Origin of the sequence: Salinisphaera hydrothermalis C41B8 (assembly GCF_000732535.1) — a bacterium.
GTDB classification, from domain to species: Bacteria; Pseudomonadota; Gammaproteobacteria; order Nevskiales; family Salinisphaeraceae; genus Salinisphaera; species Salinisphaera hydrothermalis.
The window spans coordinates 1-168,443 of sequence record NZ_APNK01000005.1; the positions used below are offsets into that span (position 1 = coordinate 1).

The 168,443-nt window shown below is 62.6% G+C and carries 166 protein-coding genes, 7 tRNA genes and 1 pseudogene; 68 read left to right on the forward strand and 106 right to left on the reverse strand.

Annotated elements, in window-relative coordinates:
• Positions 1 to 506: 506 nt before the first annotated feature.
• Positions 507 to 1,673 (reverse strand): alpha/beta fold hydrolase, encoded by a 1,167-nt coding sequence (locus C41B8_RS05065; RefSeq protein ID WP_037335034.1) that lies wholly within the window; start codon positions 1,671 to 1,673, stop codon positions 507 to 509.
• Positions 1,674 to 1,793: 120 nt separating this feature from the next.
• Between C41B8_RS05065 and C41B8_RS05070 the strand changes: the two genes are divergently transcribed.
• Complete coding sequence (locus C41B8_RS05070; RefSeq protein WP_037335036.1) at positions 1,794 to 2,699, forward strand: LysR family transcriptional regulator; 906 nt, start codon at positions 1,794 to 1,796, stop codon at positions 2,697 to 2,699.
• Positions 2,700 to 2,781: 82 nt separating this feature from the next.
• On the opposite strand, the gene C41B8_RS05075 is transcribed toward C41B8_RS05070, so the two are convergent.
• Positions 2,782 to 3,381 carry a LysE family translocator gene (locus C41B8_RS05075; RefSeq protein WP_037335037.1) on the reverse strand — a complete coding sequence of 200 codons (600 nt, stop codon included), beginning with the start codon at positions 3,379 to 3,381 and terminating at the stop codon, positions 2,782 to 2,784.
• Positions 3,382 to 3,482: 101 nt separating this feature from the next.
• Between C41B8_RS05075 and C41B8_RS21010 the strand changes: the two genes are divergently transcribed.
• From C41B8_RS21010 to C41B8_RS05095, 4 genes are all read left to right on the forward strand, one after another.
• On the forward strand, positions 3,483 to 3,935 hold the full coding sequence (locus C41B8_RS21010; RefSeq protein ID WP_037335038.1) for an Lrp/AsnC family transcriptional regulator: 453 nt from the start codon (positions 3,483 to 3,485) through the stop codon (positions 3,933 to 3,935).
• A gap of 429 nt (positions 3,936 to 4,364) precedes the next feature.
• Entirely contained in the window at positions 4,365 to 5,606 is a 1,242-nt protein-coding gene (locus C41B8_RS05085; RefSeq protein WP_051883113.1) for a CaiB/BaiF CoA transferase family protein, read from the forward strand.
• Positions 5,603 to 6,535, forward strand: coding sequence for a hydroxymethylglutaryl-CoA lyase (locus tag C41B8_RS05090; protein ID WP_037335040.1), 933 nt, complete (start codon positions 5,603 to 5,605; stop codon positions 6,533 to 6,535). Before C41B8_RS05085 ends, C41B8_RS05090 begins: the two co-directional genes overlap by 4 nt.
• Positions 6,536 to 6,621: 86 nt before the next feature.
• Positions 6,622 to 9,642, forward strand: coding sequence for an FAD-binding and (Fe-S)-binding domain-containing protein (locus C41B8_RS05095; RefSeq protein ID WP_051883114.1), 3,021 nt, complete (start codon positions 6,622 to 6,624; stop codon positions 9,640 to 9,642).
• Between the two features lie 141 nt (positions 9,643 to 9,783).
• On the opposite strand, the gene C41B8_RS19375 is transcribed toward C41B8_RS05095, so the two are convergent.
• Complete coding sequence (locus C41B8_RS19375; protein WP_198025060.1) at positions 9,784 to 10,974, reverse strand: GGDEF domain-containing protein; 1,191 nt, start codon at positions 10,972 to 10,974, stop codon at positions 9,784 to 9,786.
• Between the two features lie 157 nt (positions 10,975 to 11,131).
• On the opposite strand from C41B8_RS19375, the gene murI reads away from it, so the two are divergent.
• The gene (murI, locus tag C41B8_RS05105; protein ID WP_415752824.1) at positions 11,132 to 11,947 is read left to right on the forward strand and encodes a glutamate racemase; all 816 of its coding nucleotides are present in this window, start codon (positions 11,132 to 11,134) and stop codon (positions 11,945 to 11,947) included.
• 243 nt (positions 11,948 to 12,190) lie between these two features.
• On the opposite strand, the gene pdxY is transcribed toward murI, so the two are convergent.
• Both pdxY and C41B8_RS05115 read right to left on the reverse strand, forming a co-directional pair.
• Positions 12,191 to 13,066, reverse strand: coding sequence for a pyridoxal kinase PdxY (pdxY, locus tag C41B8_RS05110; protein WP_037335043.1), 876 nt, complete (start codon positions 13,064 to 13,066; stop codon positions 12,191 to 12,193).
• Positions 13,067 to 13,172: 106 nt separating this feature from the next.
• Positions 13,173 to 14,372 (reverse strand): MFS transporter, encoded by a 1,200-nt coding sequence (locus C41B8_RS05115; RefSeq protein ID WP_037335046.1) that lies wholly within the window; start codon positions 14,370 to 14,372, stop codon positions 13,173 to 13,175.
• A gap of 252 nt (positions 14,373 to 14,624) precedes the next feature.
• Between C41B8_RS05115 and C41B8_RS05120 the strand changes: the two genes are divergently transcribed.
• The 4 genes from C41B8_RS05120 to C41B8_RS05135 all read left to right on the forward strand — a co-directional run bounded on the left by C41B8_RS05120 (position 14,625) and on the right by C41B8_RS05135 (position 19,941).
• On the forward strand, positions 14,625 to 15,944 hold the full coding sequence (locus tag C41B8_RS05120) for a DUF2252 family protein (RefSeq protein ID WP_037335049.1): 1,320 nt from the start codon (positions 14,625 to 14,627) through the stop codon (positions 15,942 to 15,944).
• A 376-nt stretch (positions 15,945 to 16,320) separates the two neighbouring features.
• Positions 16,321 to 18,561, forward strand: a complete 2,241-nt coding sequence (locus C41B8_RS05125) for an NADP-dependent isocitrate dehydrogenase (RefSeq protein ID WP_037335051.1) — start codon at positions 16,321 to 16,323, stop codon at positions 18,559 to 18,561.
• A 171-nt stretch (positions 18,562 to 18,732) separates the two neighbouring features.
• Entirely contained in the window at positions 18,733 to 19,389 is a 657-nt protein-coding gene (locus tag C41B8_RS05130; RefSeq protein WP_037335054.1) for a DUF6655 family protein, read from the forward strand.
• 120 nt (positions 19,390 to 19,509) lie between these two features.
• Positions 19,510 to 19,941, forward strand: coding sequence for a CBS domain-containing protein (locus tag C41B8_RS05135; protein ID WP_037335057.1), 432 nt, complete (start codon positions 19,510 to 19,512; stop codon positions 19,939 to 19,941).
• An 84-nt stretch (positions 19,942 to 20,025) separates the two neighbouring features.
• Here C41B8_RS05135 and htpX read toward each other — a convergent pair whose 3' ends face one another.
• Positions 20,026 to 20,895, reverse strand: coding sequence for a zinc metalloprotease HtpX (gene htpX, locus C41B8_RS05140; protein WP_037335060.1), 870 nt, complete (start codon positions 20,893 to 20,895; stop codon positions 20,026 to 20,028).
• Positions 20,896 to 21,225: 330 nt separating this feature from the next.
• Between htpX and C41B8_RS05145 the strand changes: the two genes are divergently transcribed.
• Together C41B8_RS05145 and C41B8_RS05150 are read left to right on the forward strand one after the other, a co-directional pair.
• Entirely contained in the window at positions 21,226 to 22,422 is a 1,197-nt protein-coding gene (locus C41B8_RS05145) for a sensor domain-containing phosphodiesterase (RefSeq protein WP_051883116.1), read from the forward strand.
• Positions 22,423 to 22,542: 120 nt separating this feature from the next.
• Positions 22,543 to 23,106: a DUF2058 domain-containing protein gene (locus tag C41B8_RS05150; protein WP_037335062.1), complete on the forward strand. Its 564-nt coding sequence runs from the start codon at positions 22,543 to 22,545 to the stop codon at positions 23,104 to 23,106.
• A gap of 66 nt (positions 23,107 to 23,172) precedes the next feature.
• Here the strand turns inward: C41B8_RS05150 and ggt are convergent, their stop codons facing one another.
• From ggt to C41B8_RS05175, 5 genes are all read right to left on the reverse strand, one after another.
• Entirely contained in the window at positions 23,173 to 24,975 is a 1,803-nt protein-coding gene (ggt, locus tag C41B8_RS05155) for a gamma-glutamyltransferase (protein WP_232226000.1), read from the reverse strand.
• Between the two features lie 142 nt (positions 24,976 to 25,117).
• Entirely contained in the window at positions 25,118 to 26,104 is a 987-nt protein-coding gene (locus C41B8_RS05160) for an aldo/keto reductase (RefSeq protein ID WP_051883117.1), read from the reverse strand.
• Positions 26,105 to 26,177: 73 nt separating this feature from the next.
• Positions 26,178 to 27,146 (reverse strand): aldo/keto reductase, encoded by a 969-nt coding sequence (locus C41B8_RS05165; protein ID WP_037335067.1) that lies wholly within the window; start codon positions 27,144 to 27,146, stop codon positions 26,178 to 26,180.
• Positions 27,147 to 27,193: 47 nt separating this feature from the next.
• A complete protein-coding gene (locus C41B8_RS05170; RefSeq protein ID WP_037335070.1) occupies positions 27,194 to 27,529 on the reverse strand; it encodes a protealysin inhibitor emfourin in 336 nt (111 codons plus the stop codon).
• 7 nt (positions 27,530 to 27,536) lie between these two features.
• Entirely contained in the window at positions 27,537 to 28,577 is a 1,041-nt protein-coding gene (locus tag C41B8_RS05175; RefSeq protein ID WP_037335073.1) for a M4 family metallopeptidase, read from the reverse strand.
• A 129-nt stretch (positions 28,578 to 28,706) separates the two neighbouring features.
• On the opposite strand from C41B8_RS05175, the gene C41B8_RS05180 reads away from it, so the two are divergent.
• The 3 genes from C41B8_RS05180 to C41B8_RS05190 are packed head-to-tail and all read left to right on the forward strand — an operon-like array spanning position 28,707 to position 31,154.
• On the forward strand, positions 28,707 to 29,138 hold the full coding sequence (locus tag C41B8_RS05180) for an EF-hand domain-containing protein (protein ID WP_037335075.1): 432 nt from the start codon (positions 28,707 to 28,709) through the stop codon (positions 29,136 to 29,138).
• A gap of 6 nt (positions 29,139 to 29,144) precedes the next feature.
• Positions 29,145 to 29,927, forward strand: coding sequence for a CDP-diacylglycerol diphosphatase (locus tag C41B8_RS05185; protein ID WP_051883118.1), 783 nt, complete (start codon positions 29,145 to 29,147; stop codon positions 29,925 to 29,927).
• A gap of 12 nt (positions 29,928 to 29,939) precedes the next feature.
• Positions 29,940 to 31,154 carry a VanZ family protein gene (locus C41B8_RS05190; RefSeq protein ID WP_037335078.1) on the forward strand — a complete coding sequence of 405 codons (1,215 nt, stop codon included), beginning with the start codon at positions 29,940 to 29,942 and terminating at the stop codon, positions 31,152 to 31,154.
• Between the two features lie 12 nt (positions 31,155 to 31,166).
• Here C41B8_RS05190 and C41B8_RS05195 read toward each other — a convergent pair whose 3' ends face one another.
• The 3 genes from C41B8_RS05195 to C41B8_RS05205 all read right to left on the reverse strand — a co-directional run bounded on the left by C41B8_RS05195 (position 31,167) and on the right by C41B8_RS05205 (position 34,135).
• The gene (locus C41B8_RS05195; RefSeq protein WP_198025061.1) at positions 31,167 to 32,051 is read right to left on the reverse strand and encodes a DMT family transporter; all 885 of its coding nucleotides are present in this window, start codon (positions 32,049 to 32,051) and stop codon (positions 31,167 to 31,169) included.
• A gap of 34 nt (positions 32,052 to 32,085) precedes the next feature.
• Positions 32,086 to 33,102: a dTDP-glucose 4,6-dehydratase gene (rfbB, locus tag C41B8_RS05200; RefSeq protein ID WP_037335082.1), complete on the reverse strand. Its 1,017-nt coding sequence runs from the start codon at positions 33,100 to 33,102 to the stop codon at positions 32,086 to 32,088.
• A 118-nt stretch (positions 33,103 to 33,220) separates the two neighbouring features.
• Entirely contained in the window at positions 33,221 to 34,135 is a 915-nt protein-coding gene (locus tag C41B8_RS05205; RefSeq protein WP_037335084.1) for an NAD-dependent epimerase/dehydratase family protein, read from the reverse strand.
• 182 nt (positions 34,136 to 34,317) lie between these two features.
• Between C41B8_RS05205 and C41B8_RS05210 the strand changes: the two genes are divergently transcribed.
• Complete coding sequence (locus C41B8_RS05210; protein ID WP_232226001.1) at positions 34,318 to 35,457, forward strand: VanZ family protein; 1,140 nt, start codon at positions 34,318 to 34,320, stop codon at positions 35,455 to 35,457.
• A gap of 266 nt (positions 35,458 to 35,723) precedes the next feature.
• Here the strand turns inward: C41B8_RS05210 and C41B8_RS05215 are convergent, their stop codons facing one another.
• The 8 genes from C41B8_RS05215 to mdcA form a co-directional block, all read right to left on the reverse strand.
• Complete coding sequence (locus C41B8_RS05215) at positions 35,724 to 36,938, reverse strand: Bcr/CflA family multidrug efflux MFS transporter (protein ID WP_037335090.1); 1,215 nt, start codon at positions 36,936 to 36,938, stop codon at positions 35,724 to 35,726.
• A gap of 486 nt (positions 36,939 to 37,424) precedes the next feature.
• Positions 37,425 to 38,363, reverse strand: coding sequence for an ACP S-malonyltransferase (locus C41B8_RS05220; protein ID WP_037335094.1), 939 nt, complete (start codon positions 38,361 to 38,363; stop codon positions 37,425 to 37,427).
• A gap of 3 nt (positions 38,364 to 38,366) precedes the next feature.
• Positions 38,367 to 39,041 carry a malonate decarboxylase holo-ACP synthase gene (locus C41B8_RS05225; protein WP_051883119.1) on the reverse strand — a complete coding sequence of 225 codons (675 nt, stop codon included), beginning with the start codon at positions 39,039 to 39,041 and terminating at the stop codon, positions 38,367 to 38,369.
• The gene (gene mdcE, locus C41B8_RS05230; RefSeq protein ID WP_037335096.1) at positions 39,029 to 39,826 is read right to left on the reverse strand and encodes a biotin-independent malonate decarboxylase subunit gamma; all 798 of its coding nucleotides are present in this window, start codon (positions 39,824 to 39,826) and stop codon (positions 39,029 to 39,031) included. Before mdcE ends, C41B8_RS05225 begins: the two co-directional genes overlap by 13 nt.
• Positions 39,819 to 40,679 carry a biotin-independent malonate decarboxylase subunit beta gene (locus C41B8_RS05235; protein ID WP_037335098.1) on the reverse strand — a complete coding sequence of 287 codons (861 nt, stop codon included), beginning with the start codon at positions 40,677 to 40,679 and terminating at the stop codon, positions 39,819 to 39,821. The genes mdcE and C41B8_RS05235 overlap by 8 nt, the downstream gene beginning before the upstream one ends.
• Complete coding sequence (locus C41B8_RS05240) at positions 40,676 to 40,993, reverse strand: malonate decarboxylase subunit delta (RefSeq protein ID WP_037335102.1); 318 nt, start codon at positions 40,991 to 40,993, stop codon at positions 40,676 to 40,678. Before C41B8_RS05240 ends, C41B8_RS05235 begins: the two co-directional genes overlap by 4 nt.
• Positions 40,974 to 41,903: a triphosphoribosyl-dephospho-CoA synthase gene (locus tag C41B8_RS05245; protein WP_084188531.1), complete on the reverse strand. Its 930-nt coding sequence runs from the start codon at positions 41,901 to 41,903 to the stop codon at positions 40,974 to 40,976. Before C41B8_RS05245 ends, C41B8_RS05240 begins: the two co-directional genes overlap by 20 nt.
• On the reverse strand, positions 41,903 to 43,561 hold the full coding sequence (gene mdcA / locus C41B8_RS05250) for a malonate decarboxylase subunit alpha (protein WP_037335104.1): 1,659 nt from the start codon (positions 43,559 to 43,561) through the stop codon (positions 41,903 to 41,905). Before mdcA ends, C41B8_RS05245 begins: the two co-directional genes overlap by 1 nt.
• Positions 43,562 to 43,678: 117 nt before the next feature.
• Here mdcA and C41B8_RS05255 point away from each other — a divergent pair, with 117 nt between their 5' ends.
• Positions 43,679 to 44,587, forward strand: coding sequence for a LysR family transcriptional regulator (locus C41B8_RS05255; RefSeq protein WP_051883120.1), 909 nt, complete (start codon positions 43,679 to 43,681; stop codon positions 44,585 to 44,587).
• Between the two features lie 6 nt (positions 44,588 to 44,593).
• Here the strand turns inward: C41B8_RS05255 and madM are convergent, their stop codons facing one another.
• Together madM and madL are read right to left on the reverse strand one after the other, a co-directional pair.
• Entirely contained in the window at positions 44,594 to 45,358 is a 765-nt protein-coding gene (gene madM / locus C41B8_RS05260; RefSeq protein ID WP_037335106.1) for a malonate transporter subunit MadM, read from the reverse strand.
• Positions 45,351 to 45,770, reverse strand: coding sequence for a malonate transporter subunit MadL (gene madL / locus C41B8_RS05265; protein ID WP_037335108.1), 420 nt, complete (start codon positions 45,768 to 45,770; stop codon positions 45,351 to 45,353). Before madL ends, madM begins: the two co-directional genes overlap by 8 nt.
• A 322-nt stretch (positions 45,771 to 46,092) precedes the next feature.
• Between madL and glk the strand changes: the two genes are divergently transcribed.
• From glk to C41B8_RS05290, 5 genes are all read left to right on the forward strand, one after another.
• Entirely contained in the window at positions 46,093 to 47,085 is a 993-nt protein-coding gene (gene glk / locus C41B8_RS05270) for a glucokinase (protein WP_051883121.1), read from the forward strand.
• 217 nt (positions 47,086 to 47,302) lie between these two features.
• The gene (locus C41B8_RS05275) at positions 47,303 to 48,595 is read left to right on the forward strand and encodes an ABC transporter substrate-binding protein (protein WP_037335113.1); all 1,293 of its coding nucleotides are present in this window, start codon (positions 47,303 to 47,305) and stop codon (positions 48,593 to 48,595) included.
• 85 nt (positions 48,596 to 48,680) lie between these two features.
• Positions 48,681 to 49,610 (forward strand): carbohydrate ABC transporter permease, encoded by a 930-nt coding sequence (locus C41B8_RS05280; protein WP_037335116.1) that lies wholly within the window; start codon positions 48,681 to 48,683, stop codon positions 49,608 to 49,610.
• Entirely contained in the window at positions 49,594 to 50,478 is an 885-nt protein-coding gene (locus C41B8_RS05285; RefSeq protein ID WP_051883124.1) for a carbohydrate ABC transporter permease, read from the forward strand. The genes C41B8_RS05280 and C41B8_RS05285 overlap by 17 nt, the downstream gene beginning before the upstream one ends.
• Before the next feature lie 102 nt (positions 50,479 to 50,580).
• Positions 50,581 to 51,669 (forward strand): ABC transporter ATP-binding protein, encoded by a 1,089-nt coding sequence (locus C41B8_RS05290; protein ID WP_037335118.1) that lies wholly within the window; start codon positions 50,581 to 50,583, stop codon positions 51,667 to 51,669.
• A gap of 118 nt (positions 51,670 to 51,787) precedes the next feature.
• Here C41B8_RS05290 and C41B8_RS05295 read toward each other — a convergent pair whose 3' ends face one another.
• The 6 genes from C41B8_RS05295 to C41B8_RS05325 form a co-directional block, all read right to left on the reverse strand.
• Positions 51,788 to 52,417, reverse strand: a complete 630-nt coding sequence (locus C41B8_RS05295) for a bifunctional 4-hydroxy-2-oxoglutarate aldolase/2-dehydro-3-deoxy-phosphogluconate aldolase (RefSeq protein WP_037335120.1) — start codon at positions 52,415 to 52,417, stop codon at positions 51,788 to 51,790.
• Positions 52,418 to 52,607: 190 nt separating this feature from the next.
• Positions 52,608 to 54,437, reverse strand: coding sequence for a phosphogluconate dehydratase (gene edd / locus C41B8_RS05300; protein ID WP_037335123.1), 1,830 nt, complete (start codon positions 54,435 to 54,437; stop codon positions 52,608 to 52,610).
• Between the two features lie 50 nt (positions 54,438 to 54,487).
• Complete coding sequence (gene pgl, locus C41B8_RS05305) at positions 54,488 to 55,171, reverse strand: 6-phosphogluconolactonase (RefSeq protein ID WP_037335125.1); 684 nt, start codon at positions 55,169 to 55,171, stop codon at positions 54,488 to 54,490.
• A gap of 76 nt (positions 55,172 to 55,247) precedes the next feature.
• Positions 55,248 to 56,726, reverse strand: a complete 1,479-nt coding sequence (zwf, locus tag C41B8_RS05310; RefSeq protein WP_037335127.1) for a glucose-6-phosphate dehydrogenase — start codon at positions 56,724 to 56,726, stop codon at positions 55,248 to 55,250.
• 149 nt (positions 56,727 to 56,875) lie between these two features.
• Positions 56,876 to 58,618 (reverse strand): hypothetical protein, encoded by a 1,743-nt coding sequence (locus C41B8_RS05315; protein WP_156962413.1) that lies wholly within the window; start codon positions 58,616 to 58,618, stop codon positions 56,876 to 56,878.
• Positions 58,619 to 59,013: 395 nt separating this feature from the next.
• The gene (locus C41B8_RS05325) at positions 59,014 to 59,988 is read right to left on the reverse strand and encodes a sugar-binding transcriptional regulator (RefSeq protein WP_037335135.1); all 975 of its coding nucleotides are present in this window, start codon (positions 59,986 to 59,988) and stop codon (positions 59,014 to 59,016) included.
• Positions 59,989 to 60,507: 519 nt separating this feature from the next.
• Between C41B8_RS05325 and C41B8_RS20365 the strand changes: the two genes are divergently transcribed.
• The gene (locus tag C41B8_RS20365; RefSeq protein ID WP_156962414.1) at positions 60,508 to 60,678 is read left to right on the forward strand and encodes a hypothetical protein; all 171 of its coding nucleotides are present in this window, start codon (positions 60,508 to 60,510) and stop codon (positions 60,676 to 60,678) included.
• Positions 60,679 to 60,738: 60 nt separating this feature from the next.
• Entirely contained in the window at positions 60,739 to 61,272 is a 534-nt protein-coding gene (locus C41B8_RS20370; RefSeq protein ID WP_156962415.1) for a hypothetical protein, read from the forward strand.
• Here C41B8_RS20370 and C41B8_RS05330 read toward each other — a convergent pair.
• The 29 genes and pseudogenes from C41B8_RS05330 to C41B8_RS05470 form a co-directional block, all read right to left on the reverse strand.
• Positions 61,196 to 70,849, reverse strand: a complete 9,654-nt coding sequence (locus C41B8_RS05330; protein ID WP_037335138.1) for an LPD38 domain-containing protein — start codon at positions 70,847 to 70,849, stop codon at positions 61,196 to 61,198. The genes C41B8_RS20370 and C41B8_RS05330 overlap by 77 nt on opposite strands.
• Before the next feature lie 9 nt (positions 70,850 to 70,858).
• On the reverse strand, positions 70,859 to 71,731 hold the full coding sequence (locus C41B8_RS05335) for a hypothetical protein (protein WP_037335141.1): 873 nt from the start codon (positions 71,729 to 71,731) through the stop codon (positions 70,859 to 70,861).
• Positions 71,724 to 72,839: a tail fiber domain-containing protein gene (locus tag C41B8_RS05340; RefSeq protein ID WP_198025063.1), complete on the reverse strand. Its 1,116-nt coding sequence runs from the start codon at positions 72,837 to 72,839 to the stop codon at positions 71,724 to 71,726. Before C41B8_RS05340 ends, C41B8_RS05335 begins: the two co-directional genes overlap by 8 nt.
• Positions 72,832 to 73,263 (reverse strand): GNAT family N-acetyltransferase, encoded by a 432-nt coding sequence (locus tag C41B8_RS05345; protein ID WP_198025064.1) that lies wholly within the window; start codon positions 73,261 to 73,263, stop codon positions 72,832 to 72,834. The genes C41B8_RS05340 and C41B8_RS05345 overlap by 8 nt, the downstream gene beginning before the upstream one ends.
• 158 nt (positions 73,264 to 73,421) lie before the next feature.
• The gene (locus C41B8_RS05350; protein ID WP_037335151.1) at positions 73,422 to 73,961 is read right to left on the reverse strand and encodes a hypothetical protein; all 540 of its coding nucleotides are present in this window, start codon (positions 73,959 to 73,961) and stop codon (positions 73,422 to 73,424) included.
• A 1,024-nt stretch (positions 73,962 to 74,985) separates the two neighbouring features.
• Positions 74,986 to 75,564, reverse strand: a complete 579-nt coding sequence (locus C41B8_RS19385; protein ID WP_051883125.1) for an XkdW family protein — start codon at positions 75,562 to 75,564, stop codon at positions 74,986 to 74,988.
• A 467-nt stretch (positions 75,565 to 76,031) separates the two neighbouring features.
• Positions 76,032 to 76,589: pseudogene (locus C41B8_RS21105) on the reverse strand (DUF2793 domain-containing protein); the annotation flags it as partial.
• Positions 76,586 to 76,762 (reverse strand): hypothetical protein, encoded by a 177-nt coding sequence (locus C41B8_RS20375; RefSeq protein ID WP_156962416.1) that lies wholly within the window; start codon positions 76,760 to 76,762, stop codon positions 76,586 to 76,588. The pseudogene C41B8_RS21105 and the gene C41B8_RS20375, both read right to left, overlap by 4 nt.
• A gap of 3 nt (positions 76,763 to 76,765) precedes the next feature.
• A complete protein-coding gene (locus C41B8_RS05375; protein ID WP_037335163.1) occupies positions 76,766 to 77,275 on the reverse strand; it encodes a hypothetical protein in 510 nt (169 codons plus the stop codon).
• A 3-nt stretch (positions 77,276 to 77,278) separates the two neighbouring features.
• On the reverse strand, positions 77,279 to 79,123 hold the full coding sequence (locus tag C41B8_RS19390) for a hypothetical protein (RefSeq protein WP_051883126.1): 1,845 nt from the start codon (positions 79,121 to 79,123) through the stop codon (positions 77,279 to 77,281).
• Complete coding sequence (locus C41B8_RS05390) at positions 79,110 to 80,894, reverse strand: hypothetical protein (RefSeq protein ID WP_037335166.1); 1,785 nt, start codon at positions 80,892 to 80,894, stop codon at positions 79,110 to 79,112. Before C41B8_RS05390 ends, C41B8_RS19390 begins: the two co-directional genes overlap by 14 nt.
• A 2-nt stretch (positions 80,895 to 80,896) precedes the next feature.
• Complete coding sequence (locus C41B8_RS19395) at positions 80,897 to 82,000, reverse strand: hypothetical protein (RefSeq protein WP_051883127.1); 1,104 nt, start codon at positions 81,998 to 82,000, stop codon at positions 80,897 to 80,899.
• Positions 82,001 to 82,645: a phage adaptor protein gene (locus C41B8_RS05400; RefSeq protein WP_037335169.1), complete on the reverse strand. Its 645-nt coding sequence runs from the start codon at positions 82,643 to 82,645 to the stop codon at positions 82,001 to 82,003.
• Between the two features lie 74 nt (positions 82,646 to 82,719).
• Positions 82,720 to 83,361 carry a hypothetical protein gene (locus C41B8_RS05405; RefSeq protein WP_037335171.1) on the reverse strand — a complete coding sequence of 214 codons (642 nt, stop codon included), beginning with the start codon at positions 83,359 to 83,361 and terminating at the stop codon, positions 82,720 to 82,722.
• Positions 83,358 to 84,020 (reverse strand): phage adaptor protein, encoded by a 663-nt coding sequence (locus C41B8_RS05410; RefSeq protein ID WP_037335174.1) that lies wholly within the window; start codon positions 84,018 to 84,020, stop codon positions 83,358 to 83,360. Before C41B8_RS05410 ends, C41B8_RS05405 begins: the two co-directional genes overlap by 4 nt.
• Before the next feature lies 1 nt (position 84,021).
• Positions 84,022 to 84,864, reverse strand: coding sequence for a hypothetical protein (locus C41B8_RS05415; protein WP_156962417.1), 843 nt, complete (start codon positions 84,862 to 84,864; stop codon positions 84,022 to 84,024).
• A 3-nt stretch (positions 84,865 to 84,867) separates the two neighbouring features.
• Positions 84,868 to 85,176: a hypothetical protein gene (locus tag C41B8_RS05420; protein WP_037335179.1), complete on the reverse strand. Its 309-nt coding sequence runs from the start codon at positions 85,174 to 85,176 to the stop codon at positions 84,868 to 84,870.
• A 2-nt stretch (positions 85,177 to 85,178) separates the two neighbouring features.
• Complete coding sequence (locus C41B8_RS05425; RefSeq protein WP_037335182.1) at positions 85,179 to 85,850, reverse strand: hypothetical protein; 672 nt, start codon at positions 85,848 to 85,850, stop codon at positions 85,179 to 85,181.
• Positions 85,851 to 85,905: 55 nt separating this feature from the next.
• The gene (locus C41B8_RS20380) at positions 85,906 to 86,067 is read right to left on the reverse strand and encodes a hypothetical protein (protein ID WP_156962418.1); all 162 of its coding nucleotides are present in this window, start codon (positions 86,065 to 86,067) and stop codon (positions 85,906 to 85,908) included.
• Between the two features lie 103 nt (positions 86,068 to 86,170).
• Positions 86,171 to 87,085 carry a phage major capsid protein gene (locus C41B8_RS05430; protein ID WP_037335184.1) on the reverse strand — a complete coding sequence of 305 codons (915 nt, stop codon included), beginning with the start codon at positions 87,083 to 87,085 and terminating at the stop codon, positions 86,171 to 86,173.
• A gap of 12 nt (positions 87,086 to 87,097) precedes the next feature.
• Positions 87,098 to 87,670 carry a hypothetical protein gene (locus C41B8_RS05435; RefSeq protein WP_037335187.1) on the reverse strand — a complete coding sequence of 191 codons (573 nt, stop codon included), beginning with the start codon at positions 87,668 to 87,670 and terminating at the stop codon, positions 87,098 to 87,100.
• Between the two features lie 17 nt (positions 87,671 to 87,687).
• Positions 87,688 to 88,263, reverse strand: a complete 576-nt coding sequence (locus tag C41B8_RS05440) for a hypothetical protein (protein WP_037335190.1) — start codon at positions 88,261 to 88,263, stop codon at positions 87,688 to 87,690.
• Positions 88,264 to 88,266: 3 nt separating this feature from the next.
• Entirely contained in the window at positions 88,267 to 89,307 is a 1,041-nt protein-coding gene (locus C41B8_RS05445; RefSeq protein WP_156962419.1) for a hypothetical protein, read from the reverse strand.
• A 78-nt stretch (positions 89,308 to 89,385) separates the two neighbouring features.
• Complete coding sequence (locus tag C41B8_RS20385; protein ID WP_156962420.1) at positions 89,386 to 89,607, reverse strand: hypothetical protein; 222 nt, start codon at positions 89,605 to 89,607, stop codon at positions 89,386 to 89,388.
• Entirely contained in the window at positions 89,585 to 89,974 is a 390-nt protein-coding gene (locus C41B8_RS05450) for a co-chaperone GroES family protein (protein ID WP_037335196.1), read from the reverse strand. The genes C41B8_RS20385 and C41B8_RS05450 overlap by 23 nt, the downstream gene beginning before the upstream one ends.
• Positions 89,961 to 90,158, reverse strand: a complete 198-nt coding sequence (locus C41B8_RS05455; RefSeq protein ID WP_037335199.1) for a hypothetical protein — start codon at positions 90,156 to 90,158, stop codon at positions 89,961 to 89,963. Before C41B8_RS05455 ends, C41B8_RS05450 begins: the two co-directional genes overlap by 14 nt.
• Positions 90,155 to 90,406, reverse strand: coding sequence for a hypothetical protein (locus tag C41B8_RS05460; protein ID WP_037335202.1), 252 nt, complete (start codon positions 90,404 to 90,406; stop codon positions 90,155 to 90,157). Before C41B8_RS05460 ends, C41B8_RS05455 begins: the two co-directional genes overlap by 4 nt.
• A 2-nt stretch (positions 90,407 to 90,408) precedes the next feature.
• Positions 90,409 to 90,732, reverse strand: coding sequence for a Gp49 family protein (locus C41B8_RS05465; protein ID WP_037335205.1), 324 nt, complete (start codon positions 90,730 to 90,732; stop codon positions 90,409 to 90,411).
• A 3-nt stretch (positions 90,733 to 90,735) separates the two neighbouring features.
• Entirely contained in the window at positions 90,736 to 93,246 is a 2,511-nt protein-coding gene (locus tag C41B8_RS05470; protein ID WP_051883128.1) for a hypothetical protein, read from the reverse strand.
• A gap of 74 nt (positions 93,247 to 93,320) precedes the next feature.
• Here C41B8_RS05470 and C41B8_RS05475 point away from each other — a divergent pair, with 74 nt between their 5' ends.
• Positions 93,321 to 94,076: a hypothetical protein gene (locus C41B8_RS05475; protein WP_156962421.1), complete on the forward strand. Its 756-nt coding sequence runs from the start codon at positions 93,321 to 93,323 to the stop codon at positions 94,074 to 94,076.
• An 11-nt stretch (positions 94,077 to 94,087) separates the two neighbouring features.
• Here the strand turns inward: C41B8_RS05475 and C41B8_RS19400 are convergent, their stop codons facing one another.
• The 9 genes from C41B8_RS19400 to C41B8_RS05520 form a co-directional block, all read right to left on the reverse strand.
• Positions 94,088 to 95,974: a PBSX family phage terminase large subunit gene (locus C41B8_RS19400; protein WP_051883129.1), complete on the reverse strand. Its 1,887-nt coding sequence runs from the start codon at positions 95,972 to 95,974 to the stop codon at positions 94,088 to 94,090.
• Complete coding sequence (locus tag C41B8_RS05485) at positions 95,971 to 96,429, reverse strand: DUF2280 domain-containing protein (RefSeq protein ID WP_037335211.1); 459 nt, start codon at positions 96,427 to 96,429, stop codon at positions 95,971 to 95,973. Before C41B8_RS05485 ends, C41B8_RS19400 begins: the two co-directional genes overlap by 4 nt.
• Positions 96,430 to 96,740: 311 nt before the next feature.
• Positions 96,741 to 97,382: a putative metallopeptidase gene (locus C41B8_RS05490; RefSeq protein WP_198025065.1), complete on the reverse strand. Its 642-nt coding sequence runs from the start codon at positions 97,380 to 97,382 to the stop codon at positions 96,741 to 96,743.
• On the reverse strand, positions 97,375 to 97,725 hold the full coding sequence (locus tag C41B8_RS05495) for a hypothetical protein (RefSeq protein ID WP_037335214.1): 351 nt from the start codon (positions 97,723 to 97,725) through the stop codon (positions 97,375 to 97,377). The genes C41B8_RS05490 and C41B8_RS05495 overlap by 8 nt, the downstream gene beginning before the upstream one ends.
• A 1-nt stretch (position 97,726) precedes the next feature.
• Positions 97,727 to 98,044, reverse strand: coding sequence for a hypothetical protein (locus tag C41B8_RS05500; RefSeq protein ID WP_037335216.1), 318 nt, complete (start codon positions 98,042 to 98,044; stop codon positions 97,727 to 97,729).
• Positions 98,037 to 98,372, reverse strand: a complete 336-nt coding sequence (locus C41B8_RS05505; RefSeq protein WP_037335218.1) for a hypothetical protein — start codon at positions 98,370 to 98,372, stop codon at positions 98,037 to 98,039. The genes C41B8_RS05500 and C41B8_RS05505 overlap by 8 nt, the downstream gene beginning before the upstream one ends.
• Positions 98,369 to 98,770 carry a hypothetical protein gene (locus tag C41B8_RS05510; protein WP_037335220.1) on the reverse strand — a complete coding sequence of 134 codons (402 nt, stop codon included), beginning with the start codon at positions 98,768 to 98,770 and terminating at the stop codon, positions 98,369 to 98,371. The genes C41B8_RS05505 and C41B8_RS05510 overlap by 4 nt, the downstream gene beginning before the upstream one ends.
• A 2-nt stretch (positions 98,771 to 98,772) precedes the next feature.
• Positions 98,773 to 99,240: a transglycosylase SLT domain-containing protein gene (locus C41B8_RS19405; protein WP_084188535.1), complete on the reverse strand. Its 468-nt coding sequence runs from the start codon at positions 99,238 to 99,240 to the stop codon at positions 98,773 to 98,775.
• A 40-nt stretch (positions 99,241 to 99,280) separates the two neighbouring features.
• Positions 99,281 to 99,604 carry a hypothetical protein gene (locus C41B8_RS05520; protein ID WP_037335224.1) on the reverse strand — a complete coding sequence of 108 codons (324 nt, stop codon included), beginning with the start codon at positions 99,602 to 99,604 and terminating at the stop codon, positions 99,281 to 99,283.
• 222 nt (positions 99,605 to 99,826) lie between these two features.
• On the opposite strand from C41B8_RS05520, the gene C41B8_RS05525 reads away from it, so the two are divergent.
• Positions 99,827 to 100,288 carry a hypothetical protein gene (locus tag C41B8_RS05525; RefSeq protein ID WP_037335226.1) on the forward strand — a complete coding sequence of 154 codons (462 nt, stop codon included), beginning with the start codon at positions 99,827 to 99,829 and terminating at the stop codon, positions 100,286 to 100,288.
• 210 nt (positions 100,289 to 100,498) lie between these two features.
• On the opposite strand, the gene C41B8_RS05530 is transcribed toward C41B8_RS05525, so the two are convergent.
• The 14 genes from C41B8_RS05530 to C41B8_RS05595 form a co-directional block, all read right to left on the reverse strand.
• Positions 100,499 to 100,843: a hypothetical protein gene (locus tag C41B8_RS05530; RefSeq protein WP_051883130.1), complete on the reverse strand. Its 345-nt coding sequence runs from the start codon at positions 100,841 to 100,843 to the stop codon at positions 100,499 to 100,501.
• A complete protein-coding gene (locus C41B8_RS05535) occupies positions 100,840 to 101,046 on the reverse strand; it encodes a hypothetical protein (protein ID WP_037335228.1) in 207 nt (68 codons plus the stop codon). Before C41B8_RS05535 ends, C41B8_RS05530 begins: the two co-directional genes overlap by 4 nt.
• A 193-nt stretch (positions 101,047 to 101,239) precedes the next feature.
• On the reverse strand, positions 101,240 to 101,464 hold the full coding sequence (locus tag C41B8_RS05540; RefSeq protein ID WP_037335230.1) for a hypothetical protein: 225 nt from the start codon (positions 101,462 to 101,464) through the stop codon (positions 101,240 to 101,242).
• A complete protein-coding gene (locus C41B8_RS05545; RefSeq protein ID WP_037335232.1) occupies positions 101,461 to 101,724 on the reverse strand; it encodes a hypothetical protein in 264 nt (87 codons plus the stop codon). Before C41B8_RS05545 ends, C41B8_RS05540 begins: the two co-directional genes overlap by 4 nt.
• Positions 101,725 to 101,827: 103 nt before the next feature.
• Entirely contained in the window at positions 101,828 to 102,487 is a 660-nt protein-coding gene (locus C41B8_RS19990) for an HNH endonuclease (RefSeq protein WP_232226002.1), read from the reverse strand.
• 370 nt (positions 102,488 to 102,857) lie between these two features.
• Positions 102,858 to 105,509, reverse strand: a complete 2,652-nt coding sequence (locus C41B8_RS05555) for a DNA methyltransferase (protein ID WP_037335236.1) — start codon at positions 105,507 to 105,509, stop codon at positions 102,858 to 102,860.
• Positions 105,506 to 106,018 (reverse strand): hypothetical protein, encoded by a 513-nt coding sequence (locus C41B8_RS05560; protein WP_037335238.1) that lies wholly within the window; start codon positions 106,016 to 106,018, stop codon positions 105,506 to 105,508. The genes C41B8_RS05555 and C41B8_RS05560 overlap by 4 nt, the downstream gene beginning before the upstream one ends.
• Positions 106,015 to 106,452 carry a recombination protein NinB gene (locus tag C41B8_RS05565; protein WP_198025066.1) on the reverse strand — a complete coding sequence of 146 codons (438 nt, stop codon included), beginning with the start codon at positions 106,450 to 106,452 and terminating at the stop codon, positions 106,015 to 106,017. The genes C41B8_RS05560 and C41B8_RS05565 overlap by 4 nt, the downstream gene beginning before the upstream one ends.
• Before the next feature lie 112 nt (positions 106,453 to 106,564).
• Complete coding sequence (locus C41B8_RS05570; RefSeq protein ID WP_037335239.1) at positions 106,565 to 106,846, reverse strand: hypothetical protein; 282 nt, start codon at positions 106,844 to 106,846, stop codon at positions 106,565 to 106,567.
• Positions 106,833 to 107,504 carry a hypothetical protein gene (locus C41B8_RS05575; protein WP_156962422.1) on the reverse strand — a complete coding sequence of 224 codons (672 nt, stop codon included), beginning with the start codon at positions 107,502 to 107,504 and terminating at the stop codon, positions 106,833 to 106,835. The genes C41B8_RS05570 and C41B8_RS05575 overlap by 14 nt, the downstream gene beginning before the upstream one ends.
• On the reverse strand, positions 107,434 to 108,318 hold the full coding sequence (locus C41B8_RS20390) for a helix-turn-helix domain-containing protein (protein WP_156962423.1): 885 nt from the start codon (positions 108,316 to 108,318) through the stop codon (positions 107,434 to 107,436). Before C41B8_RS20390 ends, C41B8_RS05575 begins: the two co-directional genes overlap by 71 nt.
• Positions 108,319 to 108,327: 9 nt before the next feature.
• Entirely contained in the window at positions 108,328 to 108,555 is a 228-nt protein-coding gene (locus tag C41B8_RS20395; RefSeq protein ID WP_156962424.1) for a hypothetical protein, read from the reverse strand.
• On the reverse strand, positions 108,552 to 108,887 hold the full coding sequence (locus C41B8_RS05590; protein ID WP_037335246.1) for a hypothetical protein: 336 nt from the start codon (positions 108,885 to 108,887) through the stop codon (positions 108,552 to 108,554). The genes C41B8_RS20395 and C41B8_RS05590 overlap by 4 nt, the downstream gene beginning before the upstream one ends.
• A gap of 134 nt (positions 108,888 to 109,021) precedes the next feature.
• Entirely contained in the window at positions 109,022 to 109,285 is a 264-nt protein-coding gene (locus C41B8_RS05595) for a helix-turn-helix domain-containing protein (RefSeq protein WP_037335248.1), read from the reverse strand.
• A 120-nt stretch (positions 109,286 to 109,405) separates the two neighbouring features.
• Between C41B8_RS05595 and C41B8_RS19410 the strand changes: the two genes are divergently transcribed.
• The 17 genes from C41B8_RS19410 to C41B8_RS05670 all read left to right on the forward strand — a co-directional run bounded on the left by C41B8_RS19410 (position 109,406) and on the right by C41B8_RS05670 (position 120,591).
• Positions 109,406 to 110,098: a LexA family protein gene (locus tag C41B8_RS19410; protein ID WP_051883131.1), complete on the forward strand. Its 693-nt coding sequence runs from the start codon at positions 109,406 to 109,408 to the stop codon at positions 110,096 to 110,098.
• 751 nt (positions 110,099 to 110,849) lie between these two features.
• A complete protein-coding gene (locus C41B8_RS05605; protein ID WP_037335249.1) occupies positions 110,850 to 111,092 on the forward strand; it encodes a hypothetical protein in 243 nt (80 codons plus the stop codon).
• Positions 111,089 to 111,604, forward strand: a complete 516-nt coding sequence (locus tag C41B8_RS05610; RefSeq protein WP_156962427.1) for a hypothetical protein — start codon at positions 111,089 to 111,091, stop codon at positions 111,602 to 111,604. Before C41B8_RS05605 ends, C41B8_RS05610 begins: the two co-directional genes overlap by 4 nt.
• A complete protein-coding gene (locus C41B8_RS05615; RefSeq protein WP_037335253.1) occupies positions 111,601 to 111,807 on the forward strand; it encodes a hypothetical protein in 207 nt (68 codons plus the stop codon). Before C41B8_RS05610 ends, C41B8_RS05615 begins: the two co-directional genes overlap by 4 nt.
• A 96-nt stretch (positions 111,808 to 111,903) precedes the next feature.
• The gene (gene bet, locus C41B8_RS05620) at positions 111,904 to 112,755 is read left to right on the forward strand and encodes a phage recombination protein Bet (protein ID WP_051883132.1); all 852 of its coding nucleotides are present in this window, start codon (positions 111,904 to 111,906) and stop codon (positions 112,753 to 112,755) included.
• A 1-nt stretch (position 112,756) separates the two neighbouring features.
• A complete protein-coding gene (locus C41B8_RS05625) occupies positions 112,757 to 113,773 on the forward strand; it encodes a DUF1351 domain-containing protein (RefSeq protein ID WP_037335255.1) in 1,017 nt (338 codons plus the stop codon).
• On the forward strand, positions 113,760 to 114,449 hold the full coding sequence (locus C41B8_RS05630) for a lambda exonuclease family protein (RefSeq protein ID WP_051883133.1): 690 nt from the start codon (positions 113,760 to 113,762) through the stop codon (positions 114,447 to 114,449). The genes C41B8_RS05625 and C41B8_RS05630 overlap by 14 nt, the downstream gene beginning before the upstream one ends.
• Positions 114,450 to 114,592: 143 nt before the next feature.
• Entirely contained in the window at positions 114,593 to 115,003 is a 411-nt protein-coding gene (locus tag C41B8_RS21110) for an HNH endonuclease (protein WP_037335257.1), read from the forward strand.
• Positions 114,996 to 115,595, forward strand: coding sequence for a 3'-5' exonuclease (locus tag C41B8_RS05640; protein WP_037335260.1), 600 nt, complete (start codon positions 114,996 to 114,998; stop codon positions 115,593 to 115,595). Before C41B8_RS21110 ends, C41B8_RS05640 begins: the two co-directional genes overlap by 8 nt.
• Positions 115,596 to 115,728: 133 nt before the next feature.
• Complete coding sequence (locus C41B8_RS05645) at positions 115,729 to 116,529, forward strand: hypothetical protein (protein WP_037335262.1); 801 nt, start codon at positions 115,729 to 115,731, stop codon at positions 116,527 to 116,529.
• Positions 116,526 to 117,056, forward strand: coding sequence for an HNH endonuclease signature motif containing protein (locus tag C41B8_RS20005; protein ID WP_084188545.1), 531 nt, complete (start codon positions 116,526 to 116,528; stop codon positions 117,054 to 117,056). Before C41B8_RS05645 ends, C41B8_RS20005 begins: the two co-directional genes overlap by 4 nt.
• Positions 117,046 to 117,567, forward strand: a complete 522-nt coding sequence (gene ssb, locus C41B8_RS05650) for a single-stranded DNA-binding protein (protein ID WP_037335264.1) — start codon at positions 117,046 to 117,048, stop codon at positions 117,565 to 117,567. Before C41B8_RS20005 ends, ssb begins: the two co-directional genes overlap by 11 nt.
• A 121-nt stretch (positions 117,568 to 117,688) precedes the next feature.
• Positions 117,689 to 118,279 carry a DnaJ domain-containing protein gene (locus tag C41B8_RS20635; protein WP_037335266.1) on the forward strand — a complete coding sequence of 197 codons (591 nt, stop codon included), beginning with the start codon at positions 117,689 to 117,691 and terminating at the stop codon, positions 118,277 to 118,279.
• Positions 118,276 to 118,650 carry a hypothetical protein gene (locus C41B8_RS05660; protein WP_156962428.1) on the forward strand — a complete coding sequence of 125 codons (375 nt, stop codon included), beginning with the start codon at positions 118,276 to 118,278 and terminating at the stop codon, positions 118,648 to 118,650. The genes C41B8_RS20635 and C41B8_RS05660 overlap by 4 nt, the downstream gene beginning before the upstream one ends.
• On the forward strand, positions 118,647 to 118,868 hold the full coding sequence (locus C41B8_RS20405; RefSeq protein ID WP_156962429.1) for a hypothetical protein: 222 nt from the start codon (positions 118,647 to 118,649) through the stop codon (positions 118,866 to 118,868). The genes C41B8_RS05660 and C41B8_RS20405 overlap by 4 nt, the downstream gene beginning before the upstream one ends.
• Positions 118,869 to 118,870: 2 nt before the next feature.
• Positions 118,871 to 119,218, forward strand: coding sequence for a hypothetical protein (locus C41B8_RS05665; protein ID WP_156962430.1), 348 nt, complete (start codon positions 118,871 to 118,873; stop codon positions 119,216 to 119,218).
• A 197-nt stretch (positions 119,219 to 119,415) separates the two neighbouring features.
• Positions 119,416 to 120,591, forward strand: a complete 1,176-nt coding sequence (locus C41B8_RS05670; protein ID WP_037335274.1) for a tyrosine-type recombinase/integrase — start codon at positions 119,416 to 119,418, stop codon at positions 120,589 to 120,591.
• Positions 120,592 to 120,666: 75 nt separating this feature from the next.
• On the opposite strand, the gene C41B8_RS05675 is transcribed toward C41B8_RS05670, so the two are convergent.
• Together C41B8_RS05675 and C41B8_RS05680 are read right to left on the reverse strand one after the other, a co-directional pair.
• Positions 120,667 to 120,742 (reverse strand) — tRNA-Ala (locus tag C41B8_RS05675).
• 360 nt (positions 120,743 to 121,102) lie between these two features.
• Positions 121,103 to 121,843, reverse strand: coding sequence for an LOG family protein (locus tag C41B8_RS05680; RefSeq protein WP_037335277.1), 741 nt, complete (start codon positions 121,841 to 121,843; stop codon positions 121,103 to 121,105).
• Positions 121,844 to 122,046: 203 nt separating this feature from the next.
• Between C41B8_RS05680 and clpB the strand changes: the two genes are divergently transcribed.
• Together clpB and C41B8_RS05690 are read left to right on the forward strand one after the other, a co-directional pair.
• Positions 122,047 to 124,632, forward strand: coding sequence for an ATP-dependent chaperone ClpB (gene clpB, locus C41B8_RS05685; RefSeq protein ID WP_037335279.1), 2,586 nt, complete (start codon positions 122,047 to 122,049; stop codon positions 124,630 to 124,632).
• Positions 124,633 to 124,781: 149 nt separating this feature from the next.
• Complete coding sequence (locus C41B8_RS05690; RefSeq protein WP_037335282.1) at positions 124,782 to 125,612, forward strand: aldo/keto reductase; 831 nt, start codon at positions 124,782 to 124,784, stop codon at positions 125,610 to 125,612.
• A gap of 105 nt (positions 125,613 to 125,717) precedes the next feature.
• Here C41B8_RS05690 and C41B8_RS05695 read toward each other — a convergent pair whose 3' ends face one another.
• A complete protein-coding gene (locus C41B8_RS05695; RefSeq protein WP_037335410.1) occupies positions 125,718 to 126,755 on the reverse strand; it encodes a Glu/Leu/Phe/Val family dehydrogenase in 1,038 nt (345 codons plus the stop codon).
• A 161-nt stretch (positions 126,756 to 126,916) separates the two neighbouring features.
• Here C41B8_RS05695 and C41B8_RS19420 point away from each other — a divergent pair, with 161 nt between their 5' ends.
• The 5 genes from C41B8_RS19420 to C41B8_RS19425 are packed head-to-tail and all read left to right on the forward strand — an operon-like array spanning position 126,917 to position 129,969.
• The gene (locus C41B8_RS19420) at positions 126,917 to 127,504 is read left to right on the forward strand and encodes a hypothetical protein (RefSeq protein ID WP_051883137.1); all 588 of its coding nucleotides are present in this window, start codon (positions 126,917 to 126,919) and stop codon (positions 127,502 to 127,504) included.
• 36 nt (positions 127,505 to 127,540) lie between these two features.
• Entirely contained in the window at positions 127,541 to 128,248 is a 708-nt protein-coding gene (locus tag C41B8_RS05705) for a MotA/TolQ/ExbB proton channel family protein (RefSeq protein WP_051883138.1), read from the forward strand.
• Positions 128,214 to 128,660, forward strand: a complete 447-nt coding sequence (locus C41B8_RS05710; RefSeq protein ID WP_232226003.1) for an ExbD/TolR family protein — start codon at positions 128,214 to 128,216, stop codon at positions 128,658 to 128,660. Before C41B8_RS05705 ends, C41B8_RS05710 begins: the two co-directional genes overlap by 35 nt.
• A gap of 32 nt (positions 128,661 to 128,692) precedes the next feature.
• On the forward strand, positions 128,693 to 129,079 hold the full coding sequence (locus C41B8_RS05715) for an ExbD/TolR family protein (RefSeq protein WP_051883140.1): 387 nt from the start codon (positions 128,693 to 128,695) through the stop codon (positions 129,077 to 129,079).
• Positions 129,079 to 129,969, forward strand: a complete 891-nt coding sequence (locus tag C41B8_RS19425; protein WP_051883141.1) for an energy transducer TonB — start codon at positions 129,079 to 129,081, stop codon at positions 129,967 to 129,969. The genes C41B8_RS05715 and C41B8_RS19425 overlap by 1 nt, the downstream gene beginning before the upstream one ends.
• Before the next feature lie 139 nt (positions 129,970 to 130,108).
• Here the strand turns inward: C41B8_RS19425 and C41B8_RS19430 are convergent, their stop codons facing one another.
• From C41B8_RS19430 to fadB, 3 genes are all read right to left on the reverse strand, one after another.
• Positions 130,109 to 130,798 carry an OmpA family protein gene (locus tag C41B8_RS19430; RefSeq protein WP_198025068.1) on the reverse strand — a complete coding sequence of 230 codons (690 nt, stop codon included), beginning with the start codon at positions 130,796 to 130,798 and terminating at the stop codon, positions 130,109 to 130,111.
• A 474-nt stretch (positions 130,799 to 131,272) separates the two neighbouring features.
• On the reverse strand, positions 131,273 to 132,448 hold the full coding sequence (gene fadA / locus C41B8_RS05730) for an acetyl-CoA C-acyltransferase FadA (protein WP_037335286.1): 1,176 nt from the start codon (positions 132,446 to 132,448) through the stop codon (positions 131,273 to 131,275).
• Between the two features lie 46 nt (positions 132,449 to 132,494).
• A complete protein-coding gene (fadB, locus tag C41B8_RS05735) occupies positions 132,495 to 134,645 on the reverse strand; it encodes a fatty acid oxidation complex subunit alpha FadB (RefSeq protein WP_037335288.1) in 2,151 nt (716 codons plus the stop codon).
• Between the two features lie 248 nt (positions 134,646 to 134,893).
• Here fadB and C41B8_RS19435 point away from each other — a divergent pair, with 248 nt between their 5' ends.
• The 13 genes from C41B8_RS19435 to C41B8_RS05800 all read left to right on the forward strand — a co-directional run bounded on the left by C41B8_RS19435 (position 134,894) and on the right by C41B8_RS05800 (position 145,404).
• Positions 134,894 to 136,012: a phasin family protein gene (locus C41B8_RS19435; protein ID WP_051883143.1), complete on the forward strand. Its 1,119-nt coding sequence runs from the start codon at positions 134,894 to 134,896 to the stop codon at positions 136,010 to 136,012.
• Between the two features lie 93 nt (positions 136,013 to 136,105).
• Positions 136,106 to 137,038: an ArsR family transcriptional regulator gene (locus C41B8_RS05745; RefSeq protein ID WP_037335291.1), complete on the forward strand. Its 933-nt coding sequence runs from the start codon at positions 136,106 to 136,108 to the stop codon at positions 137,036 to 137,038.
• Positions 137,035 to 137,784: a TVP38/TMEM64 family protein gene (locus C41B8_RS05750; protein ID WP_037335293.1), complete on the forward strand. Its 750-nt coding sequence runs from the start codon at positions 137,035 to 137,037 to the stop codon at positions 137,782 to 137,784. Before C41B8_RS05745 ends, C41B8_RS05750 begins: the two co-directional genes overlap by 4 nt.
• A 55-nt stretch (positions 137,785 to 137,839) precedes the next feature.
• Positions 137,840 to 138,319 carry a Na+/H+ antiporter subunit E gene (locus C41B8_RS05755; RefSeq protein ID WP_037335429.1) on the forward strand — a complete coding sequence of 160 codons (480 nt, stop codon included), beginning with the start codon at positions 137,840 to 137,842 and terminating at the stop codon, positions 138,317 to 138,319.
• 1 nt (position 138,320) lies between these two features.
• The gene (locus C41B8_RS05760; protein ID WP_037335295.1) at positions 138,321 to 138,608 is read left to right on the forward strand and encodes a monovalent cation/H+ antiporter complex subunit F; all 288 of its coding nucleotides are present in this window, start codon (positions 138,321 to 138,323) and stop codon (positions 138,606 to 138,608) included.
• Between the two features lie 30 nt (positions 138,609 to 138,638).
• Positions 138,639 to 138,959 (forward strand): monovalent cation/H(+) antiporter subunit G, encoded by a 321-nt coding sequence (gene mnhG / locus C41B8_RS05765; RefSeq protein ID WP_037335298.1) that lies wholly within the window; start codon positions 138,639 to 138,641, stop codon positions 138,957 to 138,959.
• Entirely contained in the window at positions 138,956 to 139,513 is a 558-nt protein-coding gene (locus C41B8_RS05770) for a DUF4040 domain-containing protein (protein ID WP_037335300.1), read from the forward strand. Before mnhG ends, C41B8_RS05770 begins: the two co-directional genes overlap by 4 nt.
• Before the next feature lie 2 nt (positions 139,514 to 139,515).
• Positions 139,516 to 139,950 carry a Na(+)/H(+) antiporter subunit B gene (locus C41B8_RS05775; RefSeq protein WP_037335303.1) on the forward strand — a complete coding sequence of 145 codons (435 nt, stop codon included), beginning with the start codon at positions 139,516 to 139,518 and terminating at the stop codon, positions 139,948 to 139,950.
• Entirely contained in the window at positions 139,947 to 140,444 is a 498-nt protein-coding gene (locus tag C41B8_RS05780) for a cation:proton antiporter subunit C (protein WP_037335306.1), read from the forward strand. Before C41B8_RS05775 ends, C41B8_RS05780 begins: the two co-directional genes overlap by 4 nt.
• Positions 140,441 to 141,937 (forward strand): monovalent cation/H+ antiporter subunit D family protein, encoded by a 1,497-nt coding sequence (locus tag C41B8_RS05785; RefSeq protein ID WP_037335309.1) that lies wholly within the window; start codon positions 140,441 to 140,443, stop codon positions 141,935 to 141,937. The genes C41B8_RS05780 and C41B8_RS05785 overlap by 4 nt, the downstream gene beginning before the upstream one ends.
• Positions 141,934 to 143,400 carry a monovalent cation/H+ antiporter subunit D family protein gene (locus C41B8_RS05790; RefSeq protein WP_037335311.1) on the forward strand — a complete coding sequence of 489 codons (1,467 nt, stop codon included), beginning with the start codon at positions 141,934 to 141,936 and terminating at the stop codon, positions 143,398 to 143,400. The genes C41B8_RS05785 and C41B8_RS05790 overlap by 4 nt, the downstream gene beginning before the upstream one ends.
• Complete coding sequence (locus C41B8_RS05795) at positions 143,397 to 143,708, forward strand: hypothetical protein (RefSeq protein WP_051883145.1); 312 nt, start codon at positions 143,397 to 143,399, stop codon at positions 143,706 to 143,708. Before C41B8_RS05790 ends, C41B8_RS05795 begins: the two co-directional genes overlap by 4 nt.
• Positions 143,701 to 145,404 carry a Na(+)/H(+) antiporter subunit D gene (locus C41B8_RS05800; protein WP_037335313.1) on the forward strand — a complete coding sequence of 568 codons (1,704 nt, stop codon included), beginning with the start codon at positions 143,701 to 143,703 and terminating at the stop codon, positions 145,402 to 145,404. Before C41B8_RS05795 ends, C41B8_RS05800 begins: the two co-directional genes overlap by 8 nt.
• 64 nt (positions 145,405 to 145,468) lie before the next feature.
• Here the strand turns inward: C41B8_RS05800 and dnaQ are convergent, their stop codons facing one another.
• The 3 genes from dnaQ to C41B8_RS19440 form a co-directional block, all read right to left on the reverse strand.
• On the reverse strand, positions 145,469 to 146,188 hold the full coding sequence (gene dnaQ / locus C41B8_RS05805) for a DNA polymerase III subunit epsilon (protein ID WP_037335315.1): 720 nt from the start codon (positions 146,186 to 146,188) through the stop codon (positions 145,469 to 145,471).
• 89 nt (positions 146,189 to 146,277) lie between these two features.
• The gene (gene rnhA / locus C41B8_RS05810) at positions 146,278 to 146,718 is read right to left on the reverse strand and encodes a ribonuclease HI (RefSeq protein WP_037335318.1); all 441 of its coding nucleotides are present in this window, start codon (positions 146,716 to 146,718) and stop codon (positions 146,278 to 146,280) included.
• A complete protein-coding gene (locus C41B8_RS19440) occupies positions 146,715 to 147,248 on the reverse strand; it encodes a methyltransferase domain-containing protein (RefSeq protein WP_198025069.1) in 534 nt (177 codons plus the stop codon). The genes rnhA and C41B8_RS19440 overlap by 4 nt, the downstream gene beginning before the upstream one ends.
• Before the next feature lie 23 nt (positions 147,249 to 147,271).
• Here C41B8_RS19440 and gloB point away from each other — a divergent pair, with 23 nt between their 5' ends.
• The 3 genes from gloB to C41B8_RS05830 all read left to right on the forward strand — a co-directional run bounded on the left by gloB (position 147,272) and on the right by C41B8_RS05830 (position 150,865).
• Positions 147,272 to 148,270 carry a hydroxyacylglutathione hydrolase gene (gene gloB / locus C41B8_RS05820; RefSeq protein WP_198025070.1) on the forward strand — a complete coding sequence of 333 codons (999 nt, stop codon included), beginning with the start codon at positions 147,272 to 147,274 and terminating at the stop codon, positions 148,268 to 148,270.
• Positions 148,271 to 148,340: 70 nt separating this feature from the next.
• The gene (locus C41B8_RS05825; RefSeq protein ID WP_051883147.1) at positions 148,341 to 150,029 is read left to right on the forward strand and encodes a LysM peptidoglycan-binding domain-containing protein; all 1,689 of its coding nucleotides are present in this window, start codon (positions 148,341 to 148,343) and stop codon (positions 150,027 to 150,029) included.
• Between the two features lie 47 nt (positions 150,030 to 150,076).
• Positions 150,077 to 150,865 carry an enoyl-ACP reductase FabI gene (locus tag C41B8_RS05830; RefSeq protein ID WP_037335322.1) on the forward strand — a complete coding sequence of 263 codons (789 nt, stop codon included), beginning with the start codon at positions 150,077 to 150,079 and terminating at the stop codon, positions 150,863 to 150,865.
• A 122-nt stretch (positions 150,866 to 150,987) separates the two neighbouring features.
• Here the strand turns inward: C41B8_RS05830 and C41B8_RS05835 are convergent, their stop codons facing one another.
• The 12 genes from C41B8_RS05835 to mobQ form a co-directional block, all read right to left on the reverse strand.
• Positions 150,988 to 152,883 (reverse strand): SurA N-terminal domain-containing protein, encoded by a 1,896-nt coding sequence (locus C41B8_RS05835; RefSeq protein ID WP_037335325.1) that lies wholly within the window; start codon positions 152,881 to 152,883, stop codon positions 150,988 to 150,990.
• A 151-nt stretch (positions 152,884 to 153,034) separates the two neighbouring features.
• Positions 153,035 to 153,111 (reverse strand) — tRNA-Asp (locus C41B8_RS05840).
• Between the two features lie 125 nt (positions 153,112 to 153,236).
• Positions 153,237 to 153,313: transfer RNA gene (locus tag C41B8_RS05845), tRNA-Asp, on the reverse strand.
• A gap of 14 nt (positions 153,314 to 153,327) precedes the next feature.
• Positions 153,328 to 153,403, reverse strand: a tRNA-Val gene (locus tag C41B8_RS05850).
• 40 nt (positions 153,404 to 153,443) lie between these two features.
• Positions 153,444 to 153,716, reverse strand: a complete 273-nt coding sequence (locus C41B8_RS05855) for an HU family DNA-binding protein (protein WP_037335328.1) — start codon at positions 153,714 to 153,716, stop codon at positions 153,444 to 153,446.
• 215 nt (positions 153,717 to 153,931) lie between these two features.
• Positions 153,932 to 156,319, reverse strand: a complete 2,388-nt coding sequence (lon, locus tag C41B8_RS05860) for an endopeptidase La (protein WP_037335330.1) — start codon at positions 156,317 to 156,319, stop codon at positions 153,932 to 153,934.
• A 112-nt stretch (positions 156,320 to 156,431) separates the two neighbouring features.
• On the reverse strand, positions 156,432 to 157,709 hold the full coding sequence (clpX, locus tag C41B8_RS05865) for an ATP-dependent Clp protease ATP-binding subunit ClpX (RefSeq protein WP_037335332.1): 1,278 nt from the start codon (positions 157,707 to 157,709) through the stop codon (positions 156,432 to 156,434).
• A 121-nt stretch (positions 157,710 to 157,830) separates the two neighbouring features.
• Entirely contained in the window at positions 157,831 to 158,451 is a 621-nt protein-coding gene (clpP, locus tag C41B8_RS05870) for an ATP-dependent Clp endopeptidase proteolytic subunit ClpP (RefSeq protein ID WP_156962434.1), read from the reverse strand.
• Positions 158,452 to 158,510: 59 nt separating this feature from the next.
• Positions 158,511 to 159,836 carry a trigger factor gene (gene tig, locus C41B8_RS05875; protein WP_037335338.1) on the reverse strand — a complete coding sequence of 442 codons (1,326 nt, stop codon included), beginning with the start codon at positions 159,834 to 159,836 and terminating at the stop codon, positions 158,511 to 158,513.
• 118 nt (positions 159,837 to 159,954) lie between these two features.
• Positions 159,955 to 160,947, reverse strand: a complete 993-nt coding sequence (locus tag C41B8_RS05880) for an aldo/keto reductase (RefSeq protein ID WP_037335340.1) — start codon at positions 160,945 to 160,947, stop codon at positions 159,955 to 159,957.
• A 134-nt stretch (positions 160,948 to 161,081) separates the two neighbouring features.
• A tRNA-Lys gene (locus C41B8_RS05885) sits at positions 161,082 to 161,156 on the reverse strand.
• A 151-nt stretch (positions 161,157 to 161,307) separates the two neighbouring features.
• Entirely contained in the window at positions 161,308 to 162,447 is a 1,140-nt protein-coding gene (mobQ, locus tag C41B8_RS20010) for a MobQ family relaxase (RefSeq protein WP_084188555.1), read from the reverse strand.
• Between the two features lie 227 nt (positions 162,448 to 162,674).
• Between mobQ and C41B8_RS20410 the strand changes: the two genes are divergently transcribed.
• The gene (locus C41B8_RS20410; RefSeq protein ID WP_156962431.1) at positions 162,675 to 163,022 is read left to right on the forward strand and encodes a hypothetical protein; all 348 of its coding nucleotides are present in this window, start codon (positions 162,675 to 162,677) and stop codon (positions 163,020 to 163,022) included.
• Positions 163,023 to 163,826: 804 nt separating this feature from the next.
• On the opposite strand, the gene C41B8_RS20015 is transcribed toward C41B8_RS20410, so the two are convergent.
• From C41B8_RS20015 to C41B8_RS05895, 3 genes are all read right to left on the reverse strand, one after another.
• Entirely contained in the window at positions 163,827 to 165,302 is a 1,476-nt protein-coding gene (locus tag C41B8_RS20015; RefSeq protein ID WP_084188557.1) for a DUF6538 domain-containing protein, read from the reverse strand.
• 82 nt (positions 165,303 to 165,384) lie between these two features.
• Positions 165,385 to 165,460: transfer RNA gene (locus C41B8_RS05890), tRNA-His, on the reverse strand.
• Positions 165,461 to 166,374: 914 nt separating this feature from the next.
• Positions 166,375 to 166,450, reverse strand: a tRNA-Arg gene (locus tag C41B8_RS05895).
• 438 nt (positions 166,451 to 166,888) lie between these two features.
• Between C41B8_RS05895 and aldA the strand changes: the two genes are divergently transcribed.
• A complete protein-coding gene (aldA, locus tag C41B8_RS05900; RefSeq protein WP_156962435.1) occupies positions 166,889 to 168,349 on the forward strand; it encodes an aldehyde dehydrogenase in 1,461 nt (486 codons plus the stop codon).
• Positions 168,350 to 168,443: the final 94 nt, after the last annotated feature.

A 168,443-nucleotide genomic window follows, 5' to 3' on the forward strand; every position in this document is an offset into this window, starting at 1 on the left:
GCGTGAGGTCGTATCTTGACCACCCGCACAGCCTCAAAACAGAGGGGGCGCCCGGACGCTTACGCCGGGTGCGCGCTCAGACCAGCCCTTCGGGGCACCCGCTCGGGCCCAGGGCGGTGTCAGAGGCGCCTTGTGTGGCGCCACCACACCGCGTCGCCCCTTCCTACCCCTACCGCCCGAGCAGGCGCCGCAGTCCGCGCCGTCCTAGGGCGTGTTGAGGTTTCGTGCGAGCGCCGCGTTGGAGACCGCAAATCGTGACCGGCAAGGCGGGAGTCGCCGCGTCGTGGCGTGCCACGACCCAGACTCGCAACGCCGCCGGGCGGGATTTGCGGCCCAACCCTTCGGGACAAGCGCTGTTTTGCGGCAATCCAGCGTTATAGCTCTCTCGCGTAGAAAACAACTACGCCACGTTCGCTACGCCTCGTCTTGCCGCCCCTAGTTAATTTTCAGGGAGCGCTTGGCGCGGACTCGCACGAAACCTCAACACGCCCTAATGGAATAGGCTCTTAATCGATCCCCAAAGGGTTCGAGATCCGCAGCTGCCAGATACCATCGGCGTTGCGTTCGGCCACCTGGGTCGCAACGCCGCGCTCTACGATCTCGTCGTGATCGGGCGACGTCATACGGATTGTCCAGTCGAGTAGCAGTAGCGCGACGTCCCCGCTCGCGATGACCCGGCGAACGCCGTTACGTATTTGGGGCCGTGCGGCCATTAACCGAGCAATTGCCTCGCGCAGTGCGCCGTGACCTTCGGCGATCGTGCGGCCATCCTGCATCCGCATCTTTGCCTCCGGGTGAAAGAGCGACATCACCGCGTCGAGATCGCCGCGATTGATTGCGGCATCGAATACGGCGGGCACCTGCTCCGGCCGTGTCGCCGTACGACATACACCCGAACATTCGGTGTCGACGAATTCGACGATGGCCGACGCCAGCGCTTGCGGCGCCTCCAGCGGTATGAGATGCCCAACGTCCGGCAGGACCTGCATCGTCGCGCCGGGCAGCGATGGCAGCACGAGTCGTCGCAGCATATCCACGCCATCGACCTTGTCGTGTTGGCCGCCGATCACCCGAACCGGCACGTCGATCCGCGCCAGATCGGCACTCACATCCTCCGAAATCGCGCCATGCGGCCAGAACTGTTTGGCAGCTTCTGCCCCGCCCAGGCTGTCGGCGATCACCTGATCGCGCATCGCGGGCGATAAGGCCCGTTCGGTCAGAACATTATCGATCGTCCAGCCGACCGATTCCGGCGCGGCATAGGCAGCCGCCATCCCGTCGCGTTCCGGCTGCGGCAACGATTTACCCTCGGCCGGCGACGGCGCCACCAGTACGAGCCCCGCCAAACCGCCGGGCCGACGCGAAGCCAGCAGCTGGGCCACCTTGCCGCCCATCGAATGCCCGACCAGCACATAGCGATCCATGTCGAGAGCGGCAACCGCTGCTTCAACGTCATCGGCCATGGTGGCGATATCGTAGCCGTCGTCCGGACGATCCGACTGGCCCCATCCCCGAGCATCCAGCGCGACCTTGCGAAGATTCGCCGGCAGCGCTGCCATCACCGGGTGCCAGGTCCGTGCCGTGCCGCCCCAGTAGTGTAGAAAAACAAGGGCCAGAGAGCCGCTGCCGCTGTCGTCGGCATGCAGCGTCAGCCCGTTCGCGGTGATCTTCATGGTTTAACTCCTATGAGTGAGAGACAGCTCAAACGCCGAAACAGATCATAGAAGACCTCGATTCAGGCGATAATCCGTCGCCTGCGATATGCACTCGATAATATAGGTATCGAATAAACCATGGACCGATTCACTGGACTTGCGGTTTTCACAGCGGCCGTCGAACACGGCAGCCTGGCGGCGGCGGCACGAACCCTGGGCATAACGCCGGCCATGGCCGGCAAGCATCTCGCCGCGATCGAGGCGTCGCTGGGCGTGCGACTCATGCACCGAACCACCCGTCGCCTCCATCTAACCGACGTCGGCCAAGACTATTACCAACGCAGCCGGCACATCCTCGAATCGCTCGAAGACGCCGACCGCGCCGCTCGCGAATTGCAGGACCAGCCCCGTGGCACATTGCGCGTCACCGCCCCAACGACGTTCGGCGCACTGCACATGGGCGGCGCGGTCGCCGAGTATATTCAGCGCTACCCCGATGTCGACGTCGAGATGACGCTCGACGACCGCTTTGTCGATCTTGTGGCCGGCGGTTTCGATGTCGCCATTCGCATCGGCGACCTGCCGGACTCCAGCCTAGTGGCGCGCCCCCTGGCACGCACCGAGATGATCGCCTGCGCCGCCCCGTCCTATCTCGCCGAACACGGCCGCCCGACGTCCCCCGCGGATCTGAGCCACCACGATCGGCTCGCGTTTAGCGAAGCCATCTCGGCGGACGACTGGGGTTTCACCGACGCCACCGGCCAGATGCACAACGTGGCAGGTCGATCACGGTTCTCGGCCAACAACATGGAAATGCTGCTGGCCGCCGCCCTACGCGGCGCCGGCATCGCCTACGGCCCCAGCTTTGTCTTCCACCGGCATCTTGCCAGCCAGGACTTGGAACAAATCTTGACGAATTACACCACCCGGAGCCTCGGCATTCATGCGGTCTATCCCTCGGCCCGTTTGGTCGGCGCCAAAGTTCGCCGCTTCATCGAGTTGCTCGAGGAATGGTTTGGCCGGCCGGATGAGTGGTTCAGCTAGAGAACAAATGAGTACTCAAGGGAACGCGTCATGCGAGCTCAAGCGTGCACGGTGTCCGCACTCGACCCAAAGCGGACCCACCTTATCCCCCCAGCCCGATCACCGGATAAAGCGACGCAACAAGCAGGCCTGCCATCGCGATGTTAAAGACCCGCCGGCGTCGGGCGTTCGACAACCACTCACGGACAATCGTGCCTAACCAGGCCCATACCGAAATCGCCGGGAAGCAGACCAGCGCAAAGGCCGCCGCAACAAGCGCGACCGATAGAAGCGAACGGTCGGGCGCGTAAATCGTGATCGCCGACAAGCCGATCGCCCATGCCTTCGGATTTACCCACTGGAAGGCCGCGGCCTGCACGAAAGTCATGGGGCGACGGTCCGTTGATGCCTCTTTCAACGGTTCGGCAGTAGCCACTTTCCACGCAAGCCAGAGCAGGTAGGCAATCGATATGGCCTGAAGCACGGTACGAACAACGGGATAAGTGTCGAACAGAGCAATCAACCCGACGCCGGCGAGCCAGGTCAGCGCCGTAAGGCCGGCGACGATCCCCATCATATGCGGCAAGGTTCTGCGAAATCCGAAATTCGCGCCCGACGCCATCAGCATCAGGTTATTCGGGCCCGGGGTTGCCGTGGTTACGAAGGCAAAGCCGAAAAGAGCCGCCAATACGGAAAAACTCATGGCACATTCACTTATTGCGATCAAACCTGCAGCAATTTTAATCGGTCCTTTTCGCAGTATATGGTCTAATTTGATCGTTTATATCTAATAATTTGCAATATATGAAAAAAATTGACGCGAAAGATCGGCGAATATTGCACGAGTTGAAGCATGACGGGCGAATGAGCAACGTGGAGCTCGCAGAACGTGTCAATCTCTCGCCGTCGACCTGCCTGCGCCGCGTCCAAGAACTCGAGCGTGCGGGTGTCATCCGAGGCTACCGTGTTGTCACCGACCCCGAACGTTTGGGCCACGGTTTTGTGGCTTACGTTAGCGTTGGCCTATCACTGCATTCCAAGGCCGCGCTGGAAGACTTCGAAAACTCGATGCGACAAGCCGAGGAGGTAATCGAGTGCCACAACGTTGCTGGAACCTTCGAATATCTGCTCCGTATAGAGAGCGAAGACCTCGCCAGCTATAAGCGTTTCCATTCCGAAAGGCTCGGCACACACCCTTATGTGAGCGCGATCACAACCTATCTAGTGATGCACTCGCCCAAGGACGAACGCGCTTGAGCGATCATCGGGACGTGGCGTGTCAAGATTCGAATCGCCGGCTTCGTCGGTCGCAGGATTCGACCTCTCTGTAGAGACCGCGTTGATCGCGCGAAACTTGGCTGATGCACGTGTTTTCGAGCTTTCCGACAGTCTGCTATGGGCCGATAGCCGACGCTACACAGGTAGCCTAACTGTACTCCGCTAGCCTCGACGAAGACCCGTTGATCGGCAATAGAGACGGAGCAAGGCCGGACAACTGCGTCGTGGCCCCATCATCTCGTCGCGCGACGTGCCTATGCCTGCCTTATCTGCGTTGATCTGCGGACAGTCACTGGCGAACGACGGCAACGAGACTTAACGAACCACGAAACCTCGCTTGTCCACCCAGCAATTGTCGCCGTGGCCCGGCCGGATTAGCGTAGTGGCGGATTCCAAACGGTGACCGCCATGACCGAACCCTCCGCCGCTTCGCCCCACTCTTCCAATCAGGCTCTGTCCGGCATCAAGGTGCTGGAACTTGGCCAGCTGATTGCCGGGCCGTTCGCGGCCAAGCTGTTCGGCGAGTTCGGGGCCGATGTGATCAAGATCGAACCGCCCGGCACCGGCGATCCGCTGCGCCGCTGGCGGGTGATGCGCGATGGCACGTCGCTTTGGTGGCATGTGCAGACGCGCAACAAGCGCTCGGTGTCGCTGGATCTGAAATCCGAGGACGGCCAGGCGATCGTGAAGAAGCTGGTCGCCGAGGCGGATATCGTGATCGAGAATTTCTCGCCCGGACGGCTGGAAAAATGGGGACTCGGCTGGGAGGATCTGGCCGCGATCAACCCCGGCTTGATCATGGTGCGGATTTCCGGCTACGGCCAGACCGGGCCGTATCGGGACCTGCCCGGCTTCGGCGTCATCGGCGAAGCCATGGGCGGCCTGCGTTATCTATCCGGGCATCCCGGCGAGTCGTCGGTGCGCGTGGGGGTATCGATCGGCGATTCGCTGGCCGCGCTGTACGGCGTGATCGGCGCGCTGCTGGCGCTGCATGAACGCGCCCGTTCCAGCCAGGGCCAGTACATCGACGTGGCGCTGTATGAATCGGTGTTCGCGATGATGGAATCGCTCATTCCGGAATACGATGCGGCGGGCGTGGTGCGCGAGCCAAGCGGCAGCGCCCTGCCCGGCATCACGCCGTCCAATGCCTATCCCTGCGCCGATGGTTCGGAAGTCCTGATTGCCGGCAACGGCGACTCGATCTTCAAGCGCCTGATGACCGCCATCGGCCGCGCGGATCTGGCCGAGGACCCGGATCTGGCTCACAACGACGGCCGCGCCAAGCAGGCCGAGCGGATCGACGGCGCCATCGCCGAATGGAGCCACGCCCACTCGCGCGAGGACGTGCTGGCGACGCTCGAAGCCGCCCGCGTGCCGGCTGGCCGGCCCTACACCGCGGCCGACATCGTCGCCGACGAACACTACGCGGCCCGTCGCATGATCGAGACCATCACCACCGCCGAAGGGCGCAAGCTGAAAGTGCCGGCCGTGATGCCGCGCTTGTCGCGCACGCCCGGGCGCATCCAGGGCGGCGGCCCGGCGCTGGGCGCGCATACCCGCGCGGTGATGGACGAACTGGGCATCGATCGAGAAACCCAGGACGCGCTGTACGAGCGCGGCGTTCTGTACGACTCGGAGCATGGACAATGAGCGATCGCGTATTCATCAACGACGTCGCTGCCCGTGACGGCTTCCAGATCGAGGCCCGCTGGATCGAGACGGCCGACAAGATCGCCTTCATCGACCGGCTGTCGGCCACCGGGCTGGCCAAGATCGAGGCGACCTCGTTCACCTCGCCTAAGGCGATCCCGAATCTGGCGGATGCCGCCGACGTGATGCGCGGCATCCGGCGCGCTGCTGACGTCGTTTACGTGGCCCTGATTCCGAACGCGAAAGGTGTCGAGCGTGCACTCGACGCCTGCACCGACGAACTCAATTTCGTGATGTCGGCCTCCGATAGCCACGGCCGCGCCAATCTGCGCATGACCGCCGACCAGTCGCTGGCGCGCTTCGCCGACATGGTCCGCGCGGCCGAAGGTACGTCCGCACGCCTGAATGCGTCCATCTCCACGGCTTTCGGTTGCCCATTCGAAGGCACGGTGCCCGCCGCGCGCGTGCTGGAGATCGTCGATCGCATCGAAGATCTTGGCATTGCCGGCGTCACGCTCTGCGATACCACCGGGGTGGCCAACCCGTTGCAGGTGGCGGCCCTTTGCGAGGCCGTGCACGAACGCCATCCACGCATCAGGCTCACTCTGCATCCGCACAATACCCGCGGCATGGGCCTGGCCAACGCGCTGGCCGCCTGGCAGGTCGGCGTCCGACACTTTGACGCTGCCCTGGGCGGCCTCGGCGGCTGTCCCTACGCGCCGGGCGCCTCGGGCAATATCTGCACCGAAGATCTGGTGCATATGTTCGAGTGTATGGGCGTGTCCACCGGTGTCGACCTGGACGCTCTGATCGCGACCAGCGAGACCCTGCCCGAACTCATCGGCCACGACGTCCCAGGCCAGGTCGTCAAGGCCGGCAAGGCGGATCGGCGCTATCCGCTGCCGGCGGCCGTAGCTGAACGCCAATGATCATGCCCGCGAAACAAGCCTAACCGCTTGTTTCGACGGCCTGGCTGCCGGACAACCGCGATCGGGTTTATCCTGCGGGCAACGCTTTGCTCCGCTGGATTCTGATGCTGCCGACCCTGCCGCCCGAGCACGCCCTCGACTCATTACACTGCGCCTTCGTCGAGCGCGTCGCCGCGCTCGGCTTTACCGGCGATATCGATACGAGCTACGCGACGCGCATCACGCTGGCCACCGACAACAGCGCTTTTCAGACGCTGCCGGCCGGCGTGTTCTTTCCGCGGGATGAAGCCGATATCGAGCGCGTCGCGAGCGCGCTTGCCGAGCCCGAGTTCCAGGCGGTCTATCTCGCCCCGCGCGGCGGCGGCACCAGTACCATCGGCTGCTCGCTAACCGCCGGTTTCGTGCTCGACTGCTCGCGGCATATGAACCGGATCGTCTCGATCGATCCCAACGCGCGCGAGGTCATCGTTCAGCCCGGCGTAGTGCTGGATCAATTGAACGCGGCGCTGGCCGAGCACGATCTGTTCTTCGCGCCGAACGTCGCCCCCTCCTCGCGCGCCACGCTCGGCGGCATGGCCAATACCGACGGCTGTGGCAAGGGCTCGCGCATTTACGGCAAAACCAGCGATCACGTGCTGGCCACTCGCGTGGTGCTTACCGACGGCGCGGCGCATGTGATCGACTCGCGTGATGACGCCCCCGCGCCCGACGCGCGCATCGCGGCCATCAACGATCGCGTCAAATCCATCATCGACGACAATCGCGGCGAGATCGCACGCGTCTTCCCGGATCTGTCTCGTTATCTGTCCGGCTACAACTTGGCCCAGGCGGTCGACGCACAGGGGCGTTGTCATCTCAACAAGCTGATCGGCGGCTCCGAGGGCACGCTCGCGCTGGTCTCGGAGCTCACCCTCAAGCTCACGCCCATCCCGAACACCACGGTGCTCTATGCGCTGCGCTACGACAGCTTCGACGCGGCCCTGCGCGACGCCGAGCGGCTGGTCGAATACGACCCGAGCGCGATCGAATCGGTCGATGAAAAAGTCATGGGGCTGGCCCGCGACAACCCGATCTACGAGCGGGTGCGGGACATGATCGAGAACGCCGACGGCAGCACGCCCGGCGCGGTCAATCTGGTCGAATTTGCCGGCCGCGATGCCTTGCCCGAGGGCGCGAGTCGACTCGACGCGGCGCTGAACAACGACGAAGCCGGTGCGACCGGGCATTATCGCGCCGAATCGGCCGAGCAGCGTGCGGCGCTCTGGGATCTGCGCAAGGGCGGCGTCGGCCTCCTCGGCTCGACGCCGGGGGCGAAAAAGCCGTTGCCGTTCGTCGAGGATACGGTGGTCGATCCACGCGTTCTGGCGGACTACGTCGCCGATTTTCGGGCGATTCTTGATGAATACGGCGTCGCCTACGGCATGTTCGGGCATATCGACGTCGGCTGTCTGCATGTGCGACCAGCGCTGGATCTGACCGATCCGGACGATGAGCGCATCATGCGCGAAATCACCACGCGGGTACGCCATCTGGCCGAGTCCTACGGTGGCCTGCTCTGGAACGAGCACGGCAAGGGCTATCGCTCGGAATACAACCGGCCGTTCTTCGGCGAGCCGCTGTATGGCGCGCTCGGCGATATCAAGCGGGCGTTTGATCCGCGCAACCAGCTCAACCCGGGTAAGATCGTGGCGCTCGAGCCCGAGCGTGTGCCGATCGCGGCCATGGATGCACCGACCCGCGGCACGTTCGACCGGCAAATCCCGGCCGATGAGCGCACGGCTTTTCCCGGCGCCATGCAGTGCAACGGCAACGGGGCTTGCTTCGACTACGATCCGGCGCATGTGATGTGTCCCTCGTATCGCGCCACCCGTGATCGGCTGCATTCGCCGAAAGGCCGCGCGAGTGCGATGCGCGAATGGCTGCGCCAGCTCGCCGCGACCGGTCAGACCACCGCCGATCTGGTGCCGGCGGAATCGCCACTGTGGCTGCGTGCGGCACGGGACCTGGGTGCTGCGCCCACCGATCCCGAAGCGGATTTCTCGCATCAGGTCTGGCAAGCGATGGACGGCTGTCTGTCCTGTCGAGCCTGCGCGACCCAGTGCCCGATTCGCGTCGACGTGCCGACGTTCAAGAGCGAGTTCCTGGCGCTGTATCACGGCCGCTATGCTCGGCCACCGGCCGACTACGCGCTGGCCGGGCTCGAGACCGGCGCGGCGTGGGCGGCAAAGCTGCCGGGTCTGGCCAATACCGCCCTGCGTGTGCCGGCGCTTCGCCGCATCCTCGCCGACAAGCTCGGCTTGGTCGATCCGCCGGCGCTCAGCCGGCCGAGCCTCCCCGCCTGGCTGAAGCAGTATCCCGCATACCGCTATACGCCGGATAGCTGGGCGCTGATGGACGACCGCGAGCGCAAGCGCACCGTGTTCGTCTTCCAGGATGCCTTCACCAGCTTCTTCGACGCCCCGGTGGCCATCGCGGTGGTGGAACTGATCGCGGCGCTGGGTTACCGGCCCCAGGTGGTCCCGTTTTCAGCCAGCGGCAAGCCGCTGCACGTCAAAGGCTTTCTGCCCGAGTTCGAACGCACCGCGAACCGCCATGCCCGCGTTGTCGAGGCCGTGGCGGAACACGGACGGCCGCTTGTCGGCATCGAGCCTAGCGTGACGCTGGCGCTGGATACGGACTATCGCCAGGCCATCGGCCGGGCATTGCCGGTGCAGCCGTTCGAGCAATGGCTCGCCGCGGCGCTCGGCGAGCAGGCGCCCTCGGTCGTGGCCGACGCGTCCCCCACCTATCGACTGTTCAATCATTGCACGGCGCGCACCGAATCCTCGGCCAGCAGCCGGGCCTGGCGCGATGCGTTCGAACATCTCGGGCTGGTGCTCGAAACCGGCGATGTCGGCTGCTGTGGCATGAGCGGCGCGTATGGACACGAAGCCCGACATCGCGACACCTCGCAGGCGATCTTCGAGCTGTCGTGGGCGGAAACCCTGGCAGCATCGACACCGCAACCGCTGGTCCCGGGTTATAGCTGCCGGAGCCAGATCGCGCGTTTCCAGCAGAAAACGGCCCAGCATCCGGCGCAAGTGCTGTTGGCTGCGTTACGGGCCTGACCACGCTAATGACTTGTGGAGTTAACCACGGGTATAGATGATCGCGCGCTCGCCGCGGTCAGCCACCGGCCGCGATGCGATGGCAGAGGCTGATAAATGCCGCTGTTTGGAGACCAACACCATAAGGCGGCGGTCTACGGATCATGGCCGCCCGCGACCGCGCTTGCGCCCCGCGGCCGGATGGTCCACACGCCCCGATGCCTCGCGTGGCGCACCCACCGCCCGATCGCGGCCGCCCGCTTTGGCGTCGTAGAGCGCGCGATCGGCCAGGCGCAATAGCGTGTGGTTAGGCAGACGCCGATTACTGTCGTTCTGGGCGATCCCCATCGAAAGCGTGATCGAAAAGTCGGTACCGTCCTCGCCATGAAAGACGAGCTCGGCGACCTGGCGCCGCAGACGCTCGGCGGCTTCCATCGCATGCTCGAGATCGGTATCGGGCACGATCCATAAAAATTCCTCGCCGCCGAAACGTCCGAAACTGTCGATCTCGCGCACGCCATCGGCCATGAGGCGCGCCAGCCGCTTGAGCACCTCGTCGCCGACGGCATGCCCGTAAGTGTCGTTAATCTGTTTGAAGTGGTCGACATCGATCAACGCCACGCAAAACACATAGGGAGCGCGTTGGCAGCGGGTGCGTTCGCGATCGAGCATGTCCATCAGCCAACGGCGGTTGTACAAGCCGGTGAGATGATCACGCACCGCCATGGCCTCTATCCGACTCATGGCCTCGCGCACCTCATGGTTGCGCTCGCGTAGCGTTCGGCGCAGCCGGTTGATGAGCGCACTCAACAACACGATCTGCGGCATGACGATTGCCAGGGAGGCCGCCAGAATCCAGTTGTGGAAGAACGGACCCTCATGAGCGTGCAACAGACCGTGACTGAACACCACGACCAGATAGCCGACCGTATAGACCGTCACGGCCACGATGAAACTACCCATGCTCAGGTCGAGCGTGCCGTAGAGCAACGGCACTACGGTGGTGAGCACCAGCGCGGCCTGCGACTCGGCCGAATCCAGCGCATAGAGCAGTAACAATCCCGGGAGCGCGGGCGCAAGCACCTGGGCCAGCGTGAGATTCGGCTCGGACGAACGCAGATTGACACCCGTGCGAAACGCTAGATAAAAGCTCGCCACGATGACGCACTGCGCCATCGCATAGCCCATTGCGACCATGGGTTTGACAGCCCCGAGCAGCGCGATCACTACGGCCAGTGCAATCTGCAACGCGTATGAAATACAGGACAGACCCAGCCGTCGCAACCGAACCCGCTGATGCCGCGCGACACGCTCGGCTGCGGATTCCCCGGCGCGGCCGTCGTCCGCTGACATCGTCATGAATACAGCAACGGGTAGATCACCGAATGAGGGCCACACCGTGCCATCAGACGCGCCATCGCGGCTGAACCGCGCGCATGCAGTAACCGGTGGCGAAACCAGGCCGTGGCCGCGACAATAGGCCTTGGGTTCCGTTCATGCTGTGCTTTCCATTGTGTCTGATTCGGTTGTCACCGACGCGCCGATCCTGATTTTCGACTCCGGCGTAGGCGGCCTCTCCGTGCTGCAAGCGATACGACGCCACCTGCCTACGGCGCCGGTGGTGTATGCCATGGACGGCGCGGGCTACCCCTACGGCCAGCGCGACGACGCCGAGTTGACCGCGCGGGTTCCGGCTCTGTTGGGGCGTCTTGTCGAACGCTATCGGCCGCGACTGGCCGTGATTGCGTGCAACACGGCCTCGACCATTGCCCTGGCGACGGTTCGTGACGCGCTTGCTGTGCCGGTCGTAGGGACCGTGCCGGCGATCAAACCCGCCGCTGCCTGTTCGGCCACCCGCGTGATCGGCGTGCTCGGCACCCGCGCCACCGTCCGACAGGCCTATGTCGACGATCTGACCCGTCGTTTTGCGGCCGACTGCCGCGTACTGCGTCATGGCGCCCCTACTCTGGTCGACTATGTGGAATCGACGCTGCGTGACCAAACGCCCGCCGATCCCGATGCCCCCCGGCACGCGCTCGCGGGGCTGTTCGAACAGCCGGACGGAAACGCCATCGATACCATCGTGCTGGCTTGCACGCATTTTCCTCTGGCGGCCGACGCTTTACAGGGCGTCGCCCCCGCGCACGTCCGGTTCGTCGATGGAGCCGAAGGTATTGCCAGGCGCTGTGCCACCCTGCTCCACGGCCAACCGTGGCCGCAGCATACCGTACCCGGCGTTACTGTGACGACCGGGCCCGCGAACGCTTGCGCCGCGCTCGCACCCGGGCTGGCACGCCTGGGCCTGGCGCCGCCGACGACGTTCTAGGGACTGTTGCCGTTTCGTGCGGGTCCGCGCCAAGTGCTCCCTGAAAATTAACCAGGGGCCGCAAGATGAGGCGTAGCGAACGTGGCGTAGTCGTTCTGCGCGAGCGAGCGACAACGCTGGATTGCCATCGTGTCGTTAATTTAAGGGCGCGTGTCCCTTCGGGTTGGGCCGCAAATCCCGCCAGCCAGGCGGAAGTCAGGCCGGGGGACCAGCCCGGGGCGCAGAATGCTCACGATATGTCTCCTAACGCAGACGCTCGATTGCGACGCCGGCGTCCACGGCGGCGGCTATATCGTCTTGGACCGCGATCAACGCAAGCTCGCGGCCACCGGCAGCACGAGTCGCCTCGAACAGGATCTTGACCGCAGCAGCCGTGCGCGCCAGCGCTCGCGCCGGCCCGTCGTCGCCCAGACCATAATCGAGACAGCCGGCGAGAAACATGGCGGCCGTGAAGTCGCCGGCGCCGTTCGGTGGGGTTTCGAACGCGATCATCGGCGTGGAGACCCGCCAACTACCCGCCGCGGTATCCACCAGCATGGCAATGCGATCGGCATCGCTGTCATCGACCACCAGCGACGTGACCAGCACGACCCGTGGGCCGCGTTCGCGCAGCGCCGCCGCTGCGGCCACTGCATCGTCGCGTGTAACGATCTCGCGCCCGGCCAGCCAGGCCAGTTCGAACTGGTTGGGTGTGACGATGTCGGCGCTCGGCACGGCCTGGTCGCGCATCCATTCGGGCAGCCCTTCGCGGACGAAGAACCCGCGGCCGGTGTCGCCCATCACCGGATCGCAGCAGTACAGCGTCTCGGGCCGCACGGCCCGTAGGCGCGCCAGGGCATCGAGCACGGCGGCGCCGGTGGTCTGATCGCCCATATAACCAGTCAATAGCGCGCGTACGCGGGCGAAACCGGTCAGCGCTTCGATCCCGTCGACCACGTCGCGAATATGATCGGCGGAAAACACGTCGCCGGTGAATCGCCCATAACCGGTGTGGTTGGAGAACTGCACCGTATTGATGGCGGTGACGTCCCAGCCGAGCCGCTGCAACGGAAAGACCGCGGCCCGGTTGCCGACATAACCGTAAGCGACATGGCTCTGGATGGAGATGATGTCGCTCATGACGTATCGCTCCTGTGGTTTCGGGGACGGGGTCGATCCGGCAACGCCGGCCCGCGCAGCGTAGCGCAGGAACGCGTCGCCGTTTAGAGCCTATCCCAATAGGCTCTTAGTGCACGGCCTCCGAGGGCGTGGCGTTGGGCACATGGCCGACCCGGCGATCGTAGTTCCAGGTCAGCGCCCAGATGACCAGCCCGGCCACGGCCAGCCCCGCCCCGACGTAGCCGGCGATTTCAGCGCCGAAGCCGAACGCGATCACGATGCCGGCCAGGAGCGGGCCCAGCGCGTTGGCGAAGTTGAAGGCCACATGGTTGAGCGCCGCGGCCAGGTTCTGAGCATCGCCGGCCACGTCCATCAGGCGTGTTTGCAGGATCGCCGCCAGCGAGACGCCGAACCCGATGCAGAAAACATCGATGGTGACGGCGATGCCGTTGTGGCTGGCCAGCGGGAACGCCAGCAAGGCCAGCAGACTCCAGACCAGCATGGCACCGGCGGTCGGCATCTGGGCCCGATCGGCAAAGCGCGGCACGATCATGTTACCCATCGTCATGCCCACGCCGAAAATACCCAGCACGACCGGCGCCAGGGCGCTCGACATATGCGTGACGTGGGTCAGCGTGGTCGTGAGATACGTATACACCGCGAACACGCCACCGAAACCGATGCCCCCGATGGCGAGCGTCAGCCAGACGTTGGGCCGGGACAGCGCGGTCAGCTCACGCATCGGATGCGCATCGCTGTGCGCGCCCTGGTACGGCGCGAAGATCATGATCAGAACGCCGGCGGCCAGCGCAATGGCGGTCACGGTCCAGTAGCCGGCCCGCCAGCCGGCAAGCGACGCAAGCCAGGTGGCCGCCGGCACACCCAGGATGGTGGCCAGCGTCAGCCCGAGCATCACATAGCCCACCGCCTGCGTCCGACGATGCGGTTTGACCACCGACGCCGCCATCAGCGACGCCAGCCCGAAATAAGCGCCATGCGGAAGACCGCTGATAAAGCGGAACAGAATAAGCCAGTGATAGCTCGGCGCCAGCGCGCTCATGCCGTTGCCCACGGCAAACACCGCCATCAGGCCGATAAGCAGCGGTTTGCGCGAGACGCGCGCGGCCAGCACGGTGATGATGGGCGCACCGACCACCACGCCCAGCGCGTAGGCGCTGATGATATGGCTAGCGGTCGATTCACCGATGTTGAAGGCGTGCTGGATGAGCGGCAGCAGGCTCATGGTTCCGAATTCGGTCGTGCCGATCGCGAAACCACCGGTCGCCAGCGCCACGAACACCAGCACTTGGAGCACTCTGTTCGGCATAAGCAGATCGCAGGGAAACGGCCCGACACGGGCCCTGAGGAAAATCGCCCCTCAGGATACACGCATTGCTCCTAAGACTAAAGTATTAGATAAAGATTCAGGCGGTTTTTCGGGCAATGTCACGCGGAACCGGTCCCAGTATAAAAATCGACGGCTGTCGCGGCGTCCGTCGTCGCCGCTTGATTCAATGTTTTTGCCGTCGACAAGGGGCTGACGTAGAGTCGCGAAGAGAACGCATCAACACGAGCGGCCATGGCCGGTCACGGCGAACGCCCGAGTCGGGAAGAGCGCGTCATCGACGCGATCGACGTACAGAACCGCGATCTTCGCGACATCGATCGACACCGCAAGTACGCCAAGATGGCGCGCTCGCCCTATCGCTTCTTTCGCGGCACCAATCATCTATTTTGGGCCGATGTCGCTCATGACTGGCGCATCGATCTGTACGGCGGCGCGCCCGATACGCGCACATGGCTGCAGGGCGATGCCCATGTGCACAACCACGGCGCCTACGGCGACGATCGGCAGGGCGTGCATTTCGGCATGGATGATTTCGACGATGCCTTCGTCGGCGATTATCAGTACGACCTGTGGCGCCACGCGGCCTCGATGATGCTGGACGCCGAGGAAAACGCCGGACTACCGCGCGACAAGGCCCGCCGTGCGATACGTCATTTCGTCACCAGCTATCTCGACACCCTCGCCGAGGGCCGTCTGGCCGAAGAAATCCACGTTGCCTACGAAGACCCGCCGCTGGACCACTTCATGGCCAAGGTGCTCAAGAAGCGCGGCGTAAATCGCCAGCTCGACAAATGGACCGTACCCGGCGACGACGGCGAGCGCGTCTTCGATACCGAGTACCGCAAACTGGGCGGCGTGTCGGCCGCCGAACGCGCTCAGCTGCACAAGGCGATGACCGAACAGTATCCGACCACCCTCGTCGCGGACGCTGACGGGCTACGGCGCGAGCCACGCGTCGTGGATATCGCCCGTCGCATCGATGCCGGCACGGGCTCGCTGGGGGCAGATCGCTTCTATGCGCTGGCGCGGGAACAGGCGCACGACGCCGACGACTATCTCATCCTCGACATCAAGCAGCAGACCGAACCGCCCGCGCTGGCGGTGTTCGACGAGGCGCGCGTGCACAACCGCAATGAAGAGTTCGAGCACGAAGGCGACCGCCATGCCGCCGCCGCGCGGGCATTGTCGCAACACCCGGATGCCTACATCGGCTGGCTGTCGCTGGGCGATGCCTGGTTTTCGGTCAAGCGCCGCTCGCCGTACAAGAAGGATTTTCCCACCCACAAGATCGGCGGGTTCAAGGCCTATCGCAATCTGACCCGCCAAAGGGGCCGCATCCTGGCGCGCGAACATCTGCGCGGGGCGGCTTATCTGGAACCCGACAATCCGGCCCGTTTTGCCCGAACCATCGGCGAGCGCATCGGCACCGAGCGTGAAACCTTCAAACGGCTAATCGTCGAGTTCGCCGAAACCTACGCCGAACGTACCCGCCACGACTACGCCGCGTTCATGGCCCAACGCGCGCCGAGCGATCAAACGGCGAGCGCATGATCATGGGGCCTGGCCTTGCCGCACAACAGGGCGCGGTGCCCGTCCGGAAACGCGACCCGGCCACGCTGATTGTCCGGCGATGCCGCGCAGACTCGTGCGAAACGGCAACAGGCACTAGAATAGCGCCCCTGTAACGCGCGGTATGCGACCGCCCGGGCAACGCCTCGAGCGCCTGTCGTACAATAGCTGCATAAACCAGCCATTCGGATCATCGATAATATCGACGATGCGGATGGGTCCAACGACGACGATACATACCGGTCTAGCCGAAAAACCGTTCGCCCTCGGCGCAGCGCGCCGACACGGCTTGCGAAATACGGTCACCATCCCCACCCCAGTGGGATCACCACAAGCTCTGCGAGGTTGAAACGCGACGATGTCCGACACGCCGAAGATCATCTATACGCTCACCGACGAAGCGCCGGCCCTGGCCACGCATTCGCTGCTGCCGATCATCGATGCCTATACCGACTCGGCCGGCATCCGTGTCGAGACCCGCGATATTTCGCTGGCCGGGCGCATCATCGCCCACTTCCCCGACTATCTCACCGACGAACAGAAAGCGGCCGACGATCTGGCCGAGCTCGGCGAGATGACGGCGGACCCGTCGGCCAACATCATCAAGCTGCCCAACATCAGCGCCTCGGTACCGCAGCTCAAGGAAGCGATCGCCGAACTGCAGAACGCCGGCTACAAGATCCCCGACTATCCGGAAGAGCCGGAAACGGACGAGGAAAAAGAGATCGCCGAGCGCTACGAGAAGGTCAAGGGCAGCGCGGTGAATCCGGTGCTGCGCCAGGGGAACTCGGACCGTCGCGCCCCGGCCTCGGTCAAGGACTACGCGCGCAAGTATCCGCACCGCATGGGTGCCTGGGAATCGGACAACAAGGCTGAAGTCGCCCATATGGACGACGGCGACTTCTATGCCACGGAAAAATCGACCACGTTCGACGCGGCCGACAAACTCACCGTCACGCTGCATCCGAAATCCGGCGACGCGAAAGTTCTGAAGAAGGACATTGAAGTCACGGCGGGCGAGGTCGTCGATACGGCCGCGATGCATGCCAAGCCGTTCCGCGAATTCATCGATCGCGAGATCGCCGACGCCAAGGCCAAGAACCTGCTGTTCTCGGTGCATCTGAAAGCCACGATGATGAAGGTCTCCGACCCGATCATGTTCGGCTGGGTGGTGACCCAGTTCTACAAGGACGTGATGGACAAGTTCGGTGACACGCTGCACGAGGTCGGCTTCGACCCGCGTTCGGGTCTGGGTGATCTGTACAAGAACATCCAGCAGCTGCCCGACGACAAGCTGTCGGCGATCGAATCCGAGATCGCCCGCGTCAATGAAGAATCCGCGCCGCTGGCGATGGTGGATTCGCATCGCGGTATTTCGGTCCTGCATTGGCCCAACGACATCATCATCGATGCCTCGATGCCGGCCATGATCCGCGACTCGGGCATGATGTGGGGCGCCGACGACGACCAGCACGAAGCCAAAGCGCTGATCCCGGATCGCTGCTATGCCGGCATCTACGCCGCCACGGTCGAGGACTGCAAGAAGAACGGCGCCTTCGATCCGACCACGATGGGCACGGTGCCCAATGTCGGTCTGATGGCGCAGAAGGCCGAGGAATACGGCTCGCACGACAAGACCTTCCAGATTCCGGCCGATGGCACGGTCCGCGTGACCAACAGCGCCGGCGAGACGGTGTTCGAGCACGAGGTCGATAAGGGCGACATCTGGCGCATGTGCCTGGCCAAGGACGCGGCGATTGCCGACTGGGTCAAGCTGGCCGTCACCCGGGCCCGGGATTCGGGCATGCCGGCCGTGTTCTGGCTGGACGAGAACCGCGCCCACGACGCCCAGATCATCGCCAAGGTCAACAAGTACCTGCCCGAGCACGATACCGATGGGCTCGATATCCGGATCATGGAGCCGGTCGCGGCGATGAACCACACGCTGGAACGCGTGCGGGCCGGCAAGGACACGATCTCGGTCACCGGCAACGTGCTGCGCGACTATCTCACCGATCTGTTCCCGATCATGGAGCTGGGCACCAGCGCCAAGATGCTGTCGATCGTGCCGTTGATGGCCGGCGGCGGCCTCTTCGAGACCGGGGCCGGCGGTTCCGCGCCCAAGCATGTGCGCCAGCTGCAGCGCGAGAACCATCTGCGCTGGGATTCGCTGGGCGAATTCCTGGCCCTGGCCGCCTCGCTGGAGCATCTCGGCAAGACCTTCGACAACCAGCGCGCCAAGGTAATGGCCGAGGCCCTGGACCAGGCCAACAGCCGCTTCCTGTCCGAGAACAAGTCGCCCTCGCGCAAGGTCGGCGAACTCGACAACCGCGGCAGCCACTTTTACCTGGCCATGTTCTGGGCCCGCGCGATTGCCGACCAGAAGCAAGACAGCGAGCTGGCCGAGACCTTCGCCGAGCTGGCCTCCGCGCTGGAAGCCAACGAGGCCAAGATCGTCGAGGAACTGAACTCGGTTCAGGGTGAGCCGGTCGATCTCAACGGCTACTACTTCCTCGACCCGAAGCGGGCGACCGAGGTCATGCGGCCGAGCGTCACGCTGAACGAGACGATCGCAATGGTGGCCGCGAAGCGGAAATAACCGGCGACCGATCGTTCGGAATGTTCGGACCAGACCGGTGCAAGCTTCGGCTGCACCGGTCTTTTTTTATTAGACAACGACGTTGGCCGTCGCCGTTTCGATAGAACTAACGCTCGCGTGGCGCCGCTCTGGTAGGCTCGATTACCTGTCGCATCGAAACCACCGGAGCTCATGGCCAAGTCGAGTCGAATCCTCATTACGGGAACCATCATCTGCGCCAGCATCACCATGGCGGGATGCACCACGGTCCGCGAAACCCAGCCGACTCAGACGGCGCGGGAGCAGCTCATGCTCTCGACAGCCGCCGATCTTGCGAGTGCGCAAATCAAGCCGAACGTGCCGAAGGGTAACTCGATCTACGTCGATACCAGCGAATTCACCGACGATTCGGAATATCGGACCAAATACGCCGTTGCCCGGATTCAGTCGCAACTGTTGGCAGACGGCTACAAACTCGTCGGCTCGGCCGACAAGGCCGACACCATCGCCGAGGTGAGCAACGGGGCCCTGTCGATCGACCAATCCGACACCCTGTTCGGCATACCCAGCATCCCGATCCCGATCCCATTGACCGGCACCGTGAAAACGCCGGAGCTCGCGTTCTACAAGAAAGCGCGTCGCACGGGTGTCGCCAAGTTCGGGGTCGCGTTCTACAACGCCAAGACCGGCGACATGCAGGATATCGTTGGACCGGTGTACGGCTTCTCGCACTACGATCGATCTTCAATCCTCGGCATCAGCTGGAAACACCAGAATCTGTTGCCGCAAGAGGCCCAGCAGCGGATGAACGGCAAGACGCCGTCGCACGCGCCGACTGGCGCCGACTGACCGGTCGCGCCACGGCGGCGGGCGCGAGAACGTGCATCCGGGTCGGCTCCTCTATCGTGATTCCCCCACAGATCACGGTACGATCTGAATTCCACGATTTTCAGGGAGGAGCCAAGACCCATGACGACCATCAACGACTTACTTCGCGATAAATCGTCCGACATCTGGACTGTGGGACCGGACGAATCGGTTTACGACGCCCTGCAGCTGATGGCCGACAAGAATATCGGCGCGGTGCTGGTCATGGATTCCGGGCGGCTGGTCGGCCTGCTTTCGGAACGCGACTATGCCCGCAAACTCGTGCTTGAAAACCGCTCGTCCCGGGAAACCCCGGTGCGCGACGTGATGACCCAGCGCGTGGCCTATGTGTCGCCTTCACAGGAAATCGAAGGCTGCCTGGCCCTGATGACCGACAAGCGATTCCGGCATCTGCCGGTCATGGATAACGACAAGCTCGTGGGGCTCGTATCGATCGGCGATCTGGTCAAGGGCGTGATCGCCGACAAGGAATTCATGATCGAGCAGCTGGAGCAATACATTACCGGCCAATAGCGCAACATGCGCCATACCGGCCCGAAAAAAGAAGGCCGCCGAAATTTCGGCGGCCTTTTTTTGATCGTTGTCCGGCTGGCTGGCTTACATTCGCGCGCGGCCGCTCATGGCTTCCAGCCGCTGGATTCGTTCGGCGGTGGGGGGATGGGTCGAGAACAGCTTGCCGATGTTCACGCCCGCCAACGGATTCACGATAAACAGATGCGCCGTGCCGGGATTGTGCTCGGCAGACGCCATCGGATGCGCCTGATTGGCCTGCTCGAGCTTGCGTAACGCGCTGGCCAGGCCCATCGGGTTGCCGGAAATTTCGGCGCCCCCCTTGTCGGCCGCGAACTCGCGCGAACGCGAAACCGCCATCTGAATCAGCGCGGCCGCGAGCGGCGCGAGAATGATGGTGGCCAGGGCCCCGAGCATGCCGCCTGCCCCGTCGCGATTGTCGTTGCCGCGAAAACCGCCGAACAACATCGCCCACTGCGCCATGTTGGCGATCATGGTGATCGCCCCGGCGAAAGTCGCCGCCACCGCGCTGATCAGCGTGTCGCGATGCCGTACGTGCGCCAACTCGTGCGCGAGCACGCCGCGGAGCTCTTCCCGGTTCATCATCCGCAGCAGCCCCGTAGTCGCCGCCACGGCCGCATGCGACGGATTACGACCGGTCGCGAAGGCGTTGGGCGTATCCGACTCCATCACGAACACACGGGGCATGGGCAGCTGTGCACGCTGTGCCAATTCACGCACAACGTTGTACAGCTCGGGCGCATCGGCTGGCGAGGCTTCACGCGCGCCGTGCATCTTCAACACCAGGCGATCGGAGAACCAGTAGCTGCCGAAATTCATCGCGGCAGCGAAAATCAGCGCAATCACCATGCCGCCACGGCCACCCAGCGCCCCGCCCACGAGGACCAGCAACACGGTCAGGCCAGCCAGCAATACGGTCGTCCGCAACGCATTCATACCACACACCCTCCTCAACAAAGAGGTTTTGCCCTCTCGCTCAAGATAACGGCGTTTGCAACGTAATCAAGATGACGCAGTAAATGCTCGATTCCCCTCAAGGTAGCGCGTATCCTTGATCAATAGTCCGTGATGATACGTAGACACAATCGATACCCGGGCCAGTCGGCATAGCCACCCTGTCGACCATACCCGACCGCTCTGTTGACCGAGACGATCCATGACCGATCCGCTTCCGGCTTCGCTTTCGCTTCACTGGGTCCCCCCGGCAGGTCGGGCGCCGGTTGCGTACGCGCCGGCTCGGCACACCCACGGCCTGTCGTCGACCCCATGAACGCGGTTACGGCGCGCTACAACGGCTATCAGCTACACAGCGTGTTTCAACCCATCCTGAGCCTGTGTCATCGACGCAGTGTGGGTTTCGAATCACTGATGCGTCCTGTGGACGCGGACAATCACTCGCATTCCCCGGTCGATGTGATCCGGGAAGCCGCCGAGCACGGCGATATTCGTCAGCTGGACACGCTCTGTCAGAGTCTGCATATCCGCAACTTCTCCGCGCAGGCGCCGGACGAACGCTGGCTCTTCCTCAATCTCGACCCCAGCACCATTGCCGATCGCTGGTACCACGACGGAACATTGACGAGCGCCTTGCGCGAGGCTGGGGTCCCGCCGCAACGACTGGTCATTGAGATCGTCGAGGGGGCCATCGACGATGAGCCACAGCTGTTCGCGGCGGTCGATTACTTTCGTTCGATCGGCGCCCTCGTCGCGCTCGATGATTTCGGCACCGGGCATTCCAACTTCGACCGGATCTGGCGGCTGGCGCCCGACATCATCAAGCTCGACCGCAGCCTCATCGTCGAGGCGGAACAGCATCGCACGGGCCGCCTGCGTCAGATGTTGCCCAATCTGGTCTCGCTCATTCACGAAGCCGGCTCTCTCGTACTGGCCGAGGGCATCGAAACACGTGAACAAGCCCTGCTGGCCATGGACGCCGACATCGATTTCGTTCAGGGCTTCTATTTCGCGAAGCCAACGCGCGAGATCGACCATACCCGCATCGACGGTCTGCCCATTTTCGGCGAAATCAGCCAGCACTTCGAAACCACGAGCACGATTCAGGAACGCCTCGAAGCGGACCGTATCGCGCCTTATTCGGACGCGTTCCGCGACGCGATCGAGCGCATTGCCAGAGGCGAAAGCCCTCAAGAAGCCACACGCGCGCTCATGAATATGCCGCGTGCAGCGCGCTTCTACATGCTCAACGCGCGCGGCGAACAGCTCATGCATGTGGACGGTCGCTCGTTGCGCACGCGGCGCATCTTTCATGCCGGCCCCATCACCGATACCTCGGGTGGCACCTGGTCGCGACGCCAGTATTTCCGGGCCGCGATGGCCGAGCCCCAGCGACTGCAGACATCACGCCCCTACTTATCGAGCACTGGCGCTTACATGTGCGTGACATTGTCGATCGCCCAGGGCAATCCGCCGGAACGGGTGGTCTGTTTCGATATCGACTGGTAGCGCAAGCGACATAACGGTCGCGAATCGAGCTGTCCCCGCCCGCTATACTCTGGGCGCCCTGGATTCGCGGCCTTGCCCAGCTCTAAAATAAAGACCGATCAAACCAAGCCGACGCATATCATGGGTCAGTCGCTACAGGATCAATTGCTCAAGGCGGGCATCGCCAAGCCCAAGCAGGCCAAGAAGGCGCGCCACGACAAGGCACGGCGCAACAAGGCGGCGCGGCGGGCCGGCGGCAAGGGCGATGAAGAGCAACAGAAGCTCTCTAAAGATGTCGAGGCGGCGACCGCCGCCAAACGCGAGGCCGATCGCAAGCGCGCCCAAGCGGCCAATGCGGAACGCGAACAACGCGAGCGCAAGCGCCAGGCGATCCAGATCATCAACGAGCATCGCATCGCGATCGAAAAGCCGGAAGCCGACGAGCCACCCTACAGCTATACGGTGAAAGGCAAGATCCGTCGCCTGCCGGTCAGTCGCGATCAGCGTCGTCGTCTAGCCGATGGCCGACTGGCAATCGTACGTTACGACGGCCAGACCTCGCTGGTCGACGTCGAAACCGCCCAGCGCCTGGAAGCACTGATTCCGAAAGCGATCTCCCGGATCACCGAAGCGGACAAAGCCTCGGAAGCGGACCCCGACGACCCCTACGCCGGCTATGAAGTCCCCGACGACCTGATGTGGTGACACCGGCCGCGGCCCGAGGGCCGCGATCGGGAAAACGCCGGTTCGGATGGCGTCGCGACCGGCGAATCAATAGCCAGCTGCGAGCCCCGCCGGGCGCCGACGATCGTTGGCGCCTTCCAGCGTGCCGTCGGCGTGGCGAAGGATGGCCTCGTCCGCGCCCCAGGAGCGCACCACGTGGAAGCTATGCCCCATGGCTTCGAGCTTCTGCTTGACCGAATCCGTCAGATAACCCGGCTCCACCTTGGTCCGATCCGGCAGCCACTGATTGTGAATGCGCGGCGCGTTGACCGCCTGCTGCACGTTCATGCCGAAATCGATCACGTTGAGCATGCTCTCGAGCGTGGTCGAGATGATGGTCGAGCCACCGGGGCTGCCGGTGACCATGAACAGGTTGCCGTTCTTGAGCACCAGCGAGGGCGACATCGACGACAACGGCCGCTTGCCGCCCTCGACCTGATTAGCCTTGCCCTGCACCAGCCCGAACGCATTCGGCACCCCGGGCTTGGCTGTGAAATCGTCCATCTCGTTGTTGAGGAAGAAGCCCGTGTTGCCGGCGATATGACCGTTACCGAACAGATAGTTGATGGTATAGGTCACGCTCACGGCGTTGCCCTGGTCGTCGACCACCGAATACTGCGTGGTGTGCTGACCCTCTCGCGGCCCGAGGCTACCGTGAATCTGCGACGACGGCGTTGCCTCGTCGGGATTGATGCTGTCGCGCAGCTGGGCCAGGTGATCGGCCGACAGCAGCTTGTCGATCGGGTTGTGCACGAACGCAGGGTCGCCCAGATAGGTATTGCGATCGGCGAACGCCCGTCGTTCGGCCTCGATCAGATAATGCGACGTCTTGACCGAACCGTAACCCCATTGCTGTAACGGCAGCGGATCGAGAATGCCCAGAATCTCGCAGATCGTGGTTCCACCCGAACTTGGCGGCGGCGTCGAGACCACGGTATAGCCGTGATAGCCACAGGTGACCGGTTGGCCCCACGGTGCGGTGTAGTCGGCAAAATCCTGCAGGGTCAGGATACCGCCGTGGGCCTTGCTGGCCTTGACCACCGCTTTAGCGATGGCGCCGTGATAGAACGCTTTCGTGCCCTGTTTCGAGATCAACGACAGCGTATGCGCGAGCTGGGGCTGCTTGAGGGTGTCGCCGACCTGATACGGCTTGCCGTGATTGAGAAAGATCTTGGCGACGTTGGGCTGGTCGGCGAAGTCGTCACTGCGCTCGTGCAGGATGTTCACGTCGCCCTGTTCCAGAGTGAAGCCCTGGCGCGCCAGCCGAATCGCCGGCGCCATCAGTTGTTTTCGGCTCATGGTGCCAAAACGCCGGCGCGCTTCTTCCAGCCCCATCACCGTGCCCGGGACGCCGGTGCCGAGATAAGTCTTTGTACTGCGGCCGTCCACGACGTTGCCATCCGCATCTTGGAAAAGCGTGGGTGTGGCTTTTTCGGGCGCTTTCTCGCGGAAATCGAGAAACAGGTTGCGTTCTGGATGATCCGCCGACTTGGCCAGATGCAACACCATGAAGCCCCCACCGCCGATGTTGCCGCAGCAGGGATGGACCACGGCCAGCGCGTAGCCGACCGCTACGGCCGCGTCCACCGCGTTGCCGCCCTGCTTGAGCACGTTGACGCCAACTTTCGTGGCCAGATGCTGGGCCGTCACCACCATCGCGTGCTGGGCGCTGACCGGTTGTGCCTTCGCCAGCGCCTGGCGCGTGGTCGGCGGCGCGGTGACGTCCAGCGCGCTGGCGGATATGCCCGAATCGCTCGGCGTTGCGGCGATCGATACGCCCGTGCTCAAACCGATCGCGACGATGGTTGCCCCGCCGATCATCCCCAGGCGGCGCAAGAATCCCTTAAACATGAAACGCATACCGAGCTGAAATCTCTCGAGCCACTATAGCGGGCTCACGCAGCAGACGGCACCCCGGCCTTGCGTCAAAACGCTACCGGATCGACCGTACGGGCCGATCCGGCAGGTCCGGACACAACGTCGAACGGACGGCTCAATCCGGCACGTAGGCCGACGCCGGCAACAAGCCCTCACGTTTGAACTCGGCCCAGAGTTCGGCCGGAATATCGGTCTCGAACAACGCCTTGTTCTGCGGAATCCGCTCCGGCTTGCTGGCACCGGGGATGATCGAGTCCACCGCCGGATGAGCCGCCGAGAACTGTAACGCGGCAGCCTTGAGATCCACGCCGTGGCCACGGCAGATCTCGGCCATCCGATCGCGCGTACGTATCGATTCCTCGGTCGCCTTCTGATAGAGATAATGATCGCCGCCGGCGAGCAGTCCCGACCCGAACGGCGCCCCGACCACCACGCTCACGTCGCGATCGAGGCAACGCGGAAACAGCTCGTCCGCCCCCGCCGTGTTGAGCAGGTGATACTGGGTCGCGAGCAGGAATACGTCGGGATCCGCCTCGTCCAGCGCCCGCAGGCAAGGCTCGATGGTGTTCACGCCCAGCCCCCAGCCGTGGATAAGCCCCTGGTCGCGCATTTCGGTGAGCGCCCTGGCCGCGCCGGCCATGGCAGTGGCGAAATAATCGGTCCACGCATCGCCCAGCGCGTCCGGCGAAAGATCGTGGATATAGACGATGTCGAGATAGCCCACACCCATGCGCTGGAGGCTGTCGTGCACGGCCTGCTTCGCGCCGTCGTAGGAATAATCCAGGCGGCGCTTGAAATATAGCCCGCCCACGAACGGGCCGGTGGCCTCGGGCTCTTCGGCCGGTTCGAGCACGCGCCCGACTTTGGTCGAGAGCACATATTCGGAGCGCGGCTTGCGCGCCAGGAACGAACCAAAGCGCTGCTCCGACAGCCCGGCCCCGTAGTGCGGCGCCGTGTCGTAGTAGCGAATACCGTGCTGCCAAGCCGTGGCCAGCGTCTCGCGGGCCCGGTCGTCGTCCGAATGCGCATACATATCGCCCAGCGGTGCGCCGCCGAAGCCCATGCGATCCAGAGTCGGGCCAGAATGCTTGAAGTCGCTCATATATCCTCCTGAGCGGTGGATGAGTCGTTGGCGGCCGCGTCGTCGGCCCGACGCGGCCGGGTTCGGAAATCGGTTATTCGCGCTCTTCCGGCGGGGTCGCGCTCGCCTCGTCCAGCGTGGTCACAGCCGCCTCGTCTAGCGTGATCGAGGTCGCCGTGACGAGCTGGTCGAACTGCGACTTCGACGTGGCCGATACGATCGGCGCGGTTACGCTCCGACGCTGGATGAGCCAGGCCAGCGCGATGGCCGCCGGCGTGGTGTCGTAGCGCGCGGCGACGTCGTCCAGCGCGGCGAGAATCCGCATGCCGCGGTCGTCGAAGTACTTGTCCACGAACGGCGCACGCGCCCGGCCTTCGGCATCGGCCCGGCTGCGATATTTGCCGGTCAGAAAACCGCTGGCGAGCGAGAAATACGGCGTCACGCCCAGATCGTGCTCGATGCAGATCTCGGCCAGATCGTTTTCGAAATCGAATCGATCGTAAAGATTGTAGAACGGCTGCAGCACTTCATAACGCGGCACCTCGAGATCGCGTGCCGCGCCCAGCGCCGACACCAGCCGCGCGCCGTCATAGTTGGACGCGCCGATGTTACGGACCTTGCCGTCCGAGATCAGCCGGTCGAACGCTTCCATGGTTTCGTCGAGCGGCGTGGTGTCGTCATCGGTATGGGCAAAGTACAGATCGAGATAATCGGTGTTCAGACGGCGCAGCGAGTTCTCGATTTCGGTCGTGATCCACTCGCGCGACAGCCCTTCACCCTGATCGGGCATTTCCATGCCGACCTTGCTGGCCAACACGATGCGATCGCGATTGCCGCGTTCGGCGAGATAACGCCCGAGCAGCGCTTCCGATTCGCCGCCCGAATGGCCTTCAGCCCATTTCGAGTAGACGTCGGCGGTATCGATCATGTTGAAGCCGGCATCCAGCCAGGCATCGATCATGTCGAAGCTGTCTTTTTCGTTCAGCGTCCAGCCGAACACATTGCCGCCGAAGATCAGCGGGGCGGTCTTGAGTTCGGTCAGACCCAGGGTGCGATATTCCATGTTGGCTCCATTGCATGAATCGATTCGGTTGCAAAACGGCAGCGGCGCTATCCGTCGAGGCTCGGGATGCCGTGTTCCCAGAGCGCGACCAAACGCGGCGGCGCGTCGGTTTCGTCGATCGTGAGCTGCTCGGTGGGCGTAGTGAGATCGTCCCCCGCGAACAGCTCAAGTCGGAAGAAGCGCTGGTCACCCCGACCCGGGCGTGCCGTGGCGCGCTCGCGCGCCACGTCGACCAGCTCGGCCAGGCGCTGTTGCTGTCGGCCCGGCTGGCAATCACCCCAGGCGAATTCCCGCGCCCGCATCAGACCCGGCGCCGCGACCAGCCCGCCCTCGCGGGTCAGCCGAAAACGAGAGTCAGGGGGCAGCGCGCCAGGCTTCGCCATGACCGCATCAGACCTCGGCCGGCGTGACGCCCACGTCGCTCCAGGCTTGGCTCACGATGTCGGCAAGCTCCCGGCCGGCGTGTTCGCGTGCGTTGGCGAGCGTCACGCCCGCGAATTGAGCGAAATCGGCGTTTTCGGTCAATCGATGATCGTTGAGCGTGGCGTACCACACCGGGCCGACCGTTTCCCAGCTGTATCCACCGGCCGCCATCGCGGCCCGATAGAAGGCATGGTTCGGAATCCCGGAATTGATATGCACGCCGCCGTTATCCTGACGGGTCTCGACATAGTGAGCCATGGTGGCCGGTTGCGGATCGCGACCCAGTGTTGGATCGTCGTAGGCGGTCCCCGGCCGGGCCAGCGAACGCAGCGCCGCGCCGTGAACCTGATCGGTGAGCAGTTCAGCACCGATGAGCCAGTCGGCTTCGGCAGCCGTCTGGCCGGCCGCATACTGGGCCGTCATCACGCCGAACACGTCGGACACGGATTCGTTGAGCGCGCCCGACTGGTCCTGATACGCCAGCCCGGCCGTGGCCTCGGTCACGCCGTGGGTGAGTTCGTGGGCGACGACATCCAGCGAACGCGTAAACGGTCGGAAAATCCGGCCGTCTCCATCACCAAAGACCATTTCGCGTCCGTTCCAGAACGCGTTGTCGTAGTGACGCCCGTAATGCACGCTGCCGTCCAGCGCCAGTCCGTGGTTGTCGATCGAGTTGCGGTCGAACACTTCCTTATAGAACCGCCATGTCCGGCCGAGATCGTCGTAGGCCTCGTTGACTTCGCGGTCGTCGGCGGCGGCCTCATCCTCGCGCCGAACCATCCGCCCGGGAAGATCCTGCGTATGGCCGGCATCGTAGATCGTGCGGCGCAGTTCATCGGCCGCCTCTGGAAGCGCTGTGACGGCGGTCAACCGCATGCGCTGTAGTGCTTCGTTCGCGCGCTGTGTTTCCAGCACACATTGCTTGATGTCGTCGGGCGCGTGCTGTGCCAGACGCTCGAGAATATGCGGCGGCACGATGCCGCTGCGGCGATGACGGGTCGAAACCATGGCTGGCCTCGGAAAAACGAGAGACTGATTGCATCATGCACCCGACAATCTCCCTGCGCATCCCGTCGTACACGGATGGCAGCTGGGTTAATCTCAACGCCATTGACCACCGCCCCGCCGGAGATCGCCATGCGCCGCCTATTGCTATTTGCCACCGGGCTCGCCCTGCTCGCCACCAGCCCGTTCGCCGCGGCGCAGAGCAATACGCCGGGCAAACCCGGTGATCTGTCGGCCACGCGCGCCCTGTTCGACCAGCTCGATGCCAACGGCGACGGCTACCTGTCGCGTGCCGAAGCCAGCGCTGTCGAACCGATCGCGAACATGTACGACTCGATGGATACCAACGCCACCCTGGAAAAACAGGCCCAGCACAGTAATCCCGGCATCGACTACGCCCAGTTCAAGGCGGGCATCGAAGCGGCCCGTTCGAGCGGCGCCTTCGGCCCGGCCGTCTCCGGGGGACAAACCTATCTGGTGTACCCGGACGGCCACCGTGTCCAGGTCAAACCCGGCGCGAACCCGAATGCCGGCGACAACAACGGCGACACATCGAATCACTGACCACCAATGCGTTTACTCCGATGGATCGCGCCAGTCGTGCTCGCCGCGGGCTGGATCGCGCTACCGGCCGCGGCGCACAATCCCAACGCGCTCTGGCAGATCGTGCACGGCCGCTGCGTGCCAGCCGCCAAGGCGGGCGACGGAACCGGCCCCTGTGCTCGCGTCGATAGGCGTGACGGTTATGCGCTGCTCAAGGATCGGGTCGGCCCGCTGCAATACCTGCTAATCCCGACGATTCGGGTGTCCGGAATCGAAAGCCCGACGCTACTCGAACCGCATGCCCCGCCTTATCTGGCCGAGGCGTGGCACGATCGCCATATCATGGCAAAACGCTTCGGCCACCCGATTGCCGACGACGACATCATGCTGGCGCTGAACTCGCCGCATGGACGCACGCAAAACCAGCTGCACATTCATATTTCCTGCATCGCGCCCGACGTGAAGCGCGCCCTGGCGAACATGGCCTCCGACATCGGCGCGGACTGGACACCGTTGCCACGGCCACTGGCCGGCCATCGCTATATCGCACGCCGCGTGACGCCGACCGCGCTGCAACGCAGCGGCGCCGCCCGCCTGCTGGCGCGCCATGACGATGCCGACGAACATATGGGCGATTATGGGCTGGCACTGACTCGGGTGGACGGCGCCGGTCTCGTGCTGCTGGCCACTCGCGTGCATCGGCTGGCCGGCAATTTCGCCTCGCCGGAGGAGCTGGAATCACATGCCTGCCATGTTCTGCCCGGCATCGCGGAGTTCCATGCCCCGGCCGCGCCGCAGGCCAACGAATAATCGGCCGCCCTCATGCCATCCATATCATCGGTCGATTCTCCGCGTCGTTTCGTCTATGCCACGCTGCTGGCGGTGGCGTTCATCATCTACGGCTCGTTGTATCCGTTCCGGTTTCACGACGCCTCGTTCATCGCTGCGGTCCAGACCCTGTTTCTGTCGTACCACATGCACGATCAGCCGCTGTCCGGCCTGATCGCCAATATCGTGCTCTACATGCCTCTGGGGCTGTTCTTCGTCCCCGCACAAAGGCATACCCGTGCAGCCTGGCGACAAGTGCTGCTCGCTACGCTTCTTGGCACGGCGCTGAGCACGAGCATCGAGCTCACGCAATTTTTCGACCAAGGCCGCGTTACCACGCTCACGGATGTGTTGCCCAACGTGCTCGGTACGCTCGCGGGGGCTCTCCTATCGCTGCCCCTGACGCGATGGCTCAACCAGCGTGTCGATATGAACTCGCCGGCACGCCAAACGGCCGCCCTGTTATTGCTGGCGTATCTGGGCTACCGACTGTTTCCCTACGTACCGACGCTGGATCTGCATGCCTACTGGCGAGCGATCAAACCGGTGGTCGTACATCCGACGCTCCACGCCTTCGATATCGCCTCCTATACAGTGATATGGACCGTTGTCGCTGCCCTGCTGGCCGATCTGGCGGGGCGCGAGCGTAGCCGCTGGCTCATCGTCGTCGCGATGCTGGGCGTGCTTTCGGCCAAGGTCATCATTACGCATAACCGATTGTCGTTATCCGAAATCGTGGCCCTGCCCATTGCCGTGATCGCCTGGCAGATCATCGCCGGCGCGCCCCGGCGTACCGGGGGCGTTCTGTTGGCCATACTGCTGGCACTGGTCGTGCTGGGCGATCGCCTGCTGCCTTTCGACTGGCAGTCGAACGCGCATCACTTCGACTGGATTCCCTTTTTCTCGATCCTCCACGGGTCGATGGCCGCAAATACGCAGGCTCTGGCCGACAAGCTGTTCCTCTACACCAGCCTCGTCTGGCTGCTTTCGGTGGCCGGGCTCCGGCACGCCGCCGCCGGGGCCATGGTCGCGGCGGGGCTGTTCATCACCAGCCTGCTCGAAACCCATCTGCCCGGACGTTCGGCGGAAATCACGGATGCCCTGATTGCGCTGGCCGCGGCGGCCGTACTTTCGTGGCTGGCGAGCACACGGGCAACCGCCTCCGAAGGCCCGCGTCGCGGCGCCGGAAATATCGTCCCGGCGGATTGACGCGCATCCGCGTCAGCCGAGCGCGTCGAGCACCCCGACCGCCAGCAACAACGCGGCGCCGGCGATCTGCATGCCAGTCAGGGTCTCGCCAGCGAACAGCGCGGACGAAACCACGCCGACCAGGACTTCGCTCATCAACAGAATACCGACGCGTGCCGGCTCAAGCCGAGTCGTGGCCCAAACCAGCGCCAGCATGGAGCCGATCCACCAGACCGTAGCGGCTGCCAACGCCCAGGCCCCGGTCGCCCCATCGGCATGAATCGGCCCGGTTGAGCCCACCGGCAGCAGCGCCCAGACCAACAGACCGGCCGTCAACGCGCCGGCGGCAAATACGGCGCTGCCCGGCCACGGTGCCAGCTCACCCCGAACCCGCATACCGACGGACGAGATCGACCACAACACGCCCGCGGCCAGCCCGAGCCACTCGCCGGGCGCATGAGGCAACGGCACGCCGCCGTCCGCGCCGAGCACCAGCACCAGACCGACCAGGCCGAGCGCGATCACCGCATAGCGCAGACGCGGCACCGGCCAGCGCAGGACGAACGCGGTGATCATCGTGGTCCAGACCGGCGTCAGATAAAACAACAGAATGACCGAGCTCACCCGCCCTTCGACCAGCCCAATGGAATAGAGCATGAAGGCCGCACCGCCGGTGGCGCTGGCCGCGAGCGCCAAGCCGTCGGCGTGCCCAATCGGCTCGCGGCGAAGCAACAGGGCGACGATCAGAATAGCCAGCGCGATCGCCACGACGACCAGCGAGCCGGTGGCGCCGGTAAGCCCCGCCGCGGCCAGCGCACGTACCGGGATCCAGTACAGCCCCCAGAGACAGCCGGCGCCGAGCACGCAGAGGCTCGCCAAACCGACATGACGATCGTTCGACATGTTGCGTTGAGTCACGGATTCAATTCGCGATGCTACCAGCCCGGCTCCGTCAGGCAGGCGGCAACAGACGTGCAAACTCCGGATGATCGAGACACCAGCGCACGGTGGCCGCGAGCCCTTCATCGAGACCGATGCGCGGCTGCCAGCCGAGCGTATCGCGGATCCGGCGCGTATCCAGCGCATAGCGCTGATCGTGGCCGGCTCGATCGGCGACGAACCGAATGCGCTCGGCTACCGGCGCGTGGGCCGGCGCGAGGCGATCGACGATGGCTGCGATGCGCTGCACCAGATCGCGATTCGTGCAGACCCGGCCGGTGGCGATGTTGTAACGCTGGCCGGCCTCGCCCGCGGTGAACACCCGTGCGATGGCTGCCGCGTGATCGTCGACGTGCAGCCAATCGCGCATCTGCCCGCCGTTGCCGTAGACCGGCAACAGCCCGCCCGTGAGCGCGCGATAGATCGCGACCGGCACCAGCTTTTCGGGATACTGGAACGGACCGTAGGTATTGGCGCCGTGGGTCACCAGCGTCGGCAGGCCGTAAGTCACGCGCCAGGCCCGGACCAGATGATCGGCCGCTGCCTTGCTCGCGGCATACGGTGAGTTCGGGGCATAGGGGCTGGATTCGTCGAAGACATCGCTCGGCCCGGCGCTGCCATAGACCTCGTCGGTGGATACCTGCAGCCAGCGAAACGCATCGGCCCGCGCGCCGGGCAATCGGTCACGGTGGCGTCGCGCGGCTTCCAGCAGCACCTGGGTGCCGCCGACATTGGTCTCAACGAAAACGGCCGGGCCCGCGATCGAACGATCGACGTGCGACTCGGCCGCGAGGTGGATCACGCCATCCGGATCGTGGGTCTCGAATACCGCCGCCATGGCAGCCGCATCGCGCACGTCCGCGTGCACGAACACATGATGGGCGTCATGCTCGACGTCGCCGAGCGCGCCAGGCAGCGCGGCATAGGTCAACGCATCGACGTTGATCACGACATGCCGTCGATCGGCCAGCAGGTGGCGGACCAGCGCCGAACCGATGAACCCGGCGCCGCCGGTGACGAGGATACGCAAATCGGCTCCTGGGGCCTGTCGCTATTTCGCTGCGTTACCGCCCAGGCGATACGAGCTCAACGGCCGCGGGGCGCCGGCCCATTAGCCGTCGGCGCCCCGCGGCCCGACGCCGGCAGGCTTATTCGCCGAGCCGTGGCGACGTCACGTAGCGATGCCAGGGATGCTCTTCGACAAAACCGAGCATCTCGCGGATCTTGCGATTGGAATACAGCGCTTCGTATTCGCCCAGCTCGCCGCGAACCGGCACATCCGGATAGAACTCCTCGATGATCTCAGCGGTCGTCAGATCCACCGAATTGTGGTCGTTGCCAGCGTTGAACATCTGATAACCGAGGCCATCGGTGGCCAGACAGCGATCGACGATCTGGCCCAGATCACGTGCATCGATATAGCAGAAGATATTGCGCCGACGCAGCGACGGATCGTCGAAATAACGCGGGAAATAGGTGGCGTATTCGTGCGGCTCGATCACGTTGCCGATACGCAGGCCATAGATATCCGCACCGCTACGCTTGGCGAACGCCCGCGCCGTCGCTTCGTTGCAGACCTTCGACATGGCATAGCTATCGATCGGATCGGTCGGATGATCCTCGGTCACCGGCAGGAAATCCGGCTTGACCTCGCCTTCGGCGAAACAGATGCCGTAAGTCGTCTCCGACGAGGCGAACACGATCTTGCGCACACCGAGTTTGGTCGCAGCCTCGAGCACGTTGTAGGTACCGACCGCGTTGACGCGATAGGTTTCGTTGTCCGGGGTGACCAGAATCCGCGGGATTGCGGCGAAATGCACCACGGCATCGAAGGGTTTCGGCCCGCCGTTGGCCTCGTCGAGCTCGCCGAGATGGGCATACGCGGTCAGCGCGTTGAACATCTGGCCCGCGTCGGTGATATCGGCGACCAGGTTGTGGACACGCGGATCGTCCAGCGGCGTGCGATCGATATTGACCACGGTATGGCCGCGATCCAGCAAATAAGGCACCACATGGCGGCCGGCCTTGCCGGAGCCGCCGGTGAACAGAATGCGAAGACTCATACGCGTTCATCTTGTGTACAAAGATGCCGCTATCCTGACACAGCCGTTGTATCAGCGGCCTTTTCCCATTATTCGCCATTCGTTGCATGCCGGCCTCCGATCCCGATATCTCGCGGCCGAACGCGAGCACAGCCCCCTATTCCGAGCTCGATTCATCGCGCGGCCGCCCCGGGCGCCCGGCCATGCCGCCGCGCTACCTCTGGGCCGCGTTGATTACAGCGGCCGTGATCGTCTACGGCTCGCTCAACCCGTTCGATTTCTATGCCGGACGCGGCGGCAATCCGGTGCTGTTTCTTTTGGCGCACTGGCGTACCCCGGCTCAATCGCCGGCCGGATTCGTGGCCAACATCGTGCTGTATCTGCCACTCGGGTTGTTCATCGGGCTCGCCGGGTCGGATCGGCATCGAGCCTCACGGGTCGTTCTGGCAGCGGGCCTGACCAGTCTCGCTCTCTGCGTCAGCGTCGAACTCGTCCAGTTTTACGACTGGGGCCGCCAGACCACGCTCACCGATGTCTATCTCAACGTGCTGGGCGGCGCGCTGGGTGGCTGGATCGCGACCCGCATACCGGCGCGCCTGCGACAACCGGTCGGCGACCTGCGTCAGCCCGGCGTCTGGGCCCTACTGGCGGCGTTCGGCGTGATCGAGCTCTATCCGTTCGTGCCCACGCTCAACACCGGGTGGTATGCGGACGCGCTCAGCTCGTTGTGGCGACACCCGCATATCGATCCGCTGGGCCTGGCGCGCGAGACGCTGCGCTGGCTTGTCGCTGCCTGCCTGTTCGGCCAGCTCATCGGCGCGCGCCGTACGCGCGTGCTATTGCCGATCATCATGCTCGTCGTGTTCTGTGCCCAGATCGTGATGCTGAATATCTGGCTGTCGATCACGGAATGGACCGGCGCGCTGATCGCGCTGGCCCTGTGGCTCGGGCTGGCCACGCAGCCCCGCCAACGACGCGCCGGCGTTATCGCCGCGGCTCTGGCCCTTGTCCTGCTCGCCGAGCATTTGCTGCCCTGGCACGAGCAATCCGGCGCGCCTCTTGGTTCGGTATTCGGCTTCGCCGACGTGGACGGGCTTTCGCCGATCGCCACCGCGCGCCATGTCATTGCCCATTTCTACGCGGCCGGCGCGCTTGTCTGGCTGACTGCGATCGCTGGCGTCGGCCGGTGGCGCGCAGCCGTCGGCACGGCTATGTTCTTTCTCGGCCTCGCGCTGATCCAAACCCGAGATGCCGGCCACCCGCCGGGTCTGACCGATACGCTGCTCGCCGTGCTGGCCGGCGTGTTGTTTATCGGGGCCGGCGATCGCGACGAGCCGGTTTAGGGCGTGTCGTCACGAGAGACACCACCGCATGAGGCCCGCCCATCGTGTCAGGCAAGACGCATGCCGCCGAGCGTGGCGGGCCCCACGGTCAAGGCATGCAACGCCGCCTGGCGCGGTGGGCGGGCATCACCCGCAGGGCCCGTGCCGGTGAGGCGGCAATCCGGCGTTATCGTTCGCTCACGTGGCCGGGCCACGCGACGCTCACGATGCCTTGTCTTGCCACCTCATGGGCGCGGGTGCGGCGGTGTATCTCATGACGACACGCCCTAGGTCTCGTCAGGCGCCGGCGCCCAACGACGCAGCGCCAGATAAGCCACGAATGCCGAACCGGCGGCTCCCGCCATCACGATCGCCATCGCTTCCGCGTCGCCGCCGATGAACCCGACGGCCCAGGTTGCGATCGCGCCACAGGCGAACTGGAACACGCCGAACAGCGCCGAGGCCGCACCGGCCGCGTCGGGCGCCAGATCCAGCAGACCGGCGACCGTGTTCGCGCCGGCCACACCGACCGTCGACAACAGGAAGAACAAGGGAACGGCCACCCCCCAGAACCCGCCGAAGCCGGTGAGCGTGGTCGCCAGCAGGACCAGCGAGCACGTCAGCGTGTTGCCGACCGCCACGCCCAGCAAGGTTCGATAGCCGAAACGCTGCACGATGCGGCCGTTGGTGAACGTCCCGATCAGCATCGACACGACGTTGGTACTGAAATAGAAACCGAACAACGATTCGTCGACACCGAACTGGTTCACGTAAACGAACGAGCTGGCCGCGACATAAGAAAACAGCGCGCCGAACATCAGCGAACCACAGGCCAGATACAGAAACACCGGCAGCCGCGTGACCAGCGAAACATAGCCGATGTACTGCGACGTCAGACTGCGATCCCGCACGCGACGATGATGCGGATGCGACTCCACCAGCAGCACGGCCAGTGCGATCAGTGCGACCACCGAGTAGCCCACCAGCATCCAGAAGATGAGCTGCCACTCGCCCAGAAACAGGATCAGGCTGCCGATCATGGGCGCAATCAGCGGCGCCGCGCCCATGACCATCACCACGAACGACATCACGCTGGCGGCCTTGGCGCCGCGAAAACGATCGCGCACGATGGCCCGGGCCATCACCGGCCCGGCCGCCGCGCCGAGTCCCTGCACCAGACGCGCGACGATGAGCATGTTGATCGACACGGACAAGGCACAGGCGAGGCTCGCGACCAGATACAACGCCAGGCCGAAATAAAGCACCGGCCGACGGCCGTGGCGGTCCGAGATCGGCCCATACAACAGCTGGCCGAAGCCAAGCCCGACAAAGAACAGACTCAGGCTGTACTGAACATGCGCCGGATCGACCGCAAACTGTCGGGCCAGCGCCGGCATGGCCGGCAAATAGGTATCGATCGACAACGGCGCGACAGCCGTCAGCAGGCCGAGTACGCAGACCATGAGCACGTACTCGCCCCGGCTCTGAGCGGTTTCGGTCATCGAGTGAGCTCCTTGCACCGCCCGGCGGGCGGCAAGACGGGCGCGCAGAATAGTCGCCGCGGGCTGCGGCGGCGCGTCGGTTCAAGTGGCGCGTATTATGCCAGCGGGGTCTACGGCCGGCTAACCGCGCCGGGCAGAACGTCAGGCGCAGCACGCCCCGGCGTCGCGTTCTTACGCAACCTAAACGCCCTAGGGCGTGTTGAGGTTTCGTGCGAGCGCCGCGTTGGCGTCCGCAAATCGTGTCCGGCAAGGCGCGAGTCGCCGCGTCGTGGCGTGCCACGACCCAGGCTCGCAACGCCGCCGGGCGCCCCTGGTTAATTTTTTATGGGCGGCCCAACCCGAAGGGACAAGCGCCCTTAAATTAACGACACGACGGCAATACAGCGTTGTAGCTCTCTCGCGTAGGTTCACTACGCCACGTTCGCTACGCCTCGTCTTGCCGCAAAACAGCGCTTGGCGCGGACTCGTACGAAACCTCAACACGCCCTAAGATTCCCGTGTTCGCAGGATCAGTGCCCGGGCGTTGGCCCGTCCGGCGTCGGCCCAGGCGATGGCCTCGCCGGGCGGTTCGACCGCCGGGTGCAATCGCGTCAACGTATGGCCGGGCGGCATCTCGACGGCGAGCCGAAAGTCTGATTCATCGACGATACGGGCGGTATCGGCCCAGCGGACGGTACGCGCCATGTTGAACACGAGATCGTCGCGGATTTCCTCGCCCCGCCACAGACGACGACGCCGATTGGCCGAAAAATAAGCCAGGCGCGGGGCGTTGAATGTCACTTCGGCGGCAATCCGTTGCAGTGCCTCGGCCGGCGCATCCATCAGCGCACAGTGGGACGGCACTGACATGTCGAGCCGTATCACACGCTGCGCGCCTGCCCGGCCGGCCTCATGTTCGAGCCGGGCGAGCGCCGCCTCGGCCCCGGCAACCACAATCTGCTGATCGGCGTTCACATTGGCCAGATACAGCGCGTCGGCTGCCTGAGTTCCGGCATTCAGACGCTCAAGCAAGGCGACCACGGCCGCCTCCGACAAGCCGATGACCGCCCTCATACCGTAGCCGCGCGGATAGGCCTCGCGCATCAGCCGCCCGCGTTCGGCCACCAGCCGGACGGCATCGCCGAAATCGAGCGCGCCCGCGATAACGGCGGCCGGCCAGGCGCCGATGGACAGGCCCATCGCGGCCGACGGCGGCGCGCCCGCGTCGATCAGATCACGTGCCGCCGCCACACCGACCACACACAACGCGATCTGGACCGCACGGGTATCGGCCAGCGCCTCGGGCGTATCCAGCGCCCGCACCTCTTCGCCCAGCGCCTCGCTGGCCACGGCCAGCGTATCGGCCACGACAGGCGTGTCCGGCAGCTCGACCAACATACCCGGGCGCTGCGCGCCCTGGCCCGGAAAAGTGAACACGACGCTCATGGCTTACAGGTTGCCACGACGCCAGGGATCGGCCGCCAGATAAGGCCCTTGATCCGACTTGACCAGCACGTCGGCTGCTTCGGACAACCAGTCGGCCAGCGCAACACCGCCCGCCGGCGTTTCCATCTGGAGATCGCAACGGACCGGCAACTCGGCCAGTTGCGCAGCAAGCCGGCGCAAGGCGGCGGTATCCGGCCGTTCGAGCAGGCGCAGAAGCAGATCGATATCGGAATCCTCATGGCAGGCGGCCACGCCGGAGGCCAACTCATAGCCCACCGCCCCGCCGATGCCCCAGGCACCGGCCCACGGCGTCATCAGCGCCCGTAATTCGACCAGCGCTGCCAGAGCCGGCACGTCGGCGGCGCGCTGCGGAGCGGCGCTCTCGACGAGCGATTCCGGCGTAATGACGGCACCGCAGATATGCTCGGGCGCCACCTGCATCGCATGGCGGCGATCCCGACTCGCGCCGCGCACGCCCACGGGAAGCCGATTGCCGTCGCGCCAACCGCGTCGCACCACCACCGGTTCGCCGTTGGCGAGCACGGCCCGTGCCCAGTCCGGCGCCTCGTTTTGCAGCGCCTCGGGCGCGATGTGCACCAGATCATGCGGCCGGAAGATCGGCGCCCGATCGCGCGGACGACTGTAATCGCCCCCGTTCAGGTCCTTTACCCGGCCCACTGCTCGCGTAGCCGGCGCCGGACCTCCATCGAGGCCGCGCGGCCCTCACGTTCGTAACGATCGGCCAGATCGCGCGTATCGCCGATGTCGTCGAGCGCCTCGCTCAGCGCGCGGCGCACGGTCTCGGCCTGGCCCGGGTCTTCGGCCGGCACGTCGAGCCGCCGATACAACAACCTCAGCGAGGCATAGCTGTCGATGTCGTAGGCCATGGGCGTGATGGTGCGGGCCAGCGCCTCGACGCCTTCGACGCTGCGCTGGGTGATGCGCGCCGCCGCCTGCTTGCCCATGGCATGGACCTGCACCGAGTCGCCGGACAATGCGATCAGCCGATTGGCCTGATAGCCATGGGCCAGAAAACCGCCGGACATGGCACGCCCGACGATCAGCCCGATCGCCGGGTGCCCGGCGCGCCGCGCCCGGGCATACGCCTCGGCCGCTGCCGCCAGCGCCTGATGAATGCCATAGGCTTCTTCGGTGCGGCCGTAGGCCTGGCTCGGTACGTCGATTACGGCCACGATCGCCCGCCGGACGCTGGCATCGGCATCCGCGTCCATCGCGTCACGCACGGCCCGCGCCAGTGCCCAGCCCTCGGCCAGGCCCACTTCGCCGGCCCGCGCTCGCGGATAGCGGCTCGCCGGGTCGGGCACAACGGCAATGAAGCGGGCGGCGCGGCCGTCCAACTCACCGTCGACCACGCGCACGCTGGCCGGATAACCGGACAACGGCGCGGCACCATCGGTCAGGGCGTCCAGCCAGCGGGCGCCGAGCGATCGCACATCAGTCATGACAACCTCCGAAATACCGCGCGAACGCGGCGCGTACGTCGCCGGCCTCGGCGCGTTCGGCCGGGTCGATATGGTCGAGCATCGCCTCCCAGGTCGCGATATCGGCGGTGCGGTGCAGCGGGCCCGGTTCCTGCGTCACGGCGGCGGCGATTTGGGCCCGGATCGCGGTAAGGTCGTCGTCGACGCGTGCGTCCACGAGCCCGGTCGCCGTGCGCTGCTCGCCGCCGAGCAGACTCCAGATCATGGGGCGATCGCGGGCATCGAATTCCTCGATGCCGGCTTCCTGTTCGATGACCTGCGGGCCATTGAGTCCAAGCCGTGCTTCCCGCGTGACGATGAGATGCGAACACAGCCCGGCCGCGATCGACATGCCGCCGAAACAACCCACCGGGCCAGTGATCACACCGACGACCGGCACGAACTCGCGCAGCGCGACGATCGCGGCATGAATTTCGGCGATGGCCGCCAGGCCACAGTTGGCTTCCTGCAGACGCACGCCGCCGGTTTCCAGCAACAGCACGGGGACGACCGGCGAGCCGGCGGCTGCATCGTCGGCCGCGAGCTCCAGCGCGCCGGCGATCTTGGCGCCGCCAACCTCGCCCATCGAGCCGCCCTGGAACGCCGGCTCGATCGCCGCCACGACCACCGCTGTGCCGTCGATCGTGCCGCGCGCGATGATCACGCCGTCGTCGGCTTGGGTGACAATGTCCTGCTTGGCCAGCCATGGCGAGCTCAGCCGCTCGAACGGCCCGACCAGCTCACGCCGCGTACCGGCATCCAGCAGCCGCTCCACCCGCGCCCGCGCCGGCAGCTCCACGAAGCTCTCGCGTTCGAGCAGTTCCGCCGTATTCATGGCGTGGCTCCGTCGCTCTGCCGGGTGGCCTGCTCCATCGCCTGCGCGATCCGCAGCCGCACCACCGCCGGCGTGGCACCGAAATCGTTGATCTCCACCGCCACGGCGGGGCCGTTGTCGTCGGCAAAAATTCGGTCGATCACCGCTGTCCAGATCTCGTTCACGCCGTCCACCGAGGTCCGCACGGCTACTGTGGATCGGCCGGCGGAGCCTGGTTCCAGCAGCACTTCCAGGTCGCCGGAACCGACGACGCCGGCCAGTGCACGCCGGGGTGGCGGATCACCGGCCGGGTATTCAAGCGATAGCGTTTGCATGGTCTGTCTCCTGCACGTCCGGGCCCGGCCCGGCCGTGGTTTCAAGACGATCGACGAGCAGCGTGGCCGCCAGCAGATCGGCGGCGCCGCCCGGCGAGGCGTTCAGTTCCAGAAACAAGCGGTCGAGCTGCGCGAGCGCCTCGCACCCGGCGGGACTCGCCGCGCCGCCCCGTTCGGCGACCGTGACCGCGGCCGCCTGCACGCTCGCCAACCCATCGGGGCCGGCTCGATGCAGCACACAGGTGTCGTCGAGCACCGCGATGAGCGCAGCCAGCGCATCCAGTCGCGCGGCCGTTTCGCTCGCGCCCATCGCGCGGGCGGCCTGAAGCGCCGGCAACCCGGCTTCGACAATCTGCGGGAAACCGGCCATGGCTTCGCCGCGGGCGCCGGCGACCCGGTAACGCGCGACCACCCGCGCCCCGTTGGATACCCGGCGCGGCGCCGCCAGCGCGGGATCGTCGATCGCCGCCATGGTCGCCACCCAGCGCAGCAATACGGCAGCCCGCCACTGCGAACGCGGCAGCGCAGCAGCCGCGCCCACGATCAGGCCGAGCGCCCAGATGGCCCCGCGGTGTGTGTTCACGCCTCGGGTAACCCGCATCATCGCGGCCTCGGCATCGCGCCCGGCCGCGCCGAGCGCGGCGCGTAACGCGACCGGATCCGACTCAGACTCTGCGGCGCGTGCAATCGCGGTGAAACCTGGCTCCAACGCCTGTGCGGAGGCGACCATCAGCGCATGATCCATGTCGCGATGCGCACCGCGGGTCGCGCGATCCACCAGACCGGGTTTAGGGGTGAGGTCGACCTCGTCCCGCAAGGCCGAGACGGCCAGAGCGGCCAGAGCGGCCAGTTCGACCGCGGGAGAACTCGGGCCGGCCGCGCCGGTCGCATCGAAATCCAGGCGTCGCATCACCAGCTCTTGAAGCGGGCCGGCGGTTCATACAGACCACCCGACCAGTCGACCAGGTCGGCGATGCTCGACGCCGCGAGCTGTGAGCGAGTTGCTTCAGTCCGGGAGACGCCCAGATCCTCCGGCAGCCGGATCTTGCCCTCGGCGCGCAAGCGCGCGCTGGTGGCCGGATCGGCCGCCAGACCCAGCGGCGTCACGCCGGCCACCGCGGCGATCATCGCCCGGCGCTCGGCAAGCGATTCGGCCTTGTACAGATAGGCCAGCCCTTCCTCGGTGAGCAGATGCGTGGTGTCGTCGCCATAGACCATCACCGGGGCGACCTCGAGATTGGCTTTTTCGGCCACCTTCACTGCGTCGAGCTGGTCGACGAAGGTGGGCTTCAAGCCGGCCTGGAAGGTCTCGACCATTTGTACGACCAGCTTGCGGCCTCGGCCCAGCCGATCACCCGGGGCCGCGAGGTTGGCCCAGGCGGGCGTGGCATGCCGGCGCCCGCGGGCGTCGCTGCCCAGGTTGGGCGCCCCGCCGAAGCCGGAGACACGCGACTCGGTCACGGTCGAGGAGTTGCCGTCCGGGTCGATCTGCAGCGTCGCACCGATGAACATGTCGGCGGCGTACTGGCCGGCGAGCTGGCAGAACGCGCGATTGGAGCGCAGCGAGCCGTCGGGGCCGGTGAAGAACACATCCGGACGTGCGGCCACGTAATGCTCCATGCCGAGCTCGGTGCCGAAGCAATGCACCGATTCCACCCAGCCGGATTCGATCGCCGGGATAAGCGTCGGATGCGGGTTGAGCACCCAGTTGCGGGCGATCTTGCCGCGCAGGCCGAGGCGTTCGCCGAAGGTCGGCAGCAACAGTTCGATCGCCGCCGTGTTGAAGCCGATACCGTGGTTGAGCGAGGTGACGCCGTGCTCGGCATAAATGCCCTTGAGCGCCATCATCGCCATGAAGATCTGGACCGGCGTGATGGCGCGCGGGTCGCGGGTGAACAACGGCTCGATATAGAAATCGCGGTCGGCCTCGACCACGATATCGACCCACGACCCGGGAATATCGACCCGGGCCAGGCCCGAGACATCGTCGACGATGCGATTGGCCTGGGCGATCACGATACCGTCGGAGAATGCTGCTGCTTCGACCAGCGCCGGTGAGTCCTCGGTGGACGGCCCGGTATAGAGATTACCCTCGCGATCGGCGGCGAAGGCCGCCACCAGCACCACCCGCGGCGTGAGGTCCACGAACAGGCGCGCATAGAGCTCGATATAGGTATGAATGGCGCCGACCTCGATCGTGCCGTCCATCATCAACGCGCCGATACGATGGCTCTGCGTGCCCGAAAAGGCAAAATCCAACTTCTTGGCGATACCTTTCTCGAACACGGCCAGATGCTCGGGGCGGCCGACGCTGGGCTGGATCATGTGCAGATCGTACACGCGCTCGGGATCGAGATCGGCTAGCGCCCGCGAGAGAAAATCGGCCTGTTTCTGGTTATTGCCCTCGGCGATCACCCGGTCGTGAGAGCGAATACAGGCATACAGCACGTCGGCGATCGATTCGCGCCGGGCGAGCTTGCCGTCGAGGTAAGGCGCGGCCGCGGCCAGGCGCTCGGCCTTGTCCTCACCGCGGGTGTTCCAGTTGCGTGTATCGTGTGGTCCGCTCATGCCGCCGATTCGCGTGGGCCGGTCGAGCGACCATAGAAGCGGGAACCCGGGCGATCAATCAAGCTCGCGTTAGGTTTATTAACGTCGACGAAAAACCATCGAGGAGGCGCGACGCTGGTGAGCGGCAGCGACGAAATCACCCTGCGCAAGCTGGAAATCTTTCTGGTGTTCATGCGCGAGCGCAATCTGGCCCGGGCCGCGGAAGCCCTCGGCTTATCGAGCGTATCCGTGCACAAGGCGATCCACTCGCTGGAAACCGCCGTCGGCGCGCCGCTGTTCGCCCATCGTGGGCGGGCGCTGGAGCCGCTGGCCTCGGCCACCGTGCTGGAAGCCCATGCCGCGGACATCATCGATGGTATTCAGCGCAGCGTGGATGCCACCCGCCAGGCCGCCGGCATCGCGCCGCGCACGTTCCGCATCGGCTCGCTGTATTCGCTCACGATCGAGCTCGTGCCGCAGATCATTACGGCCATTCAGGCGTCGCTACCCGGCTGCAATATCGAACTGGTACTGGGCTCGAACACCGATCTCGAGGACAAGCTCGCCGCCGGTGAGATCGATGCCTCGGTGATGTGCGTACACGATATCGATCGCGGGCGCAGCCGACGCGTGATCGATCTGTTCGACGACGAGATGTATCTGACCAGCCCGCGCGACAGCGCCCCCGTACGCACGCCGGTCGATCTGCGCGATTGGGCCGGGCAATCGTTCGTCATGCTGTCGCAGGAATTCTCGTCGGGCCGCGATGCCTATCGCATGTTTCAGCAGGCCGGCGTCACGCCGCGTGTGGCCCTGCGGGCCAACGATATCTTCACATTGTCGTCGCTGGTGCGCGGCGGTGTCGGGCTCGCCCTGCTGCCCGGGCGCATCAGCCAGCTCTACCCGGGCGCGCTCCAGTTCTCGCGGGTCAAACGCGAACAACGTGTCGCCCAGACGCTGGGGCTGTGCTATCTCGCCTCGCGCGCCGGAGACGAGGCCATCATGGCGCTGGAGACCGCGGCCCGCGAGGCCACGGCCGCCAGCTGAGCCGATCTACCCTAGCAACATGCGGACCACCAGATAGAACACCGACGGCCCCAGCAGGCAGCCGAAACCGGTGTAGAACGTCGCCGTCATCGCCCCATAGGGCACGAGCCGGGCGTCGGTCGCGGCCAGTCCGCCGGCCACGCCGCTGGTGGTGCCCATCATGCCGCCGAAGACCAGAGCGGCCGAGGGGTTGTTCAACGAGATCAGACGCGCCACCGCGGGCGTGATGATCATCACCGAGATGGATTTCACCAGACCGATGGCGATCGACAACGCGATCAGGTCGGAGCCGGCACCGATGGCACTGCCCGTGACCGGCCCCACGATGTAAGTCGCCGCGCCGGCGCCGATCGTGGTCACGGCCACCGGGTCGGTATAGCCGAAGGCATAGGCCATCATGCCGCCCAGCGTGAACGGCACGAACAACCCCAGGAACAAGGCGATCACGCCGTTGGAGCCGGCCTTTCGGAGTTCGTTGACGTCGACGCCGAACGCCGTCGCGACGATCGCGAAGTCGCGCAGCATGGAGCCGCCCATCAGGCCCATGCCCGAGAACAGCGCGATGTCGGCGAGCCCGTGCTTGCCGCCGGTGTAGATTCCACCGAAATAGGACAACAGCAAGCCGGCCGCGATGGCAATCGCCGAACCGTGGACGCGGCCCGCGGTGAGATATTTCGAGATGAAGTTGCAGACCAGCATCAGCAGACCGACCACGGCAAAGGCCGTAATCAGGCCGTTGCCGGCGAAGACATGGTGAATGCGCTCAAGCATGGGAATTCGCCTCGCGCGTTTCGTCGTCCTCGATGGGCGGCAATGGCTCGGCATACTTGCCGCGTCCCAGCCGTGCAATCACCGGCACCAGCGCGAAGCTCACCCCGACCACGACCAGGCCGCCGACGATCGCCAGTGGCCCGCCGGTGACCGCGCCGACCACGTTCTGGCTCGCTGCCATGGCGACCACGATCGGGATATAGAGCGAGCTCCAGAACTCCACGCCCCGGCGCGAAGTCATGTCCAGACAGCCCGCTTCCTGCAATCGATAGACCAGGAACACCAGCATCAGCATCGCGATGCCGACGCCCCCCACGTCCGAATGCACGCCGATTGCCATGCCGATGAGCTCGCCCACGGCCTTGCCGATGAGCAGACAGGCGGCCAGCAATGCCACGCCGTATATGACCATTGATTTTTCTCCTCCGATTATCGGTTCGGTCCGCGCATCTCGGCAGGGCCGCCAACCGCGATCAATCGCGTCGCCGTTAACGGAATTAGTCTGGTCTTAAAAACGCCGGAACTGCGCGCTGTTGCGCGCTACGGGGTACAACTAATGTCGAGCGCGACAGGCCACCACCAGCGCGTCGAAACTAGGCAATACGCCCGCATGGCGCGCTTGTCGGCGGATCGATCCGAGCCGTGTCGCGACCCGTCATGGCGCGCCGCGCTGGCCTTCGCACGGCAGCTATGGCTTCATATGCGGCGTTTCGCATCCCAGTCGAGTGGCGCCCATGTTCGATAAACCTCGTGTTGGTCTTGCCGGTGATCCGGATAGTTCATGGCGGCTGGTCGCCGACGTGGGCGGCACCAACGCGCGGTTCGCGCTGGCCGACGACTACGGCGCGCTGCAGGGTCAGGACACGCTGCGCTGTGAGGACTTCGACGGTCTCGCCGAGGCTGCGCGTCATTATCTTTCGAACCATAACGTCGGCAGCATCCGTGCAGCCGCGGTTGCGGTCGCGACCGCGGTCTACGAGGATCACGTCGCCTTCACCAACTCGCCCTGGTCGTTCTCGATTCGCGAGCTGGGCCGCCAGCTCGGGGTGAAGAACTTCCACGTCATCAACGATTTTACGGCGCTTGCTCTGTCCATTCCGCGACTCGATCGCGAATGGCTGGTGCCGATCACCGATGACGGCCGCGCAACCCCGGACGCGCCACGGGCAGTGATCGGCCCGGGCACCGGTCTGGGCGTGTCGGGGGTATTCCGGTTCGACGGACGCTGGCGGGCACTCGACAGCGAAGGCGGACACGTCACCCTGGCCCCGGCCGACGCACGCGAAGTAGAGCTGCTGGGCATCCTGACGCGACAGTTCGATCATGTATCGGCCGAGCGCGTGCTGTCCGGGCCGGGGCTGGTCAATCTCTACAAGGCCAACTGCGAGCTCGACGGCGTGACCGCGGAGGAACTCGAGCCTTCGGATATCACCGAACGTGGTCTGGCCGGCGAGTGCGATATCTGCGTGAAAGTGCTCGACGACTTCTGTGCGATGCTCGGCACCGCAACCGGCAATCTGGTGCTCACGCTCGGCGCCCGCGGCGGCGCCTATATCGGCGGCGGCATCGCGCCCCGGCTGCAATCGTTTCTTGCCAAGAGCCGTTTTCGCCAACGGTTCGAAGCGCACGGCCGGCTTTCCGAGTATCTCGCCGATGTGCCCTGCTATATCGTGACGGCGCAATATCCGGCGCTCGAAGGCGCCCTGGCCTCACTCGACAACCTGTAGCCCCTCACCTACTCCGCTTTTTCGAACAAGACCTTAGCCGAGCGGCAACGCAAACCTGGTCACGGTCCCAGAAGGTCTATTAGACCTTCGTGCCGTTGTTTTCTCCGAACGTTTGCTCGAAGCTTGAACAAATGCGTCGTATGCGACGCACAAGCCAATCGTAATCAAACGAAAGCGCCGCGGCCCAAGGGCCGAACACGGGCACAGGGAGGAGTTCATGAGGAACCGGAGTATCTTTCGCAAGAGCGTCACGATCGGGTTGTCCATCGCGGCGATGACCGCGGGTAGCGCGGCCATGGCGGCGCAGAACAAGGGCACGGTCAGCGTATTGAACTGGTGGACATCGGGCTCCGAAGCCAAGTCCATGAACGTTCTGCAGCAGATGCTGGCGAACGAAGGTTACAAGATGGTCAACGACGCGGTGTCCGGCGGCGGCGGTTCCAACGCCCGTACCGTGCTCAAGTCGCGCATCCAGTCGAACAACCTGCCGGGTGCGGCCCAGATCAAGGGTCCGGAAATCCAGCAGTGGTGCACGACCGGCCTGACCATGAACATCGACAAGGTGGCCAAGAGCCAGCACTGGTCGAAGATTCTGCCGGGTCCGGTTGCCAAAGGCATGCAGTGCGACGGCCACTACGTCGCCGTGCCGTTCAACCTGCACCGCATCAACTGGCTCTGGATCAACAAGTCGGTCCTGAAAAAGGCCGGCGCCAAGATGCCGACCGACTGGGATTCGCTGGTCGCCGCACTGGAGAAACTGAAAAAAGCCGGAATCACCCCGATCGCCGGTGGCGGTGATACGTGGCAGGTCGCCACCGAGTTCGATGCCATCGCGATCGCCACCGGCGGCGCCGATTTCTATCGCAAGGCATTCGTGGATCTCGACCCGGACGCGCTATCCAGCGACACCATGGCCAAGGTCTTCAAGCGTCTGCGCACGATCGAGCAGTACGAGGACCCGAACGGCCAGGGTCTGTCCTGGAACCATGACACCGGCCTGGTCGTGCAGGGCAAGGCCGGCATGCAGATCATGGGTGACTGGGCCAAGGGCGAGATCACCAACGACAACGCTACGCCCGGCAAGCAGATCGCTTGTATGGCCTTCCCCGGCGAGCACAGCGGTTTCGTCTACAACACCGACTCGTTCGAGATGTTCAAGAGCGCGCATTCCGACAAGAGCGCCCAGTACGCCTTCGCGCGCACCGCGCTTTCGCCGAAATTCCAGCGCAAGTTCAACATGGCCAAGGGCTCGATCCCGGTACGCGAGGGTGTCTCGCTCAAGGGCTTCGATGCCTGCGCGAAGCAGTCCAAGAAGGACTTCACCGCGGCCGAGAAGAACAACGCTCTGGTGCCGAGCTTCTCCCAGGACATGGCCGAGAACGGCGCGGTCAAGGGCGCGATCTTCGACGTAATCGCCAAGTTCTACAACAACAAGAACATGTCGCCCGAAGACGCGGCCAAGGAAATGGCCTCGCAGGCCAAGCAGGCCAAGATGATGTCGCAGACGTAAGCGATCGTCGCTTGTAGTCCGGGCCGGCGCCGTCAGGCGCCGGCCCTTTTCGTCCCCGCGCCGAAAGTACAACGGATATTCCTACATGGCTGAATCATCGCCTCGCGCCGGCAAGATCGCGGCAACGCCGTGGCGGCGCCGGCTCGATCGCTGGCTGCCCAAAGTCTCGCTGGTGCCCAGCGGTCTGGCTTCTCTGATCTTCGTCTATGGCTTCATCGCCTGGACCATCTGGCTCTCGCTGACCAACTCGACCCTTCTGCCCACCAACAACTTCGCCGGCCTACGCCAATACAAGGTGTTGTTCCAGCTCGATATCTGGTGGGTATCGGTGGCCAATCTCGCCATCTTCGGCATTCTGTATGTCGCGATCTGCCTGGCCATCGGCCTGTTCCTGGCGATCATGCTCGACCAGAAAATCCGGGCCGAAGGCTGGCTGCGAACCATTTATCTCTATCCGCTCGCCCTGTCGCTGGTTGTGACGGGTGTAGTGTGGAAATGGCTGCTCAACCCGAGCCTGGGTCTGCAGCACTTCGTGCAGTCACTCGGCTGGACGGGCTTTTCCTTCGACTGGCTGATCAACCCCCACATGGCGATCTACACCGTGGTGATCGCCGCCGTGTGGCAGGCGTCCGGTTTCGTGACCGCTCTGTTCCTCGCCGGCCTGCGCGGGATCGACAGTTCGATCATCAAGGCCGCCCAGATCGACGGCGCAAGCCTGCCGCGCGTGTATCTGTCGATCATCATTCCGAGCCTGCGCCCGGTATTTTTCTCGGCCATCATTCTGCTGGTCAGCCTCGCCATCAAGAGCTTCGATCTGGTGATCGCGCTGACCAACGGCGGGCCGGGCTATTCGACTTGGCTGCCCGCCATCTTCATGTACGACTTCGGCTTCAACCGCGGCCAGATCGGCCTCGGTGCCGCTGCCGCCACCTTGATGATGGCCGCCGTGGCGCTTGCCATGCTGCCGATGCTCATTGCCGAACTGAAGGAGCGCCGCGATGGCCGGTCCCACTGAAGACGGAATCCAGCGCGGCGGGCCGATCGCCCGCCTCCTGATCTACGGCGTGCTCGTTCTGGCGGCACTGTACTTCCTGATGCCGCTGTACGTGATGCTGATCACGTCGTTCAAGACCCTGCCGCAGATCAGTCACGGCAACCTGTTCTCGCTACCCGCGCCGTTCTCGACCGGGGCCTGGTCGTCCGCTTGGTCGAACGCGTGTACCGGCTCGGATTGCACCGGTCTGCATCGCTATTTCTGGAACTCGGTCGCTTTTACCGTGCCGGCGGTCGCCTTCTCGACGCTGTTCGGCGCGATCAATGGCTACGTGCTCACGAAATGGCGCTTCCGCGGCTCGGAACTGGTATTCGGCCTGTTGCTGGGGGGCACTTTCGTGCCGTTCCAGATGTTCCTGTTGCCGATGGCTCGTGTGCTTGGCCTGATCGGCCTGGACAACTCGCTGGCCGGGCTGACTCTGGTACATACGGTGTACGGCATCGCCTTCACCACGCTGTTCTGCCGCAACTACTACGTCACCATTCCGGACGAACTGGTCAAGGCGGCACGCATCGACGGGGCCGGTTTCATCGCGACTTTCCGCCACGTGATCCTGCCGATCTCCACGCCCATTCTCATGGTCTGCGTGATCTGGCAGTTCACCCAGATATGGAACGACTTCCTGTTCGGCGTCGTGTTCACCTCCGGTAGCGAGCATCCGATCACGGTCGCGCTCAACAACCTGGTCAACACATCGTCGACCGGGGTGAAGCGCTACAACGTCGACATGGCCGGCGCGATCATCACTGCCCTGCCGACACTCGTCGTGTATATCGTGGCCGGACGCTATTTCATGCGCGGCCTGACCGCCGGCGCCGTGAAGGGCTGACGCCACGAACTCAAGTTCAATGAAGGGGGCGGACCTGCCGCGCGGCCAGCTATCGGCCGCGCGCTTTCCGCGAACCCACGCCATCACGAGAAAGCGAATCACATGGCCGTACTGAAAATCGATAACGTATCCAAGACCTTCGGCGAGACGCGTGTCCTCGAGGACATCAACATCGCCATGGCCGAGGGCGAATTCCTGATCCTGGTGGGCCCGTCCGGCTGCGGCAAATCCACGCTGCTGAACATGATCGCGGGGCTCGAGACGATCAGCTCCGGCACGATCACACTGGACGACACGCCGGTTAACGACCGCAGCCCGCGCGAACGCGACATCGCCATGGTGTTCCAGTTCTATGCGCTGTACCCGAACATGAACGTGCGCAAGAACATCGAGTTCGGGCTCAAGATGCGCGGCGTGGACAAGGGCGAGCGTGCCAAGACCGTCGAGCGCGTGGCCAAGATGCTCCAGATCGAGAACCTGCTCGACCGCAAGCCAGCGCAACTGTCCGGCGGCCAGCGTCAGCGTGTGGCCATCGGCCGAGCGCTGGCCCGCGATCCGGCGCTGTTCCTGTTCGACGAGCCGCTATCCAACCTCGACGCCAAGCTGCGCGTGGAAATGCGTACCGAGATCAAGCAGCTCCACCAGCGCCTCAAGACCGCGATGGTTTACGTCACCCACGACCAGATCGAGGCCATGACGCTCGGCGACCGCATCGCGGTAATGAACGAAGGCCGGGTACAGCAACTCGGCACCCCGCACGAGATCTACGACAACCCCGCCAATCGCTATGTCGCGGGTTTCATCGGCTCGCCGGCCATGAACTTCATCGAGTGCGAATTCGCCAATGGCAGCGTTCGCCTGTCTTCGCCCGAAGCCAGTCTCGACCTCGCCTTACCCGAAGCCACCGCGGACAAACTGGCCAAGCACGGCCAGTCGAAGGTTGTGATGGGCGTACGCCCGGAACATCTGGCACCGGCCGATGGCGACGAGGCCAACGCGCTGGCCTGCCCGATCGAGATCGTCGAGCCGACCGGGCCGGATACCTACCTGCTGACCCACATCAACGATATCGAAGTCACCGCCCGATGCACGCCGTCGGTCGCACCGGACGTGGGCACCACGATGCCACTGACGTTCGATACCGAGCGCGCGGTGTTCTTCGACTGTCAAAGCGACGAACGAATCGCGTAACAACGCGCGCCGTATCGATCGAACATGAAAAAGCCGGGCACGATGCCCGGCTTTTTCTCATCGGGGGCCGACAATGCGCTCGCAGCGGGCGCTCTGTCCGGCCGTGCAGGCCGCGGCTTCAGCGTCCGAGGCGAGCGGCGCGCTCCGCCGCGGCGCGAATCGGCGACTCGCCTTCCGGCAGGTCCCCTTTCGGCGGATTGGCCAGCCAGCTGCCGCCCACACATGGAATGCTCGACAGCTTGAGGTAATCCGACGCGCTCTGCTCCGTGATCCCGCCGGTCGGGCAGAATTTCACGTCGGGGAACACCGCCGCATAGGCCTTGATCGCTGTCGGCCCGCCGATGACCGAAGCCGGAAACAGCTTGACCTGCTGCCACCCCTGGCGGACGAGATAAGCCACTTCGCTGACCGTCTGTGCACCGGGCAGGTAAGGCAGATCGGCTTCGCGGCACACCGCGCCGACTTCGTCGGCGATACCCGGCGACACCATGAATTGCGCACCGACGTCTAGCGCTTCACGCGCCTGGGCTTCGGTCCAAACCGTGCCAATACCCATGCACAGTTCGGGCACCTCGGCCCGAATCGCCCGTGCCGCCTCCATGGCAACCTGCGTCCGGCGTGTGATCTCGATCGTCTTGATGCCGCCGGCATACAGATCGCGCGCCATGGCAACGGCGTCGTCGACCGAATGGATGGTGACCACCGGGATCACCGGCGACATCTTCATGATGGCGAGTGTATCGGCCATGCTTACCTCGTGGGCATGTTGGTGTGTCGTACGAGCGCCGCGTTGGCGTCCGCAAATCGTGTACGGCAAGGCGCGAGTCGCCGGGCGCCCGTGGTTGATTGTTCATGGGCGGCCCCGCCCGAAGGGCCGGGCGCGGTTTGGCGGCAAAACAGCGCCCGGCGCGGACTCGGACGAGACATCAACACGCCCCCTAACCGTTAAGTATCGGGCCCGCACCTTCCTCGGCCGGGGCGGCATTGTGGCGGAACAGCGCGAACAGTTCGCGCCCGAAACCGTATTCCGTGGGCGGCGGATCGGCGAACGCGACGTTCTCGCGCGCCTCCAACTCCGCTTGGTCGACCTGGACCGACAATTCGCCGGTATCGCTGTCGACGACGATGATGTCGCCGTCGCGGATCTTGCCGAGCATACCGCCGAGCTTGGCCTCAGGCGAGACCTGGATTGCCGCCGGCACCTTGCCGGACGCGCCCGACATACGACCGTCAGTGACAAGCGCGACCTGATAGCCGCGCTGTAGTAGAACCGACAGACTCGGCGTGAGCTTGTGCAGTTCCGGCATGCCGTTGGCGCGCGGTCCCTGATACGGCACGACCACCACGACATCCTTGTTCAGCTCGTTGGCCTTGAATGCATCGAGCACGGCCTGCTGCGTGGAAAAGACCTGGGCCGGCGCCTCGATGCGACGATATTTCTTGTCCACCGCCGAGGTCTTGATGATAGCCCGGCCAAGGTTGCCCTGCAGCACGTTGATACCGCCGGTCGGCGCGAATGGGTTGTCGACCGTACGCATGACGTCTTCGTCGTGGCTAGCGGCCGGGCCCTCACGCCAAGCGAGCTCACCGTTTTCGAGAAACGGCTCCTTGGTGTAGTGATGCAAGCCGTAGCCCTCGACTGTCATGACGTCGTCGTGCAGCAGACCGGCATCCAGCAGCGTGCGAATCATCAGCTGGATCCCGCCGGCCGCGCGCATGTGATTCACGTCGGCCACGCCGTTGGGGTAGACCCGTGCGAGCAGCGGGACGGCCGCGGACAGCTCGGCAAAATCGTCCCAGTTAATCTGAATGCCGGCGGCCCGCGCCACGGCGACATAGTGCATGGTGTGGTTGGTCGATCCACCCGACGACAACAGCCCTACCAGGCCGTTGACCACGGATTTCTCGTCGACGATATCGCACATGCGACGAGCCCGTTCGTCGTCGGCAACCGACGTCATTTCCACCGCGCGGCGCGCCGCCGCTTCCGTCAGCGCATGGCGCAGCGGCGTGCCCGGGTTGACGAACGACGTCCCCGCTAGATGCAGCCCCATGAATTCCATCATCAACTGGTTGGAATTCGCGGTGCCATAGAACGTGCAGGTCCCCGGCGAGTGGTAGGCCATCGATTCGGCCTTGAGCAGCTCGTCGCGGCCGATCTCGCCCTGCGCGAAGCGTTCGCGCACCTTCGCCTTGACCGGGTTCGACATCCCCGAGGTCATCGGGCCGGCGGGGGCGAAGATCACCGGTAGATGACCGAACGCGAGACTGCCGATCAACAGCCCCGGCACGATCTTGTCGCACACGCCAAGACAGATGGCGGCATCGAACATGTTGTGCGTGAGCGCCACCCCGGTCGCCAGCGCAATGACGTCGCGCGAGAACAGCGACAGCTCCATGCCGGGCTGGCCCTGGGTCACGCCGTCGCACATGGCCGGGGTGCCACCGGCGAACTGGGCAACGCCACCCGCGGCCCAGGCCGCTTTCTTGATGATGTCGGGATATTCCACGAACGGCTGATGGGCCGACAACATTTCGTTGTAGGCCGATACGATGCCGACGTTCGGCCGTACGTCCGAGGCGAGCGCGTCCTTGTCAGGCTGGCCGCAAGCCGCGAAGCCGTGGGCCAGGTTCGAACACGACATGGTGCCCCGGTGCGGCCCATGCCGCCCGGCTTCGTTCATGCGCGCCAGATAATCGGCACGCGAATCGCGACTGCGCTCGATAATGCGCTGCGTCACATCGTGGATAACGGGATTGAGTGCCATGACAGCCTCCGTTCACTGACGCCCGGCCGACGACGGCCAGGCGTTTATATTCATTCGGCCCAGTGGGCCTGTGCCACCGGGCGCTCGAGATGCAGGACCCCGCGAACCGGCAACTCGGCCACTGGTCCGACGGCTTGCGCGCGTTCGAAGACACGCCGCTTTTCCGTTCCGAAAATCAGAATATCGATACTGCGCGCGTCCGTCAGATACGCCAGGGTTAACGAGAGTCGCGCAGGCGGACCGACTGTCGGCGCCACGCAAGGGCCCCGTTCGTCGAGACAGTCCTGGATATCCGGCGCATGGGGGAACAACGAGGCGGTATGGCCGTCATCGCCCATGCCAAGCAGCACGACATCCAGCGGACGCGGGACGTCGACCAGCGCCTTGGCGACCGATTCCACGGCTTCGGCCGGCTTGTCGGTCTCACGGTACAGGCCAACGAAACGCGCCCGGGCGGCCGGCCCCACGAGCAAGGTCTCGCGCACGAGACGCTCGTTGCTCTGGGGATCATCGACCGGCACCCAGCGCTCATCTGACGGCACCACGGTGACCCGCGACCAATCCAGCTCCTGTCCGGCCAGATATTCGAACAGCTCTTTCGGCGAGCTCCCGCCGCTGACCACAAGACTGGCTTCGCCACGCTCGGCAATAGCCCCGCGCAGTCGCTCGGCAATCGATGCCGCGAGCTGGCGCGCAGCCTCGCTACGGCTGGAATATTCGATCAATTCAGCCATGGGAACGGTCCCTTATCCTGGATTAAGTCGATGGCGGCGCCTCGCTGCTGGTTAGCGTAGGCGCCGGCCTTGGCAATCAGTTGTCGTGCCACCGCCGCCCGTCACGATCGAGCAGGACGAACGCGTCGGTCGGGCCCCAGCTGCCGGCCATGTATTCCTGTGCCTCGACCTGCTCGAGCCGCCAGCTTTCCAGGATACGATCGATCCACTGCCAGCCCGCTTCCACTTCGTCGCGACGCATGAACAACGCCGGGTTGCCACGCAGCACTTCCATCAACAAACGCTCGTAGGCGTCCGGATAGGCGACTTCGAACGCCTGGCTGAAACTCAGATTAAGCGGCAGGCTCCGCATCCGGAAGCCGCCCGGGCCCGGCTCCTTGGTCATGATCGACATCTCCACGCCCTCTTCCGGCTGCAAACGCAGCACCAGACGGTTGGGCTGTAGAGGTTCTTCGCCAAAGATGGAGTGCGGTACAGGCTTGAATTCCACCACGATCTGCGACGACTTACGCGCCATGCGCTTGCCGGTACGCAGATAGAACGGCACGCCCTGCCAGCGCCAGTTGTCGATCTCCGCCTTGATCGCCACGAAAGTCTCGGCCTCGGCATCCTCGGCCGGGGCCTGCTCCTTCTTGTTGGCGGCGCCGTAGGCCGGCACGGCCTTGCCATCGATCATCCCGGCGGCGTACTGGCCACGGGCCGTCACCTTGTGTACTTCTTGCGGGGTGATGGGCTTGAGCGAGCGCAACACCTTGATTTTTTCGTTGCGCACGTCGTCGTGATTCATGCTGGCCGGCGGCTCCATGGCCGCGAGACACAGCAGCTGCAGCATATGGTTCTGCACCATGTCGCGCAGCGCACCGGTCGCTTCGTAGAAATCGAAGCGTTCGTCCACGCCCAGGCTTTCAGCCACCGTAATCTGCACGTTGTCGACCGCCTGACGGCCCCAGACCGGCTCGAACAACGAATTGCCGAAACGCAGCGCGATCAGATTCTGGACGGTTTCCTTGCCCAGATAATGATCGATGCGATAGATCTGCGATTCGGCGAATCGCGCACCGACCGCGTCGTTGATCTCGCGCGCGGACTCGTAGTCATGGCCGACCGGCTTTTCCAGCACAATGCGTGCCCGGTCGTCCACCAGTCCGGCATCAGCCACGCCGTTGGCGATCTTGCCGAAAAGACTCGGCGCCGTTGCGAGATAGAAGGCCCGGATACGACCATTGTCATCAAAACGTTCGGAGAAAGCCTTCCAGCCGGCTTCGTCATCGACATCCAACTGGATATGCGCCAGTCGCGACTGGAACCGGGAAAAAACCTCGTTATCGAGTTCCTTGTCCGGGAGATGCTCCTCGAGCACTTCGCGCACCCACTGCGCATATTGCTCGTCGCTCATGTCCTGGCGAGACACGGCGACGATACGGCTATCGTCCGAGAACTGCCCGTCCTGGTCACGGTGATACAGCGCCGGCAGCAGCTTACGCCGCGCCAGATCGCCCGTACCGCCGAAAATGACCAGGTCGAACGGATCCACGGGTACGAATTCGGCGGCCATCGTCTCTCTCTTGTCGCGTTACCAATTCGACTCGCGAGTATACCCGCTTCGCCCGGCTCTGTGGTCGGGCATACCGGTCTCGCGCCGTCGATACACAATAAAAAGCCCGGCCATCCTTGCGGATGGCCGGGCGATTTCCGATCGCGCTACTAGAAGCTGTAGTAGAAGCGGATACGGTTGTCGTAGAAGTTCGGCGCGCCGTCGAACTTCGTGATGCCGAGGTTGTCCCCGATCTTCAGACCGGCGAGCTGCTTGTAGATACCGCCGAGGTCATAGGTGATACCGATACCGATGCCTTCACTCTTCTGATTACGGACTTCGTTGCCAGTGAAGCTGGCGTCGGTGATCTGGTTGTTGCTACCACCGCTGAAGTAGAAGTCATGATAATGACCGTACTTGGCGCGGTACTGCACATAACGCGCATACATGGCCAGGTTGTCGGTCGGGGTGAAGTCGATGCGCGCACCGGCCGCCCAGCCCGGACCCATTTCCAGAATACCGTCGTTCATGGTGTCGGTGTAGATCACGCCCGACAGATCGGTATACGGATGCAACATCTGGCCATGATTGAACGAGCCGTTATGCACCGGCGAGAAGTTGCCGAAGATGGAGAAGCCCACTTCGCCGCTCTGCACGCCCAGCTTCAGACCGTAGATCTGGCTGTTGATACCATCCGGAATACGGTTCTTGTCCGCATTATAGGCGGCAACCACCTGGGCACGCGCATACGGCGCCCAAGCCATAGCCCCGGAGCCGATCGTCGGCGCCATGTAGCCAATTTCGCCGTAGTCGGCCGATTCGGTCTGCTGGAACCGGTAATGGTAGTACTGCCCCACCACCTGGCTGCCGTTGGACAGCACATCGCGATAGGACGTACCCAGAGACCAGAACCCATTGACATTGCTTAAGTAACGGTTGGCGTCCACGAACCGGTCGGCGGTACCACGCGCCTCACGCTTCGTGATCTTGGCGCCGAAGACCTGCCATTCCGGCTGGGTCATGGCGGAAGCGCCCGGACCGAAGAACGGGAGATACTGATCGGTCTCGAAGTTCGCGTTCAGATCGGGACTGGGTTTGTTGACCTGCGCACCATTGCCGCCAGTCTGCGCGGAGCCACCGCCCGAATACGACATGCGGTCCATCGTATCCAGCGGACGCCAAACCGCACTGACGCCCTGGAAAGCACGCGGCAGGAACGTGAACTGGTCGGCACCGGCCAGCGGCGTGTTGATCAGCTGACGACCGCCACGAAGCTGGAAGCCATACGCATTGAACTGCAGGTAAAACTGGGTCAGGTTCGCAACCGTATGACCGCTCGGAGCACAGCCTTCGCCGGCCAGGTTACAGTTCAGTTTCGTACGAGCGGCATTATTGCCGTAGAGGCCGCGCTCGTACACGAACGCGGCACCGGACGAAAAGCCGTAGATACGGCCGGTGGTAATACCGATCTGCGCACCGAAGTTGGTGTTCTCGGTGTTGTAGTTGTCGCCGCTCTTGGCCTGGGAACTTGTCTGACCTGGATACGGTTGGTTGAGGTCGTGCCAGCGGCGGAAGTCGTAGAAGCCGACTCGGCCGTGTACTTCCGAACCTTCGACAACCTGCTTCTGGAACATTTCCGGAAAGCTCAGGGTCGACATATCGTCGCTGGAATTGCTGGTCTGTGCCTGGGCGGCGCCCGCACAAACCATCGCGGTTGTCCCGAGCAGCAATGTCGTATAACGACATACGCGGCCATTGAGCGCTGAACGCCCTTGTATTCTTAGCTTGCCCACAGTGATCTCCTGATTGGCTAGTTTTACTATATTCGCGGAGTAGCTCCACGCCCCTTCGATAACCGCCGGCTCAACGGACTCTTCCTCTAAGCCGCACTCTCCGGCCGGTTGGTCGCTCACATCATGTTCTAAGCCGTCATACCGGAATCGACTCGCGCGCCCGACATCGCGGCGCGAACGAGAGTCCCAGCCCCGCCCGCGCCTTGGTGTCGTCGACCCGGCTCGCAGACCGAATGTCGCTCGGATACATCAATATCCTGATTGCCCCTTGAGTTCGCGTTGCCTTCGGCCCGGTGAATATCGTCTTCATTCGACCCGGCACGGCAGCGATCCAGGCCCCTGAACCCTGTCGCAACAAGTCCCCGTTAAGCGAATCATAACGATCCGTGGACTCGTTACCCATACGCGAAAAGTCGAACATAGCCCGACATCCGACTTTTCGGTTCCGAAAGAGGCTGCCCGTCGGCGCCCACCCGCGGTTCGCCCCGCGCGGCACGATCGGCGATACAAGCCGTTCAAGCCGCACGAGAATGCACCGCAAGCAAAGAACGCGCAGCCGGCTCATCAACGATCAGACGGTCGATCACGCCGCTGTTCAACACGGCCTGGATTGCCGGCCCCTTGTCGGCGCCGCCCGTGACGGCAACGATTTCGCGCTCGGCGAGCTCGGCCAGCGACAAACCGATCGTGCGTTCATTCATCGCCATGTGGATCGGCTTGCCATTGCAGTCCAGGAAGTGGCCGACCAGTTCGCCCACCGCGCCGGCGTCGATCAACTCGCTCAGCTGTCGTTTTCCGAGCAATCCGCGTTCTTCCATGAACATCGGCTGGTCCAATGCCATGGCACCGATACCCACGATCCCGAGGTCGATCTCTCTTGCGCGTGCCAGAACATCGGCCACGCTGCGCTGCGCCATCAGGACATTGCGATCCTCGATGCTATCGGCGATGAACGGAACGGGCAGAAAGAAACCCTGCCCGCCGGTCTTTTCGGCAAGCCGGTAGACCACGTCGAACGGATTGATCGCGGACTGCTGGGTCAGACTGCCCATAAGCGACACGATCGCCAGTTCGGGGTGTGCTTCCCGCGGCAACTGGCGTGTCATTTCGGCCAGAGAACGCCCCCAGGAGACGCCCAGCGAGGACACTTCGCCACTGGCGATCCGACCGTGCACGTAACGCGCAGCGGCGCAACCGAGCGCCACGACATTTCCATGGCGATCGTTCGGGTCCTCCACATCGGGTACGACGAGGCATTGGCTCAGGCCGAAACACTCGGCGATTCGATCTTCGTACGACACCAGCCGCTGCGGTGAACGATCGATATAGACGTGTACGTACCCGGCCTGGTGCGCCTCCCCGATCAGGCGATGAACCTTGGCACGAGATAGCGACAGGCGCTCGGCGATCTCAGCCTGGGTGTACCCCCCGATGTAAGACAGCCACGCGACGTAGATCGCGAGATCGTCGGTTTGCCGGTCAGCAGCCATGAACCCTGTCGTGAAATAATTTTCAACAATTGAGAAAAATTATTTCAGCAAGGACAACGCTGTCATTGCGACCATGGTTGTAGCGTCGCGCGCCATGAGAATGTATCGCGATAACAATCGATTGAGACGGCGCGCCAAAGACTGACGGCTACAGCGTGCAGCAACGCGTCTTCGCGCGGTACGGAATGCGCGATTTGATCTGCATCGACGCCGTACGCCGAGCAATAAAAAAGGGATCAGGCTTAGCCTGATCCCTTGATTGTGGTGGAGCCGGGCGGAATCGAACCGCCGACCTTCGCATTGCGAACGCGTAATTTTAAATCGTAACTTACTAATATTGTTGCTTTTTATAAAATTTCCGAATAGTCACTTTTGGTTATTTTTGCGCATTACTATCGGTTTTTCCGTCTCAATTTCGTCCCAAAAAATCATCTCATATACAGGCGCAAACTCAGGACCTCGGACAATTCACAATCAGAATTGAGTGCAGCCGCCTTAATAGGTGTCTACCCTCAACTTATGCTCTCGCGCCTTATCAATGCCCCACTCCAGTTGTGGCGCCATCCGAACGGAAAGCCGCTGTATGCGGTTGGCCTCGCCTTAGCGGCTCTCTACGCGGGCTGGATATTCAGCTTCGAGATCCTGCTGATCGTCGGCTTCCTTTGGTGGACGTTGTTCGGCGATCACTGACTTCGCTATGCTCGGATCAGTCGAATGGTTTGGGGGACTTCGATGAAGTGGAGAGTACTCGTGCTGGCCATCGCCTTGGCCGGCTGCGCATCCGTAAAGACGCACGACGCGTTCAAGCCCGGGCCGGGCACCCATATGACAGGCGTCGGCCAGTCAATGATCCAAGTTCAAAAGCGCCAGGCACTCCGCAATGCCTTCGGCAAAGCTGACGTCTTCGGCCGCACGACCTACGCAGGTGAAACGGATCTTCGCTATATCGGCATGCGAAACGGTCGGGCCGTTATGCGAGTCACCGACGTCGATGCCCATACCGACAAAACGACCATGAGCGAGACCGGTGTAGGATTCGCGCACACGAGCGCCGACGTCACGGCAACGCCCATGGGTGCGCATGGCGAGTCGACCACGACTTATAGCTTGCCGCCCACGGGTCAGACTCAGGCGCTGCCGCCCAACGTGACGCAGTTCAGCGTCGACCCGACATCGCGGCCGACCGTTCCCGTAGGGAACGCGCGGATCACGATCCTGTCCGCGTCGCCCCAGTCGATCCGGTACCGGATTGATCGAGCACCGTCTGGCGATAGCGCCGGTTGAACAGCTGATACAGCTTCGTCTGCTGGTCCTCGATCTTGTCCGTGATCTCGCTCTTGCGAGCATCGGAGAGCTGTTTCGCGTTCATCACGCGATCCTTGCGCTTTTTCAGATCCCGCAGCTGCTTATTCAGACCATCGAGCATCCCGAGCATGCGGGTCTCGCCCGGGAACTGCTGCCGTAACTGCTGGTAGCGATCGCGATCGCCACGGGACCGGGCCAGTTCATACTCCTGCTTGAGATAGCGCAGCTTGGTCGTTCGATCGTAAAACAGGTCTCGCGAGTCGCCGGTACGCGGTGTGCCGTAGACCTTGCCCAGGAACGGGATCTCGTAGGCGTTGAAGTCCTGGCCGTGTGCCAGGAGATCGTAGGTCTTACGCGGCATGTCCGCCGACTCGGCCAGGAACCGGCCGACGCCGCCGGTGGCGAAGTCGTAGAAGTGATCGATCAGCTCCGGTGAGATGTTCACCGCGCCCGGCTGCACCTCGGTACCGCCGCTGACCATGTTCAACTCCTTGGCAATCCAGCGGGACCAGCCGCGAGCGCCGGAATAATACAAGGTGTAGTTTGGCGGCGGCGGCCCGTAGGGGTCGGCTTCCGGATGGATCGGAAGGCCGGCGAAGTTCTTGTTCTCGGCCCACTGCACCAGCGGATCGGCGATCGTCGGAGAGACCAGCTGGAGAAGCGTCGGTGATGCGCCGATCGGATTGAAGGCGTCCATCACAGACATCATCAGACCGGCCGCCTCGGATGCCGGGTTGTAGTTCTTGACGCTCCCCTCGATTGCGCCCATGGCCCGGCCGATCTTCTGGCCGGCGTAGTTGAGCACGTTGTAACCGTAGGGCAACGGGAATTTCAGGTAATCGCCCTCGGGCCCGCGCGCCCAGCCGGGCACCCAGTCGGGCATGTCCGTATTGGGCGGCAGCATGACCACCCAGTTCATGCGCTTGACGTAGTCGGGGATGCGATCGTATCGGTTCTCGCCATCGTCATCGGTGCCGGCTACCCAGCGGTTGGCCACGTCGAGCGCGGTACCCAGGGCCACGGCGCCGTACATCCAGCGCCGCGCTTTCTTGCTCGAGGCAGCGCGCATGATTCGCGCGCTGCCCTGAATCGATGCGTTGTAGAACAGGTACAGGGCGTTCAGCGCATCCGCGCTCTCGCCCTTGCGGTTGAAGTTGACCGTCAGATCCTTGGCCATCGCCGCCGCGCGCTGGCGCGACACGCCGTCCTTTCGGGCATGGATATAGGCCGACAGGCGTACGCCGTTCTCCACGGCGGTGTTCGCGTTGCCGATGAACTCGAACAGGTTGCGCCCCTGGCGCTTGGCAAAGGCCCACGTGCCTGGCGCTTCACGATCAAGACGCTTTGTCAGCGAGGTCGCAAACTGGTCCAGATTCTCGTATCCCTCTTGCCAGCCGGTGGTCGCGCCATCATCGAGGAAGTCCTGGTAGTACTGGGTCCACTCCGAATCGCGCTGGCCCTTCTGGTGGCGCCGGATCGCGCGATACGCCTTGCCACTGGCCGCGTCGGCGATGATCCGCCGTTTCATGGCGCTGGCTTCAGTGTCGTTGAGGTTGATCGCCGCGGTCTGCAGGTCGCGTGCAAAGTTGCTGATCACGAACTCGGGGTTCAGCGACGTGCTGGCCAACGACAGATAGCCGTTCAGGCCATGCAGCAGCTTGAGCGCCGTACCCATCTCGGTGGCGCCCAGGTTCTTCAGCGACGCGGCGATGCGCATGGCATCCGTGTCGTTCTCGTTGAACTCGACGTGGTGCTCGACGCCGTTCACGCGGACCACGAACACGTTGTCGCGATTGCGCTGGCTCGGGTCCGGCGCCTGGGTCACGAGCCCGGTCACCGGATCGAGCATGCGCTTGGTCATCGGCTGGTCGATGTCCCATAGATCGCTCGGGTTCTCCTGCGCGAAACGCAGCATCGACTGCCCGACCTTGTTCTTCTCGGCACGGGTGATGGTGGCGTAGTGGCCGGCCACCACGTTGGCCAGGATATTCTGGGCGGCGCTGTGTCGGCCGAGCCGGTGCTTGGACGACGAGCCGCGGGTGTCGAAGCCACGACCGGTGCCGGGCCGCGATGCGGTGTCACCGTTTTTCCCTGGACCGCCGGGCTCGCCCTTGAGCGGAACATAATGATCGTAGGCACTCGCCCACTGATCGACGGTCGACTTCTTCTCGAGTCCAGAGTCGACCAGCAGATCGCGCGTCGCTCGGGTCATGCGATCGACTCGGCCAGCCACGTCGTCCAGCGCGTCGGACTCGCCGCGGCCGCGCAGCGCATCGGTCATGCGCTTCGCCTGGTCGTCGGACATGCCGGACATGGCTTCTTCGCCCGGATTGATCTCGGCCAGCTTGGCGTTGGCCTCGGGCGCGTGCCGCGCGTACAGGTAGGCGTCTACGGCGCTCAGGTGGCCAAACTTCTCAGCCAGGTCCTGATCCAGATCCGGCACGTACTCGGTCACCGGCCGAAGCCGAAAACCGGTCTTCTGCAGCGCGTCGAGCAACGGCTGCACATCGGATTCGTCAAAAGCGTCCATCGCCTGACGGGTCCGACCGTGATACAGCGTTTCCTGCAGATAAGGTGAGCCCTCGTCTTTCAAGCGCTCGCCGGTGCGGGCTTCGACTGCGGTCTCGAGCCGTTTCAGGGCCTCGAATTTGTTTTGTGCCTTGTAGACGAACGTCTGCGCCATCTGCCCGAAATAGCCTGCCTCGGGCGAATCCAGGTGGTTCGGCTGAAAATCGGCCTGGCTGCTATCGCTCTGGCCCGGAACTTCTGTTCCGACTGTTAGCCCATCGGCGCCCATCAGTTCTTCAGCGCGCTGGCGGTTGCCGGCTTTCTTGATGCCATAGCCGAGCATGTCGCCGGTGCGCGAGACGATCAGCCACTTGCCATCCTGCACTGTGGCCGCGGCCCGCACGTTGCCGTTCTCGTCCCGGCCGACCAGCCGCACGTCGCCGCGCCGCGGCGGCCGCGAGAACATGGGCTGCCCCTTGAACGCCGCGTCGCGCATCTCTGGCGTAATCTCGAACCCGTGGACCCCGACTTCCTCGTCGCCGGCGCGGACACGCATATCGCCGACCCTGCCGCCCCATTTCTTGATGTACTTGCCGGTCATCTTCGGCAGCATCTGATCATAGAAGGCTTTCATGCCCTCGCCGCCGACGCTGAGTTGCTGGCCTTCCAACGTGCGGGCGATGAATCCGGTGCCGTTGGACTGCGGCTCTTGCTGCAGCAGGTTGTCGGCCGCCTCCTTGCCGATATAGTCCGGCAAGTCATCCCTCGCCACATACCGGTTGATCGCCTTTTCGCCGTTGTGGGTCTCGGCGATCAGATGGCCGCGCTCGCTGGGCGCGGCGTCGTCGGCCTCGGAATAAGATATCTTCGCGATCGTCTTGCTCAGGTCATACCGCTCGGCCTGTTGCGCGCCGGTCGTCCATGCAATGCGATCGATGCCCTTGTCCGCCGCATAGCGGATCGCGCGCTTCATCGCGAGCAGTGGCCACGTTTTCTTGAACGGCGCATCGAGCACGGCGTTCCGATTGGCCTCTTCCGCCGCCTCGTTCGAGCGATCGTGAATATAGCGATGCAGATATTCTTCGGCATCCTGACGCGCGGCGGCAACGCCTTTGCCGACCGATGCTACTTCCTGACCATCCGGAGAAACCGCTTTCCATTGCGTATCCGTTTCCTCCACCGTGTAATTGGGGACGTTGGATTCGTGGTTGGCATACCCCCGCTTGCGGCCCTCTTGGTGCCAATCGGACTGCACCTCTTCGAGGAACAGCACACGGTTTCCGTCTGCGTCGTGCCGCTCGTTCATGCGCAAGTGGGCGACAATATTCGGCTCTTCGAAGTGGCCGGAGTGATACGCGCGGCGCGCGTTGATGACCGCCGTCTCTGCCTCGCGGCGCGTGTCGTTCGCGGCCGAGAGGTCCTGTGCCCGGGCGCGTGTCGTCTCCGTGTCGCCGGAATCGCGCACATCGTTGTAGGCATCGGCCGCCTGACGCTGGCGCGTTGTCGCTTCGTCGCGCGCGGCGCGTTGCGCGTCCGTCTCTCGGCGCGGAAATTGCAGCAGGAGCTCGCGGTAGTTGTCGCCGCCGGGTAGCGTATATTCGTGGTATCTGACGCCTCCGGTCGTTGCCGGAGGCTCGATGCTGCCGTCCTCCATCATGGCGCCAATGCGCGCATGAAGCGCCTCATCGGCCGCATCTCGGCTATCAAAACCGTTCTCGAATACCCGCTCGCCGCTGGACGGGTTTCTCCAGCGATAACCGTACTTCCCGTTTTCGTCTTGGTAGTTTCTGCCCCCGCCCTCGTCGACCAGGGCCTCAATGGCATCATCGCGATCGGAGCTTCCGAGAACTGTTTCTTCAGTCCGAACGCCGCGCTCGGCCAGTGCCTGCAGCAGATCAGATTTCTCGACCGTACCTTCCTGATCGTCGAGCCAGGACTGGATGCCGGACCATTCCAGTTCCTCGGGCTTGATCTGGCCTTTCTTGGCGTATGACTCGATGGCCTGGCGCATCTGCTCGGCCGGCCCGCGGTTCGGCAGCTTCTCGGAGAGCACGCGGGCCATCTCGGAATAGTAGGTCGGTACCGGCTCGCTATAGGTATAAGGACGAGGGCGAATCCGCAGTACACGGCCTTTGCCATAGGCATAGCGACCGGCCTGCGCGATCAATGCATTAAGCTCATCCTCGCCGATTTCCCCTTTGCGTAATCCAAGGCGTCTCAGGAATGCCTGTATGGCCGCCTTGATACGTTGCATGATCGGCAGATCGACCTTGTTCTCGGCCATTACCGCAATAAGCTCTTCGGCAAACTCGTCGCTGTCCGGATCAATCCGCCGGTATCGGTTACGGACTTCCTCGGCAAGTTTCTGAATCGCCGGGCTGCGATCGCGTAGCTGTTTTACCTGCGTCATCGTCGGGCGAAACTGCTGGCCCAGAATCTGCTGCATCCCGAAATGCCCCATCGATTCATGGCGTAGCACTTTCATTGCCCGCTCTTTACTCGCGATATTGCCGGGGAAAAGCAGGATATGCGTACCGGTGTACATGCCTTCAACGCCGCGCGCGCTGGGGTCGCCCGTGACCTGCTCGGGCGGGATCGTCATCATCGTGACCGGGATATGCCGCCCCAATTTATTCAGTGCTTCTTGCAGATACGGTTGATAAGCATCACGGCGCTCGACCGCCTGGTCGTCGAATGCAAAACTGCCGTGCCCACGAAAGAACTGACCGGCGCGCGAAAACTGGGACGTGCCATCACCCTCGCCGCCTGTTACGCTATTCTGTGAAGCGCCCGCACCCACCTCGTCGCGGGCAGTTGTAGCGGCGGGGTGCATAGCGCCAGTGACGTCATTTCCCGCACTGGTGGCATCGGGCGTTCTCTTATACCCGGTCAATAGCCACGCGTTCGAACCGGGATTCTTGACCAGGTTGACCTCGTTTCCATCCCACGAAACGGTCGCGCGCTGCATGCGCTGCTGGCCCGGCGATGCCCGTCGAGTAACGGCGCCGCGCGCAATCGTGTTCGGTATGGTTTCCGTCAGGAAATGAGTCGCATCGTCCAGACTCATGCCGTCTTTCCGCTGACGTGCTTCGAGGATATGCGAGATCCCCTTGGCGCCACGGCGGTTGCCTTTCTTGGTTACCCGTCCGCCCTCATCGCCATACTCGAAGTCCACCCATCCGAGATCCGGCTGATACATCGCGCGATGGACCGTGGTCTTGTCCAGCAAGGCCTTGTTCATCGCTTCGCGGCCGCGCGCCGCATTGGCCTCGACCGACTTCATGGCGCTGCGGCTGAACTGTGTTCGCTGGTCTGCGCCGCGCGCGTTGGTTGCTGCCGTCTGCGGCTGGCTTACTTCACCCGCTTGAGATCCGGCCGATTCGGATCGACCAGCTTCGGCTCGTCGCCCTCCGCCTTGTTGGCTTCCTTCCTGGCCAGATCGCTCATCCGGCGAAAGATCGCCGTCTTGCTCCGGCCGCGAGAATCGGATTGCTTGTTGGCCATCACCGGCCTCGCTTCGCTGTCGTGCCGTCTGGACTATATCACCGGCGCTCACTGCGTCGCCGAAGAGGCTGTCGGCCCCATTGCGCGCGTAGTGCTCGGTCAAATCGGCCATGTGCTTGAAATACTCGCCCAGCCGCTTGCCGCTGCGGATGTTGGCGTCGATGAACCGGGCGGCGTCAGCCACCTCGGGCGAGGTCTGCGAAAACGCATCCTGTTGCCGCAGCAACTCGTCGAGATCCTGATTGCGCCGGCGCGAGTCACGCACCAAGTCCGCCCCTTCGGCCAGGATGTTCGCGGTATCGATACCTCCCAAGGAGCCATCGGCACCCCGGGCACGGGCGAAAGCTGGCGCGGCTCGCTGCAGGCCGGCGAGCACGTTCTTGATCTCGGGATCGGATTCTTCGGCCGCCAGATTCAGCAACCGATCATCGCCGTACGCCTTCGCGAACACAGCGCCCTGCACGCGATCGGCCATGCGCTTGTTCCAGCGGCCGTCGCCGGTGCGCAGGCTCGCCGCTTCGTCATCGCCGATCTTGTGCGCGAAGCGTCGCAGGAACTCGTCATTGGACGCGGCCAGCACGTTGCCGTTGTCGCTGGGGTCGAACAGTGCCATGTCATCGACCGTGAGCCGCTCGGCATCGGATCGCGCCTGCTCGGCCGGGCTCATCTGCGACAGATCGGACTGGTTGGCCTGACGGGCGAACTCGGCGCGCTGGCCGTCATCCATGGCCGTCGTGCGCCGCCGGACATAGACCGGGTTGTCCATGCCGGACAGATCGACGCCGGCGCGCTGGGCCTTGCGCTCCACGAACTTGCGATATGCGTCGGCGTTGCCGGCGGCATAGGCATGGCGGATGGCGTTCACGCGACCGTTGCCGGATTCGACCACGTTGTCCGGGCCCACGATCGGCGCGCCGTCGCTGGCCTTGGCCGTGTCGTCCAGTAGTTCCGGGTCGAGGTTACGTGCCATGTGGCCGATCTGCGCTTGGCTCGAAACGCGCGAACGGTCACGCGGCTGCAAGCTCTCGGGGAACGAGGGGTTCACGTTGCCCTGAGCCGTATGCGATGCCACCAGATCATTGGCATCCACGAACTCGCCCTGTACGTCGACCTTGTCGCCGCGGCCGGTAGTGACCGAGCGACGGGAATCCGGTACCGACCGGTCCGACGAAGTCGCGCCCGAAGCATCGGCTTTCGTGAACGTCACGCCCTCATTGAGCGCACGTTGCAGCTCGCCACGCGACCAGCTGGTGCTGCTGCCGTCCTGCGTATCGGTCACGCGAACGTGGCCACGGCGATCGATGTCATCCACGCGATAGGGTGTATCGGCTTTGCCATGCCCGATCGCGCCCGATGGTGTGACGGTATCGCCGACATCGGCGCCAATAGCCTGGCGCACTTCGCTAGCTTTCACTGGGCGTGCCGCCGGCTTGCTGCCAGCATCAGGCTGCGCTGGCGTTTCGCGCGCCGTGTCGCCTTGGTCCGCCTGATCTTGGCGCGCTTCGGAAAGGTGATCCCATGCCTGCTGCGGCGTCATCTGTCGGATCTGGTCATCGGAATGACCAGCGTCACGCAGCCGCCGTCGCATATCCTGCGTGATCATCGTCGGGACCGACGCCGTCTTTGCCACGCCCTCGCGCGCCCGGCGCGTCACCTCTTCGGGCGAGAGCGCGCTTTGATCTTCTGCCCCGTTCTCTGCCGAGGATTGCTGCTGGACGTCGGATGCGCTGGCCGTCGCCTGATCGATCGCGCCATGCTCAGCCTGCTGGTCCTCGATCAGGTGCGGATAATCGACCATCACCTGAGGCGATACCGGTTCACCAGCTCGCAGCGCCTGGTCCACCGCCTCTTCGTGATCGCGGCCCATATTGGCCGGGTTCTGATAGAACTGGCGGCGCGTCTGCTGCCAGGCCGGCGCCTCATCAGGCGATACGCCCGACGGCCCGGATGAATCGCTTGAAACGCTCGGCTGTTCTTCAGGGGTCGGCGTCACCTCACCGTCCAGGATCTGCTTTGCCCGGCGCTTCATGCGCGGCAATGGCATCACGCGCCCGTTGTCCATGCGCTTGGCCAGCCCGGCATCGACCAGCGCCTGCTTGTCGGCGTCCGACAACGGCGTATCGCTACGCATCGATTTCTCGATGATTGCATCGGGGTCCGGAGACGCTTTTGCTGTCTTGGTGTCGCCCGCGGCCTGGCTTCCAGATTGAGACGCCCGCCGAATCGCCGAGCCGGTCAACGCACTGCCGCCGCCCAGCAAACCGGTGACCGCGATCGTCGGCACCGCCACCTGACGCAGCGCCTCGCCAGCCGAAACCTTGTGGCGCGTCATGCCCGTGCCGTATTCGGCGCGATTCTGCAGCACCTGCGTGATGGTCTCGGTCGGCAACTCAAGCCCGAAGGTTCGCGCCAACTGGTGCGCGACCTCGCCGACGCCCTGCTTCTTGGCCAGCGACTTCATTAGCGTGCTGCCGATCATCGCTTCGCCGGCCGGCTCGGTCAGCGCCTCGGCGCCGCCGTACAGGCGCGCATAGTTCTTCGACTTGTCGTAGAGATCGCCCCACTCTTGCTGCGTGAGCGGATGGCCGTTGAGCTTTTGCGACACACGGTCGGCATGGTCATGCAGCTGATCCATGAACGAATCGAACTGGTTCCGGTACGCCGCAGCGCCCGCGGCCGTGGCGCCCGCGGCCGTGCCAACGCCTGGGGCCACGAGATTGCCGGCCGCCGATCCGGCCAGAAACGAGCCAAGCCCAACGGCCGAGAACGCCAGCGACTGGCCGATACCGCGCAGACTGTCGAAGTTCGGGTCTTGATAGGCCTTGCTGTCCGGGTTCGTGGCGTCGATCGCTTTGTCGATCCACGAATCCTTGACGCTGCGATCACCGCCGCGGATGGTCCGTAGCACCGAGTTGGCGACATCGGCGGGCAGATGCTTGGCTTCGCCACCCAGCACCTGAGCCGCCTTCTCCGCATAGGCCCCGCTGTTCTCGCCCTCCGGGTTGAGGATCGGCCGATGGCCGCCCAATGAGGTATAGAACTGCTCTTTCGGCTTGCCCGTGCGCTTGGCGTATTCTTCGGCAGCGACCGCGTTCGCCGCGCGCGCTCGGTCGGGTGAACCGAAAAAGCCGTTGATCCGCTGCAGCAGCGACGGGTGCCACGCGCTCATCTGTGGGCCCGATGTTCCGTTATCGGAACTCCCGGCTCGAGCAGGCGTCGGATTATCTCGCTGTTCAGCCGCCAGCGGCTGCGAAGGCTGGCCATACTGTCCCGTTTCCCGCTCCAGCCGCGACGGCGAATCGATCGGCCCGCTCGGCCCGGCCGACAACAGGTCGCCGACGCTGGACAGGAATCCATCGCCGCCGGATTTGGCCGGCGCCGTCGGTTGTAGCCCGACCTGCTGGCGGAACTGATCCTCGGGGATGTCCGAATAGAAATTCTTGTGCAGGGCCGACGCCAACGCGTCGTCGGACATATCGTTGTACTGCGGGTACCGCTGACGAAACGCGCTCAGCTTGCCCGGCTGGTCGTTGCCATTCGCCATCGGCGGCTCCTAGCGCAAGCTCAGGGGGTCGGTTGCCTGCTTGTTCGGGTTGCTGAACGGATCCGTGTCCTGCGTCGTGATCTGGCTAAAGAACTGGTCGAGCGTCGGGGCGTTCTGGCCGAACGAATATTGCTGCGACATCGGGTCCCACTTGCCATAGCGCGCGTTATAAAGCTGCCGGATGTCGTCCATGGTCGCGGTCTGGCCATTGCGCAGCCGGACCTGGCCGGCCTTCAGGCCGCCGTTGCCCCGATCCTTCTGAGCCTTGGCCTGCAGCGAATTGATGCGCGCATCGGTCAGCCGGCCGTCCTGGGCCAACTTTCGATTGCGGTAATCGGACAGCGATGCCGTCTTGTCTCGATCCAGTGCGATCTGGGCCTGTCGGTACTTGTCTAGGGCCGCCTGCTGCGCTTTGTCCAGACCGAACTTGGCCCGGGTTGCCTGATGATTGAACTGCGCATCCTGGCGCCCCGCATCGAACTGGCGATCCTGGTTGTACTGGCCAAGCAGGTCTTGCAGATAACTCTGTTCCGACTGCCGCGCGGCCTCCTGGCCCTGTAGCTTGCGATCGGCAATGCGGTTCGCGGTATGTACGCCGACCTGTCCGGCGCGGCCGAGATTGGCAAACAGGCCGCCGGTGCCCGGCTGCGTCGATTGCATCAGCGCGAGGCCGGTATTGAGCAACACCCGGCGCTTGTCATCTCCGCTCAACTCCGGTCGGTTGTACGCGCCGGGCTGGGCCACCAGGCCGTGCAGGCGCGACAAGATGCTGCCCTCCTGGTCGGGCGTCTGCGATTGCGCCGGCGGCTGACTGCCCAAGCTGTAGTTCTGCGGCTGAGCGTTGGCCAGGGTCAGATCGGCCAGGGAACCATAATCAGGCATGGGCCTTGTCCTCCAGCTTCTTGATCCGCTGCGCGGCCTCCTTCAGGCCCGCGTATTGCGTGCCGATCGCGTCGATAATCGGAATCTGCTTGCCGTTGCCAACGCCGAAATGCTCCTGCATGTCTTCGGCATAGGGCCCGACGTGGCGCTCGGAATCGCCCTTGTACCGCCAGGTATCGACGGGCATGGACGCGAGTTTCGCGAGCACACTGCCCTCGACCGGTTGCTTGTCGGTCTTGTAGTCCTTCGACGAGAACATGCCAGCGATCGATGCCACGGTCCCGATGCCGGACGCGATCTTCTGGCCGGTGCTCGGGTCGCTGCCCTGAGTCGCCGTACTGGTCGTCGTCTGGCCATGCGGCACCGAGCTCACGGCGCCAAGCAGCGTGTTCAGGTTATTGGTGCCCCAATTCCGCTGGTCTAGGAAATTCTGATAGTTGGCATCGGCTTGCGCCTGGTTGATGCCGCGTTGTTCCTGCCCTGCCCCCATGAGCGTGTTTGCTGCGTTACTGGTCAAGCCCGCCGCATTGCTCGCCATGTTGCCGTACTGGCCGGCCAACGCCGACTGGTTCGCCCGATCGGCCTGCCAGTTATTCACCGCCGAGTTATAGGCGTTGCCCATGTTCTGGGTGTACAGGTTCCCGATCGCGTCGAGATATTGCTTGTTCGCGTACTGATCGCCCAGCTCCGAGCGCAGGCCACCGAATGCGCCGCTCTGGGCCGCGTTCTCGTCACGGGCGTTCTGCTGCTGGGCGAACTGGTCGGACATCTTGTTCGCCGCCACGTCCGTCACGTTCTGCGTGTACGGGTTCATGTACGACGAGATGTCGGCGCCGGTCAGGTTCTGATTGGCGTTGCCGAGCGCATCCGCCGCCTGGGTCAGATACGGCTGATACGAGCCAGTGATGCCATTGGCGACCTGCCACCCGGCCTGTTCGTTGTTGGTGGCATTGGCCACCCGGTCGCCGCTGTAACCCTGATACGGGCGGTCGGCGATGTTCTCCGCCATGTTGACGGCTTTTTTCGAGGCACCGGACAGCCAGGACGGGAGCTGCGTGGATTGCGACTGGCTCGACGTCTTCTTGCCGCCGCCGAATAAACTACCCATCGCTCGCGCCTCCATAGGGCGGCCGGAAGAAACTGCCGCCGAGATAGACCATGCCGTCGAAGCGGCCGATGAACTCGTCCTTCCAATCGGCGTCACTACCGGAATGGGTGCCGATCACGAGCGGCGCCCCACCCTTGTCGTCGGCCGACTTGACGACCGCCTCGATCAGCTTCCGCCCGGTACCGCGGGCCTTGAAGTTCTTCAGGACATAAAGCCAGCTGTTCGTCAGCACCACACGTTCCGACCACGGAAACTGGAAGTCGACCAGCGCGATCGAGCCGATGACCCGGCCCGACAGATCGGCAACCCAGACTTCGCCCTCGGCGATCGTGCGCGTGATCCAGCACATCAGACGGTTTTCGTCGATGGGCGAATAATCAACGCTGTTGCTATAGGCCTCTTCGAGCAGGCGATAAATCGCCACGGCATCGCTCTGCTTGCCCAGTCTGATCCGGATAACTTTCTTCTGATCGCCCATAAACGAAAAAGCCCGGACCATCTCGCGACAATCCGGGCTCGGTTGGTCCGATACCTGGGCTCAGGGTACGTTCGCCCCGCGTGGCCTGCACCCGATTCTGAGTCTCACTCGATCCGGACCGGCTCGATCAAATACCGGTGCGCGGCGAACGTGTCGTGCAACGCGACCCGAACGCGCCGATCGCGTCGCGGCCGCGGCGGCCAGGGCCGACCGGTCACAGCAACCTGCAACGCTTCAAGACGCCGGTCCGGCCACGGCTTCATCCAGACTGCATTCTTGCCGGCGCACACCATGTCCACCTTCTGGCAGATTCGAATCTGCGTGTTGTTCAGGTTTTCGATCCGGCCGTCGTTGCTCTTCATGTGATCCTCGAGCTGCTGAACCCGGTAGAGCACCATGGCCTGATCCCCCTGCGTCGGTAGATCATCCAGATTGGCGAACTTGCTTTGCAGCTGGTCGACGACTCGCTGCAGCGATGTGACCGTGTTGCGCAGCTGCCGCGCGCTCTCGATCGAACTGCGCTGGCTGCTGCTGTATTTGGCGACGACGATCCCGGAGACGATGCCCACGATGGTCGGTATGATCAGCATGGCCACGAACGCCAGAGCGAGCCGCCCGGCGGTAATGTTCTGGTTCGGCGACATCACCGCGCCCCTTGAATCGCTCGCGACATGAGTATCAGCTTCGAGCGCTTCCCTTCGTTCTTTTGGTCGCATTGATCGAGCGTCCATAGATTGCGACCCCGCGATTTCCACCATGTATCGGACGAGATCGCTCCGCGGCTCGGTAGCGACGATGCGCGGGTATCGCAATGCGACAAGTCAGCGGCGGATAGCCTGACGCGCATGTCGTGGCGTAGATCTGAAAGAGCATCGTGGCGACCGGACTCATAGCCCTGATTGAACAGCGCGCTGCCGTTCACTGGCTTGGGCTGCCGACAGTTGGGCGTGGCGCATCCCGCCAATATCACGATCAATGCGGCCGCAATCGCCTGTTTCATAGACCCCACACGCAAAAAGCCCGGACCGATCACGATCCGGGCTCAGTGGTTCCAATACCCGAGGCCAGTCTATGGCGACCGTGTTTTACACGTCACGTCGTTCTGAGACGAGCCGGCCTTTTGGTAAATAAATCTAACGTTTTTATTACGAACTGAGAGCCGCTATAGTCACTGCGCATGGCAATTAGTTGGGAGAAGCCGTGGCAATGGAGGGGGACGAGCTGACTGAGCTTGCGGCTCGGTATACGGCGAGCGGGCTTGCCGGGGACATGCCATCAGATATGGCGGAAGCCATGCTTCGCGGCATGTTGCGGGCTAGCCAGATACTGGACCCAGGATCGGGCCGCGAAACGCCGCTGCTAGAAATGATTGAACAACTTGGGCAGGCCGACGAGGCCTAGACGCTAGCGAGTCGCATGGTTTGAGAGTACATCGGCCAACGGTCTAGCGCTCTGAAGGCGACTCTTGCGCATGCGTCTTTTCGCTCGTTAGCGCCCGCTCACAGTGTCGCGGGAATATAGCATCGAGCATGGTGTACAGAGCTCGCCAATACCAGACCGATCGACAGCGGCATGCGCGAGCCGAGAGCGTTTCATCTGGCCAGCCACCAAGGATCGTATTCGCGAACTGATCCAGCCCCAGCGCAACGCGCACGCCATAGGAATAGCTCATGGCGTTCCATTGCTCCATTGGATCGCGTTGATGTCCGAAACCTGGCCAGTCTTATCGTCGATCGCATCAACCTGCGCCAAAAGCGCCCGCAGCTGCAGCTGCTGGGCGTCGATCCAGGCTTCGCCGTCATCGCCGACTTGCTGGATCTGGGCGGCCGTGTGATCGACGCGCGGCCAGACCGAATCCGCCTTATTTGCCGGCAGCACGCACGTGAAGCTCACGGTACCGCCACTCGGGAACGTCGGTAGCAGGCTTTTAGTCACTCGGCCCATCAGATTGACCTGGTCAGTCGCAGAGCTTGGATAGTGATGCGTTGTGCCAAGGGCATTCGATTCGAATCCACCGGTTATCGCGGCTTCGCATGCCGCCGTTAGCTCAGCGATTTTCGCCACCTTGGCCTGTGCGAGCGCGGCCGGTTGCTCGGCAGCACTTAGCTCAGCATCTGTAGGTTTGGTCCCGAGCTTCTCAGTGTCCCATTCGCCGATATAGGGCCCTTTGCCATCGTCTAGAATCAAGAAATCGCGAACGGGAACGGCGTTCGGCTTTAAAAAAATCACGATATTTACAAGATCCATCAGAATGGTCCTACAACGGAGATAAAATTGTTCGTTTGTTGCGCGCCGCTACGTCCATAGTAGTCGGCGTTCATTGCGACCGCTGTAAAGACGCGCAAGTTGAGCGAATCTGAGCCGTTCATGTACAAAATACCCGCCCCGCCGCTAGTTAGACTGTTGCCCGGTGATGCGGAATACTGGTCGCCGCCGGAGATCAATTTTTGGCTGTTGTCTTGGTTACGGACTAAGAATGCGCTTTCGGTTTGGCCACTACCGGTCGCATCAAAATAGGTGCCGAAGTTGACCTGGTAGTAGCCTGCGCGGGTTGGTTTGATGCCGTGATTATTAACATCCACAATGCCAGAGGGGTCGAAGCCCACGGTGTCGAGCGGAACAAGCACGTTGCCGCGGTTCGTGCTGGTAAAGGCGGACCCCAGATAAATCTGCGCCATGTCAAACGCTGCAATCCAGCCATTGGCGGCCGTGTACTCTACGTGGACCGCTTCATCGATCACGCTGGCTTCCCAGCCTTCGGCCGGCTCATAGAATGTCCATGCGCCGTCTTGATAAAGCGCGACTGTGCCGTCCTGCCCCGCCCAATCGGCGCCCGTTGCACTCGCGGGGACGATGTAGCGGTCGCCTTCGGCGGGCGAACTTGGCTGGGCTGTGGTCGTGCGGCTGAGGACCGTGAACTTCCCGACAAGCGCCGACGCCCATTCCCATGCCACGGTGCCATCGCCCTGAGCTGTAGCAACGGCATCGGGCACAGCAGTTCCGCTATTGATCTCGTTGGCCGTGACCTGATCCATGGCCGCCAATCCGCCCTGCGGACCACCAAAGATCACCCAGGTATTCGGGCTCACCCCGGTCAGGATGTAGAACGAAGGTGAGCTGCTGCCGACCTGGGCCACCCGACCGATGTCGTCGGACGTAATCGGCATCCCAGGCGCCACCTCAGTCAGTGCATTAAGCGCGTCGATGGTGCCGACGACCCATGTCGGCAGGCCGGGACGACTGGCGGGCTGCAATCGGCCTATGAAACTCATGGTTCAAGATCCTTTTCCGTAAACAGCTGGCCCTGTTCGTCGAGCACCAGTTTCCCCTCGACGTCATACATGGGCAGCGACGCAGCACCCACGATGCTCTGCGGCAACGTTTCGCCGTCGCGCATCTCGCGCAGCCGTGCTCCGTCAAAGATGATTGGCCGCTGCTCCGCCATTGCTTAAGCCAGCGTGATCGGTTGGCCGGGCTCAAACGAGATGTTCGCGTCGGTGCTGGATCGCCCGATGTACTGCACCACGTTGCCGGTGCTCGACGGCGGCGTATCGGTCGGCTGCCCCGGATTGGCCGCGCTGAGAAAGTAGTCGGTGCCCGGCGACAATCCGGACAGCGCGTTGTTCAGGCCTTCACGGTAGACCGTCACACTCGCGCCGCTGGCGGCCGAATCAAGAACAAACCCGTTGGCCTCCTTGCCCTCGGCTGTCGCGTCGGCTTTTCGGACACTGGCCGTGCCGCTGGCCGAGTAGATGTTCACGAAGTCGCCGCCGTTGAGCGCTTCGGTGGCCGGCAGGCTCTCCGTCTCGGCGCCCAAGCCGGTCGGAAACAGGCTTTGATCGAGTTTGCCCTGCCCGTTGGTCGAAACCAGTTTGTCCGCATCGGTAGCGCCCGCGGATGTAACCAGGGATACCGCCTCCTTGAGGCGCCCACCGACCTGCTGTAAGAACTTGGCCATCGTCTACTCCTGAAGAAGAATCGGCGGCTCGATGTTGACCGCGATCTGTGTGGCTGAAACCGGCGTGCCGACGACGCAGATGAAGCCCGAGCCCGGCGGTGTCTGGGATAGAACGCCGCTGGCGCCGAAGAACACGGGCTCGCCGGGCTGCCAGGCCCATGACGGCTCGGCCATCAAGCCCGAAAACCGTGCAATCGCCGTTTCGCCGGCTGCGGCGGCCCCGGTGGTAATCGCAAGCGTCGCGGCGGCGTCGTCAAGATCCGCAGGATCGGCATAGAACCACTGGCCATCGCGGGCCACGACGACCCGGTGGCCGCCCAGCGTCTCGCCGGCCGGCAGCCGGTAGCAGCCGAGGTCGATCACGTTGTCGCGATCGACGCGCGCGGGCTCGGCCGTGGTGTTGCCCGTGCCGTCATCGACGCCGACCAGGATCTCGCGCGTATCAAGGGTGATTCGCAATTCGCGATCGGCGATCGCATCCGCCGCGGCCGCGCGGTCAATGAGCAGCGTGGCCACGGCGCCGTCGAGCGTCGGAAGCGTGAACTCCACCTGGTCGCCGTTGACCACAACGTTGATCGTCGGATCGCCGACGAGCGTGCGGATATCGGTCACTGACCCATCGCGGGCCGCGACCAGCGCGGCCCCTTCGCCGGCGTTGCGCAGCTCCTCGCGGCGCAGCATGCGGATCTTCGTAGGCGTCACGGCAAACCCGATGACCAGATAGCCAGTGGTGGGCTGCTGTTCGGTGAGTACGCCCTGGGCATCCCCGTAAATCGTAGCGCCGGGCGTCCAGTCCCAGGCATCGCTGCTGAGATCGCCGCGCGATTGGACCGATATCGGCTGGCCGGCCAATCCCGCCTGCGGCGCGATGCCCACGGCCTGATCGAACAGGTCGTTCGTGGCCACCGTCGCCTGGGCGGTGTAGGTCGTTACTCCTTTGGACAGTCGCTGGCTGGCCGTCAGCGCGACGACCGCGAACTGCGGGATATCCTGGGCGGCCCGGTAGCTCGCAAGACCGCCAATCGGCCGGTTGAGGGATACCCATCGCTGGCCATTGAACGCGAACGAGCCGCGCCCTCCAACATCGGCATCATCAACTACGGCGATATCGCCGCGCTCGGCATCGAGTACGCGCATCGACGTCTCGTTATTGACCGAGTGAACGCTCGGCCGCGAGGTTTCTGGCAGATACTTTGCGGCGATCTTGCCCTTGGCGAGCAGGCCGATGACGTTCTCGGGCGCCACGCGCAGCGGTTTCATGCCCGTGTTGGCGCCGAAGAAAAGCTCCCAGGTATCGAGCGCGACGAACGGCTCGCCCTGGTCACCGACACTCGGCAGATTGCGTTTCTGGCCCCGGGCAAACTGCAGGTGCAGCGCGTCCTTGCGGGTCGTGAAGTAGCCGCCATCGACCTTGTCGGTGAACGCGATCACCACGTGATCGCCGGCGTCGCGCACCGATATCCCGGAGCCGGCAGTCAGCGACTTGAACGGCAGATCCAGGCCTTTCTTGTCCAGCGCAAGGCCGACGCCCTCGCCGGCGTTGCTGGCGGTATTGGCCTCGCCGCCCTCGGTGGAGGCCAATGCGCCTAGCTTCGCCCAGCCCTTCTCGGCCTTGAGCCATACGATGTGCGTCTCGGCATCGGTCACATCGATGTACAGATCGTTATAGGCCCCGAGGCCGGCGGCCGGCTGGCCGTGGCCGACATGCCACGCGCCGCCGGTCTCGGCAGTCGTGTCGGCGCCATAGGCCAGTTCGACCGTGCGCGTGAGCTGGCGCAGCTTCGTGATCAGCTGGCCGTCGGCCAGATCCGACGGATCGAATTGCGGTAGCGGTCTAGCGGCGGCCATGAGCCCTCACCTCTGCCGAGAACGCCCCCATACGCCAGTAGGCATCGAGCGTTGCCGCGGCCACACGAATCGCGATCTGCCGATTGCGCGCCCTCACGTTGATCTGGCGGGTCATGGCCGTAATCGGATGCGGACCGCTGCGGATACGAAAATCGTCCTGCGGGAACTCACGACCGAGCAGCGTCAGCTCAACCTGACCATCGATCGCCAGGAAATCAGGAATCAGCCGCGAGACGTGCATGAACTGGCCGCCCTCGGCGATATCGATATCGTAGGACTCGAGGAACGACCCCATCGGCTGATCGTCTGCGTTCACCCCGTCTTCATGGGTATAGACGTGCCCATTCGGATCGACGCCATAGGGCAAGCCGTAGGCCGACGACTGATCGTGCATGGCCGTCCGGTCGATGGTCCCGAAGTACCAGACCTGCTCCCGGTAGTTGTAGATCACATACCGATCGTTGTCGTCGGCGACGGCCGAGGGGTAGACCCAGATGATCTCGCTGTACAGCCGGTTGACCGTGGCGTAGACCTTCGCGCCCTGGAACGTATCGATGTCCTGGAACACGTGATTGCGCACCGGGCATGTCAGCGGCCGGAGCACCCCGTCATAGACGAAAAAATCGCCGTCGCCCATGAAATAGACCACGCCGTTGACCTGCGCGGCTGCATTCGGACCTATGATCCGCACGCTCCGGCCCAGTGGCGAGAAACCGAACACGTAGGTGCCGCCAATGAATTGCATCGAATACAGCGCTTCGTCGGTGAAGATCAACTTCTCCGAACGCGTGTCGATCGCGGTCACGATCTGGCTGCCGGCATCGAGGCGCTTGTCGCCGCTGGTGTTGTTCACCGTGGGCGTGAAATCGTTGAAGTTCTCCTGATCCGACCAGCGGATCTCCATCGCATCGCGCGACTGCGTGGTGTGGGCGCCGAAACAAATGAGATGCCGGTCCTCCGGCGAGACCATGATCCAACGATTCGTGGCCGGTGCATTCTCGATGAGCACCGCGCGCTTGTTCGGCCCGAGCGATCGATCCCACCAGTAGACCGGTCCCTCCACCGGCGAGGCCAGCAGATCCTCGCCCCAGTTGTCGAGCGACCACGTCCGCAGGCTCTGGTAGAGCGTCGATTCAGTGCGCGGCGTGCCATAAGTGCCCTGGCCATAGCCGCCGACGCCGTAGCCATAGACCTTATCCTTGGAGGCCGTGCCTACATGGATCTCGTATTCGAAGTCGACGGCGCCGCCGCCGTTGCCGCCGCTGGCCGGCGCGGCCTCGAGATCGATCTCGTACTGGTCGACGGTGATCACCCGGGCCACGCGGTGCTCGCCGTCAAAGTTCAGGGTCGCATTGCCCTGTGCCGTGAAATGTACGAAGTCGCCGGGCTCGCAGCCGTGGGCGACGTGGTTGACGGTCAGCGTTTTGTTGCCGCCCACCGCCTGGAAGGGATCGGTCAACGTCCCTTGGTCGCGCAGCGGCGTGATGTCGTAGACATTCCCCGAATTGAGCAGATAGAGCTTCAGGTGCGTGCCGACCGCGACCCAGCTCTGGTTGTCGAGAGACGACCAGTCGTGAATCGCCCGGGCACGGCCGAGCAGCGCGATAGGCGCGCCATTTCCGCCGATCATCTTGCGCCAGCCGCCGATCTGCTCCGGTAGCCCGGACCGGAAGCGGATCCGGTCGCAATCGTGCCAGTACGGTTCGGCGCCGCGCGCTGTCTCGTCGGTGTATACCCCGGCCTTGATGTGAACGGTTGCGACCTGGCCCATGGCTACAGCTTCACGAGCAGGTTCAGATACGTGCGCGGGCCCAGCACGTTGAACGGATCGCCCTTGCCGGTCGCGCTCGTGATGTGGTCACTGCCGGAATCGTTGGTGTCGTTGTTGGCGCCCATCGAGTAGTCCTCCAAATTCCCCTTGCGAGCGAAGGAGGACCCATAGACGTAGCTGTAGTGGGTATGCTCCACCAGCTCGTCGACGGTCATCGTGTGTTTTTCCTCGCCGACGGTCTCGCCGAGGTTATGCGACGACAGATTGCTGTCAGCTGGCGTACCAGCGACGGCGATCGCCCGGGCCACGGTCTTGAACAACCCAATCGGCTTGGCCGCAGCCCAGTCGTCGTCGGCGGTGGCGCCGCGGCCGCCGGATACGGGCGCATATTGATCGCTGATGTTGTTCCAGAGCAGCTTGTACAACGCTTCGCAGTCGTCGTCGGCCCGGGCGGTCGAGCCACTCCCCGAGGGCCCGATGGACCCGTCGTTCGCCCGAACCCATCCGGTTTCGGCCTGCTTGATCGTGAACTTCACATCGCCGGTCGTGAACCGGCCGCCCTGGCCGCCGGATCGCTCGAATTCATTGTTGAGAGCAGACCAGTCGAGCAGCGACTGGTCTTTGTAATCCTGGGTGGTGCCGACCTCGTTGACGTTTCGCTCCACGGCATTACCGGGCGTCATTCCGGCAACCAGTGCCGTGTCCGGTGCCTTGGCCGCAAACAGCACGTTCGTGCCGTCGCAATACACCCAGCGCGCCTCGCCGCGCGGCACCTTCACCCCGGTGCCCAACTGGGTGCGAACCGTCACCTCGTACTGGCCAGTCGTGTTGTTGCGTACGAGAAAGACCTTGCTGACCGCCGGCACGATCACGTTCAGGTTCTCGCTCGGATTACCCTGCAGGTCGAGGACGGCCGAGCGCGCTTCGTCGTCGCTGCCGTCGTTGGTCGACAGCGTGTAATCGTTGGCCGACAGCACGATCTGCGCGGTACCGGCCACCGCCGCCTCGAGCAGCTGCATCTGCTTGTTCAGCACCTGGCCCCAGACGTTTTCGTCCGACCCCGTGTCCTGCAAGTTCAGGCGCAACAGTTCACTGAAACTGGCCATTTATCTTCCCTCGGGCTGCGGCGGCTGTTCGGGATCTCGCAACAGCGGCGCCAGCTGCTTGCGGGCCGCAGGAATGACCTCGGCGTTGTACGTGCCGCGCCAGACCGCGATCCGGTCATCGGCCTTGATGAACTCCTCGCAGGCCATCAGGCACGCATAGAACAACGCATCAGGCACGTGGCGCGAGATCCAGGTTTCGCGGTTGGACGGCGAGACAATCGCCGGCGCGGCGATGGCCCGGGTCCGGCAGACATAACCATCGTCCGGCACCGGGCCAACCATCCAGTGGTCGGCATCGAGATCGCACCAGTAACGCGGCGCGCCGGACGCACCCTCCTGGTAGCCGAGCACGAAGTCGTAGCTGCGCGACTCGATCGGCGTGAACACACCGGACTGCTCGATATGAAACGACCGCGTCACCCGCGTCCGCCGCGGCTTCTCGATAACCGGATCACCCTTGGTAATGAAATGGCCGCGCACCTCATCCAGCACCTCAAGATCGAGATCGCGCGCGACTTTCTCGCTGCCGAGCGCGATGATCCGATCCAGTTGGGCCATGAACGACGGATTGTCGTCCTCGGTCCAGGCCACGAGATCGCCGACGAGGCTGTCGTAGTCCATAAAAAAAGCCCGCAACGCTTTCACGTGCGAGCTCGGTGGTTCCGATACCTCACCCGATTTTATGCGGCGAAACCTGTGGGTTCATGCGGTTTTGAGAATCAGCAGATCACCAGCGCAATAGTGGTACCGGCCGCGTTGAGTCGATACCTCGCGCTCGCCCACTGGATCCGGAACTCACCGTTCACGCTCGCGTGCTCGCTGCCCAGATTGACGCGTATCAGCGCCTTGCCGCTGTCCTCGTCGTAGACCAGCAGCCACGCCGCGCTGATCGAGGCAGTCGCCCACACCGAGTCCCCGATCTGCAGCTCGCCGCCCTCGATGACCGTATCCAACGCCTGGCCGCCCGGCGCATAGCCCGGGGCATCGAGCTCGCCATCGGCATCATATGCGAAGCCCGGTCGCTGCCGATAAAGCGCCACCCGGAGGGCAACTGCGTGGAGATCGAGCCCGACGTCGAACAGGCTGAACAGAGCGGGCCCGGCCCGTCCGCTGGCCACATCGAACAACGGGAATCGCACGACGGTATCGATCGCATCGCGTCGCGGCGACGGCCGATACAACGCGGTGGCGTCGCTGGCATCCGGTACCGGGCGCTTGAAGTACGGCGGCTCCCACCAATCCGGGGCCACCAGCAGATTCGGATAGAGCCCGTCGCGTACCAGCCGGTTGAGCGGCATGATCTTTCCGGACCGGGCGCACTCGGCCTTGGCGAACTTGCCGCGCGCATACCGCCGACTCATCGATATCGGGCCCGGATCGTCAGCGGCGCGCGGCTCCCATCAGCATCGAGCGCCCGGTTGAACGAACGCTCGGCTTCCGGCTGGAGAAAGCCGACGCGATCGGGCGCGAATTTCACCGCCAGGCGTGCGGCCACGCCGGCGACGAACGCATCGTAGAAGTAGCTCGGGATATCCAGGGTATCGGGCAGCGACCCCACGTCCTTGAAGCGCCGCATGTACCAGTAGTGGATCTCGTCGGTGCTGTTCTCGCCGATCTGCCAGATGTAGACCGTGGGCGCCCCGGTATTCCGGTCGACCCAGTAACGATCGGGCAGTCCCCGCAGGTCTTTTTTCGGTATCGCCTGATAGTCACCGCGCGAGATCGGGTACATCTCGGTATCGAGCCCCGAGCGCCGGAGCGTCGCCTCGAGGATATCGATACCGCCATCGGGCAAGTCGAAGCTCGTCATGCCCGGTGTTACCGGCCGGACCGTCTTCTCAACCGCCCACTCGGATACGCCGTGCGTCTGCCAATCGGAGAACATGAAGTTCATCGACCGGCGGGCCGCGTTGATATGACGCAGCGTCACATCGGCCGGATCGATCCCGGCACGCTCAAACGCCTCGTCGATCATGTCGGCGAGTTTCGGATCGAATAAGAAATCCGATGAGCCGGCCATACTACACTGGCACCTGCACGGTGTAATCGCCGTCGATATGCCAATAACCGCCACTGTTGGACGTGCCATCACCATGCAACATCAACGTGGCAATGAGCATGCCAGCGCTGGATATGCTGACGGTACCCAGATCCCCCGGATAGATCAGCTGGTCGTTCGCCTGCGTCTGCAGCTTAATCGGAGGCCCTAAATTTACAATGAATATCCGGTCTCCCAGATTCACATCGGAATATAATGGCAGATTGACCACGTCACCTGTGGGGCCGCCGTTTACGGTCACGACATTATTCATGTCGGTTGGATGAATCGTGTACGGCGACGTAAACGTTGCATCAATCGCATCAGCTGTGGCGCCATTCACAAAGCTGAAATCGCCAACAATATGGGTCTTGCGATCGAATCCGCCAGCACTGGTTTTGACCCACAGACCATTCTGTCGCGCGTAGGTCTCGCCATCCTTCGGGGCATCACTCAGAGTTGATCCCGACAGTACAATGGTGTTCGGCTGATCGTTGTGGTGACAGTGGTAATACGGGTCGTCCGGCGGATAGTGGCCCGCGCTCTGAGCGATCACGTCCATCAACGACGTCTCGTCGTCGTTGTCGAGCACCTTGGCGACGCCGATGTCCTCGCCCGGGAAGTCGTTCGACGCCGCCTCCTTGAACCACACGCGATAGATGTTCGGTTCCAGGGTGACCGTGTACGAGCCATCGTTTGCCGTATCGATCTTCACGGCCGCGCCGCGCGCGATATTGCCGGCCGACGTCAGGGCCGCAATGGTGAACGTGCCGGGCCGGACCGTGCCGTCCGGGTATTCCATCGTCCCCGATAGCGTGCGCGACATGGCTTAGCCTCCGGATTGCAGGAAGTGGCCGATCACCTCGCCATCGGTGTAGGCCGTGACGTTGACGCGGATCGCCGCAACCGGCATATCGAACAGCGCCTCGCCGGCCGCTGTTTGGTCGGCGGCCTTGCTGTAGATATCGCCGGCTGCCGGGGTCTCGCGCCGCACGTCGACGTAGGTGTACTCCACGTCGTAGGTGGCCGTGCCGGTGACCGACACACCCACCGCCACCTGAAACGGGGTCGGCCAGTGATTCGGGATGAACCACTGGCCGGGCTCGGCGGCCGACAGCACTTGCTTGTCAGCGCGCATGATCAGGCCTGCTCGACGCCGTAGGCGCCCGCTTCGCTGGAGGCGTCGTGGATCTTCAGCCAGACCCGGTAGTGCCGGCTGCCATCGGGCGCACTGCCCGGGTCGATCGTGCCGCGCACGTCGCCCGTGGTCGCCGTAGCGGGTGCGTCGTCGCCGCCCACGACGGTGCCGACCTCCTCGGTGTCATCGGTGAAAGCGTGCAGGACATCGAAGGCGCCGCCGATACGAAACGGCAAGCCCAGCACCGTGGCCCAGCCGACGGAAACGGCATCGGCCGTGTCGTCGTCCACGGTCACGGACTCGACCACCGCGAACGCCTTGGCGCCCTCGGCCTTGCCCGCGTTGGCACCGGCGATCGTCTCGCTCATGGCATGGCCGTACTGATCGCGACCGCGGACCGTGAACGCTCGACCGGAGTCGTCGCCGGTCGAGGTGATCGTGACGTTGCGCGGCACGTCCAAATTGAGCTGGCCATCCAGCGTCAGCATCTGCACGCCGCCGGCTGCCGGCGTCTGGTCTGTGGCGATCCCGTCGCCGTCGGTCGCCGCGGGCACGCCGAGATCGACCTGAACGACGGGCGTCATCGGTACGCCGCGCTGGCTACGGTAGGCGCCGTGGTGAACGGCCTTGCCGTGGAACAGCTGATCGGCGTAGGAAATGGTATGTCGGGACATGAAAGCCTCCTGGCAGCCCTATGCGGGAATCATGTGTGTTGAGTCGGTGAACCGGTTAGTTCATATCGCCGTCGGAATCAAGCTTGGCGCCGCCCTTGGCACCCTGGTTCTTGTTGCCCATCGTGCCGCGCGCACCGCGCGTCGGATTGGGCTTGGTGCCATGGTTGTAGTTCGCGTTGCGCTGATCCGGCTTGGGGGTCGGGTAATTGCTCTTCATCGTCTTGTCCTCTTGGTGGGCTACGCTTCCCTAAACCTATGGGCTTGGGGAAGCGCCCGGCCGAAGCCGGACGCCTGTCATCGACGGGCCAGACCGCTCGGGTCTAGTTGCCGCCACCGGGAGAGCCGAAAGCGCCACGCGGATCAGTCCACCCGAAGCTATAACGCTCCCTGCTCTTATAGCGAAGGTTCCCCGTCTCGAAGTCGCCTTCCATGCCGCGCTGTACCTTCTTTCGCACGAAGTGCTTGAGGCCCTGCGGGCAATCGGTCTTGATGAACCACGCATCCGGGTCGGTGAACCGCTGGTTCACGGTGTAACCGCCGCTGATGGCGTCCATGTCGGCGATGGCGTTGATGTCGTTGTCCGCCGTGCCCGGCCGCTTCTGCGAACGCAGCAGACGCTGCGCAGTGAACTGCAGCTGCGGCGGGACCGCGAGCATCTTGGCCATTACCGACACCGGGATGCCCCGGTCATCGACGAACTCGGAGATGCGCGTCAGCGCCTCCTCGAGCGACGTCTCCGACAGATCGGCCGGGGTATCGAACGCGTTGGCGAACGTGCCCCCTCCGGCCAACGGATGGTCGGTGGCGAACAGCGGCTTGCCGTCGCCGCCGGCATGGTTCGGATCGAAGCCGTTGTTGAAGATCGCCGCGCCCTTCACCTCCTTGGTGTGCTGGAGGCTGCGCGCCAGCGCCGGGCTGTACTTGCTGCCCAGATCGCCGTAGAGGCCATCTTCGATCGCCTCCTCGGTGATCGCGAACGCCAGAGCGATCGTTTCGTGGGCATAGCGTGCGGTCCAGCCCTCGCCGCCGGAGTCGTAGGTCACCGCCCCGCCCTCGGGCTTGGTTGCGGCGCCGCCAAATCCGATCAGCAGCTGGTCTTCCTCGAAGGCCTTGGACGAATTCACGACATCGAACAGCTGTCGCCACTGCTCCTGGTGCCGGTTGTATTCGAGGCCGAAATTCGCGTTCAGGCCCAGCTGGAGCTGGCGCTGAAACTGCGCTCTGTTCATGGCCATGGTCTGCCCTCCTTATACGGCCGTGGCGGGGCCAGCGAGCTCGTGGAGACTGATCACCACGCGCACGTTGGCGTTGACGCCATAGTCGTTGTCGGCGCGCTCGGCCAGGCCCAGGATCTTGAGCTGCTTGCCCGTCCCGGTGCTCACCGAATCGCTGTCCAGCTGCACGCCAGAATTACCGGTTGCCGCATTGCCGTCGCCGGCAAGGATGTTGGCAGCCGCCCGAATGTCGCCCTCGGCCAGATCGCCGCTCGCCTGGATCTCGAACACGGTGCTCGGATCGTCGATGACGAATGCTTTGACCTGCGTGCCGGACTGCACCTGCGTGCTGGCCGGCCAGAAGGCTCGGTATTGGATCGCGCCGGACGTATCGATGTACTGACACCCCGCAAACACCCCGGTCAGACGATCGCCGGCCGCAGCCAGAGCGATGTTCTTGCCGGTCCCGGTGGCCTTCACCGGGTCGCCGTAGAAGATGTCAGTGCCGTACCCGCCCGCGATCGTGTATTCGCTCATACGCTGCGGCGTGCCGCCGGACAGATGCCCGACCGGCAGGAGGCCGACAGCGCGATTCACGTTGCTCATCGCGTTACTCCTTGATGCTAGTCACCGGCCACATTGGGCAGCCGGCCCTGGTCCGTCCGGCTTCGATGGTCCTTGCTGATACGCGGACCGCCGGGGGACTGTGTGCGGTGAAGGTCGGCTTCTACACCCTGCATCTGGCGGGCAGTCTGCGACCGATAGTGCTCGGTGCGCTTGCCGGCCGCTTTCGCGGGCATTTCGCAGAGAATCAGACCTTCGGCGCTGATAACGCCCTTCCCCTCGACGGTCGTTTTCATGCTCGAAAACGCTTCGTCGACGGTATCCGCTGCCCGCGGTCGCCAGCCTTCGCGCAGTGCGCGTTGCCAGTTGCGGGTATCGGGGGCGCCGCCCAGCTCGTGGCGTTTCCACCGCTGGACCATTCCCGGCCGGGGTGGCGGGGCATCGAGCGACGACGGGCGTACCCAATCGATATCCCCGTCGCCGTGCTCTACCGTGGAGGCTTCGGCACCGGCCGCCGCGGGCGTCTGGTGCTCGCGTTCGACCTCGTGCGTGGTCTCGGCCTCGGCCGCGTGCGCCGTGCGCTCCTGGGCGGACGGCTGTCGGGTCGGGCTGTTGCGTCGCTGGCCTTGGGCCATGCCTTACCTCCGTTGTGCGTTCTGCTGGCTCGCGCGTTTCTCGCGCGCCCAGATCTTTAGGTGTTCCTTGTTGTCCGGATCGAGCCCGAACTGCGACATGGACGCCCGGTCGTCGGCGGTGATCTGCACCTTTCCGGACGATGCTTTGCCCTGGGCGCCCATGCCGTTGGTCGGCGCACCGCGTCGGCGACTACCGTTGCGGCTTCCGTTCTGGTTGTGGTCGCCCTGGTTGCTGCTGTCGCGCGGCGTGATGCCGAGTTCGGGATGACGGCGGCTCAGCTGTCGGTCGATCTCGTCGTACATCGCGTCGCTGTTCGGATCGAAGCCGGCACCCCGCAAACGCTTCTCGATGACCAGTGCGGTCTGCGCGGCCTGCGCGTTCGTGCCCTGGGCAAACCAGGGATGACGGCCGACCCAACGCTGGGCCGCGGCCGGTACCTGCTCGGCCGGCGCCTGGCGCTGTCGTCCCGGCTGGCCTTGATCACCGCCATCGCCCGGATCCGCGCGTGACGCCGACGTGTGCTTGCGCACCTGCAGCTCGACCAGCTTGTTCTGGGCCTCGGCGGCCGCGGCGGTGTCGCCCTCTTCCTGGGCCGAAACCATCTTCTGGCGCGTCGACTCGATGTCGCGATCCAGCTGCTCAGTCTCGCCCTGAGCCTGGGCCTGGGCGCGCTCCTCGCGTAGCTGGCGGATCTCGTCGCGCAGCGATTCCAGTTCCTGATCACGCGCCGCGGTGCGTTCGGCCTCGAGCGCCTGGTCGATCTCGGCATTCAGCCGCGCCTCGCGCTGCTCGTCGGTTTCCTCGTCGCCGGCCTGCTCGCCGCCAGCGTCGTTATCGCTGCCCTGGGCTTGCTGATCCGGCTGGCCGTCGCCGCCGTCGTCGTCGTCCTGGTCGCCCGCCGCATCGCGGGGGGCCTGATCGTCGCCGCCCAGCTCGAAGTCCTGATCGTCACCCAGATCGACATCCGTGGTGGTGTCGTCGGGATTGCCGTTCAGATCCTCGAACTGGTGCTCGTAGCGATCGTCGTCGTTACCGGTTGCCATGTCGGCTCCATAAAAAAAGCCCGTCATGTCGCCGGCAGTACCGGGAACATGACGGGCTCGGTCGTTCCAACACCCGTGTCAGCGCGGCGGCGGTTTCAGGCTTTCCTGAGTCTCCGCGTGCCGAACTGCACCTTGCTCGAACGATAGGATCACGCGACCGTAGAATCCACCGGTTTTGAGACGCTGGAGCAGTTCCAGCGCCCACATCATCTGGCGATCAACCGTGGCCGTCTCGTGCTCATTTCGTCCAATGCGCCGGCCGTCCACCGGCGCCTCGTCAGATGTAGTTTCGGAAGACATCGGGCTGATCAGTCACGGCCATGATCTCGGTATCGTTAAGCAGGCGGTATTCGACATCGCCGGCCCACAGCTTCTGGCCCGAGTACTGATGGCACAGCACCCACATGCCCTCGCGCGGCCGGTTCGGCTCACGCGACAGATCGAGACCGGCCTTGGTCTGGGCCTGAAATGCCAGGCCACCGAGCCGCACGATCTTGCCCACGCATGTCAGCTGCTGGTCGGCCTCGCGCACTTCATCGGGCAGCACGATGCCGCCGGCCGTCATTTCCTTGGGCGGCAGCGGCTTGATCAACACCTTCCACAGGATCGGCTGGCAGGGGACGTTTTCGCCGGCGGCTTCGTCGCGGGCGTCGTCAGTCGTCTTCATCGTATTGCAGCTCCTTGATGACCTCGTCGATGGTCTCGTGGGCGTCGGCCAGGCCCTTCGCCCGGCCGACCCGTTCGCGATAATCCGCGTAGTCGTTGGCGCCGCCCTGCAACATGCCGGCGGCGAGCGCGTCGCGCTTTTCTTTCAAGCGCCGGCGCAGACGGTCTCGGAATTCGGTGATCACGCCGGCTCGTAGGTCGCGGCGAAGATGTCCGGCTTGCAGGGGTAGTGCTCGCCCTGCACTCCGGTGATGATGAAGTCGCCGGGCGTAACGATGTGGCGACCTTCCAACGTCTGAATGAAAGCGTTGCCACATTCGCTACAGCTGTCTTTCTTTCGACAGCCGCAATCCGTTTCCACGGCGGGATGGTCGCCCGGCTTGAACCACTGGATGGCCTCGATCTCCACCGGCTTCTTGCGATACCGCGCCATGGTCAGTCCCCTCCGGCTTCGGTCATACGCCCTTCGTGCAGCGCCTGCTTGAGCCGGTAACCTTCGAGTTCCCAGACCTTGCCCTTGGCCTTATCGCGCGCGACTTGCCGGCCTATTTCTTCGTCGAAATTTTCCGGCGATACGCACGCAGAATCCGCCGTCACGTTGAACCCGTTTTTCAGGCTGAGGCAGCACACGGTCGTCGTGGTATTTGGGAAGCGGTGATACTGCTCGCCGACAATCCACTCATCGATCGCGTCTGGCGTCAGCCGCGGGCTATTCAAACCCTTGGCCTGAATCTCTTTCTCGATCTGGTCGTCTCGCATCGCTTACTCCTGCGGGTTGTCCGGCGCGTCGAACGCCCGGTCGATATTGTCCAAGGCCAGATCGGCGCCGCGCTGCCGAGTCGCATCACGAGCCTCGGCCGCTTTCCGGGCCTGCTCGGCTTCCCATGCCGCCTGTTCGCGCTGCTGCTCGGCGGACCATTCGGCCTGATCACGCTGTTCGCCGGCCGCCCAGTCGGCGGCGTCCTCACGCTCGCCGCGCTGCCAGTCCGCGGCTTCGCGCTGCTGCTTGGCCATGAACGCCTCGCGTTCGCGCTGCATCTTGGCCTGGTGTTCCTGATCCTTGCGGCGCTGTTCGGCCTCGAACTCGGCCTGCTTGCGCTGCTGCTCGGCCTGCAATTGGGCCTGCGCGGCATGAGCCTGTTGTTGTGCCGGCGACGGCACGGGCTGGGTGTTCTGGGCCACGAGCCGGGCGATCAGGTTTTCCTCGTCGATCGGCAGCGGCTTCTCGTGGCCATCCATGTTCGGATGCAGCCCGGCCGGCAACGTCACGCCCAGCGATTGCTCGATCTGCTGGCGATAGGCATAGGCGTGGTGCTCAGCGACATGCGCCTGCAACTCGGCCTGCATTTTCTGGGCGGCCGGTCCCGCCGCGTTCGCGTACTGCGCGGCCATGGCCTCGTGAATCTTGATATGCGCCGCGTGATCCTGATCCGGGAAGGCCGTTACCGGATGGCCGGTCATCATGTACTGGTTCTCGGTCACCGGGTCGCGCCGCTGGGCGCCGGTTGATGGCAACAGCTCGTCGGCATCCGGGACGCGCATCGCCTCGAGCAGCCGCTCGTGAGCACGACGCTTCTCCTTGATGCCATAGACATCGGGGCTGCCATTGACCAGCTGCACGACCGCTTGGGCGAGCGCGATGCGCTGCGTGTGCGAGAAGATGTTCGGATCGCTGACCGGTACGACATCGATCGTGTCGTCGAAATCGGCGGCCCGGATATACCGGGTCTGGCCCGAGACCTGATACGGGTAAGGCTCGTCGTCCAGGTTCTCCGCGTCGAGCTTGGCGAACAGCCGGTACTCGCGGCCGGCCGCCCGGTGCAGGCGGCGATGAACCGCGCTGAATACCTTGCTGCCCTGCTCGATCATGGCCACGGTGGTGCCTACTGGCGCGTTCTGATTGCCGTCACCGACCATGGTCTCGGTGGTCGACGAGAACCGCTGGCCCGCATCGGTCAGGATGCCGAGCAGGTTGAACAGCGCGTTGCTCGGCTCCTTGAACGGCAGCGGATAGAACGCCTTCTGCAGATCCTCGCCCGGCAGGTCCACGTCGCGGAACTCGCCGTTGGCCAGCGGATCGTCACCGCTGATCTTGCGGGCCTCCTTGCTCTTGAAGCCGGCCTGCAGATTCGAGCGCGCCGCGCTGTCGAGGAGCGCGCGGACCGTGCCAGTCGTCGCCTCGGCCAGGCCGCCGATCATGTGCAGGAAACCAAAGCCATAGAACCCGAAGCCCGGCAGGAACTTGTAGTGCGAGAACCAGACGAGTTTTTCGTAGTCCTCGTCGTCCTCGTCCCAGTTCCGGCGGATGCTCAGGACATCGCCCTGGTCCTTGTCGACCGTGATGATGTACGGCAGGTCGAAGTCCTGCTGATACGGATCGACATCCAGATCCTGGTAGCAGTGAATCTCATAGATGCGGTGTGTCGAGTCGTCCTCGGACACCGACTGGCTGCGCATGTCCGCAGTGTCTTCGAGCTTATCGTTCTCGCCAGGCTCGCGGCCGGTGTCGAGATCGACCGTCACGTACGTGCCGTTGGCCATCGCACGCTCGATGTCGTTGGCGTGCATCTCGAAGCTGTGCGTGTAGCGCTGCGCGTCGGCCAGGCTCTTGGCCTTATAGGGGACGATGAAGTCCTCGGCCTTCACGTATCGCGCCTTGGCCCGGCCGGTCACCGGATCGGTGAACAGCTTGCGGAACGCGCTACCGCCGAACGGCAGGTAGAACAGCAGCTGGTCGGTGTCGTCGAACCATTCCTCGTCGTCTACCATCAGCCGCCAGTTCAGGTATTCCGATACCCGCTCGGCCTGTTGGTCTTTTGCCTCGGTCTGGTCGCCGACCGTGGTGCACTTTACTGGGCCGGAGCTGGGTACGACCTCGGGCAGCGCCCGCGCCTGGAACTGGACGATCGCCTCTCCGATCAGCGGATGCGTGACGCTCGATGCGCCCGGGAACGGCTCATCGTCTTCCGGCCGATCCTTGAGGCCGAGCAGTTCGAGGCCCTTGTCCAGCCGCTGCTTCCATTCGGAGCGCGCCTCTTCGTCGGCGTCGACCGCGGCGATCAGCTTGTCGGCCAGCCGCTGGCGGTCCTGCTTTTCCATCGACTCGGCGAGATTGGCGTCGAACTCGGCGTCGCCTTCTTCGGATTCCTCGCCGTCCAGAAAGACCGTGGCGGTGTCGCCGTTGTCGTCGATGATGACCCCGTCAGCGTCGACCGTTCGGCCGTCGCGCTCGTCCTCGGGGATCTCGGCCATGTCGCTGGAATAGTCGGCCATCGGTGCCTCGCGCAGTGCGTGGGCCGATTCTGGCCGTTAGGATCAGTAGTTTCCGCTTGTTCTGAGAGTTGGCAATGGGGATCTGCGCATGGTGCGAACGGGAAGCAGAGCTTCGCCGAAGCCACGTCATACCTCGCGCATTCACGCGCCACCTTCTTGGTGATCAACAAGGCACGCTGCTTGGTCTTGAGCACGACCAGCCTCGCGGGAGACGGCTCCCTGGCGGCGTCTACGAACGCGGCCTACTTTGCGATGACTGCGAGCAGATGCTCGGCGTCTACGACAATGCTGCAGTCACCGCACTCTCGCAGAGATTTGACGAATGGCTGCCGGTTCATAAGGACGGCGAGGTCATCGGATGGAGTCTCGATGCCGACCCAGAGCCGATAAAGCGCTTCTCCCTGTCGTTGCTAGCGCGGGCGCACTGGAGCACGCAGCGCGGATTCGATGTGGTCGACCTCGGCGCGCAAATTGGGCCGATCAAGCGTTATTGCTCGGCCGACATCGATACGCGGGACGATCGCCGATACCCCTTGTTGCTCGCGCGCTTCGACCCGAGTGAGCGTATACCCGGCGCAGAACTTACGATTCGTACACCGCAGCGATTTCGGTTCGGAGATCAAGGCTTCAACGCCTATACAACTTATCTGTCGGGATTTCATCTCATGCAGATAACCGATGGACGCGCATCGGATGAATTCGCCGCGCTCACTCACGAATCGCACAACCAGATAATTGCTTTCCGACAATCTTTCGATGCCGACGAGCACATCGGTGGGCTGATTAGGCTTGCAGTCTCGATGGAGAGAGCACGAGACCAGATTCAGTAGCCCAGTACGATCTATCCGTAAGGCCGCGCCGGCTTGAACAGATCCGCATCATCGTCCTCGTCCTGCTCATCGGCGAATCCGATCTCGTTGCGGCGCCGCAGCCACGCCCAGGCCATCGAGCACGTCTCGGCGATGCCCACGTGCTCGGTCTCCGGAAACTCGGCGACACGACCGATCACGTCGTGGGACCAGTTGCGATCGATGTACCAGGCGCGGGCCTGCTGCGGCACGATACTGGCGTAGTGCATCCGGGCCACACTGTCCTCACGGGTATCGACGCCGCGTACCGGCAGCTTCGCCTGACGCAGCTCGCGGATCAGCGACTCGGTATGGCGCGAGCGCGGCACGAACAACCAGTCCGGGTCGTACTGGGTCACCGCGGCCTTGGCCGATTCGCGCAGTTCCGGGAACGTCGCCTCGTCCGACCAGCGCTCGAGCAGGATGCAGTGATACGACACGTCATTCGGATCATCGGAGCGCACGAACTCGCGCAGCCGGTCGTCCCAGCGCTCGCCGTGTCGGAAAATGCCCCAGGTCGTGCGGGCCGATGCATGATGCGCCTCGCCATCGCCGAGTGCCGGATACAGGAACTGCAGGATCGCCTCGCACCGCGGCGGCTCTTCGCGCGGCCACTGCCGCCACCACTCGCTGCGCACCAGAATCCCCTGCTGACTCGACCCCATGTTCCTGATCATCGGTGATGCCCCGTATCGGACCGCGTCCCAGACGTGGTCGTGGCCGTCCTTCAAGATCGGCAGCACGTCATCCGTCTGCTTGTCGATCTTGTAGCTCCAGAATCGCGCCTCCTGTGCTGCGTGCTTGCAGCGGCTGTGGATCACGATCTCTTCGTGGCCACGCAGCCAGGCGATGCCGTCCTCGACACTGCCGTGCCACTTCGGCGCGCCCTCGACGCGATAATCGCGCTTGCGCATGTAGCTGATCGTCTCGGGCCGCGCGCTATCGGCGCGGACCAGATAATCGCCGGCGCCGGGCACTTCATCGAACAGCGCGGGCGTGTCGTCCAGGTCGCAGCCGATCTCCCATGCCTCGTACTCGATCATCAATCGTGTCCGGTCGGGCTTCGAGCCAGGCGCGATCCAGAATCGCACCAGCGCCGTCGGGTCCTGCGCGAAACCCCAGTCGGCACCGTAATACGGACCGTCCCACGCCTCTTCGCCGGCGGTGACCGGCTCAAACGAATCGACGCGCCATTTCTTGTTCAGTACCTGCGCGTCGTTGTGCTGCCGGCACTCGCCGTCCCAGATGTGCGCCGCGGCCTCCGGGTCGGTCGCCCAGTCGTGATCGCGCTCGCGGGCCAGCTCGACCGGGAAGTGCGGGTTATCGCGCCAGCTGGTCTTGCGCACGATCGCATCGCGCGGCGGATGCACCACCAGACGCTGGTAGGTCGGGTCGGTCTCCTGGTCTGGGTTGAACGTGACCCAGATCTCGCTGCCTTCTTTTCGGATGGTCGGCACGAGCACGCGCCACGAGTTTTCCGAGACGCGCTCGGCCTCCTCGATCCACACGATGTCGATGCCTTCCATCGACTTGATGTTCGAGATGTTGTGCCGCAAGCCGGCGAACAGAAACGACGTGCCGCCCGGGCCGTCGATCGACTTGTCGGTGACGCGATAGAACGCCTGGAGGCCGAGCCGATCGATCTGATCGCGCAGCAGGCGATGCACCGAGTCAGCGATCGACTTCTGGTGCTCGCGGGCACACAACACACGCAGGCCCGGCCGCTCGATGCCGAGGATCAGCAGTGCCTGGGCGAACGACCACGACCGGCCGGCGCCGCGGCCGCCGTAGGCGCACTTGTAGCGCGCGCGTCGCTCGAGGAGAAAGTCATAGATCTCGGGCAGGTCGAGATCGATAACGATTGGCGGCGCCCCGGTCATTCGTCCCGGTGTTCAGGCCGGATATACCGGACGCGCACCTCGGTCTCGGTCGGAATGGCCGAACCGTTCGGCCCCGACAGCTCACGCTTGTTCGTGTAGCTGCCGCCGCACTCCTTCGCAACCTGTTCGAGCAGCTGACTGGCCAGCTGGTAGTTGCGCATCTGCTCGGCCTTGTCGGCCATCCGCTGCAGCCGCTTCAACCGGACCGCCTTGTTGGCTACCGGAATCGCCGACGTGTCCTCGAGGAAGGTCTCGCGGGTGACCTTGAACAGATCCTTCCACTTCTGCGCTAGCTGGTGGCCGCGCGAGCTGTTTGGGTCGTACGAATGCGCCTGGCCGCGCGTGATCTCGATGCCGAATTCTTCTCGTACGGAGTTGGCAACGTCCGTGGGCGTCTCGTAGCACGCAAGCTGCGTGACGATGTGCTGTTTCACGTTGTCCTTGAGCGTCGGCATAACTGCTTATGGTCTGTGTCGGGTCTGGCTGGAAGGCGCATACAGAACCGCACTTGGTCGCGGAATATTGGATGCGAGAATCGGTGGGCAATTACTCCGCGGCGCAGCCACGAAGGTTCGCTCTATCCGATCTCTTTGCGCAGACCAGTTTCGATGCGCTGCGGCGGGTGTCGGCCCAATGGCTACACACATCACAGGATGAGTGTTCCGGCAACGCCACCACGTAACGGGCTTGCCCAGAATTACTTGCTGCCAACGATCCAGATGAGGCTTTGCGTCACCCATCATCGGAAACTTCGATCGCTTGCTCATCACGCCACCTTCAGACAGTTGCCACACGCCCGGGCTACCGAGGCCCGGCCAACAGTCGGCTCGCTACTCGCCGCGGCCACGAACTCGGCCGTCGCCTGATCGGGCGGGCCGTACCGACGCACCACGCTCGTGAACTCCTCCACGTCATGCCCGCGGATCGTGAACTTCGGCATCCCCTCCTGCGTGAACTTCGGCGCCCCGTTCTCATCCTCGGCCTGGGCGCAGTGCAGTAGCTCGTGCTCGACCAGCGCGCAGAACTCCAGATCGGAACACTGGGCGCAGTAGTGGGCATCCAGCGTGATCAGAAACGCCGGCATCTCATCGAACCACTCGAGCAGCTGCTGGTTGATGCGCTCCTTGAGCCACTTGCCGCCCGGCACCGACGGCGGGCAGGTCTCAGCCTGGCCGAGCACGACGCGGCCCTTCTTGCGATTCAAGGCGCCCGCCCACAGAAAGCCGATCGAGGCGAACTCGAGGTGGACGTGCTCTTCGTTGAACAGCGGGCCGCCCTCCACGATGAACGTCGCCCTCGCCCACTCGGCGAGCATCGGATCCGGAGCGAAAGAGATGTTGGCATCGAACGCCGGTGCATCCGGGTCGATCAACCGGGCCGGCGGCATGGGGCGTTGCAGATCATCCACGTTCGGCCCCCGCTGCCAGTGCGTCGGCAATCGCCGCACGTGTACGGCTGAACACGATATCGCCACACCGGCCGGGCCGGCTCTCGTCCCACAGGCTGGCGATGAACAGGTCGTCCGATAGATCGATGCTCACCGAGAACTTCTCGCCGGCACGCTGGCAGGTGATGTCGTAGAGCACGCCGCCGTTGTCACAGGACCGCGCTCTCGATCGTTCGAACTCGGCGCCTTCGACGACGGCCGCCGTCTTGGCAATCGTGTCGAGCATCCCGTGGATATCGGCCAGGTTCTCGTCGTAGTCGACACCCATGTCGGCCAGCGGGTCAGCCAAATACTCGCGACTCATGTCAGCTCCAGTCCGCGGCCGCGATCTCGTCATAGCCGATCTCGACGCCGCACGAGATGCACAGCAGACCGTCGACCTTCGCGCGGAAAGCGTCGCAACCGCACTTGCACACCCAGATCGGCACGCCGTCCGCGGGCGTGCACGTCGCCTTCATGACGCCCGCGTGGCATCCACATCCCGGGCATTCCAGCTCGGCGACATGCCCGACCGGCGTCACCGCCACCCACTCATGCCGGCACCGCATGCACAGCGCCTCGCCCGAAACGTGCGGGCTGCGCTCGGTGCGCACCTCATCGAGACTCACCACCTTGTCATTCATGGTCGGGCGCCTCTGTCTGGCCGGATGTCGCCCAGGCCTGCCATTCCTCGATGCGGTCGACCGGCGTATCGATCGCCTGCCAGAACTGCTTGAGGCCCGCCCGGGTCACGCCCAGCACGGCCTTCGGGTCATCGGGGGCCACGAATATCTGGCTGGGCGGCCCATCCGGGTACAGCGGCGCCATCAGGAAATCCGGCGGCGTCGGCCGGACGTATACCGGCTCCTTCACCGTCACGGTTTCGACCCGCGTCTTCGGCTCGGGCGCCGACGCGCATGCGGCGAGCAATACGCAGGCGGTGCCGGCCGCTATCAGGGCGCGACGACTCATTGCCCCACCTCGCTGAGTCGATCGCGCACCGCCGCGTTGACCTGATCCGGCTGGATATCGTCGGGGATCTTGCGCGAATGGTCGGCGTGCTCGGCATGCAGCTCGGCCGCGGTCGCATCGGCCTGATTTGACAGCGCGGCTTGCTCGCTGGCCATGCGATCCACGGCCGCCGATTGCTCGGCCAGCTTGTGCTTGAGCGCATCGCGGTTGTTCACCACCGCCTGCTTGTCGGCACGGCAGTTCGCGAGGTTCTTCTCGGCTGTGGCCACGGCGGCATCGAGCGACTTGCCATGCACGTACTGCACGGCGTTGATTCCGCCCGAGGCGATCAACAGGCTGGCCAGGCCGCCGGCGATGAATTGCCACACCTTCGATGTGATCGACGACAATCCGAGCATCGCTATCCTCCGCCCCATCGCATCGCGCGCCACCAGCGCCAGATGCGCCGGACGTATTCTCTGGTCTGCCGAGCATTGGCCCGACCGGTCACCCCGGGCAGTGCCCGGATGATCGGGCAGTAGTCGAGCGCGCCACCCGCGCGCCGCTGCGCCCGCAAAAGACTGCCGAGGCCAGCGTTGTACGATGCGAGCGCCAGCGAATGGCGGTCGTGCTCCGGGCGCGGCGACGACCACGAGGCGCGAAGCGTCTGGTCGTACCAAGCGCCGGCCGGGATGGCATACCGCGGCATCCACCGGGTGGCCCCGGCCGGTAGCCCCATGCGTTTCGCGACATCCGCCCAGCTAGCCGGCATGAACTGCGCGATGCCGCCGGCGCCTACACCGGATGCCGCTCGCGGATCGAGGTTCGACTCCTGCCAGTACTGGGCTTTCAGGATCTGCCAGCCCCAGGCCTGGGCGGCAACCGGCATATACCGCTCAGCCGCCCGCCTTATCTGGGCGTCGTATGTGTCAGGAAAGGCATACGGCTGCGAGATAGGCAACAGCCAGAAAACGCAGACCGAAATACACAGCACTCGCCGTCGCATTGGCTTCCATCCGGTTGTAGATCGCACGCCAGTCGAATTCGCCCACGACGTCGAGCAGCCGCAGGACCGCGAACACCGCGACGATCGCGATGCCAAATCGCATCAGGGACACGAACACGCTCACCGTCGACATCTGGGTCAGGCTCGCGCTATCCATCGACGGCAGCATCCACACGATCAGAACGGCCAGGATGGCGACCAGAAGCGCCGCGACTTCGAGCCACCGCTTTTTCAGAAAATCCCGCATGAACAACTCCGTGCATAAAAAAGGGCGACCGTCGGGCCGCCCTGATCGCGCTGTTGCCGGGAGGAGAAACCAGCAAACCCGCTAGAGATTTAATTGTCCGTCGCGGTGCCGCGTGGCTCTACCGAATCTGAGAGTCGCCAGCTCTAGCCCGTCGTGGCGGGGCGATTTACGGGCCGTACCGAGACAGCTACGCTTGCCCCTTCCAGCATTGAGGGAGGAGAAATGGACGATTACCTGCGCCAGCTGTTCAATATCCAGAAATTTCAGGTACTTTCGCACTTCGTAGACGAGACGAAAGAACGCGGCATCGCACCGGCCTACGCGTTTGCGTGGGAAGCAGAGATCTACCCCATCTATCACGAATCAACGCCGTGGCATAAGGGATACGACGGATGCTTCAGGCAAACCAAAGAGGACACCGAGAACCTGTTCATGCGGCTCGCCGAAGCTCGGGACCAAAAGGAATCGCTGACCTTCTATGACCTTGAGGGTGAACTCAGAATTCACGGCGATTCCCGCGAAGATGGGCCCTGGGATCGGCTCAGTCTAATTTCCACATGCCGATATTTTTGCCTATCCGGGACGCTGAATCCGAAAGTTTGGACGACCCTGACCAGCAGCGCACCGGGCGAGGCATCTATGATTCATGAGAAATTCACGGCTTCAGACGTCTTTTTCGTCTGACCGCATCATCGGCCTTCTACGGGCGACGATCGACCGGGTGGGCATTCTGGCCGATGCGCACCCGATCACGACAAAACGAAACGACCGCCCGGCACGCTTCGCAAGTCACCGGCGGGGGCCCGTCGGTCATCCGGCACCCCGGCCCGGCCTGCACACCGCACAGTGTTTCATCAGGCCGGGCCGGATGCTGCACATGAATCTGTGGTTCGCTCACTTACCTTGCTCCAAGCAGGCAGCGATCGTGATCACTACGCCGTACTGCCGTGGCCGCCCGCGACGCTGGGCATAGCGCCACTCCACACGTGAGTCGCGGTCATCAATACCCAGCCGGTCGGCGACACCATCGCGGATGGACTTCATCGCGCCCTGCAGGTTGTCGCCGTCGAGCGTGCCCGGAGATACACGCGTCAACGTCACCACGCACGGCAGGTCATGGCGGCGCGTCGCCATATAAGCGGCTCGACGTTCTGCTTTCGCCTGGCGGTGCCGGGCCGCCCAGTGCTTGCGGTCGTTCAGTTTGCTGGTCGTGCGTAGCGGTAGGCGGTATTCCGTCATGACCCCTGTTCCTTGAGCATCGATTTAGCCCGCTCGCCAACGGCCCGGGCAGTCAGCGGCCCGTACTCGGATTTAATCTCTGCCATGCGTGGCGCGCGGCGTTCGCCGTTGCCCAGTGCGACAACTTCCCGGGCCAGCCGATCGATCTCCGGTGGCAGGGTCATGGGCACGGATACCCAGCCTTGGTGCTCGGCGATGTTCATCTCTCGCCCCGGCGCTTGGCTCGAACGATCGCCAGCGGCGTCGGAGTGCCGGCCTTGCACTTTTCGCTGCAGAATTTCGCTACCGTGTCGTTCTCGTGATCGAACTCATTGCCGTACCACGACCAGTTCGGTCCCCACGCGCTTTCTTTGCCGCATCGGTCGCAACGATGAATACGGCGTGGCCCGTAGTTACTCATGCCGGCAGCCCAGGCAACCGCACCTCGCCATAGTTAGGCCAGGCACTGTCGTCCGGTACGCCGCGCGCCAGTCGCTCGGCGAGTTGCGTTGTGGTCAGCACGTCGGACAGCAGCCCGCGCGTATCGCCGCGCCGGTCGTGCTTTTCGACGCTCACCAGCAGGCACGCCACGACCTCGCGCGCTTCTTCGCCGGTTAGTCCGTTGGCGATGGGATGGTTCACAATATCCCCCTGATTGCGTCAGACAATTCATGAGCAAAAGGCGAAAACCAAATCGCCAACCCCAGCGCGAACGCACCGATCACCACGCTTTCGGACCAGCCTTGATAGGCCATTGGGAATCCAGAAATGGCGATCGCAAGCCCCGAGTTGAAAACCGATTCATCGTCGGGCGTATCGATATCGATCCAGGCTGGAAGTGCGACTTGGGCGCACGCCTTATCCAGAGCGTCACGAGTCACGCCATGCAGATAGACGCTCATGCCGCCCACCTCGATTCCAGCGCCCGAAGCGTCAACGCCAGCAGGTCGAGTTCCTCGATCTTCGCGATACGCAGCAACGAGCGGCTTCCGTGGATACGTTTCTTCATTTCCTGGCCTCGTCGATAATGTCGAGCGCACCCGATATATCGCCAGCTTCCGCCGCCGAAACGAAAGCCTCTAAATCGAAACTATCTGGGATCGGATCTGATTTTCTACCGAAAGCGCCATTCCGAGAAATAAACTTCTCAGAAGAGATGGTCCCCTTGCGAAGATTGCAAGTGGGACATAGCCATTGAAGATTTTCGATATTATTTGTGCCGCCGCGAGATACGGGAACGACGTGATCTAAGTGTCGCGACGTAAGATGATGTCCACAATAAGTACAACGCCAGTCTTGATGGCAGCACAAAGCTTCCAGCTCAACCTGGCTCGGAAATTTTCCCAAAGCGCGCTTCTCCGCTGCACGCTTTCTATTCCATGCCAGCTTTCTATCTAGCTTTTCACGCTTTGTTAGAAAGACTTTGTTTTTATTAGGTCGATTCTTCGACCTCCATTTTTCATTTGTTTTGCTGGCGCAAGAATCGCAATATGCCTGCAACGTGTTTTTACTAGAGTTTTTTGCACTTTTATTAACGCTGAAGAATTCAAACGATTTCCATTCATTACACTTTGCGCATTTTTTCAGTTGCGCCGAGTCATCGTATATTTTTCTTCGATTTGAAGCGTCCCTACAAACTAAAGAACAGCATTTCTCGCCACGCAAAATTCTTGATTGCGGTAGATAGAATTCTTCTCCGCATTCCGCGCATATGACATCGGATCCTGATCGTGGCCTTCCTCGTTTCATTTTAGTCCCAGAACTCCAGACTGAATGAGCCGATCGTGCGTGATAGTGATCGCGCGGAAATGTAATTCTCGGCGCTCTGCTTTATCTAAATGCTTTCCATTATCAATTTCGTAGTGACATTCTGGACAAAGCGCTGCCGTGTTCCACGGATTGGATTTTTGCCCACCCCCTCTCAACATATTGCTGTGCGATACCTGCACTCCATACCGATTACACAAAACGCAGAATTCTAGAGACGCAACGGCTGAAAACCACTCGCGTTCGGCTTTGGTGGGTGGGCGCTTGCTCATGCGGCGGCGCCTTCCTCGTTCTCGATCGCATCGAACAGCGACGGCATCGATACCTGGCGCGCCGCCGACTCGACGTAGGCGCAGCCATCCAGGAAATACGGGTGCGACAGTTCACACGCCATGCCGCGGCGGCCGGCCAGCACCGCGCGGTATGGGACGGTCATCAGGCCGCCGAACGGGTCATAGACCGTCTCGCCCGGCTGGCTCCACTGCTGAATCGCCCGGTCCGCGAGATCGAACTGCATCGGGCATAGATGCATCTCGCGACCCTTCGCCGACTGCGCCGAGTTAAGCGTCAACATCCGCGTGATGTCGGTCCACACGTCCGGGTGCCACGACTGCGGCTGCAGTAGCATGAACGTCACCGGCAGCTTGCCCTGCGCCTCGAGCGCTTCGCCGACCGCAACGTGATATTCGTAGTCGTAGACGTTCGACAGACTGTAATCACGGAACAGGCGGAACAGCTGCTTGTGCGTCAGATCCCGCATTTCCTCGGGCGTCATCAGTCGGTCGCCGCTGCTACGCGCGTACCCGTGGGCGTCGATCTGCCAGCGGCTACGCGAATATGCGGACTTGTCCTTCACCACCGGCTCGTCGGCATAACTGTTGCTGGTGTCGGTCGGAGGTTTTCGGAACAGCAACAGGTATTCGGGCATGCCGAATCCCATCTTGCTACCGTCCTTGCACTGTTCCGTCCAGCCGAGCCGGTAGGTCTGGTTGTTCTCGCGTACCACGTCGGTCGCGATGGTTTTCATGCCCATATAGCCGAAGCCGTGGCCCGTGAAGTTGGCGATGCAGTCGACGTGGAATGGGTAGACAGTCTGAAACCCCAGGCCGGTCATGCCGCTCGGCACGATGCGGTCTTTCACGTGGATCGCCGCGACCCGGCCTGGCTTGAGCACACGTAGCAGCTCGGGCACCAGATAATCCATCTGCTCCCAAAAATGCCGGTTGTTGTCGGTGTGCCCGAAGTCCGAGTAGTTCGGGCTGTACTCGTACTGCGTCGAGAACGGGATCGAGGTCAGAATCAGGTCGACGCTGTCGTCGTCCATCGATCGCGTTTCGGGCACGCAGTCGTTATTGATAAGCCGATAGTTTTCGCCGGTCACTTCGACGCGCTCGACGCCCATGGCGCGGGTCAGGTGTTGCGCCATCGCCGCGTGCGACAAGCCGTATTTGCGGATGATCTCGGTCATGCGGGCCACCATGTGGTTGTGTTGGTTCCACTTGCGCTCGACCTGGTGCCGAACCTCGCGCTCGGCCTCCGTATAGATCAGGTCGACGCGCACGCGGTTGGTTTGCAGGAAGCGGTGCAGGCGGTGGATGGCCTGGATGAAGTCGCGGAACTTGAAACCGATGCCGAGGAAGATCGCCCAGCTGCAATGTCGCTGGAAATTGCAGCCACCACCGAGCATCGACGGCTTGCCCGCCAGCTCGCGGATCTCGCCATCGGAGAATCCGACGATCGCCTGCTCGCGGGTGTCCATGTCCTGCGATCCGTAGACGCTCACGACATCCGGTACCGCACGCTCGATCGCGTGCCGCTCCGCCTCGAGGTCGTGCCACAGGATGCGATGGGCGGCCGGGTCCTCGGCCCGCAGCTCGACCATTTTCTGCACGCGATCATCCAGGCTGCGACGCTTTTCCTGCGCAGCCGCCTGCACGCCCGCCGCGGCATCCCGGAACATGAGCATCTGCCCGTCCCGTTCGGTTCCGGCGTCGGAATGGTCCGTCGGAATCTCGTGCCAGCGCACGTCCAGATCGGGCAGTTCGTAGCCTTCGTCGCTGAATCCGAGATCCGAAGGCTTCTGAACGAACAGCCCCCACGACGCAACCCACAGCCAGAACTCTTCTTCCTTGTGCGGATGGATAGTCAGCTGGTCAGCCTTCTCGCTGTTGCGCTTGAAGAACCGGGTCTTGGCCGCCGACACATCCATGACGCCTAGGAATGCCGAATAGGCCAGCAGCTCGATGTAATCGTTCGGCGACGGCGTGGCCGTGGCCACGAGTCGGTACCGGATCGCATCGGAGCGCGTGCGTTCGTTGAGCGTCTTGCGGTCGCCGGCGAACAGGGCCATGAACTCGCGGAACGTCTTCGTGCCGCCGAAGCCGCGCAGGCAATCCGCTTCATCGAGGCTCGCCGCGTCGAACAACTGCGGATCCAGGCGGCCATCGCGCACGGATTCGTAGTTCGTCAAATAGATGCCCGGACCGTCGATCTCATCGTTGCGGCGGATGAAGCGAACCGATGGGCGGCGATCGGGTCGGTCGGCATTCCATCGTGCCAACTCGTCGCGCTGCGCATCGGTCACGAACGGATGCTCGCCGGTGCAGAGCGTGTTCGCATCGCGCTTGAACTCTTGCCGGACGCCGAGCGGCGCGACGATCAGGCCGTACCCTTCGCCGTTGATTTCACCGGCTGCCGCCGCGGCCGCGAGCGTCAGGCGCACCCATTCGATTTCCTGAATCGTCTTGCCGAGACCGAACGCCTCAAAGAGCGCGCGACAGCCACCGGCGCACGCCCATTGCACAGCGGCGCGCTGGTGCGGCTTGAGCAGCGGATTGATATCGGCGTCGTCAATCTGGAATCCAACGCTCTTGGCGATCTCTACTTTCGAGCGCAGGAAGTCGTTGTAATCAATGCTCATGCCCGGCCTCGCTTCCATAGCGCCACAACGAACAGCGGCACGAGCAGCAACAGCAGCCACTGGCTTGGCTCCGGCGTCTCGGTCACCGGCCGTTTGTCGTGCCACTGGATGGTCGGCTGAGCGATCGGACGCGATACCCGCGTGTCGTAGTGCTCGAACACCGGCAACGGCGCGTCGATGATCGATCGCGTGACCCATTCAGGAATACTGGGCGCGGCGTACTGCGTGATATCGGCGCCCGGCGTATGCACGTGCTGGATCAGGCCGAGCGGGCCGGACTCCTGCAATGCGGATAGCGTCGGCGCGTCGTCGTATGGCGTCCACGCGGGCCAGTAATCGACAACCTGCCGCCCGTGGCCACAGTTGACTTGCTGGACGGCATGGCCGGCAGTGTTGATCGCTACGCAGTCGCCGTTGTTTACGATGTGTGGGGCGCGCGGCATGAGCCAGATTGCGGCCAGGATCAGGACGGCCAGGATGGCGAATCCAAGGATTCCTAGAACTTTCATGCCGCCACCTCGTATTCATCAAACACGTTGGCCGCACGCTCGCTCCACTCAACGCCGTGATCGGCGCCGAAGGCCTGGATGATGTCGAGCAAGTCGATGAACTCGCGCTTCCGCAGATTGCGGCTTGATCCTCCGAGCACGACGAAGCCGCCGTTGATGCCCGGCACCGCGTCCTGTCCTTTCAGAGCAGCCACGAAGATCTGTTTCCAGTCCTCTTTTTTCAGGTACCGGCCGTGCCACTCGACCTGCTCGGCGATATCACTGCAGCAAGCCCAGAGCTTTGCGTTCTGATCAAGCGTGCGCTTGTCCTCATGCGGCCGGACGACGATCTCCCATACCCTCTCGCCGCCGGTCACGATCCGGTCGACGACCTGATGGGCATAGCGACGTTGGGGCTCGCCGGTGATGCGGATGGTTCGGGTGTCGGTGCTCACGATTCGCCCCTGTCCGGCCGGTATTTGTTTTGATGCACGCGGCGCTTCCGCGTCCGGCGCTCGCCCGGCCGCTTACCGGTGGCCATATCCACCACGCGGCGGTTCTGCTTACTCATGCCTGCTCCGTCAGTCGAACACCGGCGTGGTAGAGATCGTCCTCGAGCGCGCCGGCGGTAATGCGGCAGTCGTAGATGCCGACAAAGCAATCGCCGTACTGGTCCCGATAATCGGAATAGCGAGACGAATTGATGTTGATCTTCGTGACACCGCGCTCGGGAATCGCGAACAGAGCGCAAGGCTTCGTGAGCCCGCCCTTCCGGATCCGACGGACCAGGTCGCCAAATTCGTTCACCGGCAACTCGGTCACCTTCGTTTGAGACTTACGTGCTGCCATGACTCTCCTCCTGGGCCAGATCGAAACGTTCGGTAGCCAGGCGCCGGCGCATCTCGGCCGCGAGTTCGCGCTGGCGTTCTGCCGGCGGGGCCGGCGGCTGTTTCTGCGGAAGCGCTTTGTGCAGCTTCGGGAACTCGAAACCCTCACGGGCCTTGATCAATGCCGCGTCATATTCGCGGGCAAACCGCCGACGTGCCTCAGTCGCATTCATCTGATCGAATGCGTGCTGGCATCGCCCGCGCGCCCACGCGACGGCCGGATGCGAATATTCCCGTTTAGTCGCCTCGGCATAGGCCTCATCGAGCGGCGGCATGCCGAAATCGGCATATCCGGGCAGACACAGTTCGCGAAACTCGGCGGCACCCGGCGGCCACCAGTTGTGGGCACGCAGGTACCGCGGCAACCGATCGATGCCGCGTTGCAGGTCATCGAAACCCAGCCCCGAAAGTCGCTCGGCCCAGACCGCAGAGACCGCGCGGCGCGAACGTTGATCGGGCATGGTCGAGGTGAACTTGTGGCCGCACTCCGCCCCGAGACGCGTGAACAGGTCACCGATAGTCTGTTGCGACTGTGGCTCCGCACGACGATTAGTCGCGGCCGAAGTCGGCGTAGAATCCAGCAACACCCGGCTGGTCACGCTCTGAATCGGTTCCGGCATCGGATCCTCCCTGGCCTTTGGGCGGCCGTGAGAAATTCGCGACACGAGCGCTCTTCAGCGCCTGCTGCGCCGTCTCAAGCTCGGTCGCCATCTGGTTGACGAAATTGCGGTAATAGGCGGGCTGGCCTGGACGGCCGCCGTTTTTCGCGTGGGCGGCTGCGATTGCGTCGTCAACCAGCCACGTCGGCAGTTGCCGCTGCACCCAGTCGCGAAATAGGCCCATCGAGGCAACGCTCATGACCTCGCTCATGGCATAGCCGTAGTGGTGCATGAGGTGATTACCCCACTCGGCAACCGTGGCTGGGACGTGCGTCGCTTGCTCGTTCGACGCGTCCGCGCGCGTTGGTTCGGTACGGTACGGTGGGTATAACGGGTCGGGTGAACCCCCGTTCGGGGTTTCCGACCTCTGTGTTCGGGGTTTTTCGACAAACCCCGAACCTTGTTCGGGGTTATTTCCACGAACGCTGTTCGGGGTTTGATCTTCTAAACCATGAACAGGATTCGCCCTTTCCCTGACTGCCAAATCCAGCTCGGCAATCGGGCAACGGTATCGATTGGTGACATGGCGACCGCCGCCACCGACCCTGACGCGCTCGAACCAGAAGACGCCATCGATCTCTCTCGACTCGATACGGCGGAGGATCTTCTGGATGCCGCGCTCACTCATGCAACATCGACGGGCCAGACGTGCCACGCCTGGAAATATATTGTCCCCATCTGCGTTTGCCTCGTCCGCAAGCGCAAGCGCCACCAGTTTCTCGGCGCCGCCATATGGGTAGTTATCGAGGATGAATCCAGTCACCTTGGCGCTCATGTCGTATTGCTACTTGCCACCGTGTTCCGCCGGCCCGGACTTAATGCGCTCAACAACCGCCGCGCACTTCTCGGGATTGCCATCGGCCAGAATCGATAGCTCGCGCCAGTGGTGATCCGCCTTTTCGCGATGCTGTTGGTACTGCGCTTGCAGCTCCATTGCAGCCGACTGCTCAGCAAGCGCACGCTGCTTGTGGTACGCAATCGCGTCACGTAGCTCCGCGGCGCTGGGGATCATGACGGGCTCCAGACCCGATTCAGGGGCCGGCTGTATCGCGTGTGCGTCTCGCTGTTCTGCAACGACGACGTGCCGATTTCGGCCATGACGACCAGCGACTGGTAGTGCGCCTCGGGCACTTCACGAATCCCCGTGGCTTTAGGCACGACGCGGTAACCCATCAGGTCGAGGAACGCCGCAAGCTTCGATAGGCGGATCCCGTATTGATCGCTGAATACGCGGCTCACTGCGGTGCGGTCACCGCCGATGGCTGCCGCGATATCGAGGTCGTCGATGTCGCGACGCTTCTGGTGCAACGCCTGTGTCAGGCGATCAGGCTCATGTGCCGTCATGTCTTTCTCCTCGAACAACGGGCTCTAGCAGTCGCAAAAACTCACGACAGGAATTGCGTGCGCTTGCGGGCTCGGCTGACGACCATGGGTTTCATCAAGCCGACGACACCGGACGCGTATCCATGAACCGCAGCTCACGCCGACACCCCTTCGATGGGCTCGACCTCGCGAGTGCGCAGGACGTCTTTTGTCCAGCGACGCGACCGATCCGGATTGGCGTTGGCCATGTCGCAGATGGTTGCCGCGTAGTTGGTCTCGCCGGTCCATTCCGTGCGCGGCAGACCAACGCGCGTCCACTTGAAGACCGTCGGCTGGTGAAGATTGAGCGCCCTGGCGACCGCCGTTTGACCACCCGCCTCTCTCACGGCCTGCGTAACGATGGGGTTGTGCGTATTCATGACATCTCACGTATTGGCTACCCTCGATAATAACCGATAGTGATCGTCTTGCAATCCCCCAAAGTAATTTCTGCGACGCACACAATGGGGTCCGACCCCGGAAAACCTTCGAGACGGCGCGTGGCAGATCCCCAATTCGCTCAACGCTTTCGTCAGGCTTGCAACGAGCAAGGCATCAAGACGACGCAAAAAGCGCTGGCCGCTTACTTCGGCGTGAGCGAGATCACTGCGCGCAATTGGTGGCACGGCGAAAAACTGCCGGGCATGAATAACGCCCGGAAGGCCGCCGAAAAACTCGACGTCAACGTCGAATGGCTACTCTCCGGACGTGGTCCGCGTTACGCTTCGTTGCCTGATACAACGAACGTGCGAGGGGACAATGTTCGACCAGTGCAGGCGCCGTTTCAGAGTGCGCCTATCGTGAGTTGGGCCAACGCAGGGAACTGGGCCGAAGTCGTCGACTCATACGAGCCCGGCGACGCGGAGCACTGGTACCCAATCCCGCCGAACGTGAAGTGCAGTGCCTCGTCGTTCTGGACCGAAGTCCAGGGGCGCAGCATGATCAACACGACTGGCGGGCGGAGTTACCCGCCCGGCTCGTACATTCTGGTGGATCCGGAACTTCGCGATGCTGTGGTCGGGAACCTGGTATTGGCGCGTCTGGATGACACGCACGAGGTCACGTTCAAACGTCTGAACGTCGAGAACGGCCGCTACTACCTTGAGCCGCTGAACACCCAGTATTCGATCATCGAAATTGACACCCCCGCTCAGATTATCGGCACCGTCCTGATCGCGATCGTGGCGGCCTGAGCTATTTGCCCCTCAGGTGCCCGACGAGCTTGGCACCGGCAATAGCCAGTGCATCAGTCGGATGCTGTCGGCAGTAATTTGTGACCCAGTGGACCATGCCGCTGGAATCCGTCTGCCTCATATCGCGAACAAAAAAGCTCAAGCCCGATACGTAACCAAGAAGCCATTGGCCTTCCTGATACTTAGCTGAGGTATTCGGGTGGTCGCCTGCCCAGTTGTCGGTCCATTCCCCACATGAGTCCGAGCCAATTCCATAAACTACGTAATTCGCGGATTGCGGCGAGTCTGAAAACGCCGGCTGAGCGACGATAGCTAGCGCGATAGCCGCGCCCCAAAGAGCTTTGTTAACCATCTAAATCCCCCCGTGCAAGAGCCTAAAACTCTGCCGCAGACGAGTTGTACCCGCAATAAATTACTATCGGTTATTGACTTAGAGAATCACTAATGGTTATTGTTGATCTCGACAGCACAACGCAGCCAGCAGGGACGAGAGACGAGCCGTTGCCCCTGGCGCACACCGAGACTCAAGTGGCGTTGCTGATCGAAGCCAAAGGCCAAGAGCCACCGGCGACGTTCAGGGCTGTGAGGAGGCGGGATTGATCCCGTTAACACGCGAACCAGAGCGACACATGAACCATCAAGTCGAAACATTACTCCGTGCTACAGCGTGGCTGGTCGTGCCCGCTCTGGGTATCGCGATTGATTACTGGATCGTTCAGGGCCTGGTGGCCCTGATCGGATGAGGGGAGACATGACGGCACTGGAACAACAAGTCGCGGCCGATCCACAGCGAGCCGCTGTGGCGCTGCACAACCTGCACTCGGCGATCGAAGGGCTGCTATCGGCAGCCGACGCGATCGAAGCCAAAGAAGCACAGGCCGCGGCGACGGCGTTCGCCACGCTGCATATCACGCTGTCGGAACAGCGATTCCCGGCTTTGAACCATGACCCCAAGCAATCGGCGAATGATCGTCGACCGGAGGTGATCCTGTGAGCGTCGTCGTATCCAAACCAAAACTGACGCCGTCCGAAGCGCAAAACCCGGGGCCCGCTCTGTGGATGCAGGATCGTGCGCCCAGTCTCGCAACGTGCGCCGAGACCGGCCGTCCGTGCGGCCAATGCCCGCGCCGCGCTATTGATCGATCGCCTGCCGACGGATACCAGCACTGCATGCGCGTGACGATGCAATGCGAGAACTGCAAAAGCAGATATCCGTTGATCGATCGCATGACGCCTGACGAATTGCGAGAGCACGCCCCGGACTGCTCGGACGAGATTTATCGCGCGTCGATTGCGGCTCATCAGGTCGTGCCCGACACGAGCTATACGGCCGATCTGATCCGCGCCGCCGCCGACAGCACCTACATGCGATCGCTGTGCCGACGACTAATCGACGAGCGCTGGACGTCGACGCCAGAGAAGCGCAGCGAGGTTGCGGCTGCGATCGCCGGCGAATTGATTCGGGCAGCTACCACGGTGGTTCGTGAACAGGGGTTGGCACGATGAAACACCCCTACGACAGCGACTACTGGTCCGCCAATCGCCGCCGGCGCGAGACACGAGACGCCATTGGCGCGGCCATTCTGCTTGCCGTGTTTCTGGTCGCGGTCGTGTTCTGGGTCGGTGCGCATGACCCGCGCGAGCAGGTGCATCGCGCGCCATCGCCGTGCCAGCAGGTCAATGCGACGCAAGGCTTCTGCCCGCAGTAATTCACCAGTTTGGCCGGTCCGCAGGCGAGTTAATCCCCCTTGGCTCGCCGATTCCCCCAAGCGCAGCGGGCCGGCCTTTTTTTGAGGAGATAGATCATGACGAACGGCGCAAGCAATCAAGGTCGGAGCGGCGGCCAGAAAAAGCTGATCGAGCGCATCGGCGATAAGTACGGCGTCGACGCCAACAAGATGCTGTCGACGCTGACCGCCACAGCCTTTCGACAGAAGAACGATCAGCCGATCACCAACGAACAGATGATGGCGCTGCTGGTCGTGGCCGATCAGTACAACCTGAACCCGTTTACAAAAGAGATCTACGCGTTCCCCGATAAGAACGCCGGCATCGTGCCGATCGTGGGCGTCGACGGCTGGTCGCGAATCATCAACGAGCACGACTCGTTCGATGGCATGGATTTCGAGGCCAGCGACGAGTTCATCGAACTCGATAAGCACCACAAGAAATGCCCCGAATACATCACCTGCCGCATGTACCGGAAGGACCGCAGCCGCCCCGTCGAAATCACTGAATATCTCGACGAGGTATACCGCCCGCCGTTCATGAAAAACGGTAACCCGATGATCGGGCCGTGGCAGTCGCACACGAAACGGTTCTTGCGCCACAAGGCAATGATCCAGTGCGCTCGATTGGCGTTCGGATTCGTCGGCATCTTTGACCAGGACGAGGCCGAGCGGATCGTGCAAGGCGAAGTGGTCAGCAGCGAGCGCAATGGAGCGGCGCCGCCTGCACGGCAGACCGAGGCGCCTGCCGCCGCCGAGCGCACGCTCAACGACCAACAACAAAACCAGGTGCAGGCCGCGATCGAGGAAAGCGGAGCGGACAAAGCTGGCTTGCTCAAGCAGCTGGGCGTCGCATCAATCGACCAGATTCCCGTCACCCGCTTCTCATTGGTGATGGATCGCATCAACGCACAGACCGAGGACGCGTGACATGGAACAGCAGCTCGAAATACAAACTCAGCCGGCCTGGATATCGCTCAATTTCGAAGAAATGTCGGCGGCGCTGGACGCGCATCTGGCTGATTTCCAGTCGATGGTGGTCACGCCCGACAACATCAAAGACGCGAAGAAGGCTGCAACCGAGCTAAACAAGCTGGCAAATGATATCGACCAGCGCCGTAAAGATGCGGTGCGCGAGGTATCGAAGCCTATTAAAGAGTTCGATAGTCAGGCCAAGACGCTGCACGGAAAATGCAAAGACGTCCGCCAAAGCCTCCTTGATCAAGTCGACATATACGAGTCTCAGGTCCGTGAACAGGCCCGGCAGCTACTTGATGAACGCCGGGCCTCGCTATGGGACGACGCCAACGTCGACGACGAATTCCGCCAGGCCAAGATCGATGATCTGGTCAAGCTGTCGGCGGTCACCGACAAGGGCAATCTCTCGAAGTCGGCCCGCGAAGCCATCGAGGCACGCGTCAAAGACGATCGCGCGCTGCAGGACAAGGTCGAGCGTCGCCTGCTGGAACTTGAGCGCGACTGCTACGCGGCCGGCCTCGACACGCCGCTGGCCCGACAGCACGTCGAGCACTTCCTGTACGCCGACGACGACACCTATCGCGAACAGCTGCAAAAGATGATCGCGACCGAAGTCGAGCGCCAGCAGAAAGCCGAGGCGCGCCGCCGGCAGATGGCCGAACGCGAGGCCGCGGTCGCCGCCGAGACGCAGGCCGAAACCCAGCGCCAGGACGCAGCTGAGGCGAAACAGGCCGATGTACAGGCTGCCGTGGCGCAGGCCGAGCAGGCCGCGCCGGCCGCCGAGGATGCGCCGGACGATTCCCAGCAGTGGCGCGTGACCATCGTGTTCGAGGTGGCCACGCCGCGGGCGAAGAACATCAGCGTCGACCAGCTGAAACAGCACGTCGGCGCCCGCCTGAAAGACGCGGGCATCCCGGCGCCCAGCTACATCGAGGCCCACCAGACGGAAGCCGAGCATGTGGACGCTTGATATCGACGACGACGGCAACGTAGCCGACGCACCGTCGCCCGACGAGACGCCGCTGCGGATCATCGACTGCGAGCAGAACAGCGAACAGTGGAGCCGTGAGCGGATGGGTATTCCCACCGCCAGCGCGTTCGACAAGGTGATTTCCCGAGGCCGGGCCGACCGGCCGAGCGAGACACGCCGCAAGTACATGCTCACCCTTCTCGGCGAGCGGCTGACCGGCGTGCTCGCCGAGAACTTCGACACGCCCGCCACCGATCGTGGGCATCACGACGAAGAGTTTGCGGCCCAGGACTACGCGTTCCGGCAGAACGTAAAGATCGAGACGATTGGCTTCATGCGCCGCGGCAACGTCGGTGTCAGCCCCGATCGGCGGATTGTCGGGGTGAGCGGCTTGGTCGAGATCAAGAGCAAGAAGCCCGATCTGCAGTTGGCCGTGCTGTTCGACGACGCGCTTCCGGCCGAGCACAAGCCGCAGGTGCAGGGCGCGCTGATGGTCAGCGGTTACGACTTCGTGGACTTCGTTTCCTACTGCCGCGACCTGCCCCTGTTCGTGAAGCGGATCTATCGCGATGAGCCCTACATCGACTGGCTGCGCGACCAGGTCGACCAATTTAACCGCGAGCTCGACGCCCTCGAGCTTCACATGCTCGATCGCTACTACGGCGGCGCCCGATGAGTCGCAGACCTTCCAAAGCCTTATACACCCTGCCCCACGGCATTGAAGTCATTGGTGAATACGCACCCAGCGCAACCAATCCTTATTGGCGCGTGCGGATTAGGCCGCACCGGTTTTTCGATTGGAAAGTCGTCCATGGCGGGATGTATGGGCGCCGAAGTCGGGTCATCGCAGCTTCAACTATTGGCCGCGACTTAAAACCAGGAGAGCACGTTCACCACCGAAACGAAGACCGAACTGACGATTCGCCAACAAACCTAGAAATCATCAGCGCCGCTGACCATAACCGGCACCACAAAACCGGAACAACGAAAAGCCTCTCATCAAGGGAAAAGACATCTCGATCACTGAAGCGCGCTTATGTAGAGGGTCGTCGATCGCCAGCAATACGCCGAGGGACTGAGCAAAGACAGTCGAAGCTGACACCAGAAAATGTTCGAGAGATTCGCGGTTCTTCTGAATCTTGCCTTGTGCTTTCTAGGCGCTACGGCGTTAGCAAAACAACCATATTGGACGTAATTAACAATAGAGCATGGAGCCATATAAATGTCTGAACTGGCGATATTTTTCGATTGCGAAACAACCGGCCTGCCGATCTGGGAAGAGCCGTCCGACAGTCCGGAACAGCCGCACATCGTGCAGCTCGCCGCCCTGCTCGTCGAGCTCGACACGTATCGAATCGTTCAGAGCATGAACATGATCGTGCGGCCCAACGGTTGGGATATCCCAGCCGAGGTCTCCGACATTCACGGCATCACCACCGCCTACGCGACTGTAGTCGGCGTGCCCGAGGGTGTCGCACTTCGCGCATTCATGGGTCTCTGGGACGGTCGCTTGCGCGTCGGACATAACCAGAGTTTCGACGCCCGCATCATCAGGATTGCGACGAAGCGCTATCTCCTCGAACCCGAGATCGATGCCTGGAAAACCGGCGAAGCCGAATGCACCGGGCTGATGGCGCGACCGATCATGCAGATGCCGTCCACAGGCCGCTCCCGCTACAAGATGCCGAAGCTATCGGAGGCCTATGAGTACTTCGTTGGCGAGCCCATGCCTGAAGGCGCGGCGCACACGGCGATCGGTGACACCGAAGCGTGTCTTGCCGTGTATCGCGCGATCCGTGAAATGGCGGCGGCGCCGGCCTGATGCGCTGCTCGCACTGTGGGGGCCGCGTCGAATGGCGCGGTCCCCTTACCAACCTCACCCACACCGAATGCGTGAGATGCGGCGCCCTGAATAGCCAGGAGCCGGAGCCCGCCCAAGACGACGAGGAACAGCAATGAGCATCGAATGCGGCGAGTGCGAACGAGATATACGTGGCGGCCACGCCGAAACATGCAGTCGCTACCTGGATCAGTGCGTCGGTGAACTCCACGACGTGGCCACCACTATTCAAGCCGACTACGAAGGCCTGGAAACAGAGCAAGTGAAGGCGATACGCGAATCCATTCGCTATCTCGAACGGATGGCGCGCGGGAACGTAGACCGACTGGCCAATGCAGCGGCGGGTGATCTGCCCGAAGGATACGAGATCACCCTGACAATGGAGCGCGACAGCGCGACGATCCGCGGCCATGGGTCGGGCGACTGGCACTGCGAACCGTCACCCGACAGCACTTTGGCCGGGCAGGTGCAAGACGCGATGGAAATGATTGCCAAGCATGACGCGATGCAACGGCAATCCGCCGTGCCGCCTCGTGCGTTCGATGCGCCGGCGGTTTTCGAAATCATCAACCCCAGCGACAAGTGCTTCTTCACGGCGGAGTCGCTGATCGATGCGGCAGCCGTAACGCTCATGCTTGGCTCGGGCAAGTATGGCGCCGAGCCACTTGAAGCCAACGTGCCGCGCGTTCCGATGTTCATTTTCGGTGGACACGACGAGTGGGCTCATGAGCAGTTCGGGATGACGGTATTTGGCCTGTTCGACCACGAGCAACATCACCGCTTAAACGAACTTGTTCAAGCACTCCGCAGCGTCCGATACCCCGAGGGATACGAGCGATCGAGCATGAACAATATCGTCGGTCGCGCGCATGAAATTGCCGAGGTGGTACTGAAAAAATACGAGGACGAAAAATGAGCCGCGGCATCAACAAGGACATCACCGCAAGCGACCTTTACCAATCCGGGATGAGTATCCCCGAGGTGTCCAAAGAAACCGGCATCGCTCGATCGACGCTTCGGTTTCGCTTCAAACGCCAGGGCATCCTCCGATCCCGGTCAGATGGTGTTCGCAATGCAGGCGAGCGTGGCCGCCTTGGCTCCGCAATGCGCGGCAAGACGCGCACGTTTAGCGCCACACACTGCCAGCGCATCAGCGAATCAAAACGAGCGGCGGCCGAAGCGACGGCAGTTGGAACTTCAGCACGTACCGACGGATACGTGGAATACACCCGAGGGCCGCATAAAGGCCGATCGGTTCACGTCGTGGCTATGGAAGAACGTCTGGGTCGTCGTTTGCGGCCTGACGAGGTCGTTCATCACATCGACGGTGACAAGCACAACAACAGCCACGACAACCTCGCTTTGTGTACACGGTCCGGGCATGCGCGCCTGCACCGTCGCGAGGAAAAGATTGCTCGACAGGAGAACCACAATGGCCAGTAAAGGCGTCAATCGCGCCATCATCTTGGGCAATCTCGGAGCCGATCCGGAGGTTCGACACACCGCCGGCGGCACCGCTGTTGCCAATATCAGCGTGGCTACCTCCGAGGTATGGACCGACAAGAACAGCGGCGAGAAACAAGAGCGTACTGAATGGCATCGAGTCGTTGCTTTCGCTCGACTCGCCGAGGTCATGGGCGAGTTCCTTAAATCCGGATCGAAAGTCTACATCGAAGGGAAGATTCAGACTCGGAAATGGCAGAACCGAGAAGGCCAGGACGTATACACGACCGAGATCGTCGCCAACGAACTGCAGATGCTCGACAGCAAGCCGCAGGGCAACGCCGGCGCGCAGAGCCGGGCGAACAATCAGGCCCAGAACTACGGCGCTGCCAGCCGCGGCGGCGCACCGGCGCGCGGCGGCCAGCAACGCCAGTCACCGCCGCAGTACCAGCCACCGGCCGGCGGTGACCCAGGATTCGACGACGATCTTGACGACGATATCCCGTTATAACAATGAGCAACGATTGGGACGAAGACGTCGTCGATGAAACGGTGCAGCGATGCCGCATCTGCCATCGGCGATGCAGTAGCGACCTGTGCGCCGACTGCGAGTGGCATACGGGAGGTGAGGAATGAGTGCTGAAGCGTTTCCGTTGTGCTGGCCAGCTGGCCGGCCGCGCACGAAAAGGCCACAACCGGCTCGGTTCGACACGTCGATGGCAACAGCTCGAGATGAGCTGCTAGGCGAGATAAAGCGCCTGGGCGGGCGTTTGCCAATCATCAGCACGAACATTCCATTACGCCGAGACGGCATCCCTTATGCGAGCGGCAAAGCGCCCGACGACGCCGGCGTGGCCGTTTATTTCACCTACAAAGACGCGCAGCACTGCTTCGCTTGCGACAAGTGGACCGCAGTTAACGACAACGTCCAGGCGATCCGAAAAACCATTGAAGCACTGCGAGGCATCAGCAGATGGGGAACTGGCGACATGATGGAGCGGGCGTTTACCGGCTTCGCCGCCCTGCCCGATCCGGAGTCGGCCGGCGGCGAGCACTGGTCGACCGTGCTGGGTGTGCCCAGCGATGCGAGTGACGACGAAGTGCGGGCGGCGTATCGCCGCGCCCGCAGCGCCGCGCACACCGATCGCGATACCGGAGACAACGCGGCATTTCACCGAGTGCAGACAGCTTGGGAGCTGGCCCGGCAGGAGCGCGACCTATGACTTACCAATGCCAAGAATGCGGCATGACGCTGCGCAAGCCCGGCGAATACCACCCGTTCGCTGCGTGCCTGATGTTCAAGGCATGCGGCGATAGCGACACCGTACGAGCCAGCCTTTCAGACGTACGCGCCAAGGGCCGGGCTGACGCCGAGGAGAAAAATCGAGGTGATCTGTATTCGATCGCATCTGACCTGCTGCATTCCGATGAGCTGCCGAGCTGGATCGTCGAAGACCACAAGCAGAAGACGTATTCGGCATCAACGATCGCGCGCATGGCGGCGCGCTGGAGAGACGTGAATAGGCATCGCGCCCTGCGCATCAAGTCGGTGATCGATGCCAGCAAACCGGCGCCGAAGGAGCGCCAGCCATGATTTTCCGATCCAGCCATCGGCGCACCAGCACAACGACGCGCGCCATTGATCAGTTTATCCGGCCGAACAAGCCGATTCGCTGCAATTACGCAGTATGGGATGGCGCGTTCCTGCGGCCGGCCATCGCCGGCGCGTCTCGCACTCCGGGCGGAGTCAAATACCGCCGGCTGATCCGCATGAAGCGGAGGATAGGCGGCAGCATACCGGATAGGTGGTAGTTATGAGTGATATGGATTACGACGAAATACAGGAACGCGCCGGAAAATTCAGGTGCATCGAGCTGCCGGGGCAGCCGATCATGATGCACATGGGGACGAGCTATCTCGTTGGGGATCTTGACAAAGCAGTTAGCAAACTCCGCGCCCGAGTCGCCGATCTTAAGGCCGAGAACGAGCGGCTGGAATGCCTTTGCGATATCCAGTACGCCGCGGGCGTTAAAGCTGGATGGAATTATTACGCCGCCGATGACCACGCGGCGATGCAGAAATGCATCGAAATGCGTCAGCGGGATGCGTTGCCGCGACTCAAAGAGCTACGCATGGGCCTGAACAGCGAGGGCGAGAAATAGCCCATGGACATGCAGCCCCGCGGCATCCGAATCAGCGAAGCACACCGTTATCTCGGCGTCGGCCGCGACGTGTTCAAGCGGGATTACCGACCGTATCTGACGGTGATGACCCACAGCGAACGCACAAAAATCGTTGATAGGCACGATCTAGATCGGCTGTTCGAATACTACAAAGCCCAGTCTCAGAAAGGACCGTCATGCCCCGACAATCTTCCGGACTCATCAAGCGCTGGTCGAAAGACGGTACCCGCTACGTCTGGTACATCAAGAAAGAAATCGACGGGCACAAGCTACGAGAAAGCACGGGCACGGATAACCGCATCGAAGCCGAACAGATCCTCGCGCGCCGCATCGACGAGCTGCGCCAGGAACTGAAATTCGGGGAAGCGCCCGAGATTCTGTTCGAGCAGGCGGCCGCGCGCTATCTGGAGGAGCACGCTAGCCACAAGGCGATCCGTCGCGAGATCGATGCGCTCGACATCTGGATGCCACACATCGGGCATCTGCCGCTGCGACAAGTGCATGACGGCACACTCAACAAGCCGATCAAGGATCGTCAGCGCGAAGTATCGAACAGCACAATCAACCGCGACCTCGCGCCGGTAAAGCGCATCCTGGAGCTCTCAGCACGCCTATGGCGCCACGAGTCGAACGGCAACCCATGGCTTGCGGTTCCGCCGCTGATTCGCACGCTGCCCACCAAGCACACGAAGCGCCCGCCCTACCCGATCTCGTGGGCCGAGCAGCGGCTGCTGTTCCCGCACCTGGATCCGCGCGTCGCGGCTATGGCCACGCTCGATATCCACACGGGCATGCGCGATGTCGAGCTCACGAGCCTGGAATGGAACTGGGAGGTCGAGATTGCCGGCGGGCCGCGCGGCTTTCGCCGATCCGCGTTTATCGTGCCGGGCTGGGTCACGAAGAACGACGAGCCGCGCGTCGTGTTTCTGAACACAGTGGCTCAGCGCATCATCGACGAGCGGCGCGGTGTTCATCCGCGCTGGGTTTGGCCGTCAATCCATCCGACGACCTACCACAAGCAGGCGACGGGCCGGATGCTCAACAGCAGCTGGAAACGCGCCCGCACCAAGGCCGCAAAGGAATACCCGTTGAAGATCGGCGGCGAGGCGCCGTGGGGTTTCGCGAATCTGCGCGCGCACGACCTGCGCCACACTTTCGGCCGACGGTTGCGCGCTGCGGGCGTGGGGAAAGAGGATCGGGCCGACCTGCTCGGCCACAAGCGCGGGGACGTGACGACCCATTACTCGGCCGCCGAACTGGAGCACCTGATCGAGTGCGTGGACAAGGTCTGCGAGGACGATGGCCGTCCGATGCTGCGTCTTGTCCGAACAAACACCTGGCGAACAGCGTGAGACGGTTACCGTCTCATTTCCGTCTCACGCTGCCCTGCGCGTTTTTCGCAGGCATCGCCAAGTATCTGAATTGTATGGTGGAGCCGGGCGGAATCGAACCGCCGACCTTCGCATTGCGAACGCGACGCTCTCCCAACTGAGCTACGGCCCCGTCAAGCTGTTTCGTTACCGGGCAACCCTGGCTAACGAGCGGCGTATGATAGCAGGCTTATTGCCGTTGCCAACCCCCATAGCGCAACTCACTACGACAATGACCGGTCAGCGTCCGGCACGCCAAGCCCGGGCGCACCGGATTGGCCCGCTCCCACACCGGTATCAGGGCGCGTCTAGCGGGCCTACGCCAGTACGCTAACCCATCAACGACCGCATCGTAGAGCGCTCTCCAGCGGCCGACGCCACGTCGGGCGGTCAGGATGCCACCGCAAAAAACTCAGACGCCGCCGGGCATGAGCGCGCTCGCACGCGTCTGCTGTCGTATCACCGCGATCGGCCGCGATACGACAGCGGTTCATCACGCCTGGCGTTTGGCCCCTTCCGGCACCTGGCCATCGAGTGCGTCGGTCAGAAAATCATAGGCATGGTCGACGCTGTCGGCCTGATAGAACAGGCGCAGATCGTCATCGGCAATCAGGCCGAGTTCACGAAACACGTCGAAGTCGATCAACCGGCGCCAGAAGTCGTGCCCATAAAGGACCACGGGAATACGCGGCTGCTTGCCGGTCTGGATCAGCGTCAACATCTCGAACAGTTCGTCCATGGTGCCGAAGCCGCCGGGAAAGATGATCAGCGCCTTGGCAATATTCATGAACCAGAACTTCCGCATGAAGAAATAGTGGAAGTTGAAGTTCAGCCGTTCGTGAACCCAGGCGTTAGTGCCCTGCTCGTGCGGCAATTCGATGTTCAAACCCATCGACAATTCCGGGTTCACGTCGGCCGCGCCGCGATTGGCCGCCTCCATGATGCCAGGCCCACCGCCGGTACAGATGTAGTAATGCTCACCCGAGGCATGCTCGGCCATGGTCCAATCCATCATACGCCGGGCGAGTTCACGCGCTTCCGCATAGTAGTCGACGGTACCGTCGACCGGATCGTGATCGTGTGGGCGCAGCCGCGCCGAGCCCCAGAAGATCAAGCCATTGTGGACATCAAGCTCCATCAGCCGGGTGCGGGGCTCGATGTACTCGGACAGGATCCGGAGCGGACGTGCTTCCTCGCCGAGCATGAAATCCGGATCGGTATAGGCGTTCGACATTCAGACCTCAGGTGATTTAGATCATGCCGGTTGGCGGCAAACGCGCGAGTATATCAGCGGTAGCGAGGTCTTCCGGCCGGGCCGACATCTCCATCAAACGGTGGTTGAATTGTTCAATGCAGGCCTTATTACACCGGTAAGCGATAGCCGTGCATCGCGCGGCACGATCAATCAGTTTTCATCAAGGGAAGCCGACCATGCGAATGGACAAACTCACGAGCAAGCTCCAGCAGGCTCTGGCCGACGCCCAGAGTCTCGCCGTGGGGCGCGACCATAACGAAATACAACCGCAGCATCTGCTGCTCGCGCTGCTGGATGCCGAGGGCGGCACGGTGCGCCCGCTGCTGGATGGTGCCGGCTTGAACGTGCGCGAGATCCGCAACCAGGTCCTGAAGAGCCTGGACAACTTGCCGACCATCGGCGAGGCCACCGGCGACGTGAACCCGAGCCAGGCGCTGATTCGCGTACTCAACCTTTCGGACAAGCTTGCTCAGAAACGCGGGGATGCGTTCATTTCGAGCGAACTCGTCGTGCTCGCCATGCTTGAGGACAAATCCGAGACCGGCAAGATCCTCAAGAACGCGGGCGCAACCCGCGACAACCTGACCGCACAGATCGATACGATCCGCGGTGGCGAGAACGTTAACGACGCCAACGCCGAAGAACAGCGCGGCGCGCTCGATAAATACACCACCGACCTCACCGAGCGTGCCGAACAGGGCAAGCTGGACCCGGTGATCGGCCGCGACGAGGAAATCCGTCGCGTGATTCAGGTGCTCTCGCGCCGGACCAAGAACAACCCGACGTTGGTCGGCGACCCGGGCGTCGGCAAGACCGCCATCGTGGAGGGCCTCGCCCAGCGCATCGTCAACGGCGAGGTGCCCGAGTCGCTGCGCGACAAGCGCGTGCTGGTGCTCGATCTCGGCTCGATGATCGCGGGCGCCAAGTATCGCGGCGAGTTCGAGGATCGCCTGAAAGGCGTGCTGGCCGATCTCTCCAAGCAGGAAGGCCGCATTATCCTGTTCATCGACGAGATTCATACGCTGGTCGGTGCCGGCAAGGCCGAGGGCGCAATGGATGCCGGCAATATGCTCAAGCCGGCCCTGGCCCGCGGCGAGCTGCACTGCATCGGTGCGACCACGCTCAATGAGTATCGCGAGAACATCGAAAAGGATGCCGCGCTGGAGCGTCGTTTCCAGAAGGTGCTGGTCGACGAGCCGGATCTCGAGGACACCATTGCCATCCTGCGCGGGCTCAAAGAGCGCTATCAGGTGCATCACGGCGTGGACATCACCGACGGCGCGATCATTGCCGCGGCCAAGCTCTCGCAGCGCTATATCACCGATCGCAAGCTGCCGGACAAGGCCATCGACCTGATCGACGAGGCCGCGGCGCGGATTCGTATCGAGATCGATTCCAAGCCCGAGGAACTCGACCGGCTCGATCGCCGGCTGATCCAGCTCAAGATCGAGAAGCAGGCGTTGTCCAAGGAATCGGACGAAGGCTCGAAGGCACGGCTGGAAAAACTCGACGACGAGATCGCCGCGCTGGAGCGTGAATATTCGGACCTGGAAGAAATCTGGAAGTCGGAGAAAGCCTCCGTTGCCGGGGCCGCCAACAAGCGCGAGGAACTCGACCAGGCCAAGCGCGAACTCGAAGCCGCGCAACGCGCCGGCGACTACGAGCGCATGGCCGAAATCCAGTACGGCAAGATTCCGAAGCTGCAGCGCGAACTCGAGGAAGCGCAAGCCGCCGAGGACAAGCCGACGGACCATCAGCTATTGCGCAACAAGGTCACCGACGAGGAAGTCGCCGAGATCGTGTCGCGGTGGACGGGCATTCCGGTCAATCGCATGCTCGAAGCCGAGCGCGAGAAGCTGCTGCGCATGGAAGATTCGCTGCACGAGCGCGTCATCGGGCAGAACGAGGCGGTCTCGGCCGTATCGGACGCCATCCGGCGCTCGCGTTCCGGCCTGTCGGACCCCAAGCGCCCGATCGGCTCGTTCCTGTTCCTTGGCCCCACCGGCGTAGGCAAGACCGAGCTGTGCAAGGCGATCGCGAACTTTCTGTTCGATACCGACAACGCCATGGTGCGTATCGACATGTCGGAGTTCATGGAGAAGCACTCCGTGGCCCGGCTGATCGGCGCCCCACCCGGCTACGTCGGCTACGAACAAGGCGGTTACCTAACCGAGGCCGTGCGTCGCAAACCGTATTCGGTGATCCTGCTCGACGAGGTGGAGAAGGCACATCACGATGTCTTCAACGTGTTGTTGCAGGTGCTGGATGACGGCCGACTCACCGACGGTCAGGGCCGCACGGTGGACTTCCGCAATACCGTCATCGTGATGACGTCGAACCTCGGCAGCCAGCTCATCCAGGAGCTGTCGGATTCGGGCTACGACACGATGAAGGAATCGGTGATGGAAGTCGTGGCCCAGCATTTCCGGCCCGAGTTCCTCAACCGGATCGACGAATCCGTCGTTTTCCATCCGCTGGAGCGAGCGGAAATCCGTCGAATCGCCCGCATCCAGATGCGCGAGCTCGAGGCCCGGCTGGCCGAGCGCGAACTCACGCTGGAGATCACCGACGCCGCACTCGACAAGCTCGCGGAAGCCGGATTCGACCCGGTCTACGGCGCGCGGCCGCTCAAGCGGTCGATCCAGACACTGGTCGAGAATCCGCTGGCCAAGCGCATTCTGGCTGGCGAGTTCGTGGCCGGCGATACCGTTCGGGTCGATCTGGACGGCAGCGACAAGGCGGATCTGGCCTTCGCCAAGGCGGCCTGATCCGGCGGCCTGCCCCGCCCTGCAAGCCCGCGGCACACGCCGCGGGCTTTTTATTGCAAGAAAACCGGCGCCGGACCGGTCACTTGATTATCGCGACACCGCCCCACAGGGTCTCGGCACTTGTTTCAATCGGAACTACAGGATTGACCATGCATAACGTGACCGCCAATGGCGCAACGATCCCCGCGATCGGCTTCGGCACCTTCGAGCTCGAGCCGAAGGACGCCGAGGCGATGGTCGAACATGCACTCAAGGTCGGTTATCGCCATATCGATACCGCCCAGGCCTACAAGAACGAAGACGCCGTCGGCCGCGGCATCAAGAACTCAGGCGTCGCCCGCGAAGACATCTTCCTGACCACCAAGGTCTGGACCGATCGCTTTACCGACGGCGAACTGCAGAAATCGGTAGCCGAGAGCCTGGAACGGCTCGACACCGATTATCTCGATCTGCTCCTACTGCACTGGCCGAACCCGGACGTCTCGCTCAAGGAAACACTGGCCGCACTCAACGAAGTGCAGGACCGGGGCCTGGTGCGCAATATCGGCATCAGCAACTTCACCAGCACTCAGATCCACGAGGCGGCCGAACTCTCGGGCAAACCGCTGGCCACCAATCAGGTCGAGTACCATCCGTATCTCGACCAGAAGCCAGTGCTGGACGCCCTGTCCGAGCACGGTATCGCGCTGACCGCATACTGCCCGCTGGCCCGCGGGGAGGTCTTCAAGGACCCGACGCTGGAACGCATCGGCAAAAAGCACGGCAAGAACGCCGGCCAGGTGGCACTGCGCTGGCTGATCCAGCAGGACAACGTCATTGCCGTACCCCGTTCGTCCACCCCGGACCACGTCGCCTCGAACTTCGAAGTATTCGATTTCGAGCTGACGGAGGAAGAGATGAGCGAAATCAGCAAACTGCATTCCGAGGACGGGCGCATGATCAACCCGTCGTTCGCGCCTGCGTGGGACAACGCGGCCTGATCATCGCGGGCGATCGTCACCCGCAATCTGAAAAGCCGCGCTCATGGAGCGCGGCTTTTTTATGGCGGGTCGGTATCGCGCCACCGACGCCGATGCCAGTTTTTCTCAGGCGACGATCCGGGATCGGGCCAGCGCGAGTGCCGTAGCGGCGGACGTCTGTCCGGTCCGGGCAGCCTCGGCAAAGATATCGTCCAGCGTTGCTTCGATTCCTGCTACACGTGCAGCCACGCGCTGGCCGTCATAGCCGGCCGGATCGATTTCGTCGGCCACGTTGATTACGCCACCGGCATTGATCACGAAATCCGGCGCATAGACGATGCCCCGCTCGGCCAGGCGTGCCGCATCGGCATCGGTGGCAAGCTGATTGTTGGCCGCACCCGCGATCACGCGTGCCCGAATCGTCGGAATACTCTGCTCGCTAAGCACGGCGCCAATGCCACACGGCGCCAGCACATCGACATCAGCGGCCAGAATATCGTCGTTGGCGACAATCTCGGCGCCCGCCGCCCGTGCTCGCTCGATCGCGGTCTCGCTGATATCCGAGGCCAGCACTACGGCACCGCCCGCTCGCAGGCGTTCGACGACCCCCAGGCCGACGCTGCCGCAACCCTGTACAGCGACCTTGAGCCCGTTAAAATCGTCGCTCATCCCGGCAGCCCGCAATGCAGACCGCATGCCGTTGATCACGCCTTGCGCGGTATGCGGCGATGGATCGCCCGAGCCGCCGTCGGCGAGGCTGCGACCCACGGCGAAACGCGTCACGTCGTTGAGCCGAGCGATATCCGATTCACTCATGCCCATGTCTTCGGTGGCGATATAACGCCCGCCGACGTGTTCAACGAAGCCCGCCAGCGCGTGCATACCCGCGACGCGATCAGCGGGAAACGGCCCCATCACCACGGCCTTGGCACCGCCACAGGCGAGTCCGGCGCAGGCGGCCTTGTAGCTCATCGCCTCCGACAGGCGCAGCACGTCGGTCAAGGCCTCGGCCTCATCGCGGTAATGGCGGATGCGTACGCCACCAACGCCCGGCCCGCGTGCGGTGGAATGAATCGCGATAATCGCGCGCAGCCCGGTGGCCGGGTCGTGAAAGAAACAGACCTGTTCGTGGCCGTCTGCGACCATCGATGAAAAAACCGTCACCCGCGGCTCTCCATATTTCATAAACAATCGAGTCTGACGCCCGCAGCCGTGGCTGTCGATTGCCGGCTTGCAGCAACTGACGGCGATCGCGATACTCGGCCTGTTATTGATGCGATGCGCGCGACCCGGCTCGGTGGCTGCGGTCGTTGAGGGGCCTGGTCATGCAACGATTCCGCATTCTGCTTTGCATTGGCGCGCTGAGTTTCGCCGGCATGGCGTGGGCGCAGACTGATAACGGCCAAGCGACGGCCGATGGCGCCTCGACTGCCCAGGCCAGCAACGCCGCGGCCAGCACAGCCGGAGACGCCAGTGAGAGCGCGGCTTCCGGCACCGCGCCCGGCAATACGTCATCCGCCCCGTCATCCAAATCGGCTACCGCGAGTTCGCAGGCGGTGGATGTCGAGCTCAACAAACTGACGTCGGTACCCAATGCATGCCGGGCTTATCTGGTGACGCAGAATCTGACCGACCGCGCGTTCGATTCGTTCAAGCTGGACGTGGTGATGTTCGATAACAACGGCATCGTGGCCAAGCGTCTCGCCGTTCAACTGGGGCCAATGCCCGCCGGCAAAACCAGCCTCAAGGTGTTCGATATTCCGGGGCTCGCCTGTAAGCAGATCGGCCAGTTGCTGCTCAATGACGTTTTACAGTGCACCGTTAATACCGGCAATGGCCCGCCCAAAGAACGCCACGACTGTCTATCCCTGATTTCCGTATCGCAGCGCGGCCGCGTGCCATTCATCGAGTAGCGCCGGGGGCACCGTCGGGCGCCATGGAGTAGACAAGTGCTGCAAAATCTCGTCGAACTGCTCAAGCACCTCAACGACAAACTGCTGGTCGGGGGCCCGGTCGTGATTCTCCTGGGGCTGATGTCGATCGTGGCGATCACGATCATCGTCGCCAAGCTGATGCAGTTCCGCGCGGCCGGGATCAGCGACTTCCGCGCGGCGCGCGAAGCCCTCTCGCTCTACCGAACCGGCAATGCGCCATCGGCGCTGGCCGCGACGCGACGCTCACGCAGTCCGGTGGCCCGAGTCGCCCGACGCACGCTGGAACTCAAGGAACGTCAGAATCTGTCCGAGCCGCGGATGCGCGAGGAGATCATGCAATACGGGGCGGATATTCTCGAGCAGCTCCGTTCGCATCTACGCACGCTCGAAGTCATCGCATCGCTCGCGCCGCTGCTCGGTCTGTTTGGCACCGTGCTCGGCATGATCGAGGCATTCCAGGCGCTCCAGGCGGCGGGTAACCAGGTCAATCCGGCATTGCTCTCCGGGGGCATCTGGCAGGCGCTACTGACCACCGCCGTCGGGCTGGGGGTGGCCATGCCCGTGATGGTCGCGCTCAGCTGGTTCGAGCGTCTTGTCGATCGCCAGGCCCAGGAGATGGACAGCATCGTGACGCGTATTTTCATACTCGATCCGTCGCAGGCCGATACCGAAGCGGAACTCGATACCGATGACACCTTCGTCTACCGCCGCCCTGTCATTTAGGCGTACCGACCGACGCCGTCGCGCCCGGCTGATCGGCCTGACGCCGCTGATCGATGTGGTGTTCATCCTGCTGTTGTTCTTCATGCTCGCCTACAACCTCACCAACGAGCATCGAATCACACTGGATACCGCCTCGGGGAGCGCGCCTGCACACGGCATCGTCGGCGCCCTGCTGGTCGAGGTGCGCACGGACGGGGTCCGCTACGCGGGCCACTATGTGCCGATGAAGACGCTGATCGCCCGAGTGACCGCGGCCCGGCGCGGACATCCGGATCGCCGCGTACTGGTGCGATCGGGCAACGGGGTCACACTGCAGGATACGGTGCGCGTACTGGATGCGTTGTCGCAGGCCGGCGTCCAGGATATCTCGCTCATGAACACTGCGGCCGCGGCCGGCGGGCCTGCCTCCTGATGCGTTTTCGGCGCGCCCCTCGTTCGAACTCGATGGCCGCACGTCTGGACGACGCGGTATTGCCGCTGACGAATGTGGTTTTCCTGCTTCTGATTTTCTTCATGCTTGCGGGCCGGCTGGCCACCCCATCGCCGCTGGGCGTCAACCCGCCTCACTCGACCAGCCCAACCCCTGCAGACCGACAAGGTATCGAAATCTCGCTGGCGGCCGACGGCCGCGTTGCCCTGGACGACCAACCGATACAGAAAGATGCACTGGAAAATGCAGTGCAGCAACGACTGCAACGCCAACCGAACACGCCGGTCCGCCTGCGCGCTGATGCCGGCCTGCCCACGAGTCGCGTCGTGAAGCTCATGGACGTATTGCGCGCGGCCGGCGCCCATCGCCTGCGGCTCGTGACCCAGTCAACCCAAGGATAATGCGGATTTCGCGGCGGCAATGGCTGATCGCGATCGGCTGCGCGACGCTGCTGCATGTGCTGCTGGTCGCGTTGCTGATCTGGTCGCCGTCTGCGCCGCCCCCATCGCCGAACACGTCGCGCGGCGTGACGGTGTCGCTCGACCAGCTGGATACCTCGCCGCGCAGCATCAAGAACATGCCGATCGAGCAGTTGCAAGACAACAGCCACGAAGCCGGCCACACGACCAGTACACCCGCTTCGGCCGCGCCAGCGTCCGACAGTGTCGCCGCAGCGGACGCGCCGATCGATGCAGCCGAGCCGGTCACACCGACGATCGGCAATGCGCCGAGCGGGCAGCCCGAGGCGATCGCCGCGGCAGAATCCAGTCCGCCGGACGCGGCGGCCGCCGAGGCGCCTCAGATCGCCGCCGCCCCTGCTGCGCCGGCCGCCGATGCCGGCCCGAGCGATGCGGCCGGTCCGCCGTCGATCGCGCCGGCGTTATCGGTGACACCACAACAGACGCTTTCGGATACCACCCCGGCACAGCAAGTCACGGCGCACGACGCCACCCAGCCAGCCGGCGCCAGCCGCCAGGGCGCCTACGGCAATCGCGAGCAGGCCACGGACGACTACATCGCCGAACTACGCGCCTGGCTGGGCCGACATAAGCACTATCCGGACGAGGCCAGAAAGAACCATACGGAAGGCACGGTGAAGCTGTTCCTCGCCGTCGATGCCGATGGTAAGGTGTTGGAAAGCCGGATTGCCTCTTCTTCCGGGTCACCAACGCTGGATGCCGCCGCCCGCCGAATGCTGGCGGCGTCGCGCCCGTTGCCCCCGATGCCGGCCGCCGCGCAACGCAATCGGCTGGAGCTGATCATCCCGATCGTCTTCAAGCTGCACGAATAACCGCTTCGGGCAAGGTCACCCCCCACCACTGAATCGGATCAGGCGAAACGCGGGAGGCTGCGACGCGCGTCCCGTGCTATCAAACCGCCGGCCGACACGCGCGGGCTATCGCCGCCCCCATGTCGAGCACCGTGCGATCTCACCAGGGCACGAGCTCGACACGACGATTCTTGGCTCGACCGGCGGCGGTCGCGTTGCTCGCGCTCGGTGCTGCATAACTCACACCCACGGGTTTGAGCCGACCCGGGTTGATGCCGTGTTGCTTGACCAAGGCCTGGACGACCGCCTTCGCCCGGCGTTCCGACAGCGCCTGGTTATAGGCGAAACTGCCCTGGTTGTCGGTATGGCCGACCACCAACAATCGTAGCTTGGGCTTGTTCTCGAGAAGCTTGGCGATCTGATCGACCATCGAGCGCGATTCCGGCTTGATACGAACGCTGTCGGTGCCGAAAAAGATACCGTGCAGCGCGACATGCCCGGTTTGTGTGAGCTGGCGCGCCATTTCGGCCGCATCCACCGAGATCGCCCCGACTTCTCGCGGCTGCGAGCGGGCCACGTCGAACTGAACCGCCAGCCCGGCGTCGTCCGGTGCGATCTGCAGGGCGACGTACTCGTCGCCGTTTGCACCGGGCCGCCGCATCGCACGATAAACCTGACCGGCCAGCGGTCCGTCGAAATGCGCGGGCGCCGCACGATAACCGGGCGAAACTTTCTGGAAACGCGGCCCGCAGGTCGCGCCGTCACAGGAAAACAACGGTTTGAACCCGGCCTGCGTCAGTTGTTGCGCAAGCGTTGCCGCAAGCGCCTTGGCCGACCCGGCATCGGGCATGATAAATGTCCGCTGCAGGGCCGAACCGTCGACGACCCGTACAGCCGAAATATTGCCGGGGATCCCGCCGAGTTGAACGATTCGCCCCACGATGAGCGGATAGGTGTTTTTCGAGCGAACTGCGGCCAATGGCTTGGCCTTCGCGGGCATGGCGATTGGCACGCTCAACGTCGATGGGCTGGCTGCGGCATCAGGCGGCGTGCCTGCGATCACCGCGAGGGCCGATAAAATAACGGTCAGGCCGGCGATAGCGCGCCAACGTCGGCCACGATATGTTCGCAAACGCTCCATGGGTGATTACTGTACGACCTGGCACCCCGGAAACAAAGCATACGCCAGCGCTTCTGGCTGTGGCCGTTCGCCAGAGCCGTGATCGAGACGCCGCCCGGCGGCACGGGCGCCGGGCGCGCAATAAAAAAAGCCGGCCCGAAGGCCGGCTTCCGTTCCCCCCAACCGTTCTTGTTATTGCCGCGGCTAACCCACCCGCTCGATGACGGTCGCGATACCCTGGCCCATGCCGATACACATGGTGGCCAGACCCAGGGTGCCGCCCTTGTCCTCGAGAATATGCGCCAGTGCCCCCGTGATCCGCGCACCGGAGGTGCCCAGCGGATGCCCGAGCGCGATGGCACCACCGCGAACGTTAATGACGTCCTGACGATCCTCGATGCCCAGCTCCTTGAGCACGGCGAGGCTCTGCGCCGCGAAAGCTTCGTTGAGCTCGATGTAGTCGATATCGGCCAGGCTCACACCGGCGCGCGCTAGCGCCTTCTGAGTAGCCGGCACCGGGCCGCGTCCCATCACCGACGGGTCGCAGCCGGCCACAGCCATGCCGCGAATCTTCGCCATCGGCGTCATGCCGAGGGCCTTGGCCTTGGCCGCCGACATGACGAGTACCGCCGCGGCGCCGTCGGAGATCGCCGATGAGTTGCCGGCCGTGACCGTGCCGCCTCGCGGGTTGAACGCCGGGCGCAGCGATCCCAGCGCATCGAGATTGGCATCGGCGCGTACGACTTCGTCGGCCTTGCACATCTGCAGATGGCCGTTTTCATCGACGCCGGCCACCGGCACGATTTCGTCGGCGAATTCGCCGTCGACGTTGGCCTTGTGTGCGCGCTGGTGGCTCTGCAAGGCGAACGTGTCCTGCGATTGGCGATCGATCTGATGGATATTGGCCAGCATTTCGGCGGTCAGGCCCATCATCGCCGCCGGCTTGGCGACATATCGCGACAGCTGCGGCGCGATATCCACGTTGTAGTCCATCGGCACATGGCCCATATGCTCGACGCCGCCACAGAGATAGACCCCGTCGATGCCGGCCGCGATGGCGCCGACCGCGGAATGGATCGACTGCATGGACGAGCCGCACAGCCGGTTGACCGTCTGCCCGGCCACCGCGTGCGGCAGCCCGGCCAGCAACGCGGCATTGCGGCCGATATTTAGGCCCTGCTCCTTGGTTTGCTGAACACAGCCCCAGATGACGTCCTCGATCTCGTTCGGGTCGAGCTTGTTGCGCTCGACCAGCGCTTTCATCAGTTCGGCCGAGAGCTGCTCGGCGCGGGTGTCGCGAAACATGCCGCCCTTGGAGCGGCCCATCGCGGTGCGCACCGCGTCGACGATCACGACTTCATTACTGCCATTGGCTTGCATGAGGTTCTCCGAAAAAAGGATGGGATGCGTGGCTGCGATTGACGCGCTACGACATCCGGAAATAGGTCTCGTGGTTCTTGGCCATGTCACGCATGCGCTCGGTCGGCTCGTAGAGCTTGCCCAGCCGCGCGTATTTGTCGGCCTTGTCGCAGACGGTAGCCAGCCCCTGGGCGTCGGCGTACTTGAAGGCGCCGCCGCGGAACGGGGGGAAACCGAGACCCATGATCAGGCCCATGTCGACTTCATTCGGCGTTTCGGCAATGCCTTCTTCCAGCGCACGGGCCGCCTCGATGATCATCGGGATCATCATGCGATCGACGATCTCTTCGGGCTCGAAGTCCTGGTCGTCGCGCTGGATCGTCTTGATCAGCTCGTAGGCTTCCGGGTCTTCGGAGCGCTTCGGCTTGCCCTTCTTGTCCTGCTCGTACTTGTAATAGCCCGAGCCGGTCTTCTGGCCGAGGCGATTGTTCTCCACCATGACGTCCAGCGACGATTTCTCGTCCTGCTTCATCCGGTCCGGATAACCGGCAGCCAGCACTTCCTCGACGTGTTGCGAAGTATCCATGCCGACTACGTCGGATAGATAAGCCGGGCCCATCGGCCAGCCGAACTTCTCCATCACCTTGTCGATCTTGGCGAAATCGGCGCCGTCAGCGATCAGCTGCTGGAAGCCGAAGAAGTACGGGAACAGAATCCGGTTGACCAGAAAGCCCGGGCAGTCGTTGACCACGATCGGCGTCTTGCCGAGCTTGTGGGCGAAGTCGACCACCGTCGCCACGGCTTCCTCGGACGTTGCCTTGCCGCGGATAACCTCGACCAGCGGCATGCGATGCACCGGGTTGAAGAAATGCATGCCGAGAAAATTCTCGGGGCGCTTGAGCGCAGTGGCCAGATCGTCGATCGAGATGCTCGAGGTGTTCGATGCGAGGATCGTCTGGTCAGAGACTTTCTCTTCGGTCTCGGCGAGCACGCTCTTCTTGACCTTGGGGTTCTCGACCACGGCCTCGATCACCGCGTCGACGTGATCGAACTCGGCATACGACAGCGTCGGCCGGATGCGCGACATGCCCTCGGCCATCGCGCGGTTGTCCAGCTTGCCGCGCTCCACGCCCTTGGCGAAGTGCTTGGCGGCCTCTTCCAGCCCTTGGTCGATGGCTTCTTCCTTGATGTCTTTCATCAAGGTCGGCACACCCTTGTAGGCCGACTGGTAGGCGATGCCGCCGCCCATGATGCCCGCGCCGAGTACGGCCGCCTGCTTCACTTCATGCGCCACCTTTGCGTATTTCTTGCCCTTCTTCTTGATCAGCTGATCGTTAAGGAAGAGCTGGATCAGCGCGGCCGCTTGCGGGCTCTTGGCGACCTTGATGAAACCTTCGCTTTCGACCTTGAGCGCCTCATCGCGGCCCATCGAAGCCGCCTGGGCCATACGCTGAATGGCCTCGATCGGCGCCGGGTAATTACCCTTCGTCTGGCCCATGACGTAACCCTTGGAGGTCTCGAAGACCATCGCGGCTTCCGTGCGATTGAGCTTGAGCGGACCGGTCTTCTCGGCACGGCGGGCCTGCCAATCGAATTCGCCATCGATAGCCTTGGCCAACAGATCGCGGGCTGCGGCCTCCAGGTCGTCGTCGGCGGCTACGGCATCGACCATGCCGACCGCCAGCGCCTTCTTCGCATCGCGGTTCTTGCCATCGGCGATCCACTCGATCGCGTTGTCGGCGCCGATCAGCCGGGGCGCGCGCACCGTGCCGCCGAAGCCCGGATAAATACCAAGCCGGGTTTCCGGGAAACCGATCTGAGCCGATTGCCCCATGACGCGGTAATCGGTGGACAGGCACATTTCCAGGCCGCCACCAAGCGCCATGCCGTTGATGGCCGTCACGCTCGGGAACGGCAGATCCTCGATCGTATTGAACACGGCCAGCGATTCGGCCATACCGGCCTTGAGTTCATCCTCGGGCTTTTTAAAACGTTCACCGAATTCCATGATGTCGGCGCCGACGATGAATGCCGGTTTGCCCGATGTGACCAGCAGGCCCTTGATGTTCGATGCCTCGGCCAGTGCCTTCCCGGCCTCGCCGAGTTCGGCCATGGTGGCTTCGTCGAATTTGTTGACCGATTCGTCCTTCGCGTCAAAACACAGCACAGCGATATCGCCATCCACTGTGACCTTGAGTTTCGATCCTTCGTACAACATGGATTACACGCTCCAATAAACGAATAAAGACGCCGGCGCATCAACGGTTCAACGCCGACTCGTCGTAAAAACCTCGATCAATACGCTAGCGTATTGTCAATCGGTCTACAACGCCCGCGGCACTTTTAGTAACAGCGCTTACCGAGCGCAGCTTCCGGCACGTCGATGCCGGCACGCCGGGTTTTTGACAGTCATCAGCCAGCATGATTATCTAGCGCTTTATCCGCCGGATCAGGGACGTTTTCATCATGGCGCGTTCGAAGAAGAATCCCATCACGCAGATCCGCAGCGATATCGATTCGCTGCGCCGGAACTACACCGGGGCGCTGACGTCGGCCAATAAGGCGATTTATGACGGCATCGAGCAGCTCGCCGAGCACGAGTTATCGGCGATCCGCACCCATTACGAGCAAGCGCTGACCAGTCTGCAGACCCTTAAACGCGGTGGATCGCCGCGTGATCTGGCGGTGGCGCAGGTCCAGCTGCTGCAGGACACGATGGATCGCATTCTGACGAACGCCCGTCAGAGTCTGTCGATTCTGGAAAATACGCGACGTGAAGTCTCGACCCAGATTCGCGACAACCTGGGCGGCACCGACACCCGGGTCGAACAGATGAGCGAGGCGGCCCAGGAAGCGGCTGCGCGCGCGGCCGAGAAAGCACGCGCCGAAGTCACGCGCCAGGCGGATAGCGCGGAAAAAACAGCCGAACAGGCCGTCGAGCAAACCGCCTCCAGCGTACGCGACGCGGCGCAGGATGCGGCTGACGCCGTACCCGCGAGCACGACGCCGCCGGCGACGAGCAAGAGCTCGTCGAGCGCGAGCAGCGGCACCGCCAGTACCAGCGGCGGCTCGACCGCCAAGAAGCGCACCAGCACTACCCGGGCCAAGACCGGCGCGCGTTCCGGCGGCTCCGCCAAATCGTCCGGCGCCAGCGGCGGCACGAAGTCCAAGACCTCGACGGGCACCTCGAAATCGCGCGCCAGCAGCAAAACGAAGTCGGGCACGTCGAAAGCGTCAACCTCGAAGTCTTCCTCGTCGCGAGCCGCCTCGGGCAAGACATCGACGACCAAGACCTCGACCCGCAAGAGTTCGCCCAAGAAAACGAGCTCGAAGCGGGCTAGTACGAGCAGTTCCGGTACCGGCAAATCGACCCGAAGCGCCAGCTCGACCAGCAAGACGACCGGCACCAAGAAACGAACGTCCGGCGCCAAATCCACCTCGAGCCGATCGAAATCGTCGACCGCCAAATCGACCGCAACGAAACGTTCGTCGTCCGGCTCTAAATCCTCGTCCAACGGTTCCGGCAACTCCTCGAGTGGCGACAGTTCCGGCTCGACCGGCGGCACCGGTTCGTCCACCAGCTGACCCGCCGGCTCGATTGCTCACGGGGCCGCTCTCCACGAGCGGCCTTTTTATTGGATGCTTGCCGTGCGCTCATCCGTTCGCTGAATTCATTGCATGCTCGATCTCAACGATAGTTCCCAGCTTCTACGGCTTCTGGCCGAGCCCACACGGCTGCGCCTGTTGCTGTTGCTGGGACACGAGCCGTTGAGCGTGGCTGAGCTCACGTCGGTCACCCAGCTCACGCAGAGCCGAATTTCCAGTCACCTCGCGCGGCTGCGTGAAGCCGGGCTCGTCGTCGACGGCGGCCTGGGCGTCGGCAACCGCTACACCGTCGATGCCACCTGCTGGCCGCGCGACATCCGCCCGCTCTGGAACCTGCTGTCGGAACGCATCGACGACGCCCAGCTGGCCCAGGACCGCGAACGCGCGGCCGAAATCGCACGACGCCGGTCATCGCGCGGGGGCTGGGCCGAGTCGGTCGCCGGACGCATGGAGCGGCAGTACTCGCCGGGACGCACTTGGGAGGCGGTTAGCCGTTCCATGATCGAGCTACTCGATCTCGGCAACGTGCTCGACGTGGGTTCGGGCGACGGCGTGCTGGCCGAATTGCTGAGCCCGCGAGCACGGCGTTTCACCTGCCTGGATCTCAGCGACGCGGTCATCGAGGCCGCACGGCATCGCCTGGCGGATCGCGCCAACGTCGGCTTCGAGGTCGGCGACATGCACGCCTTGCCGTGGCCGGACGACGTCTTCGATCAGGTGTTTATGCTGCATGCCTTGAGCTATAGTGCGCAGCCCGCAATCGCGCTCGGCGAGGGAGCGCGTGTCCTGCGCCCCGGCGGCAGGCTCGTCGTCGCCACGATCGCACAACACGAACACGAGGCAACCGTGGCCGCCTACGATCACGTTAACCTGGGTTTCACTCCGGAACAGATCGGTGGCTGGCTCGAACAAGCGGGCCTCACAGTGCGCGACTGCGCGATTCGCAGTCGCGAGCGACAGCCGCCCTATTTCCGACTGATCACGGCCAGCGCCGACAAAAGATGAACGCAACCCGCCGACATCGTCGTCATCTTCGCTTGATCTTCGGTCTGATCTGGGTTCTCGTGCTGATCGGCCTGGGCCTATGGGTGTGGCACCAGGGGCTGACCGTGCGCGAAATCATGCGCTTGGTCTATGACTATGTGGTGAACAACCCGATCGCGCCGATCGTCTATATCATCATCTATGCCCTGCGCCCGCTGACCTTCTTCCCCGCCATGTGGCTCACGATTGCCGGCGGCAGCCTGTTCGGCTTTTTCCCGGGATTGATCTTCGCCCTGCTGGGCGAAAACGCCTCGGCCCAGACCGCTTATCTGCTGGCCCGATTCTTCCGTACGGACGTCGACGGCGACGGGCACTCCGACCGCAACCCGCGCATCGCGGCATTCCGTCGGCTACTGGTCGAACAAGCGTTTCCGACGGTTCTCGTGCTGCGGGCCTCGTTTCTCCCGTTCGACCTAGTCAACTACTCCTGCGGGCTGTTGCGCGTGCCGTGGCTGTCGTACACCGCCGGCAGCGTGATCGGCATGCTGCCCCCCATGGTGACGTTCGTATCGTTCGGGGCGACGGTGAATTTGCCTAAACTGCTCAAGCGTAATAGCTTCTCGCCCGAACAACTTATCGACAGTACCCAGCTCATGATCTCCGCCGGCCTGCTGGTCGCCAGCGCGATCATCGCGTACCTCGCCTATCGGCGCCGCAAGGCCCTCGCCGCACGCGCCGAGGCCGCGACGACGCAAGATACGAATTGACCCTCCGCACGGGCTTTTGTACCGTCTTTCATCGTTATCGCATCGAGGGGTGGGCGTGCGTTATCTGCTCGGCTTGGCCACGGGTTTAGCGGTTCTTTGGCTGCTGCTGTCAGGGCACTATGCGCCGCTGACGATGGCGCTTGGCGCCCTGTCCTGCGTATTCGTCGTCTGGCTATGCCGACGTCTCGGCATCGTGAGCCACGAATCGGTCCCGCTCCATCTGCTACCGCGCTTGCCGGGCTATACGCTCTGGCTGGGCCTGCAGATCGTGCGCTCGAACGTCGATGTGGCGACGCGCCTGCTGCGCGGTCGTGCGGCGATTTCGCCGCGCACGGTGATTATCGATACCCGGACCCACGATCCGCTGGGCCAGGCGATTCTGGCCAATTCCATCACGCTCACACCGGGGACGGTCACGGTCGGACTCGAAGACAACGAAGCCATTGTGCATGCGCTCACCGAAGACGGCGCAGCGGATATCGAAGCCGGCACCATGGCGCGGCGCGTCGCGCGATTGGAACACGGAGAGAGCTGACATGTTCATTGCCGGACTCATCGGCGTGGCAATGACCATGCTGCTGGTGCTCGTACGCGTACTCGCCGGGCCGACCGTTTACGACCGCATCCTCGCGATCAATCTGTTCGGCACCAAGACCGTGCTGCTGATCGCGCTCCTGGGGTTTTTCGCCGGGCGGCCGGAATTCCTCGACCTCGCGCTCACCTACGCGCTAATCAACTTCATCGGCACCATCGCCGTGCTCAAGTTCATGCAGTACGGCGATCTCGGCTGGGATAGCGATGCCCGGGACGACGCCGATGTCTGAATCCGTCGCTCGCTTCCGGGAGGCCCCGTCATGCTCGGTCTGATTGCCGACATCGTCAGCTGGCTATTGATCGTTACCGGTGCGCTCGCCTGCGTGATCAGCGGTTACGGCATGTTGCGCATGCCTGATCTCTACAGCCGCATCCACGCGGCCTCGGTGGCGGACACCGGCGGCATGTTGCTGATTCTGATCGGCCTCATGTTCCAGGCCGGGCTCGGGCTGACGACGGCCAAACTGGTGTTGATCGTGGTCTTCCTGCTGATCACCAGCCCGACTGCCACCCATGCTCTGGCGCGTGCGGCGCGTCAGGACGGCGTCCGCCCCGCCTCCGAAAAGAGAGCCCGCCGATGACCACCGAGATTCTGCTCAACTTCGGTCTGCTGGTGTTCCTGGTGGCCGTCGCCCTGGCGCTGGCCGGCATGCGGCACCTGTTTCCGGTGGCCATGCTCACCGGGCTGTACAGCCTGTTGTCGGCGAGCCTGTTCACCCTGCTCAACGCGCCCGACGTGGCGCTGACCGAGGCCGCCGTGGGCGCCGGCGTGACGACGGTACTGTTTCTCGCCACCTTCGGCCTGACGCGCGCCCGGGAGAAACCGGTCAAGGCGTCGCGCCAAGTCATCGGGCTGGTGGTCACCTTCGCCACGGGCGCAATGCTGGTCTACGCGAGCCTGGACATGCCGCATTTCGGCGCCAAAGACACGCCCGTGCAGACACATCCGTTGCGGCACGAATACCTGGTCGCCGAGCAACACGAGATCGACGTACCCAACACTGTCACGGCAGTGCTCGCCAGCTACCGCGGCTACGACACGCTCGGCGAGACCGCCGTGGTGTTCACCGCCGGGCTCGGCGTCCTGATATTGCTCGGCCGCAGCCGGCGCGGCAAACGATCCAACAAGGCGTAATCATGCGAGAGCACACCGTGCTGCGCGTGGTAGCGCAGCTCATCATTCCGCCGATCCTGATCTTTGCGCTGTATGTGCAGTTTCACGGCGACTACAGCCCCGGCGGCGGGTTCCAGGCCGGCGTGATCGGCGCCAGTGCCATCATCCTCTACGGGCTGATCTTCGGCGTCGAAGCCGCGCGCCGCGCCATCCCGCCGACCGCCCTGCGCATCACCGCGTCGCTGGGAGTGCTGATCTACGGCGGCACCGGGGTCGCGACCATGCTGGCCGGCGGTAATTTCCTGGACTACGACGTGCTCGCTCACGATCCGATTCACGGCCAGCACTACGGCCTGTTGATCGTGGAGTTTGGCGTGGGCGTCACCGTGGCCTCGATCATGATCGCGATCTTCTATGTCTTTGCCGGGCGCGGTCGCGTCGAGGATCGCGACACATGACGGCCTTTTTCACCGAGACCGTACCGGGGCTGTTCAATTACTGGGTCGTCATCGCGTTGATGATGATCGGTTTCTATACCGTCATCGCGCACGACAATCTGGTCAAGAAACTGATCGGGCTCAACGTCTTCCAGACGTCGGTATTCATCCTCTACATCAGCATGGGCACGATTCGCGGCGCGACCGCGCCGATCTTGATGGACGGTCCCGCCGGCGACCATGCGGTATACGCCCATCCGCTGCCGCAGGTGCTTATCCTCACCGCGATCGTGGTCGGCGTGTCGACAACGGCACTCGGCCTCGCCTTGATCGTACGCATCCACGAAGCCTACGGCTCAATTGAAGAGGACGACGTGCTCGCCGCTGATTTCGCCACCCAGGACGCCGAACAGGCCGAGGAAGACGAACGTTCGCGAGCCGCCAAGGCCGCCGAGCCCCATGCACCGAGCGGCGGCGATGACGGCGCCGAGCACGAGGACGACCCGCGCCGATGATCGCCCATTTCGTCTCGCAATTCCCCATTCTCGTGGTAGTGGTGCCGCTGCTCACCATGCCACTGGTCGTGCTGGCCCATCGGGCGTTCGCGGCCTGGGCGCTTTATCTCGCCTGCACATGGGCGGTGTTCGCCATGGCGTGCGCGTTGTTTGCGCGGGTCGCAACTCACGGGCCGATCGATTACGCGGTCGGCGGCTGGGCGCCACCGTTCGGCATCGAGCTGGTGATCGACAGTTTCAACGCCGTGGTGCTGCTGCTCGTGGCCGGCATGGCGGCCATCAATTCGATTTATGCCCGCGCCAGCCTGGCCCGCGAGATCGAGCCGGAGCGGCTGTATCTCGTGTATGCGCTGATGCTGGCCTGCCTAGCAGGGCTGATCGGCATCACGGTCACCGGCGATGCCTTCAACCTGTTCGTGTTCCTGGAGATCTCGTCGCTGTCGTCGTATGCGTTGATCGCCATGGGGCCGAAGCGCCGGGCGCTGTTGTCGTCGTTCCAGTATCTGATCATGGGCACGGTCGGCGGCACCTTCCTGCTGATCGGCGTGGGGCTGGCGTACATGATGACCGGCACGCTCAACATGGCCGATCTGGCGACGCGCCTGCCGGCCGTGTTCGATACCCGCACCTGCCAGGCCGCGCTCGCTTTTATCGTGGTCGGCCTGAGTCTGAAGGCCGCCCTGTTTCCGGCCCATATCTGGCTACCCAATGCCTACACCTACGCGCCGTCGTCCGTGACCGCGTTCATTGCCGCGACCAGCACCAAGGTGGCGGTGTATGCGCTGATCCGTTTCGTGTTCACGGTCTTCGGCGCCAGCTATGCATTCGAGCAACTACCGCTCAACCAGGTCCTGCTCGGGCTGTCGGCGATCGCAATGATCGCGGCCTCGCTAGCGGCGATTTTCCAGACCGACGTCAAACGCCTGCTGGCTTGGTCGAGCGTCGCGCAGATGGGCTATATCGTGACCGGCTTCGCGCTCGCCAGCACAGCCGGCCTGTCGGCCTCGCTCGTGCATATCGTCAACCACGGCCTGATCAAGGGCGCCCTGTTCATGGCGGTAGGGGCGATGGCCTGGCGCACACGGACCACCTCGATCAACGATCTGGCCGGCCTGGGGCGCACCATGCCTTTCACCTCCGCGGCGTTCGTCGTCGGCGGGCTCAGTCTGATCGGCGTCCCGGCAACCGCGGGTTTCATCAGCAAATGGGCACTGCTGTCGGCGATCCTCGCGGCCGGCCACTACCTGATCGCCGCGCTGGTCCTCATCGCCTCGCTGCTCGCCGTGATCTATGTCGGCAAAGTAGTCGAGGCATTGTATTTCCGCCCGCGCGACGCCGAGGCGTCGAACCACGACGCCGGCGAAGCGCCGCTTGCGATGCAGATCGCGACCTGGGCGCTGATTGCGCTCAACGTGGCGATCGGGCTGCATGCCTCGCCGGAACTCACGGCCACCGGGCGTGCGGCGCACGCATTGATCGGGGGCGGCGCATGAGCGGTGCCTGGTTGATCGCGCTGGTCGCCTGGCCGGGCGTGATGTCGCTCGCGATCGGCGCGGCCGGCCGCTGGCCGAACCTGCGCGAAGCCGTGAGCGTCATCACCGGCCTCGTACTGCTCGCCGGGGCGATCCTGCTGATCGGGCCGATCGCGGCCGGCGAACGCCCGAGCGTCACGCTGTTCTCGATTCTGCCTGGGCTGGATTTCACCTTCACGCTGGAGCCGCTGGGGCTGGTGTTCGCACTCGTCGCCGCCACGCTCTGGCCGCTGACGACGTTCTATGCCGCGGGCTATATGCGGGGCAACCGGGAAGGCCATCAGACCCGGTTCTTCATCTGCTTCGCGCTGGCCATCTCGGCGGCGATCGGCATTGCGCTGGCCGGCAACCTGCTCACGCTGTTCCTGTTCTACGAGATGATGACGCTGGTGACCTACCCATTGGTCACCCATCACGGCGATGCGGAATCACGCGTCAGCGGGCGCATCTATCTCGGCGTGCTGCTGACCACATCCATCGGCCTGTTTCTGCCGGCGATCGTGATCACCTGGATGCTGGCCGGCACGCTGACCTTCACCCACGGCGGCATTCTCGCCAACACCGGACTCGGGCCCAAGGGCGCAATGGCGCTGTACGCGCTGTTCGTGTTCGGCATCGGCAAGGCCGCGGTGATGCCGATGCATCGCTGGCTGCCCTCGGCGATGGTCGCGCCGACGCCGGTATCGGCGCTGCTGCATGCCGTGGCGGTGGTCAAGGCCGGTGTGTTCTCGGTGCTCAAGATCACGGTCTATATCTTCGGCCTCGACTACGCCTTCAAGACCGGTGCGAGCGAGCCGTTTCTGTGGCTGGCGTCGATCACCATCATCCTGGCCTCGGTGATCGCCATCTATTGCGACAACCTCAAGAAACGGCTGGCCTACTCCACCATCGGCCAGTTGTCGTACATCGTGCTCGGCAGCGCGCTGGCCACCAAGCTCGGCGCGGTCAGCGGCTCGCTGCATATCGTGACCCACGCCTTCGGCAAGATCACGCTGTTCTTCTGTGCCGGGGCGATCTACACCGCAACGCATCGCAAATATGTCAGCCAGCTCAACGGCATGGGGCGGGCGATGCCGCTGACCTTCGCGGCATTCACCATCGCCGCCCTGTCGCTGATCGGCTTGCCGCCCATGGGCGGCGCCTGGAGCAAGTGGTATCTGATGTCGGGTTCGGCCGGCGTCGAGGAATATGCGCTGCTGGGCGTGCTTGCCTTGTCGTCGCTGCTCAATATCGTCTATCTGCTGGATATTCCAGCGCGGGCGTTCTTCCTGCGCGGCGATAACAATGTGCCCACCGCGATCCGCGAGGCGCCGGCCGCCTGCGTGGTACCACTATGTCTGACCGCGGCCGGCTGCATCGCTCTGTTCTTTGCCGCGCATCCGATCATCGACTTCGTGAGTTCGGCCCTGGGAGAAGGCGCATGAGCCGTCGCACACGTGATATCGGCCTGTTCGAACGGCCGGCCGTGATCCGAACCCTGATCGCGATTCTCGGCCTGAGCTGTGCCGGGCTGCTGGTCTCCGAGTTCTTCTACGCCAAGCATCCGCACTTCGGCTTCGACGGCTGGTTCGGCTTCTATCCGCTGGCCGGGTTTGCCGCCTACTGCTTCATCGTGCTCTCGGCCAAGGCGCTGCGCCCGGTGCTGCGGCGCAGCGAGAACTACTACGGCGAAGCCGATCCGGACGAAGCCGATCTCGAAGAAAGCATGGGCCGGGAGCACGAGCATGAGTGAATGGCTCGGACATGCGATCGCCAGTCCGGCGCTGCTGCTGATGGCAGCAGGCCTGGTGCTCGCCGTGACGCCGCGGCTCGTGCATGCGATCTGGCTGCTGGCGGTGCCGGTGCTGGCCCTCGCCCTGCTCTGGGCACTGCCCACCGGGCTACACGGCCAAGTCTCGCTATTCGGCTTCGATCTGACCACGCTGCGCGTCGACGGGCTGTCCCGGATCTGGGCCACGATTTTCATTATCGGGTCGTTCCTGACCGGGCTGTATGCGCTGCACGTCGACGATCGCGTTCAACACGTCGCATCGTTGGTCTATGCCGGGGCGGCCGTGGGTGCGGTCCTGGCCGGCGATCTGGTGACGCTGTTCATCTTCTGGGAAGCTACCGCCATCTCGTCGGTGTTCCTGATCTGGGCCCGACGCACCGTGCGGGCGCATATCGTCGGCCTGCGGTATCTGGTGATCCAGGTGATCTCCGGTCTGCTGCTGATGGTCGGCACCATCATCCATTACCACCAAACCGGATCGATCGCGTTCGATCATCTCGGACTCAATGTGGCCGGCGGTTGGCTGATCTTTCTCGCTTTCGGTATTAAAGCCGCATTCCCGCTGCTGCATAACTGGGTTCAGGACGCGTATCCGGAATCCACCCCGACCGGCACCGTGGTGCTGTCGATCTATACCACCAAACTCGCGATCTATTCTCTGGCGCGCGGCTACGCCGGCACCGAGCTCCTGATCACGATCGGCGCCGTGATGACGCTGTTCCCGATCTTCTATGCCGTGATCGAGAACGATCTGCGCCGCGTGCTGGCCTACAGCCTGAACAACCAGCTCGGCTTCATGGTGGTCGGCATCGGCATCGGCACCCCGCTGGCATTGAACGGCGCCGCGGCTCATGCCTTTGCCCATATTCTGTACAAGGGACTGCTGTTCATGAGCATGGGCGCGGTGCTTTACCGCGTCGGCACGGTCAAGGCCAGCGAACTGGGCGGTCTGTACAAGTCCATGCCGTTCACGACCGTGTTCTGTATCGTCGGCTCGATGTCGATCTCGGCGTTTCCGCTGTTCTCCGGCTTCGTCACGAAATCCATGATCCTGGCCGCCGCGGCCGACAGCCATCACTGGATCGCCTGGTGCGTCCTGCTCGTCGCTTCCGCCGGCGTGCTCGATCATTCCGGGATCAAGGTGCCCTTCTTCTCGTTCTTCGCCCACGACGCCGGCTATCGCGTAAAAGAGGCACCGCTGAACATGCTGGCGGCGATGGCGATCACCGCGGCCCTGTGTATCGGCATCGGCGTGTACCCGGCCCCGCTGTACGCGATTCTGCCGTTCGATGTGCCCTATTCGCCCTATACCACGGCGCATGTCGTGAATCAGCTGCAGCTACTGCTGTTTGCAGCCTTGGCGTTCGTCGTGCTGTTCCGCAGCGGGCTGTATCCGCCGGAAGTCCGTGGGCTCAATATCGACAGCGACTGGATCTATCGTCGGGCATTACCGTTCACGGTCTCGGCGGTTCGCTGGGCACTAATGCGCGCCCGCGATGCCGCGATCGGCGTTCTCACAATCGGGCTGGGCGGCGCCCGGCGACGCATCGAGGCCAGTTTCGGCGCGCGCGGCGTGATGGCGCGCACCTGGACGACGGGCGTGATGCTGCTCTGGGTGACCGCGCTGCTCGCCGCTTATCTGTGGCTTTATTACTGACGCACGGGGGCGCTGGGCGCGCGCCACACCGGACTGAGGTGGCCGGTGAGATGGCGACAGCCGCTCAGCCGTCCAACGTCCGCCACAGACACTGATCGCCACTGGCCTTGGCCAGCATGTCGAGATACTGCTCGTGGGCCGCCGTTTCATCGTCGCTCGCGCGTTGCACGCGCGGACGGCGCCCGCTGTCGAGATAGGTCGCCAGACCGGCACTGGCAAGCTGCTGTCCCTCGCCATCTTCGTCGGCGGCCAACGCGATATCGATCTGGCCACCGGTCATGCGCAGATAGACATCGGCCAGGAGCTGGGCGTCGAGCAACGCCCCGTGCAGCTCACGATTCGAGTTGTCGATCTCGAAGCGCTTGCACAGGGCATCCAGACTGTTGCGCTGGCCGGGGAACATCTGTCGTGCCTCGACCAGCGTGTCGATGATCGAACCGGTCTCTTCCAGCTTCTGGTGCTGCGGATCGAAATCCGACATTTCCTTGTTCAGGAAGGCGAGATCGAACGGCGCGTTATGGATGATCAGCTCGGCGTCGGCGAGATAGGTCGCCAAGCGCTCGCCGATCTCGGCGAATCGCGGCTTGTCGGCCAGAAATTCGAGCGTGATGCCATGCACGTCGATCGCCCCCTGGTCGATCTCACGATCCGGGTGCAGATAGATATGCAGGTCGTTGCCGGTAAGCCGACGGTTGACCATCTCCACGCAGCCAATCTCGATGATGCGATGCCCAGCCTGCGGGTCCATGCCGGTGGTTTCGGTATCGAGCACGATCTGTCGCATGGGTTCGTCCTGTCGTTTCAAACCGCCCTGACGCAGCCGAGGGTCAGCGGCGCGCGAGCCGCGCGCTGGCGGCCGTTGATATTACGGGGCTACGAGGCCGCCATCTCGTCGATACCACGATTGGCCAGCATATCGGCGGCTTCGTTGCCCTCGTTGCCGGCATGGCCTTTCACCCAATGCCATTCGATCTCGTGGCGCTGGCAGGCCTCGTCGAGCGCGCGCCAGAGTTCGGCGTTCTTGACCGGTTTCTTGGCGGCCGTTTTCCAACCGTTCTTTTTCCAGTTGTGCATCCATTGGGTGATGCCCTGGCGAACATAGTTGGAATCGGTATACAGATCGACGCGACACGGGCGCGATAGCGCATTGAGCGCCTCGATCGCTGCCATCAGCTCCATCCGATTATTGGTGGTCTTGTCTTCGCCGCCACACATTTCACGACGATGCTCGCCGTAGATGAGCAGCGCGCCCCAACCGCCGGGGCCGGGATTGCCGCGACAGGCGCCGTCGGTATAGATGGTGATGTTCGTCATGGGCGCGATGGTAGCCCAGCGGCCGGACTCGGCGCCAAACCCCGGTCGCGTTGCCGCGCCAGCAGACGCCGGCCGGACGGCGGAATACGTCGCATCGCACGCCGCCGCGCGGTAATCGCGTAGCCCGACGCACACCACGCTAACGGCGCGAGCCAGCGCGAATCCTCGCGCCCTTGCCAGCGCCGCCCGAACAGCGGAAACGTCGGGCCATAGCGCCAGCACTCGGTGGTTTCGAAATCGAGCAGACGCAGCCAATCCGCCAGGCGTGCCGCGCGTGGCGGGATCGCGCGGGGCACGAACCGGTTGGATGCGCGGCGCAGTCCCTGGGTCTGCGTCCAGGGCGACAACGGGTTGAACACCAGGCAGACCAGCTGCCCGCGCGGGCTGAGCACGCGCACGCACTCGCGGATCAAGGCGTGCGGCTCGGCGCTGAGCTCCAGTGCATGCATCAGAATCAAGGCATCGACGCTGCCGCTGGCCCACGGTAGATTCTGGCCATCGATGCAGACATCGACATCGGGCCCAGGCACGACATCAGCGCGCCAGAGCCGCAGTGTACCGACCCGATCACAGGTTTCGGGCGCGATCGCTGGCGCGCCGATCTGAATACAACGATACCCAGTCAGGCCCGGCGAAACCTCGGCCAACAAAGCGTTTTCCTGTTCCCGCCAGGACTCGGCCGCGGGCGAATCGAACCAGGCGCGCGCGGCTGTCGCATCATCCGCCACAAATCGAAACAATTGATTTTGCCTCAGGCCGTTGGCAACATTCGGCGATGCTTGAAGTCAAAGCCGTACCCGCGCTGTCGGATAATTATATCTGGATCGTCGCGAGCGACGATAGCCAACAGGTGGCCGTGGTCGACCCCGGCGAGGCCGCGCCCGTGGCCGCTTACCTGGCCGAAAACGGGCTAGAAGTCGGCGCTTATCTAATCACGCATCACCACGGCGATCATGTCGGTGGTTTGAAATCACTGCTGGCCGACCATCCCGCACCGGTCTATGGACCGGCGACGGAAGCCGACCGGATCGGCCACATCGACCATCGCGTAGCCGGTGGCGATCGATTGACGTTGGACTTCATCGGCACAACGTTCGAGGTTCTCGACGTGCCCGGGCATACGTTGGGCCATATCGCCTATGTCACCGACGGTGTTTTGCTGGCCGGCGATGCCCTCTTCCGGGCCGGCTGTGGTCGTGTGTTCGAGGGCACACACGATCAGATGCAGACGTCGCTGGCCCGCCTGCGGGCCCTGCCGGACGCGACGCGCGTTTACGGCGGCCACGAATATACCCAAAAAAATCTCGCCTTTGCCCAAGCGGTCGAACCCGACAGCAAGGCGATTCAAGAAGCGATCGAAGAAGTCGATAGATTACGTGCAGCGGGCCAACCGAGCCTGCCAGGCACGCTGGCGGAGGAACGCCTGATCAACCCGTTCCTGCGCTGGGATGACGAGGGGGTCAGAGCGACGGCTAGCCAACGTGCCGGCCGTGAACTTACCGATCCAGGGGACATTTTCGGGGTTTTACGCGACTGGAAAGATGCGAGCTGAAAAATCTTGCACGCGGCTCGGGCCGCGTTTTCGACCGAACACCGTTCGACCGATTCTGGGCTGCCTGCTTGTGGCCGGCCTGGTCAGCGGCTGCGCGACGGCGCCGCATGGCGATACCAGCGCCGCGACCGGCGACTCGACATCCGGCAAGGAGCCTTCCACGGTTCCGGCTGCGGCCTCCAAGGCCCTGCGCCAGGCGGCTGCCAACGGTGATACCGACCAAACCAGCTACGAAGCACCGGCCGCGCGCACGAACTATGTGCCGCACAAATGGCCCGCCCCGAGCCAGGACCTGTGGTCCAAGATCCGCTCCGGGTTCAAGCTGGCCCCCAACGACGAACGTCGCTCGGTTCGTGTGTGGACGCAGTTTTATGCGACGCATACGAACCATCTGAGCCTGTCGCTGCAGCGTGCCAAGCCTTTCCTATGGCATGTCGTGCATCAGGTCGAAAAACGCAACATGCCGACCGAGATCGCCCTGCTGCCGATTGTGGAGAGCGGTTACAACCCCTCGGCCAAATCGTATATGGGCGCGAGCGGCCTGTGGCAGTTCATGCCGGGCACGGCCGATCATATGAGCTTGCCGCGCGACTGGTGGTACGACGGCCGCGATGACCCGATCGCCTCCACCGATGCGGCGCTCAACTATCTGCAGACGCTCCATCAGCGCTACGACGGCAACTGGCTGCTCGCGCTGGCGGCCTACAATGCGGGCCCCGGTCGCGTCGACAATGCCATCGCCAAGGCACGCGCCAACGACCAACCCACCGATTACTGGGATCTCGATCTGCCCGACGAGACCACGCAGTATGTACCGCAGCTGCTAGCGTTGCGCCGTATCATGATGACGCCGGCGCGCTTCGGCGTGAACTGGCCGAAGCTGGCCAACGCGCCACGCACCCGCGTCGTGAAGCTGCCCGGCCAGACGTCCATGAAAGTGGCCGCTCACATGCTCGGCATTTCCGAGACGCGCCTGCGCAAACTCAACCCGGGCATGCGGCGCTGGGCGAGCGAGCCCGGCGGCCATGATGAATTGCTGGTCCCGGCGGCCAAGGCGTCGGCTTTCCGGAGCAAGCTGGCCAGGATCGACCCGAGTCATCTGATCGATCGCCGGACGCATATCGTGCGTCGCGGCGACTCGCTGAGCCGACTGGCGCACAGCTACGGCGTCAGCGTGGCGTCGCTGCGTCAGGCGAACAATCTGCACGGCAACCGAATCCGCATTGGACAATCCCTGACGGTACCGCGGCCCGGTTCGCATGAGTCCGCACCGCCGTCCGAGCCGACTCAGACCTACGTGGTGCAATCCGGCGATACGCTGTGGCATATCGCACACCGCTATAGCGTGAGCGTAGCCAGCCTGAAAAGCGCCAACGGGTCGTCGGTCAATACGCTGCGCCCGGGCCAGAAGATCGAGATTCCCGGCTCGGCGAAGCCGCCGGCCCCAAGCACCGTGGTGGTCCACGCCGGCGACTCGCTCTGGTCGATCGCCAAGAACAACGACGTCACGGTCAAGCAGCTTCGCCGCTGGAACCGCATGGACAAGGGCACGCCGCTGCAGCCGGGTTCGACCATCGCAGTCGACGGTCCGGCACCGCTGCCGAGTTTCTACGAAGTCGAACCGGGCGACTCGCTCTGGTCGATCGCGAACCGATTCTCGATGCAGGTCAATACGCTGCGTAGTCTCAACGACATGAGTTCCGGGGCCACACTACAGCCCGGCGAACGGCTGCGGCTACAGCCCGAGGTATCAGGTTGATACCGCGCCCGGTACGATAGCGCTACAACACGAATCCAGGAGAAGGCATGGGGTTTCTTGACGGCAAAAAAGCCTTGATCACAGGCTTGGCCAGCGAACGATCGATCGCCTATGGCATTGCCAATGCCATGCGCGAACAAGGGGCGGAGCTCGTGCTCACCTATCAGGGCGACAAGCTCAAGCCACGTGTCGAAAAGATGGGCGAGGCGCTTGGCGCGGTCGCGGTGCTGCCGCTCGACGTGGCCGAGGACGCCCAGATCGACGCGCTGTTCAGCCAGCTCGGCGAACATTGGGATTCGCTCGATATTCTGGTCCATGCCATCGGTTTCGCGCCGCGAGAGGCGTTGTCCGGCGGCTATCTCGACAGTATCTCGCGCGATGCCTCGCGTATCGCCCACGATATCAGCGCTTATAGCTTCGCCGCGTTAGCCAAGGCGGCTCGGCCGATGCTCTCGGACAAGGCCTCGCTGATTACCCTCACCTATCTCGGCAGCGAGCGCGTCATGCCGGGTTACAACGTGATGGGCCCTGCCAAGGCGAGTCTCGAGTCCAACATGCGGTTCATTGCGGCCGATCTCGGTCCGCGCGGTATCCGCGTGAACGCAATCTCGGCGGGCCCGATCAAAACGCTGGCAGCCTCCGGCATCAGCGGTTTCCGCAAGATGCTGAACTATGCGCGCGACAGCGCTGCGTTGAAGCGCAATGTCACCCAGGAAGAAATCGGCAACGCCGCCGCCTTCCTCGGCTCCGACCTCGCTTCGGGTATCACCGGCGAAGTGATCTACGTCGACGGCGGGTATCGCGTCATGGGCATGAGTCGTCTCGAAGAAGAATAACGACCCGGCCCACGAAACGGCGGCATAAAAAAGCCGGCCCGCTATGCGGGCCGGCTTTTTTTAGTTCAAACCACAGCGGCCTTCGCTCCCGGCCGCTGCGTCGTTCCCGACGCCGGGGCCGATCAGTTCATCGCGCTCTTGTGGATTTTGACGTCGGCCTGCTTGCGCAGATAACGGTCGAGCGCACTGTACTCGAGGCTGGCGTTATAACCGCTCTGCTGCTGGGCAATCTGGGCGCGCTTCGGCCCTTGGCCACCACCGCTTTGAACCCGACTCCCCAAGACTGCGACAAGCGCGGCTTGGCCGTTATCGGTGGACACCACCCGATACTGAGTCGGTGCGGATTTCTTCTGTGCCATCGGCATATCGAAAGCGGCACCGAGCGCGTTCGGATCGAGCTTGCTGTCGTCACGGCCGACGAAACCTGCCTGGGTCAGCTTGGCCCCTTTGCCGGCCTGCGCGATCTGCTCGAGCGACTGGCCCTGCCGCGCCTTCGCCATCGCCTGCTGCGCGGCCTTCTTGGCACGCTGCTGCGATTCCCGGGCGATAAGACGGCTACGAATCGTGTCGCGCACCTCGGCCAGCGGCTTGCGCTGCGCCTTTTGATGATCGGTGACGCGCAGCACCACGTGGCGCTGATTCCCCAGATCCAGCACTTTGCTGTTGAGCTGGTCCTTGAGAACCGCGTCGGAGAAAGCCGCCTTACGCACGGCCGAATACTGGCCAAGCCCCGATCCGCCGCCGTTCTGGCTAATCCAGCCTGTATGCTGAATCTTCAGGCCGAGCTTGTCCGAAATGGTCTTGAGACCGTTCGGCGCCTGGTAGGCCAGATCGTCCAGCTTGTCCGACTTCTGACGGAAGGCCTTGGCGCGCTCCTGCTGCGTCGCCATGGCCTTCAGGCGCGCCTGAACCACCGGGTCGTCGAACGCCGGCGTCTTGGCTGGCGTGATCGCGGTCGTGCGCAACACGTACCAGGCCTTGTCGCCGCGCACCGGCGTGGACAACGCGCCCTGCTTCAGACCGAACAAGGCCGAGCCGACGGCATCAGGCAACGCCGATTGCGGCTGGCTGTCGATCTGCCGGAACTGGGCGCCATCGATCGAGGACGCGACCTGCTTGAGCGACTGTCCCTGCTTGGCGGCCGCGACCGCCTTCTGCACCGCCTGGCGCGCCTTCGCATCGTCCTGACCGATCGGAATCCGGACTTCGTCGGCACTGCGCTTGGCCGGCGTACCGAACTCGTTCTTGTGCGCCTTGTACAGCTGCTTGAGCGTTGCCTGATCCGGCGCCTTGGGCGACAACTGATCCGCGTCGAGCGACACGTAGGCCAGCTTCACCCGCGGCGCCCGCATGAATTGCTTCGGATGCTTGTCGTAATAGGTCTTGATGGCCGCATCATCGATCTTGACCTGATCCGCATAGGCCGACGAATCGAAGGTCAGGACGTCGACCTTGCGCTGCTCATGCGCGCGCCGATACGCCACATCGACTTCTGGCGGCGCGGCAAATGCGCTGCCGACCACCACCTGCCGCACCTGATCTCCCAGCATGCCCTGTCGTAGCCGTGCTTCGTACTGTGACGGCTCGATGCCAGCCTGCCTCAGCAGCGCTTTATAGCGCTGCGGCGAGAACTTGCCGTTGTCCTGGAACTGAGGATTGCTTCGAATCTCGGCCAGTAGATTGGCATCGGTGACCCGGTATCCCTGATCCTGGGCGTACTGCGTCATGACAGCCTGATCGATCAGATTGTCGAGCACGTTCTTACGGATCTCGTCCTGCGGAAACATGCTGGAATCGAAATGGTCGCCCATCATCTGGCGCAGGCGCTGATAGCGTTGATTAAACGCCTGCTGCAACTCCGAGTGGGTGATGTTGGTACCGCCGGCGCTGGCCACCACCGGATCCGACGAGGGAGTGAAATAGGACCCGATGCCCCAGACCCCGAACACCACCGCGATCACGGCAACGACAATATACGCCAGCGGACCGCTGGCCCCATCTCGGATCTTCTGCAGCATATGTGATTCGGCTCGTCTTACAGATACGATAACCGGCTTCGCCGGCAATCCCGGCATTGTGCCTATTGCGCGGTGGGCGTGCCAGGCAAAAAAAAGGCGCTCATGAGAGAGCGCCTTCAGCAGGTCTGCTCGGCAGTGCCAAGAGACAGACTGGCGGAGCGGACGGGACTCGAACCCGCGACCTCCGGCGTGACAGGCCGGCATTCTAACCAGCTGAACTACCGCTCCATTAACGTCGGCCGCCGCGCGGGCAGCGCCCGTGGACGACATCATCGAATTCTTAAAAAAAGAAGTGCCCGTATTCGAGCACTTCTTTTCGTCGGCCCATCGACATATTGCCGATTGCTAGACCGTGGCGGAGCGGACGGGACTCGAACCCGCGACCTCCGGCGTGACAGGCCGGCATTCTAACCAGCTGAACTACCGCTCCGTTAACTCTTTATCTGGTGGGTGCTGACGGATTCGAACCGCCGACATTCGCCTTGTAAGGGCGACGCTCTACCAACTGAGCTAAGCACCCGCAGGAGTGCAGAACATGTGTCCTGCCCTGCGAAGGCTCGCTAGTTTACAGCGTCTTTCAGCGCTTTACCAGCCTTGAAGCCAGGAGTTTTTCCGGCCGGAATCTGGATCGACTGACCGGTCTTGGGGTTACGGCCCTGGCGAGCAGCGCGCTCGCGCACCGAAAACACACCAAAGCCCACCAGCGAGACCTTGTCGCCCTTCTTCAGGGCATCGGTGACCGAGTCGATCATGGCGTCGACGGCGCGCGAAGCGTCGGCTTTGGAAAGATCCGCGTCCGCGGCGACGGCATCGACGAGTTCAGTTTTGTTCATAACTAAGCATCCCCTGAGGAGTGAGAGAGTTTCGACCGGTCCGTGTATCGAACCCGCCGTTCACGCTGGCCTAGCCGCGCGTTCACTGCAAGTGCTTCGGGCCTATCCGCTCTCGCAGCGTTGCCCGACCGCAAGCGGGCTTTATACCAAGGCCCCGATTCCAGCGTCAATAAAGGCTTAGCGCCAGAATCGGGGACTTAAGCACGAACCGTGGCTCAATGCGGTCGCACTTCGCCCGCATCCGACTTGCGCTGACCCTCGGCCGGGGCCTCTTCGGCCGGCAGCGGCTGAGGCTGACGCGTCAGCGCGATTTCGAGTACTTCGTCGATCGTACGCACCGGTCGGATGTCGAGACGGTTCTTGATGTTCGCAGGGATCTCGGCGAGATCCTTCGTGTTTTCGTGCGGAATGACCACGATCTTGATCCCACCACGATGCGCGGCCAACAGCTTCTCCTTCAGCCCGCCGATCGGTAGCACATCGCCCCGCAGGGTGATCTCACCGGTCATGGCAACGTCCGCGCGTACCGGAATCTGGGCCAGAGCCGAGATCATCGCGGTACACATTCCGATGCCTGCAGAGGGGCCGTCTTTCGGTGTGGCCCCCTCGGGGACATGCACATGAAGATCCGCTTTCTGCATGAAATCGCGCTCGATTCCAAGGTTCGCCGCGCGCGATCGGATCACCGTAAGCGCTGCCTGGATCGATTCCTGCATCACATCGCCGAGCGACCCCGTATGCGTCGCCTTGCCCTTGCCGGGCACCGAGGCCGCCTCGATCGTCAGTAGTTCGCCACCGACCTCGGTCCAGGCCAGCCCGGTGACCTGACCGACGCTGTCGTGCTCCTCGGCCCGGCCGTAGCGGAATTTGGGCACGCCGAGATACTTGTCCAGGTTCCGCTTGGAAACCTGCACATGATCGCGTCCTTTGTCGCTGATCAGCTCCTTGACCACCTTGCGGCAGATCTTGCTGATATCGCGCTCGAGGTTACGCACACCGGCCTCGCGGGTGTAGCGCCGGATCACATCGGTAATCGCGTTATCCGAGACCGACAGTTCGTTCTGCTCAAGGCCGTTTTCCTTCATCGCCTTGGGCAGCAGATAGCGCTCGGCGATGTTGACCTTCTCGTCCTCGGTATAGCCGGACAGACGGATCACTTCCATGCGATCCAGCAGCGGCGCCGGAATGTTCATGGTGTTGGCCGTGCACACGAACATGACCTGCGACAGGTCGTAGTCGACTTCCAGATAGTGGTCGCCGAAGGTGTTGTTCTGTTCCGGGTCGAGCACTTCCAGCAGCGCCGAAGCGGGGTCGCCGCGGAAATCCATCGCCATCTTGTCGACTTCGTCGAGCAGGAACAACGGATTACGCACGCCTACCTTGGCCATGTTCTGGATGATCTTGCCGGGCAGACTGCCGATGTAGGTGCGCCGATGGCCGCGGATTTCGGCCTCGTCGCGCACCCCGCCCAGACTCATGCGCACGAACTCGCGATTCGTGGCCTTGGCGATAGAACGCCCGAGCGAGGTTTTGCCGACACCGGGCGGGCCCACGAGGCACAGGATCGGGCCCTTGATCTTCTTCACCCGGCTTTGAACGGCCAGGTTTTCGATGATGCGTTCCTTGATACGCTCCAGACCGTAATGGTCGGTATCCAGGGTTTCCTGTGCCTTCGCCAGATCGATCTTGGTCTTGGAGCGCTTCTTCCATGGGATGTCGACCATCCAGTCGAGATAGTTGCGCACCACCGTCGCCTCGGCCGACATCGGCGACATGCTCTTGAGCTTGTTGAACTCGTTGGTGACCTTCTTCTTGACTTCCTTCGGGAAGCCGGCCTTTTCGATCTTGTCTTCCAGCTCGTCCAGATCGTTGGGCGCCTCGTCGATCTCGCCGAGTTCTTTCTGAATGGCCTTCATCTGCTCATTCAGATAGTACTCGCGCTGCGACTTCTCCATCTGCTGCTTAACGCGACCGCGGATCTTCTTCTCGATCTGCAGGACTTCGATCTCGGCATCGGTCTTGGCGACGACATGCTCGAGCCGCTGCTGCGGGTCGGCGATTTCCAGCACATCCTGGCGCTCGTCGAGCTTCAGGTTGAGGTGTGCAGCGATGGTATCGGCCAGGCGTCCAGCCGAATCCATGCTCGACAACGACGGCAACAGCTCGGCCGGCACCTTCTTGTTGAGCTTGGTGTAGGACTCGAACGTCGAAACAGCGGAGCGCATGAGCGCGTCCATCTCGGCCGACTCTTCTTCGCTGTCGTCGATCGCCTCGTGGTTCGCGACGAGCGTACCGTCGGCCTCGTGCAGATCGGACAGTCGGGCGCGATTGCCGCCTTCGACCAACACCTTGACCGTGCCGTCGGGCAGCTTCAGCAATTGCAGGATCGAGGCGAGCGTGCCGACCTCGTAGATATCGTCCGCGCCCGGATCGTCGATGTCGGCAGCCTTCTGGGCGACAAGCAGAATCTTCTTGTCCTCAGCCATGGCTGCTTCGAGCGCAGTAATGGACTTCTCCCGACCCACGAACAGCGGAATCGCCATATGCGGGAACACGACCACGTCGCGCAGGGGGAGAACGGGTACCAAGGCATTGTCAGCCATGCGGGCCCTCGCTGATATAAAGTGGCCGGCGAAAATGCCGGCCACTGTGGATTTGCACTGATGGTGTGGCCGCCCCGCAGGTTTTCAATCATGCGGGGCTTGTAATCACACCTCAGGCACCGGCGCGTTCCGCCTCGGCGTTTTCGTAAACGATATACGGCTGGGCATCGCCCTTGACCACGGCTTCGTCCACGACAACCTTCGAGACATTTTCCATCGCCGGCAGCTCGTACATGACGTCGAGCAGGATCGACTCGAGGATGGTTCGCAGACCACGGGCGCCGGTCTTGCGCTCCATCGCCCGATGCGCGATCGCCTTCAAGGCATCGTCGCGCAATTCAAGCTCGCAGTTCTCCATCTCGAACAGCTTGGCATACTGCTTGGTGAGCGCGTTCTTCGGCTCGCGCAGGATCGAGATGAGGGCGGCCTCGTCGAGCTCTTCCAGCGTCGCCACCACCGGCAGACGGCCCACGAATTCCGGGATCAGGCCGTACTTGACCAAATCCTCGGGTTCCACGGTCTTGAGCATCGCGCCCAGGCTGCGCTTGTCGGACGCACCCTTGACCTCCGCCGAGAAGCCGATGCCCGAACGCCCTTCGCGCTGCTGGATCGTCTGATCCAGGCCGGCGAATGCGCCGCCGCAGATGAACAGAATGCCCGAGGTATCCACCTGCAGGAATTCCTGCTGCGGATGTTTGCGGCCGCCCTGTGGCGGGATCGAGGCCGTCGTGCCCTCGATCAGCTTGAGCAGAGCCTGCTGCACACCCTCGCCCGACACGTCACGGGTGATCGACGGGTTTTCCGACTTGCGCGAGATCTTGTCGATCTCGTCGATGTAGACGATGCCGCGCTGGGCCTTGTCGACATCGTAGTCACACTTCTGCAGCAACTTCTGGATGATGTTCTCGACATCTTCGCCGACGTAGCCCGCTTCGGTAAGCGTGGTGGCATCGGCAATCGCGAACGGCACATCCAGCAGCCGCGCCAGCGTCTCGGCCAGCAGCGTTTTGCCGCAGCCAGTCGGGCCGATCATGAGGATGTTCGATTTCTGCAGCTCGACCTCGTCGTCGGCCGCTTCGGCGTTCAGGCGCTTGTAGTGGTTGTAGACCGCCACCGCCAGAATTTTCTTCGCCGACTCCTGGCCGATGACATAGTCGTCCAGCACGCGCCGGATTTCCTGAGGACTCGGCAGGCCTTTCTTGGCCGGCTTGCTCGCCAGCTCCTCGCGCATGATGTCGTTGCACAGATCGACGCATTCATCACAGATGAATACGGACGGTCCGGCAATGAGCTTGCGAACTTCATGTTCGCTCTTTCCGCAGAACGAGCAATGCAGCGTCCGGCCGGAGTTCTCCTTGGCGCCGCTTTCGTTGTTGCCGTTGTCTGCCATGGGTCGTGACCTCGTTGAGGTGGCCTGTCGATATGCCTTACGTATGACATAACCGACAAATGTTTGTCACGTAGCCGGCCACCGCGCGCGAGCACGGCGGCCGGGCGTGGACGTGGATACCCTAGTCCGACTTGTTCGACAAGGCGGCCCGGGAGGTCAATACGTCATCGATGACGCCGTATTCCACCGCCTCGTTCGCGCTCATGAAGAAATCACGCTCGGTGTCGCGCTGAATCTTCTCGAGCGGCTGCCCGGAATGATCGGCCAGAATCTGATTCAACCGTTCGCGGGCCTGCAGGATTTCCCGGGCATGGATTTCGATATCCGTTTGCTGGCCCTGGAAACCACCGGAGGGCTGATGGATCATTACGCGCGAATGCGGCAACGAATAACGCTTGCCCTTGGCGCCCGCGGCCAGCAGGACAGCGCCCATGCTGGCGGCCTGCCCCAGGCACATCGTCGCCACATCCGGCTTGATGAACTGCATCGTGTCGTAGATCGACAGACCCGCGGTCACCGCACCGCCCGGCGAGTTGATGTACAGCTGGATATCCTTGTCCGGGTTGTCGGACTCGAGGAACAGCAGCTGCGCGACGATCAGGTTGGCCATGTGATCGTCGACCGGACCGACGGCGAAGATGACCCGCTCCTTGAGCAGGCGCGAGTAGATGTCGAACGAACGCTCGCCACGAGCGGTCTGTTCGATGACCATCGGAATCAGACCCAGGTTCTGAGTCTGCATGCTGTCATGTGCTGCCATAACGATTCGCTTTCCTTGCGTTGGCAGGCAGGGTCTGAAGATCAGCCCTGCTGCCGATTGGCATTCAGAAGCTCGTCGAGCTCCGTGTCCTTTTCGGTGATGGTGGCATTGGCCAGCAGATCGTCGACCACCTGCTGCTCCATGACCATCGCCTGCAGACCCTGCATGAGCTGCGGGTTCTGCTGGTAGTAGTTCTTCACCGCCTCGGCCTGATCTCCATAACCGGCGGCGATCTCGTCCATCTTCTCGGCGACCTTGTCCTGGTCCAGCTCAAGGCCTTTCTCGGAAATCACTTCCGCGATCAACAGGCCGAGCGCCACACGCTTGGTCGCCTGCTCGCGCAGCGCATCGTCAGGCAGCAGCTGCTTGGCCTGCTCTTCGTCGCCCTGCATCTGCTGCGGCATGCGCTGCATCGCTTCCTTGCGCATACGATCGATTTCCTGGGCCACCATCGACTCGGGCACTTCAATCGGGTTGGCCTCGTGCAGCGCGTCCATGGTCTGGGTCTTCACGCTGGTATCGATGGCGTGCTTGACCTCATGCTCCAGCGATTCGCGAATCTTGTCGCGCAGCGCTTCCATGGTGCCTTCCTCGACGCCCATCTGCTTGATGAACTCTTCGTCGATTTCGGCAGGCTTGGCTTCCTTGACGGCCTTGACGGTCACGTCGAACGTCGCGGTCTTGCCGGCCAGATCCTCGGCGCCGTAGTCCTCGGGGAAGGCCACGTCGACCTGGAACTCTTCGCCCGCCTTGCGACCCACCATGGCCCGTTCCATGTCCGGCAGGAACTGCTGCTCGCCGAGGGTGATCTCGATATCGTTGCCGGTGCCGCCCTCGAAGGCTTCGCCGTCGATGCGACCCACGTAATCCACCACAACCTGATCGCCGTCCGCGGATTCGCGCTCGACTTCTTCCCAGCTCTTGTTCTGGTCCTGAATGCGCTCGAGCGTCTTGTCGATGTCGGCGTCGGTGACTTCAGTGACCGGCTTCTCGACGGTGATCGCGTCGAGGCCCTTGAGCTCGATCTCGGGATAGACTTCGATGTTGGCCGTAAACGACAGCGGGCCGTTTTCCTCGAAGGCGTCGAGCTCGATCTCCGGTTGGCCGGCCGGATTCAGCTCCGACTTCTCGACCGCTTCCGGATACGTGCTCTGGATCAATTCGCTGACCGCTTCCTGACGCGCCTGCGCGCCATAGCGTTGATACAGCACCTTGGTGGGCGCCTTGCCCGGACGAAACCCCGGGATGCGCGCATGCTGGCCCACCCGCTTGACCTTCTCATCCACCGCGGTATTCACGCGGTCGGCCGGGATCTGGACCTTCAGACGCCGTTTCAGGCCACCGGGATTTTCTACGGAGACGTCCATCAACTACCTCGAATCGATTCTGTATAAAGCATGGTGACACGGACGGCGGGACAGTGCCCGCCGCCCGGTTGACCGACCAGTATAGCAACCCGGCAAAATCCGGGCTGGCCGATTTTCCCTAGTCGCGCGCCGGCGGCGCCATGAACTCGGGACCGACCGGGTCGGTGACGTGCGTATCGACGATCCGCCCGATTTCACGACGCGCGTCTTCATCCAGATGCCAACCCGGCACGTTGGCGACCGCGTCCAGCTGATCCGGCGTCCGCGCACCCCACAGGGCAAACGCGTGATCGTACTGATCGAGCAGCCAGCGGATCGCCAGGTCCAGCACGCGTTTGTTGTAGTGTTCCTGCGCGAACTGATCGAGCGCGTTCACGGCCGCCAGGTACTGGTCGAAGCGCGGCTGCTGGAACTTCGGATCGTTGTTGCGCAAGTCATCGCCGGGGAACTCGCGGTCCGCGTGCATGCGCCCGGAGAGCAGGCCACGGCACAGCGCGCCATAGGCCAATAGGCGCGTATCGTGTTCACGCGCCCACGGCAGGACATCTTCGTCGATCTGACGCTCGAACAGGTTATAAGGGTTCTGCGCGACGTCGATCGGCGCGACCTCCGAGAACGCGTCCATCTGCTCCGGCGAAAAATTGGATACGCCGATCGCACGGATCTTGCCGGCCGCCTTGACCTCGGCCATGGCTTCCGCGGTTTCACGCGGGTCCACCAGCGGATCCGGCCAATGCACCTGCAATACGTCGATGACGTCGGTCCGCAGGCGACGCAGCGAATCGTCCACTTCCTTCAGGATACGCTGCTTGGTGGCATTGCGGCGCACGCCGCCATTGTCGTCCCATTCGAGCGCGCACTTCGTGGCCAGCACCACTTGGTCGCGCATATTGCCTTCGTCGATCGCCTTGCCGACGATTTCTTCGGAACGACCGAAACCGTAGACCGGCGCCGTATCGATCAGCGTCACGCCCTTGTCCGGGGCGCCCTGGATGGTACGGATGGATTCGGCTTCGTCAGTGCCGCCCCACATCCAGCCGCCGATCGCCCACGTGCCGAGGCCGATCCGCGACGAGGACAAGCCGTTGCCATTGAGATCCCGTGTTTCCAAAACTCATCTCCTCATCTCTTGAACCTTGAAGAGATGGGATCGGCTGCAGCGCATTCAAGCCGGCCGTGATTCGAGCGTAGCCGACCCATAAAAAAACGCCGGCAAGACAAGCTCGCCGGCGTTTTTTCAATAAATGGTGGGCCGTGTAAGACTCGAACTTACAACCAATTGATTAAGAGTCAACTGCTCTACCATTGAGCTAACGGCCCGAATATCGTCAGACAGTGGGGTGGACGATGGGAACCCAGCCACACACGCCTAAGCCCTTGATACAAAACAGAATTTATTCTGTTTGGAGTGTGATTGTTGGATCACATCGTTGGATCAAGAGCGAGTATTATATAAAGCATGCTCAGGCTGTCAACCATTCATGTTGAGTTTTCTGGTTGATTTTTGACCATTCCGAGGAATGGGACTATTACGCTTGCGCGCTCTGCTAATACTGTCCTGCTTTGCTCTATGAGCATTTTTGATATTGATTTCTGCTCTATTTTTATTGATTGAATGCTGTCTGTGTTCTTCTCTTTTTTTATCCAGCAGCCTTTGTTTTTCTTCTTTTTCTTTTTGTTTTTTATCTGCTTCAAGTTTTCTTTTATATCTATAATCAAAAGTCTTTCTAAATCTTAAAAACCATGATTGCTCGTAAAATGGTTTGGTTTTTGTCTGTTGTTTTTTCTTATTGACAGTTTCTTTTCTATCTTCTTTTTTCGCACTTGTCTTTCTTAATTGCTTGGTTATGTCAAGCTCAATTCTATTAACAACCCTCTCCTCTCTTCTTTTTTGATTGGCTTTTACTTGTTTGTTAAAAGCAATATTTTCCTTTGAAAATATTGGGTGCCTGCCAATGTGGCGTGTTGGCTCTCTACTCAATTCCAGGGCTTTGAAGTAATCTCCTTTTGCTTCTGCTTCTGCTTGTTGTTTTTCTAATGACCTATGGTCTACTCTTTCGTCCAACCCATATTTTTGAAGTGCTGAATTAGTGTTATTAGCAACGTTTTTTCTGACCCAATCAATAGCGCTTGTTTCTTTTATAGTGTCAAGTTCTCTTGTTTTACTAGTGAATTTTCCACCTTCCAATTTTCTGGTTGAAGCTAGCAAATGAATATGAGGGTTGTTGTTATCTTTATCGTTATGTATTGAAAACTGAGAAGCAAAGCCAAATTTTTCAACAAAGTCATTTGATATTTTTCTAGCCAGTTCAATATTTTGGCTTGGTGTTAATTCTCTGGGTAAAGCAATAAGAAACTCCCTGGCTACTACGCTATTTTTTCTTGTTTCTTTTTTCTCTACTTCATTCCACAAATCCGATTGATTAGAAAAGCTTTCGTTTTCTGGAAGCACTATTTCAGTGTGGACTAAATCCTTTTTGTTGGAGTAGTTAAAAACCTCGCTGGTTCTTTCGTCTGTTATTTTTGCTCTGGCTCTATAAGCAATAGCTGCTGTTGCTGAATGGCCATCACTTCTTTTTATTGTTGAGACAGAACAAGAATATATAGCCATTACTTGCTACCTCCTTTTAATGAGGCGATAGCAGATAAGTGCCACAGGCACCAGAATGCTGGGATTTCAAAGGGGCGCAGCGCCCTTTGACGCACGCAAACTTTAGTTTGCATAAGTGCGCTATTACTTCGCTTCGCTCCGTTTAGCTTTACTCTAATCATACTATTATGTTGACGGATTATTTTATTACGTCAAGATATAGATATAACTACAATAATAGGTGATTTATGGCCAGAAATATCAAACAGATAGAGCAAAAGCTAAATACTTTAAGCAATGAAGAAGCTAAACTTAAAGCACAATTAAAAGCAAAAAAACAAGCTGAAAGAAATAAGCAAAGAAAAATAGATAGAAGAAAAAGAAATTACAGAGCTTATGAATGCGGAGGATTGGTTGAGAAAATGGGCTTATTCAATTTGCCCAACGAAGAATTAATTTCTTTATTGTGGCTTGCTCATAAATCATATGAAAAATATGACGCTGAGAAGATTAAGACACTCAAACAATCAGCAAGCCATTATTTTGAGGATGGGAAGAAACTGAAACAGTTAGAGCCAAAAAAAGCCGAGGAATAACTCTCAGCCGCGCGCCCCTTTTTGTTTTACTCTATTAGTTAAAAATACATGGTATTTCTATGTGAAAATATCATGTGTTTTTCTTTATAGTACTGTACATGTGTACTTCTAATACATGAGTACTTCTTATTTACATGAGTTTTACTAATTTATTAGTTTTACTGATTTTTTTGCTGTTGGGGGGAAGCTCTCTATTAGTTTTTCTCATAGAAAAACATGCCCAGGGTGAAATGGTTAAAAAACCAATTCATGGCATCCCTGACCATAGAGAGGAACTTCCACCACAACAGTTTGCTGTCGGGTCCCTTCTATACTCTCATTCACAGCCTTGACCATATATCACTATATGACCTTTTTGCTGCTCTGCCTGGGTTGAGAGTTAAGGTATCAGTCTCTCCAGCTCAATACGCAGATTGTAGAACCTAGTGCTTTCCACTTTAGCCCAATTGTTTGAGTTCAGTTAAATTTACTGGAATAGCCCAATTGTGAGAGAGGATATAACTAGTCTGTCCAAACCGACACCTAAACTATTCAATAGTTAAATTAGATAGAATTAAGTGCCTGTCAAGTACCTAAGACATAAAAAAAGCCACTTGAAAAAGTGGCTTGGCTGCTTACAGTTGAATAGTTTAGCGTCGTGACCAGTTGACTCTGTAAGCAAGTCTTTTAAAGCCTCTTTTTAGAGGCTTACATTCTCACAGTTGAAAGTCATTATCACAAAATCAAAGAAAAAGGATAATCTGTAAGAACACTATAATTATATACTTAAATTATATATATCGTCAAGCAAATTATTAAATTTTTTTATTTTTTTATAGGAACAATGCCCTCAATAAGTTTTCTACCCATTATTTCACTGAAATCAATATCATAGAAAATATTATCTATATGTTTTTTAAACAATAAAACAGGTTCGTCCAACCCAGCATATACCACATTATGAAGGCTCTTATTTAAGTGGCCAATGTAGTAGTTAGCAAAATTCTCAGGGCAACCAGTCATTTTTAATTGCTGGCTTACATTCTTCCTGAATGAATGAAAAACCTTTGTTCTGTCTTGTATTCCAATCTTGTCCAGGTATTTGCCAAAGGCATCGCCTACCCTTTTATCTGGATTTGAAAGCCACGGAAAAAGGGTTGTGGCTTCTGGGTAATGCCTTAGCAAGTTCTCTCTGTATAAGTGAATGAATGACAGCTCATTATGAATGGGTATTGTTCTTTTGCTACTGTTGTTTTTTGTTCTGTTATCAAAAGTTATGGTTGCTTTATCAAAATATTTTTTGTCATAACTGATTAACTCAATATCTTGAGGGTTTAAATAGCAGATTTCAGCAAGCCTTGCGCCTGTATAAGCACCAATCAACACCGATATATAAAGGTGTGGAGGCTCTTCAAATAACTTTGAATCAAAGATTTTCGCAATTTCTAATTGTGAAAATGCTTTGTATGTGGTGCCTTTACTTACAGCATTGGGTTTCTGCCCCTTCTGCTTGTATGTGGGTAGGTTTCTATCTCCGTCAGCAATATATTGCTGGTCTTGACACCATTTTAAAAATGTGTCTATGAAACCAATGCGCTTGTATATTGTGGCTTCTGTGAGCCCTGTTTTCTTTGTTCGCTTGTTGTATGCGCTACGCAAGTATTTCTTATACTGCTTTATATGATTGACTGTTAATTGATTGACAGCAATATTATTTTGTTGCTCTCTAATCCATTCAATGAAGTTATTAACCGCTGGCTTTATATGGTTAATACTTCTAATCTCTCGCGCTTCTAGTTCTTCAATGTATTCATTGAATGCGCTGATTAGGGGTTTATGAGTAGAGCCAAATACACCCATGCCACTCACAGGCGCTGTGTTGGCTTGTGCTGGGTTATTTTGTTGAGCCGGAGGGTTGGATTCAGTTAAATGCTTTAACGCTTCTAAGGCTTGCTTGTGCTCTATTTCAGCATTTGAAGCATTGGGGTCTGTGCTAATTGACCCAATACCTGGAAGGTCTACTGTCCATTTTCGAACAGTGCCCAAGTCCAATTTATCTGTATCTTCAAGGTATTTCTTGAATATCTTTGAAGTATCTACCACGGCGCTGGTCTTCAACTGCTCAAACTCATAGAGCAATTTAGCACTGATTTGATAAGCCAAAAACTTAGCCTCGGCTAAATTCTTGGTTCTCAGTGATAGGATTATTTCTTTCTTTTTATAGTGTGAAATCAGGCACTTAGGCACTGCCTGCCTATAATGATAATAGCCACTATTGGGGTGCTTACGTAGGTGGTGCATAGGGTTGTTTGGATCACAACCTTGGACCACACTCCAAAAAAAAACCCTCAATTCCTGTTTGGAATCAAGGGTTTACAAGAGGTGGGGTGGACGATGGGACTCGAACCCACGACGACTGGAATCACAATCCAGGGCTCTACCAACTGAGCTACGCCCACCATCGTCTGACCTCGCGATCGAGGCACCCTCGCCGCGAGCTGCGTATTCTAGCGACGTTGTTCGGTTTGTACAACGCTTGCGTTCGCCCGCGCTCTTCGCGCCCGCCCGACCGCATGCCGCGACCCGCATAAGGCGCCATGCTGCCTTAACCGGCGGCACCCCGGCCCGAGTTCAATCACCGGCAGGCTCGACGCCCGAAAATCATTCGTCGCCGCCTGACTCGCTCGCCCCTTGGACCCGTGCGGGTGACACCACCTTGTTCGGATGCGACCTGCGCATCCGTCGAGCCACGCTCTTTTTATCTGTCGCTGGTTCGAATGTCTAGTTGGATAGGCCATTGATAGAGCCCGCCTGCGGCGAGCTCTATCAATGGCGCGCCCGGCTGGATTATTCGCCGGCCTTGCCGGCTCACCCTTCGGGCCGGTGCGGCTGCCGCCGCCCCGTTCGGATGCGCGCTGCGCATCCGTCGAACCAAGCTTTTTTATCTGTCGCTGGTTCGAATGCTAGTTGGATAGGCCATTGCTAGAGCCCGCCTTCCGGCGAGCTCTAGCAATGGCGCGCCCGGCTGGATTATTCGCGGCTGCGCCGCTCACCCTTCGGGCCGGTGCGGCTGCCGCCGCCCCGTTCGGATGCGCACAGCGCATCCGTCGAACCAGGCTTTTTTATCTGTCGCTGGTTCGAATACTAGATGGATAGGCCATTGATAGAGCCCGCCTGCGGCGAGCTCTATCAATGGCGCGCCCGGCTGGATTATTCGCGGCTGCGCCGCTCACCCTTCAGGCCGGTGCGGCTGCCGCCGCCCCGTTCGGATGCGCACAGCGCATCCGTCGAACCAGGCTTTTTTATCTGTCGCTGGTTCGAATACTAGATGGATAGGCCATTGATAGAGCCCGCCTGCGGCGAGCTCTATCAATGGCGCGCCCGGCTGGATTCGAACCAGCGACCAACGGCTTAGAAGGCCGTTGCTCTATCCCCTGAGCTACGGGCGCAAAGCGGCGCTTATTGTGCCAGCCGGCGGCAGCGGGAACTAGGGTCTGTTGAGGTTTGGTGCGAGTCCGCGCCAAGCGCTGTTTTGCGGCAAGACGAGGCGTAGCGAACGTGGCGTAGTTGTTCTACGCGAGAGAGCTATAACGCTGTATTGCCGCAAAACAGCGCTTGTCCCTTCGGGTTGGGCCGCCCATAAAAATTGACTAGGGCCGCCCGGCGGCGTTACGAGTCTGGGTCGTGGCACGCCACGACGCGGCGACTCGCGCCTTGCCGGACGCGATTTGCGGACGCCAACGCGGCGCGCGCACCAAACCTCAACAGACCCTGGCACCACGTCAGCACCGCACTCCGTAAAACCACGGTCCCGACAAGCCGGCGCGAAGCCTGTAGCCTCGATTGCATTACACAGCAATCACGCCTGCCCCATGTCCGATGCGTCCATGACTTTCACCGACAACGACATCACAACCTACCGCCAGTTCATCGGTGGCCGCTGGGAAGACGCCGCCGGCAAGCCGCTGGATGTGGTGAATCCGGCCACCGGCGCCATCGTCGGTCGCGTACAGATGGCCACCGAGGACGACGCCGAAAAAGCACTCCAGGCGGCGGACGATGCTTTTGCTACGTGGCGGCGCACCACAGCCAAGTATCGCGCCGATCTGTTGCTCGATCTGGTCGCACGGATTCAGAACGATACCGAGCGTCTTGCACGCCTGATCACGGCCGAACAGGGCAAACCGCTGTCGGAATCACGCGCCGACGTCGGAATGTGCGCCGACCTGATCCGGTTTGCCGCCGAGCATACACGGCGCCTGGAGGGCGACATCGTGCCGGCCGATGATCCGGACGAACAGATCTGGATTCAGAAAGTGCCCCACGGCGTGGTCGTCGGCATCACGGCCTGGAACTTCCCCGCGGCGCTGATCGGCCGCAAGCTCGGCCCGGCGCTGGCGGCCGGCAACACGATCGTGTTGAAGCCGTCCGAGGAAACGCCACTCACCGCGATGGAAATCGTCGAGCTGGCGCGCCAGGCCGGGATTCCCGATGGCGTGGTCAACATCGTCAACGGCCACGGCAAGGACGTCGGCAACCATCTCGTGACGCACGACAAGACCAAGCTCGTCTCCATGACCGGCAGCGTGCGCGGCGGACGCGAGATCAACAAGGCGGCCGCGCCGCACCTGAAGCTGGTCCGCCTGGAGCTCGGTGGCAAGGCGCCCTTCATCGTCATGGACGATGCCGATATGGAGCCGGCCGTGGAGGCCGCGATCGTGTCGCGCTTTTCCAACAACGGCCAGGTCTGTACCTGCAACGAACGCATGTATGTCCACGCGGGCATCTACGACGCCTTTCTCAAGCGCTTCAAGGAGCGCGTCGAGGAACTCAAGGTCGGCGACCCGCTGGCCCACGAAGACGTGGACATGGGCCCCAAGATCAACAGCGGCGAGCTGGACAAGGTCCACGACATGGTGCAACACGCCATCGAACAGGGCGCCAAGCTCGAGACCGGCGGCGAGCGGCTCACCGGCGGCGAATACGACAAGGGCTTTTACTACGCCCCGACCGTGCTCACCGGCGTATCCAACGATATGGAGATCATGCAAGAGGAGATCTTCGGGCCGGTCGTGCCGATCATGAAGGTCGATTCCTTCGAACAGGCGCTGGATTACGCCAACGTCTCGCAATACGGCCTGTCAGCCTACGTGTTCACCAACAACGTGAAGCGTTTGATGACGACCGTGCATGACCTCGACTTCGGCGAAATCTATGTCAACCGCGGCGGCGGCGAATCGGTCCAGGGCTTCCACAAGGGCTATCGCAACAGCGGTATCGGCGGCGAGGACGGCAAGTACGGTCTCGAAGCTTATGTGAAGAACAAGACGATGTACGTGCATTTCTAGCCGTCCATCCACGCAAAAGCCGGCCCTCGGGCCGGCTTTTTTTAGGTTCATCGCACTTTACCGGGAAACGCGGCTTTGATTTTGAGGAAGAAGT

Coding starts and splice junctions, on each gene's coding strand:
- C41B8_RS05435 (WP_037335187.1), bottom strand. CDS start 87,670: ATGAGCAACGTGAATCGCGCTGTCGGCCTCCTGCCGGTCGGGCATCTG.
- C41B8_RS05205 (WP_037335084.1), bottom strand. CDS start 34,135: ATGAGTCTTCGCATTCTGTTCACCGGCGGCTCCGGCAAGGCCGGCCGC.
- C41B8_RS05215 (WP_037335090.1), bottom strand. CDS start 36,938: ATGACCGAAACCGCTCAGAGCCGGGGCGAGTACGTGCTCATGGTCTGC.
- C41B8_RS05065 (WP_037335034.1), bottom strand. CDS start 1,673: ATGAAGATCACCGCGAACGGGCTGACGCTGCATGCCGACGACAGCGGC.
- zwf (WP_037335127.1), bottom strand. CDS start 56,726: ATGGCCGCCGAATTCGTACCCGTGGATCCGTTCGACCTGGTCATTTTC.
- C41B8_RS05085 (WP_051883113.1), top strand. CDS start 4,365: ATGACCGAACCCTCCGCCGCTTCGCCCCACTCTTCCAATCAGGCTCTG.
- ggt (WP_232226000.1), bottom strand. CDS start 24,975: ATGTTTAAGGGATTCTTGCGCCGCCTGGGGATGATCGGCGGGGCAACC.
- C41B8_RS05120 (WP_037335049.1), top strand. CDS start 14,625: ATGGCCGGTCACGGCGAACGCCCGAGTCGGGAAGAGCGCGTCATCGAC.
- C41B8_RS05295 (WP_037335120.1), bottom strand. CDS start 52,417: ATGGCCGATACACTCGCCATCATGAAGATGTCGCCGGTGATCCCGGTG.
- C41B8_RS19435 (WP_051883143.1), top strand. CDS start 134,894: ATGGCGCGTTCGAAGAAGAATCCCATCACGCAGATCCGCAGCGATATC.
- C41B8_RS21010 (WP_037335038.1), top strand. CDS start 3,483: ATGAAAAAAATTGACGCGAAAGATCGGCGAATATTGCACGAGTTGAAG.
- C41B8_RS05495 (WP_037335214.1), bottom strand. CDS start 97,725: ATGAGTCGCGAGTATTTGGCTGACCCGCTGGCCGACATGGGTGTCGAC.
- C41B8_RS05450 (WP_037335196.1), bottom strand. CDS start 89,974: ATGAAGACGACTGACGACGCCCGCGACGAAGCCGCCGGCGAAAACGTC.
- C41B8_RS05570 (WP_037335239.1), bottom strand. CDS start 106,846: ATGGCAGCACGTAAGTCTCAAACGAAGGTGACCGAGTTGCCGGTGAAC.
- C41B8_RS05830 (WP_037335322.1), top strand. CDS start 150,077: ATGGGGTTTCTTGACGGCAAAAAAGCCTTGATCACAGGCTTGGCCAGC.
- C41B8_RS05245 (WP_084188531.1), bottom strand. CDS start 41,903: ATGCGACGCCTGGATTTCGATGCGACCGGCGCGGCCGGCCCGAGTTCT.
- C41B8_RS05185 (WP_051883118.1), top strand. CDS start 29,145: ATGCGTTTACTCCGATGGATCGCGCCAGTCGTGCTCGCCGCGGGCTGG.
- C41B8_RS05630 (WP_051883133.1), top strand. CDS start 113,760: ATGTGGACGCTTGATATCGACGACGACGGCAACGTAGCCGACGCACCG.
- C41B8_RS05160 (WP_051883117.1), bottom strand. CDS start 26,104: ATGAGCGACTTCAAGCATTCTGGCCCGACTCTGGATCGCATGGGCTTC.
- C41B8_RS05560 (WP_037335238.1), bottom strand. CDS start 106,018: ATGAAAGTTCTAGGAATCCTTGGATTCGCCATCCTGGCCGTCCTGATC.
- C41B8_RS05460 (WP_037335202.1), bottom strand. CDS start 90,406: ATGGCGCGGTATCGCAAGAAGCCGGTGGAGATCGAGGCCATCCAGTGG.
- C41B8_RS21110 (WP_037335257.1), top strand. CDS start 114,593: ATGTATGGGCGCCGAAGTCGGGTCATCGCAGCTTCAACTATTGGCCGC.
- bet (WP_051883132.1), top strand. CDS start 111,904: ATGACGAACGGCGCAAGCAATCAAGGTCGGAGCGGCGGCCAGAAAAAG.
- C41B8_RS05235 (WP_037335098.1), bottom strand. CDS start 40,679: ATGAATACGGCGGAACTGCTCGAACGCGAGAGCTTCGTGGAGCTGCCG.
- C41B8_RS20385 (WP_156962420.1), bottom strand. CDS start 89,607: ATGTCTTCCGAAACTACATCTGACGAGGCGCCGGTGGACGGCCGGCGC.
- C41B8_RS05535 (WP_037335228.1), bottom strand. CDS start 101,046: ATGAACATCGCCGAGCACCAAGGCTGGGTATCCGTGCCCATGACCCTG.
- C41B8_RS20380 (WP_156962418.1), bottom strand. CDS start 86,067: ATGAAGAGCAATTACCCGACCCCCAAGCCGGATCAGCGCAACGCGAAC.
- C41B8_RS05625 (WP_037335255.1), top strand. CDS start 112,757: ATGGAACAGCAGCTCGAAATACAAACTCAGCCGGCCTGGATATCGCTC.
- edd (WP_037335123.1), bottom strand. CDS start 54,437: ATGGCACTCAATCCCGTTATCCACGATGTGACGCAGCGCATTATCGAG.
- C41B8_RS20015 (WP_084188557.1), bottom strand. CDS start 165,302: ATGCACCACCTACGTAAGCACCCCAATAGTGGCTATTATCATTATAGG.
- C41B8_RS05340 (WP_198025063.1), bottom strand. CDS start 72,839: ATGGGTAGTTTATTCGGCGGCGGCAAGAAGACGTCGAGCCAGTCGCAA.
- C41B8_RS05075 (WP_037335037.1), bottom strand. CDS start 3,381: ATGAGTTTTTCCGTATTGGCGGCTCTTTTCGGCTTTGCCTTCGTAACC.
- C41B8_RS05170 (WP_037335070.1), bottom strand. CDS start 27,529: ATGGCGAAGCCTGGCGCGCTGCCCCCTGACTCTCGTTTTCGGCTGACC.
- C41B8_RS05165 (WP_037335067.1), bottom strand. CDS start 27,146: ATGGAATATCGCACCCTGGGTCTGACCGAACTCAAGACCGCCCCGCTG.
- madM (WP_037335106.1), bottom strand. CDS start 45,358: ATGCTTGAGCGCATTCACCATGTCTTCGCCGGCAACGGCCTGATTACG.
- C41B8_RS05855 (WP_037335328.1), bottom strand. CDS start 153,716: ATGAACAAAACTGAACTCGTCGATGCCGTCGCCGCGGACGCGGATCTT.
- clpP (WP_156962434.1), bottom strand. CDS start 158,451: ATGCAGACTCAGAACCTGGGTCTGATTCCGATGGTCATCGAACAGACC.
- C41B8_RS05775 (WP_037335303.1), top strand. CDS start 139,516: ATGCGAGAGCACACCGTGCTGCGCGTGGTAGCGCAGCTCATCATTCCG.
- C41B8_RS05375 (WP_037335163.1), bottom strand. CDS start 77,275: ATGGCCAAGTTCTTACAGCAGGTCGGTGGGCGCCTCAAGGAGGCGGTA.
- C41B8_RS05710 (WP_232226003.1), top strand. CDS start 128,214: ATGACACCTTCGTCTACCGCCGCCCTGTCATTTAGGCGTACCGACCGA.
- C41B8_RS20410 (WP_156962431.1), top strand. CDS start 162,675: ATGGCCAGAAATATCAAACAGATAGAGCAAAAGCTAAATACTTTAAGC.
- mdcA (WP_037335104.1), bottom strand. CDS start 43,561: ATGAGCGGACCACACGATACACGCAACTGGAACACCCGCGGTGAGGAC.
- C41B8_RS05760 (WP_037335295.1), top strand. CDS start 138,321: ATGTTCATTGCCGGACTCATCGGCGTGGCAATGACCATGCTGCTGGTG.
- C41B8_RS05330 (WP_037335138.1), bottom strand. CDS start 70,849: ATGGCGAATGGCAACGACCAGCCGGGCAAGCTGAGCGCGTTTCGTCAG.
- C41B8_RS05445 (WP_156962419.1), bottom strand. CDS start 89,307: ATGGCAACCGGTAACGACGACGATCGCTACGAGCACCAGTTCGAGGAT.
- C41B8_RS19425 (WP_051883141.1), top strand. CDS start 129,079: ATGCGGATTTCGCGGCGGCAATGGCTGATCGCGATCGGCTGCGCGACG.
- C41B8_RS05475 (WP_156962421.1), top strand. CDS start 93,321: ATGGGGATCTGCGCATGGTGCGAACGGGAAGCAGAGCTTCGCCGAAGC.
- C41B8_RS19395 (WP_051883127.1), bottom strand. CDS start 82,000: ATGGCCAGTTTCAGTGAACTGTTGCGCCTGAACTTGCAGGACACGGGG.
- C41B8_RS05145 (WP_051883116.1), top strand. CDS start 21,226: ATGAACGCGGTTACGGCGCGCTACAACGGCTATCAGCTACACAGCGTG.
- C41B8_RS05645 (WP_037335262.1), top strand. CDS start 115,729: ATGAGCATCGAATGCGGCGAGTGCGAACGAGATATACGTGGCGGCCAC.
- C41B8_RS05290 (WP_037335118.1), top strand. CDS start 50,581: ATGGCCGTACTGAAAATCGATAACGTATCCAAGACCTTCGGCGAGACG.
- C41B8_RS19420 (WP_051883137.1), top strand. CDS start 126,917: ATGCAACGATTCCGCATTCTGCTTTGCATTGGCGCGCTGAGTTTCGCC.
- C41B8_RS20390 (WP_156962423.1), bottom strand. CDS start 108,318: ATGAGCGCCAAGGTGACTGGATTCATCCTCGATAACTACCCATATGGC.
- C41B8_RS05780 (WP_037335306.1), top strand. CDS start 139,947: ATGACGGCCTTTTTCACCGAGACCGTACCGGGGCTGTTCAATTACTGG.
- C41B8_RS05405 (WP_037335171.1), bottom strand. CDS start 83,361: ATGAGTCGGCGGTATGCGCGCGGCAAGTTCGCCAAGGCCGAGTGCGCC.
- mobQ (WP_084188555.1), bottom strand. CDS start 162,447: ATGGCTATATATTCTTGTTCTGTCTCAACAATAAAAAGAAGTGATGGC.
- C41B8_RS05115 (WP_037335046.1), bottom strand. CDS start 14,372: ATGCCGAACAGAGTGCTCCAAGTGCTGGTGTTCGTGGCGCTGGCGACC.
- C41B8_RS05180 (WP_037335075.1), top strand. CDS start 28,707: ATGCGCCGCCTATTGCTATTTGCCACCGGGCTCGCCCTGCTCGCCACC.
- C41B8_RS05410 (WP_037335174.1), bottom strand. CDS start 84,020: ATGGCCGGCTCATCGGATTTCTTATTCGATCCGAAACTCGCCGACATG.
- C41B8_RS05690 (WP_037335282.1), top strand. CDS start 124,782: ATGCATAACGTGACCGCCAATGGCGCAACGATCCCCGCGATCGGCTTC.
- madL (WP_037335108.1), bottom strand. CDS start 45,770: ATGGTCATATACGGCGTGGCATTGCTGGCCGCCTGTCTGCTCATCGGC.
- mdcE (WP_037335096.1), bottom strand. CDS start 39,826: ATGACTGATGTGCGATCGCTCGGCGCCCGCTGGCTGGACGCCCTGACC.
- C41B8_RS05470 (WP_051883128.1), bottom strand. CDS start 93,246: ATGGCCGACTATTCCAGCGACATGGCCGAGATCCCCGAGGACGAGCGC.
- C41B8_RS05505 (WP_037335218.1), bottom strand. CDS start 98,372: ATGAGTCGTCGCGCCCTGATAGCGGCCGGCACCGCCTGCGTATTGCTC.
- C41B8_RS05415 (WP_156962417.1), bottom strand. CDS start 84,864: ATGTCGCGCACGCTATCGGGGACGATGGAATACCCGGACGGCACGGTC.
- pdxY (WP_037335043.1), bottom strand. CDS start 13,066: ATGAGCGACATCATCTCCATCCAGAGCCATGTCGCTTACGGTTATGTC.
- C41B8_RS05135 (WP_037335057.1), top strand. CDS start 19,510: ATGACGACCATCAACGACTTACTTCGCGATAAATCGTCCGACATCTGG.
- C41B8_RS19405 (WP_084188535.1), bottom strand. CDS start 99,240: ATGCCGGTTGCCGCCCAGGCCTGGGGCTGGCAGATCCTGAAAGCCCAG.
- C41B8_RS05545 (WP_037335232.1), bottom strand. CDS start 101,724: ATGAGCGTCTATCTGCATGGCGTGACTCGTGACGCTCTGGATAAGGCG.
- fadB (WP_037335288.1), bottom strand. CDS start 134,645: ATGTTGTACGAAGGATCGAAACTCAAGGTCACAGTGGATGGCGATATC.
- htpX (WP_037335060.1), bottom strand. CDS start 20,895: ATGAATGCGTTGCGGACGACCGTATTGCTGGCTGGCCTGACCGTGTTG.
- C41B8_RS05280 (WP_037335116.1), top strand. CDS start 48,681: ATGGCTGAATCATCGCCTCGCGCCGGCAAGATCGCGGCAACGCCGTGG.
- C41B8_RS05130 (WP_037335054.1), top strand. CDS start 18,733: ATGGCCAAGTCGAGTCGAATCCTCATTACGGGAACCATCATCTGCGCC.
- C41B8_RS05070 (WP_037335036.1), top strand. CDS start 1,794: ATGGACCGATTCACTGGACTTGCGGTTTTCACAGCGGCCGTCGAACAC.
- C41B8_RS05745 (WP_037335291.1), top strand. CDS start 136,106: ATGCTCGATCTCAACGATAGTTCCCAGCTTCTACGGCTTCTGGCCGAG.
- C41B8_RS05510 (WP_037335220.1), bottom strand. CDS start 98,770: ATGCTCGGATTGTCGTCGATCACATCGAAGGTGTGGCAATTCATCGCC.
- C41B8_RS05660 (WP_156962428.1), top strand. CDS start 118,276: ATGACTTACCAATGCCAAGAATGCGGCATGACGCTGCGCAAGCCCGGC.
- C41B8_RS20395 (WP_156962424.1), bottom strand. CDS start 108,555: ATGATCCCCAGCGCCGCGGAGCTACGTGACGCGATTGCGTACCACAAG.
- fadA (WP_037335286.1), bottom strand. CDS start 132,448: ATGCAAGCCAATGGCAGTAATGAAGTCGTGATCGTCGACGCGGTGCGC.
- C41B8_RS19400 (WP_051883129.1), bottom strand. CDS start 95,974: ATGACCGGGGCGCCGCCAATCGTTATCGATCTCGACCTGCCCGAGATC.
- C41B8_RS05665 (WP_156962430.1), top strand. CDS start 118,871: ATGAGTGATATGGATTACGACGAAATACAGGAACGCGCCGGAAAATTC.
- lon (WP_037335330.1), bottom strand. CDS start 156,319: ATGGCTGACAATGCCTTGGTACCCGTTCTCCCCCTGCGCGACGTGGTC.
- C41B8_RS19390 (WP_051883126.1), bottom strand. CDS start 79,123: ATGGCCGCCGCTAGACCGCTACCGCAATTCGATCCGTCGGATCTGGCC.
- clpB (WP_037335279.1), top strand. CDS start 122,047: ATGGACAAACTCACGAGCAAGCTCCAGCAGGCTCTGGCCGACGCCCAG.
- C41B8_RS05670 (WP_037335274.1), top strand. CDS start 119,416: ATGCCCCGACAATCTTCCGGACTCATCAAGCGCTGGTCGAAAGACGGT.
- glk (WP_051883121.1), top strand. CDS start 46,093: ATGTTCGATAAACCTCGTGTTGGTCTTGCCGGTGATCCGGATAGTTCA.
- C41B8_RS05430 (WP_037335184.1), bottom strand. CDS start 87,085: ATGGCCATGAACAGAGCGCAGTTTCAGCGCCAGCTCCAGCTGGGCCTG.
- C41B8_RS05335 (WP_037335141.1), bottom strand. CDS start 71,731: ATGCCTGATTATGGTTCCCTGGCCGATCTGACCCTGGCCAACGCTCAG.
- aldA (WP_156962435.1), top strand. CDS start 166,889: ATGACTTTCACCGACAACGACATCACAACCTACCGCCAGTTCATCGGT.
- C41B8_RS20635 (WP_037335266.1), top strand. CDS start 117,689: ATGAGTGCTGAAGCGTTTCCGTTGTGCTGGCCAGCTGGCCGGCCGCGC.
- dnaQ (WP_037335315.1), bottom strand. CDS start 146,188: ATGCGACAGATCGTGCTCGATACCGAAACCACCGGCATGGACCCGCAG.
- C41B8_RS05575 (WP_156962422.1), bottom strand. CDS start 107,504: ATGCCGGAACCGATTCAGAGCGTGACCAGCCGGGTGTTGCTGGATTCT.
- C41B8_RS05090 (WP_037335040.1), top strand. CDS start 5,603: ATGAGCGATCGCGTATTCATCAACGACGTCGCTGCCCGTGACGGCTTC.
- C41B8_RS05125 (WP_037335051.1), top strand. CDS start 16,321: ATGTCCGACACGCCGAAGATCATCTATACGCTCACCGACGAAGCGCCG.
- C41B8_RS05590 (WP_037335246.1), bottom strand. CDS start 108,887: ATGACGGCACATGAGCCTGATCGCCTGACACAGGCGTTGCACCAGAAG.
- C41B8_RS05240 (WP_037335102.1), bottom strand. CDS start 40,993: ATGCAAACGCTATCGCTTGAATACCCGGCCGGTGATCCGCCACCCCGG.
- C41B8_RS20405 (WP_156962429.1), top strand. CDS start 118,647: ATGATTTTCCGATCCAGCCATCGGCGCACCAGCACAACGACGCGCGCC.
- C41B8_RS05500 (WP_037335216.1), bottom strand. CDS start 98,044: ATGAATGACAAGGTGGTGAGTCTCGATGAGGTGCGCACCGAGCGCAGC.
- C41B8_RS05525 (WP_037335226.1), top strand. CDS start 99,827: ATGGACGATTACCTGCGCCAGCTGTTCAATATCCAGAAATTTCAGGTA.
- C41B8_RS05680 (WP_037335277.1), bottom strand. CDS start 121,843: ATGTCGAACGCCTATACCGATCCGGATTTCATGCTCGGCGAGGAAGCA.
- C41B8_RS05485 (WP_037335211.1), bottom strand. CDS start 96,429: ATGCCGACGCTCAAGGACAACGTGAAACAGCACATCGTCACGCAGCTT.
- C41B8_RS05465 (WP_037335205.1), bottom strand. CDS start 90,732: ATGCGAGACGACCAGATCGAGAAAGAGATTCAGGCCAAGGGTTTGAAT.
- pgl (WP_037335125.1), bottom strand. CDS start 55,171: ATGGCTGAATTGATCGAATATTCCAGCCGTAGCGAGGCTGCGCGCCAG.
- C41B8_RS05770 (WP_037335300.1), top strand. CDS start 138,956: ATGACCACCGAGATTCTGCTCAACTTCGGTCTGCTGGTGTTCCTGGTG.
- C41B8_RS05275 (WP_037335113.1), top strand. CDS start 47,303: ATGAGGAACCGGAGTATCTTTCGCAAGAGCGTCACGATCGGGTTGTCC.
- C41B8_RS20365 (WP_156962414.1), top strand. CDS start 60,508: ATGCTCTCGCGCCTTATCAATGCCCCACTCCAGTTGTGGCGCCATCCG.
- C41B8_RS05390 (WP_037335166.1), bottom strand. CDS start 80,894: ATGGGCCAGGTCGCAACCGTTCACATCAAGGCCGGGGTATACACCGAC.
- C41B8_RS05790 (WP_037335311.1), top strand. CDS start 141,934: ATGAGCGGTGCCTGGTTGATCGCGCTGGTCGCCTGGCCGGGCGTGATG.
- C41B8_RS05220 (WP_037335094.1), bottom strand. CDS start 38,363: ATGAGCGTCGTGTTCACTTTTCCGGGCCAGGGCGCGCAGCGCCCGGGT.
- C41B8_RS19375 (WP_198025060.1), bottom strand. CDS start 10,974: ATGTCAGCGGACGACGGCCGCGCCGGGGAATCCGCAGCCGAGCGTGTC.
- C41B8_RS20005 (WP_084188545.1), top strand. CDS start 116,526: ATGAGCCGCGGCATCAACAAGGACATCACCGCAAGCGACCTTTACCAA.
- C41B8_RS05520 (WP_037335224.1), bottom strand. CDS start 99,604: ATGCGGGATTTTCTGAAAAAGCGGTGGCTCGAAGTCGCGGCGCTTCTG.
- C41B8_RS05285 (WP_051883124.1), top strand. CDS start 49,594: ATGGCCGGTCCCACTGAAGACGGAATCCAGCGCGGCGGGCCGATCGCC.
- C41B8_RS20375 (WP_156962416.1), bottom strand. CDS start 76,762: ATGGCGGAGCAGCGGCCAATCATCTTTGACGGAGCACGGCTGCGCGAG.
- tig (WP_037335338.1), bottom strand. CDS start 159,836: ATGGACGTCTCCGTAGAAAATCCCGGTGGCCTGAAACGGCGTCTGAAG.
- C41B8_RS05325 (WP_037335135.1), bottom strand. CDS start 59,988: ATGGCTGCTGACCGGCAAACCGACGATCTCGCGATCTACGTCGCGTGG.
- C41B8_RS05350 (WP_037335151.1), bottom strand. CDS start 73,961: ATGTCGCCGAACCAGAACATTACCGCCGGGCGGCTCGCTCTGGCGTTC.
- C41B8_RS05530 (WP_051883130.1), bottom strand. CDS start 100,843: ATGACGGAATACCGCCTACCGCTACGCACGACCAGCAAACTGAACGAC.
- C41B8_RS05615 (WP_037335253.1), top strand. CDS start 111,601: ATGAAACACCCCTACGACAGCGACTACTGGTCCGCCAATCGCCGCCGG.
- C41B8_RS05555 (WP_037335236.1), bottom strand. CDS start 105,509: ATGAGCATTGATTACAACGACTTCCTGCGCTCGAAAGTAGAGATCGCC.
- C41B8_RS05595 (WP_037335248.1), bottom strand. CDS start 109,285: ATGAATACGCACAACCCCATCGTTACGCAGGCCGTGAGAGAGGCGGGT.
- C41B8_RS05605 (WP_037335249.1), top strand. CDS start 110,850: ATGACGGCACTGGAACAACAAGTCGCGGCCGATCCACAGCGAGCCGCT.
- mnhG (WP_037335298.1), top strand. CDS start 138,639: ATGCTCGGTCTGATTGCCGACATCGTCAGCTGGCTATTGATCGTTACC.
- C41B8_RS05800 (WP_037335313.1), top strand. CDS start 143,701: ATGAGTGAATGGCTCGGACATGCGATCGCCAGTCCGGCGCTGCTGCTG.
- C41B8_RS05440 (WP_037335190.1), bottom strand. CDS start 88,263: ATGGCCCAAGGCCAGCGACGCAACAGCCCGACCCGACAGCCGTCCGCC.
- C41B8_RS05835 (WP_037335325.1), bottom strand. CDS start 152,883: ATGCTGCAGAAGATCCGAGATGGGGCCAGCGGTCCGCTGGCGTATATT.
- ssb (WP_037335264.1), top strand. CDS start 117,046: ATGGCCAGTAAAGGCGTCAATCGCGCCATCATCTTGGGCAATCTCGGA.
- C41B8_RS05150 (WP_037335062.1), top strand. CDS start 22,543: ATGGGTCAGTCGCTACAGGATCAATTGCTCAAGGCGGGCATCGCCAAG.
- C41B8_RS19385 (WP_051883125.1), bottom strand. CDS start 75,564: ATGGATCTTGTAAATATCGTGATTTTTTTAAAGCCGAACGCCGTTCCC.
- C41B8_RS05420 (WP_037335179.1), bottom strand. CDS start 85,176: ATGCGCGCTGACAAGCAAGTGCTGTCGGCCGCCGAGCCCGGCCAGTGG.
- C41B8_RS19430 (WP_198025068.1), bottom strand. CDS start 130,798: ATGCCCGATGCCGGGTCGGCCAAGGCGCTTGCGGCAACGCTTGCGCAA.
- C41B8_RS05750 (WP_037335293.1), top strand. CDS start 137,035: ATGAACGCAACCCGCCGACATCGTCGTCATCTTCGCTTGATCTTCGGT.
- C41B8_RS05795 (WP_051883145.1), top strand. CDS start 143,397: ATGAGCCGTCGCACACGTGATATCGGCCTGTTCGAACGGCCGGCCGTG.
- C41B8_RS05175 (WP_037335073.1), bottom strand. CDS start 28,577: ATGGTTTCGACCCGTCATCGCCGCAGCGGCATCGTGCCGCCGCATATT.
- C41B8_RS05210 (WP_232226001.1), top strand. CDS start 34,318: ATGCCGCCGCGCTACCTCTGGGCCGCGTTGATTACAGCGGCCGTGATC.
- C41B8_RS05715 (WP_051883140.1), top strand. CDS start 128,693: ATGGCCGCACGTCTGGACGACGCGGTATTGCCGCTGACGAATGTGGTT.
- C41B8_RS05785 (WP_037335309.1), top strand. CDS start 140,441: ATGATCGCCCATTTCGTCTCGCAATTCCCCATTCTCGTGGTAGTGGTG.
- C41B8_RS05425 (WP_037335182.1), bottom strand. CDS start 85,850: ATGTCCCGACATACCATTTCCTACGCCGATCAGCTGTTCCACGGCAAG.
- rnhA (WP_037335318.1), bottom strand. CDS start 146,718: ATGACGAACATCACCATCTATACCGACGGCGCCTGTCGCGGCAATCCC.
- clpX (WP_037335332.1), bottom strand. CDS start 157,709: ATGGCAGACAACGGCAACAACGAAAGCGGCGCCAAGGAGAACTCCGGC.
- C41B8_RS05190 (WP_037335078.1), top strand. CDS start 29,940: ATGCCATCCATATCATCGGTCGATTCTCCGCGTCGTTTCGTCTATGCC.
- C41B8_RS05640 (WP_037335260.1), top strand. CDS start 114,996: ATGTCTGAACTGGCGATATTTTTCGATTGCGAAACAACCGGCCTGCCG.